At 66.1% G+C, this 195,907-nt stretch carries 152 protein-coding genes and 1 pseudogene; 86 read left to right on the plus strand and 67 right to left on the minus strand.

What is annotated here, in order from left to right:
- On the plus strand, nt 1–1,242 hold a 1,242-nt coding region (locus AC1Q7F_RS24550), incomplete at its 5' end, for an amidase (RefSeq protein WP_492511174.1).
- Here the strand turns inward: AC1Q7F_RS24550 and AC1Q7F_RS24555 are convergent.
- Together AC1Q7F_RS24555 and pdxR are read right to left on the minus strand one after the other, a co-directional pair.
- The gene (locus AC1Q7F_RS24555) at nt 1,239–2,312 is read right to left on the minus strand and encodes a PepSY-associated TM helix domain-containing protein (protein ID WP_492511175.1); all 1,074 of its coding nucleotides are present in this window, start codon (nt 2,310–2,312) and stop codon (nt 1,239–1,241) included. The two genes, AC1Q7F_RS24550 and AC1Q7F_RS24555, sit on opposite strands and share 4 nt — an antisense overlap.
- Nucleotides 2,313–2,406: 94 nt before the next feature.
- Nucleotides 2,407–3,867 carry a MocR-like pyridoxine biosynthesis transcription factor PdxR gene (pdxR, locus tag AC1Q7F_RS24560; RefSeq protein ID WP_492511176.1) on the minus strand — a complete coding sequence of 487 codons (1,461 nt, stop codon included), beginning with the start codon at nt 3,865–3,867 and terminating at the stop codon, nt 2,407–2,409.
- Between the two features lie 107 nt (nt 3,868–3,974).
- Here pdxR and AC1Q7F_RS24565 point away from each other — a divergent pair, with 107 nt between their 5' ends.
- The 4 genes from AC1Q7F_RS24565 (at nt 3,975) to AC1Q7F_RS24580 (ending at nt 8,294) form a co-directional block, all read left to right on the plus strand.
- The gene (locus tag AC1Q7F_RS24565; protein ID WP_492511177.1) at nt 3,975–4,589 is read left to right on the plus strand and encodes an FMN-binding negative transcriptional regulator; all 615 of its coding nucleotides are present in this window, start codon (nt 3,975–3,977) and stop codon (nt 4,587–4,589) included.
- On the plus strand, nt 4,582–5,355 hold the full coding sequence (gene proC / locus AC1Q7F_RS24570) for a pyrroline-5-carboxylate reductase (protein ID WP_492511178.1): 774 nt from the start codon (nt 4,582–4,584) through the stop codon (nt 5,353–5,355). Before AC1Q7F_RS24565 ends, proC begins: the two co-directional genes overlap by 8 nt.
- 97 nt (nt 5,356–5,452) lie before the next feature.
- Nucleotides 5,453–6,598, plus strand: a complete 1,146-nt coding sequence (locus AC1Q7F_RS24575) for a CaiB/BaiF CoA transferase family protein (RefSeq protein WP_492511179.1) — start codon at nt 5,453–5,455, stop codon at nt 6,596–6,598.
- Between the two features lie 181 nt (nt 6,599–6,779).
- Nucleotides 6,780–8,294 carry an APC family permease gene (locus AC1Q7F_RS24580; RefSeq protein ID WP_492511180.1) on the plus strand — a complete coding sequence of 505 codons (1,515 nt, stop codon included), beginning with the start codon at nt 6,780–6,782 and terminating at the stop codon, nt 8,292–8,294.
- Here the strand turns inward: AC1Q7F_RS24580 and AC1Q7F_RS24585 are convergent.
- Entirely contained in the window at nt 8,291–9,241 is a 951-nt protein-coding gene (locus AC1Q7F_RS24585) for an alpha/beta hydrolase fold domain-containing protein (protein ID WP_492511181.1), read from the minus strand. The two genes, AC1Q7F_RS24580 and AC1Q7F_RS24585, sit on opposite strands and share 4 nt — an antisense overlap.
- Before the next feature lie 333 nt (nt 9,242–9,574).
- Here AC1Q7F_RS24585 and AC1Q7F_RS24590 point away from each other — a divergent pair, with 333 nt between their 5' ends.
- The gene (locus AC1Q7F_RS24590; protein WP_492511182.1) at nt 9,575–11,734 is read left to right on the plus strand and encodes a TonB-dependent siderophore receptor; all 2,160 of its coding nucleotides are present in this window, start codon (nt 9,575–9,577) and stop codon (nt 11,732–11,734) included.
- Nucleotides 11,735–11,791: 57 nt separating this feature from the next.
- A complete protein-coding gene (locus AC1Q7F_RS24595) occupies nt 11,792–13,552 on the plus strand; it encodes an amidohydrolase (protein WP_492511183.1) in 1,761 nt (586 codons plus the stop codon).
- A gap of 205 nt (nt 13,553–13,757) precedes the next feature.
- On the opposite strand, the gene AC1Q7F_RS24600 is transcribed toward AC1Q7F_RS24595, so the two are convergent.
- The 5 genes from AC1Q7F_RS24600 to AC1Q7F_RS24620 are packed head-to-tail and all read right to left on the minus strand — an operon-like array spanning nt 13,758 to nt 19,960.
- Nucleotides 13,758–14,645 (minus strand): alpha/beta hydrolase, encoded by an 888-nt coding sequence (locus AC1Q7F_RS24600; RefSeq protein ID WP_492511184.1) that lies wholly within the window; start codon nt 14,643–14,645, stop codon nt 13,758–13,760.
- 15 nt (nt 14,646–14,660) lie between these two features.
- A complete protein-coding gene (locus AC1Q7F_RS24605) occupies nt 14,661–16,043 on the minus strand; it encodes an amidase (protein WP_492511185.1) in 1,383 nt (460 codons plus the stop codon).
- On the minus strand, nt 16,040–17,302 hold the full coding sequence (locus AC1Q7F_RS24610) for a cytosine permease (RefSeq protein WP_492511186.1): 1,263 nt from the start codon (nt 17,300–17,302) through the stop codon (nt 16,040–16,042). The genes AC1Q7F_RS24605 and AC1Q7F_RS24610 overlap by 4 nt, the downstream gene beginning before the upstream one ends.
- A complete protein-coding gene (locus AC1Q7F_RS24615; RefSeq protein WP_492511187.1) occupies nt 17,299–18,402 on the minus strand; it encodes an S-methyl thiohydantoin desulfurase family protein in 1,104 nt (367 codons plus the stop codon). Before AC1Q7F_RS24615 ends, AC1Q7F_RS24610 begins: the two co-directional genes overlap by 4 nt.
- Complete coding sequence (locus AC1Q7F_RS24620; protein ID WP_492511188.1) at nt 18,392–19,960, minus strand: hydantoinase/oxoprolinase N-terminal domain-containing protein; 1,569 nt, start codon at nt 19,958–19,960, stop codon at nt 18,392–18,394. Before AC1Q7F_RS24620 ends, AC1Q7F_RS24615 begins: the two co-directional genes overlap by 11 nt.
- A gap of 205 nt (nt 19,961–20,165) precedes the next feature.
- Between AC1Q7F_RS24620 and AC1Q7F_RS24625 the strand changes: the two genes are divergently transcribed.
- Complete coding sequence (locus AC1Q7F_RS24625; RefSeq protein ID WP_492511189.1) at nt 20,166–22,877, plus strand: helix-turn-helix transcriptional regulator; 2,712 nt, start codon at nt 20,166–20,168, stop codon at nt 22,875–22,877.
- A gap of 6 nt (nt 22,878–22,883) precedes the next feature.
- On the opposite strand, the gene AC1Q7F_RS24630 is transcribed toward AC1Q7F_RS24625, so the two are convergent.
- From AC1Q7F_RS24630 to AC1Q7F_RS24645, 4 genes are all read right to left on the minus strand, one after another.
- Nucleotides 22,884–24,194: an MFS transporter gene (locus AC1Q7F_RS24630; RefSeq protein ID WP_492511190.1), complete on the minus strand. Its 1,311-nt coding sequence runs from the start codon at nt 24,192–24,194 to the stop codon at nt 22,884–22,886.
- A gap of 19 nt (nt 24,195–24,213) precedes the next feature.
- On the minus strand, nt 24,214–24,978 hold the full coding sequence (locus AC1Q7F_RS24635) for an SDR family NAD(P)-dependent oxidoreductase (protein ID WP_492511191.1): 765 nt from the start codon (nt 24,976–24,978) through the stop codon (nt 24,214–24,216).
- Nucleotides 24,979–24,990: 12 nt separating this feature from the next.
- On the minus strand, nt 24,991–26,472 hold the full coding sequence (locus tag AC1Q7F_RS24640) for an aldehyde dehydrogenase (protein ID WP_492511192.1): 1,482 nt from the start codon (nt 26,470–26,472) through the stop codon (nt 24,991–24,993).
- Between the two features lie 134 nt (nt 26,473–26,606).
- Nucleotides 26,607–27,464, minus strand: coding sequence for a helix-turn-helix domain-containing protein (locus tag AC1Q7F_RS24645; RefSeq protein ID WP_492511193.1), 858 nt, complete (start codon nt 27,462–27,464; stop codon nt 26,607–26,609).
- A gap of 148 nt (nt 27,465–27,612) precedes the next feature.
- Here AC1Q7F_RS24645 and pobA point away from each other — a divergent pair, with 148 nt between their 5' ends.
- From pobA to AC1Q7F_RS24695, 10 genes are all read left to right on the plus strand, one after another.
- Complete coding sequence (pobA, locus tag AC1Q7F_RS24650) at nt 27,613–28,782, plus strand: 4-hydroxybenzoate 3-monooxygenase (RefSeq protein ID WP_492511194.1); 1,170 nt, start codon at nt 27,613–27,615, stop codon at nt 28,780–28,782.
- A 35-nt stretch (nt 28,783–28,817) separates the two neighbouring features.
- A complete protein-coding gene (locus tag AC1Q7F_RS24655; RefSeq protein WP_492511195.1) occupies nt 28,818–29,540 on the plus strand; it encodes a CoA transferase subunit A in 723 nt (240 codons plus the stop codon).
- Between the two features lie 4 nt (nt 29,541–29,544).
- Nucleotides 29,545–30,195 carry a 3-oxoacid CoA-transferase subunit B gene (locus tag AC1Q7F_RS24660; protein WP_492511196.1) on the plus strand — a complete coding sequence of 217 codons (651 nt, stop codon included), beginning with the start codon at nt 29,545–29,547 and terminating at the stop codon, nt 30,193–30,195.
- Complete coding sequence (pcaF, locus tag AC1Q7F_RS24665; RefSeq protein WP_492511197.1) at nt 30,192–31,397, plus strand: 3-oxoadipyl-CoA thiolase; 1,206 nt, start codon at nt 30,192–30,194, stop codon at nt 31,395–31,397. The genes AC1Q7F_RS24660 and pcaF overlap by 4 nt, the downstream gene beginning before the upstream one ends.
- Before the next feature lie 14 nt (nt 31,398–31,411).
- Nucleotides 31,412–32,116 (plus strand): protocatechuate 3,4-dioxygenase subunit beta, encoded by a 705-nt coding sequence (pcaH, locus tag AC1Q7F_RS24670; protein WP_492511198.1) that lies wholly within the window; start codon nt 31,412–31,414, stop codon nt 32,114–32,116.
- Between the two features lie 3 nt (nt 32,117–32,119).
- Nucleotides 32,120–32,761: a protocatechuate 3,4-dioxygenase subunit alpha gene (gene pcaG / locus AC1Q7F_RS24675; RefSeq protein WP_492511199.1), complete on the plus strand. Its 642-nt coding sequence runs from the start codon at nt 32,120–32,122 to the stop codon at nt 32,759–32,761.
- A 185-nt stretch (nt 32,762–32,946) separates the two neighbouring features.
- Nucleotides 32,947–34,296: a 3-carboxy-cis,cis-muconate cycloisomerase gene (gene pcaB / locus AC1Q7F_RS24680; RefSeq protein WP_492511200.1), complete on the plus strand. Its 1,350-nt coding sequence runs from the start codon at nt 32,947–32,949 to the stop codon at nt 34,294–34,296.
- Nucleotides 34,296–35,081 carry a 3-oxoadipate enol-lactonase gene (pcaD, locus tag AC1Q7F_RS24685; RefSeq protein WP_492511201.1) on the plus strand — a complete coding sequence of 262 codons (786 nt, stop codon included), beginning with the start codon at nt 34,296–34,298 and terminating at the stop codon, nt 35,079–35,081. The genes pcaB and pcaD overlap by 1 nt, the downstream gene beginning before the upstream one ends.
- Nucleotides 35,082–35,085: 4 nt before the next feature.
- Nucleotides 35,086–35,469, plus strand: coding sequence for a 4-carboxymuconolactone decarboxylase (gene pcaC / locus AC1Q7F_RS24690; protein WP_492511202.1), 384 nt, complete (start codon nt 35,086–35,088; stop codon nt 35,467–35,469).
- 72 nt (nt 35,470–35,541) lie between these two features.
- Nucleotides 35,542–36,021 carry a VOC family protein gene (locus tag AC1Q7F_RS24695; protein ID WP_492511203.1) on the plus strand — a complete coding sequence of 160 codons (480 nt, stop codon included), beginning with the start codon at nt 35,542–35,544 and terminating at the stop codon, nt 36,019–36,021.
- Between the two features lie 37 nt (nt 36,022–36,058).
- Here AC1Q7F_RS24695 and urtE read toward each other — a convergent pair whose 3' ends face one another.
- The 6 genes from urtE to AC1Q7F_RS24725 form a co-directional block, all read right to left on the minus strand.
- Complete coding sequence (gene urtE / locus AC1Q7F_RS24700; protein ID WP_492511204.1) at nt 36,059–36,754, minus strand: urea ABC transporter ATP-binding subunit UrtE; 696 nt, start codon at nt 36,752–36,754, stop codon at nt 36,059–36,061.
- Nucleotides 36,755–36,757: 3 nt separating this feature from the next.
- Nucleotides 36,758–37,510, minus strand: coding sequence for an urea ABC transporter ATP-binding protein UrtD (urtD, locus tag AC1Q7F_RS24705; RefSeq protein ID WP_492511205.1), 753 nt, complete (start codon nt 37,508–37,510; stop codon nt 36,758–36,760).
- On the minus strand, nt 37,510–38,652 hold the full coding sequence (urtC, locus tag AC1Q7F_RS24710) for an urea ABC transporter permease subunit UrtC (RefSeq protein WP_492511206.1): 1,143 nt from the start codon (nt 38,650–38,652) through the stop codon (nt 37,510–37,512). Before urtC ends, urtD begins: the two co-directional genes overlap by 1 nt.
- A gap of 10 nt (nt 38,653–38,662) precedes the next feature.
- The gene (urtB, locus tag AC1Q7F_RS24715) at nt 38,663–40,258 is read right to left on the minus strand and encodes an urea ABC transporter permease subunit UrtB (RefSeq protein ID WP_492511207.1); all 1,596 of its coding nucleotides are present in this window, start codon (nt 40,256–40,258) and stop codon (nt 38,663–38,665) included.
- A gap of 115 nt (nt 40,259–40,373) precedes the next feature.
- Nucleotides 40,374–41,612 carry an urea ABC transporter substrate-binding protein gene (gene urtA, locus AC1Q7F_RS24720; RefSeq protein ID WP_492511324.1) on the minus strand — a complete coding sequence of 413 codons (1,239 nt, stop codon included), beginning with the start codon at nt 41,610–41,612 and terminating at the stop codon, nt 40,374–40,376.
- Between the two features lie 115 nt (nt 41,613–41,727).
- The gene (locus AC1Q7F_RS24725) at nt 41,728–42,894 is read right to left on the minus strand and encodes a hypothetical protein (protein ID WP_492511208.1); all 1,167 of its coding nucleotides are present in this window, start codon (nt 42,892–42,894) and stop codon (nt 41,728–41,730) included.
- A 208-nt stretch (nt 42,895–43,102) separates the two neighbouring features.
- Here AC1Q7F_RS24725 and AC1Q7F_RS24730 point away from each other — a divergent pair, with 208 nt between their 5' ends.
- From AC1Q7F_RS24730 to AC1Q7F_RS24740, 3 genes are read left to right on the plus strand one after another with little or no spacing between them, the layout of a single operon-like run.
- Nucleotides 43,103–46,465, plus strand: coding sequence for a hybrid sensor histidine kinase/response regulator (locus tag AC1Q7F_RS24730; RefSeq protein ID WP_492511209.1), 3,363 nt, complete (start codon nt 43,103–43,105; stop codon nt 46,463–46,465).
- On the plus strand, nt 46,458–47,369 hold the full coding sequence (locus AC1Q7F_RS24735; protein WP_492511210.1) for a response regulator: 912 nt from the start codon (nt 46,458–46,460) through the stop codon (nt 47,367–47,369). Before AC1Q7F_RS24730 ends, AC1Q7F_RS24735 begins: the two co-directional genes overlap by 8 nt.
- A 33-nt stretch (nt 47,370–47,402) precedes the next feature.
- Nucleotides 47,403–47,528 carry a hypothetical protein gene (locus tag AC1Q7F_RS24740; protein ID WP_492511211.1) on the plus strand — a complete coding sequence of 42 codons (126 nt, stop codon included), beginning with the start codon at nt 47,403–47,405 and terminating at the stop codon, nt 47,526–47,528.
- 341 nt (nt 47,529–47,869) lie between these two features.
- Here the strand turns inward: AC1Q7F_RS24740 and AC1Q7F_RS24745 are convergent, their stop codons facing one another.
- Nucleotides 47,870–48,139, minus strand: a complete 270-nt coding sequence (locus tag AC1Q7F_RS24745; RefSeq protein ID WP_492511212.1) for a type II toxin-antitoxin system TacA family antitoxin — start codon at nt 48,137–48,139, stop codon at nt 47,870–47,872.
- 157 nt (nt 48,140–48,296) lie between these two features.
- On the opposite strand from AC1Q7F_RS24745, the gene atzF reads away from it, so the two are divergent.
- On the plus strand, nt 48,297–50,087 hold the full coding sequence (gene atzF, locus AC1Q7F_RS24750) for an allophanate hydrolase (protein ID WP_492511213.1): 1,791 nt from the start codon (nt 48,297–48,299) through the stop codon (nt 50,085–50,087).
- Between the two features lie 19 nt (nt 50,088–50,106).
- Nucleotides 50,107–53,691, plus strand: a complete 3,585-nt coding sequence (uca, locus tag AC1Q7F_RS24755) for an urea carboxylase (protein WP_492511214.1) — start codon at nt 50,107–50,109, stop codon at nt 53,689–53,691.
- An 18-nt stretch (nt 53,692–53,709) separates the two neighbouring features.
- Here uca and AC1Q7F_RS24760 read toward each other — a convergent pair whose 3' ends face one another.
- The 3 genes from AC1Q7F_RS24760 to gspD form a co-directional block, all read right to left on the minus strand.
- Nucleotides 53,710–54,549 carry an OmpA/MotB family protein gene (locus AC1Q7F_RS24760; RefSeq protein ID WP_492511215.1) on the minus strand — a complete coding sequence of 280 codons (840 nt, stop codon included), beginning with the start codon at nt 54,547–54,549 and terminating at the stop codon, nt 53,710–53,712.
- Nucleotides 54,539–55,333 carry a motility protein A gene (locus AC1Q7F_RS24765; protein WP_492511216.1) on the minus strand — a complete coding sequence of 265 codons (795 nt, stop codon included), beginning with the start codon at nt 55,331–55,333 and terminating at the stop codon, nt 54,539–54,541. The genes AC1Q7F_RS24760 and AC1Q7F_RS24765 overlap by 11 nt, the downstream gene beginning before the upstream one ends.
- A gap of 99 nt (nt 55,334–55,432) precedes the next feature.
- Entirely contained in the window at nt 55,433–57,508 is a 2,076-nt protein-coding gene (gene gspD, locus AC1Q7F_RS24770; protein WP_492511217.1) for a type II secretion system secretin GspD, read from the minus strand.
- A 238-nt stretch (nt 57,509–57,746) separates the two neighbouring features.
- Here gspD and AC1Q7F_RS24775 point away from each other — a divergent pair, with 238 nt between their 5' ends.
- Genes AC1Q7F_RS24775 through AC1Q7F_RS24825 form a run of 11 tightly spaced genes read left to right on the plus strand, consistent with a single transcriptional unit; the run spans nt 57,747 to nt 66,029 of the window.
- Complete coding sequence (locus AC1Q7F_RS24775) at nt 57,747–59,435, plus strand: GspE/PulE family protein (protein ID WP_492511218.1); 1,689 nt, start codon at nt 57,747–57,749, stop codon at nt 59,433–59,435.
- 4 nt (nt 59,436–59,439) lie between these two features.
- The gene (locus AC1Q7F_RS24780) at nt 59,440–60,630 is read left to right on the plus strand and encodes a type II secretion system F family protein (RefSeq protein WP_492511219.1); all 1,191 of its coding nucleotides are present in this window, start codon (nt 59,440–59,442) and stop codon (nt 60,628–60,630) included.
- The gene (locus tag AC1Q7F_RS24785) at nt 60,614–61,054 is read left to right on the plus strand and encodes a GspH/FimT family protein (protein WP_492511220.1); all 441 of its coding nucleotides are present in this window, start codon (nt 60,614–60,616) and stop codon (nt 61,052–61,054) included. The genes AC1Q7F_RS24780 and AC1Q7F_RS24785 overlap by 17 nt, the downstream gene beginning before the upstream one ends.
- On the plus strand, nt 61,041–61,427 hold the full coding sequence (locus AC1Q7F_RS24790) for a prepilin-type N-terminal cleavage/methylation domain-containing protein (protein WP_492511221.1): 387 nt from the start codon (nt 61,041–61,043) through the stop codon (nt 61,425–61,427). Before AC1Q7F_RS24785 ends, AC1Q7F_RS24790 begins: the two co-directional genes overlap by 14 nt.
- Nucleotides 61,424–62,038 (plus strand): prepilin-type N-terminal cleavage/methylation domain-containing protein, encoded by a 615-nt coding sequence (locus AC1Q7F_RS24795; protein ID WP_492511222.1) that lies wholly within the window; start codon nt 61,424–61,426, stop codon nt 62,036–62,038. The genes AC1Q7F_RS24790 and AC1Q7F_RS24795 overlap by 4 nt, the downstream gene beginning before the upstream one ends.
- Complete coding sequence (locus AC1Q7F_RS24800) at nt 62,022–62,828, plus strand: hypothetical protein (RefSeq protein WP_492511223.1); 807 nt, start codon at nt 62,022–62,024, stop codon at nt 62,826–62,828. The genes AC1Q7F_RS24795 and AC1Q7F_RS24800 overlap by 17 nt, the downstream gene beginning before the upstream one ends.
- Nucleotides 62,825–63,748 (plus strand): PilN domain-containing protein, encoded by a 924-nt coding sequence (locus AC1Q7F_RS24805; RefSeq protein ID WP_492511224.1) that lies wholly within the window; start codon nt 62,825–62,827, stop codon nt 63,746–63,748. Before AC1Q7F_RS24800 ends, AC1Q7F_RS24805 begins: the two co-directional genes overlap by 4 nt.
- Nucleotides 63,738–64,301, plus strand: coding sequence for a type II secretion system protein GspM (gene gspM / locus AC1Q7F_RS24810; RefSeq protein WP_492511225.1), 564 nt, complete (start codon nt 63,738–63,740; stop codon nt 64,299–64,301). The genes AC1Q7F_RS24805 and gspM overlap by 11 nt, the downstream gene beginning before the upstream one ends.
- A complete protein-coding gene (locus AC1Q7F_RS24815; RefSeq protein ID WP_492511226.1) occupies nt 64,298–64,675 on the plus strand; it encodes a hypothetical protein in 378 nt (125 codons plus the stop codon). The genes gspM and AC1Q7F_RS24815 overlap by 4 nt, the downstream gene beginning before the upstream one ends.
- A 32-nt stretch (nt 64,676–64,707) precedes the next feature.
- Nucleotides 64,708–65,307, plus strand: coding sequence for a type II secretion system major pseudopilin GspG (gene gspG, locus AC1Q7F_RS24820; protein ID WP_492511227.1), 600 nt, complete (start codon nt 64,708–64,710; stop codon nt 65,305–65,307).
- The gene (locus tag AC1Q7F_RS24825) at nt 65,304–66,029 is read left to right on the plus strand and encodes a prepilin peptidase (RefSeq protein ID WP_492511228.1); all 726 of its coding nucleotides are present in this window, start codon (nt 65,304–65,306) and stop codon (nt 66,027–66,029) included. The genes gspG and AC1Q7F_RS24825 overlap by 4 nt, the downstream gene beginning before the upstream one ends.
- Here AC1Q7F_RS24825 and AC1Q7F_RS24830 read toward each other — a convergent pair.
- Both AC1Q7F_RS24830 and AC1Q7F_RS24835 read right to left on the minus strand, forming a co-directional pair.
- Nucleotides 66,019–66,690, minus strand: a complete 672-nt coding sequence (locus AC1Q7F_RS24830; protein ID WP_492511229.1) for a helix-turn-helix domain-containing protein — start codon at nt 66,688–66,690, stop codon at nt 66,019–66,021. The two genes, AC1Q7F_RS24825 and AC1Q7F_RS24830, sit on opposite strands and share 11 nt — an antisense overlap.
- A gap of 147 nt (nt 66,691–66,837) precedes the next feature.
- A complete protein-coding gene (locus tag AC1Q7F_RS24835; RefSeq protein WP_492511230.1) occupies nt 66,838–69,054 on the minus strand; it encodes a TonB-dependent receptor in 2,217 nt (738 codons plus the stop codon).
- A 357-nt stretch (nt 69,055–69,411) separates the two neighbouring features.
- On the opposite strand from AC1Q7F_RS24835, the gene AC1Q7F_RS24840 reads away from it, so the two are divergent.
- Nucleotides 69,412–70,551, plus strand: a complete 1,140-nt coding sequence (locus AC1Q7F_RS24840) for an NAD(P)/FAD-dependent oxidoreductase (RefSeq protein ID WP_492511231.1) — start codon at nt 69,412–69,414, stop codon at nt 70,549–70,551.
- 3 nt (nt 70,552–70,554) lie between these two features.
- Nucleotides 70,555–72,036, plus strand: a complete 1,482-nt coding sequence (locus AC1Q7F_RS24845) for a M81 family metallopeptidase (protein ID WP_492511232.1) — start codon at nt 70,555–70,557, stop codon at nt 72,034–72,036.
- A gap of 66 nt (nt 72,037–72,102) precedes the next feature.
- Here the strand turns inward: AC1Q7F_RS24845 and AC1Q7F_RS24850 are convergent, their stop codons facing one another.
- The 9 genes from AC1Q7F_RS24850 to AC1Q7F_RS24890 all read right to left on the minus strand — a co-directional run bounded on the left by AC1Q7F_RS24850 (nt 72,103) and on the right by AC1Q7F_RS24890 (nt 87,746).
- Nucleotides 72,103–72,453, minus strand: coding sequence for a RidA family protein (locus AC1Q7F_RS24850; protein WP_492511233.1), 351 nt, complete (start codon nt 72,451–72,453; stop codon nt 72,103–72,105).
- Nucleotides 72,454–72,520: 67 nt separating this feature from the next.
- The gene (locus tag AC1Q7F_RS24855; RefSeq protein WP_492511234.1) at nt 72,521–74,506 is read right to left on the minus strand and encodes a serine hydrolase domain-containing protein; all 1,986 of its coding nucleotides are present in this window, start codon (nt 74,504–74,506) and stop codon (nt 72,521–72,523) included.
- 39 nt (nt 74,507–74,545) lie between these two features.
- The gene (locus AC1Q7F_RS24860) at nt 74,546–75,886 is read right to left on the minus strand and encodes an MFS transporter (RefSeq protein ID WP_492511235.1); all 1,341 of its coding nucleotides are present in this window, start codon (nt 75,884–75,886) and stop codon (nt 74,546–74,548) included.
- A gap of 170 nt (nt 75,887–76,056) precedes the next feature.
- Nucleotides 76,057–78,105: a penicillin-binding protein 1C gene (gene pbpC / locus AC1Q7F_RS24865; protein ID WP_492511236.1), complete on the minus strand. Its 2,049-nt coding sequence runs from the start codon at nt 78,103–78,105 to the stop codon at nt 76,057–76,059.
- The gene (locus AC1Q7F_RS24870; protein WP_492511237.1) at nt 78,102–83,051 is read right to left on the minus strand and encodes an alpha-2-macroglobulin family protein; all 4,950 of its coding nucleotides are present in this window, start codon (nt 83,049–83,051) and stop codon (nt 78,102–78,104) included. The genes pbpC and AC1Q7F_RS24870 overlap by 4 nt, the downstream gene beginning before the upstream one ends.
- 102 nt (nt 83,052–83,153) lie before the next feature.
- Nucleotides 83,154–84,923 carry a DUF885 domain-containing protein gene (locus AC1Q7F_RS24875; protein ID WP_492511238.1) on the minus strand — a complete coding sequence of 590 codons (1,770 nt, stop codon included), beginning with the start codon at nt 84,921–84,923 and terminating at the stop codon, nt 83,154–83,156.
- Nucleotides 84,924–84,957: 34 nt separating this feature from the next.
- On the minus strand, nt 84,958–85,977 hold the full coding sequence (locus AC1Q7F_RS24880; protein ID WP_492511239.1) for a 4-hydroxyproline epimerase: 1,020 nt from the start codon (nt 85,975–85,977) through the stop codon (nt 84,958–84,960).
- A gap of 167 nt (nt 85,978–86,144) precedes the next feature.
- Nucleotides 86,145–87,041 (minus strand): dihydrodipicolinate synthase family protein, encoded by an 897-nt coding sequence (locus AC1Q7F_RS24885; RefSeq protein ID WP_492511240.1) that lies wholly within the window; start codon nt 87,039–87,041, stop codon nt 86,145–86,147.
- Between the two features lie 63 nt (nt 87,042–87,104).
- The gene (locus tag AC1Q7F_RS24890; RefSeq protein ID WP_492511241.1) at nt 87,105–87,746 is read right to left on the minus strand and encodes a GntR family transcriptional regulator; all 642 of its coding nucleotides are present in this window, start codon (nt 87,744–87,746) and stop codon (nt 87,105–87,107) included.
- 228 nt (nt 87,747–87,974) lie between these two features.
- On the opposite strand from AC1Q7F_RS24890, the gene AC1Q7F_RS24895 reads away from it, so the two are divergent.
- The 3 genes from AC1Q7F_RS24895 to AC1Q7F_RS24905 all read left to right on the plus strand — a co-directional run bounded on the left by AC1Q7F_RS24895 (nt 87,975) and on the right by AC1Q7F_RS24905 (nt 95,788).
- Nucleotides 87,975–89,657: a B12-binding domain-containing radical SAM protein gene (locus tag AC1Q7F_RS24895; protein ID WP_492511242.1), complete on the plus strand. Its 1,683-nt coding sequence runs from the start codon at nt 87,975–87,977 to the stop codon at nt 89,655–89,657.
- Nucleotides 89,658–89,678: 21 nt separating this feature from the next.
- The gene (locus AC1Q7F_RS24900; RefSeq protein WP_492511243.1) at nt 89,679–90,467 is read left to right on the plus strand and encodes an enoyl-CoA hydratase/isomerase family protein; all 789 of its coding nucleotides are present in this window, start codon (nt 89,679–89,681) and stop codon (nt 90,465–90,467) included.
- A 116-nt stretch (nt 90,468–90,583) separates the two neighbouring features.
- Nucleotides 90,584–95,788, plus strand: coding sequence for a trifunctional serine/threonine-protein kinase/ATP-binding protein/sensor histidine kinase (locus AC1Q7F_RS24905; RefSeq protein ID WP_492511244.1), 5,205 nt, complete (start codon nt 90,584–90,586; stop codon nt 95,786–95,788).
- Between the two features lie 53 nt (nt 95,789–95,841).
- Here AC1Q7F_RS24905 and AC1Q7F_RS24910 read toward each other — a convergent pair whose 3' ends face one another.
- Together AC1Q7F_RS24910 and AC1Q7F_RS24915 are read right to left on the minus strand one after the other, a co-directional pair.
- Nucleotides 95,842–97,917, minus strand: coding sequence for a S46 family peptidase (locus AC1Q7F_RS24910; protein ID WP_492511245.1), 2,076 nt, complete (start codon nt 97,915–97,917; stop codon nt 95,842–95,844).
- Between the two features lie 161 nt (nt 97,918–98,078).
- Complete coding sequence (locus AC1Q7F_RS24915) at nt 98,079–98,735, minus strand: glutathione S-transferase family protein (RefSeq protein ID WP_492511246.1); 657 nt, start codon at nt 98,733–98,735, stop codon at nt 98,079–98,081.
- Nucleotides 98,736–98,940: 205 nt separating this feature from the next.
- On the opposite strand from AC1Q7F_RS24915, the gene AC1Q7F_RS24920 reads away from it, so the two are divergent.
- The 4 genes from AC1Q7F_RS24920 (at nt 98,941) to AC1Q7F_RS24935 (ending at nt 103,430) form a co-directional block, all read left to right on the plus strand.
- Complete coding sequence (locus tag AC1Q7F_RS24920; protein ID WP_492511247.1) at nt 98,941–99,492, plus strand: PAS domain-containing protein; 552 nt, start codon at nt 98,941–98,943, stop codon at nt 99,490–99,492.
- Between the two features lie 70 nt (nt 99,493–99,562).
- Nucleotides 99,563–100,141, plus strand: a complete 579-nt coding sequence (locus tag AC1Q7F_RS24925; protein ID WP_492511248.1) for a HupE/UreJ family protein — start codon at nt 99,563–99,565, stop codon at nt 100,139–100,141.
- A 137-nt stretch (nt 100,142–100,278) separates the two neighbouring features.
- Nucleotides 100,279–101,382 carry a TAXI family TRAP transporter solute-binding subunit gene (locus AC1Q7F_RS24930; protein WP_492511249.1) on the plus strand — a complete coding sequence of 368 codons (1,104 nt, stop codon included), beginning with the start codon at nt 100,279–100,281 and terminating at the stop codon, nt 101,380–101,382.
- Nucleotides 101,383–101,483: 101 nt separating this feature from the next.
- Entirely contained in the window at nt 101,484–103,430 is a 1,947-nt protein-coding gene (locus tag AC1Q7F_RS24935; protein WP_492511250.1) for a GGDEF domain-containing protein, read from the plus strand.
- A 10-nt stretch (nt 103,431–103,440) separates the two neighbouring features.
- Here AC1Q7F_RS24935 and AC1Q7F_RS24940 read toward each other — a convergent pair whose 3' ends face one another.
- Nucleotides 103,441–104,439 (minus strand): sulfite exporter TauE/SafE family protein, encoded by a 999-nt coding sequence (locus AC1Q7F_RS24940; protein ID WP_492511251.1) that lies wholly within the window; start codon nt 104,437–104,439, stop codon nt 103,441–103,443.
- A 142-nt stretch (nt 104,440–104,581) separates the two neighbouring features.
- Between AC1Q7F_RS24940 and AC1Q7F_RS24945 the strand changes: the two genes are divergently transcribed.
- A complete protein-coding gene (locus AC1Q7F_RS24945; RefSeq protein WP_492511252.1) occupies nt 104,582–105,541 on the plus strand; it encodes a nucleoside hydrolase in 960 nt (319 codons plus the stop codon).
- A gap of 158 nt (nt 105,542–105,699) precedes the next feature.
- Here AC1Q7F_RS24945 and AC1Q7F_RS24950 read toward each other — a convergent pair whose 3' ends face one another.
- On the minus strand, nt 105,700–106,089 hold the full coding sequence (locus tag AC1Q7F_RS24950; protein WP_492511253.1) for a hypothetical protein: 390 nt from the start codon (nt 106,087–106,089) through the stop codon (nt 105,700–105,702).
- A 126-nt stretch (nt 106,090–106,215) separates the two neighbouring features.
- A complete protein-coding gene (locus tag AC1Q7F_RS24955; RefSeq protein WP_492511254.1) occupies nt 106,216–108,480 on the minus strand; it encodes a beta-glucosidase family protein in 2,265 nt (754 codons plus the stop codon).
- 702 nt (nt 108,481–109,182) lie between these two features.
- Here AC1Q7F_RS24955 and AC1Q7F_RS24960 point away from each other — a divergent pair.
- The 3 genes from AC1Q7F_RS24960 to AC1Q7F_RS24970 all read left to right on the plus strand — a co-directional run bounded on the left by AC1Q7F_RS24960 (nt 109,183) and on the right by AC1Q7F_RS24970 (nt 115,428).
- Nucleotides 109,183–112,242 carry a TonB-dependent receptor gene (locus AC1Q7F_RS24960; RefSeq protein WP_492511255.1) on the plus strand — a complete coding sequence of 1,020 codons (3,060 nt, stop codon included), beginning with the start codon at nt 109,183–109,185 and terminating at the stop codon, nt 112,240–112,242.
- A 119-nt stretch (nt 112,243–112,361) separates the two neighbouring features.
- On the plus strand, nt 112,362–113,882 hold the full coding sequence (locus tag AC1Q7F_RS24965) for a tryptophan halogenase family protein (RefSeq protein ID WP_492511256.1): 1,521 nt from the start codon (nt 112,362–112,364) through the stop codon (nt 113,880–113,882).
- A gap of 31 nt (nt 113,883–113,913) precedes the next feature.
- The gene (locus AC1Q7F_RS24970) at nt 113,914–115,428 is read left to right on the plus strand and encodes a tryptophan halogenase family protein (RefSeq protein WP_492511257.1); all 1,515 of its coding nucleotides are present in this window, start codon (nt 113,914–113,916) and stop codon (nt 115,426–115,428) included.
- A 33-nt stretch (nt 115,429–115,461) separates the two neighbouring features.
- Here the strand turns inward: AC1Q7F_RS24970 and AC1Q7F_RS24975 are convergent, their stop codons facing one another.
- Both AC1Q7F_RS24975 and AC1Q7F_RS24980 read right to left on the minus strand, forming a co-directional pair.
- Nucleotides 115,462–116,496, minus strand: coding sequence for a LacI family DNA-binding transcriptional regulator (locus tag AC1Q7F_RS24975; RefSeq protein WP_492511258.1), 1,035 nt, complete (start codon nt 116,494–116,496; stop codon nt 115,462–115,464).
- A gap of 161 nt (nt 116,497–116,657) precedes the next feature.
- The gene (locus AC1Q7F_RS24980; RefSeq protein WP_492511259.1) at nt 116,658–117,122 is read right to left on the minus strand and encodes an Lrp/AsnC family transcriptional regulator; all 465 of its coding nucleotides are present in this window, start codon (nt 117,120–117,122) and stop codon (nt 116,658–116,660) included.
- A gap of 131 nt (nt 117,123–117,253) precedes the next feature.
- On the opposite strand from AC1Q7F_RS24980, the gene AC1Q7F_RS24985 reads away from it, so the two are divergent.
- From AC1Q7F_RS24985 to kduD, 5 genes are all read left to right on the plus strand, one after another.
- A complete protein-coding gene (locus AC1Q7F_RS24985) occupies nt 117,254–117,496 on the plus strand; it encodes a DUF6356 family protein (RefSeq protein ID WP_492511260.1) in 243 nt (80 codons plus the stop codon).
- On the plus strand, nt 117,493–118,524 hold the full coding sequence (locus tag AC1Q7F_RS24990) for a YeiH family protein (protein ID WP_492511261.1): 1,032 nt from the start codon (nt 117,493–117,495) through the stop codon (nt 118,522–118,524). Before AC1Q7F_RS24985 ends, AC1Q7F_RS24990 begins: the two co-directional genes overlap by 4 nt.
- 131 nt (nt 118,525–118,655) lie before the next feature.
- The gene (uxaC, locus tag AC1Q7F_RS24995) at nt 118,656–120,071 is read left to right on the plus strand and encodes a glucuronate isomerase (protein WP_492511262.1); all 1,416 of its coding nucleotides are present in this window, start codon (nt 118,656–118,658) and stop codon (nt 120,069–120,071) included.
- 65 nt (nt 120,072–120,136) lie between these two features.
- Nucleotides 120,137–120,982: a 5-dehydro-4-deoxy-D-glucuronate isomerase gene (kduI, locus tag AC1Q7F_RS25000; protein ID WP_492511263.1), complete on the plus strand. Its 846-nt coding sequence runs from the start codon at nt 120,137–120,139 to the stop codon at nt 120,980–120,982.
- A gap of 155 nt (nt 120,983–121,137) precedes the next feature.
- Nucleotides 121,138–121,896: a 2-dehydro-3-deoxy-D-gluconate 5-dehydrogenase KduD gene (gene kduD, locus AC1Q7F_RS25005; protein ID WP_492511264.1), complete on the plus strand. Its 759-nt coding sequence runs from the start codon at nt 121,138–121,140 to the stop codon at nt 121,894–121,896.
- A gap of 133 nt (nt 121,897–122,029) precedes the next feature.
- Here kduD and AC1Q7F_RS25010 read toward each other — a convergent pair whose 3' ends face one another.
- Nucleotides 122,030–122,692: an HAD-IA family hydrolase gene (locus AC1Q7F_RS25010; protein WP_492511265.1), complete on the minus strand. Its 663-nt coding sequence runs from the start codon at nt 122,690–122,692 to the stop codon at nt 122,030–122,032.
- 209 nt (nt 122,693–122,901) lie between these two features.
- On the opposite strand from AC1Q7F_RS25010, the gene AC1Q7F_RS25015 reads away from it, so the two are divergent.
- The 9 genes from AC1Q7F_RS25015 to AC1Q7F_RS25055 all read left to right on the plus strand — a co-directional run bounded on the left by AC1Q7F_RS25015 (nt 122,902) and on the right by AC1Q7F_RS25055 (nt 133,842).
- On the plus strand, nt 122,902–125,547 hold the full coding sequence (locus AC1Q7F_RS25015) for a glycosyl hydrolase 115 family protein (protein ID WP_492511266.1): 2,646 nt from the start codon (nt 122,902–122,904) through the stop codon (nt 125,545–125,547).
- Between the two features lie 13 nt (nt 125,548–125,560).
- Nucleotides 125,561–126,823, plus strand: a complete 1,263-nt coding sequence (locus tag AC1Q7F_RS25020) for an MFS transporter (RefSeq protein ID WP_492511267.1) — start codon at nt 125,561–125,563, stop codon at nt 126,821–126,823.
- The gene (locus AC1Q7F_RS25025) at nt 126,820–128,460 is read left to right on the plus strand and encodes a glycoside hydrolase family 43 protein (protein ID WP_492511268.1); all 1,641 of its coding nucleotides are present in this window, start codon (nt 126,820–126,822) and stop codon (nt 128,458–128,460) included. The genes AC1Q7F_RS25020 and AC1Q7F_RS25025 overlap by 4 nt, the downstream gene beginning before the upstream one ends.
- A 69-nt stretch (nt 128,461–128,529) precedes the next feature.
- Nucleotides 128,530–128,922, plus strand: coding sequence for a response regulator transcription factor (locus AC1Q7F_RS25030; protein WP_492511269.1), 393 nt, complete (start codon nt 128,530–128,532; stop codon nt 128,920–128,922).
- Nucleotides 128,915–130,975: a PAS domain-containing sensor histidine kinase gene (locus AC1Q7F_RS25035; RefSeq protein ID WP_492511270.1), complete on the plus strand. Its 2,061-nt coding sequence runs from the start codon at nt 128,915–128,917 to the stop codon at nt 130,973–130,975. Before AC1Q7F_RS25030 ends, AC1Q7F_RS25035 begins: the two co-directional genes overlap by 8 nt.
- 75 nt (nt 130,976–131,050) lie before the next feature.
- The gene (locus AC1Q7F_RS25040; protein ID WP_492511271.1) at nt 131,051–131,698 is read left to right on the plus strand and encodes a response regulator transcription factor; all 648 of its coding nucleotides are present in this window, start codon (nt 131,051–131,053) and stop codon (nt 131,696–131,698) included.
- A 98-nt stretch (nt 131,699–131,796) separates the two neighbouring features.
- Nucleotides 131,797–132,432: a cysteine hydrolase family protein gene (locus tag AC1Q7F_RS25045; RefSeq protein WP_492511272.1), complete on the plus strand. Its 636-nt coding sequence runs from the start codon at nt 131,797–131,799 to the stop codon at nt 132,430–132,432.
- 10 nt (nt 132,433–132,442) lie between these two features.
- Nucleotides 132,443–133,321 carry an alpha/beta fold hydrolase gene (locus AC1Q7F_RS25050; RefSeq protein ID WP_492511273.1) on the plus strand — a complete coding sequence of 293 codons (879 nt, stop codon included), beginning with the start codon at nt 132,443–132,445 and terminating at the stop codon, nt 133,319–133,321.
- Nucleotides 133,322–133,353: 32 nt separating this feature from the next.
- Nucleotides 133,354–133,842 carry a hypothetical protein gene (locus AC1Q7F_RS25055; protein WP_492511274.1) on the plus strand — a complete coding sequence of 163 codons (489 nt, stop codon included), beginning with the start codon at nt 133,354–133,356 and terminating at the stop codon, nt 133,840–133,842.
- A gap of 42 nt (nt 133,843–133,884) precedes the next feature.
- Here the strand turns inward: AC1Q7F_RS25055 and AC1Q7F_RS25060 are convergent, their stop codons facing one another.
- Together AC1Q7F_RS25060 and AC1Q7F_RS25065 are read right to left on the minus strand one after the other, a co-directional pair.
- Nucleotides 133,885–135,246, minus strand: a complete 1,362-nt coding sequence (locus AC1Q7F_RS25060) for an MmgE/PrpD family protein (RefSeq protein WP_492511275.1) — start codon at nt 135,244–135,246, stop codon at nt 133,885–133,887.
- A 49-nt stretch (nt 135,247–135,295) separates the two neighbouring features.
- Nucleotides 135,296–137,446 (minus strand): TonB-dependent receptor, encoded by a 2,151-nt coding sequence (locus AC1Q7F_RS25065; protein ID WP_492511276.1) that lies wholly within the window; start codon nt 137,444–137,446, stop codon nt 135,296–135,298.
- A gap of 275 nt (nt 137,447–137,721) precedes the next feature.
- Between AC1Q7F_RS25065 and AC1Q7F_RS25070 the strand changes: the two genes are divergently transcribed.
- The 7 genes from AC1Q7F_RS25070 (at nt 137,722) to AC1Q7F_RS25100 (ending at nt 144,296) form a co-directional block, all read left to right on the plus strand.
- Complete coding sequence (locus AC1Q7F_RS25070; protein ID WP_492511277.1) at nt 137,722–139,050, plus strand: CitMHS family transporter; 1,329 nt, start codon at nt 137,722–137,724, stop codon at nt 139,048–139,050.
- A gap of 3 nt (nt 139,051–139,053) precedes the next feature.
- On the plus strand, nt 139,054–140,091 hold the full coding sequence (locus AC1Q7F_RS25075; RefSeq protein WP_492511278.1) for an AbrB family transcriptional regulator: 1,038 nt from the start codon (nt 139,054–139,056) through the stop codon (nt 140,089–140,091).
- Nucleotides 140,092–140,116: 25 nt separating this feature from the next.
- Complete coding sequence (locus AC1Q7F_RS25080) at nt 140,117–140,872, plus strand: class II aldolase/adducin family protein (protein WP_492511279.1); 756 nt, start codon at nt 140,117–140,119, stop codon at nt 140,870–140,872.
- Entirely contained in the window at nt 140,866–141,540 is a 675-nt protein-coding gene (locus tag AC1Q7F_RS25085; protein ID WP_492511280.1) for a Crp/Fnr family transcriptional regulator, read from the plus strand. The genes AC1Q7F_RS25080 and AC1Q7F_RS25085 overlap by 7 nt, the downstream gene beginning before the upstream one ends.
- Before the next feature lie 106 nt (nt 141,541–141,646).
- Nucleotides 141,647–143,032, plus strand: coding sequence for an acyclic terpene utilization AtuA family protein (locus AC1Q7F_RS25090; RefSeq protein WP_492511281.1), 1,386 nt, complete (start codon nt 141,647–141,649; stop codon nt 143,030–143,032).
- Nucleotides 143,032–143,340 (plus strand): DUF4387 domain-containing protein, encoded by a 309-nt coding sequence (locus AC1Q7F_RS25095; protein ID WP_492511282.1) that lies wholly within the window; start codon nt 143,032–143,034, stop codon nt 143,338–143,340. The genes AC1Q7F_RS25090 and AC1Q7F_RS25095 overlap by 1 nt, the downstream gene beginning before the upstream one ends.
- 158 nt (nt 143,341–143,498) lie before the next feature.
- Nucleotides 143,499–144,296, plus strand: a complete 798-nt coding sequence (locus AC1Q7F_RS25100; RefSeq protein WP_492511283.1) for a MipA/OmpV family protein — start codon at nt 143,499–143,501, stop codon at nt 144,294–144,296.
- Nucleotides 144,297–144,468: 172 nt separating this feature from the next.
- Here AC1Q7F_RS25100 and AC1Q7F_RS25105 read toward each other — a convergent pair whose 3' ends face one another.
- Both AC1Q7F_RS25105 and galE read right to left on the minus strand, forming a co-directional pair.
- Entirely contained in the window at nt 144,469–145,230 is a 762-nt protein-coding gene (locus AC1Q7F_RS25105) for a GntR family transcriptional regulator (RefSeq protein WP_492511284.1), read from the minus strand.
- A 126-nt stretch (nt 145,231–145,356) separates the two neighbouring features.
- Entirely contained in the window at nt 145,357–146,415 is a 1,059-nt protein-coding gene (gene galE / locus AC1Q7F_RS25110; protein WP_492511285.1) for a UDP-glucose 4-epimerase GalE, read from the minus strand.
- A gap of 142 nt (nt 146,416–146,557) precedes the next feature.
- Here galE and AC1Q7F_RS25115 point away from each other — a divergent pair, with 142 nt between their 5' ends.
- The 5 genes from AC1Q7F_RS25115 (at nt 146,558) to AC1Q7F_RS25135 (ending at nt 150,608) form a co-directional block, all read left to right on the plus strand.
- Nucleotides 146,558–147,964, plus strand: coding sequence for a hypothetical protein (locus AC1Q7F_RS25115; RefSeq protein WP_492511286.1), 1,407 nt, complete (start codon nt 146,558–146,560; stop codon nt 147,962–147,964).
- Nucleotides 147,900–148,520 carry a phosphoribosyltransferase gene (locus AC1Q7F_RS25120; protein ID WP_492511287.1) on the plus strand — a complete coding sequence of 207 codons (621 nt, stop codon included), beginning with the start codon at nt 147,900–147,902 and terminating at the stop codon, nt 148,518–148,520. The genes AC1Q7F_RS25115 and AC1Q7F_RS25120 overlap by 65 nt, the downstream gene beginning before the upstream one ends.
- Nucleotides 148,513–149,223: a haloacid dehalogenase-like hydrolase gene (locus AC1Q7F_RS25125; RefSeq protein ID WP_492511288.1), complete on the plus strand. Its 711-nt coding sequence runs from the start codon at nt 148,513–148,515 to the stop codon at nt 149,221–149,223. Before AC1Q7F_RS25120 ends, AC1Q7F_RS25125 begins: the two co-directional genes overlap by 8 nt.
- Complete coding sequence (locus AC1Q7F_RS25130; protein WP_492511289.1) at nt 149,217–150,200, plus strand: polysaccharide pyruvyl transferase family protein; 984 nt, start codon at nt 149,217–149,219, stop codon at nt 150,198–150,200. Before AC1Q7F_RS25125 ends, AC1Q7F_RS25130 begins: the two co-directional genes overlap by 7 nt.
- A 102-nt stretch (nt 150,201–150,302) precedes the next feature.
- Nucleotides 150,303–150,608: a hypothetical protein gene (locus AC1Q7F_RS25135; RefSeq protein WP_492511290.1), complete on the plus strand. Its 306-nt coding sequence runs from the start codon at nt 150,303–150,305 to the stop codon at nt 150,606–150,608.
- Nucleotides 150,609–150,615: 7 nt separating this feature from the next.
- On the opposite strand, the gene AC1Q7F_RS25140 is transcribed toward AC1Q7F_RS25135, so the two are convergent.
- Nucleotides 150,616–152,913 (minus strand): acyltransferase family protein, encoded by a 2,298-nt coding sequence (locus AC1Q7F_RS25140; RefSeq protein ID WP_492511291.1) that lies wholly within the window; start codon nt 152,911–152,913, stop codon nt 150,616–150,618.
- Nucleotides 152,914–153,115: 202 nt separating this feature from the next.
- Between AC1Q7F_RS25140 and AC1Q7F_RS25145 the strand changes: the two genes are divergently transcribed.
- On the plus strand, nt 153,116–154,483 hold the full coding sequence (locus AC1Q7F_RS25145) for an oligosaccharide flippase family protein (protein WP_492511292.1): 1,368 nt from the start codon (nt 153,116–153,118) through the stop codon (nt 154,481–154,483).
- Nucleotides 154,480–154,848, plus strand: coding sequence for a hypothetical protein (locus tag AC1Q7F_RS25150; RefSeq protein WP_492511293.1), 369 nt, complete (start codon nt 154,480–154,482; stop codon nt 154,846–154,848). The genes AC1Q7F_RS25145 and AC1Q7F_RS25150 overlap by 4 nt, the downstream gene beginning before the upstream one ends.
- Nucleotides 154,849–154,850: 2 nt before the next feature.
- Here AC1Q7F_RS25150 and AC1Q7F_RS25155 read toward each other — a convergent pair whose 3' ends face one another.
- The 12 genes from AC1Q7F_RS25155 to AC1Q7F_RS25210 form a co-directional block, all read right to left on the minus strand.
- Nucleotides 154,851–156,725 carry a glycosyl hydrolase family 28-related protein gene (locus tag AC1Q7F_RS25155; RefSeq protein ID WP_492511294.1) on the minus strand — a complete coding sequence of 625 codons (1,875 nt, stop codon included), beginning with the start codon at nt 156,723–156,725 and terminating at the stop codon, nt 154,851–154,853.
- 7 nt (nt 156,726–156,732) lie between these two features.
- A complete protein-coding gene (locus AC1Q7F_RS25160; RefSeq protein WP_492511295.1) occupies nt 156,733–157,983 on the minus strand; it encodes a glycosyltransferase family 4 protein in 1,251 nt (416 codons plus the stop codon).
- Nucleotides 157,980–158,693 carry a P-loop NTPase family protein gene (locus AC1Q7F_RS25165; protein ID WP_492511296.1) on the minus strand — a complete coding sequence of 238 codons (714 nt, stop codon included), beginning with the start codon at nt 158,691–158,693 and terminating at the stop codon, nt 157,980–157,982. Before AC1Q7F_RS25165 ends, AC1Q7F_RS25160 begins: the two co-directional genes overlap by 4 nt.
- Nucleotides 158,690–160,171 (minus strand): GumC family protein, encoded by a 1,482-nt coding sequence (locus tag AC1Q7F_RS25170; protein ID WP_492511297.1) that lies wholly within the window; start codon nt 160,169–160,171, stop codon nt 158,690–158,692. Before AC1Q7F_RS25170 ends, AC1Q7F_RS25165 begins: the two co-directional genes overlap by 4 nt.
- A 34-nt stretch (nt 160,172–160,205) precedes the next feature.
- On the minus strand, nt 160,206–160,937 hold the full coding sequence (locus AC1Q7F_RS25175; protein WP_492511298.1) for a polysaccharide biosynthesis/export family protein: 732 nt from the start codon (nt 160,935–160,937) through the stop codon (nt 160,206–160,208).
- Between the two features lie 23 nt (nt 160,938–160,960).
- Nucleotides 160,961–161,725 carry a sugar transferase gene (locus tag AC1Q7F_RS25180; protein ID WP_492511299.1) on the minus strand — a complete coding sequence of 255 codons (765 nt, stop codon included), beginning with the start codon at nt 161,723–161,725 and terminating at the stop codon, nt 160,961–160,963.
- Between the two features lie 172 nt (nt 161,726–161,897).
- A complete protein-coding gene (locus AC1Q7F_RS25185; RefSeq protein WP_492511300.1) occupies nt 161,898–162,782 on the minus strand; it encodes a CpsD/CapB family tyrosine-protein kinase in 885 nt (294 codons plus the stop codon).
- 445 nt (nt 162,783–163,227) lie between these two features.
- Complete coding sequence (locus AC1Q7F_RS25190) at nt 163,228–164,655, minus strand: sensor histidine kinase (RefSeq protein ID WP_492511301.1); 1,428 nt, start codon at nt 164,653–164,655, stop codon at nt 163,228–163,230.
- 79 nt (nt 164,656–164,734) lie between these two features.
- Entirely contained in the window at nt 164,735–165,559 is an 825-nt protein-coding gene (locus AC1Q7F_RS25195) for a response regulator transcription factor (protein WP_492511302.1), read from the minus strand.
- Complete coding sequence (locus tag AC1Q7F_RS25200) at nt 165,474–166,046, minus strand: hypothetical protein (RefSeq protein WP_492511303.1); 573 nt, start codon at nt 166,044–166,046, stop codon at nt 165,474–165,476. The genes AC1Q7F_RS25195 and AC1Q7F_RS25200 overlap by 86 nt, the downstream gene beginning before the upstream one ends.
- A 288-nt stretch (nt 166,047–166,334) precedes the next feature.
- Complete coding sequence (locus tag AC1Q7F_RS25205; protein ID WP_492511304.1) at nt 166,335–167,459, minus strand: glycoside hydrolase family 130 protein; 1,125 nt, start codon at nt 167,457–167,459, stop codon at nt 166,335–166,337.
- A gap of 13 nt (nt 167,460–167,472) precedes the next feature.
- Nucleotides 167,473–167,673 carry a hypothetical protein gene (locus AC1Q7F_RS25210; RefSeq protein WP_492511305.1) on the minus strand — a complete coding sequence of 67 codons (201 nt, stop codon included), beginning with the start codon at nt 167,671–167,673 and terminating at the stop codon, nt 167,473–167,475.
- 254 nt (nt 167,674–167,927) lie between these two features.
- Here AC1Q7F_RS25210 and AC1Q7F_RS25215 point away from each other — a divergent pair, with 254 nt between their 5' ends.
- On the plus strand, nt 167,928–168,437 hold the full coding sequence (locus AC1Q7F_RS25215; protein WP_492511306.1) for a YciE/YciF ferroxidase family protein: 510 nt from the start codon (nt 167,928–167,930) through the stop codon (nt 168,435–168,437).
- Between the two features lie 45 nt (nt 168,438–168,482).
- On the opposite strand, the gene AC1Q7F_RS25220 is transcribed toward AC1Q7F_RS25215, so the two are convergent.
- The 5 genes from AC1Q7F_RS25220 to AC1Q7F_RS25240 form a co-directional block, all read right to left on the minus strand.
- Nucleotides 168,483–169,781 (minus strand): glycoside hydrolase family 130 protein, encoded by a 1,299-nt coding sequence (locus tag AC1Q7F_RS25220; RefSeq protein ID WP_492511307.1) that lies wholly within the window; start codon nt 169,779–169,781, stop codon nt 168,483–168,485.
- 110 nt (nt 169,782–169,891) lie between these two features.
- Nucleotides 169,892–172,159, minus strand: coding sequence for a glycosyltransferase family 4 protein (locus tag AC1Q7F_RS25225; protein ID WP_492511308.1), 2,268 nt, complete (start codon nt 172,157–172,159; stop codon nt 169,892–169,894).
- Nucleotides 172,160–172,327: 168 nt separating this feature from the next.
- Entirely contained in the window at nt 172,328–174,397 is a 2,070-nt protein-coding gene (locus AC1Q7F_RS25230; protein ID WP_492511325.1) for a S9 family peptidase, read from the minus strand.
- Nucleotides 174,398–174,519: 122 nt separating this feature from the next.
- Entirely contained in the window at nt 174,520–175,503 is a 984-nt protein-coding gene (locus AC1Q7F_RS25235) for an LLM class flavin-dependent oxidoreductase (RefSeq protein ID WP_492511309.1), read from the minus strand.
- Between the two features lie 80 nt (nt 175,504–175,583).
- Nucleotides 175,584–176,036 (minus strand): winged helix-turn-helix transcriptional regulator, encoded by a 453-nt coding sequence (locus AC1Q7F_RS25240; RefSeq protein ID WP_492511310.1) that lies wholly within the window; start codon nt 176,034–176,036, stop codon nt 175,584–175,586.
- A 105-nt stretch (nt 176,037–176,141) separates the two neighbouring features.
- On the opposite strand from AC1Q7F_RS25240, the gene AC1Q7F_RS25245 reads away from it, so the two are divergent.
- The gene (locus tag AC1Q7F_RS25245; RefSeq protein ID WP_492511311.1) at nt 176,142–177,014 is read left to right on the plus strand and encodes an NAD(P)H-binding protein; all 873 of its coding nucleotides are present in this window, start codon (nt 176,142–176,144) and stop codon (nt 177,012–177,014) included.
- A gap of 14 nt (nt 177,015–177,028) precedes the next feature.
- On the opposite strand, the gene AC1Q7F_RS25250 is transcribed toward AC1Q7F_RS25245, so the two are convergent.
- From AC1Q7F_RS25250 to AC1Q7F_RS25265, 4 genes are all read right to left on the minus strand, one after another.
- Complete coding sequence (locus AC1Q7F_RS25250) at nt 177,029–180,064, minus strand: ligand-binding sensor domain-containing diguanylate cyclase (RefSeq protein ID WP_492511312.1); 3,036 nt, start codon at nt 180,062–180,064, stop codon at nt 177,029–177,031.
- 306 nt (nt 180,065–180,370) lie between these two features.
- On the minus strand, nt 180,371–180,646 hold the full coding sequence (locus AC1Q7F_RS25255; protein ID WP_492511313.1) for a DUF3325 domain-containing protein: 276 nt from the start codon (nt 180,644–180,646) through the stop codon (nt 180,371–180,373).
- Entirely contained in the window at nt 180,643–182,247 is a 1,605-nt protein-coding gene (locus tag AC1Q7F_RS25260; RefSeq protein ID WP_492511314.1) for a PepSY-associated TM helix domain-containing protein, read from the minus strand. Before AC1Q7F_RS25260 ends, AC1Q7F_RS25255 begins: the two co-directional genes overlap by 4 nt.
- Nucleotides 182,244–182,501 (minus strand): hypothetical protein, encoded by a 258-nt coding sequence (locus AC1Q7F_RS25265; RefSeq protein ID WP_492511315.1) that lies wholly within the window; start codon nt 182,499–182,501, stop codon nt 182,244–182,246. The genes AC1Q7F_RS25260 and AC1Q7F_RS25265 overlap by 4 nt, the downstream gene beginning before the upstream one ends.
- A 549-nt stretch (nt 182,502–183,050) precedes the next feature.
- On the opposite strand from AC1Q7F_RS25265, the gene AC1Q7F_RS25270 reads away from it, so the two are divergent.
- The 9 genes and pseudogenes from AC1Q7F_RS25270 to AC1Q7F_RS25310 all read left to right on the plus strand — a co-directional run.
- Nucleotides 183,051–186,116: a TonB-dependent receptor domain-containing protein gene (locus AC1Q7F_RS25270; RefSeq protein WP_492511316.1), complete on the plus strand. Its 3,066-nt coding sequence runs from the start codon at nt 183,051–183,053 to the stop codon at nt 186,114–186,116.
- Nucleotides 186,117–186,193: 77 nt separating this feature from the next.
- Nucleotides 186,194–187,777: a rhamnogalacturonidase gene (locus AC1Q7F_RS25275; RefSeq protein WP_492511317.1), complete on the plus strand. Its 1,584-nt coding sequence runs from the start codon at nt 186,194–186,196 to the stop codon at nt 187,775–187,777.
- A 121-nt stretch (nt 187,778–187,898) separates the two neighbouring features.
- On the plus strand, nt 187,899–188,648 hold the full coding sequence (locus tag AC1Q7F_RS25280) for an SDR family NAD(P)-dependent oxidoreductase (protein WP_492511318.1): 750 nt from the start codon (nt 187,899–187,901) through the stop codon (nt 188,646–188,648).
- Between the two features lie 138 nt (nt 188,649–188,786).
- Nucleotides 188,787–189,854: an L-rhamnose/proton symporter RhaT gene (gene rhaT / locus AC1Q7F_RS25285; protein ID WP_492511319.1), complete on the plus strand. Its 1,068-nt coding sequence runs from the start codon at nt 188,787–188,789 to the stop codon at nt 189,852–189,854.
- Between the two features lie 6 nt (nt 189,855–189,860).
- Nucleotides 189,861–191,465: a glycoside hydrolase family 43 protein gene (locus AC1Q7F_RS25290; protein WP_492511320.1), complete on the plus strand. Its 1,605-nt coding sequence runs from the start codon at nt 189,861–189,863 to the stop codon at nt 191,463–191,465.
- On the plus strand, nt 191,462–193,054 hold the full coding sequence (locus AC1Q7F_RS25295) for an MGH1-like glycoside hydrolase domain-containing protein (RefSeq protein ID WP_492511321.1): 1,593 nt from the start codon (nt 191,462–191,464) through the stop codon (nt 193,052–193,054). Before AC1Q7F_RS25290 ends, AC1Q7F_RS25295 begins: the two co-directional genes overlap by 4 nt.
- Before the next feature lie 26 nt (nt 193,055–193,080).
- Entirely contained in the window at nt 193,081–193,683 is a 603-nt protein-coding gene (locus AC1Q7F_RS25300; RefSeq protein ID WP_492511322.1) for a recombinase family protein, read from the plus strand.
- A gap of 505 nt (nt 193,684–194,188) precedes the next feature.
- Nucleotides 194,189–195,670, plus strand: coding sequence for a methyl-accepting chemotaxis protein (locus tag AC1Q7F_RS25305; protein WP_492511323.1), 1,482 nt, complete (start codon nt 194,189–194,191; stop codon nt 195,668–195,670).
- Nucleotides 195,671–195,788: 118 nt separating this feature from the next.
- Nucleotides 195,789–195,907, plus strand: a pseudogene (locus tag AC1Q7F_RS25310) (electron transfer flavoprotein subunit beta/FixA family protein); the annotation flags it as partial.

The raw sequence follows: 195,907 nt of genomic DNA on the forward strand, positions 1-195,907 counted from the left end.
CAGCAGCAAGCTGGCAGCTATCAGGCGAACCGACTACAATGCACTGCAACCCAGTCGCACTTCAGCGTGAATCCGCCGCCCTTTCTGCTGAAGGACAGCCTGGATTATCCGGGCTTGCCCAGCCGGGGCGGATCGGCATCCAAACCGCTGACGCCGGTCACGTCCGGCCATGACTATGTGCGTCGCCTGGATGCGGCCGGGCTGGTGCCGGTGGGCAAGAGTGCCATGCCGGAATTCGGCCTGCTGGGCGTGACGGAGCCGAAGATCGGCCCCGTGACCCGCAACCCCTGGTCCCCTGCCCATTCACCGGGCGGGTCCAGCGGCGGGGCGGGAGCGGCCGTGGCGGCGGGTCTGGTGCCACTGGCCCATGGCAGCGACGGGGCCGGATCGATCCGCATCCCCGCGTCCTGCTGCGGCATCGTGGGCCTGAAGCCGGGGCGGGGCACTACCGTGCGTGTGCGGGCGCGCCATGTGGTGGAGGATCTGCTGGTCGGCGACAGCCTTATGGCGCGCAGCGTGCGCGATGTGGCCGCCGGCTTCGCCCTGGCCCATCCCGACCGGCCGGCCCCCATCACCGCCCCCTTCCATGGCAAGCTGCGGATCGGCATGATCCTGCCCAAACTGTCCGGCATCATGCCGGAGGTGGAGCCGCTGGCCGCCGTGACGGAGGCCGCCATGCTGTGCGCCGATCTGGGGCATGAGATCATTTCCATCGGCTGGCCCTTCGACGGGCCGGAGGCTGACCGCGCCGAACGCGTGCTGTGGTGTCATATCGGTGCCGATTGCGTGGATGCGGTGCGGGCACAGGGCCGCGACCCCGAACAGGTGCTGGAACCCTGGACCCTGGCATTGGGCCGAACGGCGGAGAGCTTGAGCACCGACGATCTGGAACGCGCCTGGACGCAAGTTGCGGAACTGCCCAAGCGGCTGTCGGCCTTCTACAAGGACGAGTACGACCTGATCCTGACCCCGACCCTGGCCGCCCCGCCGCCGCCGCTGGGTTTCATGGCACCGGACGTGGACCCGGCCCTGCTGATGGAGCGGATGTTCAGCTGGCTGGGCTATACGCCCCTGCAGAACCTGTCGGGCACGCCCGCCATCTCCGTGCCGCTGTCCTGGTCCAAGGACGGCCTGCCCATCGGCGTGATGTTCGCGGCTGACCGCGGGCGGGAGGATCTGCTGCTGTCCCTGGCCTATCAGTTGGAGGAAGCGCGGCCGTGGAAGGACCGCTGGCCGGGTTAAGCCCGCCTGGTCCGCCGCCACCACAGCAGCAATCCATAGACCAGCACATAGGCCAGCCCCATTCCCGTGGCCAGGGCCAGGACGCGGCCCGCCGTACCCCCGGCCTCACCCGTATGCAGCGGATAGAAGGAGGCGACGAAGGACTTGGCCGCCGGCGCCTCCGTCACGGGCCAGGCGCCCCGGATGCTGGCGTCGTTGGCATTGACGATCACCAGGCTGCCGCCATAGCCGCCACGGTAAAGCTCGCCCGGCGCCCGCACCCACAGGTAATAGCTGGCATCGGCGTCGGACGGCACGGTGGTGCCCACGAAGCGGCTGCCGGGAATGGCGGCCACGCCGGTCTGAACCGCCGCCGCCAGCCCCACGCCTGGTCCCTGTGGCGGGTTGGCGGGCAGCTGAATGTCCTCCGCCCCCACCAGATCGCCGATCTCATGCTCGAACAGGATCAGGCTGCCGGTGCCGGCCAGCAGCAGGGCCGGGATCACCACCCACAGCCCCACGGCCCTGTGCAGGGAATAGGACCGTGCCACCGGATGCGCCGTTTTCAGCGGCGTCAGCGCCCGGCGCCAGCCCCCGCCGCGCGGCCACGCCACCACCAACCCGAAGATCAGGTTGGTGACCAGCAGCAACCCGGTGACCGCCATGATCCAATGCCCGACACGCCCGGCCAGCAGGTCGATATGGATGCCGCGCATCAGTTCGAAGAAGGTATATTCATCCGCCGGCCGGTCGCGCAGCACCGCGCCCCCGCCATCGATCCGCGCCTTGCGCGCCACGCCGTCGGCGTCCTTGTAGTTCACGACATAACGGTCGGGCAGGCCGGCCGTCGTCCAGATCCACACCACCCCCGGCCCCAGCGCGTCCAGCCGCCGCTCCACCGCCGCCATGTCGGTGGGCCGGCTGTCGGTGCTGATCAGCGCGTCATCCAGTTCGAAATGAAAACTCAGCAGGGTGCCCGTGACGGCCTGGACCAGCCAGAACAGGGCGGCGCCCAGGCCCAGCCAGCGATGCAGCCGCACGAACCAGCCACGTGGCGTCACCTTCTGCCGGCCTGACGATGGATTGGACATCATTACCCCCGATTATTCCCCGTTGCGATTCAGATGCCGTCTGCGCGTGGCGCCCGAAACCCCCAGTTTCCCTGAACCACACGGGTCCAATATTTCAACCTGTCGCCGCGGCCAGGATGGCGATGGCGGCACGCGCCTCCGCCTCGTCCAGGGATGCGAAGCCGACGCGCAGGCCGCGCGGCGCGTCGGGCCGGGCCATGAAGGAGCGTGAACCGGCGAAGCGCAGCCCGCCGGCCCTGGCCCGCTCCTCGATCCCGTCCATGTCCCCAGCAAAGCGCAGCCAGAAGGCCAGGCCGCCATCGGGGATGCGGAAATCCACCCGATCGCCCAGCACACGGCGCAGTTCGGCGGCAAAGCTTTCGCGGCGTCCGGCATAGACCTGGCGCGCCTTGCGGGCGTGGCGGCGCAACTCGCCATTCTCGATCAGGATGGCGGCGGTGGTTTCCGTCACCCCGTTGCCCATGCCGTCGCTCAGCGACACCATATGGGCCAGCGCATCCACCACCGGGGCCGGGGCCGCGACATAGCCGATGCGCAGCGCCGGCAGCAGCAGCTTGGACAGCGATCCGACATGGATCACCTGGGCGGGCGCATAGGCCGCGATGGGCAGCAACGGCTGCGACTGGAAATGGAATTCATGGTCGTAATCATCCTCGATCAGCGCGAAGCCGTGCTGTCGCGCCAGTTCCACCAGCCGCAGCCGCCGGTCGGGCCGTAATGCCACCGTGGTGGGGAACTGATGGTGCGGGGTCACAAAGACGGCCTTCACCTTGTGCTGGCGGCAGGCAATCTCCACCGCGTCCATATCCATCCCATCCTCGTCCAGGCCCACGGGAATGATGCGGGCCCCCAGCGCCTGGAACGCGGCCATGGCCGGTTCATAGGTCAGTTCTTCCATGACCACCGCGTCGCCGGGGCGCAGCAGGGCCATGGCCGCCAGGAAGATGCCGTTCTGGCTGCCGCGCGTGATGCAGATATTCTCCGCCCCCACCGGCATGCCACGCTGGGTTTTCAGCATGACGGCAATGGCGTCCCGCAATTCCGGCACACCGCGCGGATCGCGATATTGCAGGCCGTTGGCGCGCGAGGCGCGGTGTGTGGCGGCGCGATAGGCACGCGCCAGCAGTTCCGGCGGAAACAGCCGCCCGTCGGGCGCGCCCTCATCCAGCTTCAGCCCCGTTCCTCCCGGCAGGGCCAGCGGGCGTTCCGGCGGGACGTTGAAGCCATAGCCCGCTTCGGCGGGGCTGCCGGGGCGAGGGGTGACCTTGCGCTTGGTCCCCCCGCTTTCCGGCAATGTCACCGACACCATGGTGCCGCGCGTGGCCGTACTGGCCAGCCAGCCCTGGGCGATCAGATCCTCATAGGCCAGCACCACCGTCTTGCGGTTGACGCCCAGCATTTCCGCCAGTGCGCGGCTGGACGGCAAATAGGTGCCCGACGCCAGCCGCCCGCTTTCGATATCGTGGATCACCGCCTGGATGATCTGCATGTAGAGGGGGGCTGGGCGGGTGGCGTCGATCCGCTCGCTCAGGCCAGCCTGCCAGGTGCGCGCCATTGGACCCTTCGATTTTATCATCTTGGTGGTTTCCTATGGTCCAATCCCGCCCGATCATCAAGCCCTGGCAACGGGTAATCCGTGGAACGCAGACGGGTAAACAGGGCATGTCCACCATTTTCGAGACTTACAGCGCCGCCGATATCCGCCATCTCATCGACCGGCATCCGCTGGCCTGGGTCATGACCCCGGACGGGGAGGAGGCGAGCCTGCTGCCCCTGGTGGGTGTCTATGATGAGGAGGGCGGTTTGACCGAACTGATCGGCCATTTCGCACGGTCCAATCCGCTGAACGCCGCATTGGCGCGTGATCCGCGCGCGGTGATCCTGTTTCGCGGGCCGCAATCCTACGTCTCCCCCTCCCATGCTGGGCGGCGCGACTGGGCCCCGACCTGGAACTATGCCCAGCTGCGGGTCTGGGCCGAGGTGACGGTGGAAGAGGGGCTGACCGCCCCGTCCCTGGACCTGCTGGCCGGACAGGTGGAGCGTGACATGACGCAGCCCTGGACCCCGTCGGAATTGGGCCCGCGCTATGACCAGCTGATCCGGCACATTGTCGGCTTCCGCGCCCGCGTCACGCGGACCCGGGGCAAGTTCAAGCTGGGCCAGGATGAACGGCCCGACACGCTGCGCAATATCCTGGCCAGCGTTCCCGACACCGACCTTGCCGACTGGATGCGCCGTTTCAATCCCGGAAGGTGGGAGGTGGGCAGCGATGTCTGAGCCTGTGCTGATGATCGGCTGTGGCCGCATGGGCGGGGCCATCGCCCGGGCCCTGGTGTCCAGTAACCGGGTCCTGGCCTTCGACCCGCACGCTGCGGAATTGCCGGCCGGGGTGGAACGGCTGTCCTCCCTGGCCGACGCGTCCGGCTGCGGCACCATCATCCTGGCGGTGAAGCCGCAGACCTTCGCCACCATCGCGCCGGATCTGGCGGCACTGGGCGGGCCGGAAACGCTGGTCCTGTCGATCATGGCCGGCATCCCCTTGGCCCGGCTGGGGGCGGCGGCTGGGGTGGATGCCGCCATCGTGCGCGCCATGCCCAACACGCCGGCCGCCATCGGCCATGGCATCAGTGCGGCGGTGGCATCCCCCGCCGTCACCGATGCCCAGCGCGGCGCCGTGGACCGCATCCTGCACCCCACGGGGGCGTTGCTCTGGCTTGAAAGTGAGGGCGACCTGGACGCCGTCACCGCCCTGTCCGGCAGCGGCCCCGCCTATTTCTTCCGCTTTACCGAGGCGCTGATCCGCGCCGGCATGGCCGAAGGGCTGGACGCGCAGACCGCGACCCGGCTGGCCCGCCAGACCTTTATCGGCGCCGCCCGTCTGGCGGAGGCGGAAAATGCGGGACTGGATGAATTGCGCCGTCAGGTGACCAGCCCCGGCGGCACCACCGCCGCCGGCCTGGGCGCGATGGAGGGGACCATCGATGTCCTGGCGGGTCAGGTGATCGGTGCCGCCGCTGCCCGGTCACGCGAACTGGCAGGTTAGCGTATCCGCGCCGACTGGCACGGTGCCGCACGTGCGGAGCCAAGCCAAGCCGCCGGATGGCGGCGCCCGGCGCCTGAGGGACAAAAGGAATGATGCGATGTTCGATCTGTTGAAGGGTGTGCGCGTCGTCGATCTGTCCACCGTGGTGCTGGGCCCCTATGCCACGCAACTGGTGGCCGATATGGGCGCCGATGTCATCAAGGTGGAGACAACGGCCGGCGATGTGTTCCGCGCCGCCCGGCCCGGCCGGCCGGGGGGTGACGGGGCGGGTTTCCTGAACCTGAACCGCAACAAGCGATCCATCGCCCTGGACCTGACCCAAGCCGAGGACAAGCGCATCCTGGACCGGCTGGTCGCATCCGCCGATGTCTTTGTCCACAACATGCGCGAAAATGCTGCCCGCAAGCTGGGCCTGGATTATGCGGCCATCAAGGTCACCAAGCCCGACATCGTCTATTGCGCGGCGCGTGGCTTCGGGCGCGGGTTGTATGGGGATGAGCCGGCCTATGATGACTGTATCCAGGCCGCGTCCGGTCTGGCCTGGCTGAATGCCGACGCCAATGGCGAGCCGCGCTTTGTGCGCACCGTGATGTGCGACAAGGTGGCGGGGCTGCACCTGGCCTTCGCCATCGCCGCCGGTCTGGCGTCGCGCGGCCGCACGGGTGAAGGCTGCCATGTCGAAACCCCGATGTATGAGGCGATGGCCTCATTCCTGCTGATCGAACAACTGTCGGGCCAGAGCTTCGTGCCGCCGCTGCCCGACCGGGGCTATGGGCGGCTGAACTCGCCCGGCCGCCGCCCCTATCGCACGCGCGACGGCTACGTCACCATCATGCCCTACACGGCCGCCCAGTGGCAGCGCTTCCTGCGGCTGGTGGGGCAGGAGGAACTGGCGGCGTCGCCCGATGTGACTGATGACCAGCAAAGATCACGCAATATCGACCGCCTGTATGGGCTGGTGGCGGACGCCGCCCCGGACCGAACCTCCGCCGAATGGCTGGAGACGCTGCGCGCCGCCGACATTCCGTGCGCGCCCGTCAACCGGCTGGAGGATCTGCCGCTTGAGCCACATCTGGCCGGTTCCGGCTATTTCCGCACCATGACCCATCCGGTGGAAGGCGGCCTGATGTACACGGCCCCGCCGTTTGCCAGCGACACCGCCAAAGAGGTGCCCGACCGCCCGGCCCCTGCGCTCGACGCCGACCGGGCGTCGATCCTGGCGGAGCTGGGGTTGAAAGACTAAGGCACGTCTTCTTGTTTCGTCATCCCGGCGAAAGCCGGGACCCAGGGGCCACATGCCCGACCGGCAAGTGGTTCCTTTGATTTCTGTAAATCTGAGCCTGGTGCCCTTGGCCCCTGGGTCCCGGCTTTCGCCGGGATGACGAGGTGGGGTGCTGTAAACTGAACAACCCAGGAAGCCCCCCATGGACAAGCCGCCCCGTTCCTTCCTCATGCGCAAACCCATGGAACTGGCGCGGCAGGACGCCGATAGCGGCGGCATGACCCGCACGCTGGGGCCGTGGCAGCTGATCTTCATTGGCATCGGCTGCATCGTCGGGGCCGGCGTCTATGTGATGACCGGGGCGGCGGCGGCGCATTATGCCGGGCCGGCGGTCATCCTGTCCTTTCTGATCGCGGCGTTGGCCTGCGGCTTCATCTGCCTGTGCTATGCGGAGCTGGCCTCAGTCCTGCCCTTGTCCGGCGCCTCCTACGCCTATGCCTATACGGTGCTGGGGGAGGTGTTCGCCTGGGGACTGGGCTGGATGCTGATGCTGGAATTCGGACTGGCGGGGGCGGCCCTGGCGGTCGGGTTCTCCGGATATCTCACCAGCCTGCTGGGGGATTTCGGCGTTGTCGTGCCCGCCGCCCTCTCCACCTCCTGGCTGCGGGCCCAGGGCGGGACCGGCGGGGTGACGCTGGTGGCTGGCGGGGGCATCAATCTGGTGGCCGTGGCCGCCTTGGGCGTGGTGGCGTGGGTGCTGGTGCGTGGCATCCGGCAGTCGGCCGCGGTCAATACGGTGCTGGTGGTGGTGAAGGTGGGCGTGCTGATCGGCTTCGTCCTGGTCGGGGCCGGCAAGGTGGACAGCGCCAACTGGCTGCCCTTCATCCCGGAGAATGAAGGGGGCTTCCGCTATGGCGTGCCCGGCATCTTCCGCGCCGCCTCCATCCTGTTCTTCGCCTATCTGGGGTTCGAAGCGGTAGCCACGGCGGCGGCCGAGGCCCGCAAGCCGCAGCGCGACGTGCCGCTGGGCATCCTGGGTGCGCTGGTGGCCAGTTCGGTCCTGTACGGTGCCGTGGCTTTGGTGATGACCGGGCTGGTGCCGTTCACGGCATTGGACGCGCCCGACCCGATCGCCGTGGCGGTGGGGGCGGTGGGCATGCCGGTGATGGCCGTCATCATCAAGACCGGGGCTTTGACCGGCCTGGCCTCGGTGCTGCTGATCAACACCTACGCCCAGTCGCGGGTCTGTCACGCCATGTCCAGCGACGGGCTGCTGCCGCCGCGCTTCTCCGGCCTGCATCCGCGTTTCCGCACGCCGGGCTTCGCCACCGTCACCGTGGCCGCTATCTCTGCCGTGGCGGCGGCGCTGTTGCCCATCACCTTGCTGGCCGACATGGTCAGCCTGGGCACGATCTGCGTCTTCTCCACCGTCGCCATCGCCGTCATGAAGCTGCGCACCACCCATCCCGACCTGCCGCGCCCGTTCAGGGTGCCGCTGGGCGGGGTCTGGGTGAAGGGTGTGTGGATCGGCACCGTGCCGGTACTGGCGCTGGCATCCTGCGTCATGATGGCGGGGCCGGTGCTGGATGACGTGGTGACCCGCGCCATCCATGGCGAATGGACCCCGGCCCTGATCCTGCTGGTCTATATCGCCTGCGGCGTCGCGCTCTACCTGGGCTACGGGCACCGCAAGGCACGCATCCGGGCGATGGGTTAGGAACCGAGCTTGCGGGCGACGAACGCCGCCCCGTCGGCAATGGCCCGCCGGGCCAGGGCGGAGATGGACATGGCCTCCAGGAAGCTGTGCAAGGCACCTGGATAGACCACGCATTCCACCTCCACGCCTGCCTGTTTCAGCCGCTCATGCATCTCCAGGCTGTGTTCGGCCACCAGATCCAGTTCCGGCACCACCAGAAAGCAGGGCGGGAACCCGGTGAATTCGGCCAGCAGGGGGCAGGCCTGGGGATCATCCTCATCCGCGGCCCCGCGCAGATAGTTGGCCCAGTATCCCCGTGCCTCCTCCCGGTGCAGGATCGATCCCGGCCCGCCGAACCGCGCCTCCGCCGCATCCGATATGGTGGCGGAAAAGCCGCCATAATTGGACAGCACCGCCTTGACCAGCCCCAGTTCCCCCCGCTCACGCAGGCGCAGGCAGGTGGCAAAGGACAGGTTGCCGCCGGCACTGTCCCCGCCCATGGCCAGCCGGTCGGGATCGATGCCCCAGCGCACGGCATTGTCCTTGAGCCACAGCATCAATCCTTCGATCCGGTTGAGCGCGGTCGGATATTTCGCTTCCGGCGACAAGGGGTAATCGACGCCGACGACCACGAATCCCCCGCGTGAGGCATATTCGCGCATCAGCCGGTCATGGGTGTCGATGCTGAAAAGGGTAAAGCCGCCGCCATGGATATAGACCAGGGCCGGCAGCGGCGCATCGTCGTTGGTGGGCCGGTATACCCGCACCCGCAATTCACCGGCACCGGGATCGAAGCTGCGTTCGAGGGTCCGGGCCATCACCGGCCCGCCCAATCTCCAGCGTGCCCGCACCTTCTCCGCCGCCACCCTTTGGTCGGGAAAGGACATGGTCTCGAACGGTGGGAACTGCTTCCAGTCCTGGCGCATCTGTTCCACGAAGCGGGCGATATCCGGGTCGATCCTGTCCATGTCCTTGCCCCTTTCCGGTGCCTGGTTCTGCCGGGTGGAAGGTGGGTGGTACCAGGGGCCCGCGCAACGCGGTGGAAGGGTAAGCACCCCGGCAATCGGGTAAGGCCAACAGGGCGTAACGCCTTGTTCCGGCACATACCCGGCACCCCTGTGCCCGACTTACCCGTCTTTACCCGGCATTACCCTGTTTAAGACATCCCTCCCGGACGGCGTTGCGCCAAGCTGATTTCCAGCAAGAGGCGAGCGAACGCGTGGAGCCGTGGTCGAGCGTCCGTGCAATCCAAGAATCAATGTTGCTGGCCAAGTACAGCAGGGATGGTAAAGGGGATTATGATGGACATGATGCTTAACGGAACGAGGTCTGCATTGTCGGCAAAGGTGCTGCGACTGGCCTTGCTGTCGACCCTGGCGCTGCCCGGCGTGGCGATGGCGCAGCAGGAAGGCAGCAGCGACGCGCTGGAAGAGATCATCGTGATCGGCGAACGGGCCCTGGTCGGTACCAAGACCAATGCCGCCCTGATCGAGACGCCGCAGGCGATCAGCGTCATCACCGACCAGGAATTCCGTGACCGCACGGCCGTGGATTTGCAGGACATCTATCGCTACAGCGCCGGCGTGTCGGGTGCCACCAGCGTGGACAGCCGCGGTGACTTCGTCACGGCCCGCGGCTTCGATGCCGCCCAGTATCTGGACGGGCTGAAGCGCATGCCCGACTTCATCTACGGCGCCCGGCTGGAGACCTTCACCCTGGAACGCGCCGAAGTGATGCGCGGCCCGTCCTCGGTGCTGTACGGCGCCGGTGGCCCCGGCGGCATCCTGAACGGCGCCAGCAAGACCCCAAAATTCGAGACGGGCGGCGAGGTCGGAATTGTTTTTGGCACCGACAAGCGCAAGCAGATCCAGGGCGACGTGACCGGCGCCCTATCAGAGACGGTGGCCGCCCGCCTGGTGGCCGTGGGGCGCGATGGTGAGTCCCAGTGGGGCACACCCGATGACCGCATCCTGATCAATCCGTCGCTGACCTGGGATATCACGCCTGACACCAGCCTGACGCTGATCGGCCTTTACCAGGATGACAGCCAGGGTTCGCTCGGCTATGTGCCGATCTCAAAGTCGATACTGGCCCCCAACAAGACCAAGCGCGTGGCCTTCAACTTCTACCAGGGCGAGCCCGATTTCGGCGGCATGGACACTAAATACACGTCCGGCTCCGCCCTGTTCAGCCACAAATTCACGCAAGACATCGTCTTCAACAGCCGTACCCGCTATTCCTACATGGATACGGATTACAAGGAGGTTTATGCCGACCTGTCCGATGGCGGCTATTTCGCCTATGCGAACCCGTTCGCCGACGCGGCAGAAACCCTGCTGAAGCGCGAATATTACGTGAACCGGGAGAAGAGCAAGGTCCTGAACACCGACAACAACCTGTCGGTGACCTTCATGACCGGCGACATCAAGCACAATGTCCTGTTCGGCATCGACTATACCTGGTTCAAGCAGAGCAAGGATGAAGGCTTCTCCTGCGACGATTACCAGGGTCTGTTCGGTTGCTTCAACGGCCCCAGCCCGGCGCCGATCAACATCTATGATCCGCAATATGGTGCCACCTTCGGCTATAGCTACACCAACTTCCTGGATTATAAGAGCACGCAGCTGGGCCTCTATGTGCAGGACCAGATCAGCTGGGGCGACCGCGTCCATGTCCTGCTGGGCGCGCGGCGTGACCGGTCCACGTCGGAGCGCAACGGCGTGCGTGAGCTGAAGCAGAACGCCTGGTCCTATCGCGGCGGCATCATCGGCGAACTGGGGGCCGGCATCTCGCCCTATGTCAGCTATTCGGAAAGCTTCCTGCCCGTGCCGGGCGGCGACTATTTCGGCAATGCCTTCAGCCCCCGCACGGCCCGCCAGTATGAGGGCGGCGCCAAGTGGGAGCCGATGCGCGGCGCCCTGATCACCGCCGCCTATTTCGATATCGAGGAAAGCAACTACGTCTCCCAGGATCCGGCCAACATCCAGAATTTCATCCAGGGTGGTTCGGTTGGGTCCAAGGGCGTGGAGTTTGAGGCGACGATCCGCCTGCCGGGCGATTACGACATCGCCGCCTCCTACAGCTACGCCAATCCCAAGGTGCTGACTTCCAGCTCAACCCTGACGGCGGGCAACCGCCTGATCGACATTCCCAAGGAAATGGCGTCCTTCTGGGGCAACAAGACCTTTGAGGTTGGGGCCGACTGGGAGTTCCGGGCCGGTGCCGGCGTCCGCTATATCGGCAACAAGATCGACACCACCCAGACCTTCCTGACCCCGTCCGTGACCCTGGTGGATGCCATGGTGTCCGCCAACTATGGCGACTGGTCGGCATCAGTCAATGCCAGCAACCTGTTCAACAAGAAGTATTATGCCACCTGCGGCCTGTCTTCCCCGCCGGAAGGCTACTGCGTGGCCGCCAAGGATCGCACGGTTCTGGCGTCGGTGACGCGCAAATTCTGATGACGTACAGGAAGGGCGGTTTCGGCCGCCCTTTCGATTCTTGTGGAGAGGTGATTGATGTCGATGCTGTCAGGCCGCACCCGGCGTCGTTGTGTGGAAGGGCTGTTGCTGCTGCTGGGCACCACCGCCCTTGTCTCCTGCGGGGACAAGGTGGACAAGGTTCCGGCCGCCGACCTGCTGTTCACCAATGCCCGCGTCTATACCGTGGAACCGGGCCAGCCCTGGGCCGAGGCCGTGGCCGTCGATGACGGTAAGATCGTCGCCGTCGGCACGTCTGCCGATCTGGCCCGGTACAAGGGTGACGGGACGCGGGTGGTCGATTTGGGCGGACGGCTGCTGATGCCGTCCTTCGGCGATGCGCATGTGCATCCGGTATTCGGCGGCCTGGCCTATTCCCGCTGTTCCCTGCATGAAGGCAAGACGCTGGAGGATTACCAGCGCATCATCGCCGGCTGCATCCAGGCGGCACCCGGCACCGGCACCGTCTATGGCGTGGGCTGGCAGGACGCGCTGTTCCCGCCCAACGGCATCCCCCGCAAGGAGGTGCTGGACGCCGTGTCCACCGACCGTCCGCTGATCTTCGAATCCGTGGGGGGCCACAGCTACTGGGTCAATTCCAAGGCGCTGTCGATGGCGGGTATCACCAAGGCCACGCCGAACCCGCTGAACGGCCAGATCGACAAGGACCCCAAGACAGGGGAGCCTGTGGGTGGCCTTCAAGAAGCCGCCACGGCGCTGGTCCAATCCCTGGTTCCATCGCCGACCGCCGACGAGTTGCAGCATTCGATCATCTATACCGCCGCCATCCTCAACAGCCTGGGCATCACCAACTGGCACGATGCCGGGATCGGGGTGGGCGCGCAGGGCGCCAGCGCCGTGCTGGACGCCTACAAGGCCGTGAAGGACAGGGGCGAACTGACCAGCCATGTCGCCATCGCCATGAAATGGGAGAACGACCAGGGCCTGGAACAGATCCCCAACCTTCTGGCGGCGGCGAAACGGGCCGAAAGCTACGGCTTCAAGGCCCGCGCCGTGAAATTCTATGCCGATGGGGTGATCCCGCAGAAGACGGCGGCGATGATCGAGCCCTATGTGGACGATCCCCACAATCACGGTACGCTGCAGATCACGCCCGAGACGTTCGAAAAGGCCGTGACCCAGCTTGGCGCTGCCGGCATACAGCCCTATGTCCACGCCATCGGTGATGCCGCCACGCGGGTGGCATTGGATGTGTTTGCACATGCCAAATCGGCCAATGGCAGCCTCTATCGCCCGATGATCACCCATATGAATGTCGTGGACCCGACCGATCAGCCGCGCTTTGGCCAGTTGGGCGTCATCGCGCAGTTCCAGGCCACCTGGGCCAGCAACTATCCCTATATGGACCTGACCAAGCAGGTGATCGGACCGGCGCGGTCGCAATGGATCTATCCGGTCAAAAGCATCCTGAAGGGCGGCGGCATCATCGCCTATGGCGCCGACTGGCCCGTGGCCACAGCCAACCCGCTGTTGGGCCTGCAGGTGGCCATCACCCGCGTGAACTATGAGGACACGTCCAGCCCGCCCTTGTTGCCGGGTGAGGTGCTGACCCTGGAAGAGGCGGTGAAGGCCCATACGGCCGATGTCGCCTATGCCAACAGCATGGAAACCTTCACCGGCACCATCGCGACGGGCAAGAGCGCCGACCTGATCGTGCTGGACGCCGACATCTTCAAGGCCGAACCGATGCAGATCGGCAAGAGCAGTGTTCTGCTGACCCTGTTCGAAGGCAAGCCGGTGCATGGCACGCTGGAACAGTTCGGAAAGCCGGCCCAATAGGGCCGGTGGTCCGACCTCGGGTCAATCACTGCCCACAATTCCCCTATAAACCGTCACCCCGGCGAAAGCCGGGGCCCAGTTCGTAGAACAAAGCGTTCGTGATTCTGGGCCCCGGCTTTCGCCGGGGTGACGGTGGATATTGGCGGGAGCCCTGGCAGCCCGAACTTTTACCGCACGGGCGTCCAATGCTCTTACCGCCGCACCCTCACGGCCACTGCATCACCGCGCGCAGCACCATGGTCACCGACCGCGCCGGCACCGTGACATGGGTTTCCCCGTCCAGCACCTTGTAGCTGCTGCGCAGCCCATAGGCCGACAGCGGCTGCAGCCGTTTGGCCAGCGCCGCGCTGTCGGTGACGGTCACCTCCGTCTCCTCCCGCTCGCCCGCCAGCATCAGCAGGCGGGTGGCGCGGCCCAGCGCCGGTTCCTTCTCCAGCCTGGTCTTGAAGGCCGGCTCCTCGGCGACGATGGCCTGATTGTCCCACCAGATCGACGGGCTGGCCGCGACGATGGTGTGAAAGGCGCCGGGCCGGGAATAGAGCACATGCAGCGCGAACAGCCCGCCCAGCGAATGGCCATAGAGCAACTGGCGCAGCGGATGGGTATTGTAGCGCCGGGCGATCTCCGGCCGCAGCTGGTCGATCAGGAAGGCGGCGAACTGGTCACGCCCGCCGGCCGGGAAATCCTTGTAGAGCGCCTTCAGGGCCGGGGTGGCGATGGGGGCGGTGAAATCGCCCATGCGGCGCGGATCATAGGGCGTATCGCCGGGATAGCCGATGCCCACCACGATCATCTTGTCCTGACCGTCCTTATAGACGCTCTGGATACGCCGCGCCTCGGCAAACCCGGCGAACATGGCATTGCCGTCCAGGACATACAGGACCGGATAGCCCTCCTTGGGCGCCTCGCCGGACGGCCTTGAGACGAAGATGCGATAGGTCTGGCCATGGGCGGCCTGGATGTCCCAGGTCTCGGTATCGGGCATGGCGACCTGTGCCACCGGCACCGGGTCCGCCGCCAGGGCGGGCAGGGGGGACAGGGCCAGCAGGCTCGCCCCCAGCAGCAGCGGCTTCAGGATCGAACGCGTTGCCATGTCTTGTCCCCTCTCTCAGGTGATCGGTGGTTGGCGATGTGCCCAGGGATGTGCCGCCTCCAGGCTGGTGCCCAGTGCCAGCAGCACATCATCCCCGCCATGGCCGGTCCAGAACATCGCACCGGCCGGCAATCCATCCGCGCCCTCGAACAGCGGCAGCGACAGGCCGGGATATCCGGCCATATTCTGCAGCTGCGTATGGTTGACATGGCGGAAATGGTCGCGCCACAGCGCATCGAATTCCCGGTCGGGCGCCAGCACGCCCAGCTTGGGTGCCGTGCTGCCGGCCACAGGGCTCAACACCACGTCGAATTCTTCCCAGAACCGGGCCAGATGCAGGTCGATGCGGCCGATGGAAGACAGGGCACCGGCCAGATCGTCGGGCGTGATGTCCTGGCGCCGTTGGGCCAGCCGCAGGGTCCAGGGTTCCAGCAGGTCGCCGGCCGCCGGCCCTAGCTTGGCCTGGAAGATATCCGCTACCTCGCCGGCGCCATAGGACCACATTATGTCGAAGGCGCGGTTGAGTGCTGCCAGATCCAGCGGCAGTTCCCGGCTCTCCACCTTGTGCCCCAACTCCGCGCACAGGGCAGCCGTCTTTCCGATCATCGCCACGATGTCGGGTTCCGGCAACTGCCCGTCCAGCCCGGACAGGCTGACCGCGATGCGCAGCGGCCGGTCCAGGGTCAGCGTTCCCGGCTTCTGCGTGCGCAGCGCCTGTGCCGCCCACACCGTGTCGCGCATCGACCGTCCATAGAGACCGTCCGATGCCAGCAGATCGTCGATCAGGCTGACGGCGCGGGCGCGCAGGTTCCAGTTGCGGCTGGGCTTGAACCCGATGATGCCGCAATGCGACGCCGGGATGCGGATCGACCCGCCGCCATCGCTGCCCGTGGCGAACGGTACCAGGCCGGCGGCCACCGCAGCACCTGCCCCGCTGCTGGACCCGCCGGCCCCGCGCGTCAGGTCCCAGGGATTGCGGGTGGGGCCATAGACCAGCGCCTCGCCCGACCCGATCAGCCCGAATTCCGGCATGGTGGACATGCCGACGGGGATCAGGCCCGCCGCATCCATGGCGGCGGCAAAGGGATAGCGGTTGCGGCCCACCCGGTCGCGGCAGGCACGCGACCCCGATACCCAGGGAAAGCCCGGATATTCCATCGACGCCTTCAGCAGATAGGGCACGCCCGCCATCGGTGCCGATCGGTCGATGCGGGCGGCCTGCGTCAGGGCATGGTCGGCCGCCACATGGCTGACGGCATTCAGCGTCGGGTTCAGGGCGGCGATCCGCTCCAGTGCGGCCCGCACCGGCGCGTCGGGCGGCACCTCGCCCTTGGCGACCAGGGCCGCCTGATCATGGGCGTCCAGCCGGCTCAGCGCTTGCAGGTCGGTGACCATCATTTCCTCTTCACGCGTAGAACGATCAGGTGCGCGACCGCCGCCAGTATCGTGGCATCCAGGGCCGGTACCGTGGTCAGGGAGAGATCAAGGGCCATGGCCGGGATGGTGACGGCCAGCGAGCCCAGCCAGACCGCCACCGCTTCCCAGCGGATGGCGGGGGCTTCCACCTGTTCGGCTGCACCCTGGCGATAAACCATAAACCCGTCGATGACATAGACGGCGGCGATGGGCGGGATGATCAGGCCCAGGGCCACCAGGAACGGGATGAAGCTGTTGATGATGCCCAGCAGCGCAAAGACGCAGCCCACCGCCCCGCCACCCAGGATGAACCAGACCTGCCGCGTCCTGGGGAAGGTCGCAGCCATGGACAGGCTGGCGGAATAGAGGTTGAGTGCATTGATCGTCCACACTGACAGCAGCAGCATCAGCAGCGCCGGCACCCCGAAGCCCAACCCCACCACCAGCTTCATGATGTCCGTCTGCCCCGTCGCCAGGGCGATCAGGGCCGACACCACCATCAGCACGGGCGCCGCGAACGGGAAGGACAGCGCCATGCCGACCAGGGCACCCTTTTCGCTACGGATGAAGCGCGCTAGGTCGGGCATGGCGGCCACCGTCAGCATGTTGCCGCCCACCAGGGCCGACAGCGCGATACCGAAGCTCATCGGCACCGGCGGGTTTGCCACCGGGGCCAGGCTGACCGGCCCGGCATTCATCGAGACATAGCAGACAGCGATCAGGATCACACCGACCAGCGGCACCGCGACCATGGCCAGCCGGTCCAGAGTGCGGAAGCCGAAGATGGTGGAGATGGTGATCAGGATGCTGCCGATGATCACGAAACTGCCGAAGCTGCCGGGAATGCCGAACCCGTCCTCGGCCGCCGCCACCATGGCATCACCGAAGAAGGAGACATTCACCCCGAACCAGCAATAGTGCACCAGAGCAATGACCAGATTGACCAGGGCCGCCCCCTTCACCCCGAAGGAACGCTGCACCAGCAGATAAGTGGTGAGCCGCGTGCGCACAGAGATGATGGCCGTCAGGCAGGCGCCGGCGCACAGCACGATGCCGGCGATCAGGGCCGCCGTCACGGCGGGACCAAAGCCCAGGGCCAACCCCGTCTGCGCCCCGTTCAGGAAGCCCGGCAGGGAGAAGGTGAAGCTGGCGATGATCAGGGCCACGCGCCAACCGGCGACGGTCAGGTGTTCGGGCAGCGGCCCGGATGCATAGGCGTCGCTGGATTGGCCGTGGCTCATGCGCCCTCGATCTTGTTCAGGGTTTCAATGGGGGTGAAGTGCGGATCGAAGCCGAACGCCCCCGGCCCCATCAGGGCCAGCGCCGCCGGTTCACGTAGCATGGACGGCGCCGATGCCGCGATCACCTTCACCCGCTGGCCATATTTCAGGCGCTCCGTGGTGATGGTGTCGGCGGTTTCCCGGTCCATGATGGTGATCAGGTCGGGCACCATGGCACGGACCTCGCCATTCAGCTTGGCCACCAGGTTCTCGTTCTGGAACAGCACTTCCATCTGCCCGCCGCCCCCGAACCCGTCGATCACCACCTTGCCGATGGAAAAGCCGCCCCGCGTCTCCCGCTCCAGGTCGGTGATTTTGCCATCGAACAGGGTCAGGCAATGCGGGTAGAGGCCGGTGGCGCGCAAGGCCGCCGCCAGCGCGTCGAACGGATCGCGCCGTTCGGCCCGCGCATTGCGGATGGCGGCGCCGATGGCGATGGCGGCACTGACGCTGCCGGGGATGGACTGGTGTTTGGCCTGGGCGCCGGTCAGCGGATATTCCACCATATGGGCGATGCCGCCCAGGGCCACGGCCAGGCCGCGGGCGATGCGCTCATGCGTCTGGTTACTGTCCGTCTCGATCACCGCCAGCGACCCGCAGGCCGCCGTCAGCACCGACGGACAGGCCGACACGCCGCGTACATTGAAGATCACCATCTGGCTTTCCGGGAAGGCGCGGCCCATCCCGTCGCAATCGACCACGGGCACGCCCAGTTCCGCCGCCGCGATGAAGGGCGCCAGACCGTTGCCGCCGCCGATCTCCACCGGCAGCACGGCATCGATCCGGCGGCCCATGATCTGCTCCAGCCGCCGCAGCCCGGCCGCCGTCTCCCCGCCGTTCGGCAGCTTTTCCACCGACACGGTGGGGGCGCCGATCCAGCCGCAGGGTGCAACCAGGGCGTCGTCGGCCAGGTCGAACGGGGAGATCAGGTCGAACCCGCCCGTGCGTTCGCACGCGGCCTCGGCCAGCAGCAGCCCGTAATAGGGGTCACCGCCACCGCCGGATCCCAGGAACGCCGCCCCGCGGGCCAGGTCGGCCAGCGCCGCACGATCAATGCGCATGATGGGCTCCTTCATGGACGGCCAAGTCGCCGACCGCCTTCAACCGCACCTGGGCCGACCGGCCCGGCAGGTAGGACAGGAACACTTCTTCCATATCGACAATCTCGATTGTATCGGGGGCGCCGCCGGCCGCCACCACGCGCGACGTGGCATCGTCCTTCAGGCGGGCCAGCGCCGTCTCACGCGGCAGTACGGCATAATCGACGATCTGTTCGATCTGCGCGCCGATCTGGGCGATGGCGGCACCCACGGCGTTGGCCACGTCGGCATGGGGCGGGCGGATCACCTTGGCCGCCCCCTTCAGATCGTCGGCGACCAGGAAATGCCCGCCGCCGACGGCGATGATGGTGGCATCGCCGCGCGATGTCTTCATCCGGTCCACACCATCGGCCAGCATGGTCTGGATGCGGGTCCAGATGCTGTCCAGCCTGGCGGCGCCCAATGCTGGAACGCGCGACACATCACCGAACGATGCCTTGCCCGCGGCCACCGCGATATCGCTGGTGGTCAGGGTTGCGCCGCCGAACAGGAAGGCATCCTGCGTGATGCGATAGCCCACGGAATCCGGCCCGATGCGCAGGTCCGCCTCATCCAGATGGACGCGGGTACCGCCGCCCAGGCCGATGGCCAGGATGTCCGGCATGCGGAAATTGGTGCGCACCCCGCCAATATCGACGGCGATGGAGCTTTCGCGCGGGAACCCATTGGCCAGCACGCCGATATCGCAGGTGGTGCCGCCCACATCCATGACGATCCCGTCCTGCACGCCGGTCAGGAAGGCGGCACCGCGCATGGAATTGGTGGGGCCTGACCCGATAGTCATCACCGGATACCGCGCCGCATAGGCGGCGGAAATCAGTGTCCCGTCATTCTGCGAGATATAAAGCGGGGCGGCCAGCCCCAGATCCTTCAACGCCCGCTCGAACGACGCGATCACATGCCGGGCCAAACTGGCCAAGGCGGCATTCAGGATGACGCCGTTTTCCCGCTCGATCAGGCCCAGGCGGCCGATGGCGTGCGACAGGCTGATCTCGGCTTGCGGATGTTCCTGGCGGAGGATGTCGGCGGCCCGGTCCTCCATGGCGGCATTGATGGGGGCAAACGCGCTGCTGACGGCGATGCTGGTGATGCCGCGTTCCTTGCAGGCCTTTGCGGCGGCCCGCACCTTGCCCTCATCGAACGGCGATATCTCGCGCCCATCCACCTCGTACCCGCCGGGCAGCAGGAAACAGTCGCGGCCCACCTGTGCGGCCAGCGCATCCGGCCAGCCGGTCAACGGCGGCAGCGCCTCGCCCGACGGGCTGGCCAGCCGGATGACGCCCACGCGGTCCAGATGCTTGCGTTCCACCAGGGCATTGGTGAAATGCGTCGTCCCGATCATCACGGCCGTGACCGTGGCGGGCGATACATCCGCCTTGGACAGCACGGCGGTGATCGCCGCTGCCACGCCCGTGCTGACATCCGCTGTCGTGGGCTGCTTGGTGGAGGCCACGACCAGGCTGCCATCTATCAGGACGGCATCCGTGTTCGTTCCACCCACATCGACGCCAATGCGCACTCCTCAACCCTCCCCACGCCTTAATCTCCCCTGGATTAGAGGGAACGGCACCCCGATGCGGCAACGCGGAAAACGGGTGTAGGCGGCCAGGAACGGGTAAGCGGCCGGTTTGGGGCGGGTAGAAGTGTTGAAAGGCCGATCCCCAGACCGTAACGTGCCTGTCACGGACCCCCGGCACCCGGAACAGTTGGCAAGGTGAGGCTCCATGGATGAATTGATCGCCGCCAAGTTCGGCCCGCCCGTCTGGATGGGCGACCAGATCCGGCGCGACGCCCTGCTGGACCTGATGGACCAGGCGCTGACCCACCGGCTGACCCTGGTGCAGGCGCCGGCCGGCTATGGCAAGACCAGCATCCTGGCGCAATGGCGCGAACAACTGGCCAGACGGTCGGTCAAGGCCGTGTGGCTGACCCTGGAACGCGATGATTGCGACCTGAAGCGGCTGGTCCGTTACCTGGTGCTGGCCATCCGGGGGGAGGGGGGCGCGGGCGACCCGCCGGCCCTGGCCGCCGACTTGCCGCCGCGTGCCGCCTTGTCCGCCATCGTCAATGAGCTGGCAGGGGAGGCGGGGCCCTTCGTCCTGATCCTGGACGATCTGCACCATGCCCAGGGCGACGGGGTGGCGGGGTTCCTGCAGGCGCTGATCCGGCTGGCGCCCGCTAATTGCCGCTTCGTCCTGGCCTCGCGCGATTACCCGTGGCTGGGCCAGTCCGCCCTGGCGGCGGAAGAACAACTGCTGGAGATCACCGCCCACGATCTGCGCTTTTCCAGCCAAGAGGCGGAAAGCCTGCTGGCGCGCGCCGGCCGCACCCTGGCCGCCGACGATGTCGGCCGCATCCTGGACCGCACCGAAGGCTGGCCCATCGCCCTGCAGCTGACCTCCCTGTCGTTGAAGCGCGGCATCGGCCAGGAACGGCTGATCGCGCAGTCGGGTGGGTCGGGGGCCGATCTGGCCCGCTACCTGTCCGAACAGGTGCTGATGACCCTGCCGGACGAGGTGCGTGAGGTGGTGATCCGCACCGCCCTGCTGGACCGGCTGACGGGTGATCTGGTCAATCTGCTCTGCGGCCGGTCCGATGGCTGGCTGGTGCTGGAACGGCTGGAACAGCAGGGCGTGTTCCTGACGGCTGTGGGGCCGGACCGGCGCGAATACCGCTATCACCAGCTCTTTGCCGAATATCTGCGCGACCGGCTGGAACGGTCGGACAGCGTCCTGTTCGCGGCCTTGCAGCGCCGGGCCGCCGACTGGTTCGCGCAGCGCGGGCAGGTGGCCGACGCCGTCAACCATGCCATCCTGGCCGGCGACAACATGCGCCTGGCGGAGATATTGGAGGAGGCGGGCGGCTGGCGCCTGATCCCGCAGGGGCTGCAGGGCGTGGTGGCGCGCGGGCTGGCGCAATTGCCCCGTGCCCTGGTGCATGCCCGGCCGCGGCTGGTGCTGGCCCATGTCTATCTGCAGATGAAGCTGGGTGAACTGGGGGCGGCCCGCGTCACCTTCGACGCGTTTGCCGTGCGGACGGAAGATGCGGTGCTTTCCGCCGACCTGCGCACCGAGATCCAGGTGGTGGGCGACACGCTGGCCGATTACGAGAACCAGCCTGCCAGCTTCGACGACCTGCTGGCGCGTGAGGCGCTGCTGCGCAAGCTGCCGGCCAACGACCATCTGATCCTGGCCAATATCAGCGAGACCCTGGCCGCGAAATATTTCGAAGGCGGATGGCTGGAGCGCGCATTGCAGCCCACCCTGGCGGCGCGGGAGCATTACCGGGCCTTCGGCTCGCTCTACAGCGACATCTTCACCCGGTTCCTGGAGGCGCGCATCAAGCGCGGGCAGGGACGGTCGAAGGAGGCGGAGACCATCCTGGCCGCCGCAAAGCAGGAGATCGTGGAGAATTTCGGCGATCATTCCGACCTAGCCGCCAATTGCGGCGCTTTCCAGGCCGAGCTGCTGTATGAGCAGGACCGCGTGGCCGATGCCCGCGCCCTGCTGGAATGGGCCTTGCCTCATATGGAACAGTCCGACGGCTGGGTCGATGTCTATGCGGTGGCCTATTTCACCGAGGCCAAGGCGCTGGCCGGGGAAGGGGCCTTTGATGAGGCCTGGACCATCATCGCCCGCGCCCGCCGCACGGCGGCGCGCCGCCGACTGCGGCAGCTGGAACTGCTGGCCGACATCGCGGAGGTGGAACTGCTGATCGTGCATGGCGCCGGGCTGGATGCGGCCATCGCGGCGGCCGGGGCGGCGGGGATCGACGGGCTGGCGGCGATGGCGACGGCGGAATCCCCGCTCTACCGGCCGGTGGCCCTGGCGGCGTCGCTGGCACGGGTGAAGCTGAACCTGCTGTCGGGCGATGTCGCCCCGGCCATGGCGGAACTGTCGCTGCTGCGCGCCTGGGCGGATCAGCGCGGCGCGGGCCGGCTGCTGATCGATATCAACATCCTGGCCGCCTTCGGCCATCGTGCCCTGGGCCAGGGGGAGGAGGCGCGGACCTGCTTCGACGATGCCGTGGGCATCGCCATGTTCCAGAACATCGTCCGCCCCTTCGTCGAGGCCCGCCGTTTTGTGCAGCCCAGCCTGGACGAGGCGATGGAGGATGGGGCGCAGGTGGACCGGTTCCGGGGCCAGTTCCTGAAGGTTCTGGCCAAATCGGTGCTGGCCTGCCGCAACAACATCACCGCCCCCGGCCTGTTCAACGAGGCAGAGGCGGAGGTGCTCAATCTGCTGTGCCAGGGTCATTCCAACAAGGAGATCGCACGCCTGATCGGCATGTCGCCGGATACGGTCAAGTACCGGCTGAAATCGCTGTTCCGTAAGATCGGGGTCAGCAAACGCCGCGATGCGGTGCGGGTGTCGGCCGAACGCGGCCTGATCCCCGGCGCGGGCACGCGGCCGGCGGCGGTGCCGGCCGCCCTGTAACGCAGATCAATTCCGCTGCACCAGCAGCCACACCATCAGTGCGGCGACCAGCCCGCCCGCCCCCATGGCCAGCGACACCGGCAGCAGCCCGCTGCCGGCCGCGAACATGGCGCCGGCCAGGACCGGGCCGATGGCCGATCCGCCGCGCCCCACCCCGATGACGAAGCCGATGCCGCCGGCCCGCAGATGGGCGGGGAAGGTGGCCCCCATGATCGGGTACAGGCCCACCACCCCGGCATTGATGCAGAAGGCGGCCACCGCCACCACCAGCGACAGGGTCCCCAGCCCCGACAGGCCGGACCCAAACAGGGCGATGGCAAAGAAGCCCGCCACCATCGATCCCATCACCAGCGGCCGCAGGGGCAGTTTCTGCGATGCCAGCCCGATCAGCACCGCGCTGGTCAGCGACCCGATATTGGCCGCCACCAGCACGCGGCTGGCCTCGGCCGGGCTATGGCCCATATCGACGATGATCTTGGGCACCCATTTCTGCACGAAATAGAACAGCATGATCTGCGCGAAATAGGCGACGGTCAGCAGCAGCGTGACCCGCGCCTGTCCGCCCTTGAACAAGGACAGCGGCGACGGTTTCACTGCCCCGGCAACCGGCTCGGGCAATGCCGCCAGCGGATCGCGGCCCAGGTGCCCCAGGGTACGGTTGACGCGGGCCAAGGCATTGGCGGGCCGCCGGGCGATCAGGCTTTCGATGGATTCCGGCAGGAAGAACCAGAGCAGCGGCAGGATGGCCAGCGTCGCCGCCGCACCGAACAGGAACACGCTGCGCCAGTCGCCCGTGTGCTCCAGCAGGGCCGCCGCCACCAGTCCGCCCAGGATGGCGCCGGCCGAATATCCGGCGATGTTCAGCACCATGTTCAGGCTGCGGCGCCGGGCATTGGAGAATTCGGCCACCATGGCACTGGTGGCGGAGATCATGCCGCCGATGCCCAGCCCCGTGGCCAGCCTGGTCGCCGACAGGAACGTGACATCCTGCGCCGTCGCCGACAGCCCCATGCCCGTCACCATCAGGGCCAGGCAGGCCAGGATGGTGGGCCGCCGTCCGATGCGGTCGGCCAGATTGCCGATCAGCACCGATCCCAACGCCATGCCCAGCAGTTCCATGGACAGGACGACGCCCAGCACCCCCCGGTCGATCCCCCATTCCGTCGCGATGCCGGGGGCGGCGAAGCTGATGGACAGCACGTCGAACCCGTCCAGCGCATTCAGCGCGATGCACAGGGCCACGACCACCCATTGCCGCCAATGCATGGGGGTGGTGTCCAGCATGCCATCCGTCCCCTCGGTCGTTACGGTCGCCATGGCGCGAGTCCCTTTCGCCTCAACGGGCTGTGAAGCCGCCATCCACGGGCAGGGCCACGCCGGTAACGAAGCTGGCCTCGTCCGACACCAGCCACAGCACGGCGTCCGCCACCTCGCCCGGCTTGACCAGTCGTCCCATTGGCACGGCCCCCACCACCTTGGCCTCGTTCGCCGCCGCTTCGGCCGGGTCGCCGTTACGGCCGGTGAAACCGATCTTCATGGGCGTGTCGGCAAGGCCAGGGCAGACGACATTGACGCGGATATTGTCGGCGGCCAGGGCCAGGGCCAGCGACTTAGTCAGGCCCACCACGGCCCATTTGGCGGCCGAATAGATCGGGCTCATCATCGATCCGACCAGTCCGGAGATCGACGAGGTGAAGACGATGGCCCCGCCGCCGCGCGCCCGCATATGCGCCGCCACCTGTCCCGCCCCCAGCGTGGCCGAGGTCACGTTCAGGTCGATGGCCTTCTGGTAGGCGGCAAGGTCCAGATTCTCCACCGATGCCGGGCCCGGCATGCCGGCATGGGCCCACAAGATGTCGGCTCCGCCAAGGGCCGCCACGGCCTGGTCGATGCTGTTCCGCGCACCGTCCGGTGTGGACAGGTCGGCGACAATGGGCACCACCTTGTCGGCACCAAAATCGGCGACCAACTGGTCCAGGGCGGCGGGGCTGATATCGATGGCGGCGACGCGCGCCCCTTCGCGCACGAACCGTTCCACACCGGCCCGGCCCATGCCGGATGCGGCGGCGGTGACGATGGCGAGTTTGCCCTTCAGGCGCATTTGTTCTCTCCCTTAATTCGCGAACGGGTCGGCGAAGCGCCCGGTCGTCGAGATGATCGTGGTGCGGGTCTCCAGGTAGCTGTCCAGCGCCTCGATCCCGTTCTCGCGGCCCCAGCCGCTGGTCTTCATGCCGCCATAGGGGGTGGACCAGCGGATATAGCGATAGGTGTTGACCCAGACGATGCCGGCCTCGACCCGGTTGGCGACGCGATGCGCGCGGCCGGTGTCGGATGTCCACAGCCCGGCCGCCAGCCCATAGGGCGTGCCGTTGGCGATGGATACGGCCTCGTCCTCGCCGTCGAACGGGATGATGGCGGCGACGGGACCGAAGATCTCCTCCTGCGCGATGCGCATGGTCGGCGCCACGCCGGCGAAGACCGTGGGTTCCACGAAATAGCCGCCGGCCAGACCGGGGCTGGTCAGGCGCGACCCGCCGGTCACCAGTTCCGCCCCCTCCTGTCGGCCGATATCGACATAGGACAGGGTCTTGTCCAGCTGCTGCTGGTGGGCCTGTGGACCCATATGGGTGGCGGGGTCCAGCGGCATGCCCACCCGCACGCGGCTCGCCCGCTCGCGGAACGCCTCGACCACGCGGTCATAGACTGGCCGTTCCACCAGGATGCGCGATCCCAGGGCACAGGACTGGCCGCACAGCGCCCAGGCCGAACCCGTGGCGGCGTTCAGTGCCTGTTCGACATCGGCATCGGCGAAGATGATGTGCGGGGCCTTGCCGCCCAATTCAAAACTGAAGCGCTTCAGCGTGTCGGCACCGGTCTTCAGGATAGTCTTGGCGGTTGCCCCCTCACCCGTGAAGGCGATCTTGTCGACGCCGGGATGGGCCACCAGATGCGCGCCCGCCACCGGCCCGTCGCCCGGCACGACATTGACTACACCCGGCGGGAACCCCGCCGCCTCGAACAGGCGGGCCAGGGCCAGGGAGGAGGCCGGGGTCTGCTCCGCCGGCTTCAGCACCACGGTGCATCCCGCCGCCAGGGCGGGCCCCAGTTTCCACGCCGCCGCCATCAGCGGCACGTTCCAGGGTGTGATGGTGCCGACCACGCCGACGGGCAGGCGGCTGGTGAAGGCATGGACGCTGTCATCCATGGGGATGGTGCGGCCCGACAGCTTGTCGGCCAGCGAGGCGAACCAATGATAATACTGGGAGTGCAGCCCGATATCGCCGCGCGATTCCCGGATGGCGCGGCCATTGTCCTGGCTTTCGATCCGGGCCAGCGCCTCGACCTGCGTGGCATACAGGTCGGCGAAGCGGCGCAGGATGGCGGCACGCTCCCAGCCCGGCATGCGGCGCCACGGCCCATCGAACGCCGCGCGGGCCGCAGCCACGGCACGGTCGATATCCGCCTTGCCGCCATAGGCGACATCGCCCCAAGGCTGGCCCGTGGCGGGATCGATGCTGCCGCGCACCCCCCCATCCAGCGGCGCCACCCATTCACCATTGATGAACAGCCGGTCGAACCGGAAATCGTCCAGCATCGTCTCCACCCGTAATTTCTGTCCGTCCACGCACAAGGAACGATCACCGCAGGGTACGCAAAAGAAGGACCCGCCGGCATCGCCGCCGGTGGGTCGAAACGGGGTAATGCGGGTAAGCCGGTTCCGGTGGGGACTCAGCCCGCGGCCCCCTGCCGGAAGCGGCCAGGCGAACAGCCGACGCGGCTGGTGAAGAAGCGGTTGAAATAGGCGGGGTCGCCGAAGCCCAGTTCGAACGCCACCTCTGCCACGCCCAGGTCGCTATAGAGCAGGCTGCGCTTGGCTTCGGCCAGCAGCCTTTCATGCAGCAGGTCGATGGGCGGGTGACCGGTCACGGCGATGCAGGCTGCGCGCAGCCGTGCGGCCGTCACCCCCAACGCATCGGCGAATTGTGCAACGCCCCAGCCTTCGCGGTAATGTTCCTCAATCAGGTCGCGGTAGCGGGCGACCAGGGCGGCACGCGGGCCGCGCGCCGCCGCTCCGCCGCCCACCGATAGCCGCGCCGACCGCCAGGCATGGACCAGCAGGGCCATCAATGCTGCTTCCACCAGCAACGCCTTGCCCACGCGCCCGCCCGACATCTCCGCCTCCAGCAGTCCGGCCAGGCGCAGGCAGTCGGCCCCATCCTCCCCCAACTGCACGGCGGCCGGGCGGTCGAACAGCTCTGCCAGCCCCGGCTCCCGCCTTGCCAGTCCGCGCAGCAGCGGGTCGACGAAGGTGACGACATGGCCCTGGCTTTCGGCATCCCAGTCGAACCCGTGCACCTCCCCCGCCGGGATCAGCAGCAGGCAAGGTGCCTTGAAGGCCTGCCGTTCGCCGCCGGCCAGCAAGGCCCCGCCACCGACGCCGATGACGAAGACATGGTTCAGGTCGGCATGGGCATGCGGCTGGATCTGCCAGCCGCTGGGCTGGCTGCGCCGCTCCAGGGTTTCGGCATGGATGAAATGTTCATCCGCCTTGGTCTCCGCCTCCCCGTACAGGAAGAAGCGGGGCACGGGATTTCTGGCTTTCCGGATCATGCGGTGCAGCATGGCAGGGAGCGATGAAAAATCCAAGTTTTTGATGGATGCGTGTCCTGTGCCAATGGTTCACCGGGGCTATCATCACGCCAACAGCCAATAAATCATTGGGAGGATGATCGTGATGCGCACACAGGTCGCCATCATCGGTGCCGGACCCGCCGGATTGCTGCTGGCCCACCTTTTGTACAAGGCGGGCGTGGAATGCGTGATCCTGGAACGGCGTGACCGCGCCTATGTCGAAAGCCGCATCCGCGCCGGCATCCTGGAGCAGGTGACGGTCGATCTGCTGCGCCAGGTGGGGGTGCATGACCGCATGGACCGCGAGGGCCTGCCGCATGAAGGCTTCGCCCTGTCCACCGATGGCGACAATACCCGTATCGATATGAAGGCGCTGACCGGCAAATCCGTCATGGTCTATGGCCAGACGGAGGTGACGCGCGACCTGATCGACGCTGCCATCCGCCGCGACATCCCGCTGCTGTTCGATGCGCAGGATGTCACCCTGCATGACATCACCGGCGCCCGGCCGCACGTCACCTTCCGGCATGACGGCATCGACCATATCCTGGAATGCGACTTCATCGCCGGCTGTGACGGGTTCCACGGCGTGGCGCGGGCCAGCATTCCCGCCGATGTGTTGCGCACCTTTGAACGGGTCTATCCGTTCGGCTGGCTGGGCGTGCTGGCCGACGTGCCGCCCTGTGATCATGAACTGATCTATGCCAGCCATGAGCGTGGTTTCGCCCTGGCCTCCATGCGCTCCAACACCCGCTCGCGCTATTATGTGCAGGTGGCGAACACGGAGAAGGTGGAGGATTGGTCGGACGAGCGGTTCTGGGACGAACTGTGCCTGCGCCTGGGCGGTGATGTGGCCCCCCGTGTCACACGCGGCCCGTCGATTGAAAAATCCATCGCACCCTTGCGCAGCTTCGTGGCCGAACCGATGCGCCATGGCAACCTGTTCCTGGCTGGCGATGCGGCCCATATCGTGCCCCCGACGGGAGCCAAGGGCCTGAACCTGGCCGCCACCGATGTCGCCTATCTGGCTGATGGGCTGGCCGATCACTATCGGGGCAACAGCGTCGGGATTGACGCCTATTCCGCCCGTGCCCTGGCCCGGGTGTGGAAGGCCGAACGTTTCTCCTGGTGGTTCACCAGTCTGATGCACCGGTTCCCGGAGACCGACGCCTTCGGCCGGCGCATGCAGATTGCCGAGCTGGGCTATCTGCGCGGTTCCCACGCCGCCCAGCAGTCGCTGGCCGAGAATTACGTGGGCCTGCCGCTGCACTGAGACCTGACCTGCTACTGTCCATGGAACGGAACAAAATGGCTGGAAAGATTTATGCCGACGCCAGGTCGGCGCTGGATGGTCTGCTGTTCGACGGCATGACCATCATGTCGGGCGGCTTCGGCCTGTCCGGCAATCCGGAAAACCTGATCCCCGCCATCAGGCAAGCGGGCGTCAAGGGCCTGACCATCATCTCCAACAATTGCGGGGCCGATGGTTTCGGCCTCTGGCAATTGCTGAACAATGGCCAGATCCGGAAGATGATCAGTTCCTATGTCGGGGAGAACAAGCTGTTCGAACAGCTGTACATCTCCGGCCAGTTGGAGCTGGAACTGAACCCGCAGGGGACCTTGGCCGAGCGTATCCGCGCCGGCGGGGCCGGCATCCCCGCCTTCTACACCGCGACCGGTGTCGGCACCGTCGTGTCGGAAGGCAAGGTGGTGGAGGAGTTCGAGGGCAAGCGCTATGTGCGCGAAACCTGGTTGCGTTCCGACCTGTCGATCGTCAAGGCCTGGAAGGCCGATACCGAAGGCAACCTGATCTATCGCAAGACGGCGCGTAACTTCAACCCCGTGATGGCAACCGCCGGCAAGGTGACAGTGGCGGAGGTGGAAGAGATCGTGCCCGTGGGCAGCTTCGATCCCGACCATGTCCATACGCCCGGCATCTATGTCGACCGCGTCATCCAGGGTGCGGCCTATGCCAAGCTGATCGAAAAGCGCACCACCCGGCCGCGTCCGGCCGCCAGCCAGGAGGTCTGATCCCATGCCCTGGACCCGTGATGAAATGGCCGCCCGCGCGGCGCGTGAGCTGCGCGACGGCTTCTATGTGAACCTGGGCATCGGCATCCCGACCCTGGTCGCCAACTACATCCCCGACGGCATGCAGGTCATCTTGCAGTCGGAGAATGGCATGCTGGGCATCGGCCCCTTCCCGTTCGAGGGGGAGGAGGATGCCGACCTGATCAATGCCGGCAAGCAGACCATCACCGAACTGCCGACCTCATCCTACTTCAGCAGCGCTGACAGCTTCGCCATGATCCGCGGCGGCCATATCGACCTCACCGTGCTGGGGGCGATGCAGGTGGCCGGTAATGGCGATCTGGCCAACTGGACCATTCCCGGCAAGATGGTGAAGGGCATGGGCGGGGCCATGGACCTCGTGGCCGGCGTCAGGAAGGTCGTGGTGGTCATGGAGCACCAGGACAAGGGCGGCGGGTCAAAGCTGCTGCCCGAATGCACCTTGCCGCTGACCGGCGCTGGCGTGGTGGACATGGTCATCACCGACCTGGGTGTTTTCACCATCGACAAGGATGGCGATGGCGGCATGGCCCTGATCGAACTGGCCCCCGGCATCAGTGTGGAACAGATCACGGCGGCCACAGGCGCCCCCTTCCGGGTGGAGATCGCAGCATGAGCCACGCCTATATCTGCGATGGCATCCGCAGCCCCATCGGCCGCTTCGGCGGCGCGCTCTCCCGCCTGCGGCCCGACGACATGGCCGCCCAGGTGATCCAGGCCCTGCTGGCACGCCATCCCGGCCTGGACCCGGCGGTCATTGAGGAAGTGTTCCTGGGCTGCGCCAATCAGGCAGGCGAGGATAACCGCAACGTTGCCCGCATGGCGGCTCTGCTGGCGGGCCTGCCGGTGTCCGTGCCGGGTACCACCATCAACCGGCTGTGCGCATCCGGTGCCGATGCCGTGGGCACCGCGGCCCGCGCCATCAATGCCGGTGCCCTGGATCTGGTCATCGCCGGTGGGGTGGAAAGCATGACCCGCGCGCCCTTGGTCATGGGCAAGGCTGAAAGCGCTTTCCAGCGCAGCGCCCAGATCGAGGATACGACCATCGGCTGGCGCTTCATCAACAAGGCGATGAAGGAACGTTACGGTACCGATAGCATGCCGGAAACGGCTGAGAATGTGGCGGTCGAACACCGGGTTTCCCGCCAGGACCAGGACGCCTTCGCCCTGTCCAGCCAGGTGCGTACCGCCAAGGCGCAGGCCAACGGTTATTTCGATGACGAAATTACCCCCGTCACCGTGCTGGACATCAAGGGCAGGCCGACTGTGGTGACGGTGGATGAGCATCCCCGCGCCGACACGACGGCTGAGGCGCTGGCCAAGCTGAAGCCCGTGGTCCGGGCCGGCGGCAGCGTGACGGCGGGCAACGCCAGCGGCGTCAATGACGGCGCGGTCGCCCTGCTGATTGCTTCGGAGTCCGCAGTAAAAACCCATGGGTTGAGCCCGCGTGGTCGCATCCTGGGCATGGCGACGGCGGGCGTGGAACCGCGCGTCATGGGCATCGGCCCGGTGCCGGCGAGCGCCAAGCTGATGGAAAAGCTGGGCTTGTCCATCGGTGATTTCGACCTGATCGAATTGAACGAGGCCTTCGCCTCGCAGGTGATCGCCAGCCTGCGGGCCCTGGGTGCCGATCCGATGGCCAATCATGTGAACCCGCATGGTGGTGCCATCGCGCTGGGTCACCCGCTGGGCGCTTCCGGCGCCCGGCTGGCCCTGACGGCGCTGCGCGGTCTGGAACAACGGGGCGGCAAGCGTGCCCTGGTCACCATGTGCATCGGTGTCGGCCAGGGCTTGGCGCTGGCCGTGGAACGGGTTTGAGGGAGGAAGCATCCATGACATTGATCCTGCCCTATAACCGGGAGGAGGAGGGCGCGCATCCGGCCCTGCTGTCCCCCGACTACAAATCGACCGTGAAACGGTCGCCGCATCAACCATTGATCCGCATTCCGCAGACCCTGACGGAACTGACGGGTCCGGCCGGCCGCTGGGACCGGCTGATGGGTCCCGCCGTCGCCGATCTGACGAAGGTCGGCAAGGGGGAGGCCATCGGCCAGCGCATCGTGGTTTCCGGCCGCGTGCTGGATGAGGATGGGCGGCCTGTGCCCAACACCATCGTGGAGGTCTGGCAGGCCAACGCCGCCGGTCGCTATATCCATAAGAAGGATCAATGGAACGCGCCGCTGGACCCCAACTTCACCGGGTCGGGCCGCGTCATCACCGATGACCAGGGGCGATATCGCTTCCTGACCATCACGCCCGGCGCCTATCCCTGGGGCAACCATTATAACGCCTGGCGCCCGGCCCATATCCATTTCTCCCTGCTGGGACCGGCCTTTGCCACACGGCTGGTGACGCAGATGTATTTCCCCGGCGATCCGTTGATCCCGTTGGACCCGATCGCCAACGCCGTGCCGGCCCACGCCTTGCCGCGCATGATCAGCCGCTTCGATATCGAAACGACGCAGGAAGCCTTTGCGCTGTCCTTCATCTTCGACATCGTGCTGCGCGGCCGCGATGCCACGCCGATGGAGGATTGATCGATGAGCGGACAAACCCCCTGGCAGACGGTCGGCCCGTTCTTCCACTATGCCCTGCCCTGGAAGGGCGGCGCCGATCTGGTGGAAGGCAAGGGCGATGCCGGTGCCCGCATGGACCTGCTGCCCGAAGGCCATTACACGCTGAACCCCAACGACCAGCCGCGCGGCGTGGCCCGGGGTGAGGTGGTCATCATCACCGGCACCATCTTCGACGGTGATGGCGTGCCCATCCCCGATGCTTTCGTGGAATTGTGGCAGGCCAACGCCGCCGGCCGCTATGACAGCCCCGACGATGGACGGGCAGAGGTGGCCCTGGACCCTGAATTCATCGGCTTCGGCCGTGCGGCGACCAGTGCCGACGGCGTCTTCACCATCCGCACGGTCAAGCCCGGCCGCGTGCCCGGCCCCGGCAACAGCCTTCAGGCACCGCACATCGCCATCTCCGTGATGGCGCGCGGCGTGATCAAGCGCATGGTCAGCCGCATCTATTTCGCAGACGACCCGTCGAACGGGGAGGATACGATCCTGGATCTGGTCCCCGCTACCCGTCGTGCCACCCTGCTGGCCGTGCCGGAGGGGGGTGGGCGCTACCGCTTCGACATCCGCTTGCAGGGCGAGGGGGAGACGGTGTTCTTCGACGTGTAACCCCATGTTCTTGATCCTTTTTCGTCATCCCGGTGACAAGCCGGGACCCAGGGGACAAATGCCCGACCTTTCAGCAGCTTTGGTCCAAGCAGCGTTGAGGTCTGATCCTGTTTCCCCTGGGTCCCGGCTTTCGCCGGGATGACGAAAGGGGGTAAGCTGCTGACATTCCATCACATGGTTACCGCATGACCTCCCTCTTCACCCCCCTGTTCCAGACGCAAGCCATGGCGGCCCTGTTCTCCGATCAGGCTGTGCTGTCCGCCATGCTGCGGGTGGAGGTGGGGTTGGCCCGCGCGCAGGCCCGTGTCGGCATGGTACCGCCCGCCGCCTTGCCGGCGATCGAAGCGGCCTGCAACCCTGGCCACTATGACATCGCGGAACTGGGCCGGGCCACGGCCCTGGCCGGCAATCCGGCCATCCCGCTGGTCAAGGCGCTGACCGCCAAGGTCGCGGCGGCCGATCGAGCCGCCGCCCGCCATGTCCATCGCGGCGCCACCAGCCAGGATATTATCGATACCGGCTTGGTGCTGCGCGCCCGTGATGGGGTCGGGCTGTTGCTGGCCGACCTGGACCGGTCGATCCACGCCCTGGCCGGCCTGGCCCGCACCCATGCCACCACCCCCATGGCTGGCCGCACCCTGTTGCAACAGGCGCTGCCCATCAGTTTCGGGCTGAAGGCTGCCGGCTGGCTGTCGCTGCTGCTGCGTGTCCGGTCAAGGCTGAAGGCCGCCGGACAAGCGGCGGCCGCGCTGCAGTTCGGTGGCGCTGCCGGCACCCTGGCCAGCCAGGGCGGCCAGGGTCTGGACGTGGCAGTGGCATTGGCCGATGAATTGTCGCTGACCCTGCCCGACATGCCGTGGCACAGTCAGCGCGACCGTATCGCCGATCTGGGTGCCGCCTTGGGCCTGCTGGCCGGCGCGTTGGGCAAGATCGCCCGCGACATCGCCCATCTGATGTCCAGCGAGGTGGCGGAAGCGTTCGAGCCGGCGGCTGCCGGCAAGGGCGGATCGTCGGCCATGCCGCATAAGCGCAATCCGGTGGGCACCACCATCGCCCTGTCGGCCGCCGCCCGCGCGCCGGGGCTGGTGGCCACGCTGCTGTCGGCCATGGTGCAGGAGCATGAACGCGGTGTCGGCGGCTGGCATGCCGAATGGCCGGTCCTGGCGGAACTGTTCCTGCTGGCGTCCGGTTCGGCGGCGCATATGGCCGATACCCTGTCGGGCCTGGAACTGGACCCGTCCGCCATGCGCGCCAACCTGGACCTGACCCATGGGCTGATGATGGCCGAACCCGTGACCCAGGCCCTGGCGGAGGCATCGGGCCGGCATGATGCGGCCGGGATCGTGGAGGCGACCTGCAAGCGGGCCGTCACCGCCGGCCACAGTTTGCAGGAAGCACTGTCCGCCGATCCGGCCGTGACCGCGCACCTGTCGGATGAACGGTTGGCGGACCTGATGCGGCCGGAAAATTACCTGGGATCGGCGGCGGAATTCGTGGCCCGCGTGCTGGCCAGCTATGAACGGGAGCGTGTGTGATGACAGATTTTGTGACCCTGGCCGACGGATGCCGCCTGCATTGGCGCTTCGACGGGCATGAGCGGGCCCCCGTCCTGCTGCTGTCCAACTCTCTGGGCACTAATCTGGACATGTGGGCGCCGCAGATGCAGGTGCTTTCCCAGCAATTCCGCGTCTTGCGCTATGACAGCCGTGGCCATGGCGCATCCGATGCCCCGGCCGGCCCCTATAGCATCGAGCAACTGGGCCGCGACGTGCTGGGTCTGATCGATGCGCTGGGCCTGGGCACGGTGCGCTTCGCCGGCCTGTCCAAGGGCGGGATGGTGGGGCAATGGCTGGGGGCCAATGCGCCCGACCGGCTGTCGCATCTGGTCCTGTGCAACACGGCGGCGGAGATGGCACCCCGGGAGCCCTGGGACGCCCGCATCGCTCTGGTCAGGGCGCAAGGCGTGGCCAGCATCGTCGATGCGGTGGTGGAACGCTGGTTCACCGAACCGTTCCGCAAGGCCCATCCGGAGGCCATCGCCCCCATCGCCGCCATGCTGCGCGCCACCAGCGCCGAAGGCTATGCCGCCTGCTGTGCCGCCGTGCGCGACATGGACCAGCGCGCCCTGCTGTCCCGCATCACTGTCCCCACCCTGGTCGTCGGTGGCACCCAGGATCCGGCCACGCCCATCGCCAAGAGCCATGAGCTGGCCAATGGCATTCCCGGTGCCAGGCTGGTGGAGCTGGACGCCGCGCATTTGTCGAATGTGGAACAGGCGGATGCCTTTACCGCCGCCCTGCTGACCTTCCTGAAGGATTGAGATCATGGATGAAGCTGCGCGCAAGGACCTGGGCTTCACGGCCCGCCGCGCCGTCCTGGGCGACGTGCATGTCGACCGCGCCATCGCCAATACCACCGATTTCACGGCCGAGTTCCAGGACCTGATCACCCGCTATGCCTGGGGGGAGATCTGGACCCGGCCCGGCATCGACCACGCGACCCGCCGCCTGATGGTGCTGTCCACGATGATCGCGCTGAACCGGGAGGAGGAGTTCATGATGCATGTCCGTGCCGCCATCACCCATGGCGTCTCGCGTGACCTGATCAAGGAAGTGATCCTGCAGGCCGCCATCTATTGCGGCGTGCCGGCCGCCAACAGCGCGTTTCACGCCGCATCGCGCGTCTTCAAGGAACTGGACGGCGTTTAGGGTCCAACCATCCCGCACAGCGTCATGCTATGGTGGCCGCCTTTCAACCGCTGGGAACCGAAAGGACGGATCATGGCCACGCCGAAGAACACCATCTGCATCTGGTACGACAAGGATGCCGAGGAAGCGGCCCGGTTCTATGCGGAGCTTTTTCCCGACAGCGTGGTGACCGGCGTCCACCGCGCTCCCAGCGATTACCCCTCCGGCAAGGCGGGCGACGTGCTGACGGTCGATTTCACCGTGGCCGGCATCCCCTGCATGGGCCTGAATGGCGGGCCGGCCTTCAAGCATACGGAAGCCTTCTCTTTCCAGATCGCGACCGACGATCAGGAGGAGACCGACCGCTACTGGAACGCCATCGTCGGCAATGGCGGCCGGGAAAGCGCCTGCGGCTGGTGCAAGGATAAATGGGGCATCAACTGGCAGATCACCCCGCGCGCGCTGACGGCGGCGATGGCGGCCGGCGGCGATGAGGCCAGGCGGGCGTTCGAGGCGATGATGCAGATGACGAAGATCGATGTCGCCAGGATCGAGGCGGCCCGGCGCGGTTGATGGATCGGCGAAGTTTGCCGGCAAGAGGGCTGGCGCATCACACCGTTAGGAATTTCCGCACCTCCGTCTCCACCAGCCCGGCCTTGTCGCCCGCCATCACCACCTCGCCCCTGTCCATGACGGCATAAAGGTCGGCCAGGTCACGGGCGAACTCGAAATATTGTTCGACCAGCAGGATGGCCATGTCGCCCCGGTCGCGCAGCCAGCAGATGGCGCGGCCGATATCCTTGATGATGCTGGGCTGAATACCCTCCGTCGGCTCATCCAGCAACAGAAGGCGCGGGCGGGTGACCAGGGCGCGGCCGATGGCCAGCTGTTGCTGCTGTCCGCCCGACAGGTCGCCGCCGCGCCGCGACAGCATGGATTTCAGCACGGGGAACAGCTCGAATATCTCGTCCGGGATAAAGCGCTGCCGCCGGGGCAGGGGGGCGAAGCCGGTCTCCAGATTCTCCTTCACCGTCAGCAGCGGGAAAATCTCCCGCCCCTGCGGCACATAGGCGATGCCGCGCCGCGCCCGGTCTTCGGTGGAGAGTTTGGAGATATCCGCCCCTTCCCAGGTGATGGAGCCGCCGCTGATCGGGCGATGGCCGATGATGGCGCGCAGCGTGGAGGATTTGCCCACGCCGTTGCGGCCCATCAGGCAAGTGACCTTGCCCGGCTGTGCCAGGACACTGACGCCACGCAGGGCTTGCGCTGCACCATAATGCAGGTTGATGTCATTGACGTTCAGCATGTCTCACCGCCCCAGATAGACTTCAATGACGCGTGGATCGGCGCTGACATGGTCCAGCGACCCGTCGGACAGGACGGACCCTTCATGCAGCACCGTGACCTTCACATCCAGGTCGCGCACGAAGGTCATGTCATGCTCGACAACCACGACGGAGCGGGTCTGTGCGATCTCCCGCAGCAGCCGGGCCGTTTCCGCCGTCTCCGCGTCGGTCATTCCCGCCACCGGCTCATCCACCAGCAGCAGCTTGGGTTCCTGGGCCAGCAGCATGCCGATCTCCAGCCATTGTTTCTGCCCATGGCTCAGGGAGCCTGCCAGCACATGCCGCCGGCCCGACAGGCGGATGGTGTCGAGGATGGCCAGAACACGCTCATCATCGGCCCCATCGCGGTGGAACAGGGTGGCGAATGGTCCGCGCGGGGCGGCCAGTGCCAGGTCGATATTGTCCCAGACCGTATGGCCTTCGAACACGGTCGGCTTCTGGAACTTGCGTCCGATGCCCAGCGTCGCGATCCCCGCCTCGTCCATCTGGGTCAGGTCGGTGTCGCCATCGAACAGGATCGTGCCCCGGTCGGGCCTGGTCTTGCCGGTGATGACATCCATCATGGTGGTCTTGCCGGCACCGTTGGGGCCGATGATGGCCCGCATTTCGCCGGGCATGATGATCAGCGACAGGTTGTTCAGCGCCCGGAACCCGTCAAAGCTGACGCAAACGCCGTCCAGGTAAAGCTGGGTGTGCTGCGGATCGGGTTTGGACATCATTGTCCCTCCGGCAATGGCTGGGTGGTGATGGCCGCCGCCTGTTTTTCCCGCCGCCGGGACATGTAGCCGGTCCACAGGCCCACAATGCCGCGCGGCAGGAACAGGGTGACGGCGATGAACAGGCCGCCCAGGGCGAACAGCCAGATCTCCGGCAGGGCGCCGGTCAGGATGGTCTTGCCGAAATTGACCAGCACCGCCCCGATCACCGGCCCGATCAGCGTGCCGCGGCCGCCGACCGCCACCCAGATCACCGCCTCGATGGAATTGGCGGGACTGAACTCACCGGGATTGATGATGCCGACCTGCGGCACATACAAGGCGCCGGCCACGCCCGCCATGCAGGCCGACGTGACGAAGACCAGCAGCTTGTACTGTTCGACGCGGTAGCCCAGGAACCGTGTGCGGCTTTCCGAGTCACGGATGGAGACCAGGACCCGTCCCAGCTTGGACCGCACGATCCAGCGGCACAGCACGAAGCCCAGGGCAAGCGCCACGGCCGACGCCGCGAACAGGGCGCTGCGCGTGCCGTCGGCCTGTACCGACGCCCCCAGAATATCCTTGAAATCCGTCAGGCCGTTATTGCCACCGAACCCCATATCGTTACGGAAGAACGCCAGCAGCAGCGCGAAGGTCATGGCCTGGGTGATGATCGACAGATAGACGCCCGTGACGCGTGACCGGAACGCCAGCCAGCCTAGCAACCCCGCCAACAGGCCGGGCACCAGCAGCACCATCAGGGCCGCAAACCAGAACTGGTCGAAGCCCAGCCAGTACCAGGGCAGTTCCGGCCAGTTCAGGAACACCATGAAATCCGGCAGGATCGGGTGACCATAGGTGCCGCGCGGACCGATCTGGCGCATCAGATACATGCCCATGGCATATCCGCCCAGCGCGAAGAAGGCGCCATGGCCCAGGGACAGGATGCCGCAATAGCCCCAGACCAGATCGACCGACAGGGCCAGCAGCGCATAGCACAGATACTTGCCCATCAGCGCCACGACATGCGGGGGCACATGGAACGCGCTGTCCGCCGGCACGATCAGGTTCAACACCGGGATCAGCACGGCCAGGCCCAGCGTGATGGCGCCGAAGGCCAGACCCGCCCGATCCAGGCGTCGCAACAGGTAACCGCCTTTCATGGCGTCCCCCTCAATGTTCGATGGCACGGCCCTTCAGGGCGAAAAGGCCCCGGGGACGTGCCTGGATGAACAGGATGATGCCAACCAGCACCAGGATCTTGCCCAGCACTGCACCTGCCAGCGGTTCCAGCAGCTTGTTGACGATGCCCAGCGACAGGGCGCCAACCAGGGTGCCCCACAGATTGCCGACGCCACCGAAGATCACGATCATGAAACTGTCGATGATATAGCCCTGGCCCAGATTGGGGCTGACATTGTCGATCTGCGACAGCGCCACCCCCGCCAGCCCGGCAATGCCGGAACCTAAACCGAAGGTCAGGGCATCCACCCGCGCGGTGCGGATGCCCATGGCCCGCGCCATGGACCGGTTCTGCGTCACTGCCCGCATCTGCAGCCCCAGCTTCGTGCGGCGCAGCAGCAGCATCAGGGCCGCGAACACGACCAACCCGAACAGGAAGATCCACATGCGGCCATAGGTGATGGTGACCTCCCCCACGTGAAAGGCGCCAGCCATCCAGGCGGGATTGCCCACCTCCATATTGGTTGGGCCGAAGATCGACCGCACCGCCTGTTGCAGCACCAGCGACAGGCCCCAGGTGGCCAGCAGCGTTTCCAGCGGCCGGCCATAGAGCCAGCGGATGATGCCGCGTTCGACCAGTATGCCGACCCCACCCGCGACGATGAAGGCCAGCGGCAAGGCGATCAGCAGCGACCAGTCGAACAGGCCCGGCATATGGGTGCGGATCACATCCTGCACGACATAGGTGGTGTAGGCGCCCAGCATCACCATTTCGCCATGCGCCATGTTGATGACACCCATCACCCCGAACGTCACCGCCAGCCCGATGGCGGCCAGCAGCAGCACCGACCCCAGCGACAGGCCATAGACGATGTTCTGCACGGCCGCCGCCCAGGCCAGCTTGTTGTCGATCAGGCGTACCGCCTCCGTGGCCGCCGCCGCCACGGCCGCATCATCGTTGCCGACCTGCGGGGTCAGCAGGGCCAACGCCGTCTGTCCGCCACGATCGGCGATGGTGGCGATGGCCGCCTGCTTGTCCGCCGACGGCAGGCTGTCATCGGACAACAGGATGGCGGCACGGGCCTGCTCCATGGTCCGGCGGACCCTGGCATCCTGTTCTACGGCCAGGGCCGCATCGAGAAGAGGAAGAGCCGTGGCGTCGCGGCTGATGAAAACGGCATCGGCCGCCGTCTGGCGCACGGCGGCATCCGGGCTGCGCAGCGTCAGCGCCCCCAGGGCGGCCCCGATGCTACGGCGCAGGCGGTTATTGACCCGGATCAGGTCGAGATTGCTGGCAGGCTCAGCCCCCAGTGCGTTCCCTGTCAGCGGGTCGGTCAGCGCGATGCTGTCGCCATCCTCCCGCCCGATCACCACCTTGTCATCGGCCAGCCGCCGGTACAGCGCCCCGCCCTCCAGCGCCTTCAGCGCCGGGACGATGGCGGGGTCACCCGTTTCCGTCAGTGCCGTCAGCGCCTGTTCCTTGGCCGCGTAATCATCGGTGGCCAGCGCATCGATCAGGGGACCCGTCGCCTGCGCCCAGACCAGCGGCGTGACCAGCAGGGACAGCAGCAACAGCAGCATTCGCATGGGAGCGGCCTTTCGGGGGCGGGGGGAGGCACAAGGTGTCAGAGCCAGGAGAGCACTCCTTCGTCATCCCGGCTTTCGCCGGGATGACGAAGAGAGAAGGATCAAATGACCCGCCTTACTTCGCCCCGCACTTGCCCGTGGCGGTGTTGAAATTGCCGCACGACAACGGCTTGCGCCAATCGGCGATCAGGTCCTTGCTGTCGGGCAGATAGTCGGACCATTCGTCGCCCGCCACCAGGCCCGGCGTCTTCCACACCGTTTCGAACTGCCCGTCGGCCTGTACCTCGCCGATCAGGACGGGCTTGGTGATGTGGTGGTTGGGCAGCATGGCGGAGTAGCCGCCCGACAGGTTGGGCACGGCCACGCCGACCATGGCGTCGATCACCTTGTCGGGATCGACGGAACCTGCCTTCTCCACCGCCTGCACCCACATGTTGAAGCCGATGAAATGCGCTTCCATCGGGTCATTGGTGACGCGCTTGGGGTTCTTGGTGAAGGTCTGCCACTTTTTGATGAAGTCGGTATTGATCGGCGTCTTCACGCTCTGGAAATAGTTCCAGGCCGCCAGATGGCCCTGCAGCGGCTTGGTGTCGATGCCGGCCAGTTCCTCCTCACCCACCGAAAAGGCGATGACGGGGATGTCGGTGGCCTTGATGCCCTGGTTGGCCAGTTCCTTATAGAAGGGGACGTTGGCGTCGCCATTGATGGTGGACACCACGGCCGTCTTCTTGCCGGCCCCACCGAACTTCTTGATATCCTTCACGATCGACTGCCAGTCGGCGTGACCGAACGGCGTGTAGTTGATCATGATGTCTTCCGCCTTCACGCCCTTGGCCTTCAGATAGGCTTCCAGGATCTTGTTTGTGGTGCGCGGATAGACATAGTCGGTGCCGGCCAGGACCCAGCGCTGCACCCCTTCACCGATCAGGTAATCCACCGCCGGCACGGCCTGCTGGTTGGGGGCGGCACCGGTATAGAAGACGTTGCGGCTGCTCTCCTCCCCCTCATACTGCACGGGGTAGAACAGGATGCCGTTCAACTCCTCAAACACCGGTAGCACCGACTTGCGCGACACCGAGGTCCAGCAGCCGAAGGTGGCCGACACCTTCTGCACGGCCAGCAGCTCCCGCGCCTTTTCGGCGAACAGCGGCCAGTTGCTGGCGGGATCGACCACCACCGGTTCCAGCTTGCGGCCCAGGACGCCGCCCTTCTTGTTCTGCTCTTCGATCAGCATCAGCATGACGTCCTTCAAGGTCGTCTCGCTGATCGCCATCGTGCCCGACAGCGAATGCAGGATGCCGACCTTGATCGGCGGCTTGTCCGCGGCCAGCGCCACCCCGGCAGTGCCCAGCATCAGGGCGGCACCGGTGATGGACAGGACGGCGGAACGCAGGAATTGACGACGCGACATGGGGTTATCTCCCGTCAGCAGAAATGGTTTTGGGGAAAGGGTGCGCGTGCCGACACCGTTAGAACTGCAATTGCAGCCCCACCGTGAACCGGTCGCGGTCGGCACCGGGGCCGCTGTCCACAACGGAATATTCGGCGCTGATGCGGGCGGAATGGCCCTTGATCACGTAGTTCACGCCGACATCATACTGCTTGATGTCAATGGCGACGGCGTCCGGATCGAAGGTCTGATAGCGGGCAAAGGGCTGGAACTGGCCCATGCCCACCTTGCCGGGCACCAGATAGGCGGCACCCAGCAGCCAGGCCTCCCCCGCCACGATGCCGCCGACATTGTCGGTGCCCGACGCACCGCCAAAACCGGGGGCGACATCGGCGACACCATCGGTGTCATAGGAATACCAGGCACCTTCCAGGGTGACGGTCCCGGCATCGCCCAGCTTCTTTTCAAACAGGGCGTCGATGCTGACCGCACCATAATCGCCGGGCCGCAGGGCAGTGCCCACGCCATCCTCCTGATACGCCCCGGCGATGGCCAGGGTCAGCACATCGGCCGACCCGTAATAGGTGCTGCTGGTGTAATAGGCGGGGTTATCCTCCACATCCAGGAAGTTGTAGGCCAACCGCCCGTTGAACAGCATGTTGTCGCCCTGGTTGCTGGCCCCAGCGATGCGGTTATGGCCCTTGAAGGCGCCAGCGGCATAGGTCAGGCGCTTGTCCAGCAGCTTGCCCCAGATGGTGGCGCCATCATCGCGACCCGCGAACTTGGCTGGGTATTGCGAGACCACACCGGGATAGGACCAGGCATTGATGTAGTACGGGCCGTCCAGGTTGGCGCGGTCGCTGGGCGGCAGCATGCGGCCGACCCAGATGTTGAATTCGTCGGAGAATTCGAACCGGGCATAGCCGTCCAGCAGCTTCAGGTTCCCGTCGCCATCGCGTTCGGTATTGAAGGTCGCCTTGATCGTGTCCGACAGGGAGCCGGAGACGAACACACGCACACTATCCAGGTTGAACTCGTTGGACCGGTCATTGCCGCTGGGTGCGGCGTCTTCGGCGCTGGTATAGGACCCGCGCATACCCAGTCCGATGGACAGCGACTGGCCGTCGCCGAAAGTCTGTGTGAAGCCGGCCAGCGCCGGGCTGGCGGACAGGCCGGCCACCAACAGCGCCAGGGCCGATCCCGTCATGCGCGCAGCCGCCGGCCGCGACGCCAATTTGCGTCCCATTATGAAGCACCCCTTGTTATTCGGAAAATTCCGTGGCCGGGCTTGTGGCGCCCATGGCCCTGTTTGTGGAAGGAAGGTTAATGTCTCGCAGATGCGAAAACGAATACGTCAGACGACGTATGTGTACACAGGCTCGACCGGACTAGGGTGCTGGGCATGGGGTGGAACAGGCTTGGGGAGGGCTTGGGGCTTTGATGGACATGTCCGCATGCTGAAATCGCTGCCCATCGTCCGCGTGCGGCGCCAGTATAACCGTTGGGTCTCCGACCAGACGGTGGAAGACTACGCCCTGCGTTTCACGGCCGACCGGGCCCGGCGCTGGTCGCCCTTCCGTGTGGCCAACACGGCCATGGGGGCGATCTCCTTCCTGGCGTGCGAGGCCATCGGCGCGTCCATCACGCTGGCCTATGGGTTCACCAATGCCATGGCGGCCATCGTCCTGGTCGCCATGCTGGTGCTGGCCACAGGCGTGCCCATCGCGTATTACGCCGCCAAGTTCGGCGTGGACATGGATCTGCTGACCCGCGGCGGTGGGTTCGGCTATATCGGGTCCACCTTCACCTCCCTGATCTATGCGGGCTTCACCTTCATCCTGCTGGCGCTGGAAGCGGCCATCATGTCGGAGGCGCTGACGCTTTGCCTGGGCATCCCGCTCTGGCTGTCGCACATGATCAGCGCCCTGATCGTGCTGCCCATCGCCATGCACGGGATCCGCAAGATCAGCTGGATGCAGGTCTGGACCCAGCCGGTCTGGCTGGTGCTGCAGCTGTCGCCGCTGGTCTTTGTCATGCTGGCAGCACCGGGGGAATTGTCGGGCTGGACCAGTCTGGCGGGGCTGCATGCGCCCGAGGGCGGTTTCTCCCTCCTGGCCTTCGGAATGGCGACATCGGTGCTGCTGTCGCTGCTGCCGCAGATCGGGGAGCAGGTGGATTACCTGCGCTTTCTGCCCGACCGCCGGCGTGCCGGCAAGGTCGGCTGGTGGAGTGCGATGCTGGTCGCGGGGCCGGGCTGGATATTCATCGGCGGGGCCAAGCTGGTGGCCGGCTCGCTGCTGGGCTATGCCGCCATGCAGGCCGGCATGAGTGCGCTGGACGCCGCCACGCCCACCTCCATGTACCGTATGGTGTTCGAACGGCTGGTGTCATCCCCCGGTCTGGCGCTGGCCCTGACGGGCATTTTCATCGTGGTCTGCCAGGCCAAGATCAATGTCACCAATGCCTATGCCGGCTCCATCGCCTGGTCGAACTTCTTCTCCCGCCTGACCCATTCCCATCCCGGCCGCGTCGTCTGGCTGGTGTTCAACGTCATGCTGGCGCTGATGCTGATGGAAATGGGCATCTTTGGGGTCATCGAAAGCATCCTGGGCATCTATGCCAACCTGGCCGTGGCCTGGGTAGGGGCGCTGACGGCCGACCTGCTGGTGAATAAGCGGCTGGGATGGAGCCCGCCCAGCATCGAATTCCGCCGTGCGCATCTCTATGACATCAACCCGGTCGGCGTCGGCGCCATGGCCCTGTCGCTGATCCTGTCGCTCTCGGCCTTCTTCGGGCTGCTGGGGGAACTGGCGCGGGCCTTTGCGCCGCTGATCGGGCTGATATCAGCTTTCGTTGCGGCCCCCGTCATCGCCTGGGCGACGAAGGGGCGTTATTACATCGCCCGACAGCCGGATGTGCTGCCCACCGAAGGCGGGCTGATCCGCTGTTCGGTGTGCGAGAACATGTTCGAGCCGCCGGACATGTCGCATTGCCCGGCCTATGGCGCGCCCATCTGCTCCCTGTGCTGTTCGCTGGAAACCCGCTGCCATGACCGATGCAAAGTGCGGGCGACGCTGGGTGAGCAACTGGCCGACATGGTGGGCAACCATCTGCCGGCAGCACTGCGCCACTGGCTGGGCAGTCGCATCGGGCGCTTTGCCGCCGTCATGGCGCTGCTGACAGCCGGCATGGCCATGCTGCTGGCGCTGATCGGCACGCAGTATGGGGCCATTCCCGGCGTGTCGAAGGAAACGGTGCGCACCACGCTGCAGATCGTCTTCGCATCGGCCCTGATCATCATGGGCCTGGCCGCCTGGGCCATCGTGCTGGCCCATGAAAGCCGGCATCTGGCGGAGGAGGAGAGCGAGCGCCGCATGACGCTGCTGCTCGACGAGATCGACGCGCACGAACAGACCGACGCCGCCCTGCAAAAGGCCAAGGAAGCGGCGGAATCCGCCAACATCGCCAAGACCCGTTTCATCGCCGGCCTTTCTCACGAGGTGCGCACGCCGCTGAATTCCATCAATGGCTATGCCCAGCTGCTGGAACGCGGCGGCCTGCGCCAGCCGGAGGATGCGGTGCGGGTGATCCGGCGCAGCGCGGAACATATCACCCGGCTGGTCGACGGCCTGATGGACATTTCCAAGATCGAGACTGGCACCGTCCAGATCAGCCGCGACATGGTCGACCTGCCGGCCTTTCTGGCGCAACTGGCCGACATGTTCCGGCCACAGGCGGCGGCCAAGGATGTGGGGTTCGACTATCAGCCCGATCCCACCCTGCCGCGCTTCGTCCTGACGGATGAGAAGCGGCTGGGCCAGATCCTCATGAACCTTCTGTCCAACGCCGTGAAATATACCGAGCGCGGGCAGGTGCGGTTCAGCGTGCGCCGCAGGGGGGAAACGGCGGAATTCGAGGTGACGGACACCGGCATCGGTGTGGCGCCGGAGGATCAGGAGCGCATCTTCCTGCCGTTCGACCGCGGCAACCTGCCCAGCCGCATGGATGTCATCCCCGGCACCGGCCTGGGCCTGACCATCACGCGGCTGCTGACCCATGTGCTGGGGGGCGAGCTGACCATGGATAGTCAGCCGGGTCGGGGCAGCAGTTTCAAGGTGCGCATGCTGTTGTCGGAGGTGCGGGCACCCGTGCAGGTCCGGCCTGCCCACCGCGTGCTGGGCTATCACGGCGACCACCGTACCATCCTGCTGTGCGATGATGATGCGCAGCACCTGTCCATGATGCGGCAGCTGCTGGAGCCGTTGGGCTTCAACCTGATCTTTGCTTCCAACGGAGCGGAATGCCTGGACCTGGCGCCGCGCCATAAGCCGGATCTGCTGATCCTGGATATCTCCATGCCCGGCTTGAATGGCTGGCAGGTGGCCCAGGCCCTGCGCGATGGCGGGATGCAGGATCTGCTGATCCTGCTGCTGTCGGCCGAGGCGCATGATCTGGCCGAACGCGGGCGTGGGGCCGACCAGCCGCATGATGATTTCCTGGTGAAACCGGTCGATATCGCCCAGTTGCTGGAGCGGCTGGAGGTGCTGCTGGACCTGGAATGGCGGCGTGAGGAGCCGGTAGTGGAGGGTGCGCAGACCGCCCCCTCCTTAGCGCCGGCGGAAATCGCGGCCTTGCTGAACCTGGCCAGGATCGGCCATGCGCGGGGGATTGAGGCGCGGTTGAGGGAGCTGCGCGGCGCCTATCCGGGGCATGGCGACTGGTTCGACCGGTTGACGCTGCTGGCCCAGGGGTTTGAATTCGACCGGCTGGCGGAGGTGCTGGGCGCTGCGGGAATGGTGGGGGCCGACAATGCGTGACGGGGGACAATCCGGCGACATGGTGCTGGTCGTCGATGACAATCGCGACGAGTTGAACATGCTGGTGGACGCGCTGGAACGCGCCGGCTTCACAGCACTGGCCGCCACCAGGGGGGAGGCGGCGCTGACCCTGCTGGAGCGGGTGATGCCGTCGCTGGTGGTGATGGATGCGGTGATGCCCGGCATGGACGGGTTCGACACCTGCCAGCAGATCAAGCGCGACGCCCGCACCACGCATCTGCCGGTGATCTTCATGACCGGCCTGACAGAGACGGCGCATGTGCTGCGCGGGCTGGAGGTTGGTGGCACCGACTATGTGACCAAGCCGGTCAATCTGGTCGAACTGCTGGCCCGCATCCGGGTGCATATCGCCACCGCACGGGCGGCACACGGGGCGCGGCTGGCGTTGGATGCGTCGGGCCGTCACCTGTTTGCCGTGAACCCCCAGGGCCATGTCCTCTGGTCCACGCCCCAGGCGGCCAGCCTGTTGGCTGGCGTTCTCGGAGAAGGTTCGGTGCCGCCGGAGCCTGTGCAGGCCCTGCTGCTGCGCGCCATGGCCGCAGGACCGGACAATGAGACGGCGGATGCCCTGGCTTCCGCCGCCGGGGTGGGGCCGGCCCGCTATCTGCTACAGACCGGGCCGGGGGAGTACCTGTTCCAGCTGACGGCCGCCGGTCCGTCGGGCGAGGATATCCTTCGTGCCCAGCTGGACCTGACCCTGCGCGAAGTGGAGGTGCTGCGCTGGCTGATTCATGGCAAGACCAACCGCGAGATCAGCGAGATCCTGGGTATCAGCCCGCGCACCGTGAACAAGCATCTGGAACGCATCTTCTCCAAGATGGGCGTGGAAAACCGCGCATCGGCGACCTCGCTGGCCATGCGGATCATGGCGGGGAAGGGGTGAGCGGGTCAGAAGCCACTGGCCAGCAGATCGGCGATGCGGACGATCATGCTGCGTCTGGGGGTCGAAGGGCAGGTCCCGGAACCCGAAGCGGCAATAGAAGGCGCGGATACCCTCATCCAGCGGGTGGGTGATGATGCCGACGCAGCCGATATCCCGTGAAAACCGCACCGATGTCGCCAGGGCGAACCGCATCAGCGAGGTTGAATGGCCCCGCCCCTGAAAGCGGACATCCACCCCCAGCTGCCCCAGCAGGATCACCGGCAAAGGGTCGGGGCTGTTGCGTTGGGCCGGGCGGGGCAGGAAGGCCCGTTCGATCTGGCCTGTGCTCAGGCTGACAAAGCCGGTCAGGGTGCCGGTTGCGGTGTCACAGACCACGTTGGTCCGTGAAGCCCCGCTTTGCTGATTGCGCCAGGCATGGCGACGGAACCATTGGTTCAGGGAGTCCCGGTCGCAATCGAAACCGTCCCGATTATCCGTCGCCACCAGCGGGCGCGGGGGCGTCAGTCCTGCCATGCCGGCTTGCCGGCGGCCAGATCGACCAGGGCCGGCACCAGCTGGCCCGGTTCATGCGCCCATTGCTCGAACCGGTCCCAGTCGGCGGCGGGAATGGTCATCACACGCTGCTCCATCACCTCCATCTCGGCGGCTTCCAGCGCCTTGCGGCGGATAAAGTCGCTGAGGTTGGTGCGGGCGCGTTGCGCCGCGACCTCCAGCAATTCCCGTTCACCGGGGGAGATGCGTACGCTGATGGGCGGGTTCGTGGCTGGCATGAATGCCTCCTGTTTATGTATGACATTGTCATACGGCGTCGGGCGTGGCAATCGCGCCGCCGCCCCCAATACGTCATCCTGCGTATATGGCGGTGCAGCATGGGTCCGCATACTGGCCTGACCGTTGGAAACGGGGCACAGGGGATCAGGCCGGACCATGAGCGACAGCATTGCCACCCAGTTCTGGACGGTGCAGGACTGGACGAAAGCCTATCGGGCCGGGGCCCGTCCGGTGGATTTGCTGGCAGCATTGCTGGCCCGGCTTGCCACCGACGATCCCGCCTGGATCAGCCTGATCGGGGCCGACGCGCTGGTGGCACGGGTCCGGATGCTGGACCCGTCGGCGCCGCTCTACGGCGTGCCCTTTGCCGTGAAGGACAATATCGACGCGGCGGGCCTGCCCACCACCTGCGCCTGTCCGGACTTTGCCTATCTGCCCGACGGCAGTGCGGCGGCGGTGGCGAAGCTGGAGGCGGCGGGGGCCGTGGTCATTGGCAAAACCAATCTGGACCAGTTCGCCACGGGCCTGGTGGGGACCCGTTCCCCCTACGGTGTGGTGCCCAACGCCTTCAGCGCCGACCATGTCAGCGGCGGGTCCAGTTCCGGGTCGGCATCGGTGGTGGCACGCGGGCTGGTGCCGTTCGCGCTGGGCACCGATACGGCCGGGTCGGGCCGTGTGCCGGCCGGGCACAATAATCTGGTCGGGCTGAAGCCGACGCGGGGGCTGGTCTCCACCCGCGGACTGGTACCCGCCTGCCGCACGCTGGATTGCATCACCGTCATGGCAATGTCGGTCGATGATGCGGCGACGGTGATGGAGCATATGCAGGGCTATGACGCGGCCGATGCCTATTCCCGCCGTCCGGGCCCGCCGGCCACCGCCTGGCCGGCGCGGCCGGTGCTGGGTGTTCCCGCCAATCCCGATTGGTTCGGCGACAAGGCGGCGGAGGCTGCCTATCAAGCGGCGCTCTCCCGCCTGACCTCGCTGGGTGTTGATCTGCGGCCTGTCGATTTCCGCCCGCTCTGGGATGTGGCGGCCCTGCTCTATGACGGGCCCTGGGTGGCCGAACGCTATGCCGCGATTGAGGCGGTGATGCGCGACCGGCCGGACATCGTGCATCCCGTGGTCCGGTCCATCATCGACAAGGCCCGCAATTTCACCGCCGCCGACGGGTTCAAGGCTGAATACCGGCGCATGGAACTGGCGCGGCGGGCCGAGGCGCTGATGGCGGGTCTGGACGGGTTGCTGGTGCCCACCGCCCCGACCCTGCCCACCATTTCCCAGGTGATGGAAGATCCGGTCGGCGTGAACAGCCGCATGGGCCTCTACACCAATTTCGTGAACCTGCTGGACTGGTCGGCCATCGCCCTGCCGGGCGGCATGCGCGGTGACGGGCTGCCCGCCGGCATCACCCTGATCGCGCCCGCCTGGAACGAGGCGCGGCTGGTGGAATTCGGCCGGCTGTGGCAGGCGGCCAGCCCGTGGAAGCGCGGTGCCTCCGCCGTGGCGCTGCCACAGGCGGAACGGGCCGGTGATGGCGGGCGGCATGGGTATGTCACCCTGGCCGTGGTCGGCGCACATTTGTCGGGCATGCCGCTGAACGGACAGCTGACGGAACGCGGTGCGGTGTTGCTGGAAAGCACGCTGACATCCGCCGCCTATCGCCTGTACGCCCTGCCGGGGACCACGCCGCCCAAGCCGGGGCTGGTGCGCACAGGGCAGGGCATGCCCATCGCGGTGGAACTGTGGGACATGCCGGTGGCCCATTACGGGTCCTTCGTGGCGCTGATCCCGCCGCCGCTGGGCATCGGCACCCTGGAACTGGTTGATGGGCGGCATGTGCAGGGTTTCCTGTGCGAGGCCTGGGCCACCAGCGACGCCGCCGACATTACCAGCCTGGGCGGCTGGCGCGCCTATATGCGCCTGCGCGCCCAGAATGCGGCCTGATCACCAAGGGGATTAGCGAATGTTCAAGACCGTCCTGATCGCCAATCGCGGTGAGATCGCCGTCCGTATCGCCGCCACCTTGAAGCGGATGGACATCCGCTCGGTCGCTGTCTATTCCGATGCCGATGCCGACAGCCTGCATGTGGCGGTCGCCGATATCGCGGTGTCGCTGGGCGGGCAGACGCCGGTGGAAAGCTATCTGCGCGGTGACCGGATCATCGAGATCGCCAGGGAAACGGGCGCTGAGGCCATCATCCCCGGCTATGGCTTCCTGTCGGAGAATACTGATTTCGCCGAACAATGCGCCGCCGCCGGCATCGCCTTTGTTGGCCCCACGCCCGACCAGATCCGCCGTTTCGGCCTGAAACACACCTCGCGTGAGATCGCCAGGGCGGCCGGTGTCCCCCTGACGCCCGGCACCGACCTGCTCAAGGATGTGGAGGAGGCACGGCGCACGGCGCTGGAGATCGGCTATCCCGTCATGCTGAAAAGCACGGCCGGCGGTGGCGGCATCGGGTTGCAGCGCTGCACGGATGAGGGTGAACTGGTCACGGCCTTCGACAGTGTGAAACGCCTGGGCCAGTCCTTCTTCAAGGATGGCGGGGTGTTCATCGAACGGTTCGTGGCCGACGCCCGCCATGTCGAGGTGCAGATATTCGGCGACGGCCGGGGCAATGTTGTGGCCCTGGGCGAGCGTGACTGTTCGGTCCAGCGCCGTAACCAGAAGGTGATCGAGGAGACGCCAGCCCCCGGCCTGCCGCCCGAGACCCGCCGCCAGCTGCTGGATGCCGCCGTGCGGCTGGGCCAGGCAGTGGGCTATGTTTCCGCCGGCACGGTGGAATTCATCTATGACGGGGCCCGCGACGCCTTCTATTTCCTGGAGGTGAATACGCGGCTGCAGGTCGAACATCCGGTCACGGAGGCGGTGACCGGCCTGGATCTGGTGGAATGGATGATCCGCATCGCTGCCGGCGATCCGCCGGATTTCTCCAGCCTGCCGGAACCGCAGGGGGCCGCCATCGAGGTCCGGCTCTATGCCGAAAACCCGGTGCGCAATTTCGCCCCCTCGCCCGGCACCCTGACCGAGGTGCATTTCCCCGACGGGGTGCGGGTCGATGGCTGGGTGCGGACGGGCACGGCGGTGTCGGCCCATTACGACCCGATGATTGCAAAGCTGATCGTGCATGGCCCGGACCGGGAGGCGGCGCGACTGAAGATGCTGGCGGCTCTGGACGCCACGCGCCTGCACGGTATCGCCACCAACCTGGATTATCTGCGCGGCATCCTGTCGGGCGACACCTTCATCCAGGGCCGCATGTCCACGCGGTTCCTGGACAGCTATCACCATGTCTCCCCGGTGGTGGAGGTGGTGGAGCCCGGTACCTATACGAGCGTGCAGGATTATCCCGGCCGGCAGGGCTATTGGGATATCGGCGTGCCGCCGTCCGGCCCGATGGACGATTACGCCTTTCGTCTGGCCAACCGCGCCGTGGGTAATCACGAAGCGGCGGCCGGGCTTGAATGCACGCTGCAGGGCCCGACCTTGCGCTTTCATGGCGATGCGGTGATCGCCCTGACAGGGGCCGCCATGAACGCCGTGCTGGATGACGGCGAACCACTGCCCTTCTGGCAGCCGGTCGGCGTGAAGGCTGGGCAGGTGTTGCGCCTGGGCCGGACGGAAAGCGGCTGCCGCACCTATCTGGCCATCCGCAACGGTCTGGACGTGCCGGATTACCTGGGCTCCAAATCCACCTTCGTGCTGGGCCAGTTCGGCGGCCATGCCGGGCGCACCCTGCGCGTGGGCGATGTGCTGCCGGTCAGCCGGCCGGGATCGCCCGCCTGTTCCACGCCGGCCCCTGCCCATGATCCGGCCCCCGTGCCGGCGTCCCTGGTCCCCGTCTATGGACGGCATTGGGATATTGCCGTGCTCTATGGCCCCCATGGTGCGCCGGATTTCTTCAAGCCCGAGGCCATGGCGACCTTCTTTGCCAGCGACTACCGGGTGCATCACAATTCCAACCGCCTGGGCGTGCGGCTGGTGGGGCCGAAGCCGGAATGGACGCGCAGCGACGGGGGGGAGGCGGGGCTGCACCCGTCCAATATCCATGATTGCGTCTATGCCATCGGCAGCATCAATTTCACCGGCGACACGCCCGTCATCCTGACCTGCGACGGGCCCAGCCTGGGCGGTTTCGTCTGTCCCGCCACCATCATCAAGGCCGACCTGTGGAAGGTGGGGCAGGTGAAGCCCGGCGACACGATCCGTTTCCGCCCCGTCGGCTTTGCCGATGCCCTGGCCCTGGAGCAGGCGCAGGACGCGGCCATCGCCGCCCTGTCGTCCGACCCGCTGCCCGTGCCGGCGGCGGTCGCGCCTGACAGCTGCATCCTGACGCGCCTGCCGGCCGACGGTGACCGGCCCATGGTCACCTACCGCCAAGCCGGCGATAAGTATATCATGCTGGAATATGGGGAGAATGTTCTGAATCTGCGGCTGCGGCTGCGCATCCATCTGCTGATGGAGGCGTTGAAGGCCCAAGCTATCCCCGGCATTGCCGAATTGTCGCCCGGCGTGCGCTCCGTCCAGATCCATTATGACAGCCGCATCATCAGCCAGGGGGTGCTGGTCACCAGGCTGCTGGCCCTGGAGGAACGGCTGGGCGGCGTCGCGGGACTGAAGGTACCCAGCCGTGTCGTCCACCTGCCGATGGCGTTCGAGGATAGTGCCACCCTGGATGCGGTGACCCGATACCGCGAAACGGTGAAGGATGAGGCACCCTGGCTGCCCAATAATGTCGATTTCATCCAGCGCATCAACGGGTTGGACAGCCGCGACCAGGTGCGCGACACGCTGTATGATGCCAGCTACATGGTGCTGGGCCTGGGCGATGTCTATCTGGGGGCACCCTGCGCGGTGCCGCTGGACCCGCGCCACCGGCTGCTGACCAGCAAATACAATCCCGCCCGCACCTATACGGCGGAAGGCACCGTGGGCATCGGCGGCGTCTATATGTGCATCTATGGCATGGACAGCCCTGGCGGATACCAGTTGGTCGGCCGCACCGTGCCCATCTGGAACAAGTTCCTGGCCAACCTGCAGTTCGGGGCGGAGCCCTGGCTGCTGCGCTTTTTTGACCGGGTACGCTTCTATCCGGTGACCGAGGCGGAACTGGACCGGTTCCGCGCCGATTTCCGTGCCGGCCGGGCGCAGGTGCGGGTAGAGGACGACGTCTTCGACCTGGAAGCGTATGAGGCCGCCTGGGCGGCGGAGGCCGCAGAGATCGATGCCTTCCGCGACCGCCAGCGGGCGGCCTTCACGGCGGAGGTGGCGCGCTGGCAGTCCGACGAGGGACCGGCGGCGGAGGAGGTGGACCAGGCCCCACCTGCAGCCGATGGCAACGCCATCCAGGCCGATATTTCCGGCAATGTCTGGAAGGTGCTGGTGGAGGTGGGGCAGGAGGTGCAGGCGGGCCAGCCCCTGGTAGTGCTGGAGGCGATGAAGATGGAGTTCGCCATCCATGCCAGTGCTGCCGGCCGCGTCGGTGCGGTGCATTGCCGGGCAGGCCGGGCGGTGACGGCGGGCGATGCCTTGCTGTCGCTGATCTGACCGGGCCTGGACACGGCACTACCGTGTGGCGGCCCGCGCCGTCTTTGCGTCCGTATCCACGACGATCTCCACCCGGCGGTTCTCCGCCCGGCGCGCCGGATCGCCGGTGACGGGGCGGCTGTCGGCCAGGCCCAGGGCGCCCAGGCGGGCGGGCGGAATGCCCTGGGCCGCCAGTTCCCGCACCACTGCCGCCGCGCGGGCCGCCGACAATTCCCAGTTCGACGGGAAGCGCGCGGTGCTGATGGCCACGTCGTCGCTATGGCCTTCCACCGTGATGCTGCCGGGCAGGCCGGCCAGCGACGGGACCAGCTGGCGCAGCAGCTCCACGGCGTCGGGCTGCAAGGTGGCGGAGCCGGAGCCGAACAGGATGCGGTCGCGCACCACGATGGTCACCTTGCGCTCCGCCGTATGGATATCCACATCCTCGGGCAGGCCCAGGCCTTCCAGCTGCTGCAGCCAGCGATTGGCGGTGGGAGACAGTGCCTGTTGTGCCGGCGGGGGCGGCTTGGGCGCCGCCCCCGGCAGCGACGGGCCGGATGGCCGCCCCGGTTCGGTCGCCTCCACGACATTGTCGGCCACCCGGTCCGGTGCATGTACCGACACCCCGTCGGCGATGGCCTGACCGGCCTCCTTCCTGATGGCCAGACGGCCATCCATGCCCAGGATGGCCAGCATGCCCAGGAAGACGGTCATCAGCACGGTGACCATATCCATATAGCTGATGACCCATTCCTCGCTTTCTGCCGCCGTTTCCACGGGACGGCTGCTGTAGGTCTGGTCCAGCCGATAGTTCAGGCGAAGCCGGTCGGTTTCCCGCCGTCCGCGCGTGAGCGACCTGCGATCGCTTTCAACGGCCACGGCCCACCTCGTGCGCTGCCATCAGATAGCTGTTCAGCGTCTCCTGGATCGCCGAGGGGGATCGGTTCAACTGGATCAGCACCACGCCCTCCAGCAGGATGTTCAACTGCGCCACATGTTCGGTGGTGCGCTGTTCCAGCTTGATGGCCATCGGCTTGAACACCAGGTTGGCCAGCACCAGGCCATAGAGCGTGGCCAGCATGGCAATCGCCATGGACGATCCGATCAGCCCGATATCGCCGGCGCCCAGCTGCTTCAGCATGCCCACCATGCCGGCCAGTGTGCCCAGCAGGCCAAAGGCCGGGGCAAACGCGGCCAGCACGCGGAAGAAGCGGGACTGTGCCTGTTCGGCCTCCGCCTGCTTCTGAATGCGCCAGTTCATGACATTCATGATGTCGTCCAGGCTGGCCCCGTCCACGACCATCTGCAGGCCCAGCTTCAGAAAGGGGCTGGACACGCGGCGCACGCGGTCATCGGCGGGGGCGATCTGCTTGCTATAGAGCAGCTTGGACACGTCCAGCAGGTCCGCCACCTCCCGGTCCAGTCCAGGCGAGGCGCGGAAGACAGAGGCGATGGCCGACAGGGCCGCCTTGATCTCATCCCCGCGAAAGGCCAGCAGGGCCACGCAGACCACGCCACCGCCGACGATCAGAAGCCCTTCCTCATTATAGAAGAAGCGCGCATCGCCGCTGGCAAAGGTGACGTACCAGAGCAGAGCGATGGTGGCGACGATGCCCAGGATGGAGGTGAGGACAAAACGCGAGGGGGAGGCTTTTTTGGCCATGGAGATGATGCCGCAAATATTCCGCTGCTGAATGAATAGCCTAAATCCGCGCGGAAACCATGATCCATCTCAAGTCACTGCGTCCTCATCTCCCCGACCCTAATCCCTCGGCCGTGCCGGCGGTTGGATGGATTTCAGGCGCGACACCATCTCTGCCGTCACGGCTTCGGCCTCGCGTTCGTCACGGATGACGCGCGGGGTGATGAAGACGATCAGTTCGGTGCGCACGCTGCGGTTCCGCTTCTCCCCAAACAGGGCACCTACGCCGGGCAGGCGCGACAGGACGGGGATGCCGTCGCTGCCCGCCTGCTGCTCCTCGGATATCAGGCCGCCCAGCACCACCGTCTGCCCGCTATCCACCGCGACGTTGGAGGTGATCTGCCGCTGGCTGATGGTGGGGGTCAGGTTGCCGGAATTGCGGGTGCCGGAGACGTTGGAGATTTCCTGATACACCTCCATCGTCACCTTGCCGCTCTGGCTGATACGCGGCACGACGCGCAGGATGACGCCGGTATTCACATAGTCGACCTGACTGACGATGGGCGCCTCGGGATTGTCCACCGACTGCGCCGTGCGGGTCAGGATGGGCACGCGGTCGCCGACCAGCAGTTGCGCCACCTGGCTGTCCAGCACCACCACCTGCGGGGAGGAGACGACGCGCACGTCCGTCACCTCGTCCAGCGCCGACAGCACGACGCGCGGATCGCCATTCTGGGAAAAGACCAGATTGAAGCCCGGCACCTGCGTCACCGGCTGCATGCTGTTCGTGGTGCTGTTGAGCGTGAAACCGCCCTGCACATTGCCATTGTCGCCACGGAAAAAGCTCTGCACGCCATAGCGCAACTGGTCGTTCAGGGTGACCTCGGCGATTGTCGCCTCGATCAGCACCTGCGCGGGCGATACGTCCAGCTTGCGCACCGCCTCGCCCACGATTTCCGCCTGGCGCGGGCTGGCATGGACCAGCACGGCATTGTTGGCCGGATCGGCGATGATGCGCACATCGCCGGTGCCGGCCGACGCCGCCTCGCCCCCCGGTGCCGCCCCGCTGGCATCCGCCGCGATGGAAGACAGGCGGCCGGCACTTGCCGCCATGCCGCCGGTGGCAGTGTCGGCGGCCGGCGTAGACAGGCTGGCCACGGGTCGGCCCGACGGCACGGGACTGTCGGCCGCCACCGCGCCGCCGAACAGCCGGCTGAGCAGCCGCGCGACCTTGCCCGCATCGGCATTGGTCAGGGTGAAGACATGCAGGCGCGGCGTGTCGGCCCCGCCGCCATCCAGCCGGCGCACCCAGCCGGCCGCCCGGTCCAGCGTTCCGGCATCGTCGGCGATGACCAGCACGGCATTCAGCCGGTCCACGGGCAACACCCGCACGCTGGCGTCCGCCGCGTCGCCGTCCTGGCCCAGGATGGCCTGGATCTCCCGCACCACAGCACCAGGGCCAGCCTGGGTCAGGGGGAACAGGCCCACCGACCGCCCGGCCATCCAGTCCACATCAAAGCCGCGCAGCAGTTCCGCCGCCGCCTGGCGTTCCGGCGCCGGCCCGCTGACCAGCAGCAGGCCCAGCCGCGGTTCCACCGTCACCGTGCCGCTTTTCACCAGCGGCGCCACCAGCGCCTGGGCCACATCGGCCTGGATATGGCGCAGCGGCAGGACGGAGACGGCCTGTCCCGGCGTACCCGGTGCAGCCAGCCCCAGGGTCTGCCCGCCATTGGCCGCGGGCACTACGGCGATGCCGCCATCGCCGGTGCGCAGCATGACGGCCCCGCGTCCGGCCAGCACGGATTCCAGCAGGCGCAGCGCCTCGCGCGGGGACAATTCCCGGCCGCTATCGATGCTGACCAGCCCCTGCAAGGAGGGATCGACGGAATGCGGCAGGCCCAGCATGTCGCCCAGCACCGCATCGACCACCATTGCCAGCGGCGCGTCGGTGAAGCGCAGATGCAGGGGCGGGCCCGGCGGCAGCGACAATTCATCGGCCGTCACCGCCACGCGCGGCACCGATCCCTTGACGATGACGGCGGCGGGTGCGGCGGCAGTCCCCGCCGGGGCAGCGGCCGTTGCCGCCTTCGCCTTGCCCGCCGATAGTGACAATCCCAGGCTGTCCAGATCCAATGCCGATTGCGGCGATGCGGCCTGGCGTTCCGCACAACCGGAAAGCAGCAACAAGGCAATCATGGCAGTAGCGGTAGCCCGAAAGGGTAAGGTCGCTGTCATTGTCGTCCTGGCGGCTGGAACGCGCGGGAAAATGCCGTCCATACTGTAATAAAGACAAGAACTATCTGGCGGTGACATCAATCTGTAAAGATTGGCCTCTTTGTCACAATTCCGTCAAATATACGACGCGAAGCCATTACGGAAATAAGTCATACTGATGTCGTCTCCCGCCACCGGCGGTTATTGGTGATCAATGTTCATGACCGTCTCTGATATCCAGTCCGCCGGCCTGCGCGTCAACGATTCCGACCTTCGCCGGGCCGAGGCCCAGGCCCAGGCCGACGGGCGGCCGCTGGATCAGGTGTTGCTGGAATTCGGCCTGATAACACCGCTGGACCGTGCCCTGTTCCTGGCGCGCCAGCATGGGTTGCCGTTGCTGCGGGCCAGCGCCTTGCCCGATGTGCCGCAGGATCTGGCGCCGCTGTCGCCCGACTGGCTGCGCCGGCACCGGCTGCTGCCCGTGCTGGCCGATACCGATGGTGTGCTGCTGGCCGCCTGCGACCCCGTGGCCGATGGCGTGTGCCTGCAGGCGGAGCTGGCGCTGTCCATGCCTGTGCGTCTGGGTATCATGCCCATCCCGGAATGGGAGGAATTGTTCCAGGAACGGCTGGGTGGGGGGCGCAGCGCGCTGGACAGCATTGTCGGCGACGTCGACCATGACCATCACGGTCATGAGGATGAGGCGCTGGACCGGCTGAAGGACCAGGCCAGCGAGGCGCCGGTGGTCCGGTTGGTCGCCCATGTCATCGACGAGGCGGTGAAGGCCCGCGCGTCGGACATCCATATCGAGCCCTTCGCCGATACCCTGGTCCTGCGTTACCGCATCGACGGGGTGTTGCATAACCGGCCACCGCCGCCCCTGTCACTGGTCCGCGCCATGGTCAGCCGCATCAAGATCCTGGCCGGGCTGGACATCGCCGAACGCCGCCTGCCGCAGGATGGGCGCGTGCGCCACCGGATGGGCATGCGGTCGGTAGATCTGCGTGTTTCCACCCTGCCCACCGTGCATGGGGAAAGCGTGGTTATCCGCGTGCTGGACGGGTCGGTCGGCGCCATGGAACTGCCGGCCTTGGGCCTGTCGGGTGAGGATGAGGGCGCGCTGCGCCGGATGATGGCCAATCCCCATGGTCTGGTGCTGGTCACCGGCCCCACGGGCAGTGGCAAGACCACGACGCTGTATGCCGCGTTGCGCCTGATCGATGCCGCCACGCGCAAGGTGCTGACCGTGGAGGACCCGGTCGAATATCAGATGGCGCGGGTCAATCAGGTACAGGTGCATCCGGCCATCGGCCTGGATTTCGCCGCCGTCCTGCGGTCCATGCTGCGCCAGAACCCGGACGTGATCCTGGTGGGGGAAACGCGCGACGCCGAAACCGCCGACATCGCCGTGCAGGCGGCATTGACCGGCCATCTGGTGCTGACCACCCTGCACACCAACAGCGCCGCCGGGGCGGTGACCCGGTTGATGGAGATGGGGGTGGAACCCTTCCTGATCGCGTCGACCCTGCGCGGCGTGGTGGCACAAAGGCTGGTGCGTATGCTCTGTCCCCACTGCAAAGCGCCAGCCCCCGCCGATGAGGCGGCTCAGGCCGCCCTGCGCGCCGCCGGCCTGCTGGCGCCGGGTGCGCCTTGCCCGCCTTTGATGGGCCCGGTCGGGTGCGGGCGTTGCGGCGGCACCGGCTATGTCGGCCGCGCCGGCATTTTCGAGATGCTGCGCCTGGATGAGGGTATGCGCCGGCTGGTGATCGAACGCGCCCCCACCGGTGCCATCGAGGCGGCGGCGCGGGCATCGGGTTACCACACGTTGCGCCGCGACGGGCTGGCCCGGGTGCTGGCCGGCCTGACCAGCTTTGCCGAGGTGGCGCGGGTGACAGAGGCGGGGGACTGACCCCATGCCGGAATTCACCTTCATCGCGTTGGACGCCACGGGTGTGGAACGCAGCGGCCGGATGGAAGGCGCCAGCGACGCCGCCATCCTGGACCGGCTGCGCGGCCAGGGATGGCACCCCGTGCGGGTGGCGCCGGTGGCCGCCCGCCGCCTGTCCATCGCCGGTGCCGGCACGGATGATCTGCTGCTGGCCACGAAGGAACTGCGCCTGCTGCTGCGCGCCGGATTGCCGCTGGAACGCGCGCTCAGCCTGCTGGCCGGCGGGCTGGCGCCGGCGGCGTTGCGTCCGCGCCTGACCAGGGCGCTGGACCGGCTGCATGGCGGGGCCGGGCTGGGCGATGCGCTGGTCCAGGCCGGTGGCTTCCCGCCGCTCTATGCCGCCATGGTGCGTGCGGGTGAGGGGGCGGGTGCCCTGGATCTGGTGCTGGAACAGCTGTGCCTGCTGCTGGACCGGCAGCGGCGGGTGGCCCGCGCCGTCACGTCGGCCCTGATCTATCCCACCGTGCTGGGGCTGGTGGCCGTGTCCTCCCTGCTGCTGCTGCTGCTCTATGTCGTGCCGCAATTCGCACCCTTGTTCGCCAATGCCAAGCAGGCGCTGCCGGCTTCCACAGAACTGGTGCTGGCCTTGTCCGCCTTCCTGCGCGACTGGGCCGACATGGCGTTTGCGGGCCTGATCTGTCTGATCCTGCTGGGGTGGCTGCTGCTGCGCCGGCCGGGGCTGGGACCCTGGCGCGACCGGATGCTGCTGCGCCTGCCGCTGCTGGGCTCCATGGCGGTGATGGCCGGCGTGGCGCGGATGGCACGCGGGCTGTCGGTGCTGCTGCGTGCCGGGGTGGGGCTGCCGCGCGCCCTGGAACTGTCGGCGGGGATGGCGGGCAATGCCGTGCTGATGACATCCGTGCTGGCCATGCGCGATGCGGTGCGCGACGGCCGTCCCCTGACGGCGGGCCTGCCCAAGGATCACCCGCTGCCCGATCTGGCCGTTACCCTGATCCGGGTGGGCGAACAGAGTGCCCGGCTGGCTGAGGTGACTGAACAATTGGCGGCGATGTATGAGGACAAGCTGGAAACCGCCATCAAGCGTTTCCTGGCGCTGCTGGAGCCGGCCTTGATCCTGCTGCTGGCCCTGTTTGTGGGTGGCATCGTCGTTTCCATCCTGATGGCCCTGGTGTCGATCAATGAACTGGCCTTCTGATCGCCACCGCCGGCAGGCGGGCTTCACCCTGCTGGAGATGCTGGTTGTCCTGCTGCTGCTGGGCGTGGCCACGGCCCTGGTCGCCCCGCGCCTGAGCCTGGGCCGGGCGGCGCTGGATGCCGATGCCCGCACCCTGGCCATGGCATTGGCCGATGCGCGGGATCAGGCGGTGCTGACGGGGGAGCCGGTGACCCTGGTACTGAACCTGACCAATCCCGGCTGGAATGGCGGCACCCTGCCGGCCACAGGCGCGTTGCAGGTGGAAGGTGATGCTGAACTGATGGCGGACGGTATCGCCCGCATCCGGTTCCTGCCCGATGGCAGCGCCAGTGGCGCCGCGATCCGCCTGACGGGGCGGGGCGGGGGGGAGCGCAGCTTGCGCGTCGACTGGCTGACGGGACGGGTGCGCCATGAAACGGACTGAAACACAGGACGGCTTCACCCTGCTGGAGGCGATGGTGGCCCTGGTGCTGCTGGCCGTGGTGCTGGCCCCGGCCTACACAATGCTGTCGGGCGGCGGACGGGCGGCGCGCACCGTGGAACGCCGCGCCATGGCCCTGTCCATCGCGGAGGCGCAACTGGCGGCCCTGGGCGTGGAACGGAAGCTGGCACCCGGCAATTATCCGGGACAGGGTGGGGGCTATCGCTGGGTCCTGTCGGTCACGCCGCGCACCGACCCACCCTTTGAACAGGCCGCTGCGCGCGGCATGGCCGCCTATCACGTTGCCGTTGTGGTTTCAGACGATGCCGGACCTGTGCTGGACCTGGCCAGCACCAGACTGGTGGCGGCACCATGAGACGGCGGCAGGCGGGCTTTACCTTGCTGGAGGCGATGGTGGCGCTGGTCGTGCTGGGGCTGGTGTTGACCGTGGCCGCCATGGCCATGGGCACGCTGGGCAAGGCCAGTGCCCGCGTCACCGACATCGCCGACCGGGCCGGGCAGCTGTCGCTGGTCCGTGACGTGCTGCGCCGACAGGTGTCGCGCGCCCTGCCGCTGATGGTGGAGGATGGGCTGGGCCAGCGCTATGTCCTGACCGCCAGGGCCGACCGGTTGAGCTTCCCCCTGGCCGATCCGCCTTTGCCGGGCCGGGGCGGGCTGGCCATGGCCGATATCCGGGCCGATGGCGGGCGGTTGCTCTATGCGCAGAGCCGGCCGGGCCACCCCCGCTATGAAACCGTGCTTGCCGAGGGGGATTTCCGTTTCCGCCTGTCCTATCGCGGCGATGACCCGCGCCAGGGCTGGGTGACGGACTGGACCGATCATGCGCGCTGGCCACGCCTGATCCGGCTGGAAGTGATGGCCGGCGGGCGGGAGATGCCGGCCATCGTCCTGCCGGTGCGTGCCGATGCCGACCGCGGCTGCGTCCTGGCGCTGGGGGAGGGGTTCTGCCGTGACCGCCAGGGCTGACAAATGTTCCCGCCAGCGGGGCGTCGCCCTGCCTATGGCTTTGTGGGTGTCGATGGCGCTGGCCCTGCTGGCTGCCGGCATCGCCGCCACCGCCGGCCAGGCCACGCGGCGGCAGGCGGGTGCGGACCAGCTGGCCCAGGCCCGCGCCCTATTGGATACCGGCGTCAGCCTGGGCGTGATGCTGGCCGTCCATCCCGACCCCGCGCGCCAGTTGCCGGCCGACGGCCGCCTTGTGACGCTGGCGGAACCGGAGGGGGAGGTGACCCTGCGCCTGTGGGACGAGGCCGGGCGGATGGACCTGAACCGCACGCCGCAACCACGCATCCTGGCCGTGGCCGCCCGCCTGCTGCCCGCTGATCAGCTGGGTGTGCTGACCACGGCCCTGGCCCAGCGCCGTGGCGGCGGGGAGCCTTGGCACAGCACCCTGGAACTGGGCGCCTTCCTGTCGGCCGACGCCTTTGCCCGGCTCTATCCGCTGCTGACCGTGCATGGCCCGGTGATGGCGGAAGGGGCGGTATCGTTGCGCGCCATGCCGCCGGTGCTGCGCGCCCGCTGGCCCGGTCTGGTGCAGGGGATGCAGGATCCGGCCGTGCTGGCCGGCCTGGGCCTGACACCGGGCGGGCCACCATCGACCCTGTTCACCCTGCGCATCACCGCCCGCACGAAACAGGGGGCGGTCGCCAGTGCCGAAGCCCTGGTCTGGATCACCATCCAGGGGGCGCAGGCCTTTCACATTCTGGAATGGCGGGAACCGGCCCCCGCCATCGCCCCCGATGACGAGGCATCATGAGCAAATATGCCGACATGGCCCGCCGCCTGGCCGGCTGGTGGCTGGATCGCACCCTGTCCCATCTGCCACGCTGGCTGACCCGGACCGGGCCGGACCCGGTGCCCTGGCGGCTGGGCGTGACGGGGCTGGAACCGCTGGGCATTGCCCGCACCCCCTGGCATCTGCGGCTGGACGGCTTGGCCCCCCTGACCCTGCATTACCAGCTGCCGGCCACGGCCCGCCCGCATCTGCGCCGGCTGGTGGGCATGCAGCTGGGCCATTGGACGCCGCTGACCCCGGAGACCGCCCTTTATGATGCGCAGGTGGAGGGCACGGCCGAGGGCGGGGCGCTGAATGTCCGCATCGATGCGCTGCCCCGCGCCCGCATCGCCCCCGCCCTGGCCGCCGCCGCCGACCGTGGCATGCCGCCGCCTTTGGCCGTGGAACTGGCCGGGGTGACCCTGCCGCTGGGTGATCCGGTTCCCCACCGCCTGCCGCCGCGCCTGCTGCTGGCCTTCCTGCTGCTGCTGGTCCCGCCTTTGGCCCTGGCCCTGTCGCAGGAAGGGCAGTTGATCGCCCTGCGCACGGAGGTGGAGGCCGGAACGATGGAGGCCGCACAGGCCCGCGCCCTTGGCCAGCGCGTTTCCCGACTGCGTAACGACACGCTGGCCGCCGTCACCGCCAGGCGCGAGGCGCCCAGCCAGCTGGTCCTGCTGGAACGGTTGAGCGCCCTTCTGCCCGACGGCAGCTATCTGACCGAACTGCGGGTGGAGGGGGACCGCATCCACCTGCTGGGCTACAGCCAGGACGGCGCCGGCCTGCCGTCGCTGCTGTCCGTCCCGCCTTTCGAGGATGTGCGGTTCGAGGCCCCCCTGCTGCGCAGCGGGCCGCAGGGCGACCGTTTCCACCTGTCGCTGAAGGTGCGTGCCGATGCCGCTTGAGACCCTTCTGGCCCGCCCCATCCCCGCACGGCGCCTTTATTGGGGACTGAACCTGCTGCTGGCGCTGCTGGTGCTGTTGCTGCTGGTCTGGCCGCTGGCAGGATTGCTGCTGGATCAGCGCGCGGAAATCCGGGCATTGGAAATCCAGCGCACGGCCCAGGGCAATCTGGCCGGCCGGGTGGAAAGGCTGATGGCGGAACAGGCTGAACTGGTGGCGTTGGATGGTTTGGCTGCCGATTATCTGCCCGGCGACAGCCCCGCCCTGGCGGCGGCCGAACTGCAAGGCCTGCTGTCGCGGCAGGTGAATGAGGTGGGCGGGCAGCTCTACAGCGTCCGCCTGCTGCCCACCGAAGACCCGCAGGTCGCCGCCCGCCTTGACGCCGCGGTCACCCATGCCCAGCTGCGGGCATTGCTGCACGGGCTGGAGGGCGGGCGGCCCCGGCTGGTGGTCACCGGCCTGGAGGTGCAGGCGGGGGAGGGCGGGGAACGCCTGACCCTGTCGCTGACCATCAGCGGCCTGCGCCGCCAGACGGCGGGGGGAGGGGCGGAATGAAGCGCTTCATCCCCCTGCTGGCCCTGCTGGCCGTCCCCCTGGCATCGGCCACCGAGTCCGATTTTGTCCTGCCACCCTTGTCGGAATTCCCCGCCATCGTCGAACGCCCGCTTTTTGTGCCGTCGCGCCAGGGCGTGGCCCCAGCCACCGCCCCCGCCGCCGCCGCATCCGGCGAACGCCGCCTGATCGGCACCATGCGGCGGGGCGGGCAGCGGGTGGCCCTGCTGCTGCTGGCGGACGGGACCAGCCGGTCGCTGTCACCGGGCGACGCGCTGGATGGTTGGCGCCTCTTGTCGGTGGAGCCGGGTGCCGCCCTGCTGGCCGCCGCCGATGGCACCCGCCTGCGCCTGCCCGTGGGCGGGTCCCTGCCATGAACAACATGACCATTCATCCCAAGGAAACCACCATGTCCCATCCTTCCCATCCGACGATGGTTCCCGGTGATCGTGACCGATCACCGGGCCTCAATCGCCGGCGTCCACAACCGTGGACTTGGCTACGCCGCATGGGCGGCGCGGCGGCAGTCGCCGCCGAACCGGATTGCGATGAGTTGAACTCATCGCAATCCGGTATCGCCCGCCGCCACCGGCAGGCCGGCTTCACGCTTCTGGAGATGCTGGTGGTGCTGGTCATCATCGGCCTGCTGCTGGGTCTGGTCGGCCTGCGGCTTTTGTCCAATGTCGATCGCGGCAAGGTGACGGCGGCCACGGCCCAGGCGCGCGTGCTGAAGACCGCGCTGGACACGCTGCATTTGGATCTGGGGCGTTTTCCCAGCAAGGCCGAGGGGCTATCCCTGCTGGTCACCCCGCCCAAGGATGGGGCCGCCGCGCGGCGCTGGATGGGACCGTATCTGGAGGGTGGGGTACCCAACGATCCCTGGGACCGCCCCTATCTGTATGAACCCGACGAGAGCGGGCGGCAGGCCCGGGTGCTGAGCCTGGGGGCCGATGGCAAGCAAGGCGGGTCCGGCGCCGATGCCGACATCGCCGTACCGGGAGCGCCATGATCGATCCGCTGTCATCGGTCTTCGCCGTCACCGGCGCCTGCTTCGGTAGCCTGACGGCCGCCATGGCCTGGCGCCTGCCGCGGGAGATCACGCCCTGGGGGCGGTCGGCCTGTCCGTCCTGCGGCCATGTGCTGGGGGTGTCGGATCTGGTGCCGGTGCTGTCCTGGCTGTGGATGCGGGGCCGCTGCCGGCATTGCGCGGCCCCCGTCAGCCCTACCTATCCGGCGACCGAGGCTGGCACCGCCCTGTTCTGGGGCTTGTGTCCGCTGCTGATCCCTGATCCGTTGCAGGCCCTGACCGTGGCCCTGCTGGGTACGGTGCTGCTGTTCCTGGCGCTGGTCGATGCGCAATGGCGCTATCTGCCGGATGGGGGGGTGGCGCTGGTGGCCCTGTTGGCGCTGGTGCCAGGGCGGATCGACCTTGTCGACAGGCTGACGGGTGGCCTGCTGTTCGGCCTGCTGGCGCTGGGCGTGCGCTATCTGGTGGGAAAGCGCGCGGGGCGGGAGGCGCTGGGACTGGGCGATGTGAAGCTGATGGCGGCGGCGGGCCTGTGGCTGGGGCCGTGGGGCCTGCCGCCCTTCCTGCTGCTCTCCGGGTTGGTGGGCATCGCGCAGATCCTGTGCCTGCGTGCCCTGGGTCGGGAAACCGACGCGGGCATCGCCTTCGGTCCCGCGCTGTGCCTGTCGCTGCTGGCCTGCGTCCTGTGGGGGCCTATTCCTTGACGGGCTTTTTCAGGGTCACGGTGGGTTCGTTCACCATCAGCGCCTTGGCCAATGCGGTTTCAGGGCTGGTGCAGACCGACAGGGTACGGCAGGGGCCATCGGCGGCTGCCAGATAGGCATGGCCCATGGTGCTGTCCAGATAGATGCTCTCCCCCGCTTTCACCAGGGTGGGGGCATAGAATTCGGTGTGCAGTTCGATGGCCCCTTCCATCACATAGACGAATTCCTCCCCCGGATGGCGGACCAGGGCGCCGAATTCCTCCAGGGTGCGGGCGCGATGCTCCACCAGGATGGGGATCATCTTCTTGTGGGTGATGTCGGTGTTCAGATAGCGGTGACGGTAATTCTTGGTGGGCACCAGCGCATCGTCCCCGCCGCCCTTATCGACGCTGCGTCTGGTCATCATGGCCACGGGTGCGGCGGACGGGGCGCTGGCATCGCCGCCCTGCGGCGCGTCGCCGGTGAAAAGGGTGCCGATATCGACGCCCAGCCCCTCGCACAGGCTGACGATCTTGTCGAAGGTCAGCGACATGCGGTCATTCTCGACCTTGGACAGGGTGGAGACGGCCAGGCCGGTGCGCTCCGCCACATCGGCCAGCGTCCAGTCATTCTGCTGGCGCAACCGGCGCAGGGCCTTGCCGATCGGTGCTCTCCGCGTCATCTCTCCACGATCCCCGGTACATCCCCGCATTTTCCGTTCCTGCGGGTTGGTTTAGCGTTTCGGAAACAAAAAATGCCACAGGGGCAGGGTCGAATGGAACCCTTTTCCCTGTGGCAGTTCACAGCAGCCGACGGTTGATGGCGGGGATCAGTAAGTCAAATCCAGGCTGAGGCCGATGGTGCGCGGCTGCAGCACCGTCCGGTCGATCTGCACCGGGGTACCCAAAGCACTGCTGATCAGGGTCGCCGCCGTCGTGGCGTGGGAATTGGTGGCGTTGCGGATATAGAGCCGCAGGGCCACCGTATCGTTGCCGGCCCCGGCATGCAGGTCCAGCACGCCATGGGATCTGGTGCGCACGAAATCGGGTGAACTTTCAGCCGAACTATAGACCGCCCCCGTCCAGCGATAACCGCCGCCGACAGTGCCGGTCCAGTCCGCCGCCAGGTCCCATTCATAATCGGCGGTCAGGGCGAAGGAATATCTGGGGATCAGCGGCAGGCGGTCGCCATCCTGCGCCCCCACACCGGGAATATCGCCCTTGAAGCTGGCGTCGGTATAAGCGCCATTGGCCCCCAGGCGCCAGCCGTCCGCCGGCACGAACACCGTCTCGAACTCCAGCCCCTGGCTCTGCGCCTTGCCGCCATTTTGCAGGAAGGAAACACCGCCGGTCGAGGCGCTGATCTGGATATCCTTCCAGTCGACATAGAAGATCGACGCGTTGGCTTGCAGGCGCCCGTCCAGCAATGTGGATTTCACCCCGGCCTCGTAACTGACCAATGTGTCGGCATCGACGCTGGGCGGCACGTTGGGCAGGGCGACATTGGGGCCACCGGGGCGGTAGGAACTGGCCACACGGCCATACAGCGTCAGATCCTCATCCACGCGCAGGCGCGGGCTGGCCATGAAGGTCAGGACGTTTTCCGACGATTTGCCCGGCACCTCCTGCGCCCCGCCCAGCAGGGCGCCGTCGGAGATCTGGGTGAAATCCTGGTTGTTATGGGCCCAGCGCAGGCCGCCGGTAATGTCGAACCGGTCGGTCAGGGCGAGGGTGGCGTTGCCGAACAAAGCCACCTCCTCATAGGTCGTGGGCAGGCTGGCCGTGGCCAGCGGGTCCAGGCCGGGGATGGAAGCACCTGCCATGGTCTGGGCACTGGCCGCCTGGATGTTGGTGCTGTCCTCCCAGGTATAGAACCCGCCCAGCATCCATTCCAGACCACCGCCCGAGGGCGAGGCCAGCCGGACCTCCTGGGTGAATTTCTCATGGTCCAGCAACAGGTCGAAGCGCGACAGGCCGGCCGGCACAGCGCCGCCGGTCAGGGCCGGAAAGGCCACGCCGTAAATCTCGCTGGCATCTTGCACCGTATCGACCTTGGCGGTGGAATAGCTGCTGGCCGAGGTCAGGGAAGCGAAATCCAGATTCCAGTCAACGGTCGCGGTATAAAGGTCCAGATCCTTTTCGAACGGCTGGTCCATGTGATAGCGGCTGTCCAGCTTGCCGGCGATGGGCTGGTCGGTGGCCGCATCATAGGCGACGACGGCATTGTTGCGGCTGTCGGTGTTCTGGAACAGGGCCGACAGGCGCACCGTGACCGGTTCCGCCGGCCGCCACAGCAGGGCGACGCGGGCGCCCTTTTGCGTTGAGGGGTTGATGCCGTCCGCGCCGGTGCGCGCATCATTGATATAGCCCTGGTTCTTCTGCCGGTAGAGGCTGGCCTGCACCGCCAGCCGATCTTCAAGCAGCGGCAGATTGACCTGCCCGCGCACACCCCAATTGGCGGCACCGGTACCGTCGGTGCCCGACAGGTCGGTGCCCAGGCGGATTTCCGACTTGTTCAGGTCGGGCTTGCGGGTGACATATTTCAGCAGGCCGCCCATGGTGCTGGCGCCATAGAGCGTGCCCTGCGGGCCGCGCAGCACCTCCACCTGCTGGATGTCATAGGGGAAAAGGTCCAGCGCATAGATGGCGGCGCGGGCGTAATTGGCGCTGGAGCCCAGCGGCGTGTCGTCGATATAGGTGCCGACCGTGGCCCCTGGCCCCACGGGGGAGACGCCGCGCAGACTGATCGACACCTGGCCCGGTGTGCCGCCGCTGCTGATGGCCAGGCCCGGCATATAGGTGGCGTAATCGGCGACACCCGTGGGGCTGGACCGGGCGATGCGCTCCCCGCTCAGTACGGAAACCGATGCCGGCACGGTCTGAAGATTCTCCAGGCGCTTCTGCGCCGTAACGATGATCTCCTCCAGCATCAGCGGTTCGGTACTGGTCTGCCCCATCGCCGGCAGCAGCGGCAGCGCCGACAGCGCGATACCGACCAGCAGCCCGGCGCGCACCCGTGGGTGCCGTTTCTCATGCGTGAAACCCATGGTAATCGCCTTTCCTGCCCGAGATTGGGGCCGTTGGCCGGCCCTTGCGTTGAAGGCGCACGAACCGGTTCCAGCCCTCTCCCAGGCGGCCGATCATGGATGCGCATTTCATTGATTACCGGAAAATTAAAACAAGGATCGGCAAGGGGGTCAACAAGTATTATTCCGATAAGAAAATGTCGGCACGATTTTGCAGCCATCAGGATGGAATGCGCAAGTTGCTGGCAGGGTTTGCAGCACGTGCCTTAATCAGGCCCGCTTACGCCAATATCCCGGTCCAGGTCATATTCACTATAAGAAAAAAATTTGACATATCTGCCAAGATTGCCGACCATGGCGCCCCAAGGGAGGGTTCAAATGCAGGAATACGACATCGCGATCATCGGCGCCGGCATCGGCGGTGCCTCATTGGCGGCGATGCTGGCCGACGGGGTACCGGGCCGGCGCATCCTGCTGGCGGAGCGGGAAAGCTTTCCGGGTTACCACACGACGGGCCGGTCGGCGGCCTTGTACAGCGTGCTCTATGGCAACAGCACCGTCTGCGTGCTGACGGCGGCCAGCCGTGCCTTCTTCATGGACCCCCCGCCGGGCTTTGCCGAACATCCGCTGCTGTCGCCGCGCGGCGTGCTGTACATCACCGATGATCCGCAATCCGATGCGGTTCGGGAGATCCGGGAATCCGCTGTCCGTACTGGTGCCACCGCGCTGGACATGACGCCGCGCGAAGCATTGGAGATGGTGCCCATCCTGCATCCCGGCCCGCTGCGGGGTGCGCTGTGGGAGGCGGATGCCATGGATATGGATGTGCACGCCATCCATCAGGGCTTTCTGCGCCGGGCCAGGGCCGGCGGCGTGGAACTGCGCACCGATGCCGCACTGACGGCGGCGCAATGGGATGGTTCGGCCTGGAACCTGGTTTTCGCCGATGGGCCGGTACGCGCCAAGATGCTGGTGAACGCCGCCGGCGCCTGGGCGGATGAACTGGCGCGGATGGCCGGCGTGCCGACCGTGGGGCTGATGCCGCTGCGCCGCACCGCCATGATGCTGGACCCGCCGCCGGGTTTCGATATCCATCGCTGGCCGGCGGTCATCGATGCCGGTGGAAGTTTCTATTTCAAGCCGGATGCCGGCATGATCCTGGCATCACCGGCCGACGAGACGCCGTCCCCGCCCTGTGATGCGCAGGCTGACGAACTGGACATCGCCATCTGCATCGACCGGGTGCAGGCGTCCGCCGACCTGCCCGTGCGCCGCGTATCGCGCAGTTGGGCTGGCCTGCGCAGCTTCGTGGCCGACCGCAGCCCGGTGGTGGGTGCGCCCGTCAGCCACCCTTCCTTCTTCTGGTTTGCCGCCCAGGGCGGCTATGGCATCCAGATGGCGCCGGCCCTGGCGCGGGTGGGGGCCAGCCTGCTGGACCATGGCGTGCTGCCCGCCGATATCGCCGATGCCGGGGTCACGGTGGCCGACCTGTCGCCCGACCGCTGCCAGGGGGAATGAGGCATGCGCATGTACATGGCGGCCCTGGTCACGGAGACGAACAGCTTCGCGCCCATGCCCACCGGCCTGGGCAGCTTTCAGGAATATGGCATTTTCCACGGCGATGCCTCCACCAGTCCGCAGATCAACGAAGGCGGGCCGCTGCTGCGCGTCTGGCGCCAGCGGGCGGAAGCGGCGGGGATTGAGGTCGTGGAAGGGCTCTGCGCCTTCGCCCAGCCGGCGGGCCGCACCCTTGCCCCCGTGTGGGAGGATTTCAGGTCGGAATTGCTGGACGGCCTGGCCAAGGCCGGGCCGGTGGACATGGTCCTGCTGCTGCTGCACGGCGCCATGATGGCGGTGGGCGAGGATGATTGCGAAGGCGCCCTGCTGGCCGCCATCCGCGCCCAGGTGGGACCGGATGTGGTGATCGGGGCGGAGCTGGACCCGCATTGTCACCTGTCGCCTGCCATGCTGGACAGCGCCGATGTGCTGATCGCCATGAAGGAATATCCCCATACGGACGGGCTGGAGCGGGCGGACGAACTGTTCGACCTGTGCCTGCGTGCGGTGAGGCGGGAGATAAAGCCCGTCATGCGCGATTTCGACTGCCGCATGATCACCCTCTATCCCACCACGGTGGAACCCATGCTGTCCTTCGTGCGCGACATGAAGGCGGCGGAGGGGCAGGACGGTATCCTGTCGGTTTCCTTGGCCCATGGGTTCCCCTGGGGCGACACGCCCTGGACGGGGACCCGTGTCTGGGTGGTGGCCGACTGCGATGCCGGCAAAGCGGCCTTCGTGGCCCGCACCTTCGGCGAGCGGCTGTATCACCAGCGCGATGCGCTGCGCCCCGCCACCATCGGCCTGGATCAGGCCTTGGAAAAGCTGCTGGCGGCACCCAGGGTACCGGGCCGGCCGGCGGTGATGGCCGATGTGGCCGACAATCCCGGCGGCGGGGCGCCGGGCGACAGCACCTTCATCCTGCGCCGCCTGCTGGATTGCGGCATCGGCAATGCCGCCATCGGCTGCTTCTGGGATCCGGGTGCCATCAATATCTGCGTCAATGCCGGCATCGGTTCGCATTTCGATCTGCGGCTGGGCGGCAAGTGCGGCCCGGCGTCGGGCGATCCCGTGGACCTGCCCGTTACGGTGCGCAACATCCTCCCCGCCCATACCCAGATGGGGCTGGACGGGGAGCCGACATCGCTGGGCCTGTCTGTCTGGCTGGAGGGGCCGGGGGGCCTGCAGATTGTCCTGGCCAGCCAGCGCAGCCAGGTGTTCCAGCCCGATGCCTTCACCGGCCTGGGTATCGACCTGTCGCGCCTGGACCTGATCGTGGTGAAATCCACCCAGCATTTCCATGCCGGCTTCGCGCCGCTGGCGTCCAGCATCCTCTATGTGTCGACGCCCGGCGCCATCGCCCCGGAATTCGCCACCATCCCCTATCGCACGCGCGTGCCCGATTTCTGGCCGCGCGTGGCCGATCCGTTGGGCCTGGATGCCTGACGGCCTTTGTTGCTCCTAGCTGAACAACTGGCCCCGGACGGTTCGCCGTCCGGGGCCTTTTTTTTGTCACCGCCGCAAGGCTACCGCATCGATCTCCACCCGCGCGCCCGGCAACATCAAGTCGCTGCGCACGGTGGAACGGGCGGGGCGATGGTCGCCGAACGCCTTGGCATAGGCGGCGTTGAAGGCGGGGAAATCCGCCGTGTCGGTCAGCCAGACGCTGGTCTTGACGATATCGGACAGGCCCAGCCCCTGGGACGCCAGGACGCGTTCCAGATTGGCCAGCACCTGTGCCGTCTGTGCGGACACATCATCGGGCGCCACGATGGCGCCCTCCGGCCCGAAGGCCAGTTGGCCCGACAGGAACAGCAGATCACCGGCCACGAAGGCAGGCGACAGGGCGGGGGCGACGGACATGGGATATCTCCATAATAAAACCCCCGGATGGCGGGCCATCCGGGGGTGAGGACAAGGTTAAGGCGGATCAGTAATCCAGCTTGAAGCTCAGCAGGTGGAAGGTCTCCACCAGCCACAGCACATAGAGGAACACCGGCACCATCAAGGTGGCACGGATGCGGGGCCACCAGCCGGCGGCCGGGTTGGTCCACAGCTTCCAGGCGCGCCAGCCGGCCGGGATCACGCCCAGCACACCCAGCAGGCCGGCCAGCTGCAACAGCCGCAGCACCAGGTCCAGTTCACCAAACATCAGCGGGTCGATGGCGGTGGCCATGACAACCCCGTACCCGCCCAGGCAGATGATCGACATCAGGGCCGCTCCGCGCACCAGCCGGTCGGCCAGCAGGTCGCGGCCGGTCAGCGGATGGGGCACGCCATAATGGCGGCGGACCAGGGCCGCTACCGGCCACCACAGCACGGTGAACAGCGCCAGGGTCAGCGTGATGGCCAGGGCGGGCAGGTTCCAGCCCTTGTTGATGCTGGCCGGCACCGGCTGGGCGATGAAGATGGCGGGATAATCGTCGGTGGTGATGGCGGTGACCTTGCCCGATGCGTCGGTCTTGGTATGCATCAGGCTGTCGGTGCCCGGCTCCTGCCAGCGGTCGGGTGCGACCTCGCGCCAGCGCTTGGGCTTGCCGGCATAGTCGCGGAACATGCTGAAGGTGGCCGTGCCATCCTCGTTGGTGACGAGGTCGCCCTGGCCGAACAGGTTGATCAGGCTGACCAGCGTGCCTTCCACCCGGCGCGACATGTAGAAGGTGCCGCTAACGGGCACGGCGCGCTTCACAGGTGCGGTGGCGACGGTCGGTTCCGCCGGCTTGGCCTTGGGCGGGAAATAGCGGTCGGCGACCATGCGGTGCAGCTGGTCGCGGATCGGCCCGCGCGAGACATCGTCGCCCGTGCTGTTGAAGGAGATATAGAGGCCCACGCCCTCGTCCAGCCACATGGCCAGGTCGCTGTGGAAAAGGGTCGTGTCGCCGCCATGGCCCATGATGCGGTAACCATTGCGGTTCTGCTCATAGAAGCCCAGGCCCATGGCCAGTTCCTGGCCGGGCAGGGGGCGGTATTGCGGCTTCCACATCTGGGCCAGGCTCTCCGGCGTCAGGATGCGGCCGTTCGGGCCTTCACCCTTGTTCAGCAGCGCGATCATGAACCGGCCCATGTCGGCGCCGCTGGCCGACAGCGAACCGGCCGGCGCATGGTTCACGATCTCGAAATCCTGCGCCTTGTCGCGGGACGAGCCGTAGCCCTTGGACATCAGCGGCGCCAGATGGGCCGGCAGCGGCTGGGCCATGCTGGAATGCTTCATGCCGGCCGGGACCAGGATGTGCTTGTCGATGTAATCCTCGAACTTCTCGCCGCTGACCCGCTGCACGATCAGGCCGGCGAGCGCCGTGGCATAGTTCGAGTAGGCGGGTACCGTGCCCGGCTTGAAGGCGCGTTCCGGCACCCAGCGCGACAGCAGCGTCTCAAGCTCCAGCGGATGGTCTTGACCGCGCACGATCAGGTCCCGCACCGTTTCGGAGAAGCCGGCCGTGTGCGTCATCACATGGCGCATGGTGATCGGTTCGGGCCAGGTGTCGGGGATCTTGAACCCCAGATATTTGTTGATGTCGGTGTCCAGGTCGATGCGGCCCGCCTCCACCTGCTGCATCACCGCGATCCAGGTGAACAGCTTGGAAATGGAGCCCGGCCGGAACAGGTGCTTCTCGGGGTCCACCGGCTCGTTCGTTTCCCTGTCGGCAACGCCGTAACCCTTGGTGAACAGGATCTGCCCATCCTTGACCACGGTGACCACGGCCCCGGCGATATCGCCGCGCTGCAGCGCATAGGGCAGGAAGCCGTCGACCAGCAGCTCGACATCCGCCTTGGTCAAGGCTGCGGGGGCGGCTTGCACCTCCGTCGGCCCGGCTGGCGGCGGAGGTGGCGACAAGGGGTCCTGGGCCAGGACGGGCGTGGCCGACAGCAGGGTCGCGGCCAGAAGGGGGACAAGCAGGCGTTTACGGTTTGTCATGGATCGATCCCTGTTCAGAAGGTTGTCTTTGCTTATTTTCTAGGACTGGTTCGCACCCGCCAGCCTCTGGCGGACACGGACGTAATGGGGCAATGATCGCCACATCGCCAGCGCTGACAGCGCCAGCAGTGGAATGCCGGTGACGCTGATCGACAGGCCGACGGAAAGCGGGTCGGCGAAGACATGGTCGGTGGTAACCGCCACCAGCGTCGGGCCCAGCCCCAGGCCGAAGGCCGTATAGGCGAAGGCCTGCACCGCTGTGGTCATGCCACGCAGTTCCGACGGCACCAGATCCAGGATGGCGGCAATGCCGACCCCCGCCCCGATGGCCAGCAGGAAGGCATAGGCGGTGAACAGCGCCAGGGACGTGGTGACGCCCGGCATCACCGCGAACAGCAGGCAAGGCACGGCTGCCGTGACGGCTGTGGCTGCCACTAGCGGTTTGCTGGCACTGTATCCGCGTGACTCCAGGAAATCAGCCAGCATCCCGCCCACGATGGTGCCCAGGCCCGCCACCCCGATCAGGATGGAGCCCAGCGACGTGCCCGTCTCTGCCGCGGTGAAACCATGGACACGCATCAGCAGCGACGGTGTCCAGCTGTTGGCACCATAATCCACGATCTGGGTCAGGGTCAGACCACCCAGCAGCAGGCCGAAGGCCGCCCGGTTCTCCACCAGATAGCGGCGCAGCGTGTCCAGCCCCGGCTTGACGCCGCTGCCCATGCTTTCGCGGCGCTCCGGCTCACGGATGCTGGCGACCAGCAAGGCCAGTACAACGCCGGCCAGACCCAGGGTCAGCAGCACGGCCCGCCAGGGTTCGATCTCCGCCGCCTGGGCCAGGCCGGACAGGGAACCATGGCTGAACGTGTCGATCAGGATGCCGCCGACCAGTGTAGCCATGCCAGCCCCCATGACCATGCCGCCGATGAAGATGGCCACCGCCGTGCCGCGCCGGTGCGGCGGGAACAGGTCAGGCACCATGGACAGTACGGCCGGCGCCAGTGCCGCCTCGCCGATGCCCACCAGGATGCGGGCACCGAACAACTGGCCATAGCTCTGGGCCAGGCCGCACAGCGCCGTGGCCAGGCTCCACAGGCCGATGCCGGCCAGGATCAAGTTGCGACGCCCGTGCCGGTCGGCATGCCTTCCCATGGGCAATCCTGCGAAGGCATAGATGATGGCGAAGGCGGCCCCTTGCAGGAAACTGACCTGGGTGTCGGTGATCGCCATCTCCGACCGGATCGGGGCGACCAGCAGGTTCAAGATCAGGCGGTCGGTATAGGATAGGACGGCCGCCAGCGCGAAAATGACGATGGCGTACCAGGCGCGGGCATCGGCTTCCCGCTTCAAACCCGGATCGGGCGGTGAGGATTGGTTCATCCCGGCTCTCCCTGTTTGAATTTTCTTATACGAAAATTTTTTATGGAAAGATAGGGGAAGTTTCCGGAATCGCGGATGAACTGGTGGGGCGGCAGCGGTTCGGCGCCCGACGGCCGTCGCCGCCGGGATGGCCGGCGGCGCTCCTTTTTCCGATCATGAAAATCCAGGGATCAGGGCAGGGAGGGGACATGCACGCGGATGGCGGCGCTGGCCCGTTGGCCCGTCGCATCCATCACCGTCAGGCGGGAAAAGCCGGCGCCGGCCGGGCGCCAGAAGCGGCTGTCTTCGGGCAGGGGCGTGTTGTCGGCCACCCAGCGATAGGGCGGACGACCACCGGCCACGGAGAGCGAGACACCGTCGGTCAGCGCCTCCACCTCCGCCCCGTCGGGCGGGAACAGGATGCGCAGCCGCTCCGTCCGCTGCGCCACCGGCCCACCCCCCTCCAGCCGGGCCAGCCCTGGCGGTGGGGCGGCGCGCAGCAGCGCATGGTCGGGCTCCGGCGGCGGCCGGCCCGCCCCATCGGGCGGCAGCAGGTCGAAGATGCGGAACAGCAGCGGCGCCGCCGCCAGCCGCCCCGCCGCCCCCGGCCGTGGCGCGCCGTCGGCCCGGCCGACCCAGACGGCCACGGTATAGTCGGTGGACACGCCCACGGTCCAGGCATCGCGGAAGCCGAAGGAGGTGCCGGTCTTGAACGCCACCCGCCGCCGCCCGGCAATCCCTTGTCCGCCGGCCAAGCCGTCCGGCATTGGGCTGTCGCGCAGCACGCCCAGCACGGCCCGCGCCGCCGCCGCTCCCACCAGTCGCCCGTTCGCGGGTGGCTCCGGCATGTCGATCCGGTATCGTAATGACTTGGCCACGCCATCATCACCCAGCGCGGCATAGAGCATGGCCAGGTCGGTCAGCCGTGTTCCGGCCCCGCCCAGCGCCAGGGGCAACCCCGGCTCCGCCGCCGGTGGCAACAGCAATTCCGCCCCCGAAATGGTCAGCAGGGCCGCCAGCCGCGCCGGACCCACCCGTTCCAGCACCCGCACGGCGGGGATGTTGAGAGAGCGCTGCAGGGCCTCGCGCGCCGTCACCACGCCGTGGAATCCATCATCGAAATTGCGCGGCAGCCAGTCACCAAAACGCTGCGGCGCATCGTCGATCAGGGTGCCGGGATGCAGCGACAGGTCATCGAAGGCCAGCGCATAGATGAAGGGCTTCAGCGCCGATCCTGGCGACCGCACAGCCCGCGACAGGTCCAGCTGGCGGCGTGTCCAGTCGCCGCTGCCCAGATGGGCCAGCACGCGGCGATCCGCATTGGCCAGGACCAGCACGGCCATGTCCGCTCCTGGTTCCAGCTTGGCCAGTTCCGCCCGGCCCAGCCCCTCCAATGCGCGCTGCAGATCGGCCCGCACTCCGCTGCGGATCACCGCCCCCGGCCCGGCATTGGCCGCCAGCCGTTCGGCCAGGTGCGGGGCCAGCATGGGCAGGGGCAGCATGGATGTCGGCAGCGGTTCGTCACGCGCCGCCGCCGCCACGTCGGGCGCGATCAGGCCGGCGGTGACGGCGCGGTCCAGCACCTTGGCCCGTGCCGCCCTGGCGGCGGCTGGAAACCGGTCGGGCCGCAGCCGTTCCGGTGATTGTGGCAGGGCCACCAGCAGGGCGGCCTGCGCCGGGGTCAGCCGTTCCGGTTCCCGCCCGAACCAGGCCAGCGACGCCGCCCGCACCCCTTCCAGCGGCCCACCGAACGGCGCCAGCGTCATGTAGAGCGACAGGGTGCCATCAGCGCCCAAACGGCGGCGCAGCTGTATCGCCCGCGCGGCTTCCATCAGCTTGGCGGAAAAGGTGCGCGGTTGCGGTGACAGCAGGCGGGCCGCCTGCATCGACAAGGTGGACGCACCGGAAATGACCCTTCCATGCCGCGCCGCCTGACCGCCCGCGCGCAGGATGGACAGCGGATCGACGCCCGGATGCCAGTCATGCCGCCGATCCTCCACGGCCAGCAGCATGGCGCGGTAGAGCGGATCGACGTGCGCCTGATCCGTGGCCAGCCGCCATGCCCCCTCCGCCGTGGGAAAGGCGCGCAGCAGCCGTCCCTCGCCATCCAGCACCTCCGCCGACCGCCCGTCCCAGCGCCGCATGTCGGGCGGCAGCGACAGGTCGGCAGTGATCGCCAGCCCGGCCAGCACCGCGAATGCGGCACCGGCCCATAGCAGGCGGCGGCGCTGCCTGGTCACGGTGATATCTCCATCCGGCCCATCGCCGTGCGCGCCTTCACCTTGGGCACATACATATGCTCCGCCACAGCGGCGGGCAGGGCGAAGGATCCCGGCGTCACCGCCCGCACCGCATAGGCGACGCGGAAGCCCCATTGCTTGTCCAGGTCGAAGCCGGCCGGACCGCGCATGGCAATGCTGTCGCCCTCCAGGTTGGTCGGAAGGCTCAGCGCCGCCACGAACCGGTCGTCACGCCCCTCCGCGATATTGGTGAAGGATAGGGTGCCCAGCCAGCGATAGCCGGCACTGCCGGCCTTCACCACGCCCTCCACCTCCAGCCCGGCGGGCAGCAGGTCCAGGATGGCGTAATCGCCTTGCGTGTTGCCGTCATCGGCATTGCCTTCCACCACCACGATGATGCGGTCATTCTGCTTGATCGCGGCAGGGTCCACCGGCGTGCCCTCCGGCGTGTAGAAGGACTTGTGCAAGATGATACCGGCTTGCGACGCCGGCACCGGTGCCACCGGCACACCTTCGACCGACAGGGTGCGGTAAAGCCCCGTCTCCCCCTGGTTGACCAGGGTCAGGCCGCTGCGCAGGCGGTCCAATGCGACGGGCACGGAAACCGGATCGCCATTGCCCAGCGGCTGTCCATCCACCGCGACCGACAGTTTCGCGGCCTTGGGCGCCAGCGACGCGGCGGCGCGCAGCATCCAGGCCTTTTCCTGGGTGTTCGTCTCCTCCGCGCGGGCATCCAGCAGATGGGCCGTATCCAGCAGCGCCGGTACGGATGCACCGCGCCCGCCGGATGCCATCAGCCCGGCGATGGCATAGGTGTCGCGCAGGCGGCTGCCGTAATTGTCCGTGCGCACGGGCACGCGCGGCAGCTTGCCGGTGCGGCGTGCGACATCGCGCTCGAACTGGTCTTCCCCCTCCTTCGCGGCCCATTCCGCCAGATTGCGCCTTGCCCGGTCAAAGGCCTGGGCCGCGCGCGCCCGCTCACCCACCGCATCCAGGGCGGCCCCCAGATGGGCGGCGGCCAGGGCCTGCTCCGGCATGCCATTATCATGGAAATAGCGCAGATCGCCGGTATTGGCCTGCCCCTTGCGCGCCAGGATCCAGCTGGCATAGGCCCGCACTGTGGACGGATAGGAGCGGGTGGCGGCATCGGTCAGCCATTGCCGGCCCAGCAGCAGCGCATCGGCCGGCACCACAAATCCCTGACCCGACGCCAGGTCCAGAAAATCCAGCGCAAAGACCGAAATCCACGGATCGGCTGCGTCGCCATACTGGCCCCACATGCGGAACCCGCCCTCCGGGTCCTGCATGGACAGGACGCGGTCGATGCTGTCCTGCACCCGGTCGGCGATGGCCTTGTCCTGGCGCGTGCCGGCCATCAGCGCCAGATCGTTGAACCACAGCAGCGGCATGGCGCGGCTGACCGTCTGTTCCAGGCAGCCGAACGGGTAGCGGTCCAGCCAGCGCAGCATGCCCGGCACGTCAATCCCCTGCCAGCGGGAGATGGACAGGGCCACGCTCTCGGTTCCCGGCACCAGGCCGTCCAGCAGATCGGCGGGCAGGGTGATATTCTCCCCCGGGGCCAGCGTCGCCATCATCTCCCGCGTCACGGGCAGCTGTGGCGGGCGCACCTGGATGGGCCAGTTGCGCTCCACCTGAAACCCGCCCGGCCCCGCCACCGACAGGGTGACCGTGCCGATCCCGGCCTCATTCCCGTCCAGCGGGACTGTGAACACCTGCCGTTCGCCCGCCGCCAGATCGATGCTGCGTTCAGCCTGTCCGCCCGCCACCGGCCCCTTGGCCGTGACGGACAGGCGATAGGCACCGGCCGCTCCGTCCACATTATGCAGCAGCACCGTGGCGCGGCCCTTGTCCGATGGGGACAGGAAGCGCGGCAAGATCAGTTCGGCCACCACCGGGTCGCGCACGGTCAGCCGGCGCTCGGCCGACCCCAGCTTGTCGGCATCCCAGGCCACGGCCATCAGGCGCAGTTCGCCCTGGAAATCCGGAATGTCCAGATCGATCACCGCCTTGCCGGTCCCGTCCAGCGCCACGATGCCGGAGAACAGGGCGACGGTGCGCGTGGGCACCACATCCAGCCCGCGCCCGCCGAACCCGTCGCCGCCCTGGTCGTCGCCCTGGGCCTGCGGCCGGATCAGGCGGCCATAATCGTCGCGCATGGCGATACCCAACTGCCGCTTGGCCAGAAAGTAATCCTGCGGCTTGGGTGTCGCGAACCGGGTGAGGGCCAGGATGCCCTGGTCCACGGCGGCCAGGGTGACATGCGCCTGTTTGCTGGCGCCCGCCACGCTCACCGGCACCTGGATGGTCTGGCGCGGCAGCACCCGGTCCGGGGCGGTGATGGCCACGTCCAGCGTGCGCCGCGCGGCATCCAGCCCCAGCCAGGCCACGCCCACCGCCCGCACCGGCGCATGGCCCAGTTGCGGCGTCAGCGGCCGGTACAGCGTGACCAGCGCATAGGCGCCGGGGGCCCAGTCGGCCCCGACCTTGATCTCCACATCCGTACCGCCGGCCGGCACGGCGATGGACCGCGTCTCATGCACCGTCTCATTGGCGATGACCACCAGCGCCTCGCCCGCCGTCTCGCTGTCGATGCGCAGGCGGGCCGTGTCTCCGGGATTGTAGCCGGCACGGTCGGCGGCCAGTTTCAAGCGGTCGGGGCGGTCGGGCCCACTCTCCCCGTACCAGCCGCTGGAAAAGGCCAGCGAGGTCGCGGCGGGCCCGGACGGTTCGGCCACCACCAGCCGGTATCCGCCCCAGGTCACCGCCTGCGACAGGGTGGCCGGCTTGTCGGCGGTGATGTCCAGCGTGCCGCTGGCCATCACCTTCTCGCGCGGCACCCGCTGGTATTTCCAGGACCCGCCGCTGCGGAACCATTGCCAGGTGGATGTATCCTTGACCAGCCGCCAGGACAGGCCCTTGGCCGCCACGGGGTTGCCGTCGGCATCCACGGCGATCACTTCGAACCCGGCCTTGGCCCCCTCCGGCACCGCGTTCTGGAATTGCGGGCGGATGCCGATGGACAGGGGCGTCACGGGTACCGGCACATAGACATGTTCCGCCGTGGCCCGCCCGCCCGGCTCGCGGATGGCGACATAAATGTCGGCGCGCAGCGGCCGCGTTCCCGGCACCTGCGGCGGCACCATGCCGGTGACCTGGGTCTTGCCCTCGGCGTCCGTGTCGGCGACGCTCAGCTCCACCGGCTCCACATCGAAGCTTTCCGCCGGCACGCCCCATTGGAAGCCCTTATACCGGGGAAATGGTGCCGGGTCGGGCTCCAGCGTCAGGGTCGCCTCACCCGCCAGCGCCGCACCCGGCGCGCCATAGAGGAAACGGGCATTGACGTTGAGCACCAGCTTCGCACCCGGCGACAGGTGCGCCGGCTTGTTGTCGATGGCGACCTCCAGCCGTTGCGGCACGAAATCCTGCACCTGGAAGCGCACCGACCCGATGGCGGGGCCTTCGGGATCGGCATATGCGGCTGCTTCCCACTGGCCGCGATTGGCGCTGGCCGGCAGGGTGATGGAAAGATGGCCAGCCCCGCCGCCGCTATCGGCCAGATCGAAACGCTGATGCTCCTTCCCGTCCGGCCGCATCAGTTTCACCGTAAGGCGGCGGCCGGGCAGGGCCATGGCCTGCGGGTCGCGCAGCAACGTGGTCAGTTCCACCGTTTCGCCGGGCCGATAGATGCCGCGCTCGGTATAAAGGAAGGCATCCACCGGCCCTGATGGCCGCCGCCCCTCCACGCCCCGGTCCGACAGGTCGAAACCGGGCCAGCGCAGATCCAGGAAGTTGAAATCGTCATCCTCGCGATAGGCCATGACCATGACCGGGGCCATGCCGCCCTCGCCGCGCAGCAACCCGGCATCGAACCGCCCCATGCCCTTGCCGTCGCTCCTGGCCTCGCCCAGCACCTCATTGTTGCGGGCGATCAGGGTCAGGCGCACGCCCGACAGCGGCTTGGCGCTGGCCAGCGACCGGATGGACAGGGTCAAACCGTAATCGCCGCGAAAGCTGGTCAGGCCCAGGTCGGACTGCACCACCCATTGCCCGGCCTGCGGACGGTAATCGTCGGAATAATAATAGCTGCCTTCCTCGTCATTGCGTGACGCATCGGGGTTGGACGCGACCAGCAGATAGGCGCCGGGCTCCGTCTTGCCCACGGCATCCGCCAGGGGGAACAGGGTGGTCACCGCACTGTTGCGCGGCCCCTTGACCTGCACCTCGCCCTGCCAGACAAGGCGGCCCTCATCCTCCTGCACCTCGCGTGTGGAGTAGGGGTAGAAGCTGCGTTCCTCGACGAAATCCTGGCGCATGCGGGCCAGCAGCCGGTCGCCGACGCGGTACAGCTTCACCGCCAGCCGGTCGACATTGATGGTGGTGATGGGCAGCCCGTCGCCCGTCTCGCGCGGCAGGATGAAGCCCTGGCCGAATGAGATGGCCGGCGACCGGTCGGACAGGCCCAGGCTGGTGGTCACCGTCTCGTCCAGCTTGCCGCCATTGGCACCGGCGGGCAGGCCGGTGCGCAGGGTCACCTGATGTTCCGCACCGAAGGCCAGGCCCGACAGGCACAGCTTCTCCCGCGCCACGCGGAACCCGGCCTTCACATCCGCCGGCAGCTCGACATAGTCGGCGTAATTGACCGTTCCCGTCTCATCCAGCGGTTTGTTGAACACCAGACAGGCTTCCGCCACCGTGCCGCCGGCCTCTGACGAGGTGCGGGTGAAGCGGAAGGCGCGGTCATCCTGCACCGGCGGCAGGCTGGTGGCCGTGACCGGTTTGGTGGATGGTGCGGAAGGGGCCGAAACCATGGCGGGAGAGGGGCCTGCGGCCTTGTCCGGTTGCAACCAATAGGTCGCAGCCAACCCACCGGCGGCCAGCACAGCGACGGTGACGGCCGACAGCATGACGCGTTTCGATAACCGCATGATCCCCCCCGGAACGAAAGCGGCTGACAGAGTGCCAACACCATTGCGGCAAAACAACGGTCGCCCGGGGGTACATCCTTTTCGCCTATCGGTTGTTGGGACTTATTTGCCCTCGATCCAGCCATCCACCCGCTGTTCCACCAGGGTCATGGGCAGGGGCCCATCGTTCAGCACCAGGGCGTGGAACTTCCTGATGTCGAATCGGCTGCCCAGCGCCGCTTCGGCACGCTTGCGCAGTTCGGAGATTTTCAGCTGCCCGATCTTGTAACCCAGGGCCTGACCGGGCCAGCCGATATAGCGGTCGGTCTCGCTCTGGATGTTCTTTTCGGCGAGCGCGCTGTTCTCGCGCAGGCAGTTCGCCGCCTCCTCGCGCCCCATGGCCTTCCAATGGATGCCGACATCCATGACCAGCCGGCAGGCCCGCCACATCTCCATCGACAGCATGCCGAACCGTTCATAGGGCGTGGTGTAGAGCCCCATCTCCGCGACCAGCTGCTCGGTATAGAGCGCCCAGCCCTCGACGAAGGCGGTGTTGTCGTCCTGGCGGCGGAACTGCGGCACATCCTGAAGTTCCTGGGCCAAGGCGATCTGCAGATGGTGACCGGGCACGCCCTCATGCGCCACCAGGGCCGGCAATTCATAGAGCGGGCGCATGTTCAGGTGCGAGGTATTGATCATCAACCCGCCGGCCACGCCCTGTTCCGGGCTGCCGGGATGATAGCGGCCCGAGGTGTAGCCTTCCTCGATCTCCGCCGGCACCGGCCGCACGCCATAGGGCAGGCGGGGCAGCAGACTGAAATATTCCGGCAGCTTGTCGTCGATGCGCTTGGCCAGCCGGCTGGACTTCTCCAGCAGTTCTTCGCGTGTCTTGGCGTAGAATTGCGGATCGATGCGCAGGAAGGCCAGGAACGCCTTGAAATCGCCCTTGAACCCCGTCTCCTTGATGACGGCGTCCATGGCGGTGCGGATGCGGGCGATCTCCGACCGGCCGAGCGCGAAGACCTCGTCCGGGGTCAGGCTCGTCGTCGTCTCCCGCTTCACACGGTAGGCATAGTAATCCTTGCCATCGGGCAGGGACGATGCCCCCAGGCCGGCCCGTGCCTTGGGCAGATATTCCCTGGCGAAGAAATCGGCCAGTGCGGTTTCCGCCGGCTTCACCTTGGCCTTCACGATCTCCTTCCCGCGCGCCAGCAGGGTGGCCCGCTGATCCGCCGGGATCGTGGCGGGCAGCGCCTTCAGCGGGCCCAGCAGCACATGATCTTCCGGCTTCACCGCCGCCAGGGTGCCGACCATGCGCACGGCAGCCTCCGCCACCAGTGTCGGCTGCACGAAGCCCGTCTTGATGCCGCGCCGCATATTGGCGGTATTGGTGGCGTAATAGAGGGGCAGGGCCTCCATCCGCGCCAGATAAGCCTCGGCCTCCGCCACAGTGCGCAACCGCGTGCCGTCGGCGGCGTAGGAGGCGACGTAGAAGAAGCCGCTGTCGCTGTTGAACGGCATCCGCTCCTCATCGAAGCGCACACCCTCCAGTTCCAGGTTCAGCTTGCGCAGCAGCAGCGCATGGTTCAGCGCGTCGGCACCCGACAGCGACGCGGCCGGAATGGCGGCCAACCGGTCGCGTAGCGCCGTGACAGCCCGCACCCGGTCCGTCACCGCCGCCGGGCTGTCATCCGGCCAGCGCCTCAAAGCCTCGATATCCCCGCGCTGGGCCGCCCCGATCGGGTCCAGCCGGTCCAGCAGCCGGTCATACTCGCCCAGAACGCCCTTCAGATCCTCCACCGGTCCCGCCCAGGCCGTAGGGCCCGCCAGCAGTATCAGGGCAAGGCCAGCGCCCAGGGCGCGGTGGCGAAGGCGTCGGGCGGGTGCGCGCATGCTGGAACCTTTCCTTGAAATTGGGGTCTCGACCTTACACCACGGTGAAGCCCGCCCAGAACGGGTCTTCGCGGTCGATCCAGATGGTGTTGAAGCCGGTGGACATGGCGCTGCCCTGGATGGAGGGGATGATGGCCACCTGTCCGTTCAGGTCGGCCAATGCCTCCACCTTGCCGATGAAGCGGCTGCCGATATAGCTTTCATGCACGAAACTGTCGCCCACCGTCAGGCGGCCCTTGGCCACCAGATGCGCCAGCCGGGCCGAGGTGCCGGTGCCGCACGGGCTGCGGTCGATGGCGCGTTCGCCATAGAACACGGCATTGCGCCCGTCCGCGCCATCACCGCGCGGCTTGTCCGCCCAGAGAACATGGGAGACGCCGCGGATGCGGGCATCCAGAGGGTGCACCGGCTCAATCTTCTCACGCATGAGGGTTCGGATGGTGCGGGACAACTCCACGATGCGCGCCGCCCCCAGATCGTCAAGGCTGGTATAGGCCCCCTGCGGCTCCACGATGGCGTAGTAATTGCCGCCATAGGAGACATCGACCGACAGCGGACCGAAGCCCGGCACCTCGATATCGATGCCCATCGCCGCGACGTAGGACGGGACATTGCGGATGCGCACCCAGGTGACGCGGCTTGCCTGCGTCCCATAGTCGATATCGATGATGCCCGCCGGCACCTCCACCCGCAGCCTGCCCGGCTCGCGCGGGCTGATCAGGCCGTTTTCCAGGCCAAAGGTGATGATGCCGATGGTGCCGTGCCCGCACATGGGCAGGCAGCCGCTGGTTTCGATGAACAGGATGCCGATGTCGCTGTCGTCACGGGTGGGTGGATAAAGGAACCCGCCCGACATCATGTCGTGCCCGCGCGGCTCAAAGCACAGGCCCGTGCGGATCCAGTCGAACCGTTCCAGGAAATCCTGCCGCCGCTCCGCCATGGACGACCCGCGCAGCAGCGGCGCCCCGCCCGCCACCAGCCGGACCGGATTGCCGGCCGTATGCCCGTCGATGCAGAAGAAGGTGTGGCGCATGGTGCCCTCAGGATAACTCACGGCGGTGCATCGGAAGTTTTCGCCTTCCCGGCGAAGGCCGGGACCCAGGGGCCACAGGCTAAACCCTCGACGCTGCCCTGATCAAAGCTGCTGAAAGGTCGGGCTTGTGATCCTGGGTCCCGGCCTTCGCCGGGAAGGCGAAAATAGGAATATGGATACGCAGATTATCAGATCGGCCGCGTCGCCGCCGCCTTCTCCACCATGGCGGTGACCTGGGCGCGGCGTTCGCCGGACAGCGGCAGGCGCGGCAGGCGGACGCGTTCGGACCCGCGCCCCATGATCTGTTCGGCCAGTTTGATCGACTGCACCAGATCATGTTCGGCATCTAGGTGCAGCAGCGGCATGAACCAGCGATAGATGCGGCGTGCCTCCGCGATGTCGCCCCGTTGCAGCGCCTTGATCAGGGCCACCGACTCCTGCGGAAACGCGCTGGTCAGGCCCGACACCCAGCCATGCGCCCCCAGGATCATGCCCTCCAGCGCCACATCGTCCAGACCGGCCATCAGCACGTATCGATCGCCGAAAATGTTGATCAGGTCGGTGAAGCGGCGCGGGTCGGGCGCGCTTTCCTTCACGGCCACGATGTTGGGGATATCAGCCAGCTTTTCCAGCACGCGGACAGAGATGGAGACGCGATAGGCGGGCGGGTTGTTGTACAGCATGATGGGCAGGCCGGTCGCGTCCGCCACGCTCTTGAAATGGGTGTAAAGCTCTTCTTCCGTCGGCACATAGACCATGGCCGGCAGCAGCATCAGCCCATCCACGCCCAGCGCTTCGGCATCGCGGGCAAAGGCGACGGCCCGCTTGGTGGTCAGTTCCGACACGCCGGCCACCACAGGCACGCGGCCGGCCACGGCGGTGCGGGCCCGGTCCAGGATGGCGCGCTTCTCATCCGGCTCCAGGGAATTATTCTCCCCACAGGTACCCAGCAGGATCAGCCCATCCACCCCGTCGCGGATCAGCGCGTCCTGCACGCCGGCCGTCGCGTCGTAATCGACGGACAGATCCTCGGCGAACTGGGTAGTGGCGGCGGGATAGACACCCGTCCAGGAAAGCTTGGCCATGATCATCGCTCCGGTATGGGATCGATAATCGTATACGATATACCTTTCGCTTTGGGAAGAGGGTTATTCCCCAAACTGCTCCCGCAGGTCGTCCAGGGTGGCCTGGATATGATCGCGGATCAGGCCTTCCACCTGTGCCGCGTCGCCCGCCAGCCAGGCATCCAGGATGGCCCGATGTTCCCGCTTCGCCCGGTCCTCACGGCCCTTCGGTTCCAGATGCATGCGCACATAGCGTTCCGACAGGATCAGCAGCCGGGTCAGCAACTGGCAGGTGACGGGACCCGCCGGCTTGATCATCGACAGGTGGAACAGCCGGTTCTGGGTGACATGATCGGCCCCGTCCCGGTCCTGGTCCTTCTCCAGGGCTGCCAGGGCCTCGCGCGCCGCCGCATGATCCGCATCGCTGGCGCGACCGGCCCCGTCCGCCACAGCACCCGGCTCCAGCTTCAGGCGCAGGGCGAACACTTCCGTCGCCTCCGCCATCGACATGGATCGCACCACATAGCCGCGGTTGGGGTAGGAGGATAGCAGACCGTCCTGTTCCAGCCGGCCCAGCGCTTCGCGCAGCGGGATTTTGCTGACGCCCAGTTCCGTGGCGATGATGTCCTGGCGTACCGGTGTACCGGGCGGGATGCTGCCCGACAGGATTTTCCGCCGCATGACTTCATAGGTCTGGTCGGACAGGGTTCTGACGACGATGGTCATGGACGGCCATGGTTTGGGGGGGACCCGATGGAGCGGCCGGTATCACGCCCGCCCGCATGCCGTCTACCTTATACAAAACCATGGCGTGCGGCCATGCGACATCGGCATCGGGCTGTTTTCGCACGATTTTCATGTTCTGGCGAAGCGGATATATGACCTTCACCTTGACGACAACCACCCTGATGGTTGTACTGGCATCTCCAGGGGGAAACGGTGCGGGGGATGGTCATGGAAGGGCTTGCCAAGATTGCCGGGGAAGAGAAGGCCGCAGGGTTCTGGGGGCCGGACCCGGTACCGCCGGTCAGCCCCAAGCAGCTGGACATCCTGTTCCTGCATCCCAAGACCCTGGTCGACAGCTGGCCCATTCCCGTGGACACGCTGGGGGAGATGGTGAAGATGCCCAGCAGCGTCTATCCCATCCTGGTCTCATCCATTTCCGATCTGTCCATCGATTATTCGATCTTCGACGGCTATGTCGCGCGGGAGACGTTCAGTGCCTACAAGGAACGCCTGAAACATCCCGACATCATCTGCATCAGCGTCATGACCTCGCTGAAGGCTATGGATACGGAACTGACCATCCGTCTGGCCCGGGAGTTGAATCCTGAGGTCAAGATCATCCTGGGCGGCAACCATGCCAGCGCCTGGCCGGAACGCTGGCTGCAGCTGGGCGCCGATTACATCGTCGTCAAGGAGGGGGAAATCCCTTTCCGCCGCCTGATCCAGCACCTGACCGGCTGGCAGGTGGATCTGGCCGACGTGCCGAATCTATGGTGGCGCGACGATACCGGCAAACCCGTGAAGTCCAAGGCCCAGCTGCCGTTGATCGACATCAACAAGGCGCCGATCCCCGACTGGTCGCGCTTCGATTTCGCGCCTTATGGCATGGGCATGACCGATGGTTTCGGGGCGGCGGTGGAAATCTCGCGCGGCTGCCCGCAGCGCTGCGATTTCTGCAATATCAACAAGTTCTGGGACTATAAGCAGCGCTATAAGTCGGTGGAGCGCGTGCTGGAGGAACTGACGGCGCTGCATGCCAAGGGCGTGCGCGAATTCATCTTCACCGACGACAATTTCGGCGGCGACCATCGCCATACGCTGAAGCTGCTGCAGGGCATGATCGATCTCGGGCTGGACATGCGCTGGGGCAGTTTCCTGCGCGGCGACACGGTGACCAAGACCAAGGATTTCGAGGTGCTGGCGGCCAAGGCCGGCATGCGCTTCTGCATGATGGGCATCGAAAGCCTGGACCCCGCTTGGCTGAAATCCCACCGCAAGGGCGTGCGCGCGTCCGATGTCGTGGGCATGTATTCGGATGTCTACAAGCGGCTGAACAGCCAGGGCATCTATGTCGTGGGCCTGTTCATCTCGCCCCCACAGGGGGAAAGCACGGATTTCTCCGGCACAGGCGCCTGCGGCGTGGTTTGCGACTACCATTACTCGGCCAACCTGATCGCCCAGAAGGGCAGCCAGATGTACGAGGATTACCTGGCTCGCGACGCGGTGGGCAAGGACATGTTCTATCACGACTGGAACCTGTCCAGCATCGTTCTGGATGATGGACGGTTGCAGAAGAACCAGAAGTCGCTGTGGGACGAGGTGAAGGAGGCTTTCACCGGCTATGGCATCCGTTCCGCCTTCTTCGGCACCCGCTTTGCCCGGCGGTTCCGCTGGCGCCCCATCTTCGTGGTGGGCGAACGCATGCTCTGCACCACGCCGGGCGATGTGAAGCGCTGGCGCCTGGCGCGGGACAAGAGCATGCCGCTGCAGGAACGGCAGGACCGCATCCTGGCCACGGCCCTGGGCGACGACCGGATCAAGGGCTTGGTCAAACGCCGCTTCTGGATCAGCCCCCTGTCCCTGCGCACCGGCCTCTGGTCGGGCAAGGTGAAGCGGGCTAAGGTTGGTTGACCTACGATAAGGACCCCACCCATGGCGTTCCAGAAATTGCGGTTTGAGCGGGATGGGCGATTGGTGCTGATCACCCTGGACCGGGCGGATGCGCAGAACGCTATCGACCGCGCACTGAATGCCGATCTGCACGCGGCCTGGACGGAATTCGCCGCCGATGATGGGTTGGACGTGGCCGTGCTGACCGGCACGGGCAGGGCGTTCTGCGCTGGGGCCGATCTGGCCGACTATATCCCGCACTTCCTGGATGGCGACATGCTGAAGGTCCGGGCCAATGTCCCCACCGGGCTGGGCGGCATCACCCGTGGGCAGCACCGGCTGGCCAAGCCGGTGATCGCCGCCGTCAATGGCTGGGCCCTGGCCGGCGGGTTCGAACTGGCGCTGGCCTGCGATGTCCGCATCGCGGCCGAAGGCGCCAAGTTCGGTAGCTATGAGATCCATCGCGGCTTCCACCATGGCGATGGCGGCATCGTGCGCATGGTGCAATCCATCGGCGTGGCGCGGACCATGGATATTGTGCTGACCGGCCGGGAGATCGGTGCGGCGGAGGCGCTTTCCATCGGTCTGGTCAGCCGTGTCGTGCCGGCCAATGCCCTGCTGCCCACGGCGTTGGACTATGCCGGCCGCATCGCCGCGAAAAGCCAGGTGGCCGTGCGCTCCGCCAAGGAGACGATTCTGGAGGTGGCGGGCCGTACACTTGACGATGCGCTGCGTCTGGAAGCGCTTTACGGCTATTCCAGCGGTGATGTGCGCGAGGTGAAGCGGCAGTTGGACAGCTTCTTCGCGAAAAATAGCGGCAGCGGTGCATAATTTGTTTCAAATCCTTCAGTTTGTGGGGCTGGTGACCTTGCAACCGGTGGGCGCTCATGGTCAGATATCGGCAATGACAGGTTAACAGGCCGTATTAGGGTCGGGGTGGAGTGGGCATGGCGCCCTCGGATTCGCCGCTGAAGCTGGCTGACGAGATACAGCGCGACGCGCGCACCATCCTGTTCCGTGGGACCTATGGGGCGGAATCGCGGCCGGTCCGCGTGCGCGTCCCCGCCCTTCGTCAGGCCCGCGACATCGCCGCCATCCATCGCGAACATGATATGCTGGGCCGGCTGCATTCCGCCCGCATTGATGCCGTTCTGGCCCTGATGGAATCCGCCCATGGCCCCACCCTGGTCCTGGCCGATCAGGCAGAGGTGCTGCTGTGCGACATGATCCCCGTGGGGGGTCTGCCACTGGACCGGTTCCTGCCCCTGGCCCATGACATGGCCACGGCACTGGAGGAGGTGCATGCCCGCGACATGGTCCATCGCGACATCCGCCCGGCCAGTTTCTGGGTCGCGTCTGACGGGGTGACGGTGACCCTGGGCAATTTCTGTCGCGCCTCCCTGGTCCCGAACGAGGCGGCGTTGGGCCTGGGTGCCGGGCGCCTGGATGGCGACCTGCGCTATCTGTCGCCCGAACAGACCGGCCGCATGAACCGGGTGGTCGATTACCGCAGCGACCTTTATTCCCTGGGACTATGCTTCTACGAGATGCTGACCGGCCAGCTGCCGTTCCAGGCCGGCGATCCCGTGGGCTGGGTCCATTGCCATATCGCGCGGGAGCCGCGCCCCATCCGCGAATTGCGTCCCGACCTGCCGGAACCGATGGGCGAGTTGGTAATGCGTCTGCTGGCCAAGGCGGCCGAACAGCGCTATCAGTTGGCCGCCACCGTGAAGTCGGACCTGGCCACCGCCATGCTGGAATGGCGGGCCACGGGTGCTTTGACCCGGTTCCAGCCCTCGCGCGGTGACCGCCCGCGACAATTGGTGCTGCCCCAGCGCCTGTTCGGCCGCGACCCGGAGGTGGGCCAGATGCTGGCCGCGTTCGAACGGGCGGCCGACGGGGCGGTGGAATTCCTGGCCGTGGCCGGCAGTTCCGGCATCGGCAAATCCGTGCTGGTGCGCGAGGTGCAGCGGCCCCTGACGGCCCGGCGCGGCTATTACGCCGAGGGCAAGTTCGACCAGTTGCGCCGTGACGTGCCCTTCCTGGCCCTGATCCAGCCGCTGCGCGATCTGGTCAAGCAGGTGCTGACCGAACCGCCGGAGGTGCTGGCCCATTGGGCCGACCGCCTGTCCCGTGCGCTGGATCGCAACGCCGCCGTGATGGCCGAAGCCCTGCCGGAACTGGAACTGGTGCTGGGCAAGCAACCGCCGCCGCAACCCCTGCCGCCCATCCAGGCGCAGAACCGGTTCCAGCAGACGGTGGCCGGCTTCCTGCTGCAATTCGCGTCGGTTGAACATCCGCTGGTGCTGTTCCTGGACGATCTGCAATGGGCCGACACCGCGTCCTTGAAACTGCTGGAATCGCTGCTGGTCGATCCCGATGCGCGCCATCTGCTGGTGGTTGGTGCCTATCGCGATCAGGAAGTGGAAGCCGGCCACCCGCTGACCCGCCTGCTGGCGGCGATTAAGCCGGCCATCCGCATCACCACCATCGTGCCGCAGCCGCTGGAGGTGCCCCATGTCCGTGCCTGGCTGGCCGAAGCGCTGGGCACCGATGATGCGGAGGTGGGGCGGCTGTCGGAACTGCTGACCAAGAAGACCGGCGGCAATCCCTTCTTCCTGGGTCAGTTGCTGAGCACGCTGGCCGCCACCCATGTCATCCGCTTCGATGCCCAGGCCGGGTGCTGGCGCGGCGACGTGGCGGCGGTGGAGCGGGCCAGCCTGCCCGACGACGTGGCCGACCTGCTGGCCGCCCGCCTGGGCGTGCTGCCCGACCAGACGCAGGATGTGCTGCGCCTGGCCGCCTGCATCGGCAACCGGTTCGAACTGGGCCTGCTGGCCGCCATCTGCCGCCTGACGCCGGAGGTGGCGCTGGCCCGCCTGGACCCCGCCTTGCGCGATGGCTATTGCGTGCTGGTGGAGGATGAGGGCGGGGCGGCCAGCATCTATCGCTTCACCCATGACCGGCTGCACAAGGCTGCCTATCTGCTGACGCCGGAGGGGGAACGGTCGCGGGTACATCTGGAACTGGGCCGCCGTCTGCGCGACGATGCCGCCCTGGCCCAGCGGCTGCCGTTCGAAGTGGTGCGCCACCTGAACCTGGGCAGCGCCCTGATCACCCAGGGCGAGGAATTGCGCAATCTGGCGCATCTGAATCATGGGGCCGCCATCAAGGCGCGGGGATCGGCCGCCTTCGACATTGCCCATGGCCTGTTCCGCATGGCCATGCGGCTGCTGCCCGAGGGCGGTGACGCGGGATTACGCTGGCGCCTGTGGATGGATGCGGCGGAATCGGCCTATCTGGTCCAGGATTTCGACGATTTCCAGGCACGGCGGACGGACCTGGAGGCGCTGGCCGCCGACGATCTGCAGCGCGCCGAACTTCTGGAACTGGTGGTCCTGGCCAACGAGGCGCGCAACAATTTCGGCGAGGCACTAGACGCTGCCGTGCAGGGCCTGCGCCTGCTGGACTTGGCCCTGTCGCTTGACAATGCCAAGCGCGACACGCTGCTCCTGATCGCGCAGGTGTTCTGGCAGTTGGGACGGCGCAGTGCCGCCGATCTGGCGGCACTGCCGGCGATGCAGGATGCGCGCATGCTGCAGGTCATGCGGCTCATGGCCTCGGCCATCCGTGCCAGCTACTCGCTGGCCTCACCCTTGCTGGCCGTCCTGTCGCTGAAGGGCGTGCTGCTGTCGCTGCGCCATGGCATGACGGCCCATGCCACCAACTGCTTTACCGGCAGCGCCCTGATTTTCATCGGCGCCCTGAAGGACATCAAGCGCGGCAGCCGGTTGGGCGAGACGGCCATGCGCCTGGGCGAAAGGTTCGGCACGGTGGTGCATGTGCCCAACCATGTGGTGGTGGTGCAGCACTGGACTGGCCCCCTGCGCGACATGGCTGTCGTCGCGGCGGAAGTCTCCAAGGAACTGCTGGCTAACGGCTTCTACGATCGGGCCGGCCTTTGCCTGATGGGGGAGATGACCTGCCATACGATCTGCCGCACGGACCTGGAGCAGGAGCTGAAATCCACCCAGGCGGCCATGGCGTTCGCGCAGCGCCGCGACCTGCGCCTGATCGTGGAGACGGCGCGCAATCCGTTGACGCTGATCGACCGGTTGCGCCGGCCGGAGGCGGGCGGGCTGGATGCGATCCTGCCCTATGAGGGGCTGGCCGACAGCCGGACGGGCGAGATCGCCTTCAAGATCCGACAGATGTTCACCGCCCTGGTCTTCGACCGCGCCGACCTTGTCCGCACCCTGGCGGCTGCGGTGCGGCCGGCGCTGCGGTCGGTGCTGGGCTCTGCCTGGGTGGCGCCGTTCCATTGGTACGAGGCCTTGGCCCTGCTGGATGGCTGTGGCGGCCGGGTGCCGGCGCAGGCGCGGGCGAACCTGAAATTGCTGCGCCTCTGGGCCCGGCACGCGCCCATGAACAATGCCCACCGCGTCCGCCTGCTGGAGGCGGAGATGGCGTCCCTGACATCGTCGGGCGACCTGTCGCAACGGGGGGCCACCGCCTATGCCGATGCCGTCGATCTGGCGATGGCAGAGGGCTTCGTGGGTGACGCGGCGCTGGCCGCCGAACGCCATGGCCGCGCCCTGCTGCGCCTGAACCACCGCCGTCAGGCCGCTGCCCAGATGCGGGAAGCCTGGCTGCTCTATCGCCGCTATGGCGCGCTGGGCAAGGCGGCACAGCTGGCAGGCGAATTCCCCGACGCGCTGGAGGGGCTGTCCGCCGATGGCGGGACGGACGAGGCCGGCGGGTCGCAGGCGCTGGATGTTTCCACCGTCACCAAGATGGGGCAGGCCATCGCTGGCGAACTGGTGCTGGGGCGCCTGACCGGTGGTGTCCTGGATCTGGCGATGGAGAATGCCGGTGCCCGCTATGCCGCCCTGACCCTGGTCGATCCCGATGGTCGCACCCTGGCGGCCGAACGGTCATTGGGCGATGCGCTGGTTGAGCCGGGGGGCAGCCTCGGCGGCCGGTTGCCGGAACCGCTGCTGCTCTATGCGGAACGCACACTGGAAACGGTGCTGATCGAGGATGCGCGGGTGCAGACCCGTTTTCCCGCCCATCGCCGCTGGGACCGGGCCAGTGCGGTGTCGGTGCTTGGCGTGCCCGTGGTCCATCAGGGTCGCTGCATCGGTGTGCTGTATCTGGAGAACGACCTGACGGCGGGCGCCTTCACCGCCGACCGGGTGGAGTTGCTGCGCGTGCTGGCCTCCCAGGCGGCGACCGCCATCGCCAATGCCCGCCTGTTCGATGAGTTGGACCGCGCCCGTACGGCCTTGCTGGAATATAATCAGCGCCTGGAACAGGTGGTGTCGGAACGCACCGCCGATCTGGCCCGCCGCTCCACCGCCCTGGAACAGTCGCTGACCGAGCTGCGCGCCGCCCAGGCGCAACTGGTGCAGAAGGAAAAGCTGGCATCGCTGGGCGGGCTGGTGGCCGGCGTGGCGCATGAGATCAACACGCCATTGGGCGTGGCACTCACAGGGGCCAGCTATTTCGAGGAGCGGGTGCTGGAACTGGCCACCCAGATCGAGGAGAAGCGCCTGACCCGCACCGGCCTGGATGAGTTCCTGGCCGACACGCGTGAGGCGGTGCGCACCGTCGTCAATAATCTGCGCCGCTCCGCCGATCTGGTGCAGAGCTTCAAGCAGGTGGCCGTGGGCCAGGGCGAGGGCGGGCTGGAAAGCCTGGATCTGGCCCAGTATCTGCGGGAGATCCTGCCGCCGATGCAGATATTGTTGGAAGCCCGGCATATCCGGCTGGAGACGGCGCTGGAGGAGGGGCTGTTCCTGCGCGCCCCGGCCGGCGCCATCGCCCGCACCCTGACGCATCTGGTGCAGAACGCTGTTACCCATGCGTTCGACGGGGTGGCGGAGCCGGTCCTGCGGCTGGAACTGCGGCGCGAGGGTGGAGAGGCAGTGCTGAACGTGGCCGATAATGGTGTCGGCATGGGGCCGGAGGTGCGTGAGCGGGCCTTCGACCCATTCTTCACCACCAAACGCAGCGCCGGGGCCACGGGCCTGGGCCTGCACATCGTGCATAATCTGGTGACGGGTTCGCTGGCGGGTACGCTGGATATGCAGACGGCACCCGGTCAGGGGACCAGCATCACGGTGCGGTTGCCGCTGTCATCACAAATATGAGCCGTAGGTCGGGGTGAGGCGAAGCCGAACCCCGACCTACTTTGCTGCTGCGATTACTTCAGCCCCAGCTCCTTCACGATGGCTTGCGCGCCATAGACGTTGCGCAGGGCCTCCGCCATGCCGCGCACATCGACCATGACGGTGCGGTTGCGGCGAGGCTCATAGCCGTAGTCGCCCGACAGGCTGTGGATATTGCCGTCGAAGACCAGGCCGATCACCTCACCCTTGCTGTTGATGGCGGCGGAGCCGGAATTGCCGCCGATGATGTCGTTGGTGGAAACGGCATTATAGGGCGTATCCAGCTTCACCTTGTCCTTGGCCTGATCCCAGCTGGGGGCCATGTCGAAGGGGAAGGCGCCGGTGTTGCGCTCATACAGGCCACCGATGGTGGTATAGGGCTTGACCTCGGTGCCATCGACTTCCGTCCAGCCCTGGATCTTGCCGTAGGACAGGCGCAGCGACAGGGTGGCATCCGGGTAGACGCTGTCGCCATAGATGGCGAAGCGGGCCTTGGCGATGCGGGCCTGGGCCTGCTCCACCGGGGCTTCCACTTCCTCTTCCACGGCCTTGCGCGCCGCGCGCGCGGCGGCGTCCACGACCTTCATCAGCTTGATCATCGGGTCGTCGGACGCGTCCACCGCCGCCTTGCCACCTTCGAACAGGCGCAGGCGTTCGGCCGGGTCGCCCAGCTTGCTGGCCTTGACGGCGGCGGCGGCCACCTGATCCGGCGACTGCTTGCCCAGCACGGCCTTGACCAGCGCATCGTCGGGCCCAAACTGCTCACGGAACTTGGTCAGGGAGAAGGTGAGCAGGGCGACTTCCAGGTCCGTATGCACCGGGGCCGGGTTGGACAGGCGCTGCTTCAGGGCCGGCAGGCGGCTATCGCCATATTCGCGCAGGCGCTGGGCGCTGGGCAGCAGACGCTCGTCACCGGCGCGCAGCAGCAGACGGGCATTGCTGGCCAGCACGCTGTCGAAGGCGCGCATGCGCTCCAGATGGATCAGGCGCTGGTACAACTGGGCATAGCGCGCCTGGGCCTTCTCGATCTGCGCGAAGGCGTCGCCGACATCGGCCGACAGTTTCGGATCGGCGGCGATCTTGGCGCGCAGCTCCTGCTCCGCCTTCACCTTGCCGCCGAAGAATTCCTTGTCGGCCAGGGCCAGTTGGCGGCCCTTCCAGACCTTGATACCGTTCTCGATGCTGTTCAGATCGTCAAAGGCATCGCGGTTGCGGTCGGCATTCTCCCGCCCGAACTCGATCAGACGGCCACGGCGCTCCTGCGCGAAGAACAGGAAGGATGGGGCGACATTGTCGCGGATGAATTCCAACTCGGCGATGGTGCGCAGGCGGCTGGTGGAACCGGGATTGCCAATGACGAAGCTGGCATCGCCTTCCTTGCCGCCATCCTTCGACCATTTGAAGTGATCGGGACTCTTGATTGGCTTGCCGTCCTCGTAGACGCGCAGCAGCGACATGTCGAGCGCGTAGCGCGGGAAGTTGAAATTGTCCGGATCGCCACCGAAGGAGGCGGCCGCCGCCTCCGGTGCGAAGGCCAGGCGCACATCCTGATAGCGCTTGTACTTGTAGAGATTATAGCGGCCGCCCTGGTAAAGGGTCACGGCGTCGCAGCGCAGCTTGTCATTGCCGCCGGCGCAATTCTTCTCGATATCGGCCAGCACGGCGCGACGGGCGTTGGCGAAATCCTGGCCGGTCTTGCCGGCGGTGGCGGCTTCGACCTGGGCGGTGACGTCGGTGATCTCCACCAACTGGTTGATCTCGATCCCGGCGCAGCTCTTCTCTTCGGCCCGCGTCTTGGCCAGGAAGCCGTCGGCCTGGTAATCCTTCTGGGCCGACGACAACTCGGCGATGCAGTCGGCGACGCAATGGTGATTGGTCATCACCATGCCCTCGCCCGACACGAAGCTGCCGGAGCAGCCGCCCGCCAGCCGGACATAGGAAAGTTGGGCCTTCTTCAGCCATTTCGCGTCCGGCGTGAAGCCGGTGGCCTTGGCGATGGCCGCCGTCGGCACATTGTCGATGGTCCACATGCCTTCATCGGCCTGGGCCGCACCCACCAGCAGGGCGATGGTCGCAGCGGTCGATACCGTCAGCTTCACCGGCTTCACCATGGTTTCCAGTCCTTGTTCTGCGCTCACGTTTCTTTGGAGCATTGGATCGCTGGTCCCCGCGCGGACGCGCGTGAACTGGGGCGGCACCATGCGCCCAAGCCCCAGGGCCGGTCAACGCCGTCCTGGTGCCGCTTTACAGGGGTCGGATGGTGCCAGGGGGATCAGCCGTTGGCCGCGCGCCGGCGCATGAACTGGTCCAGCGCGCCGGTCATTTCCTTCAGAAGGTCGGCCACCATCGGGTCGTTCTGGGCATGGCGCCAGACGGCCCCCATGCGCGGATGGTCGGCGAACATGTCGATGCCGCCGAAGGCCGGCAGGAACTTCTCCAGGAAGAAGCAGGCCGGCACCATGGCGCAGTCGGCCAGGGTGAAGCTGTCGCCCATGCACCAGGGCCCGTCGATGAAGGTCTCCAGCCCGTCGCGCCCGCGCTTCAGCTCCGCCAGCTTTTCCCCCACCAGCCGCGCATCGCGGGTGGCCGGGTTCATCTGGCCCAGCAGGCCCAGCAGGGCCGGCAGGATGTAAAGGTCGGCGGCACGGCTGATGATGCGGGCCCGCGCGCGGGCCAGATCGTCGCCGGGCAGGATGCGCTTTTCCGGGAAGCGTTCATCCAGGAATTCGCAGATCACCTCGGACTCGATGATCGTCGCGCCACCGGCATCCAGGGCCGGCATCTTGCCATAGGGGTTGATGGCCAGATATTCCGGCGACTTCAACCCACCGCCCGGCGGGGGGACCAGCGGGATGTCCAGCCCCTTGTACCGGATGGCCAGCAGCACCCGGGTGACGTAAGGGCTTAACAGGACACCATAAAGCTTCATGATCCCAATCTCCGGCCGGTCATTCGAACTGCCTGTTCCTACATAGCGCGATGCGGCGGCGGGGGGTAGGGGGCATCGCCCATGACAGGACCGCATTGCATCCCTGGCGGTTGTGACAGGTCGCTGTCATGGCTTTGTAACCTGAACACTGTAACGAAGTGCTGGAACGGGACGGAACAGGCCGGCCCCGCCGACGAGCCCGGCCATGCTGACCCTGATCGACCCCGTCATCGACGCAGCCGACCTGACCGAACCGCCGTTGCGGGCGGCCCTGGCCCTGTGGCGCGGGGCGCTGCGGGAGGGTTTGCCGCCATCGGTGGACGGTTTGGACCTGGCCGCCATCGACCGCACGCTGCTGCCGCATCTGGCACTGTTGTCGGGACCGGACGCGCGCGGGCGGCTGTGCGGGCTGTTCCTGGGGTCCGCCGCGGCCATCGCCGTGGGCCGCGACATCACGGGACGGTACCTGGACGAGGTTTATCCGCCGGCCCTGTGGGACCATGCCAGCCGCTTCCTGTCCGCTGTGATCGCCAGCCGTTCCCCGGTCTATGAGGATTTCGTCATCGGTCCCGACATGGGCCGCACCGTGCGTGCCGCCCGGCTGGGTCTGCCCTTTCTGGGCGGGGATGGGCGGGTGGAGCGCATTCTGCTAGCCCTGCATTATCAGCCCAGTGCCTTGGCCCGCAGCAATGGTGTGCGGGTGATGCAGGACCGCACCCGCCTGCACCGGCAGACGGTGCGCCGGGTGCGGCTGTAACAGGCATCGCTTGACCCGGTGGGCGGCTTGCCGCCATCAAGGGGGATTGCTGATGCCGCCGGGACCGCCCATGCGCCCTTCCATCGCCCTTTGCCTCTGTGTGCTGCTGGTCACGATTCCGGGTCCGGCGCTGGCCGCGTCCATTCCGCCGGGCTTTTCCGCCGGGCTGGCGGGGCCGGTGCTCACCTATGTCCATCTGTTCGGCCTGCTGGGCCTGGGCCTGTGGCTGGACATGCAGGGCAGGGGCACGCCGGGGGCTGGCGCCGGGCTGGCACTGGCCGCCGGCCTGATCGCCGGACTGCTGACGCGGGTGGGTCTGCACCTGCCGTTTGCCGGGCTGGCGCTGGAGGCGTCGCTGGTCGTGTTGGGCGGGCTGCTGGTCACCACCTTCAACCTGCCTTCGATCGTCGGGCTGGTGATGGCCGCCGCCGTGGGGGCGCTGCACGGAATCAGCCTGTCGCAATGGGGTGGGCCGGCCACGGCCAACATCCTGTTCTGGCCCGGCATGCTGGCTGGGTGCGTGCTGGTGCTGTCGTCGGGTGTGGGCTTGTCGGCCACGCTCTATCAGATCGGCGGGGGCAAGGCGTCGCGGGTGGCGGGTGGCGCCATCGCGCTGGCCGGCCTGCTGATGCTGTTGAATATATTGTGACAAAAAACGTTGGATATCGGCCACAGGGGCGGACTTTTGTCGCCTCCTATACCATTTCGTCCCCGTACCGGTTGCGTCGCCCCAGGGGCAGGCGCACCATGGTATGATCGTAAGCCATGCAGGAAAGGGCGTTCATCATGCCCAATCCATCCGACCCTCCGACGAGTATCCTCCCGCCCGATGCCGTGCGTGAAACCGCACGCCTGCGACGACGCCAATTGCTGGGCATGGGGTTGGGCCTGCTGGCCGCACCGGCGGCGCTGGCGGTGCCGGGTGAGCAGGTGCGGTTCCTGCAGATCGGCACCGGCACCACGGGCGGCACCTATTTCCTGATCGGCGGCCTGCTGGCCAATGCCGTCAGCAACCCGCCGGGATCGCGCCCCTGCGACCGTGGTGGGGCCTGCGGTGTGCCGGGTCTGATCGTGGTGGCGCAGGCGACGTCGGGGGCGGTGGAGAATATCGGCCTGATGCGCTCGCGCCGGCTGGAATCATCCCTGGTCCAGGCCGATATCGCGCATCTGGCGCTGAATGGTGGGGAACCGTTCCAGAAGGCACCCTATCCCGACCTGCGCGCCATCGCCAATCTCTATACGGAGACCATCCATCTGGTCACCCGCGCCGGCAGCGGCATCAAGTCGCCCGCCGACCTGAAGGGCAAGCGGGTGGCCCTGGGGGAACAGGGGTCGGGCACCCTGGTCACGGCCCGCGCCCTTCTGGCCACTTACGGCCTGTCGGAAAAGACCGTCAAACCCTTCTATCTCAGCCCCGCCGCCGGCGGCGACCGGCTGGAGGCGGGGGAGTTGGATGCCTTCCTGATCGTGGGCGGCTATCCGCTGCCGGCGGTGGCCGATCTGGCGCGGCGCATTCCCATCGCCCTGGTCCCGTTTGACGACGCCCGCGCCACCCAGTTGATGAAGCGCATGCCGCACTTCATGGAGGCGCGGATCGAGGCTGACACCTATGAGGGGGTGCCCGCCACCCGGTCGTTGGGTGTGGGCGCCGTCTGGGTGGTGCGGGGCGACCTGAAGCCGGAACTGGTGCATGACATCACCGCGGCCCTGTGGAATGACCAGACGCGGTCGATGCTGGATAATGGCCATCCGCGCGGCCGGTCCATCCAGTTGGCGACGGCGCTGACGGGTCTTTCCGTGCCTCTGCATCCCGGTGCCGAACGGTTCTACCGCGCCAAGGGCATGATCAAGGGGGAGATGCCGGCCCCCAAGGTGCCGGCCACCCACTGATATAATTGTCTCCCGCATGCACTCTTCGCTTTCCAGGCTTGACCCATGGAAACATACAAAGATAACCTTTCCGCGATGGAGCTGGCGGGAAGGGTGCGGCGGTGGAAACGCGCAAGGCGGTGAGGCTGTTGCCAAGACCCTTGTCCGGCCGGTCGGGGACGCTGCTGGGCGGCTTCGTGGTGCGGCTGGCCGGCTGGTCCATGCTGATCGTGCTGGCGTTGACGGCCATCGGCTATTCAACCATTTATGATCGGGCGGAACGCGACGCGCTGGACAGTTTGAAGGCGCATTTGCTGGAGCGTGGCCGCACGGAAAGTGCCATCTTCAAGCTGGCTGCCTCCAACATGGAGCTGTTCCGCGACCGGTTCCTGGCGCTCTATGCCGATCCCGCCATCCTGCCCGACCCTGATTTCGATGCCTATTTTCAGCGCGGAACCGACGGCGCCACGCGCCTGCGGCCTGAATATTTCGACGGCATCGTGGACAAGGATGGTATCCGGCACAGTGGAAGCACCGGCTTCATCGGTGCCAATCACAAGGATATTTCCCCTGAACTGCGGCGGCGCCTGATCATCACCCACCATGTTCTGGCGCAACTGGCTCCTGCCTGGCAGAACCGCTTCATCAATACCAATATCAGCATGCCGGAAAACGCCATGCTGATGTATTGGCCGGCATTTGCCTGGGGGCGGGAGGTGGAGGCCGGGCTGGACATGACGGCCTTTTCCGTCGTCCGCTCCACCCTGATGGCGGAGAATCCGCAGCGCCGGCCGGTCTGGACCCCGCTTTATCATGACCATACGGCCAAGGCTTGGATGGTCACCTATCAGTTGCCGGTCGATCACCAGGGCCGGCACCTGATCAATGCCGGGCATGATGTCTCGGTCACCGATCTGATGGACCGGCTGATCACTGATCATCTGCCAGGCTCCTACAATTTCGTGCTGGCGGCCGACGGGCATCTGGTGGCCCATCCGCTGTGGATGGATCGGCTGCGCAAGGAACTGGCCACCATCAACCTGGAAAAGCTGGGTGATCCGGGCCTACTGCGCATCCATGGGCTGATCCGCGACAGCGTGCGCCGGCGCGAGGCCGACCCCGGTGCGGACGACAATGTATGGATTGTGGAGGATGCGGCCGACAATGCCTATCTGGCCGTGACGCGGCTGGAGGGGCCGGACTGGTGGTTCATCGCCCGCTATCCCAAATCGCTGGTCGCGGCCACCGCGCATCAGGCGGCCAGCGCCATCATGGCCATGGGTCTGGCCTATTTCCTGGCGATGCTGGCCTTGGTCTTCGTGCTGCTGCGCCGACAGGTGGCCGGCCCCATCCTGCAATTGAAGCAGGCGTCGGAGAAGGTGGCGGCCGGTGAATATGCCGCCGTGGCCGATGGCACGACGCCGCTGCCGACGGCAGCACGCGACGAGATCGGGACGCTGGCCCGGTCGTTCCAGGAGATGGCGGCCCGCGTCCGCGACGCTTCCGACGGGCTGGCGGAACAGGTGGCGCTCCGAACGGAGGCGCTGGAGGCCGCCAACAAGCAGCTGGAAGAATGGAGCCTGCACGACGCGCCCACGGGCGCCTACAACCGTCGTGCGTTCGATTCCGACCTGCGCGGCGTGTTTGATCTGGTCCGGCGCCAGGGCAAGGCCAGCTTCGTCCTGGTCCTGGCCGATATCGACCATTTCCGGGCCTATAACGACGCCTATGGCACCGCCGCCGGTGATCAGGTGCTGCGCACGCTGGTTCGTACAATGGCGCGCCAGATTGGGCAGGGCGACCGCGTCTATCGCCTGGGCGGCACTCGCATCGCCATGATCCTGACCGAAGGGGAACCGGCGGCACTGGAAGGCCGCGTGCGGGAAATTCTGGCGGGCATCGCGGAACTGTCCCTCCCGCACCAGCAGAACCCGCACGGCATCGTCACCCTGTCGGCCGGGCTGGCGCGCTATAAATCCACCATGCAAGCCGCCACGGACATGGTGGGGCTGGCCGAAAAGCGGCTGGAACAGGCGCAACGGGATGGGCACCACCGGTTGGTGGCATGAGGCGTGAGTTTCAAGCTTCCTGTGCCTGGACCTTTTCCGTTGCGGCCATTTCGGCTTTGCGCCGCCCCATTCGCGACAGCGACAGGCTGAAGATCCCCATCAGCACGGCGCAGAATATGGCCGACCAGACCACCTTGGCCAGCGACGGGTTGTTCAGGTTGAAATAGGCCAGCTGTCCGATATTCAGCAGTACGACCCCGCGCAGCATCCATTCGACATTGATCTTCGCCAGGATAAAGGCTCCGAACGGCGCCATGAACAGCACGACGGGATAGGCACAGAGCCAGGTCCGCACCTGATATTCCGTCAGGCCCGCATCGTGGAAATGCCGATAGGCATAGCCAAGGATGGAAATGGCCGCCATCAGCATGATGCTCATATGCGTGGCCACCTTCTCCTTCATCCGGAATCGGGTGACCAGCAGCGTATAGACGACGATGTCGGCGCCGGTGCCGAACAGGCTGGCGCACAGACCACCCACGATCAGCACCAGACCCAGCAGCGCATGGTCGCGCCAGCCCGCCGCCTCCAGCCGCGGCCTTTCCCCGCGATGGTCGCTCCAGACATAGGCGATGGCGAAGGTAGTGATCAGGCTGAGGAACAGGGCCTGGATGATATAGACGGGAAGGGATTGCAGCATCAGCATCCCCGCCACGAACCCCGCAAAACAGACGGGAATGAAGCCCAGCAGCGGCTTGTAGTCCCGGATTATGTTGTCCTTGTGCGACAGGATGAAGATGCTGGCGCTGGTCATGCCGATGCTCTGGATCATCAGGCTGAAATCGCGCGCCATGGTGCGGTCGACGGACAGGAAGATGTTCAGCACGGGAAAGGCCACGGCCCCGCCACCCTCCGGCGTCAGCCCCGCGACGAAGGCGCCCAGCACCATGATGGCCGGGTAATACCAATGCCCGGCCAGGAAACCCAGATCGTTGAAGCTGCCGAACAGCAGCAGCCAGACCCCCAGCATACCGACGAACCAGCCGGTGAAGATGCGACTTTGGAACAAGGCGTCCCTCCCGGACGGTTTTAATATTTTGTTAAGGATGGGCTGAATTGACAGCGCTGGTCAATGGCTGTCTGCTTTCCTTTGGCCGGCCGGCTACGTATTCTCACTCACGGGTCCGGTCGGCCGGTTGAAAGGATGTTTGATGAACGCGCAGATACCCCTGATCCTGGACGGCGATCCCGGCACCGATGATCTGCTGGCCTGGATGTGGGTGCTGTCCCTGCCGGGCCGGGCGCGGGTGCTGGGCATCTGTGCGGTGAATGGCAATGTCACGCTGGACCGGACCACGGCCAACGCGCTTTCCTTCCTGGACCATGTCGCCGCCCCTGACATTCCCGTCCATGCCGGGGCCAGGGCGCCGCTGGGCCGGGATGAACCGCCGCCGGGCGACGGCGCCTTTGCCGAAAGCGGGCTGGGGGAACTGGTGCTGGCGCCGTCGCGCCGCGCCGCCGCCTCCCATGATGCCGTTGGCTGGATGGCGCAGACGCTGCGGTCCCAGCCAGTGCGCAGCGTCACCATCCTGGCCACGGGGCCGCTGACCAACCTGGCCCTGCTGCGGGCGCGGGCGCCCGACGCCTATGCCCGCATCGGCCGCATCGTGGCCATGGGCGGGTCGTTCGGGCCGCTGCCGCCCAATTTCGTGCGAAGGGGCAATGTCACGCCCTTTGCCGAGTTCAATTTCTGGATGGATCCGGCAGCGGCGCAGTCGGTGCTGAATGGCGGGGTGCCGGTGCTGCTCGCACCCGCCGACGTGACGCATCAACTGATCTCCAATCCCGCCCGCTTGGCCGCCGCCCGTGCCCTGCCGCGCTTCGGGCGGGAGGTGGAGTTGATGCTGAACGCGCCTTATCATCTGGACAAGCCCAAGTTCCACACCGATGGCGCCTTCCTCCACGACCCCACCGCCGTGGCCGGACTGTTCCATCCCGACCTGTTCGAGACGGTGCGCGCCCAGGCGCATATCGCGCAGGAAGGCACGGGCATCGGCGCCGGCCTGCTGCTGCCCGACGGGGCCGGCAGCGTGGAGGTGATGATCCGCGTCAAGGATACCGACGCGTTTTATAAGCGGCTCTATGGCGATCTGGCGCGGCATTACGCCTGACCGGGAAAATATCCTTGATCGCCTTCCCGGCGAAGGCCAGGACCCAGGGGCCAGGTGCCCAACCTGTCGGCGGCTATGATCCTAACCGCGTATAGGTTTGATCCTGTGGCCCCTGGGTCCCGGCCTTCGCCGGGAAGGCGAAAACGATAGCGACTGGATCAGACCAGCACTGCTCCACCCCGCTGCCGCAGGCTGAAAAGCTGCGCGGCGGCGATGGCGGCCACCGCTGCGGCTTGCACCAGCACGAAACCCGTGCCCAGCGGCGTGGTCCAGCCCGTGGTCAGCAGGGCCAGGCTGCCCGCCACCCAGGCGAGGTTCAACCCGGCCATGATCTTGGCCGGCCCCGCCGGCACGCCCACGCGCCGCCCGGCCCAGGCCGCGAACAGGGCGCAGGGGAACAGCACGATCCCCGCCTCCAGCAGCAGCCAGCCCGGCAGGCCCAGCAGCGGTTCCAGCAGACCCGCCCCCAGGGTCAGCAGCAATCCGGCCCCGGAACAGGTGGCGGCGTCGATCAGCAGCAATTGGCGGGTGAAGACACTGATACCCATGATGATCTCCATCGTTGGTCGTTGCGATGGGGTGATCATGGGGCCGGGGCGTGCAGGCCGCGATTACCTGTCAGGTAATCAGGCCGAATAAAAAGGGGGCGCCCCATGGAGCGCCCCTTTCACCATTTACTTGCCCTTCACGGCACTGAAACTGCCGCCCTTCAGCACCACTTCCGTGCTGACGGCCAGATCGGTGGCCGACGCCCCCAGCCAGACCGTGTAGCGACCGGGCTTCACCACCCATTCCTTCCTGGCCACGTCGAAACTGGCCAGCAGGCGGGAATCGACGGGGACGGAGAACCGGCCGCTGGCACCCGGTGCCAGTTCCAGCTTCTGCCAGCCGGCCAGCCGCTTGGGTGCTTCCCAGCCGCCGGCAACGGGGCCGATATAAAGCTGCGGCACCGCCTTGCCGGTGCGTGCGCCCTTGTTGGTGACGGAGCCGGACAGGGTCAGGGTGCCGTCGGCCGCCACCTCCGCCTTCAGGTCCTTATAGGCGAAGCTGGTGTAGGACAGGCCGTAGCCGAAGGGAAAAAGCGGCTTGTGGCCCTGCTTGTCGAACCATTTATAGCCGACGGCCGCCCCCTCGCTGTAAGCCACATCGAACTTGGTATCCTGGGGCAGACCTTCACCATCCAGCGTGGGGCGGGGCAGCTGGTCCAGGCTGGCGGGGAACGTGACGGGCAGGCGGCCGCTGGCATCCACCTCGCCGAACAGCACGCGCGCGATGGCCTCGCCACCGGCCGTACCGGGATACCACGCCTCCAGCACCGCGCCCACATCCTTCAGCCAGGGCATAAGGACGGGGCCGCCCGATTGCACCACGACGATGGTGCGCTTGTTGGCCTTGGCCACGGCGGCCACCAGCGCGTCCTGATTGTCCGGCAGGGTCAGGGCGAAATCCATGGCCTCGCCCGTCCATTGGTTGACGAAGACGATGGCGATATCGCTGTCGGCGGCCAGCTTGGCCGCCGTCGCCGGGTCGGTGCCGGCATCGAAGGCCACCTCTCCCCCGGCGCGGGCCTTGATGGCGGTCAGCGGCGGATTGGCGTGAAACACCACCGGACCGGGGAAATGCTTGGGCCCCAGGCTCGGCACGGGGTTGCCGCCGGGCCCGAACACGGTGGACGACCCGCCCCCGGACATCACACCCTTGTCGGCATAGCCGCCGATGACGGCGATCTTCTGCGCCCCCGCCGCCAGCGGCAGCAGCCCGCCCTGGTTCTTGAGTAGTACGATGCCTTCCTCGGCATCGCCGCGGGTCACCTTGGCATGGGCGGCATAGTCGATCTTGTGGTCTTCCACGGCGACGGGATTGTCCATGACGCCATGGGCGAACAGGGCGCGCAGGATGCGGCGGTTCATGTCGTCCAGCCGGGCCATGCCAACCGATCCGTCGGCCAGGGCCTTGCCCAGCAGTTCCGGTCCGAAATAGGGTTCCTTGTCGAAGACGAAGCCCGATTCCTGGTCAAGGCCCGCATTGGCCGCCTTCGCCGTGCTGTGCACCGCCCCCCAGTCGGACATGACATAGTACGGATATGCCCAGTCGCCCTTCAGCACCTTGTTCAGCAGGAAGTCGCTCTCGCACGCGTAATCGCCATTATAGCGGTTATAGGCGCACATGACGGAGCCGGGGTTCGACCGCTCCATCGCGATCTCGAAGGCCAGCAGGTCCGACATGCGGGCACCGGCCTCGTCGATATTGGCCGACAGCACGAAACGGCCCGTCTCCTGCGCGTTCAAGGCGTAGTGCTTGATGGTGGAGATGATGTTGTTGGACTGGATGCCGCTGATCTGGGCGCCGACCATGATGCCGGCCAGCAGCGGGTCTTCCGTGCCATATTCGAAATTGCGGCCGTTGCGCGGCTCGCGCACCAGGTTGATGCCGCCGGCCAGCATGATGTTGAAACCGGACAGCCGCGCCTCCTTGCCGATCATCGCCCCACCCTGGCGGGCCAAAGCCGGGTTCCAGCTGGCGACGGTGGCGATGCCGGCAGGCAGGGAGGTGCGCTCGCGCATCGCCTCGGTACTGTCGCGCTGCGTGGCCACGCCGACACCGGCATCCGTCTGCCATTGCGCGGGGATGCCCAGCCGGTCGATTCCCGGGACATAGCCCGCCGATCCCATGCGGATGCCCGCCGGCGGGACATAGTTTCTGTCCTTCATGGGGGAGGCGAAATAACCGAAGACCATGGCCTTCTTCTCCTCCACCGTCATCTCGCGCAGCAGCAGGTCGGTGCGCGCGTCGGCAGACAGGCTGGTGTCCATCCAGGGGCGGGCCGTGGCGGCGGCAAGGGCCGGCGCGGTGATACCGGTGGCGGCAACGGCGCCAGCGGACAGGGCCGTGGCCAGCAGCAAGGTGGACATGAAGGCCCGCATCTTCCTGTTATTCATTGGCATTTCTCTTTCATCATCATGGTGCCAAGGCAAGCGCCGCGATGGGGGCCGGCCTTGTCCCGTAAGAGGGTTCACGTCACCAGGAAAGGAAAAATGCCGCCAGCGGCGCCGCCTTCCCGTTCCTCCCGGCGTCCACCCGACATTGGTTGCGGGCGGTTCGGTCAGCATAATATCAAAGGCGGCGCGGCTTGTCAGTGAAAACAGACAACGTTGTCCGATTTCTGTCCAGCCAGTCAGCGCGAATTCCCCGCGGTTGCGTGACATCCTGGCAACAATGGACAGGTTGTACCCCTGCTGGGGACCGGGAGCCTGCCTGAAACGCTTGGAAACCGGGCATTTTAGCCACAAGCCTTCGCAGGCGCGGAAATTATATAAGCGCTGCAAGCATGTCGATTTTCTGTTTATGACCCGGACAGGCGATGTCTACGCTGTCATTTTGTATGACAACGATGACATATAGCGCTTGACATCAAATCGGCCTGCCGTAAATTCGTCACCACAAGGATGGGAGCGTGTGGCAAGCACGCCCGGATGGGTGGGGAAACAAACGAGGCGGCTTATTCAAGAGCCCGATCGACGATTATCAGACGCATGATGCCTTGAAGGGGCCTTCTGCGAATGATCCCGCGTATCCAGGCGCCAAGAAATCACACGTATAATTTTGCACTGAGGGAGGATCTCTTGACAGGGATGCATTCTATGCTTGGTCGCGGCCTGGCCGTGGCTTTGCTGGCGGGGGTGTCGCCGCTCGCGATGGCCACCACCGCCCTGGCGCAGGCCGCACCGGCCGGCGCCGATACGCTTGATGAAATCATCGTCACCGGCGTGCGCGGCTCGCAGCAGCGGTCTGTCGATGTCAAGCGCAACCAGACGGCCATCGTCGATGCCATCTCGTCGGAAGATATCGGCAAGCTGCCCGACGTGACCATCGCGGACAGCCTGCAGCGCGTGCCGGGCATTCAGATCCGTCGCGACGCCGGCGAAGGTTCCACGGTGAATGTCCGCGGTCTGCCGCAGGTCATCACCATGCTGAACGGTGAGCAGTACCTGTCCGCCGGCAACCAGGGCGAAGCCAAGCCCAACCTGACGGACGTGCCGGCGCAGTTGATGAACGCCGTGGTGGTCTATAAGACCACGGATACCAAGAACGCCCTGTCCGGCGTTTCCGGCACCATCGACTTGCGCACCCGCCGTCCCTCGGACATGCCCTATGGTTTCTCGGCGTCGGGCGCAGTCGAGGGCCAGACCGGCAAGGACACCAAGGAGAAGGATTGGCTGACCAACGGCCTGATCGCCTGGCGCGGCGACCGCATCGGCGTGCTGGTCTCCGCCGCTGGCAGCCAGGCCAACCTGGGCAACAATTATTCCGGTCTGGCACCGGGGCCCGGCACCGGTGGTCTGTCTGGCAACAATGACTGGGGCGGCACCGCGCCCAACCAATTTATCTCGCCGCACGGGTTTGAGAGCTTCCATAAGGAGACGGAGCGCGACCGTCTGTCCGTATCCGGTGCGTTCGAAGCCGATCTGGGGGAGGGGTTCACCTTCCTGGCCGAAGGCTTCTACACCAAGATGGACGAATATAACCGCGCCGCCGGCCTGAATATCTCCAACCGCTGGTCGGGCGATGCTTTCGGCGTCTGGACCAAGCCGACCGACAGCACGCCGGTCAGCGGCGGCAATTGGCTGGCCGTGGACGAGTACGATATCGACGCCTGGTGGGTGAACTCCTTCTCTGTCAACCGCGTCAACAAGTCGGAATCGAAGAACTACAATGCCGAGCTGAAATACGACAATGGCGGGCCGTTCAAGATGGAAGCCCGGGCCATGCGTTCGGACGCCGACCGTCTGTCGATGAACGGCCAAGCCCAGGGCGATCTGTCGAACTGGCGTTATGCGCCGGGTCGCTTCACGCTGTTCCGCGACGCCGCCGACCGCACCCGCGGCACCTTCTATCCGGCCTCCATCGCTTCGACCTTCCCGGCATCCCGCTATACCAACAGCATCGTGGGCAGCCTGGGCGGTCGTTATGTCGATCCCAACCCGCTGGGTTATGGTCAGAACCCGCAGCTGCATTACGATATCTCGGGCAACAGCCCGGTCTGGTCGGGTTTCGACCGCGTCATTTCCGGTGGCCTGGGTGCCGGCAAGACGCTGACCGATTACATGGCCAACAAGGACAGCTACGCCATCGGCGCTTTCTCTTCGGAAAGCAACGACGAGGCGAAGTCGGACCTGAATGTCTACCGCATCGACACGCATTATGATTTCGAGGAACCGCTGGCCGGTTTCCTGAATCGCGTCGATGTCGGCATCCGTCGCAGCGACCGGTCGGTGGAGATCGAGAAGTTCCACCTGTTCTCCAACTTCTACCAAGGCAAGGGCGTGAACGCCGCCGGCCAGCCCAATACCTCGGGCTGTTCGGCCCAGTGGAAGGCCATCGACGTCGTCATGAACCAGAACCAGTGCCAGGCGGGCGAATTCGTGCCCGATCCGGTCACGGGTCAGCTGGTGTTCCAGGGCTATACGGTGAACGCGCCCACCCGCCTCGACACGTATAACAACGTGATCTGGGTGGACGATATGGGCTCCATCACCAAGGGCGTTCCCGGCTTCTGGGCCATCGATCCGCGTGACTTCGACGATCCGGAAGCCTTCCACAAGAAGGTGTTCGGTGGTGCTGACCGCGCCATCATCCCCGGCCAGTCCTATTCCGTCGACCTGACGGAAGACAGCGGCTACATCAATACCACCTTCGAGTTCGGCCGCCTGTCCGGTACTGCCGGCATGAAGATCATCCGTACCGAGTTGCTGGTTCGTCAGAACATCACCGGCGACACTCTGAACTATGGCGACACCAACATTGATGCCGGTGACGTCGTCTCCAAGCGCAGCTATTACGATTACCTGCCGGCGTTAAACGCGTCCTACGACGTTACCGACGATCTGCGCCTGCGCTTCAGCTACTCCAAGACCATGCAGCCGCTGGATCTGCTGAAGTATGGTGGCGCCTTGAAGATCAACACGGCCGATGATCCGGGTCTGGGTATTCGCGTCGTGACCAGTGCCGAAGCCGCCGGCAATCCCAACCTGGATCCGTGGCGTGCGGATAATTGGGATGCGGCCATCGAATATTACGTCGGCAAGGCCAGCATGCTGAACCTCGCCGTGTTCCGCATGAATATCGACAGCTATGTCGTGACCCGCACCACCCAGGATGGTCGCTACCCTGACCAGGACGGCGTGATCCGCCGCACGGTCAACGTGACCCGTCCGGAGCAGGGTGAAGGTGGCCGCGTGGAAGGTGTCGAGGTCGGTGCCAAGCTGTCCTTCAAGGATTTCCTGGACGAGAACAGCTTCATCTCCAACTTCGGTGTCGATACGAACTACACCTACTCGCCCAGCGAGCAGACTCTGTCTTCTGGCAAGAAGCTGGCCTTCGCTGACAATTCAAAGCACCAGTTCAATCTGGTCGGTTGGTATCAGGACGACAACATACAGGCGCGCATTGCCTATAACTTCCGCAGCAAGCGCCTGGAAAACACGTTCAAGGACTTCCCGGTCTATCAGGATACCTCGCAGTTCGTTGACGTGAACCTCAGCTACAATATCAACGAGCAGATCACTATCTATGCCAACGGTTCCAACATCACCGGCGAGATCGAGGATTACTTCGTGGAGTTCGAACCGGGCGTTTCCCAGTATGCCTGGCAGAATGAGTATGAGACCCGTTACACTGTGGGCGCCCGCTTCAAGTGGTAATGCACTTTTAGCGTGAAATGAGGGGCGTCGTCGGGATGTGGTAACACATCAAGGCGGCGCCCTTTCTTATTTGTCGATCCGAATTACAATCGCCAGAAGCCTGTCCGGAGAAAGCACCCATGTCCCCCAACGGCACCGACAACCGCATCCGTGACGTCGTCATTGTCGGGGGGGGCACGGCCGGCTGGATGACGGCCGGCGCGCTCGTCGAGCATTTCCGGGGTTCCGGGTTGAAGATCACCCTGGTGGAAAGCTCTTCCATCGGCACCATCGGGGTGGGGGAGGCGACGATCCCCACGATCCGGCAATTCTACCAATCCATCGGCCTGCGCGACCTGGATGTGATGAAGGCCACGCATGGCACGGTCAAGCTGGGCATCCAGTTCGATGGCTGGCTGAGCCCTGAATCCAGTTTCATCCATCCGTTCGGCGTCTATGGCCAGGATCTGCGCAATATCGCCTTCCACCAATATTGGCTGCGCCTGCGCGCCGCGGGGGAGGAAACGGATTTCGGCGATTATTCGCTGGCCGTGGCGCTGGCACGCGCCGAACGTTTCACCACGCCGTCACCCAACCCGCCCTCCACATTGTCCGTTTTCGACTGGGCCCTGCATTTCGATGCCGGCCTGTTCGCGCAGTTCCTGCGCAGACAAGCCGAAGCCAAGGGCGTGCGCCGCATTGACGCCAAGGTCGAACGGGTGGAGCAACGGGCCGAGGACGGGCACATCACCGGCTTGGTTCTGGATAATGGCGACACGGTCACCGGCGACCTGTTCGTCGATTGCTCCGGCTTCGGAGGCCTGCTGATCGAAGGGGCGATGAAATCGGGGTATGAGGATTGGACGCAATGGCTGTTCTGCGACCGCGCGCTGGCAGCCCAGGGCAATGCCATCACGCCGCCGCCGCCCTATACCCGTGTCACGGCGCATAATGCCGGCTGGCGCTGGACCATCCCGCTTCAGCACCGCACCGGTCACGGCTATGTCTATTCCAGCCGCTTCATCAGCGACGCGGACGCTGAAGAAGAGTTGCTGGGTGCCGTCGGCCGCGATCTGAAGATGGCGCCGCGCCGCATCGCCTTCACCCCCGGCCGCCGCAAACAGGCATGGAAGGGCAATTGCGTGGCCATCGGCCTGTCATCGGGCTTCCTGGAACCGCTGGAAAGCACCTCCATCGCCTTGATCGAAACCGGCATCGAGAAGCTGAAGCAGCTGTTTCCGGGCAAGCAGATCGATCCGCGTCTGGTGGATGAGTATAATGACTGGAGCCGGCGCGAGATCGAGCGGGTGCGCGACTTCGTGATCCTGCATTACTGGGCGAACCAGCGCCAGGACACCGCGTTCTGGCGCGCCTGCCGCGACGTGGAATTGCCGGAAAGCCTGCTGCACAAGCTGGAGATGTGGAAGCGCCGCGGTCACATCATCCGCTACCGCTGGGAGATGTTCCAGCCGTCCAGCTGGCTGGCCATCTATAACGGCTTCGGCATCCTGCCCGATGGCTATGACCCGGCCCTGGATGGGTATGACGTGGCCGGCCTGTCGCGGGCCTTGGGCGGCATGCGCAATGCCATCGCCCAGGCCGTCAATGACTGTCCCACGCACAATGAATTCATCGAACGCTACGCCAAGGCGGACATGTGAACCCGCCGACCGGGAATATAGGGGAAACGCCATGAAGCCGTTGAAGAAGATCGTCATCGCCGGGGGTGGCACTGCCGGCTGGATCACCGCCGCGATGCTGTCCTTCATGATGAAGGGGACGCAGACGAAGATCGAGCTGGTGGAATCCGATGAGATCGGCACGATCGGTGTGGGCGAGAGCACGATCCCGCCTTTCGTCGTCCTGCTGCGCAACCTGGGCATCGATGAGCAGGAATTCATCGCGGCCACCGATGCCAGCTTCAAGCTGGCCATCCGGTTCGAGGATTGGTTCAAGAAGGACCAGACCTATTACCACCCGTTCGGCACGCTGGGCGGCCAGATCGATACACACGAATTCTATCAATGCTGGCTGCGCGCCAAGGAGGCGGGCCATCCGTCGGAATTGCAGGATTTCGCGCCCGCGACCGTGATGGCTGACCAGTTCAAATTTATGCTGCCCTTCAAGGCGCAGCGCACCCTGCTGGCATCCGCCTCCTACGCCCTGCATGTCGATGCCAAGCGCGTGGCGCAATATCTGCGCAATTATGCAGAGACGCGCGGCGTGACCCGGACGGAAGGCCGCATCACCCGTGTGCGCACCCGGCCCGACGGCTTCATCGAAGGGCTGGATTTGGCCAATGGCAAAGTGGTGGACGGCGACTTCTTCATCGATTGCACGGGTTTCCGCTCATTGCTGCTGGGCCAGACGCTGGGCGTGGGCTTCATCGACTGGTCGAATGAGCTGCTGTGCAACCGCGCCATCGCCGTGCAGACGGAGAACACCGATGATGATAGCGACGTGCATCCCTACACCCTGGCCCATGCGCAGGATTGCGGCTGGCGCTGGCGCATCCCGTTGCAGCACCGCGCCGGCAACGGCTATGTCTTCTCCAGCCATTTCCTGTCCGATGACGAGGCCATCGCCACCCTGATGCGGCAGGTACGGGGGCGGCCCATCATCGATCCGGCTGTCATCCCCTTCCGCACCGGTATGCGCGCCAAGATGTGGGAGAAGAACTGCGTGGCCCTGGGCCTGGCCGCCGGCTTCATCGAACCGCTGGAATCCACCGCCATCCACCTGGTCTACCGCGCCGCCGACTATCTGATGCGCTTCTTCCCCGATGCCGATTGTGATGCCTCGCTGGCTGCCGAGTTCAACCGCCGCATCGGCGCGGAATATGAGGAGGTGCGTGACTTCATCGTGCTGCATTACTGCACGACCCAGCGCGACGACACACCCTTCTGGCGCGCCGTCCGCCGGGCGCCGATCCCCCCGTCCTTGCGCGCCCGCATGGACCTGTTCAAGGCCACGGGCATCCTGCGCCAGGGGCTGGAGGAACTGTTCGGTGCGGCGTCCTGGCAGTCGGTCTATGAGGGCATGGGCGTGCGTCCGGCCCGCTATCAGGCGCTGGTGGACAAACTGCCGATGAGCGTCATCACGGAGACGCTGGACCGTTCGGCCCCGCTGCTGCGGTCCCAGGTGGCGGGCCTGCCCGGCCATGCACAGTTCCTGCGCGACCATTGCCGCGCGCCGCGGGATATGTGAGGGGGCGTATGCTGAGGGGGAGGGAACTCCCCCTCAGCGCCGCGCCGGCGGGGCCGTTGATCGGCGGATGACCACGTGATGGGGCAACACCCGGTGGGCCACCGGTGCCGCATCGCCCTTCTTGCGGGTCAGGATATTGACCAGGATTTCCGCCGCCGCGTCGGCCAGCTCCTGGATGGGCTGCTTCACCGTGGTCAGGGGCGGCCAGACCATCTCCGCCAGTTCGATATCGTCGAACCCCACCACCGACAGGTCACCCGGCAGCGACAGGCCGCGATCATGGGCCACCGACAGCACGGCGGCGGCCATTTCATCGTTCGATGCGATGATGGCCGTGGGCGGTTCCGGCAGCGACAGCAGCCGGCGCGCGCAGGACAGGGCCGAGCGATAGGTGAAGCCGCCCTGCTCGATGATCTCCGGATCGGGCTCCAGCCCATATTCACGCAGCGCGTCGCAATAGCCGGAATAGCGCAGCCGCGTGCCGGCATGATGTTCCGGCCCCTTGATGAAGCCGATGCGCCGGTGGCCAAAGGCCAGCAGGTGCAGGGCCATATCGTTGCTGGCCGCCCGCTCGTCGATGCGCACCGACGACCCGCCCTCGCGCTCATGCTGCGGCGTGACCCGGACATAGGGGATGTTGGCGCGTTCGATGACGCCGATCACGATGTCATTGTCGGTGACCGGGGCGGTCAGCACTACGGCATCCAGGTTCAGTTGGTTGACCAGCTTGCTGACCCGCTCCTCCACATCGTCGCCGCGATAATCGATCTCCTCGATCAGCAGGTGATAGCCCTGGTCGCGGAACCTTGTCAGCAGGCCCATCTGGATCTGGCCGGTATAGGGGCCGCCCGGATCACCATAGACATGGGCGATCAGATAGGATTTGTCGCCCTTCAGGCTCTGGGCCGACTTGTTGGGCTGGAACTGCAATTCCGCCATGACCTTCTGCACGCGTTCGCGCGTTTCCGCACTGACATAGCGTTCATTGTTCATGACGCGGGAAACAGTCTTGATGGACGCGCCGGCGGCGCGGGCGACATCGATGATCGTCGGCTTGCGTTCTGCCACGATGGAACACCCGTTGGATGAAAGACGACGCGTTCAAAAGGCCCCGGCGGAACCGGTTCCCAAATTTCACGGAAAATCCACACTTTGCAAGCGTCGGATAACGATGTCAGACCCGCCACTTTCCTGCCCAGGTTGAGGTGGGAAAATGCCGGTCCCAGCGATCATTCCCGCACATAATCCAGCGGCAGCTCCGTCGTGTATTTCAGGCATTCCATGGAGAAGCCGGCGGACACGTCGGACAGGTTGGCCACCTTGATCAGGCGTTTATAGAGCGCGTCATAGCCGGCGATGCTGTCGACCATGAATTTGATCAGATAGTCGATATCGCCCGACATGCGGTGAAGCTCGATTACCTCCGGGATGCGGGCCACGCCCTCGGCGAACTTGCCCAGCCATTCCTCCGAATGGGTGGCCGTGCGGATCAGGATGAAACCGGTCAGGCCCAGGTTCAGCTTGGCCGGGTTCAGCAGCGCCACGCGCTTGGCGATGATGCCTTCATCCTCCAGCCGCTTGATGCGGCGCCAGCAAGGGGTCTGCGACACGCCGGCCCGTTCGGCGATTTCGGCGACGGAGCCCGACGCGTCGGCCTGCAGCGTGGCCAGGATCTTGCGATCAATCTTATCCAAAATATTCTCCGGTTCCGGAAAAATATGGAACAAAATCGCACAAATAACCGCCATGACCAAGGATATTTGGACAAAAATCACGCCAATCTGGTGATAGGCTTCCCTTGTTTCCGGCTGAGGGGAGGAAAGCCATGCTGTGCCGCCTGTTCAACGAACATCCGGCCACGGTCGGCGAAAGTTATCTGGGCCATATGGGCCAGGCTTTCCATTTCGGATTCTCCATGCTGTTGGCGGGTCTGGCCTGTCTCATCCATGGCTTCCTGCCATTCCTGTTCGTGAAGACCGGCAGCAACGCCATCCGCCGCCTGCATGAACGCATGGTCACCCATCGTGATCGCCGCACGGTGGTCGCGTCGGGGAACCTCGCCCGATGACCTTCGCCCCCTGGACCAATCAGCCGGCGCGGCACCCGCTGGTCCAGCGGGGACGCGATGGGCTGCCGGGCCTGCTGCTGGCCGCCATCGTGGCGCTGGCGGCGGGGCAGATGGCGGCATGGCAGGGCGGGCCGGTGATGCTCTATGCCCTGCTGTTCGGCATGGGCCTGAATTTCCTGGCATCTGACGCCCGCTGCCTGCCCGGCATCACCATCGCGACCAAGCCGATCCTGCGCCTGGGCGTGGCGCTGCTGGGTGCAAAGGTGACGCTGGGCGACATGCTGGGCCTGGGTTGGGGGGCGGTGGCGCTGGCCGTTTCCGGGCTGCTGGTCACCCTGTCCGGCGGATACCTGATCGGCAGGCTGCTGCGCCTGAGCCCGGCGCATGCGCTATTGTCCGCCGGGGCCGTGGCCATCTGCGGCGCGTCGGCGGCGCTGGCCATTTCGGCCGCCCTTCCAGCACGGCATCAGGCGGAAAGGCCGACCCTGCTGGTCGTGGTCGGCGTCACGGCACTGTCCACCATCGCCATGCTGGTCTATCCGCTGCTGGCGGGTCTGCTGGGGCTGGCGGAGGGGCAGGCGGGCCTGTTCTTCGGTGCCACCATCCATGACGTCGCCCAGGTGGTGGGGGCGGGGTACCTGGTGTCCGATCATGCGGCAGAGGTGGCGGCCATCGTCAAGCTGATGCGCGTGGCCTGTCTGGTGCCTGTGGTCATGGCCGTGGCCTGGATATTCCGGGAGAAGGGGGAGGGCGCGCGGAAAGCGGCCCTGCCGACCATCCCGCTGTTCCTGCTGGGGTTCGTCGCCCTGGTGGCGGTGAACAGCGCCGGCCTGCTGCCCACCCCCACCCTGGCTGTGCTGGGCGAGGTCTCGCGCGGCTGTCTGGTGCTGGCCGTGGCGGCGCTGGGCATGAAGACCAGCCTGAAGGAACTGGCGGCACTCGGCCCCCGGCCCGTGGCGGCCCTGGTGGGGCAGACGCTGCTGCTGGCCCTCTTCGCCCTGTGCTTCATCGCCCTGCTGGGTGGGTAAGGTCTTTCAGTTCCCTCTTGCCAGAAAAAATCCTGCGCCCACCCCAACAAGCCTGTTGCCTTCTGTTATGACACCGGTTACCTAATAGAAGCGCGACCATCCCGGTTACCGGCGCTCCTAAGGTGTTATCGATGTCCAAGCCTTTGGCCCTGCATGAAGACCGTCTGTTTCCGGCCGATTCTGGTACCCGCGCCATCGCGCGGCGGCTGTACCAGCTGGTCAAGGACCTGCCGATCATCAGCCCGCATGGCCATACCGATCCGTCCTGGTTCGCCGGCAATGCCCATTTCGGCAATCCGACCGAATTGCTGCTGGCGCCCGACCATTATGTTTACCGCATGCTCTACAGCCAGGGCATTGCCATGGGGGATGTGGGCGTCGGTGACCGGTCGGGCCCGTCCACGGCCGATCCGCGTGCCGCCTGGCACTTGTTCGCCAAAAATTTCCACCTGTTCCGGGCCACGCCCAGCTGGCTGTGGCTGAATTTCGTGTTCACCAAGGTGTTCGGGATTGATGTCGCCCTGTCGGCGGCCACCGCCGACCATTACTATGACACGATCGATGCGGCGCTGAAGACTGATGCCTTCCGACCCCGTGCCCTGTTCGAACGTTTCAATATCGAGGTGATTGCGACGACGGAGGGGCCGACCGACACGCTGGACCATCACCACAAGGTGCTGGAAAGCGGCTGGAAGGGCGGGCGTGTGGTGTCGGCCTACCGGCCGGACGCGGTGATCGATCCCGAACATGAACAGTTCCCCACCGCCATGCGCGCCTTTGCCGAGGTGACGGGGGAGGATGTGTTCACCTGGAAGGGTTATCTGAATGCCCATCGCAAGCGCCGCCGGGACTTCATGGCCGTCGGCACCACCAGCAGTGACCATGGCCATATCACGGCCAACACCGCCAACCTTTCGGCGGCGGACGCGGAAAAGCTGTTTCAGAAGGTGCTGAAGGGTGATTTCACCGCCGCCGATGCCGAGACCTTCCGCGGTCAGATGTTGACCGAGATGGCGGGGATGAGCATCGAGGATGGGCTGGTGATGCAGATCCATCCCGGCGCCTTCCGCAACCATAATGGCCAGGTGTTCGACCGGTTCGGCCGCGACAAGGGTGCCGACGTGCCGTCGCGCACCGAATATATCCGTGCGCTGAAGCCGCTGCTGGACCGCTATGGCAATGACAAGCGTCTGTCGATCATCCTGTTCACCCTGGATGAGACGACCTATGCACGCGAGCTGGCACCGCTGGCCGGCCATTACCCGACGTTGAAGCTGGGTCCGGCCTGGTGGTTCCATGACAGCCCGGAAGGCATGATGCGCTTCCGCGAGCAGGTGACGGAGACGGCCGGGTTCTACAACACCGTCGGCTTCAACGACGATACCCGCGCCTTCCTGTCCATTCCCGCCCGCCATGACGTGGCGCGGCGCGTGGATTGCGCCTTCCTGGCCCGCATGGTGGCCGAACACCGCCTGGACGAGGATGATGCCGCGGAAGTGGCGGTCGATTTATCATACAACTTGCCCAAGAAAGCCTATAACCTGTAAAAGCCGCACCCAGAGAGGTCGGGCGAATCTGCCCGGCGGATGCGAAAAAATCCGGGAGAAACAGTATGTTCGCGAAGACCTACCACGCCACCCACCCCGTTATGATGCAGGGTGCCAGCAATGACGATCTGCGGGATCGTTATCTGATGACTGGCCTGTTCGCAGCCGATCAGGTGGTGCTGAACTACAGCCATAATGAGCGTTTCGTTGTCGGTGGCGCCGTGCCCGTGCAGGGTGCGGTGGTCCTGCCGCACCAGACGGAGCCGGCATCGGCCGCCGGTCACCCGTTCCTGGAACGCCGGGAACTGGGCATCGTCAATATCGGCGGTGCGGGTTCGGTGACGGTCGATGGCACCGTCTATGAGCTTGGCAACAAGGACGGGCTCTATGTCGGCATGGGGGCGAAGGATGTGAGCTTCGCGTCGGTGGATGGTGCCGCGCCGGCCCGTTTCTACCTTGTCTCCACGCCCGCCCATGCCAGCTTCCCCAACAAGAAGATCGGCATCAAGGACGCGGTGGCGCTGGAGCGCGGGGCGCTGGAGACCAGCAACGAGCGTACGATCTATCAGTATATCGTGCCGGCCACCTGTCAGTCGGCGCAGCTGTTGCTGGGCCTGACCATGCTGAAGACCGGTTCAGTGTGGAACACCATGCCGCCGCACCTGCATGACCGCCGTTCGGAAGTGTACCTGTACTGCGACATCCCCGGCGACAACCGCGTCTTCCATTTCATGGGCGAGCCGGAAGCAGCCCGTCACATCGTCGTGGCCGATGGCGAGGCCGTGATGTCCCCGCCCTGGTCCATCCATATGGGCAGCGGCACCGCCAACTATTCCTTCATCTGGGCCATGGGCGGCGAGAATCTTGATTACACCGACATGAAGGTGATCGATATCTGCCAGCTGCGCTGAGGGGATGCGGCTTCCGCCGCTCTTCCCGTCACCCCGGCGAAGGCCGGGGCCCAGCTGACGGGCATTTCGTTCTACGAACTGGGCCCCGGTTTTCGCCGGGGTGACGGTAGAACGAGTTGCCTTCGTCTTTCCCACCTATCCGGGAGCATCCCATCATGAGCAATCCCTTCGACCTTTCCGGCAAGGTGGCTTTGGTAACCGGTGCCAATACCGGGATCGGCCAGGGTATCGCGCTGGCGCTGGCCCAGGCCGGTGCTGCCATCGTTGCCGTCGGCCGGTCCACGCCCACCGACACGCAGGCTGCCGTTGAAGCTGCCGGCGCGAAGTTCGCTTTTGTGTCCGCCGATCTGGGCACGGGCGCGCCGGTGGCGGAGATTGTGGAGAAGGTGGTGGCCGCTTTCGGCCGCGTCGACATCCTGATCAACAATGCCGGCACGATCCGCCGCGCCGACGCCCTGGAATTCTCCGAGACAGACTGGGACGACGTCCTGGATGTCAATCTGAAGACCCCGTTCTTCCTGGCCCAGGCCGTGGCGAAGAAATTCATCGCGCAAGGGTCGGGTGGCAAGATCATCAATATCGCCAGCATGCTGTCCTTCCAGGGCGGCATCCGCGTCGCCTCATATACCGCGTCGAAGAGCGGCATTGCCGGCGTCACCAAGCTGCTGGCCAATGAATGGGCGGCCAAGGGCATCAATGTGAATGCCATCGCGCCCGGCTATTTCGCCACCAACAATACCGAGGCGCTGCGCGCCGACGAAAACCGCAACCGCGACATCCTGGCCCGTATCCCGGCGGCGCGCTGGGGCTCCCCGTCGGATCTGGGCGGTGCCGCCGTTTTCCTGGCCTCTGCCGCCGCCGACTATGTCCATGGCATCACCCTGCCCGTGGATGGCGGCTGGCTGGCCCGGTAAAGCATAGTGTGATCAGTTCAAACGGAAACGTTTGAACCGTGAATCGCACGGAAAATTTAAAGTTACTCCCAGCAGTGGCTCCCACCGCTGCCACTTATACCCCCGCCCACCCCATGGGCGGGGGTTTCTTTTTTCAGGCCCATGCCAGCCGGATCACTCCATCATCCAATACGCCCACATCCAGCACGGCATAATCGGTGATCGTGGGGTGCGGGGTGGATACCGGGTGCGGATGCGTGGCCGTGACCACCATCACCGCCGCCCCTGCCGCTTCGGCCGCTGCGATGCCGGCGGGACTGTCCTCCAGCACCAGGCAGCGGTCGATGGATGTGCCCAGCCTGTCGGCCGCCAGCAGGAAACAGTCCGGCGCCGGCTTGCCGCGCTGCACATCCTCCGCCGCGATCATCAGGGCGGGCAGGGGAATGCCCGCCGCCGCCAAACGCGCTCGGGCCAGAAGGCGCGGGGCCGACGTGACGATGGCCCAGCGTGACGAGGGCAAGGCGGCCAGGAATTCGGCGGCCCCTTCGATGGGGTCGATCCCCTCCACATCCTCGATCTCCGCCGCGGTGATGGCGGCGGCTTCGGCCACCGGGTCCAGGCCTGGAAGGTTCAGGCGGCGGATGGTTTCCACCGATTGCACGCCATGGATGGTGGGCAGGAAGGCGGCGACGTCCAGCCCCTGGCGCTCCGCCCAGGCCGCCCAGACCCGTTCCGCCGATTTGATGGAACTGAGAACGGTGCCGTCCATATCAAGCAGGATCGTATCGATCACCCGGTCGGGGAAGAGAAGGGACATCAGGGGGCTCCGCTTATGGTCGGCCCCCAGGCTATCGCATCGGTCCCGCCGCGACAGGCGGTCTCCCCGCATGGCTCCCTCCCGTAAGGTGAAGGGAGCGCTAACATCGTCGTTGCCGTCACCCATCATGTATACTACCATACCAGTTAAGGCTTGCAGGCCTTGGCGACTGACGATCAACGTCGGCGCGTTTGGTAGAGGAAATGCCCTTGTTGCACCAGAACAGCCCTGTCCGGACCCGTCCGGGCAGCCGCCATGTCGCGCGGCCCTTCTCATCCCGCCTCGCCGGATCGATCACCGCCATCGCCTTGCTGGCGCTGGCCGCTGTGCCCGACGCATCGGCCTGTGACGCGCCGGTCAGCGCTTGCGCGACGGGCACGGCCAGCAGCCTGGGGCTGATCCGGTCCGGCCGGCCGCTGCCCGTCTATGTCGATGCCACCGCCGACCCGGCGGTAAAGCATGCCGCCCGCAGCTTGCGCGCCGATCTGGGCCGCGTGGCGGGGCAGGAGGCGGCGGCCTTGTCGGCCTTGGCCGAGGCGAGCGGCCCCGTGGTGATCATCGGTGTCCTGGGCGCCAGCCCGGTCATCGATGCGCTGGTGCGCGAGGGCAAGCTGAAGGCCGATGATCTGGCCGGGCAGTGGGAGGGGTTCCGGCAGGTGGTGGTGGACAAGCCCGCCCCCAACATCCCCCGCGCCCTGGTCATCGTCGGGTCTGACCGGCGTGGGGCGGTATTCGGCACCTATGATTTGTCGGAACACATCGGTGTCTCGCCTTGGGTCTGGTGGGCCGATGTGCCGGTGGTGCAGAAGCGCGACCTGTATCTGGTGGCGGGGTCGCGGGGCGACCATCCGCGCGTGAAATATCGCGGTTTCTTCATCAATGATGAGGAGCCGGCCTTCGGCGGCTGGGCACGCGCGAAGTTCGGCGGCATCAATGCCGATCTCTATGCCCATGTGTTCGAGCTGCTGCTGCGCCTGAAGGGCAATTACCTGTGGCCCGCCATGTGGGCGCCCAAGGCCTTCAATGATGACGATCCGCGCAACATGGTGCTGGCGGACGAAATGGGGGTGGTCATGGGCACCTCCCACCATGAGCCGATGACCAGGGCCCAGGCCGAATGGCATCGTAACAAGGAACAGGGCGTCACCGGCGGCCGCTGGGACTATACGGTCAATGGCGACAACCTGCGCACCTTCTGGCGTGGCGGCATTGAACGGATGATGTCCAAGGGTGACGGCACGCCTTATGAAAGCCTGGTGACCCTCGGCATGCGCGGCGATGGCGATGAACCGATGGCGGAGGGCACGGCCACCCAGTTGCTGGAAACCATCGTCGCCGACCAGCGCCGGATCATCGCCGAGGTGACGGGCAAGCCGACACAGGCCACGCCACAGGTCTGGGCGCTCTACAAGGAGGTGCAGGATTACTACGATCACGGCATGCGCGTGCCCGACGACGTGACCCTGCTGTTCGCCGACGATAATTGGGGCCAGATCCGCCGCCTGCCCGTGCCCGGCCGCGACCCCATCGACCGGGCCGGCGGTTATGGCGTCTATTACCATTTCGACTATGTCGGCGGCCCGCGGAATTACAAATGGATCAACACGATCCAGAACGCCAAGACCTGGCAGCAGATGAACCTGGCCTATGAGACGGGGGCCAGAGCCCTGTGGGTGGTCAATGTCGGCGACATCAAGCCGCTGGAATATCCGCTGGATTTCTTCCTGGACATGGCCTGGAATCCCGAGGCGATGACGCCGGCGGCACTGGAGACCTTCCCCCGCCGCTGGGCTGCGGAAACCTTCGGCGCGGCACTGGGGGAACAGATCGGGGAGGTGATGGCCACCTATGGCACCTATGCGTCGCGCCGCAAGCCGGAACTGATCGACCAGGACAGTTTCCCGCTGGGTGACGGCATGGGGCCGGAACTGGATGGCGGCCCGTTCGGGCAGATGGTGGAGGATTGGCGCACCCTGGTGGACAAGGTCGCGGCGATCAAGACCAAGCTGCGCCCCGATCAGCACGACGCCTATTTCCAGCTGGTCGAACATCCGGTCCTGGCGCTGTCCAACCTGTACGAGATGTATTACGCCACGGCCTGGAACCGCCGCCTGATGACGCGCAACGACCCGCGCGCCAATTATTTCGCCGATATGGTGGAACGCACCTTCAAGCGCGATGCGGAACTGACGGCGCAGTACCATGCGCTGAAGGGCGGCAAATGGGACCGGATGATGAGCCAGATCCATATGAGCTATGTGATCTGGCAAGACCCGGTGGCCCAGACCATGCCCAGCATCAGCCGCGTATCGGCCGATACCCCGCCCGACCGGCTAGCAGCCCAGATCAAGTTCGCCCGCTCCGACCGCAGCGATCCGCGCACCATCACGCTGCCGGCCGCGAAATTCGACCGGGCGGTGGGGGCCAAGGGCTTTACCTGGACGGTGCTGTCCCATCTGGGGCAGGGAGACGCCGTGCTGGCCCTGCCACAGGGCCGGCCATCGACGGGGGCGGAGGATGGGGTGCGGCTGGAATACGCCGTCACCCTGCCAGAGGCCGGCACCGCCCATGTGGCGCTGCGCCTGGCCCCGACGCTGGACACGCGCGGCGGGCAGGGCATCCGCATCGGTGTGTCCATCGATGACGGCCCGGTCCAGTTGGTGACCTCCCACCTGATCCCCACCCCCGGTGCGGTCACCATGCCGGAACAGGCGGCCTGGGTGGAGGCGGTGAAGAACCATGCCCATACGGTGGATACCAGCTTCCCCGGCATCAAGGCCGGGCGCCATACGGTCAAGGTCTGGCGCATCGATGACAATGCTGTGCTGGAAAAGCTGACGGTCAGCCTGCGCTGAGGAGCGTCAACCGATGGGTTCGAAGACGATCAAGGCGCTGCGCTGGTGGATGATCGGGCTGATCATGCTGGGCGCGATGATCAATTACCTGACGCGCGCCACCCTGGGCGTTGCCGCCCCGACGGTGCTGACCGATCTGGACATCACCACGCAGGAATATGGCTGGATCACCGGCGCCTTCCAGCTGGGCGTGATGATGCAGCCGCTGTGCGGCTATATCCTGGACGTGATCGGGCTGAAGATGGGTTTCGCCATCTTCGCCACCGTCTGGTCGCTGCTGACCATGGCGCATGGGCTGGCCAACAGTTGGCCCATGCTGGCGGGGTTGCGCGGCCTGCTGGGCATCGCGGAGGGATCGGCCAATCCTGCCGGGATGAAGGCCGTGTCGGAATGGTTCCCGGCGCGTGAGCGTGGCCATGCCGGGGGCCTCTATAATATCGGCGCCTCGGTCGGGTCGATGCTGGCCCCGCCGCTGGTGGCCTGGGCCATCCTGTTCTGGAACTGGCAGATGGCCTTCGTCATGGCCGGTGCACTGGGGCTGGTCTGGGTCGTGGCCTGGTTGAAATTCTACCAGTCACCTGCCACCCACCCCGCCCTGTCCGATGCCGAACGCGCCCATATCGCGGCGGGCCAGGAAACCCACCTGACCGGCGATGGCACCAAGCCGTCGATCCGGCAATTGCTGAAGCAGCGCAATTTCTGGGGCATCGCCCTGCCGCGCTTCCTGGCTGACCCCACCTGGGGCACCTTGGCCTTCTGGGTGCCGTTGTACCTGACGACGGTGCGCGGCTTCGATCTGGCGGCCATCGCCATGTTCGCCTGGCTGCCCTTCGTGGCGGCCGACCTGGGCTGCCTGTTCGGGCCGACCATCGCCAGCTTCCTGCACCGCCGTGGTGTGGGGCTGTTGAACGCGCGGCGCTGGGCCTTCACGGTGGGGGCGCTGATGATGACCGGCATGGCCTTCGTGGGACGGGTGGAAAGCGCCTATCTGGCCATCGCCCTGCTATGCCTGGGCGGTTTCGCGCACCAGACCCTGTCGGTCACCGTCATCACCATGGCGTCGGACCTGTTCCGCCGCAACGAGGTGGCGACTGTGGCCGGCATGGCGGGTACCATGGGCAATCTGGGCGTCCTGATCTTCTCCCTTCTGATCGGTGGATTGGTGGCGAGTGTGGGTTATGATCCCTTCTTCCTGGCGCTGGGCGTGCTGGATATCCTGGGCGCGGTGCTGCTCTGGGTGCTGGTGCGCGACCATGCAAAGACGGTGACGCCATGATCCGCAACCCCATCCTGCCGGGCTTCAACCCTGACCCCTCCATCGTCCGTGTGGGCCGGGACTATTACATCGCCACCTCGACCTTCGAATGGTTTCCCGGTGTGCAGATCCATCATTCGCGCGATCTGGTGCATTGGCGGCTGGTGGCGCGGCCATTGAACCGGCCCAGCCAGCTGAACATGCTGGGCGCGCCCGACAGCTGCGGCGTCTGGGCCCCCTGCCTGACCCATGCCGATGGGCGGTTTTACCTGATCTATACCGACGTGAAGCGCTATGGCCGCACCAGCGTGGCCGGTGCCTCGGGCGCCTCGCTGCGCGACTTCCATAATTATCTGGTGACAGGTGAGACCATTGATGGCGACTGGTCCGACCCGGTGTATCTGAACAGCAGCGGCTTCGACCCGTCGCTGTTTCATGATGATGATGGCCGCAAATATCAGGTCAACATGCTGTGGGACCATCGACCCGGCCACAACCGCTTCGCTGGCATCGTCTGTCAGGAATATTCCCACGCGGCACAGGCCCTGGTCGGTGACCGCACGCTGATCTTCAGGGGCACCAGCCTGGGCCTGACCGAAGCCCCCCATCTCTACAAGCGCGACGGCTGGTACTATCTGCTGACGGCCGAAGGGGGGACCGGCTGGAACCATGCCGTGACCATGGCAAGGTCGCGCGCCCTGACCGGCCCCTATGAGCTGCACCCCGATACCTATATCCTCACCTCTCGCAACCGCCCCGACGCGGCCCTACAGCGGGCCGGCCATGCCGATCTGGTCGACACGCCGGAGGGGGAGACCTATGCCGTCTATCTCTGCGGCCGGCCGCTGCCCAACCGCGGTCGCTGTGTGCTGGGGCGGGAGACAGCGATCCAGCGCATGGTCTGGGGCGGGGATGGCTGGTTGCGCACCGTGGACGGGCAGGGACTGCCCAGCCTGTCCACCCCGTCGCCCGGCCTGCCCCCCCATGCGTTCGCGCCCACGCCGGTGCGGGCCGATTTCGACGGGCCCGACCTGCCCATCGATTTCCAATGGCTGCGCACCCCCTATCCGGCGGAGATTTTCAGCCTGACCGATCGCCCCGGCTGGCTGCGGCTGCATGGACGGGAGACCATCGGCAGCCATTTCCGTCAGGCCCTGGTGGCCAGGCGCCAGCAGGCATTCTGCTATTCGGCCGCCACAAGCATGGATTTCGAGCCACGGCATTTCCAGCAGGTGGCCGGTCTGGTCTGCTATTACGGTGCCGCCAAGTTTCATTATCTCCATGTCAGCCATGAGGAGGGGATCGGCCGCCATCTGCGTGTGATGTCGGCTCTGCCGGACAGTCCCCAGGCCGACGCCTTCACCGATCCCATCCCGCTCCCGCCTGGCCCCCTGTGTCTGCGGGCGGAGGTGGATTTCGAACGGCTGCGCTTCGCCTACAGCCTGGACGGTACGTCTTGGTCCTGGCTGCCCCAGACCTTCGATGCCAGCATCCTGTCGGACGAGGCGACCAGCCCCGGCGCCCCCAATTTCACCGGCGCTTTCATCGGCATGGCCTGTCAGGACATGTCCGGCACCGGCCTACCGGCCGATTTCGACTGGTTCGATTATCGCGAAAGGGACTATGTCGCCGATCCCGCTGCCATCACTAACACCTAGATATGATTCCCCTCCGCCCGGCCCTCGTGCCAGCATGGGACCTCACATCCGCCCTTGGAAGGATGCAAGGTGTCCGTGCCCCTGCTTGTCTGTGTCATCGATGACGATCCGTCGCTGAGTGCGGCGCTGGTGAACCTGTTGCGGTCATTCGGCTACCGCGCCACGGCACATGGATCGGCAGAGGATTTCCTGGCCAGCGCCGATCTGGGTGGTACGGACTGCGTCGTCACCGATATCCAGATGCCGGGCCTGTCGGGCATTGATTTGCGCTTGGCCCTGGCGGGCCGGCGGCCCGACCTGCCCGTTATCCTGATGACGGCGCGCACCGAACGCCCGCTGCTGGAACGCGCCCTGGCGTCACACCCGTTCCGGCTGCTGCGCAAGCCGTTCGATGCCGACGAGTTGGCGGGCTGCCTGGCCGAAATCATCGGGCCGGCGGAGGGACTGCCACCCCATGATTGACGATATCGCCGATCTGGTGACGGAAAGCCTGGTGGTCCGCGATATGGGCGGCCGCATCACCCTGTGGAACCGCGCGTCGCAGACGCTCTATGGCTGGCCACGGGCGCAGGCGCTGGGCAGGGATCTCAACGATCTGCTGGTTACCCGCCACCTGTTCCCCATCGCCGATATCGAAGCCAAGGTGCTGTTGGCTGGGTCCTGGGAGGGGGAGGTGGGCCGGCGCGCCGCCGACGGGGCGGAGCGCCGGGTGGAGGTGCGCTGGACCCTGCGCCGCGATGCCGATGGCCAGCCCCGCGATATTGTGGAGACGGGGCGCGACATCGCCACCCTGTCGGCGCTGGAACAGGATGCGCGGCTGGCGGCCCATCGTTACCGCAACCTGTTCCAGGCCATGGCCGCCGCCTTCTGGGAAATGGATTTCAGCCGGGTGCGCATGATGATCGGCGACCTGATGGCCGCCGGCGTCACCGATTTCCCCCGCCACATGGCCGAAAATCCCGACTGGATTGTCGAGGCAATGCGGGCCGTGCGCGTTATCGACGTCAATGACAAGGCGGTATCCCTGTTCGGCGCGACGAGCCGAGAGGAAATGGTGGGTGGCCATGTCGCCTGGTGCTTCCCACCGCAAAGTCACCGGGTCTTTGCCGAAAGTCTGATCGCCGCCGCCCGGCGCCAGGACCGTTACGCCACCGAAACCACCCTGACCCGTCTGGATGGCCGGCCCATCGACGTGCTGTTCACCGTCTGCTGGCCGGAGGAGCATAAGGGCAGGGGCCATGTGCTGGTCGGCGTTATCGACATTACCGAGCGCAAACAGGCGGAGGAGGAGACGCGGCGCAGCGAGCGGCGATACCGGGAGTTGTTCGACAATATGCCCGTGGCTCTGGGGCAGCTGGACCTGCACTATATGAACAGCCAGTTGCGCTCATATATCGGCAATGGCCGGCCCATGCCCCGGACAGAAACCGATATCGACCTGGATTTCATCCGCGACATCCTGCGCAACACCCGGACGATCGAGGTGAACCCCCAGGCGCTGCGCCTGTTCCGTGCGGCGGACCGGGAGGAGATGCTGATCCCCATCGAACGGTTCTGGCGCACCCGGCCGGAAACGGTGCGGCGCACCGTGCTGGCCCGTCTGCGGGGCGAGCCCGGATATTCGGAGGAAACCCAGATCGACGCGCTGGACGGTACGCCGATCGACGTCCTCTATACCGTGGCCTTCCCGCACGCCACCTGGGAACGCGGCACCAATATCGTGGCCTTCGTCGATATCGGCGACCGTGTGGCGGCCGTGGCCAAGGTGGAACAGATGCAGACGGAGCTGGCCCATGCCGGCCGCGTCGCCATGCTGGGCGAACTGGCCGCCTCCATCGCGCATGAGGTGAACCAGCCCCTGGCGGCGATCAGCGCCAGCGGTGCTGCTGCGCTCCGCTGGCTGGGCCGGGCGGAGCCCGATCTGGCGGAGGTGCGGGAACTGGCGGGGCGGGTGGTGTCGGATGCGCAACGCGCCGCCGGCATCATCGCGCGGGTGCGCGACATGGCCGCCAACCGCCGCGCCGACCATGTGCCCGTCGGCCTGAACGATCTGGTGGAGGAGGCGACGCGCTTCCTGAAGCATGAGTTCCAGGCGCGGCAGGTGGAATTGCGCTTCGACCCTACCCCCGGCCCGGCCCTGGTCGCGGCCGACCGTATCCAGATACAGCAGGTCATCGTCAATCTGGCCGTCAACGCCCTGCAGGCGATGGCGGCGGCGCAGATGTCGGAACAGCGTCTGTCTGTGACCGTGGCCGCCACGGATGAGGGGCACCTGTCGGTGATCGTGGAGGATAATGGCCCCGGCCTCAGCCCCACCGTCGCCCCGCGCCTGTTCGACAGTTTCTTCACCACCAAGCGGGACGGGCTGGGCATCGGCCTGGCCGTCTGCCGCTCCATCATCGAGGCGCATGGCGGCAGTATCGAGGCCACCAACCGTGCCGACGGACCCGGCGCAAGATTCCGTTTCACCCTGCCCGCCCTGGCGGAGGGGGACGTACTTAAGAAGGGGGCATGATGAACCCCATCGCCCTTGCGCCTGATGCTTCCGCAACTTAACCTTTCCCTCGTCAAATGTCCGGAGCGGCCCCCGATGTCGGCTGAATCCATCGTCCATATCATCGATGACGACGCCTCCCTGCGGCAGTCGCTGGACAGCCTGTTCCGGTCCGTCGGGCTGGGAGCCATGGCGCATGACAGCGTGCGTTGTTTCCTGGATACCGTGCGCCCCGATGTGCCGGGCTGCCTGCTGCTGGATGTGCGCATGCCGGGGATGAGCGGGCTGGATTTCCAGGCGCAGCTTCAGGGCCTGGGCATCTCGCTTCCCGTCATCATCATGACCGGTCACGGTGACATCCCCATGTCGGTGCGGGCGATGAAGGCCGGTGCGTTGGATTTCCTGCCCAAGCCGTTCCGCGAACAGGATCTGCTGGACGCCGTCTCCGCTGCCATCGAGCAGGACCGCACCCATCGCCTGGCGCACGGTGCGGTGACGCAGCTCCGTTCCCTTTACGAAACCCTGACGCCGCGCGAACGGCAGGTGATGGCCCTGGTCACGGCCGGAAGGCTGAACAAGCAGGTGGCGGGTGATCTGGGCCTGTCGGAGATCACGGTGAAGATCCATCGCGGCTCCGCCATGCGCAAGATGGGGGCCCGCACGCTCGCCGATCTGGTGCGCATGGCGGAAACCCTGAAGCTGGACCCGCAGGCGGCCGCTCCCCGCGCCTATACGCAGGTATGAGCAGCCTACATCCATGGACAATTGGTTAACGGCATCTCAGGGCGCATCGTAGGCACACCCCGCAAGCACGGGGCCCAGCGATCACCGGAGATGACCCGATGTCGGCGACCACCCCTATCGACAGGGCGCGGACGGCACTGCTGTTCGTCGATCCTTATAACGACTTTCTGGCGCCGGAAGGCAAGCTCTGGCCCATGGTGGCAACCGTGGCCACGGAACTGGGCCTGCTGAACAACCTGCGCAAGGCCGTGGCGGCGGCGCGCGGTGCCGGCCTGCCCATCATCATCGTGCCGCATCACCGTTGGAAGGATGGTGACCTGGATGGCTGGGACCATCCCAACCCGTATCTGGAGGGCGGTTACCGCCACCGCGTGTTCGCGGCCGGCAGCTGGGGTGGGGAATGGTTTCCCGACTTCGCGCCGCAGCCGGGCGACATGGTGGCCACCGAACATTGGGGCTCCAGCGGCTTCGCCAACACCAACCTTGACTTCCTGCTGAAGCAGCGGGGTATCGCCCGGGTCATCCTGATCGGGCTGATCGCCAATACCTGCATCGAAAGCACCGGCCGCTATGCGGTGGAGCTTGGCTATCACACCACCCTGGTCCGCGACGCCACGGCGGCGGCCGGGCCGGAGGCCATGCGCGCCGCGCACGAGATCAACGGTCCCACCTATGCCCACGCCATCGTCACCACTGCTGAGCTGGTGGATGCGCTGGCCACGCCCAATATCTGAGGAGGATGACATGAGCAGCATTTCCGTCGATTACACCGCCCTGACCGCTCCCAACCGCAGCGTGGAGGTGGATGGCCGCACGCTGGCCTATCGCCGCTTCGGCCAGGGACCGGACCTGGTCCTGTGCGTGCGCTTCCGGGGCACCATGGACAGTTGGGACCCGCTGTTCCTGGATCTGCTGGCGCGGGATTTCACCGTCACCACCTTCGATTATTCCGGCCTGGGCCTGTCCACCGGCAAGGCCAGCTATGCCAAGCAGGACATGGCCAAGGATGTGGATGATCTGGTCAAGGGCCTGGGCCTGGGCCGGGTGGTGATCGGTGGCTGGTCACTGGGCGGCTTCGCGGCGCAGGTGTTCGCGGCGACATATCCCGACAAGGTCAGCCACGTCCTGGCCATCGCCACCATGCCGCCCGGCCTGTTGGTGAAGCCGCAGGATCCGTTGTTCCTGCAGACCGCCTTCACGCATGACTATGGCATGGCGGAGGAATATATCCTGTTCTTTGAGCCGGACAGTGCCAAATCCCGTGCCGCGGGCGACGCGTCGGTGGCCCGCATCCGGTCGCGCGCCGCCGTGACGGATGCCTTCACGCCGCCCGATATCATGATACAATCGGTGATCGCCAGTTCCGATCCGACCACGCCGTTCCCCGATCCCGACGGCGCCTTGCAGGCCTTCTTCCGCAGCACGGACATCCCCGTCCTGGCCCTGTCGGGCGACCATGACATCATGTTTCCGGTGGAGAGCTGGTACGCGCAGAACGACCTCTGGCCCACCCTGTTCGTGGCCACCTGGCCCGACAGCGGCCACGGGCCGCAGCACCAGTATCCGGAACTCAGCGCCGATCTGATCGCCAGCTTCGTGAAGAACAACCCGCGCCCGGCCTGAGGGTCGGACGCATCAAACAGCAGGAGACGACCATGCTTCTTGGATTATCGATCGAGGCGTTCACGACGCTGCATGTGGTGATTTCCCTGATTGGTCTCGCCACGGGACTGGTCTGGCTTCTGGCCCTGGTCAATGGGCGGTGGCTGGGGGCGGTGAATGCCGTCTTCCTGGTCACCACCATTGCCACCACCATCACCGGCTTCATGTTCCCCATCACCGCCTTCACGCCCGCCTTGGGCGTGGGGGCTGTCTCCCTCGCGGTCCTGGCCGTGGCGCTGGTGGCTTATTTTCGCCGCCAGCGCAGCGGGGTCTGGGCCGCAACCTATCTGGGGACTGCCATTTTCGCCCTGTACCTGAACGCCTTCGTGGCGGTGGTGCAGTCCTTCCTGAAGATCGCGGTGCTGAACGATCTGGCCCCCACGGGAAGCGAGCCGCCCTTCGCCCTGGCTCAGGGCGCGGTGCTGGTTGCCTTCATCGGGTTGGGCTGGCTGGCGGTGCGCCGGCGGCCGCTGCCCCTCTGATCAGCGTTGGCGCACCGGCCAAAACCCCTGCGCCTGCCGGCCTCACGGGCACATGGCCGTGAAAAGGGCGGCATAGTCGCTCTGGTTTTCCAGAGCCGCGGCGAAGCCCAGGATGGCATCCTGGCTGCCCTTGTCGATATGCGGCCCGGCCATGCGGCGGAATTTCGCCTCAAAATCGGCGTCTTCCATCGGCGTTTCGACAGAACCCGGCCCGGACACCACCTCCTGCACCAGCAAGGCACCCGACCGCAGCGTCAGCGTGATCCGGTTGGGCAGATATTGGGGGAACAGGGCTGTCAGGGCCGGGTCTTCGCTGACCGTCGTCCGGGCCATCAACGCCCCCGCCCGCGGATCGGCGATCATCGCCGGATCGTAGGAGGCGAGCGTGATCCCGCCATCGATCAGCGCACGGGCCACATTGTAGGGCAGGCTGTGATCGGCGGTTTCCCTGGTGGCGGGCCGCCATTTCTGCGGATCGCTGGCCAGGATGCGATACCCGATGTCGGTGGTGTCGATGTGGATCGACGCGATGTCGCCAAGGTCGGGCACCTGGGACCGCAGGGCGATGCCGGCCCAGACCGCCGTGTGCAACTCGCCATTGGTGGGGAAGGTCTTGGTCAGGGATTTCAGGATGCGGTAATCGCCGTTCTCCGGCGTACCGAACCGGCCGATATCGAAATCCAGCTCACCCGACACCTGCCGGATGAAACCCATCTTGCCCTCGAAGATCGGCGACGGACCGTCCATGCCGTGGCGGGCCAGGCCGGCACAGAAGATGGCGTTGCGCGCGGCATTGGCCGCGGATGCGCCTTTCCAGGCCGACAATTCACCCGAGCGCACCTGGCGCATCGCAACATGGCCGTTGAGTGCCATGTTGATGGCCTGTGCCGTCTGTTCTTCGGTCAGCTTCATCAGCCGCGATGCGGCGGCGGCCATGGAGACCAGGATATAGTTCACATGGTCCCAGCCGCGCTTGTTCAGCCCGGCCGCATCCTGCAGGCGCATCTGCACCTCGTACGCCAGGGCGATGGCGGCGATCAGGTCTCGACCCGATGCCCCCTCGGCCTCCGCCACGGCCAGGCAGGCGGGGATATTGTCGCTGGGATGGCCCGGCTCCAGGCTCATATAGCCGTCATTATAGTCCAGATAGCGGACCATGGTGCCGTTGGCGAAGGCGGCGATGTCGGGTGTGGTGCGCAAGCCGGTACCGAAAACCGTCGCCGCCGGTACCGGCACCGTGGCCGCCAGCGCCGTCGCGGCCATGGCGGGCGTGGAGCCATAGGCTCCCAGCGCACAGGCCAGGCTGTCGACCAGCCGCTGCTTCACCCGCGTCACGACAATCGGTGGCAACCGCGCAGCATCCAGGGTTATCGCGTAACGGGCGATCTGCTCGGCAATAGTCATGATGATCTCCAGAATGGGCCCGGTGCACCACACCGGGCCCCACAGGTGCTCACATCTTCCAGCCGACCGTCGCGCCAAAGGTGCGCGGTGGGCTGTAGGACCCGAAATTGGCCCCCAGGAACACGGTCTGGTGCGTACGAGTCACCTCCTGGGTCAGGTTCTTGCCCCAGAGCGACAGGGTCCATTGGCCAGAGGCTGCGGTATAGGTAGCGCGGGCATCGACGAACTGGGTCGAGGGACGACGTTCCGGCCCGTCATTGGAATTATCGTCGAAGATCATGCTTTCATACCGATAGTCGGCGGCGAACAGCAGGGTGCTGCCATCGCCCAGCGACGCCTCGTATGAAGGCGACAGCACGATCTTGTGCTTGGGCGTGCGCGACAGGCGGTTGCCGGCGTAATCCACGCCGGGCTCCGGCGCGAACTCGTCAAAGGTGGCGTCGGTATAGCCATAGCTGGCGGCCAGCCGCGCACCCTTGAATGGGCTCCAGTTCAACTGGGTCTCATAGCCTTTGATGGTCGCCTTGCCGGCATTTTCCGTGACGATGGACAGATTGGGCAGGGTCCGCTTGGTCTGCAGGTCCGTGTACTTCATCACGAAGAAGGTGTTGTTCCAGGTCAGGTGCCCATCCAGGAAGCTGCTTTTCTGGCCCAACTCATATTGGGTGGCGAATTCCGGCTCGAATCCGTCGGCCGCGTCGGCGGCGGAGGATGGCGTATCCTGGAAGCCACCGCTCTTGAAGCCGCGGGACACCATGGCATAGAGCTGATGGTCGCGCTCCAGCTTGTATTGCGCGCCACCGCGCCAGGTCCAGGCGTCATAGCTGTCGGATGTGGTGACGTCGAACTCTTCCTCCCCGCGCAGCACGGCCGTGCCGGCGGTGTTGGAAACGCGGTAATCCTTCTTGTCCTTGGAATAGCGCAGGCCGCCGATCAGCGAGAAACGCTCGCCCAGCGGCACGGTGGCGTCGCCGAAGGCGGCATAGGATGTCAGCTTGGCCGCCTGGGTATAGATCTCCGTGGCCGGACGGCCCTGATCGATGACCAGGATATCAAGGCGGTCGGTATCGTTGTTGAAATTATAGAGCCCGGCCACCCACTGGATGGTGCTGTCGGGCAGCGAATTCAGCCGCAATTCGTGGCTGGAAAATTCGCTGTCCTCGTCATTGCCGCCGCTGATGCCGAGGGGGTTGGTCGTCTCGTTGCCGCCGTCGAAATCATAGGCGACGTGGTAATCCAGGTCGCGGTAGGAACCGAGATATGTCGCCGTCGCGAACGGCAGGTCCCAATCCAGCTGGCCCCGCACCCCCCAGGTGTCGCGGTCCTGATAGCCCTCGTCAGAGCCGGCCGTACGCTTGCGGTTGCGGTCGACGGTCCACAGGGCGCGGCGGGGATCGGTCGGGTCCAGGTCCAGCACATGCTGGGCCGGGCCCGTGGCGCGGTCGCGGGTGCCATCGACGCCCAGCAGGACGCGCACCGTTTCCGACGGCTCGCCATAGATCTGGAACCGGCCGCTGCGCGTATCCTGGTCCTCCACCCGGCCCCCGGTGAAACTGTTCTTCACATAGCCGTCATGGGTGCGCCAGGCGCCGCTGGCGCGAGCCGCCCATTTGCCCTCGGCCAGCGGGATATTGGCAAAGCCCGCCGCCTCCAGCCGCTCATAATTGCCGACCGTGGCCTCGGCACCCGCATCGGTGCGGTCCAGATCCGGCCGGTTGCTGACGACATTGATGGCGCCGCCCACCACGTTGCGGCCATAGAGCGTGCCCTGCGGTCCCTTCAGCACCTCGATCCGGGACACGTCGAACGCGTCGAAGGCCACGGCCGCCGGCCGGCCCATATAGATTTCGTCCAGGAAGACGGCGGCGCTGGGGTCACCGGCGGCACCACGGTCGCTGGACCCGATGCCACGGATGGCGATACGCGGCTGGGACGCGGGGAAGGCATCGAAATTCAGGCCCGGCGTGCGGCTGGCGATATCATCGATCTGGCGCAGGCGGGCCTGGGCAATCTCCTCGGCGCTGAACGCCGTCACCGTGACCGGCACGTCCTGCAGGCGCTCGCTGCGGCGCTGGGCCGTGACGATGATCTCCTCCAGCACGGCGGGGCCCGCCGCTTCCTGGGCCAGGGCGGCACTGGCCGACAGCAGAATGGCGGCGGATGTTCCACAGGCCAGGGCCTGGCGGCTGAAAACGCGCATTTGTTCCTCCCTAAAGGCTCTTCTACCCGGTTATTGCCGGTTATGGAGCGCACCATATGCACGCTGGATGCTATCGGTCAACATATTGGATGCAAAATTTATTGGATATGGATGTTGTTCTTGACGAAGTGGCGCCATCCGCACAGGATGCACACCGACGGATGGCAAAGCCCCGTCACTTCATTCAACAGCCCTATGGCGCCGAACCGCCCTTTGAATGCCTGATGTCAGGGCGTCGGGTCGGCTGGCGGCCATGGCGGCGGGGAGACGGTACCTTGTTCGATACGTTGCTCTCGCCGGCCCTGCTCGGGACGGCGATGGTCACCACCTTCATGGTGCTGATCATGACCAAGCGGATGTCGGCCATTGCCGCATTGCTGGTGATCCCCATCCTGTTCGGCCTGATCACCGGTGCCGGCGCCGGGCTGGGCGACATGATTTTGCAGGGCGTGATGCAGGTGGCGCCCACGGCGCTGATGCTGACCTTCGCCGTGCTGTATTTCGCCATCATGATGGATGCCGGCCTGTTCGACCCGCTGGTGCGACGGGTGCTGGCCGCTGTGGGTGACGATCCCGTGCGTATCGCGCTGGGCACGGCCCTGCTGACCACGGTGGTATCGCTGGATGGCGACGGCACGACCACGGCACTGATCATCATCACCGCCTTCCTGCCGGTCTATCGCCGGGTGGGGATGAACCCGCTGATCCTGGCCACCTTGCTGGGCCTGTGCAATTCGCTGATGAATTACGTGCCCTGGGGCGGCCCGTCGGCGCGCGCCGCCGCTGCTGTGGGCGCCGATCTGGGGCAGGTGTTCGCGCCGCTGATCCCGGCCATGGTGGTTGGCTTCCTCGCCATCTTCATGCTGGCCTGGATGCTGGGCCGGTCGGAACGGCGGCGGTTGGCGGGTGGGGTGGCCCTGTCGGCCGGCACCGGTACGCCACGTGCCCCGGTGGCAATGGACATTGAACCCGGCGTGCGCCGTCCCCGGCTGTTCTGGTTCAACCTGGCCCTGACAATGGGCCTGGTGGCGGGCATGATCTTCGGGTTGGCGCCGCTGCCGGTGATGATGATGGGCGCCTTCGCCATCGCGGCCACCGTCAATTATCCACGGCTGAAGGACCAGAAGGCCCGCATCACGGCGCACGCCGACAATGTCGTCAATGTCGTGGTGCTGCTGTTCGCGGCCGGGGCCTTCACCGGCATCCTGAACGGCACGGGCATGGCCGACGCCATGGCGAATGCCGCCCTGTCGATCATCCCGCCTGAAATCGGCCCCTACATGGCACCGATCACGGCCCTAGCCAGCATGCCGCTGACCTTCGTGATGTCGAACGACGCCTATTATTTCGGGGTGGTGCCGATCATCGCCACCGCTGCCGCCGCCTATGGCATCGACCCGGAAGTGATTGCGCGCGCTTCCCTGATCGGGCAGCCGGTGCATACGCTGAGCCCGCTGCTGGCACCCATCTATCTGGCCTGCGGCCTGCTGGGCGTGGATGTGGCCGATGCCCAGCGCTTCGCCCTGAAATGGGCGGTGCTGATCTCGCTGGTCGTGCTGGTCGCTGCCATCGCCACGGGCGCCATCCCGTTCCGGGCGGGCTGAGCCATGCTGGCCAAGGGGGGGCAGTGGCTGGGGCTGGCAGTGCTGACCGCTTTGCTGGTCGCCGGGTTGAAGGCGGCGGAAATGCCGGCGGCGCTGCTGCTTGGCCCGCTGCTGGCCGGGATCGGGTTCGGTCTGGGCGGGGTGGCGATCCGGCCGTCGAAATCGGCACTGCTGGCCAGTTATACCATTGTCGGCTGCCTGGTGGCCGTCGCCATGGGCCGGACCATGGGACCGGCACTGCTGGTACACCTGCCGGCCTTCCTGCTGATGGCGGGATCGACCATGCTGGTCAGCGCCGGTCTGGGCTGGATGCTGGGCAAGGGCGGCTGGTTCCAAGGCTCCACCGCCGTCTGGGGCCTGGCGCCTGGCGGGGCCGCCGGCATGGTGGCCCTGGCCCAGGAACAGGGGGCCGACGCGCGTATGGTCGCGGTGATGCAGTATCTGCGCATCCTGATGGTGACGGGATCGGCCATCGCGCTCGCCCATCTCTTGACCGGTGAAGCCACACCCCTGCACGGGGCGGGTTGGTTTCCGCCGCTCGACACCTGGGGGCTGGGGCAGACGGCGGCCTTGGCGCTGGCGGGTGCCTTGGTTGCGCGCTGGTTGCGCTTCCCGTCCGGCGCCTTCCTGGTGCCGGGGCTGGTCGGGGCGGCGCTGATGGCGGCGGGGTTGGCCAAGCCGTCAGTGCCGCCGCTGCTGGCCGCCGGGGCCTATGCCATCATCGGCTGGAATATCGGCCTGTCCTTCACGCGGTCGACTCTGGCCGACTGTGCCCAGTCGATGCCGCGCATCATCGCCGCCGCCATCGGCCTGATCGGCCTGTGCGCGCTGCTGGGCCTCCTGGTCAGCGTGCTCTGCGACGTGGACTGGCTGACCGGATATCTGGCGACGACGCCGGGCGGCATTGATGCCATCCTGATCATCGGCGCCACGGTGCCGGTTGACCTGCCCTTCATCCTGTCGGCGCAGGTGGTGCGGGTGATCGTCGTCCTGCTTGTCGGGCCGGCTTTGGCCACCTATGTGGCCCGCCGCCTGGCGTGAGAAACATCAAACGGGAGAAAACGCGATGTCGAACCTTGAGCAGATGTCGGCAGATGAGCGCAGGCTGCGCACCGATCTGGCGGCGGCCTTCCGGCTGGTGGCGCATTACGGCTGGGATGATCTGATCTTCACCCACCTGTCGGTGCGGGTCCCCGGTCCGGAGCATCATTTCCTGATCAACCCCTATAATCTGATGTTCGATGAGATCACAGCCTCGTCGCTGGTGAAGATCGATGTGCAGGGCAGGGCGGTGGAACCAACGCCGCACATGGTCAATCCCGCCGGCTTCACCATCCATTCCGCCATCCATATGGCGCGCGAGGATGCCCATGCCGTCATCCATCTGCACACGCCCCACGGCCAGGCCGTATCGGCGATGAAGGAGGGGCTGCTGCCCCTGACCCAGACGGCGATGATCGCCCATCACGATATCGCCTTTCATGAATATGAAGGCATCGCCACCGATCTGGATGAGCGGGAGCGACTGGTGGCCGATCTGGGCACCAAGAACATCCTGCTGCTGCGCAACCACGGTACCCTGGCCGTCGGTTCCTCCATCGCCACCGCCTTCCTGCGCATCTATTTCACCGAGCGCGCGTGCGAGGCGCAGGTGCATATGCTGGCGGCAGGGCGGGACAATCTGCACCAGCCGCCGGCCGGTGTGGCCGACAAGGTGCGCGCGCAGTCCAGCGGCCCCATGGCCGATATGGCGGCCGAAAAGCTGGCCTGGCCGGCGCTGTTGCGCAAGCTGGACCGTATCGATCCCGGTTTCCGGTGCTGACGGCGCCGGCCCGTGCGCTGGGGACGGTCCCCCTGCTGGAGACCGATCCCTGGTTCGCCGGCCTGCCGCCCGCCTGCCGGGGGTGGCTGGCCGCCGCCGCGCAGCGCCGGTCCCTGGCCGATGGGGACTGCGCCTACCGCGTTGGCGATCCGCCGGGCGGACTTTACCGCGTGCTGTCCGGCGGGGTGCGGCTGGTCTCCTACCCGCAGGGCGGAAGGCAATTGCTGAACGTCACCGTGCCCGCCGGCCGCTGGTTCGGGGTTCTGTCCACACTGGACCGCGAGCCGCAGCCCCATGATGCCGTGGCCGCCGGCCGCACCTGGCTGCTGCATATCCCACTCGCCGATATCGACGCCCTGACCGCTGTCACCCCGGACCTGCACCGGCACCTGGCCCTGCTGTCCTGCCGGCAGCAGCGGGCGGCCATCGATCAGGTCGGGGCTTCCCTGCTGCACAGCCCACCCGCCCGGCTGGCCCATGCCCTGCTGGACATGGGGAATGGTGGGCAAGTGATGGTCAACCGCGCCGATCTGGCCAGCCGCGTCGGCCTGTCGCGTGATGGGTTGAGCCGGCTGCTGGCCCATGCCGAAGGGGCCGGCCTGATCCGCAGCGCGCCCGGCCGCATCGATATCCTTGATCCGCAAGGGCTTTCGGCACTGGTTCGCTGACATCCAAATTTTTGCATCCAAAAACTTGACATAATGGATGCAATAAATCAGTCTCCCCTCACTGGCCTCACGACAGGCCGCCGCAATCACCTGGATTGAAAAAATCATGTTGGATGGTCCGATCAAAATCCTGGTCCCCACCGGGTCGCTGGGCGCCGGCGCGCGGGAGGAGGAGGTGCGGTACGGCATCGCCCGCGGCGCGCACGCCATCGCCACCGATGCCGGTTCCACCGACAGCGGGGCCGCCTATCTGGCGCTGGGCATCTCCAAGAACAATCGCGGTTCGGTGAAGCGCGACCTGACGATCCTGATGCGGGCCGGTGCCGATGCCGGCATCCCGCTGATCGTGGGCACCAGCGGCCAGGCCGGCGGCGACCGCAACCTGGACTGGACCCGCGACATCGTGCTGGAGGTGGCGGGCGAACTGGGCCTGCGGCCGAAGATCGCCCTGCTCTATTGCGAGCAGGAGAAGGAAACGCTGAAGAAATACAACGCAGCCGGCAAGATCCGGCCGTTGCCGCCCCTGGGTGATCTCGCCGATGCCACCATCGATGAATGCGACCATATCGTCGCCGTGATGGGGCCGGAACCCTATATGGCGGCCCTGGAATCGGGTGCCGACATCATCCTGGGCGGGCGCACCACCGATACGGCGGTGCTGGCCAGCTTCGCCCTGCTGAAGGGTGCCAATGTCGGTGCCTCCTGGCATGCGGCCAAGATCGCCGAATGCGGCGGGCAATGCACCGTCTCCCCCGCCGCCAGTGCGGGCATCCTGATCAGCATCGGCGATGACGGGTTCGAGGTGGAGCCGCTGTCGCCGGCCAACCGCTGCAACCCGGACAGCGTGTCGGCCCATATGCTGTATGAGAACAGCAACCCGTTTCTGCTGACCGAACCCGGCGGCGTGCTGGACGTGACCGATGCGGTCTACACCCAGCGGGACGACCGCACGGTGTCCGTCACCGGCTCGGTCTGGAAGAAGCAGCCCTATACGATGAAGCTGGAAGGCGCGGGCAGCCGCCGGTTCCAGACGGTGATGCTGATCGGCATCCAGGACCCGCATGTCCTGGCGGACGTGGATACATTCCACGACCGCATGCTGGCAGCCCTCTATGACCGGGTGCACAAGACCATCGGTGCTGCGGCCGGTGATTTTCACATTTCGCTGCGCATGTATGGCTGGAACGCCGTGTCCGGCGACCGCCCACCACCCGGCACCCCGGCCCCGCGGGAGATCGGCGTGCTGTTCGTGGCCACCGCCGACAGCCAGGAGACGGCGTCGCAGATTGCCAAGGCCTGCAACCCGTACTTCTTCCATTTCCCCGTCATCATGGACGAGGAACTGCCCAGCTACGGCTTTGCCTTCAGCCCGGCCGACATTGATCGCGGGCCGGTCTACGAATTCCTGCTGAACCATGTGGTGGAACTGGACGATCCCATGGAACTGGTGCGCACGGTTTGGATCGATATGAGCGAAGGGGAGGCGGCGTGATGGTCAAGCTCAAGGATGTCTGCCGCCATGTCCGGTCCAAGAATGCCGGACCGTTCTGGGTCACGTTCGACCTGTTCTTCGACGGGCCGGAGAAGTTCCGTGATTATCACGCCCACCCGGCCCTGGGCCCGGACACGTTCCACCGCCTCTATGGCGCCGACCCGGCCCTGGTGCGCCATTACCCGGTGCCCAGCCTGAACATGGTCAAGATCTCCCATGCCCGCACCAGCCCGCAGGGTGGTGTCGTGGAGCGCGACATGCATTGCGGCCAGCAATTCGTGCGGCTGCTGGATGTCGAGTTGGGATAGCGCCTTTCCACCCCGCTCCGGCGACAGGCCGGAGCGGGGATGAAGAAATAGTCGGGAGCCTCGCAGACAATCAAAGCCGGCGGGAAGGCGACAGGATGATCGCCGCCGCCGCGAAATCCCCGGGAGGGACGCTCGTCATCTGACGAGGAGACTAGATTATGCGGGGCTTTCGCCTCCAATTCCTGCTGGCCGCCCTGACGGCCGGCACCTTTCTGCATGCCGAAACCGTGCACGGGCATGAATGGTCCGGCAGTCTTGTCGCCGGCATCGGCGCCCGGCCCGACTATCTGGGTTCGGACGATTTCGAACTGACACCCTATGTCGCCGGCAACCTGTCCTACGGCCCCTATTTCCTGGAAGCCCAGGGGCAGGAGGTGCGTCTGGGCTGGGAGCTGACACCCGGACTGTCGTTCGGGCCGATGATGGATATCGGCGATGGCCGCGACAAGGGCGTGAAAAGCGACCGGGTCAGCCGCCTGCCCAAGATCGATGACGCGTTCGAGGCCGGCGGATTCGTCCGCTATTCCTGGCAGGGCATTTTCGACCGGCGGGACAGCCTGACCCTGGAGGCGACATATCTGACGGATGTGTCCAACGAGCATGATGGTGCCATCGGCTCGCTGGGCCTGTCCTATGGCCGCAAGCTGGGCGACCGCTGGTCGGTGGGCGGCGGTGTCCGCCTGACCTATGTCGATGACAAATATGCCCAGGCCTATTTCGGTATCGACGCGGCCGGTGCGGCGGCCAGCGGCCTGCCTGTCTACAATGCGGGCAGCGGCATCCGCGACATCGGCATCAGTGCCAAGGTCGGGTATGCCCTGGACGAGAACTGGAGCCTGCAATTGCTGGGCAGCTACAAGCAACTGACCGGTGATTTCAAGGACAGCCCCGTCGTGGGCCTGGAAGGCAGCGCCAGCCAGTTCTCCGGCGCCTTGGCCATCGGTTACCGGTTCTGAACCCGATATAAGCGACCTTGATCGCCTCCCCGGCGAAGGCCGGGGCCCAGGATCACAAGCCCGACCTGTCAGCCGCGTTGATCGATGCGGCTTAACGGTTTTCCTTGCGGCCCCTGGGCCCCGGCTTGCGCCGGGGAGGCGGGAATAGCGGCTTCTGTGGGTTGGACAAAACTTAGCGCGGGATCACGATGGCCTTCAGCCGGTGCCGGGTGGCCAGCACATGGCTGGACATCAGGCGCTGGGCCTCCTCCGCATCCTCCCGCTTGAACGCCTCCAGCACCGCCTCATGCTCCGCCTGGCTTTCCATTATATGGTCCGGCGGGGTGGGGGGCAGCTGGCGGTAACGCGGCGGGACGCTGGCGGCAATGCTGGGGCACAGCCGGGCGGCATCGCCCAGGATCGTATAGATCAGGGTCATGCGCACAGCATTGCGCAGCACCTCGTTGCGGGACGCCACCAGGATCGAGCGGTGGAACTGCCGGTTCAGCTCGTACCAGTCATATTCGATCTGTTCGGACCATTCGCCCTTGTCGACGATGACGCGGCCCTGTTTGACCAAGCTGGCCGATTGGCGCAAGGCGCCGGGTTCCCATCCAAGGTTGACGGCGGCGCGCGCGGCAATGCCCTCCAGCGTCGATCGCACCTCGATACTGTCGAACACGTCGCCGATGGTGACGGCCCGCACTGTATAACCCCGATTGACGCTGTAATTCACCAGCCCCTCGGCCGACAGCACGGCCAAGGCACTGCGGATGGGGGTGCGCGACACGTCCAGCAGGGTGGCCAGCGCTTCGGCGCGCAGCCGGCTGTCGGGCGCGATCTTGCCCGTCACGATCATCTCCCGCAGGCGCATCAGCACCGTATGGGTGGCCGGTTCCGTCTGCTGGGGTTCGGCCAGCGCGTCGTCGCGTTCAAATTCTTCGCTGTCCACCATGCCCCAGCCCCGTCAGATGCCCCTCCTGGCCGGTTCCCCTCCGGCACAGGTTGGGGGGACTGTATCGTTTCCCGCTGGGTTTGCATTCAAATAAAATGACAATTGATCCAAAGTGCCGCGACCCTGCTATCGGGGCGTGGCCGCCGCCGGCGTCGGGTAGATGCTTTCCCAGACGGGGACGGTCGGCACGGGTGCGGCCTTCATGCCCCAATGGCGCTGGAACCACGCGGCGGCATGGCGCACATGGTCGGCTACCTCCGGGAAGGCGGGGGTCCAGCCCAGATGCGCCCGGGCGGCGGACGCATCTGCAATCAGGATGGCGGGATCGCCCGGCCGCCGCGCCTCCTCAATGGCGCGGATCGGCCGTCCCGTCACCTCGCCTGTGGTGTGGATGATCTCGCGCACGGAGAATCCCTTTCCGTTGCCCAGGTTCAGGCGGATATTGCCGCCGCCATCCAGCAGCCGGCGCAAGGCCCGCACATGCGCGTCGGCCAGGTCATGGACATGGACATAATCCCGGATGCAGGTGCCGTCCGGGGTGGGATAGTCCGTACCGAAAATCCGGATATCCGGCCGCCTGCCCAATGCTGCCTGCAGCACCAGCGGGATCAGGTGGGTCTCCGGGTCATGGCGTTCGCCCAGTTCCCCATCCGGATCGGCGCCTGAGGCGTTGAAATAACGCAGGGCCGTGAAACGCAAACCGTTGGCGGCGGCCAGGTCGGCCAGGATGGTTTCCACCATCAGCTTGCTCTGCCCATAGGGGTTCACCGGCTGCCAGGGATGGATCTCCTTGATCGGCTGGTCCCCGGCATTGCCATAGACGGCGGCGGTGGATGAGAGGATCAGCCTATCCACACCCTGCCGCGCCATCGCCTCGGTCAGGGCCAGGGTCCCGGCCACATTGTTGCGGTAGAAGCGGCCGGGAGAGCGGACCGACTCCCCCGCTTCGATCAATGCTGCGAAATGCAGGACGCCGACAGGCTTGTGCCGGCGGAACACCCCGTCCAGGAACCCCGGCTCCTCCAGCGACCCTTTTTCCAGGGGCCCCCAGAGCACGGCTTCGGCCGATCCGTTGGACAGATTGTCGACGGCGACGGGCAGGTACCCGGCCCGCGACAGCGCCTTGCAGGTATGGCTGCCGATAAAGCCGGCGCCGCCGGTGACGATCACGCGCGGTGCGATCATGTGAAGGCTCCCTTCATCAAAAATCAGGACCATCGGTCCCCATGATGAAGACACCGCAGCGCAGCATGCGGGCAAGGGGCCAAGGGTGCGGCCACATATTGGTCACAAGCCGCCGCAGCCAACCCGGTGTTGTGATGCTGCCATGAGCGACAGCATTCTCCTTGCCGGCAGCGGCCACACAAGAGCAAACGTGCCCGTCCCCGTGACAGGCGCCGGCAATATCGACGTGCCCCGGCTGGCCGCCTTCTTCGCGTGCTGCGCCGCACTTTATCTCGCCATTTATGCGCTGGAGGCACCGGTCCGATATGGGCTTTATCTGGCCGGCAAGGACAGTTTCATCCTGCTGCGCGACGGGCTGATGGCCGTACCGCTGGTGCTGCTCTGTGCGACACAGGCCAACCAGTTGCGCCTGCATCCGGCCATCCTGGCCTTCGGCGTCGCCATGGCCTTTCACGGGCTGGTGCTGATCGGCACGGTGGGCAGCGTCACGGGTGCCGCCTATGGCGTGAAGGTGGTGATGAACCTGCTGTTCGGCTTCTTCGCGGCTGGCATGCTGATCGCGCCGCAGGGGCGGATGCTGCGCCTGTTCGCCCTGCTCTGGGTGCTGATCATGATCGGCATCATCCTGGATAAGGGGGGCATGGCCTTTCCCTGGACGGGCATGACCACCCAGGTCGGCGATCTGAATGTCGATGTGTCCAAGGATTGGCAGATCAGCGACCCGTTCGCCCGGCGCGTGGCCGGCTTCACCCGCAGTTCCATCGCTGTGGCCGCCATCCTGCCCTGCCTGACCATCGTGCTGATGTGCCGGATGCGCAGCCGGGGCTGCCGCATGGCCCTGGCCCTGCCGTCGGTGATCGGGGTGTTCCTGACCACGCAGAAGGGGTCGCTGATCGCCTTCCTGCCCATCGCCTTTCTGCTGTGCCTGCCCGCGGCCCAGCGGCTGGGCTGGCTGCGCGTCTGTTTCCTTTGCTTCCTGCTGCTGGCGGCGGGGCTGCCGCTGTTCACCCATGGGCTGCATCTGGACCATGGCGACGGCGTGTTCAGCATGGAATCCCTGTTCCTGCGCATCGCCTATACCTGGCCCGACGCCTGGGACTGGATTGCCCGCCACCAGTTGCTGGTGTTCGGCGTCGGCCTGGGCGGCATCGGCGGGCCGCAGCGTCTGTACGCGCCCAGCGCCTTCAACCCCGCCGACAATATCGCCGTCCTGCTCTACGCCTATTTCGGGCTGTTCGCTGTGCTGTATGCCGCCCTGGCCGTGCGCCTGGCGCTGAAGCCTGTCACCAGCGGCAGGACCCGCCGGGCCGAGGCGTCGGTGGCCATCCTGGCCTTCGCCGCCGGCTATGGCGTCGTGCTGTCGGTGATCGAGGATCAGGCCGCCTGCCTGTTCCTGGGCGCCGCCATCGGCACCCTGTGGCGTGAAACCACCCTGACCCGGCCTGAAGAGCCGCAGGCAATCCCCAGCCAGATGGAGGTCCCGGATGATCGGGAACAGCAACACCGCCCGGCGCCCAGACGTCGTCAGCTTCGATCAGGCCGGATTTGATGCCGCCTGCGCGCAGCTGATGCGGCAGGTCCTGGCGGATTTCAAGCCGGATGCCCTGATCGGCATCCGCACCGGAGGGCTGCATGTGGCCCACGCCATGGCGCGGTCGCTGGCCGATCCGATACCCGTGCTGTCCATCACCTGCCGGCGCGCCACCACCGCCCACAAGCAACGGTCCAGCACCTTGAAGTCGCTGGTGACCAGCCTGCCGCGCCCCATCCTGGACAAGCTGCGCGTCTGGGAACATGCCATGCTGACCCGCCGGCCCCGCCCGGTGGCCGATCAGCCCTATCATTTCGACCCCGAAGAACTGTCACTGCTGGACGTGTGGCTGGCGAAGGCCGGCGACAGCCCGTCGCTGCTGGTGGTGGATGACGCCATCGATACCGGCGCCACCCTGTCCCATGTCATGGGCCTGCTGCAGCGCCAGGCCCCGCAGCAGGCGCGGATCAAGTCGGCCGTCATCACCGTGACGACGCGCCAGCCCCTGATCCAGCCCTGGTACAGCCTTTATGACCGGCAGCTGTGCCGGTTCCCCTGGTCGCTCGATGCATAGCGTCGTGATCCTGGACCTGGATGGAACGGTCCTTAGCGTGAACAGCTTCCGGCTGTGGGTGGTGCAGATGCTGTGGGCCCGTTATCCGCATCTGTCCGCCGGCCGGAGGCTGGGCCTGGCCTTGCGCGCCGGCGGGGCGCTTGCGGCGCGCAAGGCCGGGTTGATTGATCACGAAACGCTGAAATGGCGCCTCCAGGGCCTGTGGCGTGAGGCCACGGACGGGGATGGCGGGGCCAGCGTTGCGGTATTGAACAATCGCCTTTACAGCCATGTCCGCCCGGAACTCGCCGCACTGCTGGCAGCGGTGGCCGATGGCCGCGTCGATGCCGTCCTGGCCACGGCGGCGGTGGCCGATTACGCCAGTGATCTCGGCCGCCTGCTGGGCGTGCCGCATGTCCTGGCGACACTCGCCAACCGTGCCCGCCATGTGCCCAGCAATGTCGGCCCGCACAAGCGCGACGCGGTGCTGGAATTCCTCGCCCGGCGCGGCTGGCAGCACCGGCCGCGCATCCTGTTCACCGATCATGAGGACGACCTGCCGCTGATCGCGGTCTGCGGCACCGTCTACTGGTTCGGCGATGACCACGATCTTTTCGATCTGGCCGGGCGGTTTCCCGGCACGCTGCTGCGCCCGGGTTCCCGGGGCGGCGAAATCCTGCCGCCCGGCGGCGATGAATGGCAAGACAGGAGGCACCAATGCTGATCAACATGTTCGACACCGCCATGGACAGCGACAATCTGGGCGACCAGTTCATCATGGACGCCGTCTGGCAGGAGGTGCGGGGACTGTTCCCGGATGCCGATTTCATCAGCACCCCCACCCATCGCCGCGCGACGCTGGCGGAACTGCGGGAGGGGCGCAAGGCCGACCTGTCCATCGTCGGCGGCACCAACATCCTGAAATCGCACATGCTGGTACGCGGCAACTGGAAGATCACGCCGCTGGATTACCTGAACTGGCGCAACGTCGTGCTGATGGGTGTGGGCTGGCAGCAATATGGGCGGGCCGGCGCCGATGCCGCCACGCGCCTGTTCTTCCGCAAGGTCCTGTCCAGGAACCTGCTGCATTCGGTGCGCGATATGCACACCTATGAGCTGCTGCGGCCGCATGTGCCCAACATCGTCTATACGGCCTGTCCGACCATGTGGATGCTGGACCGCGCCCATTGCCAGACCATCCCCGTGCGCAAGGCGCGTGACGCGGTCTTTGCCGTCACCTATTACCGGCCGGCCCCGGAACTGGACCTGAAGATCTTCGAAATGCTGCGCCAGCAATACCGCACCGTCTATTTCTGGCCGCAGCAGGAAGAGGACCTACCCTATATGCAGGAGATCGGCGCCACCGGCTATGTGCCCATCGCGCCCGACGTGGCCGCCTATGACCGGCTGCTGGAGATGGAGGATGTGGATTTCATCGGCGCCCGTCTGCATGGCGGCATCCGCGCCCTGCAGCATCGCCGCCGCGCCCTGATCATCCCCGTGGACAACCGCGCCACGGAACTCAGCGTCTCTACCGGCCTGCCGGTGGCCTCGCGTACAGAACCCGACGCGATTGAGAACTGGATCAACAATCCCCGGCCCCTATCGCTGACCCTGCCGCTGGAAGGCATCGTCGCCTGGATGGGGCAGTTCCGACGGGACGCCCCGGTTTCCGAACCGCTGGCGACGATGGCATCGTAAAGGCTTTTGCAATCGTCGGTTTGCAAGAAATTATGGAGGCGGCATCCGTGCCGCCTCCATATTCTTATCCATGGTATGCAACCATCTGACGGGAGCAAGCACATGGATGACGACTTCTGCACATGCCACGTGCATGGAAGGCAGCCCATCGCGTTCGTCTGCAATCACATCGTCGGCGTGCCGTGTCCTGGGACGGTCGGGTTCGTTTCCGGTGTGTCGGAGCATGAGGACGATCTGCGCGATGCATGGTGCGAAGCCTGCGATGAATATCTGCAGGCCAATGGCGGGGAATGGACCGACACCGTGGAAGTGCCGGATGGCATCGCCATCCTATGTGCCGAATGCTACCGCCTGCGTGAAGCCGATGCGCGATCAGCGGGCCGCCGCAGGCTGATCGAAGGCATCTAATAACGCGTCACTCCGCTGCCGCCATCCTTGGCCCGATCCCCACCGTCTTGCGGTAGATCTCCAGCAAATCGGCCACATGCCGGTCCCCCGACCGCGTGTCCGACCAGAAGGCATTATAGGCCGCGGTACCCACCGCCTGCACCTGCCCATCATCCTTGACCAGCTTCAGGCAGCGGGCCAGATCGTCCCCGTCGCCGCTGCGGAAGCGCCAGCCGGTCACCCCATCCTGCACCCGCTCCGCCGCCGCCGTGATGTCGCTGACGATGGCCGGCACGCCGCGCGCGGCGGCTTCGGACACCGTCAGGCCGAACGTCTCGTACCACAGGCTGGGGAACACCAGGCAGCGGGCGCGCGACAGATAGGTCTGGATCTCCGCCGACCCCAGCCAGCCGGTGACACTCATGCCTTGCATCGCTTCGATTTCGGCCCGCAGCGGTCCTTCGCCCACGAAGGTGACGGGAAGACCCAGCTTGGCCGCCGTCCACGCCAGCAGCCGCACGCCCTTTTCCTCATCCAGGCGGCCCAGATAGAGGATCATGTCGTTCTGGGCGACAGGGACGGGCAGGGCATGCGGCGCCTCCACGGGATTGGGCAGGCGGTGGATGCGGGAATGGGCCGGCAGATAGGGCGACAGGATGGCGGCCGACCGCTCCGACAGGGCGATATAATGCCTCACCGAGGCCGGGAAGCGTCCCGCCAGCCGCTGGATCCACCCGCGCCCCACCCGGAACAGCTTGTGCGCATGCCGGCGCTTGTCGCAGCGGGTGGCGATGCAGCCACCCGACAGGGCCTGGCGGGTGCAGGGCTGGGCGGTCTGATAGTTGAAGAAGGCGCCGTTAGGGCAGGCGGGGAAGAAATCATGCAGGGTGCAGATCACCGGCACCCTCATCCGTTCCGCCATGCGCACCGGTGCCGTGGTCAGGGCCTTTGTATAGCCGTGCAGATGCACGATGGTGCGGTCGAGCGGCAGGGTGTGCAGGATTTCCGCCACCCGCTTGGCCGCCTTGCCGTTCCACAGGCCCTGCAGCACGGTGGACGGATGCTTTCCGGCTTCCAGCAGCTCATGCTGACCCAGGCAATGCACCTCCACCGGTGCCTGGCGCAGCGCGTCGCAGACGGGGCCGACGGCGCCCACGAAGATCACCTTCACGCCGGACTGCGACAGGCGCACCGCCTCGTCGATGGCCACCTTGCTGGCCCCGCCCTGCACATGGCAGTAATCGTTCAGCATGACCACAGTGAGTTCCCCCGGCCACCGGGGCGGGGATGTGCGCGGCGGCGTCGGGCGACGGCCCAGTCGCTTGATCAGGCTGCGGCCCATGGCGATGCCCGGCGCCTCCACGAACCTCTCCGCCAGGAAGGCCAGCGCCAGCACCAAGACCACGGTGATCGCCACCCCTTCCAGTCCCGGCTCATAGATGCCGAACAGCAGGAACAGTTGGATCATCGGCGCATGCAGCAGATAGACGCCGTAGGAGACATCCGCCTCCATCCGCAGCCGAGGTGTCAGCAGCGCCAGCATGACCACCAGTGCCGCCACGATCAGTGGATAGATCAGCGGCGGGCGGGTGGTCAGCATGGCCGTGACCACGGCACCCAGCACGATGGCGATGCCCAGCCCCAGCCATTTGTTCTCCAGCCGCAACAGGTGGCGGTAGCGATAGGCGGCCACGCCCAGCACGAAGAACTGCAATTGCCCCGGCAACTGCTTGGCCAGCGTGTGATGGCCCGCCCGCTCCAACCCCCAATGATACAGGGCGGATGCCAGGAAGATCGCCACCAGCACGCCCACACCCCGGCGCTCGAACAGCCGCCAGAGGAAGGGGAGCATCAGGTAAAAGGCGAATTCGATCTTCAGGGTCCACAGGCTGGCATTGATGCTCTGCTCATACAGCCTGTTCAGCGCACCGGCGCCCACATCGTACTGCAGGAAGTTGGCAAAGGCGGCATTGGCCAGCAGATAGGTGCCCATGGAGCCCAGATTGCCCATGATGCCGCCCGGCGCCAGACTGCCCAGGATCAAGGTCTGTGCCGCGACCACGGTGATGTAGAGCGGATAGATGCGGAAGAAGCGTTTGATGAAGAAGCGCTTCAGGTCGGGATCGCGGTCGAAGCTGTTGGCCACCAGATATCCGCTGACCACGAAGAAGCATTCCACCGCCAGGGCGGCATAATTGAACGGCCAGGCCGGGGAATTGATGCCGATGAACAGCTTGTAATGGCCCAGCACCACCAGCAGGGCCAGGCCTTGGCGCAGGGACGTGAAATTATTGTCCGCGAACTTGTCTTCGGCTTGCATGTTCATGTGGCCAATCCAGATTGTCGCGGAAAAGTCCCATTACTTCGATGCACCTGCGAACGGCGCAGTCACGTAAAGGTTCCGTCTCTACCTGATTATTCAGGCATGGCTGTGAATGCGTGTTGTGACCTTGCTGTGACCCAGGTTTTTGTATGATGCGTGCGTGATTTCCCGATGTTATGCCGGGGGAGAACAGGACGGGACCATCATGACCCAGGAAAATACGGTCCCCATGGCGGTACCCGGCCGGTTGTCGCCTTTGTTCCTGGCGCGCCGGTTGCGCGACGGGCTGGCGGCCCGGCCCTTCCTGCGCAATGTCTCCATCATGATGACCGGTGCCGCCGGCGGGCAGGCGATCTCCATCCTGCTGGCCCCCATCCTGACCCGGCTTTATTCCCCGCAGCAATTCGGCATCCTGTCGGTCTATCTGGCGGCCTTGACCATGATCACGGTCGTCGCCTCCCTGCGCTATGAACTGGCTTTGCCGCTGGTGCGCCGGCAGGGGGATGCCATCAATCTGACCGCATTCTGTCTGTGCGTGCTGCTGGCCACCACCACGGCCCTGGGGCTGGCGGTATTCGCCGTGCCGGATGCGATGGTGCGGGAGTTTTGGCCGGTGCCGCTGGAAGGCGAACAGCTGACCCTCTACCGCTGGCTGTTCATCATCGGCTATGCCTGCCTGGGCGGCTATTACATCGCCCTGCAGCTGGCGACACGGGCCGGCGACTTCCCCGCCATCGCCAAGACGCGGCTGGCGCAGGGGCTGGTGGGGCCGGGCAGCCAGATCGGGCTGGCCCTGGCGGGAGCGGGCACGCCGGGCCTGCTGGCAGGCTCTGTCCTGGGCCAGTCGGCGGGCACGCTGGGCCTGTTCGGCACGGTGCTGGGCCGACGACGGCAGCGGCTGCTGTCCTGGCGCCGCATGCGCTTGCTGGCAAACCGATATATCCGCTTTCCCCTGATCGCCAGTTGGTCCGCCCTGATCGATGCGGCCGGCAGCAGCCAACTGCTCTATCTGCTGGTCGGGCTGTTCTATTCACCCTATATCGCCGGCTTCATCTTCCTGGTGGAACGGGTAGTATCGCGGCCGCTTTCCATCGTCGGCACCTCGATATTACAGGTCTATATCGGGGAGGCGGGGAAGATCGCCGCGACCGATCCCGCCCGCCTGATGCGCCGGTTCCGGCAAGTCGTGTCGCGCCAGTTCATGCTGGCGCTGGCCTGGGTGGTGGTCGCCAACATCGCCGCCACCTTCCTCTTCGCCACCGTCTTCGGATCCGAATGGCAGGATGGCGTGTTGTATCTGCGCGCCATGAGCATCGGCTATCTGGCCCAGGCGCTGGTGCAGCCCGTGTTCCACACCCTGCAGCTGCTGGAGAGGCAGGCGATGGCGGCGGGCTGGCAGGTGGGGCGCCTGTGCCTGACCGTCGCCGTCTTCCTGGGCGGCATCAGGTTCGGGCTGGATCCGCATTGGGTGATCACGGGCTACAGCGTGGCGCAAGCCGTTTGCTGTCTGGCCCTGCTGGTGCTGATGGCCCGTGCCATCGGCCAGCGCGTGGAAAGGGATGAGAAGGCATGAAACGGATCGGACTGATGTTTGCGCTGTTGATGGCAGGCCCGACGATGGCAGCACCCTATTGCGTGAAGGTCACCGGCATTCCCGACCAGTGCCTCTATGTCGATCCCGTTTCCTGCCAGCGCGAGGCCAACCGCGCCGGCGGCCGCTGCACCACCAACGCTCGGGAATTCGAGGCACCGGTCGCCGCCCAGCCCTATTGCTTGGCGACGACGGGCAATGTCATGTCCTGCGTCTATTCCGTGCATGCCGATTGCGAGACGGACGCCAAGCGCCTGGGCGGCGCCTGCATCGCATCCAAACGGTCGGCCAGTCCCCAGCCTTTGGACCGGCCGGGGCAGGACCCGTTTGCGGTGACGCGGCCGTAAACCTACGGCACATCTACCAGGTTGGGAATGAACCGCCCATAGCCCCGCTGCGGGAAGCCCGAAACGGGGATGGCGGCGCGCAGAGTGCTGGTCATGCCGGCCGTGGCGTCGCGGCCGACATAGACCTCGTACCGGCTGCCCGTGCGCAGCGATTCTTCGATGAAGCTGGCCGACAGCCAGGAATTGTTGTTGATGAAGGTCGGCACCGTCGCCGGTGCCCCGTCGCGCACCACATAGACCAGCCCGCCGAAAATATCGCTGCGCGCACCCTCGCGATTATCCAGCACCGTGCACACCCCTTCGGTCTTCAGCCCCAGGATCGACAGCGGGCTGCCGCGATTGATGATGCGGGTGGTCGTGCCCTCGCTGTTGAACTGCCGGGCGAAGACCGGCTGGGCGCCGGTGATGCGCAGCAGGCCGCAGCACATATTCTCCAGGAACGCCTTGCCGCCGCCGACCTTGCGGTCCAGCATGGTGGTGCCGGCGGTGACAATGTCGCGCATGACGATATCGCGCGGGCCCGACAACTCAATCGCCACCTGTTCGCCCAGGTTGGTATTGTCGAAGGCCAGTCGTTCCACGAACAAGGGCTGGCCCGCCGTGGCCGCGCGGAACATGCCGGTGGAGCGCAGGAAGGTGGGCTTGCGGTTCAGGATGCGGATGGTGGAATTCATGCCGACGATCCGCACCAGGCCAGCCGGCACATCGACCACGTCGCTCAGCGAATAGGTGCCCGTGGGCAGATAGATGGTGGCAGCACCCGAGGCGAAGGCGGCGCGGAGCGCCGGTGTCGCATCCTGCGCCGGGTCGCCCGTGGCGCCGAACCGGGCCACGCTGACCCATTGGTCGGCCGGTGCTTCCGGTGTGGCGGGTGCATCCTCCAACGGCGTGCGCCAGACCGGTGCTGTTGCCGTCTGCCAGTTGCTGCGGCCCTGCAGGATACCGTTCTGGACATTGCCGGCCAGTGACAGGCCGCGCACGCTGACGAACCCGTCATTGCGGATCAGGGCGGTCAGGCCCGGCACGGGGGCCGTCCCGCCCTCGATGGCCAGGAAAGCCTTGTCGCCGCTGTTGATGATGGCGGGGGCGGGGCCTTCCACCACCAGGTTGCGGATGGTCAGGGCGTTCTGGCTGTTGGCGATGGCGGCCTGCGTCTGGTTGCGTAGTTTTATATGTTCGAAGGTCAGGCCATATTCGGTCTGCGCGGTGGCAATGCCGGTGGCGAACCCGTCGATGGTCAGGTTGCGCACCAGGGTCGGGCCCGGCCATTTGCGGGTCATGGACAGGCCGACGGTGCCGCTGCCCGGACCGGCCTTCAGCGTGACATGGCGGATGGCACCGGTATTGTTGCCCAGATAATCGATGGCCACGGCACCTTGATTGCCAGCGCCGACATCGATGGTCATGTTCTCCACGAAATTCATATAGGCGTCGTTGCCTTCGCCGCGTCCCAGATAATCCTTGCCGCCATCGGCCGCCCCGCCGCGCAACAGCTTCGACGTCGTGAAGATCACCGCCTGCGGGCGCTGCGGATCGCCATAACCGGGCGCATTGTCGGCCAGCTTCAGCACCGTGCCGGTTTCCGATTGCCCGATCAGGACGAAGCCCGACCCGAAATTGCCATTGGCATAGCGCTTCACCAGCGGGGCGGAGAGGCGATAGGTGCCGTCGGGCACGAACACGACCTTATCCTGCCAGAACAGGGTGCCGGTATCGCCGCCGCTGGCCGCCAGCGCCGCCAGGAAGGCAGCGGTATCATCGGTGCGCCCGTCGCCGCGCGCCCCGAAATTGCGCACGTTCAGGGCGCTGCTGTCGGCCGGATAGGTTTCCGCGATGGCACCGCCCACAGGCAGCAGCATCAGGATGATGAGGGACAATGCGCGGCTATTCCGCCGCCACCGCCATGCCGGCACCCGTAAGCGCCAGATAATGCCGTTCATAATCATCAATCATGCGCTCCAGGCTGAAGCGTTGCGCCAATGCCGCCGAAGCGTCGGGCAGCAGGGGCAGGGCGTCCGGATCGCGGGCCAGACGCGTCATGATCGCCGCCAGGGAACCCGCATCGCCGGGAGGAAACAGGAAGCCGGTACGGCCCGGTTCGACGAATTCCGGGATGCCGCCGATTTCGCTGCCCACCAGACCCAGCCCATAGGCGGCGGCCTCCACGATGGTCACCGGCGCATTCTCATACCAGAGGGACGGCAGCAGCAGGTGGCCGGCCCGCGCCAGCGCCTCGGCCTTGGCAGGTCCGTCCAGGAAACCCAGATAGCGGATGCGCGGATCGGCCGCCACTGCCGCCCGCACCCGGTCCTCCAGCACGCCCTTGCCGGCGATGGCCAGTTCCACGGGCAGGTCGGCGGGCAGGCGGGCCATCGCGTCCAGCACCGTCTCCACCCCCTTCTCCACCGTCAGACGGGTCAGCATCAAGAAACGCTGGCGCGCCTCCGGCGGGCGCTGGCGGCGGATATCGACGGCGTCAGGGGGCAGGGGGATGCCGTTATGCACCACTGTGCCGGCCCCCGCCTGCAGCCCGGCCCGCTGGTGCATCTCCAGCAGGAAACGCGACGGGCTGGCGAACAGGTCGACATGGCGGGTGGTGCGGATGTGCCAGTGGCGGAACAGCCGGCAATGGGCACGCGGCCGGGTGCACAGCTTCCAATCCGCCGTCAGCATGAAGGCGCGGGGGCACAGCAGGTGGTAATCATGCGCCGTGTGGATCACGGGCACGTCCTCCTGCCTTGCCCGCGCCCAGATGGCGGCGGAGAAACCATCGATCAGGTGGGTGTGCATGATGTCGGGCCGATCCCGGTCCAGGATAGCGCCCAGCCTGTCGGCCGCCGCCCGGTTCCAGGCATCCTTGGCATGCCACAGCCATTTCTTCGGCCCCGGCTTCAGGGAGCGCTGGAACGACCAGTAAAAATTGGGCGGGAAGAAGCGGATCACCTCCACCCCGTTCTGGTGTTTCACCGGATAGGGTTCCATCTCCGGCCCGCAGGTGGACACCACTGTCACCTTGTGCCCGCGCGTCACCAGCCCTTCAGCCAGAAAGGCGACGATACGCTCCGCCCCGCCGGCCATCAGCGGCGGGTAGAGATTGTTCACCACCATGATGTGTAAGGGGACGGCCCTCGTCACAGCAGCTGGGCCATCCAGCCCGGCATATGGTTCTGGCGGTCGTGCAGCACGGCACCCAGGATGGGCCGGTTGCAGCGGGCCAGCAGCTCGCGCAGCCGGATGGCGGAGGACCGGCGGGTCTGCTCCGCCTCGATCACCACGATATTGCCATCGACATGGCCGGACAGGATGGCGCCCAGCGGTTCGGCGTCCGCGGGCGGGGCCACGACAATGACCATGTCGAAATGCCGGCAGAAATCATCGATCTGGCCGGCGATCTCGTCCGACCGGGCCGACGTGACATTGCGGCCGGACCAGGCGCGAAGATCGGCCATGTACATCTCATGATCGGGGATCTTCATCAGTTCCGGCTGGCGGGCCAGCGCGCGGACCACGCCGCCCTCGCCGGTGTCGGCCGCCGCCTGGGGCCAGGGCGTCCAAGGCTGGCGCGTGCAGTTCAGGACCAGCATCCGCTTGCCCAGGATGGAACTGGCGGCCCAGGCCATATCCAGCGCGATCTCCGACGCGCCGGGGCCGGCGGATGCGGCCAGGAACTGGATGGCCATGCCGCGGTCCGTGGACAGGACGGCATCCACCTCCAGATACAGCTCGATCAGGTCGACCATGGTGAGGTCCTCCGGTACGGGCCAGTCAACCTCCCGGACCGGGTGATCGACCCAGGGCGGGGGCGGCTCGTGGAACGGTTCCGGGGCAATGTTCAGCTTTGTCATTTTGCATCTCCGAGAGCCATCAATTGCAGGGGCGGGCGATGCGGCTGACGTTCGAAACTGGCCAGGACCGGCAGGTCCAGCAGATAGACCACCTGTTCGGCCGTGGTGAATCGGTCGTCGCGGGCCTCGCGCATCAGCACGGCGATGGTGGCCAGGATGGCACCACCGACCAGGCAGGCGAGCAGCGTGATCAGGCCACGCGGGCGCACCGTGCGATAGGGCTGGGTCGGCTCGCTGATCACGGCGGCGGGGGAAATCCGCTCGTCGTTCAGGTTGCCTTTGACGCGGGCATTGGCATGCTGCATCGACAGCGACCGGTACGCTTCCTCCTTGATCTGGTATTCCCGCACCAGATTGTCGAACGTGCCGCGGTTGCTCCGCAGTTCCGCCAGACGCTGATCCAGCGCCGCGATCTGCCCGCCCAGGATTGCCACGGGCTGGGCATTGCCCTCCACGTCAGCGCTGGCGCGCAGATAATCGGTCTGCAAGGTCTGATAGACGCTGTTGGTGGTGGTGGCCGACCGGCGCTCCAGCTCGTTGCGCCGCGCCGCCACTTCCTTCTCCGCCGTCGCGATGCCGGCCTTCAGGGCTGCCATGGCCGGCCCGTCGGGATTATAGGTGGCGACCATCTGGCTGCGCTTCATCTTCAGTTCCAGCAGCCGGGACTGGGCCTCGTCCAGCGCCCGGTATTTCTCGCCATTGGCGGTCTCCGGCACCTTTTCCGGCACTTTCTGCATCAGCTGTTCCAGGCCGCGCTTGCGTTCCTGCGACTGGGCCAATGCTGCGCGCGCGGCGTGCAGGCTGGTATCCAGCTCGCCGCGCTGGGCCAGCAGATCCTCCACCTCGCGGTCGAAGGAACTGATCCGCCACTGGTCCTTGAACGTCTCCAGCGTGGTCTGCGCCGTGGTCAGCTGCTCGCCGGCCTGACGCACCTCGCTGGCCAGGAAACCCTCATGCGGGTTGTGATAGATCTGGGTCTGGCGGCCGACATAAAGGTCGATCAGCTTGCGCACCAGCTTGGGCACCATCTGCTTGTCGGGATGGCGCAGCGACAGGGTGATGATATTGTCCTGCGCGCCGACTTCTGCCGCCAGATCATCCTGCAGGCGGCGCACGGCGGCGTCCATGGCCGTGCCGCTGGACGGCGGCTCCTCGGCCAGGTCGGGATAGACACTGGCAAGGCCCACCGCCTCGATCGTGGCGCGGGCCAGATCGTGGCTGTGCAGGATGGCGGCGTGGGCCAGCACGATCTCGCGCCGGTCCGACGGGGTCAGTTCGGTGGCCGGCCCGCGCTCCACCTCCGGCGCCGACCAGCGGCCGAAGGTGACCACTAGCTCGGCCACGGATTCATATTTCCGGGTGGCGAAGGTCAGGTAAACGACGCCCATCAGCATGACGCAAAGGAACACGGCCATGAACAGCCGCCAGCGCTTGCAGATGGTGATCAGGATGCCGTGGGGGAGCGCTGTCGCGTACATCGGCCTTCTCCGGCGGGAGGGACTGACATCACCTTCAATTGTTCGAAGGATTGATGTTGTAGGTGAAGCCCCAGTTGAAGGGCACGAACTGCTGCACGAACTGATTCCAGAACGTATAGGCCTCATAGACCCCCGTGCGGGGCACATAGACCACGTCATACTGGGCCAGCCGGACATCGGCGGCGGGGTTCTTGCCGGAGATGACCGACATGTAATCCACGGCCAGCGCTTCCGGCTTGTCGCCTTCACCCCGGCGCAGAATGAAGATATTCTCCCGCGAGGCGGAGAGCTTCACGCCGCCGGCCCGCGCCACGGCCTGACTAACGGTGAGGTTGGGGCCTACGGTGATGAATTCGCCGGGGGTTCCCACTTCGCCCGCCACATAGACGCGGTTGGGCGCGAAAGTATGGACGATCACGGTGATCTGCGGATCGCTCAGCAGCGCGCGGTATTTCTCGCGCAGCGTGGCAGAAATCTCCGATGGCGCCCGGTTATAGGCCATCACATCCTCGGCGATGGCGGTGGAGATCATGCCGTCGGGGCGGACCACCACCTCCTCGTTCAGCTCGGGATTAAGGTAGAGGCGCACATGCAGCATATCGCCGACCTGCACCTTGTATCCCGGCAGCGTGGCAGCATTGCCGGCCACCGGGGTTGCGACCTGGGGGGCGGGCGGCAGGTTGGCCTGCCGCTGCGCGCAGCCGCCCAGCGGTCCGGCCAGCAGCAGCGCCACGGATAATCTTGTTATGTTCTTGGGCGTCGGCATGGCGTCACCATTGTGTCCGTTGCTCAATACGCGCCATCGCGGCGCAGCACGACGGAGGGCGTTTTCAGCAGAACACGCAGATCGGACAGAAAGGTCCAGTTGCGGGCATATTCCTTGTCTAGCGCCACGCGCTCGCCATATCCGGTGTCGTTGCGGCCGCTGATCTGCCACATGCCGGTGATGCCGGGGCGGCAGCGTATATAATCGTGGAAGGCGGCGCCATAGCGGCGCACCTCGTCCTGGACGATGGGGCGCGGGCCCACCAGGCTCATGTCGCCGGCCAGCACGTTCAGCAGTTGCGGCAGCTCGTCCAGGCTGGTGGTGCGCAGGAAACGGCCGATCTTCGTGACGCGGGGATCATCGCGCAGCTTGAAATCGCGCTCCCACTCCTCGCGGGCCTTCGGGTCGGTGGCCAGCAGGCGCGCCAGCACGGCCTCGGCATTGGGCACCATGGTGCGGAATTTCCAGCATTTGAAGGGCTGGCCCCGTGCGCCGATGCGGCGATGGCCAAACAGCATCGGCCCGCCATCGCGCTTGGCCATCACGGCCAGGATCAGGAACATTGGCGACAGTAGCGCCAGCAGCGTTCCCGCCGCTGCAATATCGAACATCCGCTTGCTGATCCGGGTCGCCGGTTCGCGCAGCGTCCGTGTCCGGGGCTCGCGGGTCTGGCGCTGGTCGATGGCGGCCGCGTGAAGGCGATGCCAGTCATAGCCGCGGCCTGAATGGGCCGACCCGGTCAGCACAGTTTGACGCTGGAAGGTGCCGGTAAGGGATTGCGGTGCCATGATGCACTCCATCATCTGAGGTTGAGCGCAGCCATTACCTGCGAATACATTCGCAAGTTGCCGGTACTATTGGTTGTTTGCGTCCTTCTTGACTTTCATGACCATAACAACGGGCACGAAGTTTCGGCCTGTGGTCAATCTGTGGCCGGCGCATGTTGCACCGCATCAAAGCCTAGGAAGTTGTGTCCGCTCCCACGCGGGTCAGGACAATGCCGGCCACCTGGCCGCGGACCTTGCGCAGGCGGGTCAGGGCACCGATGGCCCGTCCGCGCCGCGTGTGCTTCCAGCGGATGGCAAACAGGATGCGGTCCACGACCCGCGACAGCAGCAGCACGTCAGTGGCCGCCAGCACGGGCGGCAGGTCGATCAGCACCAGTTCATAACTGCCGGTCAGGTCCGACAGCAGGCGTTTCATGGGATCGGACAGCAGGCGTCTTACCCCCAGCCGCCCGACACCAGCCGTGATCAGGTCCAGGCCGGAGACAGGGTCGGTACGCACCACCTCGTCCAGCCCCGGCGGGCGGGGGCTCAGCAGTTCCGCCAGCCCCTGCACGTTCGGCACCTGGAACAACCGGTGCTGGTCGGGATGGCGCCAGTCGGCATCGATCAACAGCACGCGGTGCCCCCGGCTGGCCAGCAGGCGGCCCAAGGTGGCGGCAAGCAGCGACCGTCCTTCCCCGGCCTCCGCCGATCCCAAAGCCACCGTCAAGGGCGGGCCGGCCGGGCTGGTGGCCAGCAGGGTGGTGTAGAGCCTGCGCAAGCTGCCGGCCAGGGGGCTGGCCGGATCGCGCAGCGCCTGGGCCATGGCCGTGTCGGCATCGGGCAGTTCGGGCAGCGAGGCCATGACGCTGAGGTCGGTGGCGGCCTCGATCTCGTCGGGCCGCTGGAAATCACGGGGCCCCCTGGGGCCGCGCGACAGCCGCAGGCCGGCCAGCAGCACCGCCACCCCGCCGACCACACCGACGGTGACATCCAGCCACCCTCCAGCGCCAAGGCCGGACAGCAAGGCAATCGCGGCAACAGCCGGCAGACGCAAGCGCCCTGACGATGCCGTCATCTCAGGCTTGGGCGGGGGACTGCGGCGGTCTGCCACGTCGCCGCCACGAAGGGGGGAGGCAATGGCGCACATCCGGTTCCGGGCGGGGGAGGGGCGGTATCATCATCCGTCCGGCACGCCTGGGCGTACCGCCGGCTTTCGTGGCCGGGCCTCCCGTTTCCCGCCACCAGGGTCAGAGTGCGTGACCAAGGTGGCGGCTGCCAGTGACCATGCTGTGTCCGTGTAAGGCGACTTGGCCACTGGGCGGAGGCTTCTGCGAAGGTTTGGGCTGCAGGGTTGCCTGCGATATCCACCGTCACCCCGGCGAAAGCCGGGGCCCAGCGTAAGGCGCGGTCAGCGCCAACATGACTCATGCCGCGGCTATCGCCGCTTCACTGGGCCCCGGCCTTCGCCGGGGTGACGGTAGATAGGGCGGGGAGCATCGGTGCCCAATGGTATGCTCCGATCACCAATTATTCCGCGGCAAACACACATGCATACGCAAACCGCCGGACGAACGGTTGGAGGCTTCGACCGTGCCGCCCAGCGCCTCGATATGATGGCGCACGATCCACAGGCCCAATCCTGCATGCGACGGCTCGCTTGCCGATGGGCCCGTGCCGGCGGGGCGGAAGGAGAAATTGCGGTCGAAAATATGGTCGATCTTGGCGGGGTCTATACCCGGCCCCTCATCATCGATGATCAGGTCAACCCGGGTCGCGGTCCGGGTCAGTGTTGTGCTGATGGTGCCGCCGGCTTTGCAGAAGCCCACAGCATTGTCCAGGATGTTTTCCACGATGATGTCCAGGATGCCGTCAGGCGCCAGAACACGGACATTCTCATCCAATTGCCGGATGAAGCGGATATGCCGGTCCAGCGAGATGTCGCGCGCATTGTGCAGCGCGTCGGCCACCACATGCGTCAGGTTGATGGGCAGTTTTGGCGCCTCGATGAAATCGGCCGTGTCGTTGCCCAGGCGCTGCGCGGCGGAGATCAGGGCCGACAGGCGGCCCAGCGCCGTTTCGATCAATTGCAGCGCCCGCTGCGACCGCTGGTCCGCCTTGGGCGCCACGGCCTTCAGCGGTTGCAGGGCTGAGCGGATCACGGCCAGCGGCGCCTTCACCGAATGGGCGTTCTCCTCCGCCGTGCTGCGGATATTGGCGGCCGCACGGTGCAGATCGCCCACCAGCCGGTCGAACTCCCGCGCCACCGGGGCCATTTCGGGCAGAGGGTTGCGGGCGGCGAAGGTGGCGGCCCCGGCCCCGCTGCGGCGGATGTCGCCCGCCACGCGCCGGAAATGGCGCAAGGCGCTGCGCATGCGCAATGCCACCAGCAGCGCCAGCCCGGCGAACACCAGATAGATCAGCGCCGCCATCCGCACATTGTCGGTCTGCCAATAGGGGCGCCCGAATGCCGTGCTCAGCAGGGCGGAACTATTGTCGGCCGACACCAGCACCCAGCAGCCGCGCCGTCCCTGGATGGGGATCACGGAGGTCAGGATCTCCTCCACCCCATCCATCTGGCGATAGCGGATTTCCACCGGTTTGTCCCAGGAACAGCTTTCGCCCAGCGATTGCAGGATGCCGTGGCGGCCCAGCAGGTCCAGGTCCGCCCCCATCTGATCGGCCGGCACGCGCGGGGCCGAGGCCACGAAGAAGAAGCTGCCCGCTGCCCCGCCCATCCGGGGCTGGAACATCAGGCGCAGGCTGGTATCCGCGTCCGCGAACGTGGCCAGCATGGCGTTCAGTTCGGAAGGCGGCATATCCTCCCGCTGTTCCAACCGGGCGGACAGCGCCTGGGCGACCAGCCAGCCATTGCGGCGCAGGCTGTCGGCGACCAGGGCGCGGCTCTGCCTGTCGGCCTCCTCGAACTGCCCATACAGGATGACGGGCAAGGCGATGAAGATTCCGAGCAGCAGGACCAGCTTGAAGCTCAGCGACGACAGCGCTTGGACGCACTGCCGCCACCACGCCTCAAGCCGGTGTCGGTGGGTTCTTCCAGCAATAGCCGAAGGCGGCGAAATTCTCGATTTCCTCGAATCCGGGATCGATGGCGCGGAATTTATTGCGGATGCGTTTGACTGAGGATCGGACATTTGTTCTGTATCCATCTTCGCCGCTCCCCGCGATGAAGCCGCTGCGATGCACGCAGTCATAAATGGCCCGATAGGTCACATGGTCGCCGGCGTGATTGACCAGCCGCTGGACGATGTTGAACTCTGTGACCGTCAGATCGACATCGGTTCCACGCCAGAAGGCCCGGCTGAGGCGGGGCTTCAGCAGCAGGGCGCCATGCTCCACCACCTCCTCCGCCGGCACGCCGGGCGGGTGCTTGGCCGCCTCCGCGATCAGGCGCGCGCGCCGGGCCAGCACAGGCACGCCGCGCGACTTGTCGATGAAATCCAGGGCGCCGCGTTCCAGCGCCGTCATTTCATAGCTGGTGCCGGACTGCGCCGTCAGGATGATGACCGGGATGTTGATGCCCCGCCGGCGCAACTGTGGCAGCAGGTCGGCACCACTGGTGGTGGGCAGATTCCAGTCCAGGATGATGATGTCGGGCGCGTTGCCGTCGGCCAGATGCTCCAAAAGCGGTGGGCCATCCGGGAAACTGGTGACGGAGAAGCCGTGATCCTCCAGTTCCGCCCCCACTACCTCGCGGAAATCATCGTCATCATCGACCAGCGCCAGCCGGAGCCCGTGTTCGCCGGTCCTTCTATCGGCGGGCTGCGACGTTAGCGCCGTCGGCGGGCAGGCCGAACCGGGCGTGGCATAGCTTTGCTGTACGTTCGTCGTGATCATCGCTGGTCACCTCGTAGGACAGGGTGCGAAAGGTGCGCGTCTCGACATCCGGATAGAGCGTCAGGTTCAACGCGCACCCGCTGCGGCGGAAGGAAAGGACCTTGGCAGGCATTTCGTCCCTGATGGTGCTGGGTTGGCCCAGCAGTTTTTGCAGTGCTTCTTCATTCAGCCCGATCGGTTGCAGGCTTGCCGGTTGCGGCGTGATATCGACGGGCGGTGGCGCTGACGGCTGTTGACGGGTGGGGGCGGTGCGCTTGGCTGGCTTGCGCGGTTCGGGCGTGCTGGGGGCCGGCTCTGGTGCTGCACGGGCGGCGGCCTGGGGCGTGGACGTGGCGGGCGGGGCGCGCTTGGCATCTTCCTTGCCGCCGAGATAGGCGCATCCCGTCAGGGACAGCAGCAGCCCTCCGCAGATCCAGTTCCGAAACCGAGCCATCACGGCCGACGACATATCCGCTTCCTTTCGCATGGAACCGCCCTGGCTCAGCAACAGGCGCTCCCGGCGGATGATGGCGCCCGAAACTGCATCCAGGCACGGGTGAAATGGGGGTATGATACGGAATGGTGAGTAAAAACGACCTTTCGGCCATGGTGATTACTTCCACTGGGTGACTTGTGGCTGCTTCATCTTCGGCTGAGCGTGGATTTTAACGAAAATTCCGTGACATATATGGAACCAGTTTCATTATTGCATCGTTTTCGAATGGGAAATTGCATCATTCCCGAACCATCCGCCACTGTTCTTGCCGGGCGCTGACATGGTCGGGAATCGCACCGCTTACAGGGTGAAGGTCCGCTTGGGGATATAGGTGATGCGGCAGGCCAGATCGGCTTCGCCCGAGGCCACGATATAATGGTCCCCGCCATCAACGATGCCCGTGGTGAACACCACATCGCGGATATAAAGCAGATGATCAAGCGGCCGGGTCAGTTCCGGATTGGGCTCCAGCAGCGGTTCTGCCGGGCTGTGCAGGATGCGCGCCGGGTCCTTGGCGTCCAGCAGCGACCAGTAGGTGCGGTAGATACCGACGATCTCCTTCGGCTCCACCCCGTGCCACAGGGTCAGCCAGCCTTCGTCGGTCAGGATCGGCGGAGCCCCACCGCCGATGCGCGCCGTGGCGACGGTACCCGATTGCGGGCGGATGCCCGGCTCCCGATGCGGCTTCCAGTGCCTTCCATCGGGCGAGGTGGCCAGATTGATCGATGGCCCGGCCCGCCAGGGGCTGTCGGGTGGATAGGCGAAATAAAGATCGCCGAGCGGCCGCGTCTGCGCCCAATAATTGGCGCCGATCTTGCCTTCGAAGATCAGCATGTCCTTGTTCTGATGGTCCAGGACGATGTCGTCGAAAGTCCAGCGCAGCCCGTCCCTGGAGCGGTAGAGCGTGGTCGAATGCCGCTCCGGGCTGACCGAACAAGTGGTCATCAGATATTCATCACCCACCTTGGAGATGCGGGCGTCCTCTACCCCATAGCATTGATAGCTGCCCCGCGGCGCCACGGCATGCTCGTAATGAATGGCCACCAGTTCCAGCCCGTCAGGGCTCAGTTCCACCGGCAGCAGCCAGGATAGCGAGGTCAGGGCCATGGTGCGCCAGCCGCCGCCATGGATCATGAACTTGCGCGGGTCAGCCGTATCGACCATCTCCAGCTTCCAGGCATCCAGCATGAAGCCATTCCTGGTCCCGTCCCAGCGGATGGCATGGACATGGCCGTCGCGGATCGGTTCGCGCAATGCCTCGGCGATGCGCACCATCAGCAGCAGATTGCCGTTGGGCAACCGCGTCAGGCCGGGATTGAAGGCACCCAGCACATAGGTTTCCACCCCCAGCTGCCCGGCCAGGGGTGAGCGGGAAAGGTCGATATCCCTCGGCGTCAGGATCAGTTTGTCGACGGGAAAGGCCATGGAATGCCTCTTGTCAGTTACCACCGGTCAGCATGGCGGCCAGGATCATGGCGGCAATGGCCAGTGCGAGACCGACCCCCAGCACATAGCGCATGGGCTTTACTTCCACGGCCTGGCGTTCCGGCGGGACGGACGCCCTGACCGGGCCATTGTCCTTCATACGCAGGTGTTCTTCGGAAACTTGCGGGTCCTGGTCGGGTGTGGGGTCCGGCATATTGTTCTCCTTTTCGATCCGGCCCCGCCGTTTGGCAGGGGGGATGCATATTTCCTAACAATGCCAAACACCTTGATGTTCCTCAGAGCCCCCCAAACGGTGATTTCGGCGATTTCAGGGCGGGTGGGGGGAACTATCGCGCCGATCCGGTGTTTCTTGTGTGGAGACCATGGGGCGCGGCCCCGCTCCCATCGCCGGCAAAGAGTTGCCCGCGACCCTCATCGTCAATGGATGCATCTACAGGAGCCAGGACCATGGGCTTGTTCACCCGCGACATCCACACGCTGGATGACCTCTTCGTGCATACCCTGCGCGACATCTACTACGCTGAAAACCAGATCGTCAAAGCGCTGCCGAAGATGATCGCCAAGGTCACCGACACGGACCTCAAGGCCAGTTTCGAGAACCACCTGGTGCAGACCCAGGGCCAGATTCAGCGCCTGGAACAGGTCTTCAAGCTGCATGGGGTGGAGGTCAAGGGCGTGGAATGCCCGGCCATCGACGGCATCATCAAGGAAAGCAACGAGATCGCCGGCGAGGTCGATGACAAGGATGTGCTCGACGCCGCCCTGGCCGCCGCCGCCCAGGCCGTGGAGCATTACGAGATCACCCGCTACGGCACCCTGATCGCCTGGGCCCGCCGGCTGGGCCGCCCGGACTGCGCCGCCCTTCTCCAGCAGAATCTGAAGGAGGAGGAGGCGACCGACCGTAAGCTGACCGAACTGGCCGAACGTGTGCTGAACCCGCACGCGGCGGTGGTTTAAGGAAGGTGGGGGGGGCCGTTCGCGACCTCCCCCTTTTTTATTCCGTTACTCCTGCATTGCTGCAACCAGTTCGTCGATGTTCAGCGTTACGAAGCCGGTGATGGTGTCGGCGATGCCATAGGGAATGACCAACTGTTTGTTGTGCAGAATCGCCCCGCAGGTATAGACAACATTGGGTACATAGCCCGAGCGTTCCGACTGTTCGGGGCGCAGCAGCGGCTCCTTCAGCCGCCCGATCACCTTGGCCGGATCGTCCCTGTCCAGCAGGACGGCTCCGATGGCATAACGCCGGACGGCACCCACCCCATGGGTCAGCAGCAGCCAGCCATAGTCGGTCTCGATCGGCGGGCCGCAATTGCCGATCTGCACGAATTCCCACGGGAAGGCCGGCTTCAGGATGGGCTGGCCATCGTCCCAGCTGTACAGATCGTCGGACAGGATCAGATACAGATTCTCATTGTCCTGCCGCCCGATCATGGCATAGCGGCCGTTGATCCGGCGCGGGAACATCGCCATACCCTTGTTGCGCACGGCCACGCCCCGCAGCGGATACATGCGGAACGTATCGAAATCCCGGGTCTCCATCAGCTCCGTTCGGATGGAATGGCCGCTATAGGCGGTGTAGGTGGCGTAATAGGTTCTGTGCCCGCCATCGATGAATTCAACGAAACGCGCATCCTCCACCCCGTTGGCCTGGGAACTGGTGACGGGGAAGATCACGCGCTCGCTGATATCATCCTGCGGCCGGAAGGTCAGTTCCACCTCGTCCCCGTCCGGACCGGTCCGGCGGTTGGTGACGCGGGGGACGGAAGCCAGCTGCGATTTCGCATCCATCAGGATGCGCCCATCCGGGTAGATCACGCCCGTCTGAAAGGTGAGGGAGGAGATATGCCCCTCGCCCACGGCCCGCAGGCTCATCACGAAGCGCAATCCCCCTTCTATGACCCCGCGTTGGTCGGGGTGGCGCACGATGGACGGGTTGAACAGGGCGGAGGCTTCGAACGAATATTCGTGCAGGAAATAGGCGCCGACCAGCTGGCGCTGCGTGGGTGTGAAGGGGTCGTGACTGTCCAGCGCCTCCTCCATCTCGTCGGCGCGTTCCTCGAATATCTCCAGCAGCTGGCGGTGCCGGCCCCGGAAATTCTCCAGCACGTCGGTCAGCTGGGTGGTTGCCGTCTCCGCGTCAAGCGACAGGACCCGGTCCACGATGCGGTTGGCCCGCGTCTTGTCGGTGGATTTCAGGTCACGCGGCTCCGTCGCCGGCTTGAAGGGCCGCACGACCACGCGTGACGGGTCCGGCCGCAGCTGCAGCGGCAGGCGGATCAGGCTGGGTATCCGGGACATTCTTCTCCTCCTTCTCCTGTCGGATGGGGCGGTTCAGGGAAAAACACCAAAACCCGGCAAGATGTGCTTGCCGGGTTTGGTTCAACAGCGCGGCGCCTGGGGCAAAGTCATCAAGCCCTGAGCATCCGCACAGGTGCCGTGGCCTGCGCCTCCAACAAACGGCGCATATCGACCAGGGACAGCAGGTATGAGAGCACCGACTCCCCACCGCGGTTCTGGTTCAACCCTTCCGGCCGCAGCCCGTCGCGGCACCCGCCATCCTCGTCCACCATGGGCAGGTTCTGGTCATTGGCACCCAGGAACCAGGCGAAGGCGCGCGACGCCTCCTCCATCCACAGGGGCTCGCGCTTTACCTGATGCGCCGCATGGCAGGCGGCGATCATGGCCGCCGCCTCCAGCGGCTGCTGGTCAAAGATGCGCGGCCGCTGCCGCAGGTCGCCGAACGTGTCCGATCCCACCGGGCGGAACAGGCCAGCGGGGGAGGTCTGCACCCCGGCCAGCCAGCGCAGCGACTGCAGGCCGGCATCGACCATCGCCGCGCTGCCCAGGGCCTGGCCGGACAGGATCATGGCTTGGCTCAGGCGCGGATTGTCATAGGACAGCCCGTCCTCGAACCAGCACCAGTCGAAACTGGCATTGCTGCGGAACAGGGTCAGCAGGTTCGTCGCCAGAAGCTCGCGCATGCACGCCGCCTCGCCATCCCCCGGCAGGGCGGCGCAATAGGCATCCAGGCCCAGCAGGGTGAAGACCTGCGCACGGGTGGCCGCGAACCCTTCCACCGTGGGCAGCGCCCGGCGGAACAGGTCCTGGGCCCAAAGACGCCGGCCGGGATGGATGTCGCTGCGCGCGCATTCGCCCAGCGCCCACAGGGTGCGGCCATGGCTGTCCTGGGATCCGCGCGGTTCCAGCCATTGCCGGTTGAACCCCATGAAATTGCGGAAATAGCGGGTGTCGGGGTTCCAGGCATGCTGGATGAAGGCCGCGTAGCGCGACACCATCAGATCTGGCAGCGGCATGTCGGTATGTTCGGCCAGGGTGCAGGCCAGCAGCAGGGCCCGGGCATTGTCATCCACGCAATAGCCGTGCGACCGGTCCGGGACAGGGCCGACCGCATGCTGGTACAGCCCGACATCGTCGCTCATCTGCTGAAGATAGCTAAGGTTCAGGTCCGGCAGATCATGCAGGCGCCGGGGGCGGGGGGCCTGCTGGCGCCGCTGCGGTGGCCGCCAGCGGGCCCGAACCTCCTCGAACATGCCGTGATAGCGTTCGGCGACACGGTCCCAGGCCATGTCGCGGCCATATTCATAGGCCCGTCGCCGCATGGCATCGCGGGTGCCGTCATCGGTCAGCAGGTCGGCAATGGCCGTCCCCGTCGTTTGCGCATCACTGAACGGCACCAGCACGCCGCGCCCCTCATCCAGCAGTTCGCGCGCATGCCAATAGGGGGTGGACACCACGGCCTTGCCCATGCCAAAGGCCTGGGCCAGCGTGCCCGAGGTCATCTGCGCGGCATCCAGATAGGGCGTGACATAGACATCCGCCATGGAGACATATTCCAGCAGCGTGGGACGGTCCACGAACTGGTTGGCGAAGAACACCGCACCCTCCACACCCAGATTGCGGGCCCGCTCCTGCAGCTGATCGCGATATTTCTCGCCCTCATGGCGAAGCAAGTGGGGATGGGTGGCGCCCAGGATGACGTAAGCCGCATCGGCTCGGCGCTCCAGGATCGCCGGCAGGGCGTCGATCACCGTCTCCAGCCCTTTGTTGGGGGACAAGAGGCCGAAGGTCAGGATGACCGACCGGTTCAGATAACCCAGCTTGCGCTTGAAATCCTCCGTCTCCAGGAAGCCGTAGCGGTCGATCCCGTGCGCAATGACCGCGATCTTCTCCTCCGGCACATCATAGACGGTGCGCAGCAGGTGCCGACCCATGTCCGCCATCACCACCACGCGGGCGGAAAGTTCCGCCACCTCGCGCATCACCCGCCGCTGCTCGCCGTTCGGATGGGCCAGCACCGTGTGCAGGGTGGTGACCACCGGCATGCGCAGCCGCTTCAACATCAGCAGCAGGTGGCTGCCCGCCTCGCCGCCGAAAATGCCGAACTCATGCTGGACGCAGACAAGCTCGACCTCGTCCTCGTTCAGCGCCTCCGCCGTATGGATATAGTCATCGACCACCTCCTCGCGGATTTCGTGGCGGACATGGGCGGGATAATCATAGGATTGTCCCGGGTCTGTCATGGCGACGATATCGATGGTGACTTCCGGACCACCGGAGGTCTTCAACGCCGTATAGAGATCGGCGGTGAAGGTGGCGATGCCGCAGCGGCGCGGAAGGGCGTTGCCCAGCAGGGCAATGTGGCGGGGCGTCGGCATATCCGGTCCTCCGAGGGTTTCCCATCGAAAACGTTCTTGGACCGGTATGGTTCCCCGACAGGGCCGCAAACAACCGATATAGCCCTTTGCGATAGCGGCCTTATCGCCAATGGCAATCAGCGATATGACGGGTGGGGCCGCCCCGACGGATCGACCCCACCCGCGTGTTTATTTCTTCGCGGCCAGCGCATCCTTCAGGCCGGGGACATAGTCCGCCCCTTCCAGCACAGCCAAGCTGGACCCGTCGAAATCGGTCCCCACCGGTTCCTGCCGCCCGCCCAGGCAATGGGACAGGAAACCCTCCGCCACGGCATAGAAGCTGGTGCGGTTGGTCGGCCGGGCGAAGCCATGGCCCTCATCCGGGTACAGCGCATAGGTGACGGGGATATTCCTGGCCTTCATCGCCGCGACGATCTGGTCGGATTCCGCCTGCTTGACGCGCGGATCATTGGCCCCCTGGGCGATCAGCAGCGGCTTGACGATCTTGTCCGCATAGGTCAGGGGCGAGCGTTCGGTCAGCAGCGCCTTGCCCTCTTCCGTGCGCGGATCGCCGACGCGGCGGGCCAGCTGTTCGAAGAAGGCCGCCCAATAGGCCGGCACGCTGGCCAGCAGCGTGTTCAGGTTGGACGGGCCGACGATATCGACGCCACAGGCGAAGCGGTCCGGCGTATTGGTCATGCCCCACAGCGTGGCATAGCCGCCATAGGACCCGCCATAGATCGCCACCTTGTCCTTGGGCGTGACGCCATTGCTGACAGCCCAGTCGACAGCGTCGATCAGATCGTCATGCATGGTCCGGCCCCATTGCAGGTCGCCGGCATTGGTGAAGCCCTTGCCGAAGCCGGTGGAGCCGCGGAAATTCACCGACAGCACCGCATAGCCGCGGTTGGCCAGCCACTGGTGCTCGCTGTGATAGCCGAAGCTGTCGCGCGCCCAGGGCCCGCCATGGACATTCAGCACCAGGGGCAGGGGCTGGTCCGGCTTGCCATCGCCATTGGCATCGGCACCGGGCGGCAGAGTCAGGTAGCTGACCAGCACCTTGCCGTCGCGCGACGGAATCTCCAGCGCCTGCATGGGCGCCAGCTTCTTGCCCTCCAGGTTCGGGCGCACGGTGAACAGACGGGTGAGGCTCTTGGCCTTGCGGTCATAAAGCCAGAAGGCCGCCGGTTCCGTCACCCGGTCGATGACCAATGTCCACAGATTATCGTCGCGGCTGCGGCTGGTCACGCCCCACTGGCCCTTGGCCTGTTCGTTCAGAAAGGCGATGTCGGCCGCGACCGCATCACCCACGGGCGTCCATTCATCCTTCAGGTAATCGACATTGAAGGCTTCGACCTCTCCGGTTTCCGGATTGGCCATGATGCCGCCGATATCGGCCTTGTCGCTTTCAGCCAGCAGCTTGGTGGCCCCGTCCGTCAGGTCCAGCGTGTACAAGGCAGCCTTGTCCCGCCCGGCGGTGGACAACAGATAGGCGACGCCCCCTTCCACCGGAATGCCCGAAATGCCCGACGACAGCACGTCATCGGCGGCGATGGTCAGGATGGGCGTGTTCTTGCCACCCTTGTCCATGCGCTCCACCTGCATGCTGCCATCAGGCATCGGCTTGGATGCCAGACGCAGGGTCAGGTTCTTGTCGGCGTCGAACCCGCCATAGCCGTCATTCTTATAGACCAGGGTCAGCTTGCCGGTCTTCAGGTCCAGCCTGTGCACGTCGTGCCAGCGTTCGTCCCGATTGTTCAAGCCGACCAGGATGGCATCCGGCACCTTGTCGGAGACGCCGACGATCTGCACCGTCGTCTTCTCGAACGGGGTCAGCAGCTTGGTTTCCGCCGTGGCGACGTCCACGCCATAGAGCAGGAAATCCTCGTTGCCGCCCTTGTCTTGCAGATACAGCACTCTGGTGCCGTCCGGCGCCCAGAAGAAACGGCGGATGGGCCGCTCGGTATCGGCGGTCAGCGGCTTGGCGGCATCGATCTGGCCGATGGGCGCCACCCAGATATTCATCACCCCGTCGCGCGGCGCCAGGAAGGCGATCGATGCGCCATCGGGGCTGATGCTGGCGGCACTGCGGCTGGGATTGCCGAACAAATCCTTGCGGGCGATCAGTTCCGGTGCCGGCGCCGCGGCCGGTGCGGCCACGGGGGTCGCCGCCTTCTCCTCCTTGCCGCAGCCGGACAGGATGCCGGTCAGGCCGACGGCCAGGATGGTGGTGCCAAGCAGGGAGGACAGCTTCTTCATCGTCACGGGAGGGATGATCCTTCTTCTGTGGCGAGCCGGTGGCCGGCGCCTTTCAGGTTCGCGACTATAGAGCAGTTTTTGGTTAACCGGAAACGCCTCCGCCCGCGTCTCTGCGCGCCGGACTATGTCCCCATCACATCGGCGATGATCTCGAACGACCGCAGCCGCTTGGCGGCGTCGAACATGTCGGACACGATCATCAACTCATCGGCCTGGGTGCGCTCCAGCAGCGCGTCGATGCCGCGGCGCACCGTGTCGGCATTACCGATGATCGAACAGCCCAGCATCTGCCCTGCATGCGCCTTTTCCTGCGGTGACCAATAGCTGTCGATATCGGCGATCGGTGGCTGGGTCAGCTGGCGGGCGCCGCGCACCAGATTGGCAAACGACATCTGCTGTGATGTGGCCAGGAACCGCGCCTCCGCATCGCTCTCCGCCGCGATGATATTGACACCGACCAGGGCATAGGGCCTGGCCTGCTGGTCCGATGGCTTGAAGCGCGCGCGGTAGATGGCAAGCGCCTGGTCCAGCGACCCCGGCGCGAAGTGCGAGGCGAAGCCATAGGGCAGGCCCAGCTCCGCCGCCAGCTGCGCCCCGAACAGGCTGGACCCCAGGATCCACAGCGGGATGTTGGTGCCGGAACCCGGCACCGCCTCGATCCGCTGGCCGGGCTGCGGCGGGGCCAGGAAGGCCTGCAATTCCAGCACATCCTGCGGGAAATTCTCGGCATTTCCCGGATCGCGGCGAAGCGCCCGCAGGGTCAACTGGTCCGTACCCGGTGCCCGGCCCAGCCCCAGATCGATGCGGCCGGGGAACAGCGTCTCCAGCGTGCCGAATTGTTCGGCGATCACATAAGGCGAATGGTTGGGCAGCATGATGCCGCCGGCCCCCACCCGGATACGGCTGGTGCCGGCCGCGATATGGGCGATGACCAGCGACGTCGCTGCCGTGGTCACCGTCGGCATGTTATGGTGCTCGGCCACCCATAACCGCTTGTAGCCCCAGTTCTCCGCATGCTGGGCCAGGGTCCTGGCCTCGTCCAGGGCGTCGCGGCGGGTCCCGCCCAGCCGCACACGGCCCAGTTCCAGGATCGAACGTTCAACCAATTGTCTTCTCCGCGAAGGGGATGTCGTCATTACCCCCTATATGGGGCTGCCGCGCCGGTCCGGGCAGTGAGGACACTCACTCACGATGCCGCTTTGCCCATCCAGCCATGGTCGTTCCCCGCCGCCTCCTGTTCGGCCAGGCTTGCCGCCATGCGCCGCCGCGCGTCCAGCACGGCCACATGATTGGCCTCCGCCCAGGTGATCAGGCCGATCAGCGGCCCCATGAAGCTGACCCCCAGCGGGGTCAGCGAATAGGTGACGCGCGGCGGCACGGTCGCCTCCACCCTCCGGTCGATCAGCCCGTCCGTCTCCAGCGTGCGCAGGGTCTGGGACAGCATGCGCTTGGAAATGTCGGGCACGGCGCGGGCCAGCGCGTTGAAGCGCAGCGGCCCCGCCGCCAGCATGGACAGCAGCAGGATCGACCAGCGGTCGCCGATACGGTCCAGCAGGTTGCGCACGGCGCAGCGGTCGGGATCGAAGCCCAGCTTCTTCCATTCCTCGACCTTGGCCCCCATTGCGGCGCAGGCATCCATGGCGGTAACTCCGGTGTTACCTGGTGACGGGAAAGTGCCGTCTTACAGGCTGGTCAAACGGTCTCTATTCTATACCTAGTTTTTCATAGAGACCGGAGCTTGTCCATGTCCATTCATCCCCGCTTCGCCGTCACCGCCGCCGGCGGCGAACTTGGCCGCATCATCGTGGCCGAACTGGCCCGCCGCGTCGGGGCGCAGAGCGTCACCGCCATCGTCCGCGATCCCGTCCGTGCCGCTGGCCTGTTCCCGACCGGTGTCACCGTGCGCCAGGGCGATTATGATCAGCCGGAAACGCTGATTGCCGCCCTGGAGGGTGTCGAACGGCTGCTGCTGATCTCATCGAACGCGCTGGGCGCGCGCGTCGCCCAGCATCGCAACGCGATTGAGGCGGCAAAGCAGGCCGGTATCAAGCGTCTGGCTTATACCAGCGTCCTGCGGGCTGACACCTCCCGGCTGGGCCTGGCGGAAGAGCATCGCCAGACCGAAGCACTGATCGCCGACAGCGGCATCCCCCACACCATCCTGCGCAATGGCTGGTATACGGAGAATTACGCCGCCTCCATCCCGCCGGCTCTGCAGCACGGCGCCTTAATCGGCAGTGCGCGTGACGGCCGCATCAGCAGTGCGGCGCGCGCCGATTATGCCGAAGCCGCCGCCATCGCCCTGCTGGACGCTGCGGCCCCCGCCCGTGCGGTGCTGGAACTGGCCGGCGACACTTCCTACACCCTGGCGGATTTCGCCGCTGAACTGTCGCATCAGACGGGCCGCCAGATCCCCTATGTCGACCTGCCGGAAGCTGATTATCGCGGTGCCCTGCTGGGGGCTGGTCTGCCGGCGCCCGTGGCCGACCTGCTGGCCGATTCCGACGCGGCGGCGGCCCAGGGTGCGCTGTTCGATGATGGGCGGACGCTGTCCACCCTGCTGGGCCGACCGACGCTGCCATTCGCCGCGACCATCGCGGCGGCGCTGAAGGGCTGAAACAGACGGGGGCGCTACTGCGTCGGCGCCAGGCTGACGCGGTTGCGCCCCGCCTGCTTGGCGGTATAAAGCGCGGCATCGGCGCGGGCATAGAGACCGTCCAGATCATCGTCAGGGTGCATTTCGGCCACGCCGATGCTGGCCGTCACCCCGATCCCGTCCTGGCCCACCGGCACCCGGGCCGCCGCCACCGCCTCTAGCAGGCGGGTGGCCAGCAGCAGGGCGCCGTCGGCGCCGGTATGCGGCATCAGCAGGGCGAATTCCTCGCCCCCCACCCGGCCCACCATGTCGGTCGCCCGCATATGCCTGGCCAGCAGGTTGCCGGTCATGACGAGCACCGCGTCGCCGACAGGGTGCCCATGGGTGTCGTTGATGCGCTTGAACTCGTCCAGATCCAGCACCGCCAGGGTCAGCGGCGTGCCATGGCGGTGCGCCTGCGCCACCAACTCCGCCGCGCGCTGCATGAAATGCCGGCGGTTGGCGCAATCGGTCAGCGGGTCGGTCATGGCCAGCCGTTCCAGCCTTTCATTGGCAGCCCGCAGGTCTGCGGTATGGTGGGCGATCTGCTGTTTCAGCACCGATTGCTGGCGCCGCAGCAGCGCCGTGCGCCAACGCACCAGGGCGAAGACCAGCGCCAGGGCCAATGCCATTCCCACGCCCTGGACCCAGTGCTGCTGGTACCAGGCGGGCAACACCTCCACCGGCAGCACCAGATCGCGTGCCGCCGGCCGACCCTCGCGGTTGCTGCCCCGCAGGTGCAGCCGGTAACGGCCCGGCGACAGATTGGTATAGACGGCGAGCCGCCGGCCGGCATCGGCTTCCACCCAGTCGCGATCAAACCCTTCCAGCTTGTAGGCATAGCGGTTGCGGCCGGGAGCGGTGTAATCCAGGGCCGCGAACTCGACGGCCAGGCTGTTGGCGTCGGGCTTCAGGACCAGCGGCGCCGGCGCGTAGGCCCCATTATAGGCGCCCACCGGCAGCGGTTCCCCGCCCACGCGCAGGTCGGTGATGACCAGGGGCGGGCGGAAACGCCAGGGCGACAGCGTGCCCGGACGCGCCACGGTCAGGCCGCCCAGCGCCCCGAACAGCACCTCTCCCGACCGGCTGGTGGCGCCGCCTCCCGCCACATAATCCAGCAGGGGAACCCCGTCCGCGCGACGCAGTGGCCGGGCGGTCAGCGCTTCGGGATCGATCATGGCCAGACCGTCATCGGTGCCGGCCCAGATGCTGCCCGACCCGTCCATCTGCAAGCTGCCGACATTGACATGCGGCAGGCCCTGTTCCAGCCCGATCCGCTGGAACTGAGGCCGGCCATACCTGTCGCGGCCGGTCATCACCGCCACGCCGCCGCCGAACGTGGCGACCCACAGCCGCCCCTGCCGGTCGAACACCTGGCTGACGATGAAGCGGCCGGGCAGGGCATGGGGATCGGCCGGGTCGGCGGCGATATGTTCGACAGCGCGGGTCTTCAGGTCGACCCGGTGCAGCCCGTCACGCGTGCCGACCCACAGATCCTGTTCCTGTCCGCGGGTGATGCTGTTCACACCGGGATCGGCCAGATTGACATCCCCGCCGGCCAGCACCGTCTGCGGCACCGGGCCGGGGCGCCAGCCCCACAGGCCGTTCTCCTCTCCCCCGATCCACAGAATGCCCTGATCAAAGGTCAGGCTGCCAATGCCGGCGCGGGGATCGCGCCCGGCAACGGTCACCAGTCGCAGGTTTCCCTTGGGATCGCGCGCATACAGCCCGCGCCGCGTACCGAAATAGACGGTGCCGTCATCGCCCTCGGCCAGGCCGAACAGGGCGGTGGGTGGCAAGGCCGTGTCCGGGTTGGCCGGATCGGCGGCCAGGATCGCAACCCGTCCGGTCTGCGGGTCAATCAGGTCAGCCCCGACATTGAGATAGCCCAGCCAGATCCGCCCGTCACGCAGCGCCAGGATGGACATCACGTCTGCGCCGCGCAGCCCGTCCGCCTGCTGCGACGCGCCGAAGATGGTGGAAACCAGCCCCGGATCATGGGGGTGATAGGAGAGGCCGCCACTGGTCCCCGCCCAGACGGAGCCAGCATCGTCGCGCAGCAGGGCCCAGACATCGTCATGCGCCAGGCTGCCGGGCAGGGTACGGTCATGCCGGATGGCCCGTCCCTTCAGGCTGCGCATATCCACGGCCCAGATGCCGCCGCCGCGCAGGGCCGCCCAGAATTCCTGCGAGCTGGCCTGGACGATGGCGGATACGCTGGCTGTGGACAGGGCCGTGCGCGGGTCGATGGCCCGCGGGGTGCCGTTCGGCGTTTCCAGGATGAACAGCCCCCGGCGCCGGGTGCCGATCCACAGCCGGCCATCCCCGTCCTGGGCCAGGGCGGTGACGCCGATGGCATCGGCCACCGCCACGGGCGTAAAGCCCGCCTGTCCCGCCGCCCGCTTGGCCAAACCCTCGTTGGTGCCCACCCAGAGTGTGCCCGTCCGGTCACGCAGCAGCGACCGCACGGTCCCCGGCGGAAGGCCGGTATCGGTCATGCGCACGGGCGCGGCACCGCCGGGCGGCAGGCGGTAAAGCCCGTCACCGGTCCCGATCAACAGCCCGCCGGAACCATCGTCGGTGAGGGCCGCGATATGGGTTCGTTCATTCCTGGCATGCAGTTGCACCGGCTCGAACCGGTCGCGCACCTTGTCATAGCGGGCAAGGCCCCCGGCCCCGCCGCCCACCCACAGGCTGCCATCGGCCGCAACATACAGGACATTGATCCAATCGTCATGCAGGCTGCCCGGTACAGCGGGATCGGCCCGCCAAGCCCGGAACCGGTAACCGTCCCACCGCGCCAGCCCGCCCTGCAGCCCGACCCACAGGAACCCGTCGCGGTCCTGGGCCAGGGCGGTGGGCACAGGATGCGGCAACCCCTGGTCGCGCCCGTAATTCTGGAAAACCGTGGTGGCCAGCCCGTCCCAGCGCTCTGCGGCAAGGGTGGGGGCGACCTCCAGGAAAAGCGAAAGCCCGATGACGGCCCAGAACGCACCCGCCGGAAGCTTCCAACACGGCCAGCCCAGTTTCAAGATACCGCCACCCTTTTGCCAAGGACTGCATCACCTTAGCAGATGCGACCCAAGAAAGCAGTGTGTGTTTGCCAAGGGCAGGGGGAGGATGGGCACAATCCTCCCCCTCCAATTTCACAGGGATGCGCACAAATTAACCAATACACGGCGCGGTTGTCCCCAGAAGCCGGCATTGGAATGGCCGACATTGCGGTAATACTTCCTGTCGAAGAAATTGGTGGTGTTTGCGCCGATGCTGTCCGGTGTTCCCTGCCTGCGCGGGCCTGGCCGCCGGTCAGGCGCCATTGCGGGGCGATCAGGGCCGGCTCAGCACCGCCTTGGGTTAAAATAGGTGCGGGCCAGCACCAAGGGGCCTGCGGAGACGCTCAACAATCCGCACCAGGCGATGCTGCCCAGTGACGGCCCCCAGGACGCGGTGGCGGCCCCCCAGGACAGCGCCAGCAGCGGCCAGCCCAGCAGGCGCAGGGTGAAGGCCCCCCGTCTGGAGGGGCGGCGGCCCACCAGCCAATGGTGATGGTCTTCCATGGCCAGCGCCAGACAGGCGAAGCCGGCCAGGGCCAGCAACCAGGATATCAGGCTCATTCCCCGGCCACGGCCAATGCCGCCTCCCTGTGTGTGCGGCCCTTGGCGGGAGCCACGCGTAGCTTGTGACGATGGACCTTCACCGCGATGGCGGCCTGCGACAGGCCCAGGGCGATGAGGGTGACGTCGGTCCAGAAGCGGGTGGCGTCACCATGGGTCAGGTGCTGCCACATTCCCTGGCCGGATAGCTGGTCAAAGATCGGCAGGGCCACAAGCGCTGCCCCGGTCAGGCCGAACTGTTCCACCCAGCCGCGTTTTGGGGGGCGGAGAAAGGCATAGGCCAGGGCGAGGCCCCAGGCGATGAACATGGCGTTCACCTCCCCATGCCAGCGCCCCTCGATGTCCACGGGCAGCAGCCGGTTGGCGCACAGCATGGTGACCATTCCCAGCGGCAATCCCGCCACCGTGCCGACATTCAGCCGTTCAACCAGCCGGAAGCCGAAATGCGGCTTCATGGGATCGGGCAGCTTCTCCCGCCGCTTGGCGGTCCACATCACCAGACCGGTGCCGACCATCGCCGTGCCCGCCAGTCCGGACAGGAAATACAGCCAGCGCACGGTGATGGGGGAGAAGCGGCCGGCATGGATGCCGACCATGGCATCACGCGTCGCCGTGCCGGCACCGCCGGCCGGTGCCTGGCCCAGCAGCGCGCCCGTCACCCCGTCGAACACCAGCGGGTCCCCATCATCCAGGATGGAATGGTTGAGGTCGCGGCCCATGGTCACGCGGGCCGAGGCATCGCCGGGATTGCTGATGCGGATGCTGCCGGGGCCGACGCCGCCCCACACCTGACGCGCCTGGTCCAGCATCGCGCCCATCGGCGCCATCGGCGCCGGCGTGGCGGCGTACTTGGCCGGTGGCACATTGGGCTGGGTGGCGGCGAAGGCGGCATTGCGGTCGTCGAAATTGGCGAGCATCCCCCAGGGCATATACAGCGCCATCAGCGTGACCAGCCCGGTATAGGTGATCATCAGATGGAACGGCAGGGCCAGCACGGCGGTGGCATTGTGCCCGTCCAGCCAGCTGCGCTGCCCCTTGCCGGGCCGGAAGGTGAAAAATTCCCGGAAGATCTTCTTGTGCGTGATGATGCCGGTGACGATGGCGATCAGCATGAACATCGAACAGAAGCCCACGAACCAGCGGGCCCAGATCACCGGCATGTAATGCAGGTCGAAATGCAGGCGGTACCAGAAATCGCCACCGCGCGTTTCCCGCACGGCCACGGGCTGGCCATCGCCATCCACCCACAGGCTGTTGGTGGCGTCGGGCCAGCGGAAGGGACGGCGTGGTTCACCGGGGGGCAAGCGTTCGGTCCACACACCCTGGACGCCCACGCCACGCGAACCCGGCAGGCTGATCGACCAGCTGGTGGCATCGGGCGCGCGGGCGACCAATGCGGCCAGGGCACCCTCCACCATCCGCCGCTCATCCTCAGGTGTGCGCATTTCGGATGTCACGGACAGTTCCGGCCGCATCCAGCGACTGATTTCCTCGCGCCAGAAACTGACGGTGCCGGCGATGAAGATCAGGAACAGCACCCAGCCGACCAGCAGGCCGGTCCAGGTATGCAGGGCCGATTGCGTCTGGCGGAACCCCTTCATGCCGGCCACCCCCCTTGAATGGAGAGCCAGGCCAGCCCGCTGACCAGCAGTGCCAGCCCCCAGATCCAGCCCGCCACAACCAGCGCCCGGCCGGCCCCGAAGGTCCAGACCACGGCCCCCGTGAACAGGGCGAAGGACAGGGTTGTGGCCGCCATGGCGGTCTCCAGCGGCGAACCGGGCAGCAGCCGGGCCAGCAGTGCGGTGGTCGCCGCCGTCAGGAGATAACCGCCCAACGATGCCGTCAGGATTCGCACCGGCAGGTCCCAGACCGGCCGTTTGGCCAGCGCTGGCCGTGGGCTGGCTTTCCTGCTGGGGGAGGGGGAGGGGACGGGCAAGGGACGGGGCCTTCGCTTGATTATCAAACTAAGAATTATTCGCATATGCACAAAGCCGAACCCTGTCAAGACCCAAGCAGGAAACGGATCGGTGGGGCCATCATGCGCCAAGTCCCAATTCCTTTTTGGGACAATGGCTTGAATGGCGGCCAGCAAAGTGCTGACCAGCCTACCGGTCATCGGGCGGGATGTGGCGACAGATTGGAAAGGGGATTGTGAAAAGCAGGCGCGCCGATCATCCTTATAAAAGGGTCGGGTTTCCAATCATTTCTTAACCATGACTGGGCTCTTGAATTTGTAATATAAATTATATTATGGGAGCGGTAACAAAATCAGATTGACGGACTACTCTCATTAGATAATAATTCCTTTCAAAATATGGGATACATGCCGGGTAGGGTGTATGGGATGGTTCCAGGCTCCCCGGTATGTCGGCAAATCTTAAGATAAGACAAGAGGGAGGTCCCTGTGAGTAAGTGTGAGATCAGCCGTCGCGGACGGCTGCTGGCCGGTACTGCCATGGTCGCAGCCGGTTTTGTGTGTTCGGTTTTGCCAGCGGTGGCACAAACCGCCGACCCGGCCGGTGAGGTGCTGGAAGAGGTGGTGGTCACCGGTTCGCGCATCCCGCGCGCCTTCTCTGCCCCCACGCCGGTCAGCGTGGTCGGTCAGGAGGAGTTGAAGCTCTCCGGTAACGTCAATATTGAGAAGATGCTGGCGCAGCTGCCGCAGGCGGTCGCTTCCCAGCTGGGTTCCGCCACCTCCAACACGGTTCCCGGCGGCTTTGCCGACGTGAACCTGCGCGGCTTCGGCGCCACCCGCAATCTGGTGCTGGTCAATGGCCGGCGCTTCGCTATCTATGGTCCGGAGCAGGTCACCGACCTGAACACCATTCCGTCGACCCTGGTCGCGCGCACGGAAATCGTCACGGGCGGTTCGTCGGCCGTTTATGGTTCCGATGCCATCACCGGCGTCGTGAACTTCATCATGCGCGATGATTTCGAAGGTGTCGAAGCCCGCGCCCAGATCAATCTGGACCAGCCGACGACGACGCCCACCTATAATGTCGACATCACGGCGGGCGGCAATTTCGCCAATGGCCGCGGCAATATCGTGGTGGCCGGCAACTTCCTGGACCGCGGCGCCATCACCCGCGGCGACCGCGGCAGCTTCGCCTATGACAGCCTGTCCGACGGTTGCGTCGTGAAGGGCTCGGGCAGCGCCAGCAGTGCGGGTACACCGTTCTCCCCGGCCGCCGGCTTGGGCTGCGTCGCCGGTGGTGGCGAACTGGGCTTCATCCGCGGTGGTTCGGGCGACATTCCCAATGGTCGCTTCTCCGGCCTGCCATCCTTCGGTGGTTCCAACGCCGCCTTGAACGCGGCCTATACGGCGGCCGGCCTGGGCACGCTCGGCTCTAGAGGTTTCACCTTCAACGATGCCGGCACCACGGCCCGGCCCGCGGTCACGCCGCAGGACGATTTCAACCTGGGTCCGGACAATTACCTGATCCAGCCGCAACGCCGCGTGATGCTGAACAGCTTCGGCCATTATGATTTCACGGACAAGATCCGTGGCTTCATGGAGCTGCATTACTCCAACAACGTCGTCGATGCCCGCTTGGCTCCGACGAATGTTGGCGCGCCGACCCTGTTCAATGTGAACAACCCCTATCTGTCGCCCGCCATGCAGGAGGTCTTCCGCCAGCTGGACCTGGCGGAGACGGGCACCTCGACCGTGACCAGCGGCACGGCCACCCGCACCACGACGCGCGGTGACGGCCTGGCGCTGATCACCGCCGGCCGCCGCTATGTGGAGGTGGGTCCCCGCCGTGCCACCGAACGCCGCAACACCTATCGCGGCGCCTGGGGCTTCGACTGGGCTCTGGGCAGCGCGTCGGAGGATTATTTCACCGACCTGAATTTCAACACCTACTACACCTACGCCCGGACCGAGAATACGCTGCTGTTGCAGAACGCCATCTCGCGTAGCCGCCTGCAGGCGGCATTGCTGTCCAACGGTTCGGCGGCCCCGGTCTGCAACATCTTCGGCGCCAACATTTCCGAGGCCTGCCGCTCGGCCATCGCCATCAACGCCACCAACTCCACGGTGGCGACGCAGCAGACGGCCCAGGCCAGCGTGACCGGCAAGCTGTTCCCGCTGCCGGCCGGCGATGTCGGCTTCTCCACGGGCGTGGAGTGGCGTGACACCAGCGCCACCTTCACTCCGGACAGCTTCCTGGCATCCGGCGACGTGGCCGGCTTCAACCCCGGCCTGCCCACCAGGGGCAGCACCAGCGTCAAGGAAGTGTTCGGCGAGCTGAACGTGCCGCTGCTGGGCGACCTGCCCATGGTCGATGCGCTGGAGGCCAATGGCGCCTTCCGCTATTCCGACTATTCCCTGTCGGGCATCGGTTCGGTCTGGACCTATTCGACCGGTCTGGATTACCGCGCGAACAAGGACATCGCGTTTCGCGGCCAGTATCAGCGCGCCATCCGTGCGCCCAACGTGAACGAGCTGTTCGGCGGCATCAACCGCGTCGTCAGCGTCGCCACCGACCCCTGCTCGTCGCGTGCACCCGCTGCCCAGCAGACGGCGGCGGTGCGCGCGGTCTGCGTGGCCACCGGCGTGCCGGCGGCCAATGTCTTCGGTGCCGGTGTCCAGCCCAACACCATTTTCGGTGCCGATTTCGGCGGCAACCCGAACCTGCGGGAGGAAGTGTCCGACACCTACACGTTCGGCACCATCCTGACGCCGGACTTCGTACCCGGCCTGAACATCAGCGTTGACTACTTCAAGATCAAGCTGGACGGCGCCATCTCCGCGCTGGGCGGCGGCCTGCAGAACACCTTGAACCTCTGCTACAACGTCATCCAGGACGCCAATAGCGAGTTCTGCCGCGCCATCAACCGCAGCCCGACGACGGGTGAGATCAACGACCCCTATGTGGCCAAGATCCTGAATGCCAATACGGGCAAATTGCAGACCTCGGGCATCGATTTCGCGGCGCGTTACTCCTTCGCCGCCGATTTTGGCTTCCCTGGCCTGTCGGACGTGTCGTCCTTCGACATTTCCACCAGCTACACCTTCCTGGATGATTTCACCTCCACCCCGGTGGCGGCGTTCCCCAACATCCAGAACCATTGCGAGGGCTCGTTCGGCCCGACCTGCGGCCAGCCGCTGCCGATCTGGCGTGGCAGCACCCGCGTGTCGTGGAATGTCGATGCGCTTCAACTGTCGGTCCGCCATCGCTATATCGGCAAGGTGACGACCGACCGCTATCTGGTGCCCAAGCGCCAGGGCTCGGCCGCCACGCCAGCGCTGGACAGCATCGCCTACCCGACGCTGAAGGCGCAGAACTATTTCGACGTCTCCTTCAACTATGACGTCAATGACAGCCTGCAGGTCTTCGGCGGCGTGAACAATGCCCTGAACAACAAGCCGCCCATCACCACCCAGGGGCCGAACGCCAACACTTTCTCGGCCACCTATGACGTCCTGGGGCCTGAATTCTTCCTGGGCGCCACGGTGAAGTTCTAAGATTGCGGAATTGGTTGAAGGGGCGGCGGCTGCCGCCCCTTCTCCATCTGCGAAAATTAAGATACCGGGAGGTGATGATGTTCGACCGCCGTTCGCTCGTTCTGGGTGCCGGTGCGGTGGCCGGGGCCGGCATGGCCATGGCCGCAGGCGCCAAGACCCCGGAAAAGCCCACGGGCCCGTTCCAAGTCTTCCAGGCCGATATCCGTCAGTTCGGCGCCAAGGGCGATGGCAGCGCCATCGACAGCGCGGCCATCAACAAGGCCATCGATTACGTGGCCGAACGCGGCGGCGGCACGGTCTATTTCCCGCCCGGCACCTATGCCTGCTACACGATCCGGCTGAAAAGCAAGATCACGCTTTATCTGGAGCAGGGGGCCACCATCCTGGCCGCCGTGCCCACGGAGAGCCAGGGTTACGACCATCCCGAACCCATCCCGGAATGGAACAAGTATCAGGATTTCGGCCATAGCCACTGGCGCAACAGCCTGATCTGGGGCGAGGGCCTGCACGACGTCGCCATCATCGGACCCGGCCTGATCTGGGGCAAGGGGCTGGGGCGCGGCGACGGCAAGGACAACTGGCTGAAGGACCCGTCCGGTCCCGGCACCGGCAACAAGGCCATCGCCCTGAAATGGTGCCGCAACGTCCTGCTGCGTGATTTCAAGGTGCTGGAGGGCGGCTGGTTCGCGCTGCTGGCCACCGGCGTCGACAACTTGACCATCGACAATCTGCTGGTCGATACCAACCGCGACGGGTTCGACATCGATTGCTGCAAGAATGTCCGCGTCACCAACTGCACCGTCAATTCGCCCTATGACGATGCCATCTGCCCGAAATCCAGCTTCGGCCTGGGCGAGGCGCGGGTGACCGAGAACCTGACCATCTCCGACTGTCTGGTCACCGGCAATTACCAGGTGGGTTCCGTCCTGGATGGCACCTGGAAGAAGATGCCGGCCGATTTCGCCCCCCTGATCCATGGGCGCATCAAGTTCGGCACGGAGACCAATGGCGGCTTCCGCAACATCACCATCACCAACTGCATTTTCGAGGATAGCCGCGGCTTGGCGTTCGAAACGGTGGATGGCGGCGTGCTGGAGGATGTGACGGTTTCCAACATTACCATGCGCGGCATCGTCGATGCCCCCATCTTCCTGCGTCTGGGCAAGCGCATGCGGGGGCCGGCGGGTGTGCCCGTGGGCAGCCTGAAGCGCATCCTGATCCAGAATGTCGTCTCATCTGGCGCCACCATCCTGCCATCGGTCGTGGCGGGCCTGACGGAAAAGCCGATCGAGGATCTGCGCATCACCGATTGCTATTTCCACCATGTCGGTGGCGCCCCCGCCGCGATGGCGGCGATCACCCCGCCAGAGGCCGAGATGGCCTATCCGGAGGCCACCATGTTCGGCGACCTGCCGGCCACGGGCTTTTTCATCCGCCATGCGCGGCGGGTGGAGATGACCAATGTCGAGATCGCGGTGGAGGCACCCGACCCCCGTCCCGCCATCCGGCTGGAGGATGTGAAGGACGCCGATTTCTTCCGCCTGCGCACCCCGCGCGGTGTTCCGGCCTTCGCGCTGGAAAAGGTTGTGGATTTCCGCAGCACGGGTGCCCGCTGGCTGCCCGACCGCATCACGGATGGCGCCATCAGCGGCACGTTCTGATTTTTGGGAAGGATGGGCACCTTCGTTAACGCCCACCATTCTTCGTCATCCCGGCGAAAGCCGGGATGACGAAATGAGCGAATAAATGAACGCTTCAGCCCGTTTCACGAGGTTCCACGCTATGAGCGTATTTGCCGGGCGCTTTTCGGGGCGCAATGCGATCATCACTGGCGGGGCGTCCGGCCTGGGGCTGGATGTCGCCCGCCGCATCCGCGACGAAGGTGGCCAGGTCGCCCTGTGGGACCTGAACGCTGCGGCGCTGGACGCAGCGAAGACGTCGGTCGGTGCCGCCCATGTCCAGGCGCTGGATGTTTCGAACTCCGAACAGGTTGCCGCGGCGACCCGGGCCACCATCGCCGTCTTGGGCCATGTCGACATCCTGGTCTGCTCCGCCGGCATTACCGGCGCCACGGCACCCGTACATGAATTCCCGCTGGAAAGCTGGTACCGGGTGATGGCGATCAACCTGAACGGCGTCTTCCATTGCTGCCGTGCGGTGGTGCCGCACATGCTGGAAAACGGCTATGGTCGCATCGTCAATGTCGCCTCGGTCGCCGGCAAGGAAGGCAACCCCAACGCGTCGGCCTATTCCGCGTCCAAGGCCGGGGTGATCGGCCTGACCAAGTCGCTGGGCAAGGAACTGGCCACGCATGGCATCATCGCCAACAGCCTGACGCCCGCCACCTTCGACAGTCCGATCCTGGATCAGCTGCCACCCGCCCAGGTCGATTACATGCGCTCCCGCATTCCCATGGGACGCCTGGGCATGGTGGAGGAAAGCACGGCCATGGTCTGTTTCATGGCCTCTGAGGAATGCAGCTTCACCACCGCCTCCACCTTCGACACGTCGGGCGGGCGGACGACGTTTTAGGTCCGTAATATAAGATCGTAATTCATAATGTGAGAAATTTACCCTATAAGTCACCGGGCAGGACGCCCTTGGGCGTATCCTGGTACCCCACCGCAGAGGCATTCAGCCCGACAAGGTGAGCAGGGAGGATCTTGAAGTATGGTGGCCAATCCGTTGCTGGGCGTTCTCTTCCACTGGCTGGGCGGTCTCGCCTCGGCCAGCTTCTACGTCCCCTATCGCGCCGTGCGGCGCTGGTCGTGGGAGATCTACTGGCTGACGGGGGGTATCGTCTCCTGGCTGATCGCGCCCTGGTTCTTCGCGTCGGTGCAGACCAACGATCTGTTGGGCGTGCTGGCGCAGACCCCGACCCCGACCCTGGTCTGGCCCGTCATTTTCGGCATGCTCTGGGGCTTCGGCGGCCTCACCTATGGTCTGACCATGCGCTATCTGGGCCTGTCCCTGGGCATGGCGGTAGTTTTGGGCCTGTGCACCGTCTTCGGCACCCTGATCCCGCCCTTGTTCCAGGGTGATTTCAAAGCCAAGCTGATCGACACGGCCGGCGGTAATGTCATCCTGCTGGGTCTGGCCGTCACCTTCGCCGGCATCGTCGTCGTCGCCATGGCCGGTGCCCGCAAGGACGCTGCCCTGTCGGATGAGCAGAAGAAGGCCGCCGTGGCGGAGTTCGACTTCGTCAAGGGCGTGGCCGTGGCTACCTTCTCCGGCATTATGTCCTCCTGCTTCGCGTTCGGCCTGGCAGCGGGTGAGCCGGTGAAGGCGCTGTCGGCGGCGGCCGGCACTGGTCCGCTGTGGACCGGCCTGCCCATCCTGTGCCTGGTGATGTTCGGCGGCCTGATCACCAATGCCGTCTGGTGCGGCATCCTGATCAACCGCAACCGAAGCGCGGGTGAATGGGTCGGCCGTACCAAGGAAGCGGGTGGAGAGCGTTCGCCGCTGGCCGCCAACTTCATCCTCTGCGCCATCGCCGGCGCCGCCTGGTATTTCCAGTTCTTCTTCTACACCATGGGCGAAAGCCAGATGGGGACCTATGGATTCTCCTCCTGGACCCTGCACATGGCGTCGATCATCATCTTCGGCACCCTGTGGGGCTTTGCCTTCAAGGAATGGAAAGATGCGCGGCCGGGCGTGCGGCTGATGGTGTGGTCGGGCGTGGGCCTGCTGGTCCTGGCCACCATCATCATCGGCTATGGCAACCAGATGGCGGGATAAGGTCCAATGCGCAAGATGATCCTGGCGGCTTTGCTGTCCACCACCCTGTTCGGCGCGCTGCCAGCGCTGGCGGCGGACAGCCCGGCGACCTACACCAACCCGATCCTGTTCGCCGACTATTCCGACCCGGACCTGATCCGGGTGGACGATGCCTATTACATGGTGGCCTCCAGCTTCCATTTCTCGCCCGGCATCCCGGTGCTGAAATCGCGTGATCTGGTGCATTGGTCCATCATCGGCCATGTCCTGCCCAAGCTGCCCTTCGCGCCTGAGTACGACATGCCGGGCCCGTTCAAGCTGGACGACACCAAGTCCAAGCCGGTGGACGGCACCCGCTATGCCAGCGGCGTCTGGGCGCCCGCCATCCGCCACCATAACGGCCTGTTCTATGTCTATTGGGCCACGCCGGATGAAGGCGTGTTCATGTCCACGGCGAAAAAGGCCGAAGGCCCCTGGACCGCCCCCGTCCAGGTGATCGCCAAGCCCAGGCTGGAAGACCCGTGCCCCTTCTGGGACGAAGACGGCACCGCCTGGCTGGTGCATTCCGTCGTCGGCGCCGGCCCCATCATTCTGCACCGCATGAGCCCGGATGGCAAAAGCGTGCTGGATGAGGGCAAGGTGATCATCCAGGACAAGCAGAACCTGCCCATCCTGGAGGGCCCCAAGCTCTACAAGCGCAACGGCTACTACTACATCCTGGCGCCGTTCGGCGGGGTGGAGAAGGGGGCGCAGGTCGCACTCCGTTCGCGCAACATCGAAGGCCCCTATGAATGGCAGGTGTCGCTGAGCCAGGGCACGACCGCCCTGGAAGGCCCGCACCAGGGCGGCTGGATCGAAACCCCGTCCGGCCAGGACTGGTTCGCGCATTTCAACAGCACCGGCGCCTTCGGCCGCATCGTGCATCTGCAACCGGTGGAATGGATCGATGACTGGCCGGTGATGGGCCAGCGCATCGCCGGCACCTATGGCGGCCAGCCGGTTGCCACCCACGCCATGCCCGACACTGGCAGCGCCCCCACCAACGACCGCCTGCAGGACAGCGACGAGTTCAAGGGGAAGAAGCTGGGCCTACAGTGGTCCTGGAACCATAATCCCGACGACAAGGCGTGGAGCCTGTCGGCGCGCCCCGGCTTCCTGCGCCTTACCGCAGGCAAATCCGAGCATCTGGCCACGTCGCGCAACACCCTGACCCAGATCCTCCAGGGTCCGGAACGTCAGGTCACCACCCGGCTGGATGTCTCCCGCCTGAAGGAAGGCCAGCGCGCCGGCCTGTCCCTGTTCGGCGTGAAGCCCAGCTGGATCGGCCTGGTCCGCGACGGCGGGCAGAACCACATCACCCTGGCATCGGAAGGGGTGGAGACCAGGGGGCCGGCGCTGAAGGCCAAGAATATTCAGCTGCGGGCCCATGTCACGCCAGACCAGAAGGTCCGCTACAGCTTCAGCCTGGACGAGGGCAAGCGCTTCCAGCCGATGGGGGAGCCCATCCAGCTGGCCCGCTTCTCCTGGTGGAAGGGCTCGCGACCCGCTTTGTTCACCTTCTCCAAGGGGGAGATTGGTGGGCATGTCGATATCGACTGGGTGCATGTTGACAAGCCGGAGATGGCACAATGATTTCCAACCGGCTTTCCCGCCGCACTATTCTGACCGTCGGCACCGCTGCCCTGGCCGCTGCCTCGCTGCCGCGCCTGTCCAGCGCGCAGGAGAGGATGGCCGCCGACGCCCCGCGCTTCACCACGTCCGACACGTCCTGGCAGACGGCCTACGACAAGGCGCTGGAGGTGCTGGCCGGCAATGTCCAGGTGATGCCCTATGTCACCAAGCCGGTGCTGATCGAAGGCTCGGTCTATAAGGGTATCTGGCAGGAATGCGGCCCGCATGAGGCCCTGGTCTATGCCAAGTTCCGTCCCGACGTGGCCCGCAACAGTCACCTGACCTTCTTCGAATTGCAGCGCGCCGACGGCCAGTTGCCCGCCAATAACAAGGTGGCGGAAACCGGTTTCGGCCAGATCCAGATGGTGGTGCCCATCGCCGCCACCGCCTGGGAACTGGCCCGCGATACCGGCGATGCGGAGCTGCTGGAGGCGGCATATCGCGCCGGTGGTGCTTGGGACGGCTGGCTGATGCGCCACCGCAACACCCGTGGTACCGGGCTGGTGGAAGGCTTCTGCACCTACGACACCGGCCACGACAATAGCCCGCGCTGGCAGGGCATGCCCAATCAGTGCCCCAACAAGGACGCGCGACGCCATCACGACCTGCCCGGGTTGCCGCGCCTCTGCCCCGATCTGTCGGCCACCATCTACGGCGCCCGCCGCGCCCTGGCGGAAATGGCCAAGGCCCTGGGCCGCAACGGCGAGGCCGACAGATGGACGGAGGAAGCCGACAAGATCCGCAGCCTGATCCTGTCCAGGCTCTATGTCGCCGAGGACGCCGCCTTCTACGATCTGGATGCCCAGAACACGTTCATCCGCGTTCGTTCCGACGTGATCAGCCGGGTGTGCGGCGAGCATGTGGTTGATCAGGCCCTGTTCGACACGCTGTGGACCCGGCAGCTGCACAATCCCAAGGCATTCTGGGGCAAGTATCCCCTGTCCTCCATCGCCATGAATGATCCCGCCTTCGTGCGGCCCATCCCGGCCAACAGCTGGGGCGGGGCCAGCCAGGGGCTGACGGCGCTGCGCGCGCCGCGATGGATGGACCATTACGGCCGCGCCGCCGAATTTACCGAAATGATGGACCGCTGGTGCGACGCCATCCAGAAGGACCTGACCTTCCGTCAGCAGATGGACCCCGACACGGGTGAATTCACCCATGGGGAGGATCATCCCAACTATTCCCCCACGGCCCTGGTCATGGTGGATTACACGTGGCGCCTGATCGGCGTGGTGGAGGAACGGGACGCCCTGTCCTGGAACATCCGCCCCGGCCACAAGGCCGCCAAGGGTGCGCGCCTGTCCCTGCCGCTCTATGGTGGCGGCTCGGCAGCGGTCACCTATGACACCAAGGGTGCGGACCTGACTCTGTCCGGCAAGTCGCTGACCCGCCTGGAAGGCGGGGCCGCCCGGCTGATCACCGCCAAGGATGGCACGCCGCAGGCCTTGCTGGGCATTGCACCGGATGCACAGCGCGTGACGGTGCGCCTGCCCGGCCGGCCGGTTCGTCACGTCAACCTGATGCCCAACCAGCGCTTCGCGCTGTAGCGCAGAAACCCCAAGGGGAGGAAAGCATGTTGATCGGATATGCCCGCCCCGCCCATGGGGATGAGAAGGACTGCAGGCAGCAGGTGCGCCGTCTGCGCGAGGCGGGATGCGAGCGCATCGTGAGCGAGGGCGCCTCCTCCGGCCGCTGGGACCGGCCGGAACTGCATCGGCTGCTGGAGGAACTGGGGCCGGGCGACATACTGATGGTGGCCGAACTAGGCCGGCTGTCACGCTCGCTGAAGGAGGTATTGCACCTGCTGGAACGCATCGCCCAGGCCGGTGCGGGCTTCCGCAGCCTGGAAGAGGGGGTGGAGACCACTGGTCCCGCCGGCCACATGCTGATGCGCATGATCGGTTCCTTCGCGGCGTTCGAACGGGTGATGCTGCGGGAGCGCACCGGTGCCGGTCTGGCCACGGCCCGCGCCGCCGGCCGCATCGGTGGCCGCCGGCGCAAGCTGGATGCCGCCCAGCGGCGGGAGATCGCCGAAAGCATCCTGTCCGGCGCCAGTTCGGGGGCCGAGATGGCCCGCCTGCATGGTATCAGCCAGCCCACTGTCTCACGCATCGTGGCCGAATACCGGGTGTTCGGTCTGGCGGGCGCGCCGGCTGAACATCGCGACAGCCTCTGAGGCGGCCGCACGCCCATTGTCGCGCCATCCCTGCCCACGGCAGATGGTCGCCGCCGGGTGGCACGTGCCGCGTCACCAAGGGCGCGGATGCGCCGGCCCGGCGCCTTGAGAGGGCGTCGAAAAGTGGCCATCGGTCACTCTTCATGCCGATCGCATAGGACGGTTCCGATGCGGTTTCCCGCCAAACGGGTGTGGCGCCGGTACGGATACGAAGCTATGCCTCTGTTATCAATGCAAAATTTCCATATTCTGGTCCGGCCGAGCATGAAGCGAATGCCAAGCGGTTGCCATTGGTTTTCTGAATGTTATCCTTTAAATATATCCCAATGTATATGGTGAACGCCTAATCATGGTTCGTTCATTAACTAATGTTAATGAGACAATGCGCATTATTATAATCACTGAATATTTCTCAATCATAACCTTCCGATACAATGATCCCCTCTGTTGATTTTCGTATGGTGTGTGCATCATTGGGATAGGGAACATCCTTCTGGAGGGCACCATGTTGTTCGGTAGTAATCATGACGCTGATGCCATCCTTGCCGCCATCGGCAAAGCACAGGCCATCATCGAATTCACTGCTGACGGTATCGTTCTCGGTGCCAATGATAATTTCCTGACATTGATGGGCTACAGCCTGTCCGAAATCCGCGGCAAGCATCACGGGATGTTCGTGGATGAGGCGACCCGCACCAGTGCTGCCTATGCCGAATTCTGGCGCATGCTGCGGGGTGGCAAGCCGGGCAAGGTGGAAATGATCCGCCGCATCGCCAAGGGCGGCCGGGAGGTCTGGATCCAGGGTTCCTACAATCCCGTGATGGACCGGCGCGGCAATGTCATCAAGGTCGTGAAGATGGCGTCGGATGTGACGGCCCAATATCAGCATGCGCTGGACCAGCAGGGCCAGCTGGCGGCGCTGAACCGCTCCCAGGCCGTGATCTCCTTCGCCATGGATGGCACCATCCTGGATGCCAATGACAATTTCCTGAAGACTATGGGCTACCGGCTGGATCAGATCCAGGGCAAGCACCACAGCATGTTCATGGATGCCGCTGAAGCCGCCAGCCCCGCCTACGCCACCTTCTGGGAAGGTCTGCGTGCCGGCCGTTTCAGCCAGGCGGAATATCGTCGTCAGGCTGCCAATGGTCGCACCGTCTATATCCAGGCGACCTACAATCCCGTGCTGGATCACCGGGGCCGTCCCGTCAAGGTGGTGAAGTTCGCCACCGACGTGACCGAGGCTGTGCTGGCCCGCCACCGCAAGGAGGAGACGCTGGCGGCCGTCCAGAATTATCTGGGCGACATCGTCAACGCCGTCGAACAGTCCAACAATCAGGCGGTAGACGCCTCTGCGGCGTCGGAACAGACCTCGGTCAGCGTCGCCGCCATCGCCAGCGGTTCCGAACAGCTCGATGCCTCGATCCAGGAGATCGCGCGTTCGATGAGCTATTCCAAGACCGCCACCGAGCAGGCCTTCAAGGAGGCCACGGTGGTGGACGCGGCGACGCAGCGCCTGCTTTCCGGCACCCAGGCCATGGACGAGATCGTCAAGGTGATCGGGGAGATTGCCGGTCGTATCAATATGCTGGCACTGAACGCCACAATCGAGAGCGCGCGGGCCGGAGAGGCCGGTCGCGGCTTCGCCGTGGTGGCGGGTGAGGTGAAGTCTCTGGCCCGTCAGGCCGCCGACGCCACCCAGCGCATCTCGCACGAAATCGTCGGGCTCCAGTCGGTGGCCGGTGACGTGGCGGAGAAGCTGGATGCCATCCGGGGTGCCATCGATGCCGTGCGTTCCTATGTCATCGGCACCTGCTCCGCCGTGGAGGAACAGAGCGCCGTGGCCCGGCTGATGAATTCCAGCATGCGCGGCGCATCCGGTGCGGTCGCCCAGATCAATCACAACATGGGCGAGATTGCCAATTCCACCCGCGCCGCCAACCAACGCATCGGCAATGTCCGCGACGCCCTGCGCTTGATCGCCTGACGCAAAGCGGGCGATTACCCAAATCGCTCAGCGAATATGATCGCTATGGGCATGGACGAGCATATTCGTCCTGCTCACTGTGCCGCGTCCTTTGTCCTAAGCCCGAGAGCGCTGCCAGATGAAAGTCCTAGTCGCCGTGAAGCGTGTCGTTGACTACAACGTCAAGATCCGCGTGAAGCCCGACGCGAGCGGTGTCGAGCTTGCGAATGTGAAGATGTCGATGAACCCGTTTGACGA

The organism is Niveispirillum sp. GW835-FHT14G11, assembly GCF_058793615.1.

What these genes read in the sequence shown, in the direction of transcription:
- AC1Q7F_RS24555 (WP_492511175.1), bottom strand. Translation starts at nt 2,312, where the DNA reads ATGTCCAATCCATCGTCAGGCCGGCAGAAGGTGACGCCACGTGGCTGG.
- pdxR (WP_492511176.1), bottom strand. Translation starts at nt 3,867, where the DNA reads ATGGCGCGCACCTGGCAGGCTGGCCTGAGCGAGCGGATCGACGCCACC.
- AC1Q7F_RS24565 (WP_492511177.1), top strand. Translation starts at nt 3,975, where the DNA reads ATGTCCACCATTTTCGAGACTTACAGCGCCGCCGATATCCGCCATCTC.
- proC (WP_492511178.1), top strand. Translation starts at nt 4,582, where the DNA reads ATGTCTGAGCCTGTGCTGATGATCGGCTGTGGCCGCATGGGCGGGGCC.
- AC1Q7F_RS24575 (WP_492511179.1), top strand. Translation starts at nt 5,453, where the DNA reads ATGTTCGATCTGTTGAAGGGTGTGCGCGTCGTCGATCTGTCCACCGTG.
- AC1Q7F_RS24580 (WP_492511180.1), top strand. Translation starts at nt 6,780, where the DNA reads ATGGACAAGCCGCCCCGTTCCTTCCTCATGCGCAAACCCATGGAACTG.
- AC1Q7F_RS24585 (WP_492511181.1), bottom strand. Translation starts at nt 9,241, where the DNA reads ATGGACAGGATCGACCCGGATATCGCCCGCTTCGTGGAACAGATGCGC.
- AC1Q7F_RS24590 (WP_492511182.1), top strand. Translation starts at nt 9,575, where the DNA reads ATGGACATGATGCTTAACGGAACGAGGTCTGCATTGTCGGCAAAGGTG.
- AC1Q7F_RS24595 (WP_492511183.1), top strand. Translation starts at nt 11,792, where the DNA reads ATGTCGATGCTGTCAGGCCGCACCCGGCGTCGTTGTGTGGAAGGGCTG.
- AC1Q7F_RS24600 (WP_492511184.1), bottom strand. Translation starts at nt 14,645, where the DNA reads ATGGCAACGCGTTCGATCCTGAAGCCGCTGCTGCTGGGGGCGAGCCTG.
- AC1Q7F_RS24605 (WP_492511185.1), bottom strand. Translation starts at nt 16,043, where the DNA reads ATGATGGTCACCGACCTGCAAGCGCTGAGCCGGCTGGACGCCCATGAT.
- AC1Q7F_RS24610 (WP_492511186.1), bottom strand. Translation starts at nt 17,302, where the DNA reads ATGAGCCACGGCCAATCCAGCGACGCCTATGCATCCGGGCCGCTGCCC.
- AC1Q7F_RS24615 (WP_492511187.1), bottom strand. Translation starts at nt 18,402, where the DNA reads ATGCGCATTGATCGTGCGGCGCTGGCCGACCTGGCCCGCGGGGCGGCG.
- AC1Q7F_RS24625 (WP_492511189.1), top strand. Translation starts at nt 20,166, where the DNA reads ATGGATGAATTGATCGCCGCCAAGTTCGGCCCGCCCGTCTGGATGGGC.
- AC1Q7F_RS24630 (WP_492511190.1), bottom strand. Translation starts at nt 24,194, where the DNA reads ATGGCGACCGTAACGACCGAGGGGACGGATGGCATGCTGGACACCACC.
- AC1Q7F_RS24635 (WP_492511191.1), bottom strand. Translation starts at nt 24,978, where the DNA reads ATGCGCCTGAAGGGCAAACTCGCCATCGTCACCGCCGCCGCATCCGGC.
- AC1Q7F_RS24640 (WP_492511192.1), bottom strand. Translation starts at nt 26,472, where the DNA reads ATGCTGGACGATTTCCGGTTCGACCGGCTGTTCATCAATGGTGAATGG.
- pobA (WP_492511194.1), top strand. Translation starts at nt 27,613, where the DNA reads ATGCGCACACAGGTCGCCATCATCGGTGCCGGACCCGCCGGATTGCTG.
- AC1Q7F_RS24655 (WP_492511195.1), top strand. Translation starts at nt 28,818, where the DNA reads ATGGCTGGAAAGATTTATGCCGACGCCAGGTCGGCGCTGGATGGTCTG.
- AC1Q7F_RS24660 (WP_492511196.1), top strand. Translation starts at nt 29,545, where the DNA reads ATGCCCTGGACCCGTGATGAAATGGCCGCCCGCGCGGCGCGTGAGCTG.
- pcaF (WP_492511197.1), top strand. Translation starts at nt 30,192, where the DNA reads ATGAGCCACGCCTATATCTGCGATGGCATCCGCAGCCCCATCGGCCGC.
- pcaH (WP_492511198.1), top strand. Translation starts at nt 31,412, where the DNA reads ATGACATTGATCCTGCCCTATAACCGGGAGGAGGAGGGCGCGCATCCG.
- pcaG (WP_492511199.1), top strand. Translation starts at nt 32,120, where the DNA reads ATGAGCGGACAAACCCCCTGGCAGACGGTCGGCCCGTTCTTCCACTAT.
- pcaB (WP_492511200.1), top strand. Translation starts at nt 32,947, where the DNA reads ATGACCTCCCTCTTCACCCCCCTGTTCCAGACGCAAGCCATGGCGGCC.
- pcaD (WP_492511201.1), top strand. Translation starts at nt 34,296, where the DNA reads ATGACAGATTTTGTGACCCTGGCCGACGGATGCCGCCTGCATTGGCGC.
- pcaC (WP_492511202.1), top strand. Translation starts at nt 35,086, where the DNA reads ATGGATGAAGCTGCGCGCAAGGACCTGGGCTTCACGGCCCGCCGCGCC.
- AC1Q7F_RS24695 (WP_492511203.1), top strand. Translation starts at nt 35,542, where the DNA reads ATGGCCACGCCGAAGAACACCATCTGCATCTGGTACGACAAGGATGCC.
- urtE (WP_492511204.1), bottom strand. Translation starts at nt 36,754, where the DNA reads ATGCTGAACGTCAATGACATCAACCTGCATTATGGTGCAGCGCAAGCC.
- urtD (WP_492511205.1), bottom strand. Translation starts at nt 37,510, where the DNA reads ATGTCCAAACCCGATCCGCAGCACACCCAGCTTTACCTGGACGGCGTT.
- urtC (WP_492511206.1), bottom strand. Translation starts at nt 38,652, where the DNA reads ATGAAAGGCGGTTACCTGTTGCGACGCCTGGATCGGGCGGGTCTGGCC.
- urtB (WP_492511207.1), bottom strand. Translation starts at nt 40,258, where the DNA reads ATGCGAATGCTGCTGTTGCTGCTGTCCCTGCTGGTCACGCCGCTGGTC.
- urtA (WP_492511324.1), bottom strand. Translation starts at nt 41,612, where the DNA reads ATGCTGGGCACTGCCGGGGTGGCGCTGGCCGCGGACAAGCCGCCGATC.
- AC1Q7F_RS24725 (WP_492511208.1), bottom strand. Translation starts at nt 42,894, where the DNA reads ATGGGACGCAAATTGGCGTCGCGGCCGGCGGCTGCGCGCATGACGGGA.
- AC1Q7F_RS24730 (WP_492511209.1), top strand. Translation starts at nt 43,103, where the DNA reads ATGCTGAAATCGCTGCCCATCGTCCGCGTGCGGCGCCAGTATAACCGT.
- AC1Q7F_RS24735 (WP_492511210.1), top strand. Translation starts at nt 46,458, where the DNA reads ATGCGTGACGGGGGACAATCCGGCGACATGGTGCTGGTCGTCGATGAC.
- AC1Q7F_RS24740 (WP_492511211.1), top strand. Translation starts at nt 47,403, where the DNA reads ATGCGGACGATCATGCTGCGTCTGGGGGTCGAAGGGCAGGTCCCGGAA.
- AC1Q7F_RS24745 (WP_492511212.1), bottom strand. Translation starts at nt 48,139, where the DNA reads ATGCCAGCCACGAACCCGCCCATCAGCGTACGCATCTCCCCCGGTGAA.
- atzF (WP_492511213.1), top strand. Translation starts at nt 48,297, where the DNA reads ATGAGCGACAGCATTGCCACCCAGTTCTGGACGGTGCAGGACTGGACG.
- uca (WP_492511214.1), top strand. Translation starts at nt 50,107, where the DNA reads ATGTTCAAGACCGTCCTGATCGCCAATCGCGGTGAGATCGCCGTCCGT.
- AC1Q7F_RS24765 (WP_492511216.1), bottom strand. Translation starts at nt 55,333, where the DNA reads ATGGCCAAAAAAGCCTCCCCCTCGCGTTTTGTCCTCACCTCCATCCTG.
- gspD (WP_492511217.1), bottom strand. Translation starts at nt 57,508, where the DNA reads ATGATTGCCTTGTTGCTGCTTTCCGGTTGTGCGGAACGCCAGGCCGCA.
- AC1Q7F_RS24775 (WP_492511218.1), top strand. Translation starts at nt 57,747, where the DNA reads ATGACCGTCTCTGATATCCAGTCCGCCGGCCTGCGCGTCAACGATTCC.
- AC1Q7F_RS24780 (WP_492511219.1), top strand. Translation starts at nt 59,440, where the DNA reads ATGCCGGAATTCACCTTCATCGCGTTGGACGCCACGGGTGTGGAACGC.
- AC1Q7F_RS24785 (WP_492511220.1), top strand. Translation starts at nt 60,614, where the DNA reads ATGAACTGGCCTTCTGATCGCCACCGCCGGCAGGCGGGCTTCACCCTG.
- AC1Q7F_RS24790 (WP_492511221.1), top strand. Translation starts at nt 61,041, where the DNA reads ATGAAACGGACTGAAACACAGGACGGCTTCACCCTGCTGGAGGCGATG.
- AC1Q7F_RS24795 (WP_492511222.1), top strand. Translation starts at nt 61,424, where the DNA reads ATGAGACGGCGGCAGGCGGGCTTTACCTTGCTGGAGGCGATGGTGGCG.
- AC1Q7F_RS24805 (WP_492511224.1), top strand. Translation starts at nt 62,825, where the DNA reads ATGAGCAAATATGCCGACATGGCCCGCCGCCTGGCCGGCTGGTGGCTG.
- gspM (WP_492511225.1), top strand. Translation starts at nt 63,738, where the DNA reads ATGCCGCTTGAGACCCTTCTGGCCCGCCCCATCCCCGCACGGCGCCTT.
- AC1Q7F_RS24815 (WP_492511226.1), top strand. Translation starts at nt 64,298, where the DNA reads ATGAAGCGCTTCATCCCCCTGCTGGCCCTGCTGGCCGTCCCCCTGGCA.
- gspG (WP_492511227.1), top strand. Translation starts at nt 64,708, where the DNA reads ATGTCCCATCCTTCCCATCCGACGATGGTTCCCGGTGATCGTGACCGA.
- AC1Q7F_RS24825 (WP_492511228.1), top strand. Translation starts at nt 65,304, where the DNA reads ATGATCGATCCGCTGTCATCGGTCTTCGCCGTCACCGGCGCCTGCTTC.
- AC1Q7F_RS24830 (WP_492511229.1), bottom strand. Translation starts at nt 66,690, where the DNA reads ATGACGCGGAGAGCACCGATCGGCAAGGCCCTGCGCCGGTTGCGCCAG.
- AC1Q7F_RS24835 (WP_492511230.1), bottom strand. Translation starts at nt 69,054, where the DNA reads ATGGGTTTCACGCATGAGAAACGGCACCCACGGGTGCGCGCCGGGCTG.
- AC1Q7F_RS24840 (WP_492511231.1), top strand. Translation starts at nt 69,412, where the DNA reads ATGCAGGAATACGACATCGCGATCATCGGCGCCGGCATCGGCGGTGCC.
- AC1Q7F_RS24845 (WP_492511232.1), top strand. Translation starts at nt 70,555, where the DNA reads ATGCGCATGTACATGGCGGCCCTGGTCACGGAGACGAACAGCTTCGCG.
- AC1Q7F_RS24850 (WP_492511233.1), bottom strand. Translation starts at nt 72,453, where the DNA reads ATGTCCGTCGCCCCCGCCCTGTCGCCTGCCTTCGTGGCCGGTGATCTG.
- AC1Q7F_RS24855 (WP_492511234.1), bottom strand. Translation starts at nt 74,506, where the DNA reads ATGACAAACCGTAAACGCCTGCTTGTCCCCCTTCTGGCCGCGACCCTG.
- AC1Q7F_RS24860 (WP_492511235.1), bottom strand. Translation starts at nt 75,886, where the DNA reads ATGAACCAATCCTCACCGCCCGATCCGGGTTTGAAGCGGGAAGCCGAT.
- AC1Q7F_RS24870 (WP_492511237.1), bottom strand. Translation starts at nt 83,051, where the DNA reads ATGCGGTTATCGAAACGCGTCATGCTGTCGGCCGTCACCGTCGCTGTG.
- AC1Q7F_RS24875 (WP_492511238.1), bottom strand. Translation starts at nt 84,923, where the DNA reads ATGCGCGCACCCGCCCGACGCCTTCGCCACCGCGCCCTGGGCGCTGGC.
- AC1Q7F_RS24885 (WP_492511240.1), bottom strand. Translation starts at nt 87,041, where the DNA reads ATGGCCAAGCTTTCCTGGACGGGTGTCTATCCCGCCGCCACTACCCAG.
- AC1Q7F_RS24890 (WP_492511241.1), bottom strand. Translation starts at nt 87,746, where the DNA reads ATGACCATCGTCGTCAGAACCCTGTCCGACCAGACCTATGAAGTCATG.
- AC1Q7F_RS24895 (WP_492511242.1), top strand. Translation starts at nt 87,975, where the DNA reads ATGGAAGGGCTTGCCAAGATTGCCGGGGAAGAGAAGGCCGCAGGGTTC.
- AC1Q7F_RS24900 (WP_492511243.1), top strand. Translation starts at nt 89,679, where the DNA reads ATGGCGTTCCAGAAATTGCGGTTTGAGCGGGATGGGCGATTGGTGCTG.
- AC1Q7F_RS24905 (WP_492511244.1), top strand. Translation starts at nt 90,584, where the DNA reads ATGGCGCCCTCGGATTCGCCGCTGAAGCTGGCTGACGAGATACAGCGC.
- AC1Q7F_RS24910 (WP_492511245.1), bottom strand. Translation starts at nt 97,917, where the DNA reads ATGGTGAAGCCGGTGAAGCTGACGGTATCGACCGCTGCGACCATCGCC.
- AC1Q7F_RS24915 (WP_492511246.1), bottom strand. Translation starts at nt 98,735, where the DNA reads ATGAAGCTTTATGGTGTCCTGTTAAGCCCTTACGTCACCCGGGTGCTG.
- AC1Q7F_RS24920 (WP_492511247.1), top strand. Translation starts at nt 98,941, where the DNA reads ATGCTGACCCTGATCGACCCCGTCATCGACGCAGCCGACCTGACCGAA.
- AC1Q7F_RS24925 (WP_492511248.1), top strand. Translation starts at nt 99,563, where the DNA reads ATGCGCCCTTCCATCGCCCTTTGCCTCTGTGTGCTGCTGGTCACGATT.
- AC1Q7F_RS24930 (WP_492511249.1), top strand. Translation starts at nt 100,279, where the DNA reads ATGCCCAATCCATCCGACCCTCCGACGAGTATCCTCCCGCCCGATGCC.
- AC1Q7F_RS24945 (WP_492511252.1), top strand. Translation starts at nt 104,582, where the DNA reads ATGAACGCGCAGATACCCCTGATCCTGGACGGCGATCCCGGCACCGAT.
- AC1Q7F_RS24950 (WP_492511253.1), bottom strand. Translation starts at nt 106,089, where the DNA reads ATGGGTATCAGTGTCTTCACCCGCCAATTGCTGCTGATCGACGCCGCC.
- AC1Q7F_RS24955 (WP_492511254.1), bottom strand. Translation starts at nt 108,480, where the DNA reads ATGAATAACAGGAAGATGCGGGCCTTCATGTCCACCTTGCTGCTGGCC.
- AC1Q7F_RS24960 (WP_492511255.1), top strand. Translation starts at nt 109,183, where the DNA reads ATGCTTGGTCGCGGCCTGGCCGTGGCTTTGCTGGCGGGGGTGTCGCCG.
- AC1Q7F_RS24965 (WP_492511256.1), top strand. Translation starts at nt 112,362, where the DNA reads ATGTCCCCCAACGGCACCGACAACCGCATCCGTGACGTCGTCATTGTC.
- AC1Q7F_RS24970 (WP_492511257.1), top strand. Translation starts at nt 113,914, where the DNA reads ATGAAGCCGTTGAAGAAGATCGTCATCGCCGGGGGTGGCACTGCCGGC.
- AC1Q7F_RS24985 (WP_492511260.1), top strand. Translation starts at nt 117,254, where the DNA reads ATGCTGTGCCGCCTGTTCAACGAACATCCGGCCACGGTCGGCGAAAGT.
- AC1Q7F_RS24990 (WP_492511261.1), top strand. Translation starts at nt 117,493, where the DNA reads ATGACCTTCGCCCCCTGGACCAATCAGCCGGCGCGGCACCCGCTGGTC.
- uxaC (WP_492511262.1), top strand. Translation starts at nt 118,656, where the DNA reads ATGTCCAAGCCTTTGGCCCTGCATGAAGACCGTCTGTTTCCGGCCGAT.
- kduI (WP_492511263.1), top strand. Translation starts at nt 120,137, where the DNA reads ATGTTCGCGAAGACCTACCACGCCACCCACCCCGTTATGATGCAGGGT.
- kduD (WP_492511264.1), top strand. Translation starts at nt 121,138, where the DNA reads ATGAGCAATCCCTTCGACCTTTCCGGCAAGGTGGCTTTGGTAACCGGT.
- AC1Q7F_RS25010 (WP_492511265.1), bottom strand. Translation starts at nt 122,692, where the DNA reads ATGTCCCTTCTCTTCCCCGACCGGGTGATCGATACGATCCTGCTTGAT.
- AC1Q7F_RS25020 (WP_492511267.1), top strand. Translation starts at nt 125,561, where the DNA reads ATGGGTTCGAAGACGATCAAGGCGCTGCGCTGGTGGATGATCGGGCTG.
- AC1Q7F_RS25025 (WP_492511268.1), top strand. Translation starts at nt 126,820, where the DNA reads ATGATCCGCAACCCCATCCTGCCGGGCTTCAACCCTGACCCCTCCATC.
- AC1Q7F_RS25035 (WP_492511270.1), top strand. Translation starts at nt 128,915, where the DNA reads ATGATTGACGATATCGCCGATCTGGTGACGGAAAGCCTGGTGGTCCGC.
- AC1Q7F_RS25040 (WP_492511271.1), top strand. Translation starts at nt 131,051, where the DNA reads ATGTCGGCTGAATCCATCGTCCATATCATCGATGACGACGCCTCCCTG.
- AC1Q7F_RS25045 (WP_492511272.1), top strand. Translation starts at nt 131,797, where the DNA reads ATGTCGGCGACCACCCCTATCGACAGGGCGCGGACGGCACTGCTGTTC.
- AC1Q7F_RS25050 (WP_492511273.1), top strand. Translation starts at nt 132,443, where the DNA reads ATGAGCAGCATTTCCGTCGATTACACCGCCCTGACCGCTCCCAACCGC.
- AC1Q7F_RS25055 (WP_492511274.1), top strand. Translation starts at nt 133,354, where the DNA reads ATGCTTCTTGGATTATCGATCGAGGCGTTCACGACGCTGCATGTGGTG.
- AC1Q7F_RS25060 (WP_492511275.1), bottom strand. Translation starts at nt 135,246, where the DNA reads ATGACTATTGCCGAGCAGATCGCCCGTTACGCGATAACCCTGGATGCT.
- AC1Q7F_RS25065 (WP_492511276.1), bottom strand. Translation starts at nt 137,446, where the DNA reads ATGCGCGTTTTCAGCCGCCAGGCCCTGGCCTGTGGAACATCCGCCGCC.
- AC1Q7F_RS25075 (WP_492511278.1), top strand. Translation starts at nt 139,054, where the DNA reads ATGCTGGCCAAGGGGGGGCAGTGGCTGGGGCTGGCAGTGCTGACCGCT.
- AC1Q7F_RS25080 (WP_492511279.1), top strand. Translation starts at nt 140,117, where the DNA reads ATGTCGAACCTTGAGCAGATGTCGGCAGATGAGCGCAGGCTGCGCACC.
- AC1Q7F_RS25090 (WP_492511281.1), top strand. Translation starts at nt 141,647, where the DNA reads ATGTTGGATGGTCCGATCAAAATCCTGGTCCCCACCGGGTCGCTGGGC.
- AC1Q7F_RS25095 (WP_492511282.1), top strand. Translation starts at nt 143,032, where the DNA reads ATGGTCAAGCTCAAGGATGTCTGCCGCCATGTCCGGTCCAAGAATGCC.
- AC1Q7F_RS25100 (WP_492511283.1), top strand. Translation starts at nt 143,499, where the DNA reads ATGCGGGGCTTTCGCCTCCAATTCCTGCTGGCCGCCCTGACGGCCGGC.
- AC1Q7F_RS25105 (WP_492511284.1), bottom strand. Translation starts at nt 145,230, where the DNA reads ATGGTGGACAGCGAAGAATTTGAACGCGACGACGCGCTGGCCGAACCC.
- galE (WP_492511285.1), bottom strand. Translation starts at nt 146,415, where the DNA reads ATGATCGCACCGCGCGTGATCGTCACCGGCGGCGCCGGCTTTATCGGC.
- AC1Q7F_RS25115 (WP_492511286.1), top strand. Translation starts at nt 146,558, where the DNA reads ATGAGCGACAGCATTCTCCTTGCCGGCAGCGGCCACACAAGAGCAAAC.
- AC1Q7F_RS25120 (WP_492511287.1), top strand. Translation starts at nt 147,900, where the DNA reads ATGATCGGGAACAGCAACACCGCCCGGCGCCCAGACGTCGTCAGCTTC.
- AC1Q7F_RS25125 (WP_492511288.1), top strand. Translation starts at nt 148,513, where the DNA reads ATGCATAGCGTCGTGATCCTGGACCTGGATGGAACGGTCCTTAGCGTG.
- AC1Q7F_RS25130 (WP_492511289.1), top strand. Translation starts at nt 149,217, where the DNA reads ATGCTGATCAACATGTTCGACACCGCCATGGACAGCGACAATCTGGGC.
- AC1Q7F_RS25135 (WP_492511290.1), top strand. Translation starts at nt 150,303, where the DNA reads ATGGATGACGACTTCTGCACATGCCACGTGCATGGAAGGCAGCCCATC.
- AC1Q7F_RS25140 (WP_492511291.1), bottom strand. Translation starts at nt 152,913, where the DNA reads ATGAACATGCAAGCCGAAGACAAGTTCGCGGACAATAATTTCACGTCC.
- AC1Q7F_RS25145 (WP_492511292.1), top strand. Translation starts at nt 153,116, where the DNA reads ATGACCCAGGAAAATACGGTCCCCATGGCGGTACCCGGCCGGTTGTCG.
- AC1Q7F_RS25150 (WP_492511293.1), top strand. Translation starts at nt 154,480, where the DNA reads ATGAAACGGATCGGACTGATGTTTGCGCTGTTGATGGCAGGCCCGACG.
- AC1Q7F_RS25165 (WP_492511296.1), bottom strand. Translation starts at nt 158,693, where the DNA reads ATGACAAAGCTGAACATTGCCCCGGAACCGTTCCACGAGCCGCCCCCG.
- AC1Q7F_RS25170 (WP_492511297.1), bottom strand. Translation starts at nt 160,171, where the DNA reads ATGTACGCGACAGCGCTCCCCCACGGCATCCTGATCACCATCTGCAAG.
- AC1Q7F_RS25175 (WP_492511298.1), bottom strand. Translation starts at nt 160,937, where the DNA reads ATGCCGACGCCCAAGAACATAACAAGATTATCCGTGGCGCTGCTGCTG.
- AC1Q7F_RS25180 (WP_492511299.1), bottom strand. Translation starts at nt 161,725, where the DNA reads ATGGCACCGCAATCCCTTACCGGCACCTTCCAGCGTCAAACTGTGCTG.
- AC1Q7F_RS25185 (WP_492511300.1), bottom strand. Translation starts at nt 162,782, where the DNA reads ATGACGGCATCGTCAGGGCGCTTGCGTCTGCCGGCTGTTGCCGCGATT.
- AC1Q7F_RS25195 (WP_492511302.1), bottom strand. Translation starts at nt 165,559, where the DNA reads ATGATCACGACGAACGTACAGCAAAGCTATGCCACGCCCGGTTCGGCC.
- AC1Q7F_RS25205 (WP_492511304.1), bottom strand. Translation starts at nt 167,459, where the DNA reads ATGGCCTTTCCCGTCGACAAACTGATCCTGACGCCGAGGGATATCGAC.
- AC1Q7F_RS25210 (WP_492511305.1), bottom strand. Translation starts at nt 167,673, where the DNA reads ATGCCGGACCCCACACCCGACCAGGACCCGCAAGTTTCCGAAGAACAC.
- AC1Q7F_RS25215 (WP_492511306.1), top strand. Translation starts at nt 167,928, where the DNA reads ATGGGCTTGTTCACCCGCGACATCCACACGCTGGATGACCTCTTCGTG.
- AC1Q7F_RS25220 (WP_492511307.1), bottom strand. Translation starts at nt 169,781, where the DNA reads ATGTCCCGGATACCCAGCCTGATCCGCCTGCCGCTGCAGCTGCGGCCG.
- AC1Q7F_RS25225 (WP_492511308.1), bottom strand. Translation starts at nt 172,159, where the DNA reads ATGCCGACGCCCCGCCACATTGCCCTGCTGGGCAACGCCCTTCCGCGC.
- AC1Q7F_RS25230 (WP_492511325.1), bottom strand. Translation starts at nt 174,397, where the DNA reads ATGAAGAAGCTGTCCTCCCTGCTTGGCACCACCATCCTGGCCGTCGGC.
- AC1Q7F_RS25240 (WP_492511310.1), bottom strand. Translation starts at nt 176,036, where the DNA reads ATGGATGCCTGCGCCGCAATGGGGGCCAAGGTCGAGGAATGGAAGAAG.
- AC1Q7F_RS25245 (WP_492511311.1), top strand. Translation starts at nt 176,142, where the DNA reads ATGTCCATTCATCCCCGCTTCGCCGTCACCGCCGCCGGCGGCGAACTT.
- AC1Q7F_RS25255 (WP_492511313.1), bottom strand. Translation starts at nt 180,646, where the DNA reads ATGAGCCTGATATCCTGGTTGCTGGCCCTGGCCGGCTTCGCCTGTCTG.
- AC1Q7F_RS25260 (WP_492511314.1), bottom strand. Translation starts at nt 182,247, where the DNA reads ATGAAGGGGTTCCGCCAGACGCAATCGGCCCTGCATACCTGGACCGGC.
- AC1Q7F_RS25275 (WP_492511317.1), top strand. Translation starts at nt 186,194, where the DNA reads ATGTTCGACCGCCGTTCGCTCGTTCTGGGTGCCGGTGCGGTGGCCGGG.
- AC1Q7F_RS25280 (WP_492511318.1), top strand. Translation starts at nt 187,899, where the DNA reads ATGAGCGTATTTGCCGGGCGCTTTTCGGGGCGCAATGCGATCATCACT.
- rhaT (WP_492511319.1), top strand. Translation starts at nt 188,787, where the DNA reads ATGGTGGCCAATCCGTTGCTGGGCGTTCTCTTCCACTGGCTGGGCGGT.
- AC1Q7F_RS25290 (WP_492511320.1), top strand. Translation starts at nt 189,861, where the DNA reads ATGCGCAAGATGATCCTGGCGGCTTTGCTGTCCACCACCCTGTTCGGC.
- AC1Q7F_RS25295 (WP_492511321.1), top strand. Translation starts at nt 191,462, where the DNA reads ATGATTTCCAACCGGCTTTCCCGCCGCACTATTCTGACCGTCGGCACC.
- AC1Q7F_RS25300 (WP_492511322.1), top strand. Translation starts at nt 193,081, where the DNA reads ATGTTGATCGGATATGCCCGCCCCGCCCATGGGGATGAGAAGGACTGC.
- AC1Q7F_RS25305 (WP_492511323.1), top strand. Translation starts at nt 194,189, where the DNA reads ATGTTGTTCGGTAGTAATCATGACGCTGATGCCATCCTTGCCGCCATC.